The 230,686-nt window shown below is 40.1% G+C and carries 219 protein-coding genes and 10 pseudogenes (2 of these 229 cut by a window edge); 101 read left to right on the top strand and 128 right to left on the bottom strand.

All coding sequences use genetic code 11. From position 1 onward, the window contains the following. The 5 genes from NSQ25_RS09320 to NSQ25_RS09300 all read right to left on the bottom strand — a co-directional run. Positions 1-56, bottom strand: partial view of a GerAB/ArcD/ProY family transporter gene (locus NSQ25_RS09320; protein ID WP_326136308.1) — the 5' portion only. Its footprint begins 1,045 nt before the window's first position; the window shows 56 of its 1,101 coding nt (coding positions 1-56); the start codon lies at positions 54-56; its stop codon lies off the left edge, out of view. Between the two features lie 12 nt (positions 57-68). After that, positions 69-1,553: a spore germination protein gene (locus NSQ25_RS09315; protein WP_326136309.1), complete on the bottom strand. Its 1,485-nt coding sequence runs from the start codon at positions 1,551-1,553 to the stop codon at positions 69-71. 72 nt (positions 1,554-1,625) lie between these two features. Then, positions 1,626-2,966, bottom strand: coding sequence for a (Fe-S)-binding protein (locus NSQ25_RS09310; protein WP_326136310.1), 1,341 nt, complete (start codon positions 2,964-2,966; stop codon positions 1,626-1,628). After that, complete coding sequence (gene glcD, locus NSQ25_RS09305; protein ID WP_070325916.1) at positions 2,963-4,372, bottom strand: glycolate oxidase subunit GlcD; 1,410 nt, start codon at positions 4,370-4,372, stop codon at positions 2,963-2,965. The genes NSQ25_RS09310 and glcD overlap by 4 nt, the downstream gene beginning before the upstream one ends. A 78-nt stretch (positions 4,373-4,450) precedes the next feature. Beyond that, positions 4,451-5,584: a sugar diacid recognition domain-containing protein gene (locus NSQ25_RS09300; RefSeq protein ID WP_065214454.1), complete on the bottom strand. Its 1,134-nt coding sequence runs from the start codon at positions 5,582-5,584 to the stop codon at positions 4,451-4,453. Between the two features lie 125 nt (positions 5,585-5,709). Between NSQ25_RS09300 and NSQ25_RS09295 the strand changes: the two genes are divergently transcribed. After that, complete coding sequence (locus NSQ25_RS09295; RefSeq protein WP_034284037.1) at positions 5,710-6,288, top strand: hypothetical protein; 579 nt, start codon at positions 5,710-5,712, stop codon at positions 6,286-6,288. Between the two features lie 17 nt (positions 6,289-6,305). On the opposite strand, the gene NSQ25_RS09290 is transcribed toward NSQ25_RS09295, so the two are convergent. Next, a complete protein-coding gene (locus tag NSQ25_RS09290; RefSeq protein WP_046311360.1) occupies positions 6,306-7,070 on the bottom strand; it encodes a DeoR/GlpR family DNA-binding transcription regulator in 765 nt (254 codons plus the stop codon). Positions 7,071-7,220: 150 nt separating this feature from the next. Here NSQ25_RS09290 and NSQ25_RS09285 point away from each other — a divergent pair, with 150 nt between their 5' ends. The 10 genes from NSQ25_RS09285 to NSQ25_RS09240 all read left to right on the top strand — a co-directional run bounded on the left by NSQ25_RS09285 (position 7,221) and on the right by NSQ25_RS09240 (position 19,334). Further along, complete coding sequence (locus tag NSQ25_RS09285; RefSeq protein WP_034284033.1) at positions 7,221-8,027, top strand: tyrosine-protein phosphatase; 807 nt, start codon at positions 7,221-7,223, stop codon at positions 8,025-8,027. 24 nt (positions 8,028-8,051) lie between these two features. Continuing rightward, positions 8,052-9,593, top strand: coding sequence for a family 10 glycosylhydrolase (locus tag NSQ25_RS09280; RefSeq protein ID WP_326136312.1), 1,542 nt, complete (start codon positions 8,052-8,054; stop codon positions 9,591-9,593). Between the two features lie 143 nt (positions 9,594-9,736). Next, positions 9,737-10,879, top strand: a complete 1,143-nt coding sequence (locus NSQ25_RS09275) for an acyl-CoA dehydrogenase family protein (RefSeq protein ID WP_326136314.1) — start codon at positions 9,737-9,739, stop codon at positions 10,877-10,879. 42 nt (positions 10,880-10,921) lie between these two features. Beyond that, positions 10,922-12,559, top strand: coding sequence for an AMP-binding protein (locus NSQ25_RS09270; protein ID WP_326136315.1), 1,638 nt, complete (start codon positions 10,922-10,924; stop codon positions 12,557-12,559). A gap of 8 nt (positions 12,560-12,567) precedes the next feature. Beyond that, positions 12,568-13,917 (top strand): acetyl-CoA carboxylase biotin carboxylase subunit, encoded by a 1,350-nt coding sequence (locus NSQ25_RS09265; protein ID WP_326136317.1) that lies wholly within the window; start codon positions 12,568-12,570, stop codon positions 13,915-13,917. Continuing rightward, entirely contained in the window at positions 13,914-14,129 is a 216-nt protein-coding gene (locus tag NSQ25_RS09260) for an acetyl-CoA carboxylase biotin carboxyl carrier protein subunit (protein WP_034284022.1), read from the top strand. Before NSQ25_RS09265 ends, NSQ25_RS09260 begins: the two co-directional genes overlap by 4 nt. 11 nt (positions 14,130-14,140) lie before the next feature. After that, the gene (locus tag NSQ25_RS09255; protein WP_326136319.1) at positions 14,141-15,049 is read left to right on the top strand and encodes a hydroxymethylglutaryl-CoA lyase; all 909 of its coding nucleotides are present in this window, start codon (positions 14,141-14,143) and stop codon (positions 15,047-15,049) included. 12 nt (positions 15,050-15,061) lie between these two features. Continuing rightward, the gene (locus NSQ25_RS09250) at positions 15,062-15,844 is read left to right on the top strand and encodes an enoyl-CoA hydratase (RefSeq protein ID WP_326136321.1); all 783 of its coding nucleotides are present in this window, start codon (positions 15,062-15,064) and stop codon (positions 15,842-15,844) included. Between the two features lie 18 nt (positions 15,845-15,862). Next, positions 15,863-17,386 (top strand): acyl-CoA carboxylase subunit beta, encoded by a 1,524-nt coding sequence (locus NSQ25_RS09245; protein ID WP_326136323.1) that lies wholly within the window; start codon positions 15,863-15,865, stop codon positions 17,384-17,386. A gap of 13 nt (positions 17,387-17,399) precedes the next feature. Then, complete coding sequence (locus tag NSQ25_RS09240) at positions 17,400-19,334, top strand: AMP-binding protein (protein WP_326136325.1); 1,935 nt, start codon at positions 17,400-17,402, stop codon at positions 19,332-19,334. Between the two features lie 28 nt (positions 19,335-19,362). On the opposite strand, the gene cysI is transcribed toward NSQ25_RS09240, so the two are convergent. After that, a complete protein-coding gene (gene cysI / locus NSQ25_RS09235; protein WP_034284013.1) occupies positions 19,363-21,081 on the bottom strand; it encodes an assimilatory sulfite reductase (NADPH) hemoprotein subunit in 1,719 nt (572 codons plus the stop codon). 33 nt (positions 21,082-21,114) lie between these two features. Further along, positions 21,115-22,935: an assimilatory sulfite reductase (NADPH) flavoprotein subunit gene (locus NSQ25_RS09230; RefSeq protein WP_326136327.1), complete on the bottom strand. Its 1,821-nt coding sequence runs from the start codon at positions 22,933-22,935 to the stop codon at positions 21,115-21,117. Positions 22,936-23,097: 162 nt separating this feature from the next. Between NSQ25_RS09230 and NSQ25_RS09225 the strand changes: the two genes are divergently transcribed. After that, entirely contained in the window at positions 23,098-23,757 is a 660-nt protein-coding gene (locus tag NSQ25_RS09225; protein ID WP_046311337.1) for a hypothetical protein, read from the top strand. 253 nt (positions 23,758-24,010) lie between these two features. Here the strand turns inward: NSQ25_RS09225 and NSQ25_RS09220 are convergent, their stop codons facing one another. Continuing rightward, the gene (locus tag NSQ25_RS09220; protein ID WP_211044138.1) at positions 24,011-25,438 is read right to left on the bottom strand and encodes an aldehyde dehydrogenase family protein; all 1,428 of its coding nucleotides are present in this window, start codon (positions 25,436-25,438) and stop codon (positions 24,011-24,013) included. Between the two features lie 212 nt (positions 25,439-25,650). Here NSQ25_RS09220 and NSQ25_RS09215 point away from each other — a divergent pair, with 212 nt between their 5' ends. The 3 genes from NSQ25_RS09215 to NSQ25_RS09205 are packed head-to-tail and all read left to right on the top strand — an operon-like array spanning position 25,651 to position 27,280. Continuing rightward, positions 25,651-26,079 (top strand): DMT family transporter, encoded by a 429-nt coding sequence (locus NSQ25_RS09215; protein WP_326136659.1) that lies wholly within the window; start codon positions 25,651-25,653, stop codon positions 26,077-26,079. A gap of 13 nt (positions 26,080-26,092) precedes the next feature. After that, positions 26,093-26,773, top strand: coding sequence for a cyclic nucleotide-binding domain-containing protein (locus NSQ25_RS09210; RefSeq protein ID WP_041117620.1), 681 nt, complete (start codon positions 26,093-26,095; stop codon positions 26,771-26,773). Positions 26,774-26,794: 21 nt separating this feature from the next. Next, entirely contained in the window at positions 26,795-27,280 is a 486-nt protein-coding gene (locus NSQ25_RS09205) for a DMT family transporter (RefSeq protein ID WP_034284003.1), read from the top strand. A gap of 8 nt (positions 27,281-27,288) precedes the next feature. Here the strand turns inward: NSQ25_RS09205 and NSQ25_RS09200 are convergent, their stop codons facing one another. Further along, complete coding sequence (locus tag NSQ25_RS09200; RefSeq protein WP_326136330.1) at positions 27,289-28,695, bottom strand: phospholipase D family protein; 1,407 nt, start codon at positions 28,693-28,695, stop codon at positions 27,289-27,291. 159 nt (positions 28,696-28,854) lie between these two features. Between NSQ25_RS09200 and NSQ25_RS09195 the strand changes: the two genes are divergently transcribed. From NSQ25_RS09195 to NSQ25_RS09175, 5 genes are all read left to right on the top strand, one after another. After that, entirely contained in the window at positions 28,855-29,631 is a 777-nt protein-coding gene (locus NSQ25_RS09195; RefSeq protein ID WP_034284000.1) for a MurR/RpiR family transcriptional regulator, read from the top strand. A 130-nt stretch (positions 29,632-29,761) separates the two neighbouring features. Next, a complete protein-coding gene (gene pfkB, locus NSQ25_RS09190; RefSeq protein ID WP_326136331.1) occupies positions 29,762-30,676 on the top strand; it encodes a 1-phosphofructokinase in 915 nt (304 codons plus the stop codon). A 13-nt stretch (positions 30,677-30,689) separates the two neighbouring features. Then, positions 30,690-32,105: a PTS fructose transporter subunit IIBC gene (locus NSQ25_RS09185; protein ID WP_326136333.1), complete on the top strand. Its 1,416-nt coding sequence runs from the start codon at positions 30,690-30,692 to the stop codon at positions 32,103-32,105. 15 nt (positions 32,106-32,120) lie between these two features. After that, positions 32,121-32,579 carry a fructose PTS transporter subunit IIA gene (locus tag NSQ25_RS09180; RefSeq protein WP_024427781.1) on the top strand — a complete coding sequence of 153 codons (459 nt, stop codon included), beginning with the start codon at positions 32,121-32,123 and terminating at the stop codon, positions 32,577-32,579. Positions 32,580-32,581: 2 nt separating this feature from the next. Further along, on the top strand, positions 32,582-33,451 hold the full coding sequence (locus tag NSQ25_RS09175; protein WP_065214439.1) for a class II fructose-bisphosphate aldolase: 870 nt from the start codon (positions 32,582-32,584) through the stop codon (positions 33,449-33,451). Between the two features lie 38 nt (positions 33,452-33,489). On the opposite strand, the gene NSQ25_RS09170 is transcribed toward NSQ25_RS09175, so the two are convergent. Continuing rightward, positions 33,490-35,010, bottom strand: a complete 1,521-nt coding sequence (locus NSQ25_RS09170; protein WP_041117607.1) for an MDR family MFS transporter — start codon at positions 35,008-35,010, stop codon at positions 33,490-33,492. A 170-nt stretch (positions 35,011-35,180) separates the two neighbouring features. On the opposite strand from NSQ25_RS09170, the gene NSQ25_RS09165 reads away from it, so the two are divergent. The 3 genes from NSQ25_RS09165 to NSQ25_RS09155 all read left to right on the top strand — a co-directional run bounded on the left by NSQ25_RS09165 (position 35,181) and on the right by NSQ25_RS09155 (position 37,934). Then, positions 35,181-35,600 (top strand): MarR family transcriptional regulator, encoded by a 420-nt coding sequence (locus NSQ25_RS09165; protein ID WP_046312274.1) that lies wholly within the window; start codon positions 35,181-35,183, stop codon positions 35,598-35,600. A gap of 316 nt (positions 35,601-35,916) precedes the next feature. Next, positions 35,917-37,647, top strand: a complete 1,731-nt coding sequence (locus NSQ25_RS09160) for a T7SS effector LXG polymorphic toxin (RefSeq protein ID WP_326136660.1) — start codon at positions 35,917-35,919, stop codon at positions 37,645-37,647. A 5-nt stretch (positions 37,648-37,652) separates the two neighbouring features. Beyond that, positions 37,653-37,934 (top strand): hypothetical protein, encoded by a 282-nt coding sequence (locus NSQ25_RS09155; protein ID WP_326136335.1) that lies wholly within the window; start codon positions 37,653-37,655, stop codon positions 37,932-37,934. A 407-nt stretch (positions 37,935-38,341) separates the two neighbouring features. Here NSQ25_RS09155 and NSQ25_RS09150 read toward each other — a convergent pair whose 3' ends face one another. Then, entirely contained in the window at positions 38,342-38,806 is a 465-nt protein-coding gene (locus tag NSQ25_RS09150; protein WP_081124465.1) for a phage tail protein, read from the bottom strand. Between the two features lie 21 nt (positions 38,807-38,827). Beyond that, on the bottom strand, positions 38,828-39,307 hold the full coding sequence (locus tag NSQ25_RS09145) for a GyrI-like domain-containing protein (protein ID WP_326136336.1): 480 nt from the start codon (positions 39,305-39,307) through the stop codon (positions 38,828-38,830). A gap of 108 nt (positions 39,308-39,415) precedes the next feature. On the opposite strand from NSQ25_RS09145, the gene NSQ25_RS09140 reads away from it, so the two are divergent. The 16 genes from NSQ25_RS09140 (at position 39,416) to NSQ25_RS09065 (ending at position 58,487) form a co-directional block, all read left to right on the top strand. After that, positions 39,416-40,378, top strand: a complete 963-nt coding sequence (locus tag NSQ25_RS09140; RefSeq protein ID WP_326136338.1) for an HTH domain-containing protein — start codon at positions 39,416-39,418, stop codon at positions 40,376-40,378. A gap of 89 nt (positions 40,379-40,467) precedes the next feature. Next, positions 40,468-40,620 carry a hypothetical protein gene (locus NSQ25_RS09135; protein ID WP_326136339.1) on the top strand — a complete coding sequence of 51 codons (153 nt, stop codon included), beginning with the start codon at positions 40,468-40,470 and terminating at the stop codon, positions 40,618-40,620. 555 nt (positions 40,621-41,175) lie between these two features. Then, entirely contained in the window at positions 41,176-43,248 is a 2,073-nt protein-coding gene (locus NSQ25_RS09130) for a BglG family transcription antiterminator (RefSeq protein ID WP_326136661.1), read from the top strand. Between the two features lie 15 nt (positions 43,249-43,263). Continuing rightward, positions 43,264-43,530 carry a PTS sugar transporter subunit IIB gene (locus tag NSQ25_RS09125; RefSeq protein WP_211044079.1) on the top strand — a complete coding sequence of 89 codons (267 nt, stop codon included), beginning with the start codon at positions 43,264-43,266 and terminating at the stop codon, positions 43,528-43,530. 25 nt (positions 43,531-43,555) lie between these two features. Further along, positions 43,556-44,818 (top strand): PTS ascorbate transporter subunit IIC, encoded by a 1,263-nt coding sequence (locus tag NSQ25_RS09120; protein WP_034283515.1) that lies wholly within the window; start codon positions 43,556-43,558, stop codon positions 44,816-44,818. Between the two features lie 17 nt (positions 44,819-44,835). Continuing rightward, positions 44,836-45,528: a D-allulose 6-phosphate 3-epimerase gene (alsE, locus tag NSQ25_RS09115; protein ID WP_326136341.1), complete on the top strand. Its 693-nt coding sequence runs from the start codon at positions 44,836-44,838 to the stop codon at positions 45,526-45,528. A gap of 186 nt (positions 45,529-45,714) precedes the next feature. Then, entirely contained in the window at positions 45,715-46,755 is a 1,041-nt protein-coding gene (locus tag NSQ25_RS09110; RefSeq protein ID WP_326136343.1) for a LacI family DNA-binding transcriptional regulator, read from the top strand. 218 nt (positions 46,756-46,973) lie between these two features. Beyond that, positions 46,974-48,230 (top strand): ABC transporter substrate-binding protein, encoded by a 1,257-nt coding sequence (locus NSQ25_RS09105; RefSeq protein WP_081124459.1) that lies wholly within the window; start codon positions 46,974-46,976, stop codon positions 48,228-48,230. 30 nt (positions 48,231-48,260) lie between these two features. Further along, positions 48,261-49,193, top strand: coding sequence for a sugar ABC transporter permease (locus tag NSQ25_RS09100; RefSeq protein WP_326136344.1), 933 nt, complete (start codon positions 48,261-48,263; stop codon positions 49,191-49,193). Continuing rightward, a complete protein-coding gene (locus tag NSQ25_RS09095) occupies positions 49,193-50,023 on the top strand; it encodes a carbohydrate ABC transporter permease (protein ID WP_326136345.1) in 831 nt (276 codons plus the stop codon). The genes NSQ25_RS09100 and NSQ25_RS09095 overlap by 1 nt, the downstream gene beginning before the upstream one ends. A 31-nt stretch (positions 50,024-50,054) precedes the next feature. Further along, a complete protein-coding gene (locus tag NSQ25_RS09090) occupies positions 50,055-51,386 on the top strand; it encodes an alpha-glucosidase/alpha-galactosidase (RefSeq protein WP_326136346.1) in 1,332 nt (443 codons plus the stop codon). Positions 51,387-51,712: 326 nt separating this feature from the next. Continuing rightward, positions 51,713-53,173, top strand: a complete 1,461-nt coding sequence (locus NSQ25_RS09085; protein ID WP_326136348.1) for a CoA-acylating methylmalonate-semialdehyde dehydrogenase — start codon at positions 51,713-51,715, stop codon at positions 53,171-53,173. A 220-nt stretch (positions 53,174-53,393) separates the two neighbouring features. Further along, positions 53,394-54,932 (top strand): glycoside hydrolase family 43 protein, encoded by a 1,539-nt coding sequence (locus NSQ25_RS09080; RefSeq protein WP_326136350.1) that lies wholly within the window; start codon positions 53,394-53,396, stop codon positions 54,930-54,932. A 35-nt stretch (positions 54,933-54,967) separates the two neighbouring features. Continuing rightward, positions 54,968-56,233, top strand: coding sequence for a glucuronoxylanase (locus NSQ25_RS09075; protein ID WP_326136353.1), 1,266 nt, complete (start codon positions 54,968-54,970; stop codon positions 56,231-56,233). Between the two features lie 140 nt (positions 56,234-56,373). Continuing rightward, positions 56,374-57,081 carry a response regulator transcription factor gene (locus NSQ25_RS09070; RefSeq protein ID WP_061109948.1) on the top strand — a complete coding sequence of 236 codons (708 nt, stop codon included), beginning with the start codon at positions 56,374-56,376 and terminating at the stop codon, positions 57,079-57,081. A 2-nt stretch (positions 57,082-57,083) separates the two neighbouring features. Beyond that, positions 57,084-58,487, top strand: coding sequence for a HAMP domain-containing sensor histidine kinase (locus NSQ25_RS09065; protein WP_326136356.1), 1,404 nt, complete (start codon positions 57,084-57,086; stop codon positions 58,485-58,487). A 55-nt stretch (positions 58,488-58,542) separates the two neighbouring features. Here NSQ25_RS09065 and NSQ25_RS09060 read toward each other — a convergent pair whose 3' ends face one another. Then, a complete protein-coding gene (locus tag NSQ25_RS09060; RefSeq protein WP_326136357.1) occupies positions 58,543-58,851 on the bottom strand; it encodes a DUF4870 domain-containing protein in 309 nt (102 codons plus the stop codon). A gap of 263 nt (positions 58,852-59,114) precedes the next feature. On the opposite strand from NSQ25_RS09060, the pseudogene NSQ25_RS09055 reads away from it, so the two are divergent. The 14 genes and pseudogenes from NSQ25_RS09055 to NSQ25_RS08990 all read left to right on the top strand — a co-directional run. Then, positions 59,115-59,246: pseudogene (locus tag NSQ25_RS09055) on the top strand (MerR family DNA-binding transcriptional regulator); the annotation flags it as partial. Between the two features lie 55 nt (positions 59,247-59,301). Next, positions 59,302-59,642 (top strand): annotated as a pseudogene (locus tag NSQ25_RS09050) (alpha/beta hydrolase); the annotation flags it as partial. Positions 59,643-60,328: 686 nt separating this feature from the next. Beyond that, the gene (iolE, locus tag NSQ25_RS09045) at positions 60,329-61,225 is read left to right on the top strand and encodes a myo-inosose-2 dehydratase (protein ID WP_326136358.1); all 897 of its coding nucleotides are present in this window, start codon (positions 60,329-60,331) and stop codon (positions 61,223-61,225) included. Positions 61,226-61,247: 22 nt separating this feature from the next. After that, entirely contained in the window at positions 61,248-62,669 is a 1,422-nt protein-coding gene (locus NSQ25_RS09040) for a sugar porter family MFS transporter (protein WP_024427120.1), read from the top strand. A gap of 16 nt (positions 62,670-62,685) precedes the next feature. Next, positions 62,686-63,519 (top strand): sugar phosphate isomerase/epimerase, encoded by an 834-nt coding sequence (locus NSQ25_RS09035; protein WP_326136359.1) that lies wholly within the window; start codon positions 62,686-62,688, stop codon positions 63,517-63,519. A gap of 37 nt (positions 63,520-63,556) precedes the next feature. Next, on the top strand, positions 63,557-64,414 hold the full coding sequence (gene fba / locus NSQ25_RS09030; RefSeq protein ID WP_024427118.1) for a class II fructose-1,6-bisphosphate aldolase: 858 nt from the start codon (positions 63,557-63,559) through the stop codon (positions 64,412-64,414). A 60-nt stretch (positions 64,415-64,474) separates the two neighbouring features. Continuing rightward, a complete protein-coding gene (locus NSQ25_RS09025; protein ID WP_024427117.1) occupies positions 64,475-65,239 on the top strand; it encodes a DeoR/GlpR family DNA-binding transcription regulator in 765 nt (254 codons plus the stop codon). 104 nt (positions 65,240-65,343) lie between these two features. After that, positions 65,344-67,269: a 3D-(3,5/4)-trihydroxycyclohexane-1,2-dione acylhydrolase (decyclizing) gene (iolD, locus tag NSQ25_RS09020; protein WP_024427116.1), complete on the top strand. Its 1,926-nt coding sequence runs from the start codon at positions 65,344-65,346 to the stop codon at positions 67,267-67,269. 30 nt (positions 67,270-67,299) lie between these two features. Continuing rightward, positions 67,300-68,127 (top strand): 5-deoxy-glucuronate isomerase, encoded by an 828-nt coding sequence (gene iolB / locus NSQ25_RS09015; RefSeq protein ID WP_024427115.1) that lies wholly within the window; start codon positions 67,300-67,302, stop codon positions 68,125-68,127. A 2-nt stretch (positions 68,128-68,129) separates the two neighbouring features. Next, positions 68,130-69,140, top strand: a complete 1,011-nt coding sequence (gene iolC, locus NSQ25_RS09010; RefSeq protein WP_024427114.1) for a 5-dehydro-2-deoxygluconokinase — start codon at positions 68,130-68,132, stop codon at positions 69,138-69,140. Between the two features lie 25 nt (positions 69,141-69,165). Further along, complete coding sequence (locus NSQ25_RS09005) at positions 69,166-70,626, top strand: CoA-acylating methylmalonate-semialdehyde dehydrogenase (protein WP_024427113.1); 1,461 nt, start codon at positions 69,166-69,168, stop codon at positions 70,624-70,626. Between the two features lie 49 nt (positions 70,627-70,675). Continuing rightward, positions 70,676-71,866 (top strand): MFS transporter, encoded by a 1,191-nt coding sequence (locus NSQ25_RS09000; RefSeq protein ID WP_024427112.1) that lies wholly within the window; start codon positions 70,676-70,678, stop codon positions 71,864-71,866. A 27-nt stretch (positions 71,867-71,893) separates the two neighbouring features. Continuing rightward, positions 71,894-72,928, top strand: coding sequence for a Gfo/Idh/MocA family oxidoreductase (locus tag NSQ25_RS08995; protein WP_024427111.1), 1,035 nt, complete (start codon positions 71,894-71,896; stop codon positions 72,926-72,928). 32 nt (positions 72,929-72,960) lie between these two features. Beyond that, positions 72,961-73,827 carry a sugar phosphate isomerase/epimerase gene (locus tag NSQ25_RS08990; RefSeq protein WP_034283486.1) on the top strand — a complete coding sequence of 289 codons (867 nt, stop codon included), beginning with the start codon at positions 72,961-72,963 and terminating at the stop codon, positions 73,825-73,827. An 881-nt stretch (positions 73,828-74,708) separates the two neighbouring features. On the opposite strand, the pseudogene NSQ25_RS08985 reads toward NSQ25_RS08990, so the two are convergent. Together NSQ25_RS08985 and NSQ25_RS08980 are read right to left on the bottom strand one after the other, a co-directional pair. Then, positions 74,709-74,855: pseudogene (locus tag NSQ25_RS08985) on the bottom strand (YdhR family protein); the annotation flags it as partial. 168 nt (positions 74,856-75,023) lie between these two features. Continuing rightward, positions 75,024-75,212, bottom strand: a complete 189-nt coding sequence (locus tag NSQ25_RS08980; protein WP_326136360.1) for a hypothetical protein — start codon at positions 75,210-75,212, stop codon at positions 75,024-75,026. A 492-nt stretch (positions 75,213-75,704) separates the two neighbouring features. On the opposite strand from NSQ25_RS08980, the gene NSQ25_RS08975 reads away from it, so the two are divergent. From NSQ25_RS08975 to NSQ25_RS08945, 7 genes are all read left to right on the top strand, one after another. Further along, complete coding sequence (locus tag NSQ25_RS08975; protein WP_046311244.1) at positions 75,705-76,370, top strand: helix-turn-helix transcriptional regulator; 666 nt, start codon at positions 75,705-75,707, stop codon at positions 76,368-76,370. Next, on the top strand, positions 76,367-76,741 hold the full coding sequence (locus NSQ25_RS08970) for a RidA family protein (RefSeq protein ID WP_024427108.1): 375 nt from the start codon (positions 76,367-76,369) through the stop codon (positions 76,739-76,741). The genes NSQ25_RS08975 and NSQ25_RS08970 overlap by 4 nt, the downstream gene beginning before the upstream one ends. A gap of 72 nt (positions 76,742-76,813) precedes the next feature. Beyond that, positions 76,814-77,917: a threonine synthase gene (locus tag NSQ25_RS08965; RefSeq protein WP_326136361.1), complete on the top strand. Its 1,104-nt coding sequence runs from the start codon at positions 76,814-76,816 to the stop codon at positions 77,915-77,917. Positions 77,918-78,031: 114 nt separating this feature from the next. Continuing rightward, a complete protein-coding gene (locus NSQ25_RS08960; protein ID WP_326136363.1) occupies positions 78,032-78,286 on the top strand; it encodes a hypothetical protein in 255 nt (84 codons plus the stop codon). Positions 78,287-78,470: 184 nt separating this feature from the next. Next, positions 78,471-80,633 carry an MMPL family transporter gene (locus NSQ25_RS08955; protein ID WP_326136365.1) on the top strand — a complete coding sequence of 721 codons (2,163 nt, stop codon included), beginning with the start codon at positions 78,471-78,473 and terminating at the stop codon, positions 80,631-80,633. Between the two features lie 101 nt (positions 80,634-80,734). Beyond that, on the top strand, positions 80,735-81,919 hold the full coding sequence (locus tag NSQ25_RS08950; protein WP_034283474.1) for a sensor histidine kinase: 1,185 nt from the start codon (positions 80,735-80,737) through the stop codon (positions 81,917-81,919). 5 nt (positions 81,920-81,924) lie between these two features. Next, positions 81,925-82,575: a response regulator transcription factor gene (locus tag NSQ25_RS08945; protein ID WP_034283472.1), complete on the top strand. Its 651-nt coding sequence runs from the start codon at positions 81,925-81,927 to the stop codon at positions 82,573-82,575. 568 nt (positions 82,576-83,143) lie between these two features. Here the strand turns inward: NSQ25_RS08945 and NSQ25_RS08940 are convergent. Next, positions 83,144-83,488: a helix-turn-helix domain-containing protein gene (locus NSQ25_RS08940; protein ID WP_034283468.1), complete on the bottom strand. Its 345-nt coding sequence runs from the start codon at positions 83,486-83,488 to the stop codon at positions 83,144-83,146. Positions 83,489-83,611: 123 nt separating this feature from the next. Here NSQ25_RS08940 and NSQ25_RS08935 point away from each other — a divergent pair, with 123 nt between their 5' ends. Beyond that, a complete protein-coding gene (locus NSQ25_RS08935; protein WP_070325880.1) occupies positions 83,612-84,193 on the top strand; it encodes an NAD(P)H-dependent oxidoreductase in 582 nt (193 codons plus the stop codon). Between the two features lie 258 nt (positions 84,194-84,451). Here NSQ25_RS08935 and NSQ25_RS08930 read toward each other — a convergent pair whose 3' ends face one another. Continuing rightward, on the bottom strand, positions 84,452-85,039 hold the full coding sequence (locus NSQ25_RS08930) for a TetR/AcrR family transcriptional regulator (RefSeq protein ID WP_244858511.1): 588 nt from the start codon (positions 85,037-85,039) through the stop codon (positions 84,452-84,454). A gap of 226 nt (positions 85,040-85,265) precedes the next feature. Here NSQ25_RS08930 and NSQ25_RS08925 point away from each other — a divergent pair, with 226 nt between their 5' ends. From NSQ25_RS08925 to NSQ25_RS08895, 7 genes and pseudogenes are all read left to right on the top strand, one after another. Further along, on the top strand, positions 85,266-85,910 hold the full coding sequence (locus tag NSQ25_RS08925) for an NAD(P)H-binding protein (RefSeq protein ID WP_070325879.1): 645 nt from the start codon (positions 85,266-85,268) through the stop codon (positions 85,908-85,910). 155 nt (positions 85,911-86,065) lie between these two features. Next, the gene (locus tag NSQ25_RS08920; RefSeq protein WP_070325878.1) at positions 86,066-86,686 is read left to right on the top strand and encodes an NAD(P)H-dependent oxidoreductase; all 621 of its coding nucleotides are present in this window, start codon (positions 86,066-86,068) and stop codon (positions 86,684-86,686) included. A gap of 89 nt (positions 86,687-86,775) precedes the next feature. Beyond that, complete coding sequence (locus NSQ25_RS08915; RefSeq protein WP_070325877.1) at positions 86,776-87,489, top strand: DsbA family oxidoreductase; 714 nt, start codon at positions 86,776-86,778, stop codon at positions 87,487-87,489. Between the two features lie 179 nt (positions 87,490-87,668). Beyond that, on the top strand, positions 87,669-88,082 hold the full coding sequence (locus tag NSQ25_RS08910; RefSeq protein WP_070325876.1) for a VOC family protein: 414 nt from the start codon (positions 87,669-87,671) through the stop codon (positions 88,080-88,082). Between the two features lie 224 nt (positions 88,083-88,306). Then, positions 88,307-90,856: a DEAD/DEAH box helicase gene (locus NSQ25_RS08905; protein ID WP_326136369.1), complete on the top strand. Its 2,550-nt coding sequence runs from the start codon at positions 88,307-88,309 to the stop codon at positions 90,854-90,856. Between the two features lie 204 nt (positions 90,857-91,060). Further along, positions 91,061-91,237 carry a hypothetical protein gene (locus NSQ25_RS08900; RefSeq protein WP_155758827.1) on the top strand — a complete coding sequence of 59 codons (177 nt, stop codon included), beginning with the start codon at positions 91,061-91,063 and terminating at the stop codon, positions 91,235-91,237. Between the two features lie 234 nt (positions 91,238-91,471). Continuing rightward, positions 91,472-91,972, top strand: a pseudogene (locus NSQ25_RS08895) (arsinothricin resistance N-acetyltransferase ArsN1 family A). A gap of 30 nt (positions 91,973-92,002) precedes the next feature. Here the strand turns inward: NSQ25_RS08895 and NSQ25_RS08890 are convergent. Continuing rightward, positions 92,003-93,301, bottom strand: coding sequence for an NAD(P)-binding domain-containing protein (locus NSQ25_RS08890; RefSeq protein ID WP_326136371.1), 1,299 nt, complete (start codon positions 93,299-93,301; stop codon positions 92,003-92,005). Between the two features lie 60 nt (positions 93,302-93,361). After that, positions 93,362-93,685, bottom strand: a complete 324-nt coding sequence (locus NSQ25_RS08885) for a metalloregulator ArsR/SmtB family transcription factor (protein ID WP_061109926.1) — start codon at positions 93,683-93,685, stop codon at positions 93,362-93,364. A gap of 239 nt (positions 93,686-93,924) precedes the next feature. On the opposite strand from NSQ25_RS08885, the gene NSQ25_RS08880 reads away from it, so the two are divergent. The 6 genes from NSQ25_RS08880 to NSQ25_RS08855 all read left to right on the top strand — a co-directional run bounded on the left by NSQ25_RS08880 (position 93,925) and on the right by NSQ25_RS08855 (position 98,398). Next, positions 93,925-94,239, top strand: a complete 315-nt coding sequence (locus NSQ25_RS08880) for a metalloregulator ArsR/SmtB family transcription factor (protein WP_075623723.1) — start codon at positions 93,925-93,927, stop codon at positions 94,237-94,239. A gap of 12 nt (positions 94,240-94,251) precedes the next feature. Then, positions 94,252-95,550, top strand: a complete 1,299-nt coding sequence (locus tag NSQ25_RS08875; protein WP_065214412.1) for an arsenical efflux pump membrane protein ArsB — start codon at positions 94,252-94,254, stop codon at positions 95,548-95,550. Between the two features lie 14 nt (positions 95,551-95,564). Further along, positions 95,565-95,984 (top strand): arsenate reductase (thioredoxin), encoded by a 420-nt coding sequence (gene arsC, locus NSQ25_RS08870; protein WP_061109923.1) that lies wholly within the window; start codon positions 95,565-95,567, stop codon positions 95,982-95,984. Between the two features lie 199 nt (positions 95,985-96,183). Continuing rightward, entirely contained in the window at positions 96,184-96,747 is a 564-nt protein-coding gene (locus tag NSQ25_RS08865; protein ID WP_061109922.1) for a Pycsar system effector family protein, read from the top strand. A gap of 3 nt (positions 96,748-96,750) precedes the next feature. Continuing rightward, entirely contained in the window at positions 96,751-97,509 is a 759-nt protein-coding gene (locus NSQ25_RS08860) for an adenylate/guanylate cyclase domain-containing protein (protein WP_065214411.1), read from the top strand. Positions 97,510-97,549: 40 nt separating this feature from the next. Beyond that, the gene (locus tag NSQ25_RS08855; protein WP_326136373.1) at positions 97,550-98,398 is read left to right on the top strand and encodes a hypothetical protein; all 849 of its coding nucleotides are present in this window, start codon (positions 97,550-97,552) and stop codon (positions 98,396-98,398) included. A 592-nt stretch (positions 98,399-98,990) separates the two neighbouring features. Here the strand turns inward: NSQ25_RS08855 and NSQ25_RS08850 are convergent. After that, complete coding sequence (locus NSQ25_RS08850) at positions 98,991-99,560, bottom strand: sugar O-acetyltransferase (protein ID WP_326136374.1); 570 nt, start codon at positions 99,558-99,560, stop codon at positions 98,991-98,993. Between the two features lie 224 nt (positions 99,561-99,784). On the opposite strand from NSQ25_RS08850, the gene NSQ25_RS08845 reads away from it, so the two are divergent. The 3 genes from NSQ25_RS08845 (at position 99,785) to NSQ25_RS08835 (ending at position 101,656) form a co-directional block, all read left to right on the top strand. Next, positions 99,785-100,957, top strand: coding sequence for an MFS transporter (locus NSQ25_RS08845; RefSeq protein WP_326136375.1), 1,173 nt, complete (start codon positions 99,785-99,787; stop codon positions 100,955-100,957). A 194-nt stretch (positions 100,958-101,151) separates the two neighbouring features. Further along, complete coding sequence (locus tag NSQ25_RS08840) at positions 101,152-101,487, top strand: hypothetical protein (protein WP_034283456.1); 336 nt, start codon at positions 101,152-101,154, stop codon at positions 101,485-101,487. Positions 101,488-101,530: 43 nt separating this feature from the next. Next, positions 101,531-101,656 carry a hypothetical protein gene (locus NSQ25_RS08835; RefSeq protein WP_255222231.1) on the top strand — a complete coding sequence of 42 codons (126 nt, stop codon included), beginning with the start codon at positions 101,531-101,533 and terminating at the stop codon, positions 101,654-101,656. Between the two features lie 53 nt (positions 101,657-101,709). On the opposite strand, the gene parC is transcribed toward NSQ25_RS08835, so the two are convergent. The 3 genes from parC to NSQ25_RS08820 all read right to left on the bottom strand — a co-directional run bounded on the left by parC (position 101,710) and on the right by NSQ25_RS08820 (position 106,949). Next, a complete protein-coding gene (gene parC / locus NSQ25_RS08830; protein WP_326136376.1) occupies positions 101,710-104,148 on the bottom strand; it encodes a DNA topoisomerase IV subunit A in 2,439 nt (812 codons plus the stop codon). A gap of 2 nt (positions 104,149-104,150) precedes the next feature. Further along, positions 104,151-106,118 carry a DNA topoisomerase IV subunit B gene (gene parE, locus NSQ25_RS08825; RefSeq protein WP_039178939.1) on the bottom strand — a complete coding sequence of 656 codons (1,968 nt, stop codon included), beginning with the start codon at positions 106,116-106,118 and terminating at the stop codon, positions 104,151-104,153. A 417-nt stretch (positions 106,119-106,535) separates the two neighbouring features. Further along, complete coding sequence (locus NSQ25_RS08820; RefSeq protein ID WP_034283453.1) at positions 106,536-106,949, bottom strand: CoA-binding protein; 414 nt, start codon at positions 106,947-106,949, stop codon at positions 106,536-106,538. A 154-nt stretch (positions 106,950-107,103) separates the two neighbouring features. Here NSQ25_RS08820 and plsY point away from each other — a divergent pair, with 154 nt between their 5' ends. Beyond that, positions 107,104-107,685 (top strand): glycerol-3-phosphate 1-O-acyltransferase PlsY, encoded by a 582-nt coding sequence (gene plsY, locus NSQ25_RS08815; RefSeq protein ID WP_024425146.1) that lies wholly within the window; start codon positions 107,104-107,106, stop codon positions 107,683-107,685. Positions 107,686-107,782: 97 nt separating this feature from the next. Next, positions 107,783-108,070: a HesB/YadR/YfhF family protein gene (locus NSQ25_RS08810; protein WP_041117530.1), complete on the top strand. Its 288-nt coding sequence runs from the start codon at positions 107,783-107,785 to the stop codon at positions 108,068-108,070. Positions 108,071-108,109: 39 nt separating this feature from the next. Here NSQ25_RS08810 and NSQ25_RS08805 read toward each other — a convergent pair whose 3' ends face one another. The 7 genes from NSQ25_RS08805 to acnA all read right to left on the bottom strand — a co-directional run bounded on the left by NSQ25_RS08805 (position 108,110) and on the right by acnA (position 112,907). Further along, entirely contained in the window at positions 108,110-108,421 is a 312-nt protein-coding gene (locus NSQ25_RS08805; protein ID WP_041117529.1) for a hypothetical protein, read from the bottom strand. Between the two features lie 3 nt (positions 108,422-108,424). Next, positions 108,425-108,850, bottom strand: a complete 426-nt coding sequence (locus NSQ25_RS08800; RefSeq protein ID WP_041117527.1) for a thioesterase family protein — start codon at positions 108,848-108,850, stop codon at positions 108,425-108,427. Positions 108,851-108,957: 107 nt separating this feature from the next. After that, positions 108,958-109,200 carry a small acid-soluble spore protein Tlp gene (tlp, locus tag NSQ25_RS08795; protein WP_024427090.1) on the bottom strand — a complete coding sequence of 81 codons (243 nt, stop codon included), beginning with the start codon at positions 109,198-109,200 and terminating at the stop codon, positions 108,958-108,960. Positions 109,201-109,214: 14 nt separating this feature from the next. Next, the gene (locus NSQ25_RS08790; protein ID WP_008357830.1) at positions 109,215-109,358 is read right to left on the bottom strand and encodes an acid-soluble spore protein N; all 144 of its coding nucleotides are present in this window, start codon (positions 109,356-109,358) and stop codon (positions 109,215-109,217) included. Positions 109,359-109,408: 50 nt separating this feature from the next. Then, entirely contained in the window at positions 109,409-109,534 is a 126-nt protein-coding gene (locus NSQ25_RS08785; protein ID WP_003211002.1) for an FbpB family small basic protein, read from the bottom strand. A gap of 73 nt (positions 109,535-109,607) precedes the next feature. Next, a complete protein-coding gene (locus tag NSQ25_RS08780) occupies positions 109,608-110,111 on the bottom strand; it encodes a TlpA disulfide reductase family protein (RefSeq protein WP_024425141.1) in 504 nt (167 codons plus the stop codon). A 66-nt stretch (positions 110,112-110,177) separates the two neighbouring features. Continuing rightward, positions 110,178-112,907: an aconitate hydratase AcnA gene (acnA, locus tag NSQ25_RS08775; protein WP_034283443.1), complete on the bottom strand. Its 2,730-nt coding sequence runs from the start codon at positions 112,905-112,907 to the stop codon at positions 110,178-110,180. A gap of 220 nt (positions 112,908-113,127) precedes the next feature. On the opposite strand from acnA, the gene sspO reads away from it, so the two are divergent. The 4 genes from sspO (at position 113,128) to NSQ25_RS08755 (ending at position 114,632) form a co-directional block, all read left to right on the top strand. Continuing rightward, entirely contained in the window at positions 113,128-113,274 is a 147-nt protein-coding gene (gene sspO, locus NSQ25_RS08770) for a small acid-soluble spore protein O (protein ID WP_034283440.1), read from the top strand. A gap of 16 nt (positions 113,275-113,290) precedes the next feature. Further along, complete coding sequence (locus NSQ25_RS08765) at positions 113,291-113,437, top strand: small acid-soluble spore protein P (RefSeq protein ID WP_003211331.1); 147 nt, start codon at positions 113,291-113,293, stop codon at positions 113,435-113,437. Between the two features lie 102 nt (positions 113,438-113,539). Next, positions 113,540-113,941, top strand: coding sequence for an Hsp20/alpha crystallin family protein (locus tag NSQ25_RS08760; RefSeq protein WP_326136377.1), 402 nt, complete (start codon positions 113,540-113,542; stop codon positions 113,939-113,941). Between the two features lie 262 nt (positions 113,942-114,203). Continuing rightward, positions 114,204-114,632: a DUF2621 domain-containing protein gene (locus NSQ25_RS08755; protein WP_024427086.1), complete on the top strand. Its 429-nt coding sequence runs from the start codon at positions 114,204-114,206 to the stop codon at positions 114,630-114,632. 222 nt (positions 114,633-114,854) lie between these two features. Here the strand turns inward: NSQ25_RS08755 and NSQ25_RS08750 are convergent, their stop codons facing one another. Next, positions 114,855-115,337, bottom strand: a complete 483-nt coding sequence (locus NSQ25_RS08750; protein WP_024425136.1) for a CcdC protein domain-containing protein — start codon at positions 115,335-115,337, stop codon at positions 114,855-114,857. 94 nt (positions 115,338-115,431) lie between these two features. Next, positions 115,432-116,139 (bottom strand): cytochrome c biogenesis protein CcdA, encoded by a 708-nt coding sequence (locus NSQ25_RS08745; protein ID WP_056766594.1) that lies wholly within the window; start codon positions 116,137-116,139, stop codon positions 115,432-115,434. A gap of 214 nt (positions 116,140-116,353) precedes the next feature. Between NSQ25_RS08745 and NSQ25_RS08740 the strand changes: the two genes are divergently transcribed. Beyond that, positions 116,354-116,521: an aspartyl-phosphate phosphatase Spo0E family protein gene (locus tag NSQ25_RS08740; RefSeq protein WP_008343814.1), complete on the top strand. Its 168-nt coding sequence runs from the start codon at positions 116,354-116,356 to the stop codon at positions 116,519-116,521. A gap of 261 nt (positions 116,522-116,782) precedes the next feature. On the opposite strand, the gene NSQ25_RS08735 is transcribed toward NSQ25_RS08740, so the two are convergent. The 6 genes from NSQ25_RS08735 to yneA form a co-directional block, all read right to left on the bottom strand. Continuing rightward, positions 116,783-117,001: a YneF family protein gene (locus NSQ25_RS08735; protein WP_003212379.1), complete on the bottom strand. Its 219-nt coding sequence runs from the start codon at positions 116,999-117,001 to the stop codon at positions 116,783-116,785. An 84-nt stretch (positions 117,002-117,085) separates the two neighbouring features. Next, complete coding sequence (gene sirA / locus NSQ25_RS08730; protein ID WP_024425134.1) at positions 117,086-117,532, bottom strand: sporulation inhibitor of replication protein SirA; 447 nt, start codon at positions 117,530-117,532, stop codon at positions 117,086-117,088. Between the two features lie 198 nt (positions 117,533-117,730). Then, the gene (gene tkt / locus NSQ25_RS08725) at positions 117,731-119,734 is read right to left on the bottom strand and encodes a transketolase (protein ID WP_024427083.1); all 2,004 of its coding nucleotides are present in this window, start codon (positions 119,732-119,734) and stop codon (positions 117,731-117,733) included. Positions 119,735-119,921: 187 nt separating this feature from the next. Then, positions 119,922-120,152, bottom strand: coding sequence for a DUF896 domain-containing protein (locus tag NSQ25_RS08720; protein WP_034283429.1), 231 nt, complete (start codon positions 120,150-120,152; stop codon positions 119,922-119,924). Between the two features lie 69 nt (positions 120,153-120,221). After that, on the bottom strand, positions 120,222-120,869 hold the full coding sequence (locus NSQ25_RS08715) for a recombinase family protein (RefSeq protein WP_034283427.1): 648 nt from the start codon (positions 120,867-120,869) through the stop codon (positions 120,222-120,224). A gap of 17 nt (positions 120,870-120,886) precedes the next feature. Further along, positions 120,887-121,198, bottom strand: coding sequence for a cell division suppressor protein YneA (gene yneA, locus NSQ25_RS08710; RefSeq protein WP_034283425.1), 312 nt, complete (start codon positions 121,196-121,198; stop codon positions 120,887-120,889). A gap of 158 nt (positions 121,199-121,356) precedes the next feature. On the opposite strand from yneA, the gene lexA reads away from it, so the two are divergent. Further along, a complete protein-coding gene (lexA, locus tag NSQ25_RS08705) occupies positions 121,357-121,977 on the top strand; it encodes a transcriptional repressor LexA (protein WP_034283422.1) in 621 nt (206 codons plus the stop codon). Between the two features lie 45 nt (positions 121,978-122,022). On the opposite strand, the gene NSQ25_RS08700 is transcribed toward lexA, so the two are convergent. Next, positions 122,023-122,475, bottom strand: coding sequence for a hypothetical protein (locus NSQ25_RS08700; RefSeq protein ID WP_070325869.1), 453 nt, complete (start codon positions 122,473-122,475; stop codon positions 122,023-122,025). Between the two features lie 295 nt (positions 122,476-122,770). Between NSQ25_RS08700 and NSQ25_RS08695 the strand changes: the two genes are divergently transcribed. After that, entirely contained in the window at positions 122,771-123,313 is a 543-nt protein-coding gene (locus NSQ25_RS08695; protein ID WP_326136378.1) for an IseA DL-endopeptidase inhibitor family protein, read from the top strand. Positions 123,314-123,344: 31 nt separating this feature from the next. On the opposite strand, the gene NSQ25_RS08690 is transcribed toward NSQ25_RS08695, so the two are convergent. The 7 genes from NSQ25_RS08690 to NSQ25_RS08660 all read right to left on the bottom strand — a co-directional run bounded on the left by NSQ25_RS08690 (position 123,345) and on the right by NSQ25_RS08660 (position 133,016). After that, positions 123,345-124,193: an STAS domain-containing protein gene (locus NSQ25_RS08690; protein ID WP_326136380.1), complete on the bottom strand. Its 849-nt coding sequence runs from the start codon at positions 124,191-124,193 to the stop codon at positions 123,345-123,347. A gap of 145 nt (positions 124,194-124,338) precedes the next feature. Next, complete coding sequence (locus NSQ25_RS08685; RefSeq protein WP_044335941.1) at positions 124,339-124,719, bottom strand: NucA/NucB deoxyribonuclease domain-containing protein; 381 nt, start codon at positions 124,717-124,719, stop codon at positions 124,339-124,341. Positions 124,720-124,978: 259 nt separating this feature from the next. Continuing rightward, a complete protein-coding gene (locus tag NSQ25_RS08680) occupies positions 124,979-125,887 on the bottom strand; it encodes a trypsin-like serine protease (RefSeq protein WP_326136381.1) in 909 nt (302 codons plus the stop codon). A gap of 192 nt (positions 125,888-126,079) precedes the next feature. Beyond that, entirely contained in the window at positions 126,080-129,223 is a 3,144-nt protein-coding gene (locus NSQ25_RS08675) for a bifunctional cytochrome P450/NADPH--P450 reductase (protein ID WP_326136383.1), read from the bottom strand. Positions 129,224-129,244: 21 nt separating this feature from the next. Next, the gene (locus NSQ25_RS08670; RefSeq protein ID WP_326136385.1) at positions 129,245-129,823 is read right to left on the bottom strand and encodes a TetR/AcrR family transcriptional regulator; all 579 of its coding nucleotides are present in this window, start codon (positions 129,821-129,823) and stop codon (positions 129,245-129,247) included. A gap of 228 nt (positions 129,824-130,051) precedes the next feature. Then, the gene (locus tag NSQ25_RS08665) at positions 130,052-130,735 is read right to left on the bottom strand and encodes a DUF421 domain-containing protein (protein WP_326136387.1); all 684 of its coding nucleotides are present in this window, start codon (positions 130,733-130,735) and stop codon (positions 130,052-130,054) included. A gap of 64 nt (positions 130,736-130,799) precedes the next feature. Continuing rightward, positions 130,800-133,016 carry an RNA ligase gene (locus NSQ25_RS08660; RefSeq protein WP_326136388.1) on the bottom strand — a complete coding sequence of 739 codons (2,217 nt, stop codon included), beginning with the start codon at positions 133,014-133,016 and terminating at the stop codon, positions 130,800-130,802. Positions 133,017-133,126: 110 nt separating this feature from the next. Between NSQ25_RS08660 and NSQ25_RS08655 the strand changes: the two genes are divergently transcribed. Beyond that, positions 133,127-133,318: a hypothetical protein gene (locus NSQ25_RS08655; protein WP_034283400.1), complete on the top strand. Its 192-nt coding sequence runs from the start codon at positions 133,127-133,129 to the stop codon at positions 133,316-133,318. Positions 133,319-133,330: 12 nt separating this feature from the next. Here NSQ25_RS08655 and NSQ25_RS08650 read toward each other — a convergent pair whose 3' ends face one another. From NSQ25_RS08650 to NSQ25_RS08590, 13 genes are all read right to left on the bottom strand, one after another. After that, the gene (locus tag NSQ25_RS08650) at positions 133,331-134,239 is read right to left on the bottom strand and encodes a DMT family transporter (RefSeq protein ID WP_065214400.1); all 909 of its coding nucleotides are present in this window, start codon (positions 134,237-134,239) and stop codon (positions 133,331-133,333) included. Between the two features lie 145 nt (positions 134,240-134,384). Further along, positions 134,385-135,107 (bottom strand): lactate utilization protein C, encoded by a 723-nt coding sequence (locus tag NSQ25_RS08645; RefSeq protein WP_326136390.1) that lies wholly within the window; start codon positions 135,105-135,107, stop codon positions 134,385-134,387. Then, positions 135,107-136,528 carry a LutB/LldF family L-lactate oxidation iron-sulfur protein gene (locus tag NSQ25_RS08640; RefSeq protein WP_041117503.1) on the bottom strand — a complete coding sequence of 474 codons (1,422 nt, stop codon included), beginning with the start codon at positions 136,526-136,528 and terminating at the stop codon, positions 135,107-135,109. Before NSQ25_RS08640 ends, NSQ25_RS08645 begins: the two co-directional genes overlap by 1 nt. Before the next feature lie 15 nt (positions 136,529-136,543). Then, on the bottom strand, positions 136,544-137,266 hold the full coding sequence (locus tag NSQ25_RS08635) for a (Fe-S)-binding protein (RefSeq protein ID WP_041117501.1): 723 nt from the start codon (positions 137,264-137,266) through the stop codon (positions 136,544-136,546). A 319-nt stretch (positions 137,267-137,585) separates the two neighbouring features. Further along, positions 137,586-138,326: an ABC transporter ATP-binding protein gene (locus tag NSQ25_RS08630; protein WP_065214398.1), complete on the bottom strand. Its 741-nt coding sequence runs from the start codon at positions 138,324-138,326 to the stop codon at positions 137,586-137,588. A 10-nt stretch (positions 138,327-138,336) separates the two neighbouring features. Continuing rightward, entirely contained in the window at positions 138,337-140,025 is a 1,689-nt protein-coding gene (locus NSQ25_RS08625) for a hypothetical protein (RefSeq protein ID WP_065214397.1), read from the bottom strand. Between the two features lie 43 nt (positions 140,026-140,068). Further along, entirely contained in the window at positions 140,069-140,590 is a 522-nt protein-coding gene (locus NSQ25_RS08620; RefSeq protein ID WP_157841466.1) for a stage II sporulation protein M, read from the bottom strand. A gap of 92 nt (positions 140,591-140,682) precedes the next feature. After that, positions 140,683-142,281, bottom strand: a complete 1,599-nt coding sequence (locus NSQ25_RS08615; RefSeq protein ID WP_326136392.1) for a M48 family metallopeptidase — start codon at positions 142,279-142,281, stop codon at positions 140,683-140,685. Between the two features lie 39 nt (positions 142,282-142,320). Beyond that, on the bottom strand, positions 142,321-142,977 hold the full coding sequence (locus NSQ25_RS08610) for a YIP1 family protein (RefSeq protein ID WP_326136394.1): 657 nt from the start codon (positions 142,975-142,977) through the stop codon (positions 142,321-142,323). Positions 142,978-143,047: 70 nt separating this feature from the next. After that, positions 143,048-143,446, bottom strand: a complete 399-nt coding sequence (locus NSQ25_RS08605; RefSeq protein WP_065214393.1) for an uberolysin/carnocyclin family circular bacteriocin — start codon at positions 143,444-143,446, stop codon at positions 143,048-143,050. 295 nt (positions 143,447-143,741) lie between these two features. Continuing rightward, on the bottom strand, positions 143,742-144,593 hold the full coding sequence (locus NSQ25_RS08600) for an SDR family oxidoreductase (RefSeq protein WP_326136395.1): 852 nt from the start codon (positions 144,591-144,593) through the stop codon (positions 143,742-143,744). Between the two features lie 101 nt (positions 144,594-144,694). Further along, positions 144,695-145,108, bottom strand: coding sequence for an Rrf2 family transcriptional regulator (locus tag NSQ25_RS08595; protein ID WP_034283385.1), 414 nt, complete (start codon positions 145,106-145,108; stop codon positions 144,695-144,697). Between the two features lie 48 nt (positions 145,109-145,156). Further along, positions 145,157-145,630, bottom strand: coding sequence for a glutathione transferase (locus NSQ25_RS08590; RefSeq protein ID WP_081279459.1), 474 nt, complete (start codon positions 145,628-145,630; stop codon positions 145,157-145,159). A gap of 160 nt (positions 145,631-145,790) precedes the next feature. On the opposite strand from NSQ25_RS08590, the gene NSQ25_RS08585 reads away from it, so the two are divergent. Further along, on the top strand, positions 145,791-146,234 hold the full coding sequence (locus NSQ25_RS08585) for a DUF2188 domain-containing protein (protein WP_065214391.1): 444 nt from the start codon (positions 145,791-145,793) through the stop codon (positions 146,232-146,234). 217 nt (positions 146,235-146,451) lie between these two features. Here NSQ25_RS08585 and NSQ25_RS08580 read toward each other — a convergent pair whose 3' ends face one another. After that, a complete protein-coding gene (locus NSQ25_RS08580; RefSeq protein ID WP_041117494.1) occupies positions 146,452-147,300 on the bottom strand; it encodes a Ku protein in 849 nt (282 codons plus the stop codon). Positions 147,301-147,415: 115 nt separating this feature from the next. Between NSQ25_RS08580 and NSQ25_RS08575 the strand changes: the two genes are divergently transcribed. Together NSQ25_RS08575 and NSQ25_RS08570 are read left to right on the top strand one after the other, a co-directional pair. Beyond that, a complete protein-coding gene (locus NSQ25_RS08575) occupies positions 147,416-149,248 on the top strand; it encodes a DNA ligase D (protein WP_326136397.1) in 1,833 nt (610 codons plus the stop codon). A 67-nt stretch (positions 149,249-149,315) separates the two neighbouring features. Further along, positions 149,316-150,011, top strand: coding sequence for a YoaK family protein (locus NSQ25_RS08570; RefSeq protein WP_326136399.1), 696 nt, complete (start codon positions 149,316-149,318; stop codon positions 150,009-150,011). Positions 150,012-150,741: 730 nt separating this feature from the next. Here NSQ25_RS08570 and NSQ25_RS08565 read toward each other — a convergent pair. Then, on the bottom strand, positions 150,742-151,854 hold the full coding sequence (locus tag NSQ25_RS08565) for a tetratricopeptide repeat protein (protein WP_034283371.1): 1,113 nt from the start codon (positions 151,852-151,854) through the stop codon (positions 150,742-150,744). 543 nt (positions 151,855-152,397) lie between these two features. On the opposite strand from NSQ25_RS08565, the gene NSQ25_RS08560 reads away from it, so the two are divergent. Further along, a complete protein-coding gene (locus tag NSQ25_RS08560) occupies positions 152,398-152,769 on the top strand; it encodes an iron chaperone (RefSeq protein ID WP_034621969.1) in 372 nt (123 codons plus the stop codon). A 53-nt stretch (positions 152,770-152,822) separates the two neighbouring features. On the opposite strand, the gene NSQ25_RS08555 is transcribed toward NSQ25_RS08560, so the two are convergent. Next, positions 152,823-153,404: an undecaprenyl-diphosphatase gene (locus NSQ25_RS08555; protein WP_065214387.1), complete on the bottom strand. Its 582-nt coding sequence runs from the start codon at positions 153,402-153,404 to the stop codon at positions 152,823-152,825. Between the two features lie 228 nt (positions 153,405-153,632). Between NSQ25_RS08555 and NSQ25_RS08550 the strand changes: the two genes are divergently transcribed. Further along, positions 153,633-154,094 (top strand): macro domain-containing protein, encoded by a 462-nt coding sequence (locus NSQ25_RS08550; protein WP_326136401.1) that lies wholly within the window; start codon positions 153,633-153,635, stop codon positions 154,092-154,094. 64 nt (positions 154,095-154,158) lie between these two features. On the opposite strand, the gene NSQ25_RS08545 is transcribed toward NSQ25_RS08550, so the two are convergent. From NSQ25_RS08545 to NSQ25_RS08460, 18 genes and pseudogenes are all read right to left on the bottom strand, one after another. After that, the gene (locus NSQ25_RS08545; RefSeq protein WP_326136404.1) at positions 154,159-154,635 is read right to left on the bottom strand and encodes an immunity protein YezG family protein; all 477 of its coding nucleotides are present in this window, start codon (positions 154,633-154,635) and stop codon (positions 154,159-154,161) included. 3 nt (positions 154,636-154,638) lie between these two features. Then, positions 154,639-155,364 (bottom strand): DNA/RNA non-specific endonuclease, encoded by a 726-nt coding sequence (locus NSQ25_RS08540; protein ID WP_326136406.1) that lies wholly within the window; start codon positions 155,362-155,364, stop codon positions 154,639-154,641. A gap of 404 nt (positions 155,365-155,768) precedes the next feature. After that, a complete protein-coding gene (locus NSQ25_RS08535; RefSeq protein ID WP_326136662.1) occupies positions 155,769-156,221 on the bottom strand; it encodes an SMI1/KNR4 family protein in 453 nt (150 codons plus the stop codon). Positions 156,222-156,493: 272 nt separating this feature from the next. Then, complete coding sequence (locus NSQ25_RS08530; RefSeq protein WP_326136408.1) at positions 156,494-156,976, bottom strand: immunity protein YezG family protein; 483 nt, start codon at positions 156,974-156,976, stop codon at positions 156,494-156,496. A gap of 4 nt (positions 156,977-156,980) precedes the next feature. After that, the gene (locus NSQ25_RS08525) at positions 156,981-158,906 is read right to left on the bottom strand and encodes a T7SS effector LXG polymorphic toxin (protein WP_326136410.1); all 1,926 of its coding nucleotides are present in this window, start codon (positions 158,904-158,906) and stop codon (positions 156,981-156,983) included. Between the two features lie 379 nt (positions 158,907-159,285). Next, positions 159,286-160,419 carry a RapH N-terminal domain-containing protein gene (locus tag NSQ25_RS08520; RefSeq protein ID WP_046311164.1) on the bottom strand — a complete coding sequence of 378 codons (1,134 nt, stop codon included), beginning with the start codon at positions 160,417-160,419 and terminating at the stop codon, positions 159,286-159,288. Between the two features lie 488 nt (positions 160,420-160,907). Beyond that, positions 160,908-161,323 (bottom strand): annotated as a pseudogene (locus tag NSQ25_RS08515) (XkdF-like putative serine protease domain-containing protein); the annotation flags it as partial. A gap of 1 nt (position 161,324) precedes the next feature. Next, positions 161,325-162,200, bottom strand: a complete 876-nt coding sequence (locus NSQ25_RS08510; RefSeq protein WP_326136412.1) for a hypothetical protein — start codon at positions 162,198-162,200, stop codon at positions 161,325-161,327. A gap of 20 nt (positions 162,201-162,220) precedes the next feature. Further along, positions 162,221-163,149 (bottom strand): annotated as a pseudogene (locus NSQ25_RS08505) (phage minor head protein). Between the two features lie 133 nt (positions 163,150-163,282). Continuing rightward, a pseudogene (locus NSQ25_RS08500) lies at positions 163,283-163,721 on the bottom strand (hypothetical protein); the annotation flags it as partial. Between the two features lie 170 nt (positions 163,722-163,891). Continuing rightward, on the bottom strand, positions 163,892-164,098 hold the full coding sequence (locus NSQ25_RS08495) for a hypothetical protein (RefSeq protein ID WP_081124426.1): 207 nt from the start codon (positions 164,096-164,098) through the stop codon (positions 163,892-163,894). A 79-nt stretch (positions 164,099-164,177) separates the two neighbouring features. Continuing rightward, a complete protein-coding gene (locus tag NSQ25_RS08490; RefSeq protein ID WP_101677160.1) occupies positions 164,178-164,666 on the bottom strand; it encodes a hypothetical protein in 489 nt (162 codons plus the stop codon). 156 nt (positions 164,667-164,822) lie between these two features. Next, positions 164,823-165,277, bottom strand: a pseudogene (locus tag NSQ25_RS08485) (sigma-70 family RNA polymerase sigma factor). A gap of 116 nt (positions 165,278-165,393) precedes the next feature. Next, positions 165,394-165,762 (bottom strand): hypothetical protein, encoded by a 369-nt coding sequence (locus tag NSQ25_RS08480; RefSeq protein ID WP_155889685.1) that lies wholly within the window; start codon positions 165,760-165,762, stop codon positions 165,394-165,396. A 226-nt stretch (positions 165,763-165,988) separates the two neighbouring features. Beyond that, positions 165,989-166,681, bottom strand: a complete 693-nt coding sequence (locus tag NSQ25_RS08475) for a hypothetical protein (RefSeq protein WP_046311156.1) — start codon at positions 166,679-166,681, stop codon at positions 165,989-165,991. A 171-nt stretch (positions 166,682-166,852) separates the two neighbouring features. After that, positions 166,853-167,124, bottom strand: a pseudogene (locus NSQ25_RS08470) (site-specific DNA-methyltransferase); the annotation flags it as partial. A 162-nt stretch (positions 167,125-167,286) separates the two neighbouring features. Next, positions 167,287-168,354 (bottom strand): patatin-like phospholipase family protein, encoded by a 1,068-nt coding sequence (locus NSQ25_RS08465; protein ID WP_326136414.1) that lies wholly within the window; start codon positions 168,352-168,354, stop codon positions 167,287-167,289. A 157-nt stretch (positions 168,355-168,511) separates the two neighbouring features. After that, positions 168,512-168,712, bottom strand: a complete 201-nt coding sequence (locus tag NSQ25_RS08460; protein WP_101677162.1) for an XtrA/YqaO family protein — start codon at positions 168,710-168,712, stop codon at positions 168,512-168,514. Positions 168,713-168,780: 68 nt separating this feature from the next. Between NSQ25_RS08460 and NSQ25_RS08455 the strand changes: the two are divergent. After that, positions 168,781-169,080 (top strand): annotated as a pseudogene (locus tag NSQ25_RS08455) (tyrosine-type recombinase/integrase); the annotation flags it as partial. A 119-nt stretch (positions 169,081-169,199) separates the two neighbouring features. On the opposite strand, the gene glnA reads toward NSQ25_RS08455, so the two are convergent. The 5 genes from glnA to spoVK form a co-directional block, all read right to left on the bottom strand. After that, the gene (gene glnA / locus NSQ25_RS08450) at positions 169,200-170,534 is read right to left on the bottom strand and encodes a type I glutamate--ammonia ligase (RefSeq protein ID WP_024427046.1); all 1,335 of its coding nucleotides are present in this window, start codon (positions 170,532-170,534) and stop codon (positions 169,200-169,202) included. A 60-nt stretch (positions 170,535-170,594) separates the two neighbouring features. After that, positions 170,595-171,005 (bottom strand): MerR family transcriptional regulator, encoded by a 411-nt coding sequence (locus tag NSQ25_RS08445; RefSeq protein WP_034281940.1) that lies wholly within the window; start codon positions 171,003-171,005, stop codon positions 170,595-170,597. Between the two features lie 91 nt (positions 171,006-171,096). Beyond that, positions 171,097-172,377, bottom strand: a complete 1,281-nt coding sequence (locus tag NSQ25_RS08440) for an aminotransferase class I/II-fold pyridoxal phosphate-dependent enzyme (RefSeq protein WP_144496655.1) — start codon at positions 172,375-172,377, stop codon at positions 171,097-171,099. Positions 172,378-172,383: 6 nt separating this feature from the next. Further along, positions 172,384-173,655, bottom strand: coding sequence for a GTPase HflX (hflX, locus tag NSQ25_RS08435; protein ID WP_070325857.1), 1,272 nt, complete (start codon positions 173,653-173,655; stop codon positions 172,384-172,386). A 121-nt stretch (positions 173,656-173,776) separates the two neighbouring features. After that, the gene (spoVK, locus tag NSQ25_RS08430; protein WP_024424083.1) at positions 173,777-174,736 is read right to left on the bottom strand and encodes a stage V sporulation protein K; all 960 of its coding nucleotides are present in this window, start codon (positions 174,734-174,736) and stop codon (positions 173,777-173,779) included. Between the two features lie 320 nt (positions 174,737-175,056). Here spoVK and NSQ25_RS08425 point away from each other — a divergent pair, with 320 nt between their 5' ends. Next, positions 175,057-175,815, top strand: a complete 759-nt coding sequence (locus NSQ25_RS08425; RefSeq protein WP_024427042.1) for an N-acetylmuramoyl-L-alanine amidase — start codon at positions 175,057-175,059, stop codon at positions 175,813-175,815. Between the two features lie 67 nt (positions 175,816-175,882). Here the strand turns inward: NSQ25_RS08425 and NSQ25_RS08420 are convergent, their stop codons facing one another. The 9 genes from NSQ25_RS08420 to NSQ25_RS08380 form a co-directional block, all read right to left on the bottom strand. After that, on the bottom strand, positions 175,883-176,500 hold the full coding sequence (locus NSQ25_RS08420; protein ID WP_024424084.1) for a hypothetical protein: 618 nt from the start codon (positions 176,498-176,500) through the stop codon (positions 175,883-175,885). A gap of 84 nt (positions 176,501-176,584) precedes the next feature. Then, complete coding sequence (gene nrdF, locus NSQ25_RS08415) at positions 176,585-177,565, bottom strand: class 1b ribonucleoside-diphosphate reductase subunit beta (RefSeq protein ID WP_024424085.1); 981 nt, start codon at positions 177,563-177,565, stop codon at positions 176,585-176,587. 17 nt (positions 177,566-177,582) lie between these two features. Beyond that, positions 177,583-179,685: a class 1b ribonucleoside-diphosphate reductase subunit alpha gene (gene nrdE, locus NSQ25_RS08410; protein ID WP_024424086.1), complete on the bottom strand. Its 2,103-nt coding sequence runs from the start codon at positions 179,683-179,685 to the stop codon at positions 177,583-177,585. After that, positions 179,645-180,037 carry a class Ib ribonucleoside-diphosphate reductase assembly flavoprotein NrdI gene (nrdI, locus tag NSQ25_RS08405; RefSeq protein ID WP_008360380.1) on the bottom strand — a complete coding sequence of 131 codons (393 nt, stop codon included), beginning with the start codon at positions 180,035-180,037 and terminating at the stop codon, positions 179,645-179,647. The genes nrdE and nrdI overlap by 41 nt, the downstream gene beginning before the upstream one ends. A gap of 265 nt (positions 180,038-180,302) precedes the next feature. Continuing rightward, the gene (locus tag NSQ25_RS08400; RefSeq protein WP_003212415.1) at positions 180,303-180,515 is read right to left on the bottom strand and encodes a hypothetical protein; all 213 of its coding nucleotides are present in this window, start codon (positions 180,513-180,515) and stop codon (positions 180,303-180,305) included. A gap of 79 nt (positions 180,516-180,594) precedes the next feature. Next, positions 180,595-180,915: a YmzC family protein gene (locus NSQ25_RS08395; RefSeq protein WP_070325856.1), complete on the bottom strand. Its 321-nt coding sequence runs from the start codon at positions 180,913-180,915 to the stop codon at positions 180,595-180,597. Between the two features lie 162 nt (positions 180,916-181,077). Further along, entirely contained in the window at positions 181,078-181,299 is a 222-nt protein-coding gene (gene hfq, locus NSQ25_RS08390) for an RNA chaperone Hfq (RefSeq protein WP_024424088.1), read from the bottom strand. 25 nt (positions 181,300-181,324) lie between these two features. Next, positions 181,325-182,281, bottom strand: coding sequence for a tRNA (adenosine(37)-N6)-dimethylallyltransferase MiaA (miaA, locus tag NSQ25_RS08385; RefSeq protein ID WP_034281931.1), 957 nt, complete (start codon positions 182,279-182,281; stop codon positions 181,325-181,327). Positions 182,282-182,351: 70 nt separating this feature from the next. Further along, the gene (locus tag NSQ25_RS08380) at positions 182,352-182,753 is read right to left on the bottom strand and encodes a YmaF family protein (RefSeq protein ID WP_034281930.1); all 402 of its coding nucleotides are present in this window, start codon (positions 182,751-182,753) and stop codon (positions 182,352-182,354) included. A 104-nt stretch (positions 182,754-182,857) separates the two neighbouring features. Here NSQ25_RS08380 and NSQ25_RS08375 point away from each other — a divergent pair, with 104 nt between their 5' ends. The 4 genes from NSQ25_RS08375 (at position 182,858) to NSQ25_RS08360 (ending at position 184,480) form a co-directional block, all read left to right on the top strand. Continuing rightward, positions 182,858-183,121, top strand: a complete 264-nt coding sequence (locus tag NSQ25_RS08375) for a hypothetical protein (protein ID WP_025093279.1) — start codon at positions 182,858-182,860, stop codon at positions 183,119-183,121. A 112-nt stretch (positions 183,122-183,233) separates the two neighbouring features. Beyond that, positions 183,234-183,776, top strand: a complete 543-nt coding sequence (locus NSQ25_RS08370) for a TetR/AcrR family transcriptional regulator (protein WP_101677168.1) — start codon at positions 183,234-183,236, stop codon at positions 183,774-183,776. Positions 183,777-183,778: 2 nt separating this feature from the next. Next, on the top strand, positions 183,779-184,096 hold the full coding sequence (locus tag NSQ25_RS08365) for a multidrug efflux SMR transporter (RefSeq protein ID WP_326136416.1): 318 nt from the start codon (positions 183,779-183,781) through the stop codon (positions 184,094-184,096). A gap of 15 nt (positions 184,097-184,111) precedes the next feature. Then, a complete protein-coding gene (locus NSQ25_RS08360) occupies positions 184,112-184,480 on the top strand; it encodes a multidrug efflux SMR transporter (RefSeq protein ID WP_034281925.1) in 369 nt (122 codons plus the stop codon). Positions 184,481-184,527: 47 nt separating this feature from the next. Here the strand turns inward: NSQ25_RS08360 and NSQ25_RS08355 are convergent, their stop codons facing one another. Beyond that, positions 184,528-184,977, bottom strand: coding sequence for an OsmC family protein (locus NSQ25_RS08355; protein ID WP_034281924.1), 450 nt, complete (start codon positions 184,975-184,977; stop codon positions 184,528-184,530). A gap of 76 nt (positions 184,978-185,053) precedes the next feature. Beyond that, positions 185,054-185,788, bottom strand: a complete 735-nt coding sequence (locus NSQ25_RS08350) for a poly-gamma-glutamate hydrolase family protein (RefSeq protein WP_024427035.1) — start codon at positions 185,786-185,788, stop codon at positions 185,054-185,056. 584 nt (positions 185,789-186,372) lie between these two features. Between NSQ25_RS08350 and NSQ25_RS08345 the strand changes: the two genes are divergently transcribed. Next, positions 186,373-187,698 (top strand): S8 family peptidase, encoded by a 1,326-nt coding sequence (locus tag NSQ25_RS08345; protein ID WP_070325853.1) that lies wholly within the window; start codon positions 186,373-186,375, stop codon positions 187,696-187,698. A gap of 89 nt (positions 187,699-187,787) precedes the next feature. Here the strand turns inward: NSQ25_RS08345 and NSQ25_RS08340 are convergent, their stop codons facing one another. The 3 genes from NSQ25_RS08340 to NSQ25_RS08330 form a co-directional block, all read right to left on the bottom strand. Further along, entirely contained in the window at positions 187,788-188,936 is a 1,149-nt protein-coding gene (locus NSQ25_RS08340) for a Rap family tetratricopeptide repeat protein (RefSeq protein ID WP_065214381.1), read from the bottom strand. 162 nt (positions 188,937-189,098) lie between these two features. Further along, a complete protein-coding gene (locus NSQ25_RS08335; protein ID WP_065214380.1) occupies positions 189,099-189,848 on the bottom strand; it encodes a poly-gamma-glutamate hydrolase family protein in 750 nt (249 codons plus the stop codon). A gap of 309 nt (positions 189,849-190,157) precedes the next feature. Beyond that, the gene (locus tag NSQ25_RS08330; protein WP_024424099.1) at positions 190,158-190,631 is read right to left on the bottom strand and encodes a CarD family transcriptional regulator; all 474 of its coding nucleotides are present in this window, start codon (positions 190,629-190,631) and stop codon (positions 190,158-190,160) included. A gap of 572 nt (positions 190,632-191,203) precedes the next feature. Here NSQ25_RS08330 and NSQ25_RS08325 point away from each other — a divergent pair. Together NSQ25_RS08325 and bslA are read left to right on the top strand one after the other, a co-directional pair. Continuing rightward, positions 191,204-191,608 (top strand): hypothetical protein, encoded by a 405-nt coding sequence (locus NSQ25_RS08325; RefSeq protein WP_065214379.1) that lies wholly within the window; start codon positions 191,204-191,206, stop codon positions 191,606-191,608. Positions 191,609-191,731: 123 nt separating this feature from the next. Then, entirely contained in the window at positions 191,732-192,256 is a 525-nt protein-coding gene (gene bslA, locus NSQ25_RS08320) for a biofilm surface layer hydrophobin BslA (RefSeq protein WP_024424102.1), read from the top strand. 36 nt (positions 192,257-192,292) lie between these two features. Here bslA and mutL read toward each other — a convergent pair whose 3' ends face one another. From mutL to NSQ25_RS08180, 28 genes are all read right to left on the bottom strand, one after another. Continuing rightward, positions 192,293-194,194: a DNA mismatch repair endonuclease MutL gene (gene mutL / locus NSQ25_RS08315; protein WP_326136418.1), complete on the bottom strand. Its 1,902-nt coding sequence runs from the start codon at positions 194,192-194,194 to the stop codon at positions 192,293-192,295. A gap of 21 nt (positions 194,195-194,215) precedes the next feature. Further along, the gene (mutS, locus tag NSQ25_RS08310) at positions 194,216-196,792 is read right to left on the bottom strand and encodes a DNA mismatch repair protein MutS (protein ID WP_326136419.1); all 2,577 of its coding nucleotides are present in this window, start codon (positions 196,790-196,792) and stop codon (positions 194,216-194,218) included. Between the two features lie 124 nt (positions 196,793-196,916). Continuing rightward, positions 196,917-197,462 (bottom strand): outer spore coat protein CotE, encoded by a 546-nt coding sequence (gene cotE, locus NSQ25_RS08305; RefSeq protein ID WP_024424105.1) that lies wholly within the window; start codon positions 197,460-197,462, stop codon positions 196,917-196,919. Between the two features lie 255 nt (positions 197,463-197,717). Beyond that, positions 197,718-198,152: a RicAFT regulatory complex protein RicA family protein gene (locus NSQ25_RS08300; RefSeq protein WP_008358013.1), complete on the bottom strand. Its 435-nt coding sequence runs from the start codon at positions 198,150-198,152 to the stop codon at positions 197,718-197,720. A 1-nt stretch (position 198,153) separates the two neighbouring features. Continuing rightward, positions 198,154-199,680 (bottom strand): tRNA (N6-isopentenyl adenosine(37)-C2)-methylthiotransferase MiaB, encoded by a 1,527-nt coding sequence (gene miaB, locus NSQ25_RS08295; RefSeq protein ID WP_034281907.1) that lies wholly within the window; start codon positions 199,678-199,680, stop codon positions 198,154-198,156. Between the two features lie 89 nt (positions 199,681-199,769). Beyond that, positions 199,770-200,885, bottom strand: coding sequence for a DUF3578 domain-containing protein (locus NSQ25_RS08290; protein WP_235362218.1), 1,116 nt, complete (start codon positions 200,883-200,885; stop codon positions 199,770-199,772). A gap of 103 nt (positions 200,886-200,988) precedes the next feature. Beyond that, positions 200,989-202,167, bottom strand: a complete 1,179-nt coding sequence (locus NSQ25_RS08285; RefSeq protein WP_326136420.1) for a glycine C-acetyltransferase — start codon at positions 202,165-202,167, stop codon at positions 200,989-200,991. Then, positions 202,167-203,231, bottom strand: a complete 1,065-nt coding sequence (tdh, locus tag NSQ25_RS08280) for an L-threonine 3-dehydrogenase (protein WP_326136422.1) — start codon at positions 203,229-203,231, stop codon at positions 202,167-202,169. The genes NSQ25_RS08285 and tdh overlap by 1 nt, the downstream gene beginning before the upstream one ends. A 174-nt stretch (positions 203,232-203,405) precedes the next feature. Continuing rightward, complete coding sequence (locus NSQ25_RS08275) at positions 203,406-206,450, bottom strand: efflux RND transporter permease subunit (RefSeq protein WP_326136424.1); 3,045 nt, start codon at positions 206,448-206,450, stop codon at positions 203,406-203,408. Between the two features lie 202 nt (positions 206,451-206,652). Next, positions 206,653-206,913 (bottom strand): stage V sporulation protein SpoVS, encoded by a 261-nt coding sequence (spoVS, locus tag NSQ25_RS08270; RefSeq protein WP_003211281.1) that lies wholly within the window; start codon positions 206,911-206,913, stop codon positions 206,653-206,655. Between the two features lie 202 nt (positions 206,914-207,115). Then, a complete protein-coding gene (locus NSQ25_RS08265; RefSeq protein ID WP_024424109.1) occupies positions 207,116-207,910 on the bottom strand; it encodes a TIGR00282 family metallophosphoesterase in 795 nt (264 codons plus the stop codon). 90 nt (positions 207,911-208,000) lie between these two features. Continuing rightward, positions 208,001-209,563 carry a ribonuclease Y gene (rny, locus tag NSQ25_RS08260; RefSeq protein ID WP_003211958.1) on the bottom strand — a complete coding sequence of 521 codons (1,563 nt, stop codon included), beginning with the start codon at positions 209,561-209,563 and terminating at the stop codon, positions 208,001-208,003. Positions 209,564-209,871: 308 nt separating this feature from the next. Beyond that, positions 209,872-210,915, bottom strand: a complete 1,044-nt coding sequence (gene recA, locus NSQ25_RS08255) for a recombinase RecA (protein WP_034281901.1) — start codon at positions 210,913-210,915, stop codon at positions 209,872-209,874. 177 nt (positions 210,916-211,092) lie between these two features. Beyond that, complete coding sequence (locus NSQ25_RS08250; RefSeq protein WP_326136425.1) at positions 211,093-212,343, bottom strand: competence/damage-inducible protein A; 1,251 nt, start codon at positions 212,341-212,343, stop codon at positions 211,093-211,095. Positions 212,344-212,359: 16 nt separating this feature from the next. Beyond that, a complete protein-coding gene (gene pgsA, locus NSQ25_RS08245) occupies positions 212,360-212,941 on the bottom strand; it encodes a CDP-diacylglycerol--glycerol-3-phosphate 3-phosphatidyltransferase (protein ID WP_008358030.1) in 582 nt (193 codons plus the stop codon). 73 nt (positions 212,942-213,014) lie between these two features. Next, positions 213,015-213,914, bottom strand: coding sequence for a RodZ domain-containing protein (locus tag NSQ25_RS08240; protein WP_326136426.1), 900 nt, complete (start codon positions 213,912-213,914; stop codon positions 213,015-213,017). Positions 213,915-213,937: 23 nt separating this feature from the next. Further along, entirely contained in the window at positions 213,938-214,729 is a 792-nt protein-coding gene (locus tag NSQ25_RS08235) for a DUF3388 domain-containing protein (protein ID WP_003211480.1), read from the bottom strand. 131 nt (positions 214,730-214,860) lie between these two features. Continuing rightward, complete coding sequence (locus NSQ25_RS08230) at positions 214,861-215,118, bottom strand: DUF3243 domain-containing protein (protein WP_024424114.1); 258 nt, start codon at positions 215,116-215,118, stop codon at positions 214,861-214,863. Between the two features lie 73 nt (positions 215,119-215,191). Then, positions 215,192-215,923, bottom strand: coding sequence for an SDR family oxidoreductase (locus NSQ25_RS08225; protein WP_081124409.1), 732 nt, complete (start codon positions 215,921-215,923; stop codon positions 215,192-215,194). 28 nt (positions 215,924-215,951) lie between these two features. After that, on the bottom strand, positions 215,952-219,071 hold the full coding sequence (locus NSQ25_RS08220) for an MMPL family transporter (RefSeq protein ID WP_326136428.1): 3,120 nt from the start codon (positions 219,069-219,071) through the stop codon (positions 215,952-215,954). Further along, complete coding sequence (locus NSQ25_RS08215; RefSeq protein ID WP_034281891.1) at positions 219,049-219,525, bottom strand: MarR family transcriptional regulator; 477 nt, start codon at positions 219,523-219,525, stop codon at positions 219,049-219,051. Before NSQ25_RS08215 ends, NSQ25_RS08220 begins: the two co-directional genes overlap by 23 nt. Before the next feature lie 151 nt (positions 219,526-219,676). Beyond that, positions 219,677-220,969, bottom strand: coding sequence for a pitrilysin family protein (locus NSQ25_RS08210; RefSeq protein WP_025092606.1), 1,293 nt, complete (start codon positions 220,967-220,969; stop codon positions 219,677-219,679). Continuing rightward, positions 220,966-222,246: a pitrilysin family protein gene (locus NSQ25_RS08205; protein WP_326136429.1), complete on the bottom strand. Its 1,281-nt coding sequence runs from the start codon at positions 222,244-222,246 to the stop codon at positions 220,966-220,968. The genes NSQ25_RS08210 and NSQ25_RS08205 overlap by 4 nt, the downstream gene beginning before the upstream one ends. Positions 222,247-222,391: 145 nt before the next feature. Beyond that, complete coding sequence (locus tag NSQ25_RS08200) at positions 222,392-225,508, bottom strand: MMPL family transporter (protein ID WP_081124406.1); 3,117 nt, start codon at positions 225,506-225,508, stop codon at positions 222,392-222,394. 311 nt (positions 225,509-225,819) lie between these two features. Then, positions 225,820-227,052, bottom strand: a complete 1,233-nt coding sequence (locus NSQ25_RS08195; RefSeq protein ID WP_170825840.1) for an MFS transporter — start codon at positions 227,050-227,052, stop codon at positions 225,820-225,822. 99 nt (positions 227,053-227,151) lie between these two features. After that, on the bottom strand, positions 227,152-227,877 hold the full coding sequence (locus NSQ25_RS08190; protein WP_024424122.1) for a GntR family transcriptional regulator: 726 nt from the start codon (positions 227,875-227,877) through the stop codon (positions 227,152-227,154). A 164-nt stretch (positions 227,878-228,041) separates the two neighbouring features. After that, entirely contained in the window at positions 228,042-230,414 is a 2,373-nt protein-coding gene (locus tag NSQ25_RS08185; protein ID WP_141545648.1) for a DNA translocase FtsK, read from the bottom strand. Positions 230,415-230,524: 110 nt separating this feature from the next. Beyond that, positions 230,525-230,686 carry the 3' portion of a YlzJ-like family protein gene (locus NSQ25_RS08180; RefSeq protein ID WP_008344712.1) on the bottom strand. Its footprint extends 75 nt past the window's final position, so 162 of the gene's 237 nt are visible here — the last part of the coding sequence; its start codon lies off the right edge, out of view — the gene reads right to left on this strand; it ends in the stop codon at positions 230,525-230,527.

The following is a 230,686-nucleotide window of genomic DNA, read 5'->3' as shown; positions in this document are numbered from 1 at the left end:
AAAAACACAAAAAAAGGGGATACTTGAAATTTCTCTTTGACAGAAGAAGAGCTCATGCCTTCACTTCCTTATTCATAAAAATCATTTTTCCCCTTCCGGCCTTGCTTAGGCTTTGGCTGGTGAATGGTTCTATTTTGTCCGCGTAAATTATCCGGCCTTTTATTCAAAAAGCGAAGCTGAGGGCGAATCAAACTGCTCTTTAAATCAGCTAGACGAGGTGGATAAATGGGTTCAAGGTATGGCTGCCCAATAGAGGTTAATTTCATTAAATGGGTGATCAGAAAAGCGCCCATCAGTGAAATTCCTAAGGCTCCCCAAACCTGTGCTGCAAATAGAAAAGGGAACCTCAAAAGCCGGATGGCATTTCCCATTTTATAGATCGGGGTGACAAAGGAAGCTAGAGCAGACAATGCCACAATGATCAGCAGGATATTACTTGTTAAGCCCGCTGCCACTGCCGCCTGTCCAATGACGATCCCGCCAACAATCCCGAGTGTTTGTCCTACCTTTGTCGGAAGCCTGGATCCAGCCTCTCTTAGTAATTCAATCGAAATCTCTAAAAATAGTGCCTCAATGATCGGAGGAAATGGCACAAGATAGCGCGAGGACACAATGGTTTCTAATAAATCCTTTGGGATCAGCTCATAATGAAAGGTTAAAACGGCTACATATAAAGGTGTCGCAAAAATAGAAAATATCACAGCAAATAAGCGCAACAGCCTAAAGCAAGAAGCCGCAATCCATGACATATTATAGTCTTCCATAGTGGAAAAATACTCAAGTAAAATAGTCGGGGCAAGCAAGACATGAGGCGAACCATCCACTAATATGGCAATTTTCCCTTCTGATAAACCTGAAGACACGCGGTCGGGTCTTTCTGTATTCAAAAACAACGGAAAGATCGTATTGGACACATCATAAAGCATTTGAGCAAGGTAATTCGCATCTAAAATCTGATCATAATTAACGTCCTCAATTCGCTGAAGAACCGTTTCGATGTTTTCCGGGTTGGCGATTTCTTCAATATATAACACGGCTACTTTTGTTTGAGACAGCGTACCAACCGTCTTTTCCTCAACTTTCAGGTTAGGCGTTGGCAGCCGCCGCCTGACTAAATTTAAATTGGTATCTAAAGACTCTACAAATGCTTCCTGTGCACTAATAATCCCAAATTCAATCTCAGGCGGACCTACTTGTCTGCCTTTCTTTTCTTCAATCGGCAAAAGAAGCGTTTTGCCCCAGTCTGTCTCAAGTCTAATGGCAATGTTGCCCCGGTGAAGGGCTTCTTCCACTTTTTGAAGATCGCTCGTGATGACAGCCTGCTCAATGGGAATTCGTTCTTTCAACTCTTCAAGAGTGGGTGTCAGATGCATTTGTTTGAGGGAGGGGAGAATTTGTTCATGTAGAAGATGTCCATTAATCAATGAACGAAAAAAGGAAATCCTATACAGAAAATCTCCATTTCGAGACAGCTCATTTGTAAAATCAGCAGAACGTGACAATGCTTCAAATACTGAATTCGGGTCCTTTTGTTGTTTGTTTTTCTTCAGCATTTGAACCAGCTCCTTCGGCGATTTGCCTCTATTATCTAACCAATTGTCTAAAGATATGCATGAAAAAAGCGTTCAGCTTGATGGGCTGGACGCTTTTTTTTCATATAGAACGGCTTCTAATAATAAATCAGCTAAATGAACCGCGCGCATGCTCGGCGATTGCCCTGAGCGTTTGATGCCTGCTGCCATTTGCAGCTGACAGCCTGGATTAGATGTAACGATGGCAGCCGCCTTTGTTTGGCTGGCTTCTGTCATTTTATGATCTAAAATTTGCATCGACATCTTTGGCTGCAAAATGTTGTAAATACCAGCTGAGCCACAGCACCGGCCCGCATCCTTCATTTCTTTAAATGATACACCCTGAATGGCCTTCATCAGCACCCTTGGCGCATGCTGTACACCCATTCCGTTCCGCAAATGACAGGAATCTTGGTAGGTGATGACTTGCTGTGGCAAAGTAAGCGGCATGCGGCGGTGAAATTCCAGCTCCACTAAAATGTCTGATATATCCGTGATTTTCTTTGAGAAGGCTTCACTTCGCTTTTGAAAATCCGGATCATCGCAAAGCAAATGATCGTAATCACTTAAAAAAGCGCCACAACCGCCCGCATTCATGACAATGGCATCCGCATCTATCTCTTCAAAAGCTTCAATATTCCGCTTTGCTAACTGTTTCGCTTGTTCTTTTTCACCGCTATGGCCATGGAGCGCTCCGCAGCAAGTCTGAATAGGAGGGACGATGACGTCACAGCCTGCCAGCTGCAAAAGCTGGCTGGTCGCTTCGTTTGTGCTGGAAAAAACGGTGTCCATTAAACAGCCAGTAAAAAAGGCGACCCGTTTTCTCGCTGGGCCGGCGGCTTTGTATTCCGTCAAACGGCTTTTCTGTTGACGCGGCACCTTTGGAAGCGCCTGTTCCATCAGGCGTAAGTGCGGTGGAAGCACCTTCAGCATGCCAGTTTTGCGGGCAGCCGTTTGCAGACCAGATGTTTGATAAAATCGAAGAAGTCCTGCTGCTTGCCTCATTCGGCTTTGTGAAGGAAAGAGACCTTTAAACACTACACGTCTTACAAGTTTGACAGGAATGGATTGTTTTTTGTGCTGCTGAATGATGTCTCTTGCATCTTCAAGTAACTGTCCATATTTAACGCCGGAAGGGCAGACCGGTTCACATGCACGGCAGCCAAGACAAAGATTCAGCGAATGCTCGACATCTTCATCTGGCTCAATGACGCCGTCTCTCACCGCCTTCATTAAAGCAATTCGGCCGCGGGGAGAGTGTGTTTCTTGCTGACCAGATTCAATATAAGTCGGGCAGGAAGGAAGGCAGAAGCCGCAGCGCATGCAATTGAGCAGCTCTTTTTCGTCCATTTGCTGCTGAAATGCTTGCTGAATCTCTGTTTGTTTAGAACTCATGAGACCACCACCCGCTTTCTTGCGGCTTTTCCAAACACTTTATCAGGGTTCATGATATTTTCCGGGTCAAGCGCTTGTTTGATCGCTTTCATTGCCGCAATGCCTTCTTTTTTAACCTTTAGTTCTAAGTAAGGGGCTTTCATAAGACCCACGCCATGTTCACCCGTAATGGTGCCGCCAAGTGAGACTGCTTTTTCAAAAATGGCCTGAAAGGCTTCTTCCACCCGTTTCATTTCTTCTTCATTTCTTGCATCTGCTGCACAAGTAGGATGCAAATTGCCATCACCTGCATGACCAAATGTACAGATTTTCACATCGTACTCTCTCGCAATGTCTTCGATCGCCCGCACCATGCTGGCAATTTCAGACCGGGGAACTGTGGCATCTTCTAAAATGGTCGTCGGGCTTAAGCGGGCGAGAGCTGATAAAGCAGATCGTCTCGCTGTTAAAAGGGCATTGGCCTCTTCTTCAGAATGTGCGATATTCACTTCTTTTGCACCATGCTGCTGGCACACTTTTGCGATGCGCTGCATATCACGGGCAACCGCCTCAGGATGGCCGTCTTGTTCGATTAACAGCACCGCTTGAACGTCAGTCGGCAAACCGATTTTTGCAAAGTCTTCAACGACTTCCAAAGTCGGCTGATCCATAAATTCTAATGTGGCGGGGATGATACGCTCTGCAATAATCGCAGACACTGAAGCGGCGGCTTCCTCTAAACTTTCATATAAGCAAAGCATCGTTTGTTTTGTTTCTGGAAGCGGCAAAAGCTTCAGCGTGGCTTCAGTGACAATCCCGAGCGTTCCTTCTGAACCTACGAACAAACGGGTCATATCATACCCGGCCACGTCCTTTGCAAGCTTGCCGCCTGTTTTGATGATGTCACCGTTTGGCAGAACGACTTCAAGTCCAAGTACATAATCTCTCGTCACTCCATACTTTAATCCCCGGAGACCACCTGAATTTTCATTAATATTTCCGCCTAATGTAGAGATTTTCATAGAGCTTGGATCAGGTGGATAGAAGAGGCCTTTCGCCTCTACTTGGCGAATAAGTTCCTGTGTGATCAAACCAGGCTGCACCGTTGCTGTCAGGTTTTCTTCATCTATTTCTATTAATTGGTTCATTCTTGTAAACAGCATCACAAGTCCGCCTTGAGTGGGACATGTGCCTGCACAAAGGTTCGTTCCTGATCCTCTTGGCACGATCGGTATGTTATATGAGGCACAGAGCCGGACAATTTGCTGGATTTCCTCAGCCGTATGCGGGCTTACGATGACATCTGGCATATGCTGAAAATTTGGTGTTGCATCATAAGAGTAGGCAAGCCGATCGGCTTTACTGTCCTGCATGTAAGACGCACCGACAATCTTTTTTAATTGATTTAAAAATTCAGAATGTAACATACGCATTCAACTCCTATTGATGAGACGTATCGTTTCTTTCAGTATAAAAAAAGAATCGCCTCATGCCTATGGACGATTCTACAAAATATCGGGCTGTTCGCTTCGTTTTTTTGGATCATGATCTAATAACATGAAAGCTAAATAAAAGAGCATTGCATCTTGCATACGCTTTGGATCAAGTGTCGTTAAATCTTGGATGCGTTTTAGCCTGTAATGCAGTGTATTGATATGGACATGCATCGCTTCTGCTGTATATTTCAATGAGCAATCTGATGTCATAAGCACCCGCAATGTTTTCACTAATTCAGGATAGGGGAGAAGAGGGGCGATTGTTCGATCAAGAAACACTTCTTTTGTTTCCTGACTCACTTCCTCCATAAAAAGTTCAAGCGTTAAATCTTCATCAAATACAATCGGTGTATCAGCATGTGCCATTTTTAATGCTCGAAAGGCTTGTTGAAAGGATTGCTTCATCAAATGAGCAGCTGCTGGTTTTCCTGCTCCAATCAAAACCCCCTGTGTGCCCCGCGCCGTAAGGGAGGCATGGATGTGAAACAGGCGCTGCTGCAAGGCTTTACGATCATCTGCTGTTGTCTGCAGCATGAGCAAAAAACGGGCATGCCCCCAGCGGACGATGATCTCCTGACTAGTGAGATGCAGCGTTTCCTTCAATTCTTTGTATTGATTCTGCTTCATAAACGATTCATCCTGACAATCGATCAGGACAACTGCGCGCTCCTTATTGATATCAAGCTGAAGCCGCGACGCTTTTTCAGTGAGATCAATCGCTGTCTCTGGCAGATGAAGCCAGTCGAATACAAACGCTTCGAGCTGACGTTCATCCGTTTCAGTTTCTTGAAAAAATTCATGTTCATGAATAAGCAGCTCGGTCATTTTTCTTAATATTTCGCCAAAAGGAGACACATGTACAGGATCTCCTGTCATTCCAATGACCCCGATGACCTCTTGCTTAAAATAAATAGGCAGATTGATGCCAGCTTTGACGCCTTTCATGTGCTGCTGGTCATCCTTTGTGAGAATTCGTTTCTGTCCTTCAAAAGATGTCAGATACGCTCCTTCATGAAATTGTCCAACGCGCGCTGGATCTGTTGCTGCAATGATGGTGCCGTTTGTTTGTGCGATGATGATTTCCTCAGTCAGCACCTTTTTAACCTCATCTACGATTTTTTCTGCCAGTGTCATTGTGAGCAAAACGTACCCCTCCGAGATGTTTCTTTTGACACTATCATACCATCATATGCTGGGACATATCTTTCTTTTCATGAGTTATGCTAAAATAATAAACACACATGAAGGAGAAGAAAGGAGACATAGCCATGTCACTGCAAAATCGCTTACAAGACTTACTAAAAGAAGGACAGGCGCTGACCGACTTTGAATATGATGAAGCGGCGCGCCGCAATTGGACATTAGAAGGGGCGAGAATAAAAGAAGAAGCCCGTTTTGGCGATGTATATATAGAGCGTGTAGACAAGGAATCAGAGAACATGATTCAAACAGAAAACGCCTCATTTCTAAACACACCGCTTACATATGTGAAAAAACATCAAAAAGAATTCATTTATATCGAATCCAAGTGGTTTGATGTCGTGAAAGTGGATGGCTTGGCCATTGAATGGGATGAAGTGTTTCAAACGTATACCGTCCTATTCGGTTTAAAACGTCCTAAAAAAGACACGAATATTCTAAAGGACATGCTATCGCCATTAAATGGTGCTCAGCTTCAATTTAATGGACAAGATGGCTTATTTGATGTGAATTTGCAGCTTCTTGAGCTTGAGGATATCCACGAAGATACGGCTTTCATTGACGTCATCTCGGCCGTGTATCGATTTTTATTCCGTATGATCATGCAGCTTGAAATCAATGAATCAAAAAACGGCTCAAATTCCTGAGCCGTTTTTTTGTCCATTTATTCATTCGATGAAGGTGTGACAAACCGTACATCATGCTCTTTTCCATATTGAAGATAATCTTCATTTGGCTCCTGATTGGTCACGACGATATCAATTTCGTGCAAATCACAAAACGTTGTCAAGGCGTAATGATCGAATTTGCTATCATCCACTAATAAAAAGGTTTTGGCACTTTTTTGAACAAGCGTCTTTTTAATATCGGTTTCAAGCGGAGACGAATTCGTGACGCCGTGATCAATGGATAAACCAGTTGATGCGATAAAGGCTTTATTGACATTGTAAGCTTTTAAGCGCTCAACACTTTGATAGCCAACGAAAGAATTCGTTTTTCTTTCAAGCATCCCGCCAGTGGAAAAGATGGTGAGATTTTCATAAGGCATCGCCTGTGTAATGAAATCCACATTATTGGTCACAATGGTCACCTGTTTCTCAGTCAAATAGGGGAGCATCTCAAGCGTTGTCGTACCAGAATCAATAAAAATCATATCCCCGTTTTCCACAAAAGCGGCAGCCGTCTGACCGATCAATTGCTTTTTACTGAGCTGACGGGTCTTTCGCTCCTGATACACCACTAACGTTGAATGGTTCACAGCCACTCCGCCATACACTTTTTTGAGCACGCCAGACTCGACCAATGCCTGTACATCTCGGCGTATCGTGTTTTTTGAGACACCAAAATGCGCCACAAGCTCATCAAGTGAGGCAGATTCCCGGTCAAACACATACTCTTTGAGTTGCTGAATCCGTTTTGTTTTTATCATACTTCATATCTCCAATCAATCCGAATGTCCTTTTTCCATTATACCAATAAATTCTCTTACTGGGATTAGGCCAATTGATTCTCTTTTCTCCTTTGATATAAAAGCGTATGATAGAAAAAAGAAAGAAACCAGAAAGGAACTTTCACTTCTATGAATCAATCAAACAACCCATTTTCAAAGCTTGCGAATTTTAGAGAAGTAGGGGGACTTCAAACAACAGATGGGATGGTGATCAAAAAGGGAATGATTTATCGATCCGCAGACTTATCCCGTTTGACGAAACAAGACATCGAGATATTCTCAGCACTTGGGATTCAAACCGTTTGCGACCTCCGTACAGCCTCAGAACGTAAATCACATCCAGCAAAGATCAAGGAACACGACAAAATCGTTCATATTCCGATGCAGCCTGACAGTAAGATGCCGAGTAAATGGACCATGTTTCGTATGCTGGTAACAGAAGGGAAGTCTCTCTCATTTACACCGATCATGAAAGAGTTATATCAAAGCATGCTGACAGAGCGTAAAGAAGAGATTCGGCAGCTGTTCACACTGCTTTCAGATCAAAGCCATTACCCGCTGATGCTTCACTGCACGAGTGGCAAGGACCGTACAGGTTTTTTATCTGCCCTGATTCAGTTAACAGCAGGTGTACCGCTGGCTGTCGTTTTAAGTGAATATATGCGTTCCAATGAAGGCGTGCAAATGCTCGTCAGAAGGCAGGAACGATTTGTCCGATTGATGAGTTTATACCGGGTGTCAAAAGAACAAATTCAGCCGCTTGTCGGTGTGCAGCAAGATTATCTTGAAGATGTGCTGCACGAAATGCTGGAGACATACGGGAGTGCAGAGCAGTATTTAATTGAAGCCTGCAAAGTCCCTGAAGCTCAGCTCAATGAAATGAAAAACATTCTGCTTACACCATCTGCTGGCATTCCATCACAAAAAGCGGAATAAACTTAAGGTGAGGTGATGCAAAACATGCTGAAAAAGATCAGTATGACAGTTTTAACACTGATGTTGATGTTTGTATTTTTATTGATTCCTTCTAGCAGTCTAGCTGCTCGCCCAGTGCCAAAAGGAAAGCTTGAGAGCACAAGAGAGATGCGCGCGGTATGGATTGCATCGGTTTATAACTTAGATTGGCCCTCAAAGAAGGGGCTGCCCGTAGCAGAGCAGAAACAAGAGTTTATTCGTTTGTTAGATGAGATCAAAGCGATGAATATGAATGCCGTCATTATGCAAATTAAACCAACAGCAGATGCCTTTTACCCTTCAGCATACGGGCCGTGGTCAGAATATTTGACTGGAACACAAGGGAAAGATCCTGGGTATGATCCGCTTGAGTTTATGATCAAAGAAGCTCATAAACGCGGCCTTGAATTTCACGCTTGGTTTAACCCTTATCGAATCACAATGAATCATACTGATCTCAGCCGTTTGTCAGCCGATCACCCTGCAAGAGAGCATCCTGATTGGACGATTGCATATGGTAATCAGCTTTATTACAACCCAGGCATTCCTGAGGCTCAGGACTTCATTGTAGGCGGCATAGAAGAAGTTGTGAAAAACTACGATATTGATGCGGTGCATATGGATGATTATTTTTACCCTAATAAAATAGCTGGTGTCCCGTTTCCAGATCAAGAAACGTATGAAACATATGGAAAAAAAGCATTTACACATATAGAAGATTGGCGAAGAGATAATGTGAACCAGCTCGTGAAGCAAATCAATGACACCATTAAGAAAGAAAAACCTTATGTAAAATTTGGTATTAGTCCATTCGGTGTATGGCGCAACATAAAAGATGACCCGACTGGTTCAAACACAACAGCAGGTATGACCAACTACGATGATTTGTATGCTGATACAAGAGAGTGGATTCAGCAGCACGATATTGATTATGTCACTCCGCAAATTTACTGGAGCATCGGCTTTCAAGCTGCCGCTTATGACGTGCTGACGAAATGGTGGTCAAATGAGGTGAAAGGGGAGCCGGTTCACCTGTACATCGGTCAGGCGGCATATAAAATTAATCAAAACAGTGATCCTGCTTGGTCTGACCCGGAAGAATATTTTAGGCAGATTGAGCTGAACAGGCAGTCACAGCTCGTGCAGGGAAGCATGCATTTCAGCCTGAAGGATATCAATCGCAACCCTTTGAATGTAAAGGATCGATTGATAGAAGAGTCATACCGCAAACCAGCTCTCATTCCAGAAATGCCTTGGCTTCATCAGAAAGCACCTAAAAAACCAATCATTCAATCTGTGAAAAAGACAGCGGATGGTGCGGCTTTACAAATCAAAAATGATCCGCATTCTACCGTATCCTATTATGCAGTCTATCGATTAACAAATAAAGGAACATATGAATTGCTGCAAACGGTTAGAAAAGAAAAAGGAACCATAACAACGATTAAAGACCTCCCATTCAATCAAAAGAAAATGGATACTTACAAGATTACGGCTCTTAATCGTCTTCATCACGAAAGCAAGCCTTCTACAAAAATAGTGAAATAACAAAAAAGCATGAATGAGGATTTTTCTTCATTCATGCTTTTTTCTATTATTCTTGTTTTAATTTTCTGAATTCAAACAAGCTTGGCATGAAGCAGCTGCTTGATTAATAAATATGATAGAAAAGAGCCAAAGGGGGAAGCAAGATGGATTTTGAATTAACGAAAGAACAACAAATGATCCGCCAGATGGTCAAGGATTTCGCCAAAGCAGAAATTGCACCACTCGCTCAAACCATTGATGAACAGGCTGTATTCCCAGCCAAAACGTTTCAAAAAATGGGGGAGCTCGGCTTTATGGGCATCCCCTTTCCAGAGAAATACGGCGGCTCAGGAGGAGATACGATATCGTATGCACTGGCTGTAGAAGAAATCGGAAAACAGTGCGGTAGTACAGGTCTTAGCTATGCTGCAGCCGTCTCCTTAGGCGCAAGCCCGCTTTATTATTTCGGTACAGAGGAGCAAAAGATGGATCATCTTGTCCCGCTGGCATCTGGAACAGCACTCGGTTCCTTTGGATTAACAGAACCAAATGCAGGGTCAGATGCAAAAGGGACAAAAACAAAAGCGGTCAAAGACGGACAAGAATATGTCATCAGCGGGGAGAAATGCTGGATCACAAACGCCAATTTTGCCAGAACCATTATCGTCACTGCTGTCTCGGATTATGATGAAAACGGCCGCCCAATCATCTCCGCCTTCATTGTGGAGAAAGGGCAAAAAGGGCTGTCCATTACAAATCCATATGACAAAATGGGTGTGCGCGGATCAGATACAGCAGAAATCATTTTAGACAGTGTACGTGTACCCGCCCAGAATATTTTAGGAGACCCAGCGAAAGGCTTTAAGCAATTTTTATATACATTAGATGGGGGACGCATTTCAATTGCTGCATTATCAGTTGGTATCGCACAAGCTGCACTAGATGCTTCGCTCTCGCATGCAAAAGAAAGAAAGCAATTTGGGCAGACCCTTTCTTCCTTCCAAGCGATTCAGTTTAAGCTGGCAGATATGGCGATGCAAATAGAGCTCGCCAGACAAATGGTTTGGAAAGCCGCTTGGCTGAAAGATCACGGCAAGCCGTTTACAAAAGAAGCTGCCTATGCCAAACTTTTCGCTTCTGAAATGGCGACAAAAGCAAGTCTTGATGCTGTTCAAATTCACGGGGGAACAGGCTACATGAAAGAATGTGGTGTAGAACGACTTGTGAGAGATGCGAAGCTAATGGAAATTGGAGAAGGGACCTCTGAAATTCAGCGTCTAGTCATCGCAAGACAACTGTTAGCGTAATCCGATAATGAAAACGCTTACCATCAATGGAGGAGGAAAGCCATGATGTCGATTCATCCACAAACGATCGGTTCCTTATTAAAAGGGAAAATGGAGCAGCATCCAGCACATGAAGCCATTGTGTATCCAGAACGTTCCTTACGTTTTTCATATGAAGCGTTTTATCGAGAAGTCAAGGAAACCGGGAAAGGTCTTATGGCATTAGGGATTCAAAAAGGAGAACATATCGCCATCATGGCGCCCAATGTACCTGAATGGCTCATGCTGCAATTCGCCTGCGCGTCAATTGGAGCCGTTCTTGTCACCGTGAATACAAACTTTCAATCACAAGAACTCGCTTATTTACTCAAGCACTCTGATAGCAGCATGCTGTTTATCGTAGACGGGTTTAAAGAGACATCCTATGTCAGAATGCTTGAAGAACTTATACCGGAGCTTCAAAACGCTCATCAAGGTGAGATCACAACCTCATCTTTTCCTTATTTAAAAAGTGTCGTCTATATTGGCGAGCACACGCCAAAGGGCATGCGCAGCTGGGATAGTATTCAAGCAGCTGCTAAAAGAACAGAGGATCATGAGTGGGAGAAACGAATGGATGAGCTTGCGCCTGATGATGTCATTAATATGCAATATACTTCAGGCACAACCGGCTATCCAAAAGGAGTCATGCTCAGCCATACAAACATTGTCTGCAATGCCAGCCAAATCGCAGATTGTATGAAGCTCACCCAAAAGGACCGAATGTGTATCCCTGTTCCTTTCTTTCATTGCTTTGGATCCGTTCTTGGCGTGCTTGCATGTCTCACAAAAGGAGGAACGATCATTCCAATTGAATCCTTCCATCCAGAGAGAGTTCTTCAAACAGTGGAAAAAGAAAAGTGCACCGTCCTTCACGGCGTCCCGACAATGTTCATTGCAGAGCTCGACCATCCGAATTTTCACCAATACGATCTGTCCACATTACGAACGGGCATTATGGCAGGATCTCTTTGCCCATCCCATGTGATGAAGGCCGTCATTGAACAAATGGGATTGAAGGAGCTCACGATTGCCTACGGACAGACCGAAAGCTCTCCTGTCATTACCCAAACAAGAACGGATGATTCATTTGAAAGACGAGTTCAAACGGTCGGCCGGGCGCTTCCTCACATCGAAGTGAAAATCACCGTTCCAGGCACACCGGAGGAAGTACCAAGAGGAGAACAAGGCGAGCTGTGTACAAGAGGTTATCATGTGATGAAAGGCTACTATAAAAATGAAGAAGCCACAGATGAAGTGATTGATCAGGACGGCTGGCTTCATACGGGTGATTTAGCAGAGATGGATGAGGACGGCTATGTGAAAATCACAGGACGGCTGAAAGATATGATCATTAGAGGCGGGGAGAATGTTTACCCAAAAGAGATTGAGGATGTTCTTTATACTCATCCGGATATTCTTGATGCACAGGTCGTTGGTATACCTGACGAGACGTATGGAGAAGAAGCCGCCGCATTCATTCGGCTCAAGCAAGGCAGGGCGGTGACGATTGAGACACTCACCAGCTATTGTCAGTCGCAAATGGCACGTTACAAAATTCCTAAATATTTTTTCATCACTGACGAGTATCCAATGACTGCATCAGGTAAGATTCAAAAATTTCGTCTGAAAAAGCAGGCGCTTGATCTAATAAAGGAGTGAAGGCAGCAATGTTTCAAAAAGTACTGATTGCAAATCGAGGCGAAATTGCCAGGCGCATTATTCGAACGTGTAAAAGGCTCGGGATCCACACCGTCGCCGTTTATTCAGAAGCAGATCAGCATGCACTTCATGTGCAAGAAGCAGACAGCGCCTATCCGATTGGAGGCGCAAAAGTATCTGAAAGCTATTTAAACATGGAAGCAATCATTAGGGCAGCCAAGCAGTCAAATACAGATGCCATCCACCCAGGATATGGCCTCTTATCAGAAAATGCAGCCTTTGCAGAACGCTGTCGCAGCAAAGGAATCGCCTTTATTGGCCCATCCGCACAAGTCATTAAGCGAATGGGGAATAAAATTGAAGCAAGAAAAACGATGGCTCAAGCAGGTATCCCCATTGTACCAGGCGTTTCAGCTCCGCTGCATGATGCAGAAGAAGGGGTCAGTCAAGCGCAATCACTCGGTTATCCGATCATGCTCAAGGCATCAAGCGGGGGCGGAGGAATTGGCATGCAGCTCGTGCAAAATGACGAGGAGCTGTACAGGGCTTTTGAAGGGAATCAAAAAAGAGCGCAAAGCTTTTTCAACGATGGGACGCTGTATATGGAAAAGGTCATTGAAAACGCGCGTCACATTGAAATTCAGGTCCTTTTTGATTCCTTCGGCCATGGGGTCCACTTATTTGAGCGCGACTGTTCACTCCAGCGAAGACATCAAAAAATCATTGAAGAAGCACCAGCCGCCTGTCTCAATGAATCGGTGAGACATCAAATGGGGGAGATGGCCGTCAAAGCAGCTAAAGCGATTGGGTATGAAAATGCAGGAACGATTGAATGTTTAGTCGATCAGCATCAACAATTTTATTTCCTAGAAATGAACACGAGATTACAAGTAGAGCATCCTGTCACAGAAGAAATTACAGGCATTGACCTTGTCGAGGAGCAGCTGAAAATCGCTGCACGTGAGCCGCTTTCCTTTAATCAGGAGGATATTCATCAAATCGGTCATGCCATCGAGGTTAGAATTTATGCGGAAGATCCCGTCACCTTTTATCCATCACCAGGAACAATCACTCGGCTCTCCACACCTGAAGCTCCGTATATCCGTCATGAGTCAAGTGTGACAAATGGAAGCCTCATTACCCCTTTTTACGATCCAATGATTGCGAAAATGATCGTTTACGGTGATACGCGAAAACTTGCAATAGAACGATTAAAAGGGGCATTACAAGCATATGAAATAGAAGGGATCAAAACCAACTTACCGCTTTTAAGGGAAATGGCCGGATCTTCTGCTTTCTTACAAGGCAGCATCACAACCGATTTTCTCATGAAAAAAAGGGAGGGAAACCGTTCATGAAAACTGTCACGATTCAAATGGCCGGAAACTTATGGAAGCTTCTTGTAAAACAAGGCGATGAAGTGCAAAAAGGACAGGAGGTTGCCATCTTAGAATCAATGAAAATGGAGATTCCGATCGTTGCTGAAGAGACCGGAACCATCAGCAAAGTGCATAAGGCAGAGGGAGAGTTTGTCGATGAAGGAGAGGTTCTTCTAGAACTGACAGAATAGGAGGGAGCCAGATGGCATTACCAAAGAGTGTGATGATCAGGGAGGTCGGCCCGCGGGACGGACTGCAAAATGAATCAGTCTGGCTGGACACAGGCGAGAAGCGAACGTGGATTGACCTGCTCGCAGCAGCCCAGCTCCCTTATATTGAAGTCACATCATTTGTTCATCCTAAATGGGTTCCAGCCTTAAAAGATGCCAAAGAACTCACCCAATCCTTTAACAAAAAAGACGACATCACCTATGCAGCACTCATTCCCAATGAAAAAGGCTTAGCTCATTTTTTTGAAGCCAATCTTGACACAGGGGCTATGTTTATCTCTTCGAGTGAAACACATAACAAGAAAAATATGAATCAATCCATCCATGAAACACTTCCTGTTATCAAACAAATGACAGCTGATTTAAAAGCAGCAGGAAAAAACACGCACGCGTATATTTCCACTGTGTTTGGCTGCCCGTATGAAAAACAAGTGCCAATGGATCAAGTCCTTCGGTTAACGGATATTTTGCTTTCTTATGGCATTGATGAAATATCTCTCGGTGACACCATCGGTGAAGCCCATCCGCTTCAAGTAGAAAGGCGCTTAGACATTTTACTTGAACGTTTTCCTGCTGATAAAATCGCTCTTCATTTTCATGATACGAAGGGGATGGCTCTTGCCAATATTTATACGGCATTAAAAGCTGGGATCACCATATTTGACTCCTCCAGCGGCGGGCTGGGCGGATGTCCCTATGCACCTGGCTCCAGCGGAAATGTGGCGACAGAAGATGTGGTGCATATGCTTCAAAAACTAGGAATTGAGACAAATATTCACCTTCCTGCATTAATTAAAGCGGCAGAATGGATTGAAGCAAAAGTAGATCGAACCCTGCCTAGTCACTGTTTACGCGCTTTTCACTCTCAGACTACTTCATAAAGGATGAATAACATGACATCATTGGTCCATTTTTCGATACAAGATGAACAGATCGGCATCATGACCTTAAACAGGCCAGAACAAGCGAATTCCCTATCTGCTCTAATGCTGGAGGAGATCAATCAAATCATTCAAGAAATCAAACACGATGAAAGCATTCGCTGTCTGCTCATTACAGGAGCCGGTTCAAAAGTCTTTTGTGCTGGAGCAGATTTAAAAGAACGACGATTGATGACAGAAGCAGAAGCAAAAGGAGCTGTTCTTTCGATTCAGCAAACGTTTATCGAGATTGAATCCATTCCTGTACCTGTCATTGCAGTGATGAACGGACACGCACTTGGCGGAGGACTTGAGCTCGCGCTCGCTTGTGATCTCCGCATCGCACGAGCCGGAGCAAGACTCGGCCTGCCAGAAACAGGACTAGCTATCATACCAGGAGCCGGAGGGACGCAGCGGCTTCCGCGCCTCATTGGACTCGGTAAAGCAAAAGAACTTATTTTCACAGGCGCATCATTACAAGCAGAAGAAGCCATTCAAATCGGGCTCATTGAGCATATCTCTTTAGCAGATTCCCTCATGAACGATGCCATCTCTCTTGCACAACAAATCATCAAAAATGGCCCGCTTGCCTTAAAAGAAGCGAAACAAGCGATTCAATCAAGCCTTGATCACGATTTGCATACAGGTTTGACGAAGGAGTACGAAGCCTATCTACGGCTCATTGAGACAGAAGATCGAACGGAAGGTCTTCAAGCTTTCCAAGAAAAACGCACGCCTCAATACAGAGGCAGGTAGCAAGAAAGGGGAATGGGTATGATCGAAGAATATGAACTGAAAAAACAGCAGATTCTGAAAGGCGGGGCTGAGCGATACCATCAAAAAAACAAAGAAAAAGGAAAATTGTTCGTCCGTGACCGCCTCCAATTGTTATTAGATGAAGATTCTTTCATTGAGGATGCCATGTTTGCCGAGTGTCAAAATGAACATTTACCAGCAGATGGTGTTGTCACAGGGACGGGGCGGATGAATGGGCAGACTGTTTGCGTCATGGCAAATGATTCTACCGTCAAAGCAGGATCATGGGGCGTCAAAACGGTAGAAAAAATCATTAGAATCCAGGAATCAGCCGAAAAGCTCAACTGCCCAATGCTGTATTTAGTTGACTCTGCGGGTGCTAGAATCACCGATCAAATCGCCATGTTTCCAGGCAGAAGGGGTGCAGGCCGCATTTTTTATAACCAGGTGAAGCTGTCTGGACGTATTCCGCAAATTTGTTTACTATTTGGTCCTTCGGCAGCCGGAGGTGCTTACATTCCTGCTTTTTGTGACATCGTCGTCATGGTCGAAGGGAATGCCTCAATGTACTTAGGCTCACCGCGAATGGCCGAAATGGTGATTGGAGAGAAAGTATCACTTGAAGAAATGGGCGGGGCAAAAATGCATTGCAGCATTTCTGGATGCGGCGATATTTTAGCAAAAACAGAGGAAGAGGCCATTCAAATCGCCCGCACTTATTTAACTTACATGCCTGCCAACTATACAGAAAAACCAAAACGGGCAGCCGCAATCGCACCTAAACCATCAGAGATCAACATCCAAGACCTTATCCCTAAGGGGCAGAATACCCCTTTTGATATGTATCAGCTCATTGATTTACTTATTGATGAAGGATCATTTTTTGAAATCAAAAAGCTGTTTGCCGCAGAATTGATCACAGGCTTTGGCCGCATGAATGGTCAGCCTGTCGGTCTTATTGCCAACCAGCCGAGGGTAAAAGGCGGCGTTTTATTCCATGACTCAGCCGACAAAGCCGCCAAGTTTATTCAGCTATGTGACGCCTTTCATATTCCACTCCTTTTCCTTGCCGATATACCGGGGTTTATGATCGGAACAAAAGTGGAACAAGCAGGCATTATCAGGCACGGGGCGAAAATGATCTCCGCCATGTCAGAGGCAACCGTTCCGAAAATATCCGTCATTGTTCGTAAAGCATACGGTGCAGGTTTATATGCAATGGCAGGACCAGCCTTTGAACCGGACTGCTGTCTCGCTCTTCCATCTGCGCAAATTGCTGTCATGGGGCCAGAAGCCGCTGTAAATGCTGTCTATGCGAATAAAATTGCCGAACTGCCTGCAGAAGAGAGGGCGGCATTTATACAAGAGAAACGCAAAGAATACCAGGAAGATATGAATATATATGAGCTTGCCTCTGAAATGATTGTCGATGGTGTCATTCCATTTGACCATTTGCGAGATGAGCTTTGTCATAGATTACAAGCCTATACCTCTAAAGAGATGACATTTACAAGACGAAAACACCCGGTTTATCCGGTCTAAAGGGGGCGGCCTCATGATGAACCTAAAACCAGCGTGGATACCCAAAGAGCAGATGATGAAACAAACACGCCTTTACAAATGGATGCATTCACTTGGTTTTTCTACTTATGATGCGTTCTATCAAGCTAGTATCGAGCGCACCGATTGGTTTTGGAGAGAAGCCGAAAAGGCGGTCGGAATCGTGTGGAAGGAGCCGTATGAAGCCGCATTAGGCCAAGATTCATTCATGTGGCCCAATTGGTATAAAGGCGGCGGGCTCAACGTGGTCGAAACGGCTGTTGACAAATGGGCAGAGAATGAAGAAACCCAGCATCAACCAGCCGTGATTTGGAGAAATGAAGCGGGCGAAGAGAGAAGATGGACGTTCCTCGAACTTCAGGAAAAGGTCAATCGTCTCGCTGCTGGTTTTTTGAAGAAGGGGATTCAAAAAGGGGATGTGGCAGTCATTTATATGCCGATGCTTCCGGAAACGGCTGCTGTCATGCTTGCCTTTGCAAAGATTGGTGTCATCTTTAGCCCAGTTTTTTCCGGATATGGAAGCGAGCCTCTAGCCGTACGTATTCGTGCTTCCGGTGCAACCATTGTCGTCACAGGCTCGAGCGTGACGCGCCGGGGAAAGACGATCAACATGCGTGAATGTGCGGCAGAAGCAATCGACAAAACCAAGACTGTCCAAACAGTCATTGTACATGCTTCCTCTCCTACTGGATATAAAGAGGATATTCAGCTAAACGATTTGTTAAAAGAAGAACCAATGAGTGAAACGACTTATCTTTCAAATGAAGATCCCCTTATGATCTTATACACGTCTGGAACAACCGGTACACCCAAAGGGGCTGTTCATACACACGCAGGCTTTCCTGTAAAAGCGGCTTTTGATGCCGGTCTTTGTATGGACGTTGCAAAAGGAGACCGTTTGTTTTGGCTCACAGACATGGGATGGATGATGGGGCCCTTTCTCGTCTTTGGCGGCTTGATCAATGGAGCTGCAATTGTTTTATATGACGGCGCACCCGATTATCCAGATGAACAGCACCTTTGGTCATTCATCCACGAGCAAAAAGTCACCCATTTTGGACTTTCACCTACTTTTGTTCGATCTGCGATGCAGCAAAACCTTTCAGACATTGAGCTGCCGCATGTCAAAGCCATCATTTCTACAGGTGAACCGTGGAATGAAGCACCATGGCAATGGCTTTTTGACACCATTGGTCAAAAGCACATTCCGATCTTAAATTACTCAGGGGGAACAGAGGTTTCTGGCGGAATTGTAGGAAGTACGCTGCTTCGCCCAATCAAACCGATCCTTTTTAATGCGGCAATCTTAGGAATGGCGGCAGATGTGTATAATGAGGCAGGAGAGAGCGTCCTGAATGAAGTAGGAGAGCTTGTTGTGAAAAAGCCGTGGGTCGGCATGACATGTGGGTTTTGGAAAGATCCGAAGCGATATGAAGACACCTATTTTAAACGATTTGATGGGGTGTGGACGCACGGTGATTGGGTGATGCAATCAGAGGATGGCGCATTCCATATCACGGGCAGATCGGATGATGTCATTAATACAGCTGGTAAACGCATTGGTCCAGCTGAAATTGAATCCATTCTTGTCGGGCATCCAGCCGTACATGAGGCTGCTGTGATTGGAGTAAAGGATAAGGTGAAGGGAGAAGCACTAGTTTGTTTCATTGTGGCAAGTTCACAGTCTTTCAAAGAAGCAGCATTCATTCAAGAGCTCAAAATACATGTTGGTTCATATGCGGGAAAAGCGCTCACACCAAAGGAAATTCATCTCATTTCAGCTTTACCGAAAACAAGAAACGGAAAAATCGTCCGTCGTTTATTAAAAGGAGCTTATGAACAGCAGCATTCACCAGATCTTTCGTCTCTAGATAATCCTGATGTGTATAACAGCATTTGCGAATACTTGAAAAGAAAACAAAATCCATAAAAAAAGACAGGAGAGCATCCTGTCTTTTTTATTGCACATGAAAATTCGTGCCATCTGTTGTTTCTTTTACAATACCTGCCCGAATCACAAAATCACCGAAATGTTCATGTTCCTCGCGTTCTTTTGCATAGCGGGGGAGAAGAGAGCCAAGCTCGTTTAAAATGTCTTCTTCTCCTACATTTTCTCGGTACAGTTTACTTAATCTGCTGCCATCAAACGCAGCGCCAAGATACATGTTGTATTTACCAGGTGATTTCCCGATAAAGCCAATTTCACCAAGCGCATGACGGGCGCATCCATTTGGACATCCAGTCATACGAATCGTGATTTCTTTATCACTTAAGCCATTTTCTTCGACAATCTCTTCAATTTTGTCAATCAAGCGCGGGAGGTAGCGTTCTGCCTCTGCCATTGCTAAGCCGCATGTCGGAAGAGCAACACAGGCCATTGAACTGCGGCGCAGTGCAGAGTGCTGCTGTCCATCTGACAAACCAAACTCCTCAATGAGCTGCTCGATTTGTTTCTTTTTGTGAGATGTGACGTTTCCAATGATCAAATTTTGATTCGCTGTTAAGCGGAAGTCACCTGTATGAATCTTTGCGATTTCACGAATGCCTGTCATCAGCGGGTAGTCATCGTAATCCGTGATGCGTCCGCCTTCTACAAACATCGTATAATGCCATCTGCCATTGATGCCTTTTACCCAGCCATAGCGGTCACCGTTATGATCGAAGTGATAATCTCTTGCATCTAATAGGGTAAATCCAAGGCGGCGCTCAAGCTCTTCTTTTACATTCTCAAGACCGAGGCGGTCCACTGTATATTTAAAGCGGGCATTTTTTCTCACCGAACGGTTTCCATAGTCACGCTGAATGGTGATCACTTGTTTGGCAATCTCTACAACTTGTTCCGGTGTACAAAAGCCAATTACTTTTGCAAGCTGAGGATAGGTCGCTGTATCACCATGAGTCATGCCCATTCCGCCGCCAATCGCGACATTAAAGCCGACTAATTGATCATTTTCAATAATCGCAATGAAGCCTAAATCCTGCGAAAACACATCAATATCGTTAGCAGGAGGGACCGCCACACCAATCTTGAATTTTCTTGGCAAATAAAGCGGACCATACATCGGCTCAACCTCTGTATCAGGCGTTGCTGCTACCTTTTCCTCATCAAGCCAAATTTCATGGTACGCTCTTGTTTGCGGAAGCAGGTCATCACTTAATTTTTTGGCAAGCTCGTATACATCATGGTGTACTTCTGATTGATAGGGGTTTGATGTACACATGACATTACGGTTCACATCGCCGCAAGCAGCGATCGTATCAAGCATAGTGGAATGGATGTCTTGAATGGTTTTTTTCATGTTCCATTTTAAAATACCGTGAAGCTGAAAGGTTTCACGAGTTGTCAGCTTTAACGTACCGTTTCCGTATTGATGAGCAAGCTCATCCATCACAAGCCACTGCTTAGATGTAGCGATTCCGCCAGGCAGGCGGACGCGCAGCATAAATTGATAGGCAGGCTCAAGCTTTTGTTTTTGCCGTTCATTTCTCAGGTCACGATCATCCTGTAAATAACTGCCGTGATGCTTCATCAGGCGGTTGTCATCATCAGGGATACCCGCTGAAATCGGATCAAGCATCACTTCTTTTAAAGTACCCCGTAAATAATCACTTTTTTCTTTGATTTCCTCTACGTCGCTCGGAGGTCCATCCGGCGCTGTTAATGCTGTCTTCACCATGTAAGTAAAAGCTCCTTTCTTTCAAGCATTCAATCAATATACGTCACGCTGATAGCGTTTTTGCTGCTGCAAGTTGGCTAGATAGCTTTCAGCTTTCTCTTTGCTCATCGCACCTTCTTCTTGGATGATTGATAGAAGGGTATCATGAACATCATGCGCCATATGTTTTTCATCTCCGCAGACATATACATAGGCACCTTGCTCCAGCCATTCGAATAATTCTTTACTTTGTTTCTTCATTTGATGCTGGACATATACTTTTTCCTCTGAATCTCTTGAAAAAGCCACATCCATTTTCGTTAACACACCATCTTTTAACCACTTTTGCCATTCGGTTTGATATAAGAAATCCGTCACAAAGTGCTGATCACCGAAAAACAACCATGACTTTCCGTCTGCACCGACTTCCTCGCGCTCCTGCATAAAGGAACGGAAAGGCGCAATGCCTGTGCCTGGTCCTACCATAATGATCGGTGCATCAGGGTTTTCAGGAAGCTTAAAGTTTTGATTGTGCTGAATATAAACAGGCAGCTTATCACCTGGCTCTAAGCGCTCCGCACATAAGATTGAGCAGACACCTTGACGTTCTCTTCCGTGAGCATCATATCTCACAGCACCGATCGTCAAATGAACTTCTTCTTCATTTGCTTTAAGGCTGCTTGCAATGGAATAAAGGCGTGCCGGAATTTTTCTTAAAATGGCAGTGAAGTCTGCCGCTGTTCCTTCAAAAGGACCGAAATCACGAGCAGCATCTACTAAATCTCTTCCTGCTATATATGCTTTTAACTTTTCTTCGTTTCTTTCTTCTAAAAGGGCCTGCAAGGCTTCGCTCTTTGTAAAGGACGCCATCTTTTGAAGAAGAGGTTTTGTTAAGACAGTAATCTCAAAATGAGAGGTGAGTGCTTCCTTTAAAGGAAGCGTGTCGCCGTTTTTATGAACGGTTACGGCTTCCTCTGCATCCCATCCGCATGCCTTGATCAGTTCATCAACAAGGGCTGGATCATTTGTTGGATAAATACCAAGGCTGTCACCCGGCTCATAAACAAGTCCTGATCCTTCAAGAGAAAGCTCCAAATGACGGGTTTCTTTGTTAGAACCGCGGCCATTTAGGTTGATATTTTCAAGCACTTCAGCATAAAAAGGATTTGTTCTTGAGTATTCAGATGCAGCTGTTTGAGTGTTTGCTTCCGCTGATTCCTGCGGGGCTGCTGCGGCTCCGCCTTCGCTAAGTGAAGATGCCACCCCTTGAAGCCATTCAGAAAACGGCTCATCATAATCAAGATCACAGTCCACTCGATCGAAAAGACGCGTTCCGCCAAGTTCTTTTAAGCGCTCATCAAATTCTTTACCTGTTTGACAGAAGAATTCGTAAGAGCTGTCACCAAGTGATAGGACAGAAAAGCTTAAATGATCAAGCTTTGGTGCCCGTCTGCCGTGAACATATTCATGGAAAGAAAGGGCATTATCAGGCGGATCTCCCTCGCCATGTGTGCTGACGATAATTAGTAAATTGTTTATTTTTTTCAGACTATTTGGTTTAAAATCTGACATAGAAGAGAGCGTCACTTGAAAACCTTTCTCTTCAAGATGCTGCGCTGTCTTTTTTGCTAACCCTTCAGAATTGCCTGTTTGCGAGCCATAAAGCACGGTCACATCTTTACTGACAGGCTGCGCTGGTGCTGCAGCAGAAGGAGAAGGGGTTTGGGCAGTATTTTCTAATCCGGTTAAAGCTGCCTGTGCTGATAAATAACCGGTAAGCCAAATTTTTTGCTGATCTGTTAAAGTCGGAAGCAGCTGATTAAGCAGTTCTGCCTGCTCCTGACTAAACGGACTGTTCAATACATGAAGTTGCAACGATATCCACCTCACAAGGAATATAAACATAGATTAATTCGATAGGAATTATATATATAGGTTCAATTTGAACTTTACCGAAAGTTTGCCATTAAGTAAAATATATAATATTGATTGTCATGATTAAGATTTCTAATACCTTTGCAAGGTCAAGGAGGAAATATGAGTATTATTAGAGATTTGGAAGATCCAAAAGTTAAGTTTAAATTAATAAAAAATGTATCTATCCAAAGACAGGAACTAGAAAAATTAAATCTGAGACAAATTGCAGATCTTCGAATTTATGCGAAAGATAAATACGAGAGAGCTGCCAACTTTTCCACAAAAGCTTCTATTATAACAATAACAATTGTGCCAGCATTTTTATTTTTGAACTCTTACTTTAATTCATATTTTAACTATGGATTAGATTTTATTACTAAAAAGCACAAAACTAACGATTCGAAATTGCAAAATGCTTTCGATGAAATTTCAATAAATATAATGGATACTTATCTGAATATCGCTTTAAGTATATTGTTTTGTGTTTTTATTGTTCTTCTCAGTAGAAGAATTGATGTTTCCAAAACAAATAAACTTTTCAATTTAATTGATGAAATATATGACATGAAATTAAAACGAGAGGAAAAATTTCAAGAGGATTATAAACAAATGCAAAAGAGAAGAGCTATGAATTGGAAGGTAATTTCTTGTGTTCATTATTCTGACCGTTTCGAGATTTTAATGAAATCTCCAAATCGAAAAGAAGCTGAATTTTTTATGTTCTATGAATTAGATCATATTAAAGAGGTTAAAGTAATTTTGGGATTAGTGGAAAAGTGAGTTCACGATCATTATTATAGCACCACTTTAAACCCCAATCACTTTTTTATGTTCTGATTTAACAAAAGTAGATTCTAAAGAGCTGTCACAGGGTCAAACGATTGAGGTTTGGTTTGATGAGTTACAAGAATCGTTTCCTCCTAAAGCAACGGTCAAAAAATATCACATCATGATGGATAAGTAGGGGAGCAGGGCCAGATTCTTTCTATCAAGAAAAAGGAGAAAAACCCTAAGGTTTTTCTCCTTTCTCAAATTATGCTGTTGGAAGTCCCATCACAGCTTTCACTTCTAAATATTCCTCGATTCCGAAGTCTCCCCATTCTCTTCCGATACCAGATTGCTTAAAGCCGCCAAACGGGGCAAAGTAATCTGTTTCGGCATTGTTAATGGTAATTTGACCGGCACGAATATGTTCAGCTACATATTTTAATGTTTTTTCATCTTTTCCAACCACATAGCCAGCAAGGCCATACACTGTATCATTGGCAATTTCAAGGGCATGATCAAGGTCCTGATATGTGATTACACTCATGACGGGTCCGAATATTTCCTCTTGCGCAATGGTCATATCATTTTTCACATTTGTGAAAATAGTATGCTTGGCGAAATATCCTTTGTCTAGTCCGTCCGGCTTACCAGTTCCCCCAGCAAGCAGGTGAGCACCTTCTTCAATTCCTTTTTCAATATAAGACTGCACAGTATCCCATTGCTTTTTGGACACAAGCGGGCCAGTGGCGTGATCTTCTCTCGGATCACCAACTGTAAACTTAGGCAGAGCATTCAGCAGCGCTTTTTCAAATGCGTCTTTCATTGATTCAGGAATCAGCACACGTGTAGCTGCGGAACATACTTGACCTGTATTCATCGCAATATGATGAACCGCGGTTTCGGCTGCTTCATCCACATCTGCATCATCTAAGACGATAAGAGGGGATTTCCCGCCAAGCTCAAGAGCCACTTTCTTAATATTGTCTGCAGCATTTTCCATTATTTTAGAGCCGACAGCACCCGATCCCGTAAATGAAACAAAATCAATATCAGGATGTGAGCTAATGCCGTCACCAATGACGTCACCAGTTCCGTTTACTAGGTTGAAGACGCCTTTTGGTACGCCTGCTTCATCAATGATGTCTGCAAGAATCATTGCGGCAAAAGGTGTAATTTCCGCTGGCTTTAAGACAACTGGCGAGCCTGCTGCAATGGCACCCGCGATTTTAAGTGATGTTTGATTTGTTGGGAAATTCCAAGGTGTAATCAATCCGCTGACACCAATCGCTTCTTTTATAATGGTGTGTCCGCCGCGGTCCTCAGTAAATGTATAAGATTTAAGTGCTTCCGCTGCTTTAGAAAAATGTTCATATCCCATTTTGTAATGAACCTCTTCTGATACTTTCAGCGGTGCACCAAGCTCTTGCGTCATGACTTCTATCAGTTCATCCCTACGCTTTTCGTAGCCGCGCACAATGTTTTCCAGCATTTTTACGCGTTCATTTCGAGATGTTTTTGAGAAAGAAGGAAAGGCGGCACGAGCAGCTTTGACTGCCTTATCTAAATCTTCTTTTGTTCCTAAACTAATGGTGCCAATGACTTCCTCTGTAGCAGGATTGATGACTTCCGTCGTTTCGTTTCCTGTTGATGCGATCCATTCTCCGTTAATAAAATGTTTCTCTTGATTTCTCATTCTGACATGTCTCCTTTTTATATGTGATTCCATTCAATATTCTGTTTTCAGGTGATATAAAACTGTACCCACTGTGAAAAATCTAAAACGATGAAACTGCAAAAGAAAAAGTTTCTGATATAATACGCAAAGTGGGACATATGTCCTTTTCAACATCAGGGCATCTATCATTTAATGGAACTAGACTGAAAAAAGAAGGAGCATTTGAACGAATGAAAGGTGTTATTTTCGCTTTATTAGGAGGCGCTTGTATTACACTGCAAGGCGTAGCAAACGCAAGAATCAGCCAGGATATCGGGACATGGCAGGCGGCAACCATCACGCAGCTGACCGGTTTTATTATTGCACTGATCATTTTACTGATCGTACGTGACGGACACTTCAGGGAATATCGAAAGGTGCAGCCGCTTTATATAGTAGGCGGTGCATTTGCAGCCATTATTATTTTCAATGAAGTCACTGCAATTGAAATGATCGGTGTCACACTGACCATCGCTGCTTTACTCATTGCACAGCTTGCATTTACCTTTGCAATCGATGCAAAAGGATGGTTTGGTGTACAGAAGAAGAAGAAAATGAAATGGCCGCATTATGCAGGAATTCTATTGATGATCGCAGGCGTCATCATTTTAAAGCTATAAAGGAGGACGTCAGATGGAGGAGCTTCATGATGAATCTCTATTTTCCTCTTATCTCAAGGCACATGAATTAGAAACCGTCTTTCATCAGAAACTCATATCACACGTCAGCTTATGGCGCTATGAGCAAGGTGAGCTGATTTGTTCAAAGGGAGATCAGAGGGAGCACTTGTACTTGTTAGTAAAAGGAAAATTAAAGATTTTCACCACCACAAAAGAAGGGAAGACCTTTATTCTTTGTTTTAAACATCCTCTTGAAGCGATTGGAGATATTGAATACGTTCAGCAGACAGATATGGTCAATACAGTGGAGGCTGTCACAGAAGTACATATGCTAAGGATTTCTCATCAAGCGCTCATGCGCCATGCGAAGGATGACCCCCGCGTGTTAACCTTTTTACTAAAGGGCATCACAAACAAATTTTATACGAAATCAAACGATTTGAGCTTCCACCTTTTATATCCTGTAGAGGTCAGACTCGCAAGCTACTTATTGTCTGTGTTAACAGGGGATAACAGCGCGAGCGCACTTCGCCTTACTGATGCGGCGAGCTTAATTGGTACAAGCTACCGTCATATTAACCGGGTGATTCAGCAATTTTGTGAAAAAGGGCTGATAGAGAGGCGAAGAGGGAAGATTACGATTCTTGACCGGGAAGGACTCTTAGAAATAGCGGAGCGAAACATTTATGAATAGAAGAAATGAAGGGATTCAGACATGATCATAGGAATAGGATTAGCCATCACGGCTGGCGCACTCGTCAGCTTACAAACCATTTTTAACAGTAAGGTCAATGAGCAGACAGGCTCTTGGTCAACGACCACTCTCGTTCTAGGTATGGGCTTTATTGCTTCACTTTTGATGGGTCTTTTGCTAGAAGGAACCGGCATGTTTCAATTAAGACATATGGAAGCGTGGTACTGGATGAGCGGAGCCATTGGAGTAGGGGTGGTCATCTGCCTCGTTCAAAGTATCAAACGTCTTGGTCCGACTTATGGAATCTCGATTGTCCTGATTTCACAGCTCGGTTCTGCGCTTTTGTTCGATTCGCTTGGCTGGCTTGGGTTAGAGAAAGTGGAATTTTCTCCCGCAAAACTACTAGGTGTCATTGTGATTGTTGCGGGGATCCTAGTGTTTAAATTGACCAAATTGGAGTCAGCAGAAGAGGATCAATCAGAAGAAAAAGGGCTGCCACAAGAGTAAGCTGCCCTTTAGATCAACCGCCGCCATAGAACAGTGATCGCGGATAAACCATTTAAAAGGAGCCTTTTCATCAAAGGCTTTTTTTTCTGCCCATAGGACTGCGCTTTATAGGCTGTTTTGTCCTTCGCGACAAGTATACTATAGGCAATTTTACGTTCTATTGCCTGAGTAAGTGATAGCGCAAACGGGGCACTATCAATGACCAAAATTGACTCTGTATTTAAAAAACTAGACCTCGCATCTAAATTATATGTGCCAATAATACTTAAATAATCATCAATGACCATTGATTTCGCATGAATGGAATACGGGCCTTCATATTCGTACAAATGAACGCCTGTTTTCATCAGTTCCTTTTTCGTGCTTAAGTAACCTGCAAAAGCTAACGGATTTGGCGTCGCTGTAAGAGAATTCGTAACAACTGTCGTTTGAATCCCGCTGGCTAAGGGAGTGAGGCCGTCTTTCATGGGTCGTGTCGGGATGACATAAGGCGTCTGTATGAGCACAGAACGCTTTGCCCGGTGGGCTAGATCGTTTAGTTTTTTGAGCACAAGAGGACGCTTATTGAAGCGCTCCACAGGATTTGTAAAAAATGCAATCTGCTTTACTGAGGTGCCATCTGCTGCCCAATTAAAGGACGACATCACAAAAGGTTCTTTCGCACGCACGGCCTCCTGATAGGATCTAAGCAGTTTCTTTCTTAGTTTTAAGCCTTTCTTTGCTTTTTGTTTGGAGAACACAGCTTTTGTTCTTTTCGTAAAGTCATGATTCCATAAATAAACGAAGTATTGCTCCATTTCATCTAATACTTTTCCTTTTTTGTCGTTATAAAGCAGCACATCGCGGTCAAATGCAAAATCTTTCGGGGGCTGATCTGCAAAGTATTTATCACCGATATTTCTTCCGCCCATCACAGCCACTCGGCCATCTGCCAGCAGCAGCTTATCATGAAGGCGGTTATGCCACGTCCATGGCTTAAATAACCGAAAGGGCTCATAAAAACGAATGGCCATGTTCGGGTGATTTGCAACGGCATATCGTAAATGCTTCAGCGGTCCACGCAAACTGTGGCAGATGCCGTCTAAAAGCAGCTGAACTTTCACCCCTCGATCAGCAGCTTCAATTAAAGCACCTAGTACCCATTCGGCTGTTTTTCCCTTTTGAATGGAATAATAACTTAGGCGGATCATCCTCTTTGCCTCACGAATCATTTGGATTCTGGCCTGACCAGACTCAAATCCATCGTCAAGAAGCATCACTTGATTTGTGCCCTGATCGTCTCCTGAGATCGAAGAGGCTTTATAGATACAATGTTCTTTGCATGTTTTTTGGATCGGTAAATAAAACAAAACAAATGCGGTCAAAAAGACATAAACGACATAGAGAAGGATCAGAAAAAACAAAAGATGAAGCATACGGATCAGCTCCTTTCACATAGACACAACTTTTCCTTAGTTTATGTCAAAAATAAAATTTCACTCATTTTCGCCTTTTATCTAAATACATGACAAAAGAATCATCTTGTTTTTATTGGGCATTTAATTATAGTATGAAATGAATAAGGGGGAATCGAATTGAATGAATCATTATTTAACATCCCAAGTGATGTATATCAAACGTTAAGTGAAACAGAACGATATTTACTCAATTATATTCACCAGCATTTAGAGGATATCTCCACCTTATCCATTGTCACTTTAAGCGAAAGAGCCAATGTATCAACGGCCACGATTGTCAGACTGATGAAAAAAATTGGCTATAACGGCTATACATCCTTTAAATATCGATTGAAACAAGAAAAGAAAATGACAGATGCAAGCGACCAGCTCAAAAATATTGATGAAGACATCAAACTAGCAATTAGGAAAAATGAAGAAGAGGTTTTAAAAACGATACAGCTGCAAAGTATTGGACAAATTGAAGATGCCGTTCAAAAAATACATAATGCAGACAAAATTTATATTTTCGGTAGGGGCTTCTCAGAGATGATCGCCAAAGAGATGACCATCAAATTACAGCTCATCGGGAAAACATGTGAAGTACACGACGATCCGAATATCATTCGGCTGAAATCGCGAGACATTGATAAAAGTGAGCTTGCCATCTTTGTTTCATTAAATGGCGAAACAGCTGAGCTTGTTGAAGCGTGTCAAAACCTCAGCATGAAGCAAGTCACAACTATTACGCTTACGACAAGAATAGATTCTACATTAAGCAAAATATCAGATATGACACTAGTCGGATATAAAGGGGAACAATCTTTCTTCCCAGATTATGAAGTCAGATCCCGCCTGTCTCTTCATGTCATTGCCCGCATTTTACTTGATGCTTATGTGATCCGAATGAAATAACCAATAAGAAAGCCTTCGAGACTTTGATCTGGAAGGCTTTTTCTCATGAAAACCTTTACACATTCTGAAAACATTTTCACTGAATCGTATGAGATACTTTCTTTAGAGAAAAGAAAGAAGGTGAAACCAATTGATTTATACCTGCACCTTAAATCCTGCTATTGACCTATATATTGCATTAAAAGAAATGCGGGCAAATGCAGTCAATCGCACAGAAGATGAAGATTATCAGCCGAATGGAAAAGGCGTGAACGTGTCAATTATGCTAAAGAAATATGGCTTCACCAGCACTGCATTAGGATTTATTGCTGGGTTTTCAGGCTCTTATATTGAACAATCTTTAAAGGATCTCTCCATTCAGACCGATTTTATCTCGGTTGAAGGAATCACACGAATTAATGTTTTTATCAATACGACAGAAGAATACAAGCTCGTGAATCAGGGCCCTGCAATTGAAGAAAAAGCGCTTCACGCCTTTCGTGAGAAAATTGCGGCTATCCCGCAGGGAGGCATCCTCATCATGTCAGGCAGTCTGCCAAAAGGCGTTCCTGCCAGCATTTTTTCAGAAGTAGCAGCTATTTGCCATCAACAGAAGGTCAAGTTCATTTTAGACACAAGCTCAGCAGCAGTTCTTGAGACGCTTCAATACAAGCCGTATTTACTAAAACCGAATGAAGAAGAAATTGCTGCTTTTTTCGGCAAAACACATCCTTTGTCAGAAATAGAACTCATTCAATCAGGAGAGAAACTCATTGAGATGGGTGCAGAACAAGTGCTTATTTCCCGAGGCGAGGAAGGAGCTTTATTCATTACGAAGGACGCAGTGTTTAAAGGAAACGCACCAACAGGCACTGTCGTAAACACAGCTTGTTCTGGAGATGCGATGCTCGCAGCTTTTCTTAGTAAACATCTTGAAGGACATTCACCTGAAGAATGCTTACGCTACGGCATTGCAACGGGGGCCTCTACTGCGTTTTCGAAAGGCTTAAGTGATTTACATGATATTGATTCATTGATTGAGCAAGTACACATTCAGAAGATCTAAGGGGGAATAACACATGAGCCGTAAAAAAATTGTCGCTGCAACCGGCTGTCCAACAGGCATTGCACACACATTCATGGCAGCTGAAGCATTAAAAATCGCTGCTGAGCAGCTAGGGGTCGACATTAAAGTCGAAACGCATGGTCAAGTAGGAATTGAAAACGCTTTAACTGATCAAGACATTATGGAAGCAGATGGGGTCATTGTGGCAGCTGACAAAGATGTAAATACAGATCGTTTTCACGGCAAACCACTAATTGAAGTGCCTGTAGCGAAGGGTATCCGCACGCCAAATGAACTGATCCAAGGCATTATCAATGGAGATGCCCCCGTTCATCAAGTGAAAGGAAGAGCTTCTGGAACGGAGAAACCATCTGCTCCTTTATCCTCTCAACAAAAGTCGGCAAATAAATGGATACACACCATCTATAAGCACTTAATGAACGGTGTATCACACATGCTGCCATTTGTTGTTGGAGGCGGTGTTTTAATTGCCCTTTCTTTCTTATTCGGTATCTACTCTGCTGATCCTAAGCACGAAACGTATCATCCGTTTGCTGCCTATTTGAAAAGCATTGGCGGACTCGGCTTTAGTTTAATGGTGCCAATTTTAGCAGCATTTATTGCTGATTCAATCGCAAGACGCCCAGGGATGGTCGTTGGATTTATAGGGGGTCTCCTTGCAAATGATGGAGGTGCTGGTTTCTTAGGCGGTATTATCGCAGGTTTTGCAGCAGGATATATCATTTTATTGCTTCAATTCTTGCTTCAAAAATTACCAGCATCACTTGATGGATTAAAATCGATCTTCATCTATCCTGTCATCGGTATTTTCTTAATCGGGGCTGTCATGACCCCGCTGTTAGTTCCAATCACAGGGCTAAATAATTCCTTAATGGATTTTCTCTCATCTGTACAATCCACAAACCCTCTGCTTTTAGGCTTAATTGTTGGAGCGATGTGTGGATTTGATATGGGAGGACCTTTTAACAAAGCAGCCTATGTCACAGGAACGGCTTTACTTGCAGAAGGTAACCTTTACTTCATGGCAGGTGTGTCAGCAGCATGTATCACACCACCGCTTATCATTGCGATTGCTACAACGATTTTCCGAAAACATTTCACGCCACAAGAACGAAATGCAGGGGCAATCAACTATATTCTGGGGGCGACACATATTACAGAAGGAGCCATCCCATTTGCGGCAAAAAACCCGGTCGTTGTCCTGCCAATTATCATGTTTGGCTCGGCTATCTCTGCTATATTGACGTATCTCTTTGGCGTACAGGTTCCAGCTCCGCATGGCGGGTTCCTTGTCCTCCCAGTTGTCACAGGTGCATTCCAATGGGTGCTTTCCATACTAATCGGCTCACTAGTAGGTGCGATTCTCTACGGACTTTACCGTAAAAAAATAGACAACCCCGCAGTTTAAAACGGAGGAGGAGAAATGATGGAACATATCTATATGAATCTTCACGAAACAGCTTCTTCACAGGCTGGCGTGTTCGCAGCCATTGCTGACATTGCCTACAAAGCAGGTATTTGCACCTCACCAGAGGATGTCAAAAAAGGCTTAGCGGAAAGGGAAGCACTTAGTACAACCGGATTTCAAGATGGATTTGCCATTCCGCATACACAAACAGAAGCCATCACGAAACCAGCACTTGTGATCGTCCGCACGGAAACAGGAATTGAATGGGACGCTTTTGATGGGAAGCCTTGCTTTTTCTTCCTATCCTTACTGATCCCTAAAAGTGAAGCAGGGACGACTCATTTAAAAGCTCTTTCAGCCCTTTCACGAGGCTTAATGGATGAAACGAAACGTCAAAAACTGCTGGAAACAAGAACAAATGAAGACATGCTTGCTGTATTAGAAACGGATATTTTAACTAGAGAGGATGTTTGATCATGCCTTTACTTTCAACAACACCAATGCTTGAGGCTGCGAAAAAAGAAAAATACGGAATTGTGGCATTCAATGTACACTCCTTTGACAGTATCTATTGGGTGCTCGAAACTGCTGCAGAATTAAAGTCACCTGTGATTTTGCAAACAACGGTTGGAACGGTTCAATCTCTTGGAGCAAAAGCGATTGCAGATACAGTGAAGGCGGCGGCTGATCAATATCAAATCCCAATCGGTCTTCACCTGGATCACTGCACAGACTTTGATGTGATTCTCACCTGTATCAGGGCTGGATATACATCCGTTATGATCGATGCATCTATGCACTCATATGAAGAAAATGTACGCCGCACAAAAGAAGTCGTAGATCTTGCCTTAAAAGTCGGTGTAAATGTCGAAGCAGAGCTAGGCAAGGTAGGCGGCGTAGAAGATGATATCGTCGTCGACGAAAAGGATGCTGAAAAAGCCGTTCCATCAGAATGCCGCCAATTTGTAGAAGAAACTGGGGTGCCTACTTTAGCGCCTGCGATTGGTACTGCCCATGGCATTTATAAAGGGGTGCCGGATATTGACTTTGCCCGCATTGAACAAATTGCAGCGCTGGTCGATGTACCACTTGTCCTGCACGGTGGTTCCGCTGTACCAGATGAGGATGTCAAGCGATGCGTTGCACTTGGTATGGCAAAGGTGAATGTCTCAACTGAACTGAAAAATGCGTATTCCGAAGCAATACGTGATCATTTCTCAAACGAACCTGAAAGCTTAGATCCGCGTATGTATTTACAAAAAGCAAAACAAGCAGCGAAAGACATGGTCCAATCGAAAATACGAATCGTTGGCAGTGAGGGCAAAGCCCATCCGTTATATCAATAAGAAAAAAAGCAGAGCTGCTATCGCTCTGCTTTTTCCCTTTATTCGTTTTCCTTCATTTCATTAGATGTGCGTACCCGTGCATTTCCCATAAATACGACCGTAATCGCCGCAAGTGCAATCGGGAATAATGCAAGCAAAAATACGTACGTAATACTTTGTGACATCGCATCGATGACTTTATTTAAAATATCAGGCGGAATTTGTGAGCGGGCACCTTCTTGGAAAATAGCCTGTGGATCGCCTACTTGAGAAGGGGCTCCTTTCATTCCGCTAAAGGCATCAGCTAAACGATTTGTCAGCACATTGGTTTGAATCGTCCCGAAAATCGTTACACCGAGCGTCATTCCAAGTGATCTCATAAATGAATTGGTCGAGTTTGCACTGCCTCGGTAGCGCGGCTCAAGATCATTCATTGAAGCTGACGGCAGAAGGGAGAAGCTGAACCCGACGCCAAATCCTGATATCATCATAAAGAGTGTGAGCCACAGTCTTGCTGTATCTGGTGACATATTGGCAAGCAGCAGCATCCCAGCGAAAAATGAAATGACAGAAATAGTCATAAGACGTCTGAAAGGCACTTTCGTCTGCATCGTTCCGCCAATCATACTGCCAATGACTGATCCAATCATCATCGGTGTTAAAATGAACCCTGCACTTGTCGCAGATTCACCGTACACAGCCTGCACGAAAATAGGAATAAAGACAGCAAGAATAATAAATGTCCCGCCATATAAAAACGCCAAAATTTGAGATGTTGCAAATAATCGATTTTTAAACATCCAAAATGAGATAATCGGCTCCTCAGCCTTACGCTCAACAATAAAGAAGATCGTACCGAACACAAGAAACACAGCAAAAAGTGTGAGGATTTGCACCGAATCCCAAGCATAAGATTTACCGCCAAGCTCAAGCGCAAACATTAAGCTGACAACCGCAACGACAAGTGTAATAGCACCTGACCAGTCGATTTTCTGCTTACGATGTTCAAGCGATTCCTGATAGTATCTGGCGATCAAGAAGACACTGACAATACCAATTGGCACATTAATATAGAAAACCCAATGCCAGCCGATCGAATCCGTAATAATAGCACCTAAAAGCGGTCCGAGTACACTTGATAAACCAAAGACTGCTCCAAACATACCAGACATTTTTCCGCGCTTTTCAGGTGGGAAGATGTCAAAGATAATCGTAAATGCGATTGGAAGAAGTGCACCGCCCCCAAGCCCTTGAATGGCTCGGTAAATAATGAGCTGATCCATCGTTTGCGCGATACCGCACAGCGCTGATCCAATTAAAAAGAAAATAAGTCCAAACAGAAAAAAACGCTTTCGACCATACATATCAGAAAGCTTTCCGTAAATCGGCATTCCCGCCATCACTGCCACCATATAAGAAGCCGTCACCCAAGCAAATTTATCAAAACTGCCTAAATCTGCTACGATGCTTCCCATTGCTGTTGCAACAATGGTATTGTCCATCGCTGCCATAAAAATCCCTAACAGCAAACCGATGACAACAAAGCGAGTGGATGCCTTGCCTTTATCCACATGATTCATTTCATTTACCTCCTGCTTACGTTCTCTCATTATTTTTGCTATGATCAACTTAACCATAAAGTAAGAGAACATTTATCTTGATGATCAAGATAAATTGATTTTAAAGGGAGGAGAACAAGTTGTCAATAAAGAACGAGGCTGAAGACAGAGCAGCCCAGATCATCCATACAATGAGGCGCCTCGCCACACGAACCGTCTTGTTCCACCAAGCGGCCGCTCAATCGCTCGGCCTTTTTCCAACAGATCTCAAATCCGCCGATCTATTAAACGAACTCGGCCCCCTCACAGCGGGGGAATTAAGTGAAAAAACAGGCCTTAGCTCAGGTGCAGTCACAGCTCTCATTGACCGGCTTGAAAAAGCGGGCTACGCCAAAAGAGAAAAAGACCCAAAGGACAAACGAAGAGTCATCATTGTCCCACTAACAGCAGGAAAATCACAAGTGAAAGAACTTTTCCAATCCTTATCAGCATCAACTAAACAGCTTACAAACGAATACAAAGCAGAAGAATTAGATTTAATTATTCAATTTATAACTGAAGCAGCAGATATCATGGAGCAAGAGCTGCAATTGCTGAAGTCTAAATCGTAAAAAGTACACTGATGCGGGTGTGCTTTTTCTAAGTGCATTCCTAATTCATGTAGGGATTGCCTCGACTAGTGACATCTTCCTTACCATGGAAGTGCTCTATAACAATTTTATAATGAAGTAGCTTAAAAAATATTTATTTAAAAGATGTTCTAAATATCGCATCATAATTATTACTGACAAAAGTGGAGCTAAAGTATTCTATTGAAACATTGTTCATTTACATAATAAGTACTGTTTTTTGTATCAATATTCCTATTTAATGACAAACTTTGTATTGGTAAAATTGACCTTGTCAATGAATAGGAAGGAGTGAATTCTGCTGGGGAAGATACTTGATGCAAAAGCACTAACCAGTGCCATGGACACAAGGGCAAAACATTATCAGAAACTTCGCGAACAAATGGTAGATTTAAAAAAGGCATTACAAGGTGTTGCCAACCTCGGTGATGACTTCACTGGAAAAGGTGCCGATAACATTAAAAGTTTCTATAAAGAGCTGGTTGGAAATGTAGACATGTTTATCAGCTTCATTGATAAGCAAAAAGCCTTTCATGAAGGTGTTTCTGGGACACTGGATGATACGAGCTTTGGCGGCGATACCTTTGTAGAAGAACACTTTTTAGACAACGCAGTACATATGGGCATCAAGAATGCCAAAAGCATTGTGAAGGATCAAAAAAAGGCACTCAAAACGATTTTTCAAGACATTGATGACCTCATTTCCCTAGAGGTATTTGATAGCCAAACCTTTGATGAAAAAATAGAAGATGCGGAAGATGAACGAAAAAAGACGGTCAAAGATCTAATAGAGCTTGATCAAAATTTAAAAGATGAATATGCTTTGTCAGAGACGGAGCAGCAAGCTACAATGGCATTGTACGCAGAAATGATGAATGCGACAAATGACGGAAAAGCGATTTCACCTATGAATTTTGATAAGAAAGCGTATCAAAATAGCGACATCTACAAGGCAAAAAGCGATATTGAAAAGCAAACTTCTGAATATCTGAAGATCAAAAAAGAACAAGAAGAAGCCCGCGAGATCGCAAAGGAACAAGAAGCACTCGCCAACCGTTCTTGGTATGAAAAAGTGCTCGATTATGGCGGAAATATTGTCAATGAACTAACGGGTGTGAATGATGCAAAACGTGCCGCAACAGGCGTTGATCCAATCACAGGCGAGGAGCTCACGGCAGGACAGAGAGTCGCGGCAGGCGGTATGGCAGCAGCAGGCTACATCCCAATCGTCGGCTGGGCAGGCCGCATTTTCAAAGGCGGAAAGGCCGTCTATAAAACAACTCAAGCCACATCAGCCGCAGTCAGGGCAGTCGATATCTACAAGACGTCACAAAAGTCTTTTGATGCTCTAAAGACATCCCAAAAAGGTTTATACGGCCTCACCGCCACCAACGGCTTCAGCGAAGCGATCACTGGCCGAGATATGTTTGGAAATAAAATTTCTAAAGAACAGCAGGAAGCGAGCATGAACGCGGCTCTGGGGATGCTTTTGCCGATCGGGTCGAAGAGGTTTCATGGGAAGATGGGGATTAGGGGTATAGATGATGCTTCTTTAACCAACAAAAGTAATTTATATAGAGGGGATAGTTTACTACACTCTCCAACTAGACCAAATGGAATTGGTAAACCTCATATATCAAGTTCAGGTGATTTAGTACCAGCTAGTAAAGAAGGTTTATATAAAGGACGAGAAGTGACTGTTACAGAGCATATACTTGGAGGTTATAGAAAAGGAGCTAAATCTAATAGCCCTTATACTAGTTTTACAAATAACAAAAATGTTATTGGAAATTATGGAGAAAATGCAATTGAACTAAACATATCAGCTTTAAGGAAAGATATACAGTCTGGAAAGCTAAAAGGTGTTGTTATACTTTCTCCAAAACAAATTCAAAAGTTGATTGAAAGAGATGTTACTTGTTCTGATTTTTGGAAGAAAAGAGCGATTAATTGGACTAAAAGGGATAATGAGTATTTGATTAAAGGGGAAGTTCCAAGCCAATATATTAAGGTTTCACCTAAGGAGTGAGAATTGTGAAATTATACTTTCTAAACGAGTTTTTAGGAGATATACGCGATATTAATGTTGATGGTATGTGGGTTAATGGTGAGATTATCCCTTCAAATAATATAGACAAATTTAATGATTTTTTCGCAGCACTTGTTGATGAAGAAGATGATTTTGTAGAAACAAATTTTAATGAAGAATGGTTAGAGGATAACAATTGGTACATTATTGATGATGAAAATAAAAGAAGGGGGATATATATACCTGCAGTTTATCCTGATAGGGAAATTAGCTGGCGGTGGAGATGATTTACAGAATTTATAATGGGCTAATGCTTCAAGGTTTTTGGTGTTTATTGGAATCTGGACTCCTATCCGAGAAAAAACCGACCAAAAGGAGAATGGGGATCTTTTTTCCTGTGTGGGTCATCGTATGATAGAGACAAGCAAAACTAGGCACTCACAGCTTTTATGGTGAGTGTTTTTTTGAATGAGGGATACTTCACATCATTTTCTTTGAATATAGGTCTGAAAAAAGTATAGATGTTAAACAGTGCAATAGCCAAGCCATTTTAACGGCGAACTTCTTCATAAGAAAATAAAGTTGGTACAATAAACAGAAAAACATCCTCTAATAATGCATAGAGAATGCTGCTCTGTTTAGAAGGGGGAAATAATTTTAATTTATTTGTTTCATCAGATTCACAAATTCGAGTTCAATATTCCCCTTTAATTTTAAAAAATGACCCACGAATCGTTCCAGCTAGTTTAGACTTCTGCCTAGCAAATTTAAATTTCCCTTCTAATTCCTTTGGTACTTCCATCCCTTCAGAAAGCTTAAAACCAACAGCACGTTTTTTCGGGTCATCGACTGTATACAGGACGTTAATTGCAAGACCATCTTCATAAAAGACGTAGGTCCATTTGATATTTTCTACTTGAAAACTTGCCGTTTCTAAAGGTTTGGCTGCAAACTCTAGTTCACGTTCTTCTTTTAACACTCGGTTCACATAGTCAAGGGTCTCCTGACTTTCGCTGGCAGGTAATACTGTAAATTCATGCTTATATTTGTTCATAAAGTAACGAGCCTCATTCGCTCGTAAGCCAGCAAGTGCGTCTGCTACAGGTGAAGACTCTAAACCAATCGTAGACACATTTTTAAAATCAACGATATAGGCCATTTCTATCCCTCCATATCCTTCTTATTTTCGTACAACAGGAATCCACATCTCACCAAGTAATAAGCCGTTTCGCTGCCCCATCTCTACCACTGCATTTGGTCCACCAACATAGGCGAAATTCTTTGCTTCAGGCAAGACTTGACCAAATGCAGTGCCAGTAAGCGTTTGATGCAATTCATCAGCGGTTTTAGCTTCCCCTTTAACGATTAGATATTCCCCTTTAGGAAATTGAATCAATCTGTCCGCTTCTGGTAACGATTCCTCTGTCATGACCCCGACATAATGCATCAGCTTGTTATTTACCGCTTCGTTTACGATAAAAATATAGTCATTTGAGGCAATGGCTTTTAAGGTGTCAAGCTTACCTTCTTGTGTGACTGCTTGCCAAAAGTCTGCTTTTTCCTTCGTTATGCCCGCATAGTCTGTGTAATGACTCTTAAGTTCAGTTCCAATACCTAACACGTGAAAGCTGTCTTTTTGTTCTAGTATATAATCTGTCATATTCTACACATCCTTTTGAAAAATTGATCAAATGTTTTTTCTTTTCACTTGATAAATATATAATAGGCTTAAACCATGTCAAAAAATGATACTGTTTAGGGGGACCAGATGAAAAAAGTTGAACGGATTAATACCATCATGCGGTATATTAACAACCGCGCCAACTTTACAATTTCTGAAATCATGAGAGAATTTAATATCTCTCGTTCGACAGCAATTAGAGACATCAGAGAAATTGAAGCTATGGGGATGCCACTTGTCGCAGAAGTCGGAAGGGACGGGGGTTATTTTGTGATGAACAATTCTGTCCTGCCAACTGTTCGTTTTACCGATAATGAGATTAAAGCTCTTTTTATTGCCTTTATGGCCACGAGAAACCAACAACTCCCTTATTTAAAGAGTCGCCAGTCTTTAGCTGAAAAATTACTAGGACTCATCTCAGAAACCCAGCAAGATGACCTTGTTCTTTTAAATCGCCTCTTGCTATTTGAAGGGACCAACCCGAATAATCCTGATCTGCTTGATTTGACAGATCTCCCTCATCCCATGTTAGAAAAATTAATCCAACTGCTTATTTTGGATCGATATTTACTGATTACCATGAGAGAGGAGAACGTGATAAAGTCCTATCCGATTTACCTCTTGAACCTTTATCGTGAAAAAAGCCTGTGGTGGATTGAAGGCTTTGATTTAAAGGAAGAGAAGAAACGGATTTTGCCTGTCGACCATCTCACAGATGTAGAACCATGCTCTACAAATAATCGATTAAGCAGGAAAAAGATTTTAGAAAAACTAAGTAAGCAGGAGGAAGTAATCAACCTTGTCCTTGAACTTGGTCCAAAGGCAATTGCACAGTTCAAAAAATACCATCCTTTCAAAATGTCAATTTCTTATACGAACCCTTACCAAACGACAGCCATTCTAAAGACTTTTATCGATGTTAATCATTCAGAAGAAATAACCGAAATAACAAATTGGTTATTTTTCCTAGGCGATGATATCAAGGTCAGGGAAATGCCTGTAGAAATCTTGGAAGGTTTACAAGAGAGACTCCTCCTATATTGTCCATAATCAATGCTGGTTAGACCTCACAGCGATTCCTATGAATTTTGACAAGAAGGTAGTTAAATAAATACATTTAGATAAAGGGGTTCATTTTATTGAATTCTTATGATGAAGATCTAATAAAGGATTTGGAATTAAAAGACCTACTTAAATATGTCAAAGTACATGAAAATCCAGAAATTTATTTAGATTTAATAGAACAAAAATTTGATTTTGCTGGTTCAAATAAATTGGTTACAAACCAATAAACACCATAGTAAGAGCTCAAATAATGAATCGTTACTTTCTGATGCTCTTCTATTTATAACTGAATTAAAAGAAAAATATTTAGCTAATGACTTACAAGTAATTTACATAGGGGATAACCTTACAGAGTTTGGGTACCAGTTTGAATTAAAACATTCAAAAGAGTTACTAGTCTATTTTTTAGATATCCCACAGCATCACTACTTTATATCATTAGAAGGGGATTGGTGTATCTGTCTTTCATTTGAAAACTATTTGGATTTCGGATTTAGTTTAAACAGCAAATAATTTTGAGCGTCACGTATAGGAAAAATAAAAGATGATAAGAAGTGAAAAAACCTTGAATGGCTTTATACCAATCAAGGTTTTTTGCTTTTATTGCTCCTTAAACACGTAAAAAAGACAAAGGACTCTTTGTATACAAGCCTTATAGTGTGTTTTTCTTATGAAAAGAGCACACAATCGCTGCACAGCACGTGCTGAAGACATTTGGGCTTCTTTGATGCATGTGAGTTGAATTAGACTTATAACCAAAGGGAAGAAGGGAGGAATTCCAACTGTACTTAACCAAAAGGGGCACGACGTTACTATCTATGCTGCTTCATACGACATCTTATCTATCAATAGAAGATTTACAGAATCGAATGAATGTCTCGACTCGAACCGTTTACGCTGAAATCAAACGAATGAACAGCTGGCTGGAAACTCATCAGCTTAGTGGTGTGCAGCGAAAAGTCCAACTGGGCTATTATTTAAATCCTCATGAAAAAGAAGTCATCATTCAAAAAGCTGACACCCTCCTTATTGGTCACGATTATGAACCATGTGTAAAGGAACGAAGGGCCATCTTGCTTTTATCCATTGCATGCAGCGAGCATTGCCTAAGAATTGATGATTTTATGAAGATGACAAAGGTGAGCCGAAATACATTGCTTGAGGATATGAAGCAGCTAAAAGAAGCGCTTTTAAAGCAGGAGATCACGCTCCGCTATCAATCATCCAGCGGCTATGTGATGTCAGGAGACGAAAGGGCCATTCGATTAGCACTCAAACCCTATATACATTTCATTCGCACAATGATAAAAAATGAAAAAACGTTTCCGTCGTTTTGGTTAAAGGGACCTATTTCATCCAAACGGGTACACCATCTCCTCCAGCAGTCAGAACAAGAACTTAAGCTTGAATTTGCGGATGAGATGCTGGATCAGCTCTCTTTGGATCTCTTTTTCTACTTCAAGCGGATGAAGCTGGGGCATGCTGTACACATTTCAAACGAAGAAAAGCGAACATTGCAGGAAACAGAGGAATGCTTGGCTGCTATTCGTTTCATGGCGCAGATTCAAAAAGAGGCCAGTCTCATTGTTCATGATGATGAGATCTATTTTCTTAGCACCCTATGGCTCAGTGCCAAAAAACAAAAACTTCCATCAATTAAAAAACCAGAAGAACATCTCATTCGCACCATCGCCAGGCAAATGATATTGGACTTTCAGCGATATGCTTGTATTTCCTTTCAAGAACCAAAAGCATTGGAGCAAAACTTAACAATGCATTTAATTCCAGCTTATTACAGGCTCATCTATCACATTGGTATCATCAATGAATTGACGGATTCTATAAAAAAGGCACAGCCAGAAGTGTTTGAAATCACTCAAAAAGTTGCTTGTCATTTAGAAAAGGCGGCCTGTTCAAAGTTGAGTGACCATGAAATTGCATATCTCGCCATGCATTTTGGCAGCTGGATGAGAAGAGAAGGAATTTCATCCATTGTCAGGCGTTCTGTATACATTGTCTGCGGAGAAGGAATCGGCACAAGTAACATGCTGAAAACTCAGCTTCTCGAATTAATCGGCTACATTGAAGTACGCGGACTGTTATCAAAGCGTGCATATGAAGAATTAACAGCCGTTGATGCAGATTTCGTTGTGTCCACAACACCTATTTCGTTTAAAGGAAAACCAGTTCATCTCGTTCATCCTATTTTAACTGCCTATGAGAAAAAAACATTACTTCAATACGGGAAAGGCTCAGAAACGAAGATTGAAGAGGGGCATGTAAACGCTTTATTTAACATCATTCAGCAGCATACCATCGTACAAAATAAACAAGCACTGCTTCATGATATTCGGGAGCTGCTTTATCCCACATATGTATCCTATCAGAAAGGGTGGAACCCAGTGTTAAATGATTTATTAACAGAACAAACCATCAAGCTCCACCAAACAGCAGACACATGGCAAGAGGCGATTACAAAAGCGGCGCAGCCTTTACTTGATCAACATGCTATTAAACCAAGTTATGTAGAAGCCATGGTACAGTCTGTTCATCAAAATGGTCCTTATATTGTCATTGCACCACAAGTGGCCATTCCACATGCAAGGCCCGAGGACGGCGTGAACAAATTGAGCATGACACTCATGACATTCAAACAGCCCATTTCGTTTTCAAAGGATGGAAAAAAGCAGGTGCGGCTCGTCATAGTGCTAGCGGCTATTGACAGCATGAGCCACCTGAAAGCACTCAAACAGCTGACCATGCTGTTAAGTGAAGAGAAACGGACGAAACAATTGATTGAAGCAGAAGATTTAGCATCGGTTCAAAAACTAATTGATCAATTTTCACAAGTATAAAGGAGGAGTAAGAAAATGAAAAAAATTCTTGTTGTATGTGGAAACGGGTTAGGAAGCAGCTTTATTGTAGAAATGAATGTCAAAAAAGCATTAGAAGAATTAGGTCTTAAAGCTGAAGTGGATCATACCGATCTCAGTACAAGTAAAAATGAACAAGCAGACCTTTATATCGGAGCAGCTGATATTATCGACCAGCTGAATGACGGCACAAGAAATGTGGTTGGCTTAAACAATTTGTTAGACCAGGAAGCCATTAAAGACGTCCTTCGTCAACATATTTAAGTCATGAAAAAGGGGGATTCACATCATGATAGAACTGATCATGAACGATATATTGGGCACACCTGCCATTCTCATCGGTTTGTTTGCACTAGCCGGTTTACTTTTACAGAAAAAATCAGCTGCAGACACTGTGTCAGGCACCTTGAAAACAACCATGGGTTTCTTAATATTAGGGGCGGGCGCTACAGTCGTCTCTGATTCACTCGGGGTTTTTCGAAAGATGTTTGAAGCAGCCTTTCACATTCAAGGGGTTGTCCCAAATACAGATGCTATGGCAGCCATTGCTCAAAAGGAATTCGGTACACAGACAGCACTTATCATGATTTTTGGTATGCTGGTCAATTTGTTACTTGCAAGATTCACACCCTTTAAATACGTCTTTTTGACTGGTCACCACACGTTGTATATGGCGGCGATGCTCGCCGTCGTTCTCTCGACAGCCGGCATGCACGGGTGGCTGCTCATCTCCACTGGCTCAATGATATTAGGTGCAGCTATGGTCATTGCACCCGCAATCCTTCAGCCGTTTACGAGGAAAGTCACCGGAAGCAATGATCTCGCGCTCGGACACTTCAGTACTTTCGGGTATTTTACTGCGGGAATGATCGGCAAATGGGTTGGATCTCCTGAAAAATCAACGGAAACCATTCAAGTGCCTAAATCACTCGGTTTTCTAAGAGATACATCTGTTGCCATTTCGATTACGATGGCTTTACTGTTCTTTGCAATTGCACCGTTTGCAGGAATTCCTTATATAGAACAAATTAGCGGGGGCACGAACTTCGCTGTCTTCATTCTCATTCAGGCGATTACGTTTGCTGCTGGTGTGTACATTATTTTAGCAGGGGTACGGATGGCCATTGGCGAGATCGTGCCTGCATTTAAAGGGATTGCCGATCGATTCGTGAAGGGGGCAAAGCCGGCACTTGATGCGCCAACCGTTTTTCCATTTGCGCCTAATGCGGTCATTATCGGTTTTTTATGCAGCTTTGCAGGAGGCATCGTATCCATTTTTCTTTTACCTTTGTTTGGTTTAACTGTCATTGTCCCAGGTCTTGTCCCGCATTTTTTTTGCGGTGCTACAGCAGGCGTGTATGGCAATGCAACTGGAGGGGTAAGAGGTGCTGTCGCTGGGGCCTTTGTAAATGGATTGCTTCTTTCCTTTTTACCTGCTTGTTTATTACCTGTGTTAGGAACCCTTGGCTTTGAAGGGACAACGTTTGGAGATACAGACTTTGGTATCATCGGAATCTTGATTGGATTGATCAAGTTTTTATTTCAACTGTAAAAAGGAGGAGCCTGAGAATGACAGCCATTTTTTCACCTTCACTGATGTGCATGGATCTAACGCATTTCCGTGAACAAATTCATCTTCTCAACACGAGAGCAGACCGGTACCATGTCGACGTGATGGATGGGCATTATGTGAAGAATATTACGTTATCACCCTTTTTCATTGAACAGCTTCGGAAACTGACAAATTTACCGATTGATGTTCATCTAATGGTCGAACATCCGCAGGAATTTTTAATCGATGCATGTATTGATGCAGGCGCAACGATGATTTGTTTACACCCAGAAGTCGTGCAAAAAGATGCCTTTCGAATCATACGCCATATTCACCAAAGAAAATGTGAGGTTGGCTTTGTTCTAAATCCCGCCACACCTGTTGCAGCATTAGATTCCTTTATTCATTTAATAGACAGAGTGACGATCATGACGATCGATCCAGGCTTTGCCGGACAGCCTTTTATTAAAGAAATGCTTCAGAAAATTAAACAGGTGAAAGATATCAAAAAACACGAAGGATACTCGTTTTCAATTGAAGTAGACGGCTCTTGTAATGAGAGCACGTTCCGGCTGCTTGCTGAGGCTGGAAATGAGATCTACATCATCGGCACCTCAGGTTTATTTGGACTTCATAAAGAACTCGACACTGCTTGGGAAAGAATGAAGCAAATATTTGCAAAAGAAACAGCCTCAATCGAATCACGTTAGTAAAAGAGAGGATGAAAACCATCCTCTCTTTTTACGCAAATTTTACTAAAACACAATTCATTCACCAAAACTTACCCAAAAACAAAATAAAAATCAAAAATTCATAATTGAAAGCGCTTTACTTATGTGTTATTCTTCAAATATCTTTAGTAAATATTTAGTCAAATAACGATGAGGAGTTTGCCTATGACCACACTCAAAGATATTGCTCATGATGCAAAAGTGTCCGTTTCCACTGTATCCCGTGTGTTAAATGGCGATCAAACGCTTGCCGTTTCACACGCAACGAGACAAAACATCCTCGACATTGCTAAGAAGTTAAACTATACCCCAGTGAGAGCAAGAAAAGCCGATCAAGCAGAAGAAAAAAGCCCATCTGAATCCCCAGTCATCGGTGTCGTTGTCGCTCAATCCATTGACGAAGAATTAAATGATCCCTTTTTTTCATCGATTCGAAAAGGAATTGAAAAAGAATATGCCAAACAAGGCCTGTCCACTCTCCATACCTTTCGCCTAAGAAGCATGGATAAAGGGGCGATGCTAAAGGAAATTGACGGCTTGATCGTCATTGGACGAATCAGCCCGGATACGGTTGAAAAAATGACAAATCGAATGGAACACATTGTTTTTATCAATCATTATGCGGATGAAGATTTGTATGATTGTGTACATGTGGATTTTGTCAGAGCGGTAGATCGCGCCATTCGTCATCTGCAATCTCTCGGCTATACACATCTAGGCTATATTGGCGGGAAAGAGCGCGAGCATTATTTCGAAGGTAATGCTGTGATTGAGGACGAAAGACAAACGACGTTTATGAAAAGAATGCAGGAGACGGGCGCTCTTCATATGGAAGACATCCACATTGGTGAATACTCCATGCAAGAAGGCTATACGCTTATGCAGCAAGCGATCAAAAAGGGAAAACTGCCGCAAGCCTTTTTCATTGGAAGTGACTCTATGGCAATCGGCGCAATGCGCGCTCTGCATGAAGCCGGTCTACACGTACCTTCAGATGTATCCATTGTTGGGTTTAATGACATTGAAGCCGCGTCATTTTCAAGCCCGCCGCTTACGACCGTCAAAGTATATACAGAAGAAATGGGGGAAGTCGGTCTGAAGCTTTTGCTTGAGAGAATAAACGGAAGAAAACTTCCTCTAAAAGTCGTCGTGCCAACAACACTCATCGAGCGAGGCAGTACATGTCTCATCCATGAAAGGGGGTGAACCATAGATTTCAGCTAACAAAAAAGAGACAAAAAAGCAGAAAGCAAGCTGCTTAGCATGATGGCCAGATCATGCTAAGAACAAGGCAGCCTGCCGCTATGCTCTCTTATCTCTTTGAAAAGAATAGAATTCCAGTATAATGGACTTCCTTTGTTTCCGCAACTGCATGAATTCTACCGATAATCGTCTGAATCTTCAGTGATCAAAAGGAGGAAACCATGAATAAAAAAATCATGCTGCTGACTGCAGCCATGTTCTTGACCATGATTTTGTCTGCTTGCGGTAATAACAGCTCATCTGAAGCAAATGGAAAGGTCACCTTGACGCTATTTTCAACAATGAGCAACAGCGGGGAAAGAAAAGCGTTTGAAGAAGTCATTCGTGAGTTTGAGAAGAAGCATGAGCAGATTCGAATCGATGCTAATTTCCCAGGCAACAGCTATGAAGATATGATCCGCGTCAAAATGGGAGCAAACGATATGCCAGACCTGTTTGATACACATGGCTGGGCCAAACTGCGCTATAGCGAGTATGTGGCTGATTTAAAAGAGATGGATTGGGTCAAACAGCTTGATCCTTCACTCGACCAAATTTTAAAAGACCAAGATGGGAAAGTGTACGCTTACCCGCTGAATCAAGCAAAAGACGGGCTTAGCTTTAATGCCAATCTATTAAAGGAATATGGCATAGAAGTCCCTAGAACACTTGATGAATTAAAATCTGCTTTGCTGACAGTGAAAGAAAAAAGTAAAGGAGATGTTGTGCCGCTCTGGATACCAGGAGGAGATAACTCAAATATTGCCCAAGTCTTTGATGAGCTGGCGACGCCTTTATTAATCACCGATCAAAAGCATCAATACGGAAAGGAACTTGAAAACGGATCATTTGATTGGTCTCTCTATACACCGCTTGCACAATTCATGAAAGATCTGAAGGATCAAGACCTTTTAAACAAGGATGTCCTGACAGCGAAACTATCTCAAGCGCCTGAACTCATGGCACAAAACAAAATCGCCTTCACCTTTGTCGGAGGATCCTTAGGACCTGAAGCAACAGAGCTGAATTCATCGATCAAAGTAGGCACGATGCCTGTTCCAGCCATTCATGAAGGAGATGAACAAAGCTGGATTGGCGGAGAACGTTTTACTGTTGCTGCTTGGAAAGACTCTAAGCATCTAAAAGAAGCAAAACAATTCATCGATTTTTTAGCAAAACCTGAAAACGCAAAAAAAATCGCCGAGGGCACATCCTCTGAAACAGCTCTAAAACAAGTGAAAGCGAAAAACTATTACTCTGCATTTTACGATCAATACGAACAGGTGAAGATAGAACCGTATTTCGATCGAAAATACTTACCAAGCGGAATGTGGGCAGTCATGGCAACTACGGGTCAAGAATTATTAGCAGGCTCCATCACACCAGAACAGTTATCAAAGAAAATGGAAGAGGAATATAAGCGTTTGAAAAAACAATAGCCGATGGATGCTGAAACAGGAGTGAAGCCAATGAATGACATCACAAAAGCAAAACAGCCCGCCGCATTCACCTCTTTACCAAAACAAAAGATACAAAAACGCCAGAATTCATCACTTTGGTGGATGTACATGCCAGCTGTTCTCGTCGTCAGTACCTTTATCATTTATCCTTTTTTAAACGGCATTCAGCTTTCTTTTACGAATTGGAACGGTTTCTCACAAACTTATCAATGGATTGGTCTTGAGCAATATGGGCGGCTGCTTCAGGATCAAGCGACATGGCTTGTTGTCAAAAACACGCTTCTCTATGGAATCGGGAGCACTGTCTTACAAAATATCATCGGACTTGGATATGCTCTTTTATTAAATCAAAGCTTAAAGATGAAAGCCATCACAAGAACGGTCATCTATTTACCTGTCATGATCAGCCCGATTGCGATGGGCTATATTTGGTATTTTGTGTTTGCTTACCAAGGTGGTGCCTTAAATGATGTGGTGACGCTTTTTGGATTTGATCAAATAAATGCGCTCGGCAACCCGGAATTCAACACATGGATCATTGTGCTTGTCAACACATATCAATTCGTCGGGATTGCGATGATCATTTATTTAGCAGGACTTCAAAGTATTCCTAAGGATTATTATGAAGCGGCGCAATTAGACGGCGCATCCAGCTTCCAGCAATTCAGGCGGATTACATTGCCGCTGCTTATGCCGTCGATCACCATTAATGTTGTGCTGAATGTCATTGGCGGGCTCAAGCTCTTTGATGTCATTGTGGCACTCACGGGCGGCGGACCTGGAGATTCCTCGCAATCTATGTCGACCTTTATGTATGATCTGTATTTCAAACGTCAGGATGCAGGCTATGCAGCGACGCAAGGGGTGTTCATGGCGGTCATCATCCTTGTCATTAGTGTCGCAGCGCTGATTTATTTCAAACGAAAGGAGACCGAGGTGTGATGGATAACGCCTATAAACGCAAGAAAAGATGGTACTCCGTCCTCGCACTATTGATCACATTGCTGCACCTCATTCCATTTTATATTTTGGTGACGACATCATTAAAGGGGATAGGAGATTTTAGTTCAAAATGGCTGTTTTCAAAAACGCTGCATCTTGAAAACTTCCGCACAGCATGGACAGAGGCTCAGCTTGGCCAGTCCTTTTTGAATACAGTGATCATTACGTTCAGTTCCGCTGTATTGCTCATTATCTTTGGATCTCTTGCAGCCTATCCGCTTGCAAGAAGGAACACAAGGCTGAATAAAGCGGTCTATGTTTTATTTATTGCCATTATGGTCATTCCACCGCTTACAGCCCTTGTCCCGCTCTATAAAATGGTCGTTCAAATCGGGATGATGAACACCTATCAAATTGCTGTTTTAAATAATGTGGCTGCTTTTTTGCCGCTGACAATTTTCTTATACGCAGGCTTTATCCGGTCGACAATTCCAAAGGAGCTTGAAGAAGCTGCCCGTATTGATGGTGCAGGGACACTCAGAGTTTTTTTCACAGTCGTTTTTCCGCTTCTGAAGCCCATTACCGCTTCTGTATTAATCATTGCCTGCGTGTATATTTGGAACGACTATCAATTTGCTATCTTCTTTTTGCAAGATAAAGAGATGCATACACTCACAGTCGCCTTATCCCATTTTTTTGGTCAAAATCAGCATCAGCTTCAGCTCGTTGGGGCAGCTGCACTCATTGCGATGCTGCCAATGGTCACGATGTTTTTACTTTTGCAAAAATATTTTATCGCAGGGCTTTCACAAGGCTCTGTCAAAGGCTAGCCCAATATGGATGTGAAAAGGAGAGTCGTCTATGTCTAAAATTACATTTATCGGTGCAGGGAGTACCGTGTTTGCTAAGAATATATTAGGAGATTGTCTGTTTGTTCCCGCCCTTGCAGGGTTTGAATTCGCATTATATGATATCGACCACAACCGGCTGAAAGAATCAGAAACAATGCTCTCGCATTTAAAAGCAAATTACGGTGCAAACGTGACCATCCAGTCCTATCACAACCGCAAAGAAGCCTTAAAGGATGCAAAATATGTTATCAATGCCATCCAAGTTGGAGGCTACCGGCCAAGTACTGTCATTGATTTTGAAATACCTAAAAAATACGGATTAAGACAAACGATTGCGGATACGGTAGGGATCGGCGGCATCTTCCGCTCCCTTCGAACGATTCCTGTCATGCTGGAATTTGCAAAGGACATGGAAGAGGTTTGTCCAAATGCCTTATTGTTAAATTACACGAACCCAATGGCCACACTGACAGGTGCGATGCTGCGCTATACTCAGGTTCAAACGATTGGTCTCTGTCATAGTGTGCAAGTCTGTACAAAGGACCTATTTGAATCTCTTGAAATGGAACATGAAGGCATTGAAGAAAAAATTGCCGGTATTAACCATATGGCATGGTTATTAGAGGTAAAACGGGACGGAAAAGACTTGTATCCAGAAATCAAAAGACGGGCAAAAGAAAAGCAGCAATCGAGGCATCATGATATGGTACGCTTTGAACTGATGGATAAATTCGGCTACTATGTCACAGAATCCTCAGAGCACAATGCCGAATACCATCCATATTTCATCAAATCACGGTACCCAGAACTAATCGGTCAGTTTAACATTCCGCTCGATGAATACCCGAGACGCTGCGAGGAACAAATCAACAATTGGAATACAATGAAGCATGACCTTGTGGGCAATACACAGATCACACATACTCGCTCAAAAGAATATGGTTCACGTATCATTGAAGCGATTGAAACGAACGTTCCCTTTAAATTTGCCGGAAATGTGCTGAACACAGGCGGGCTCATTCACAACCTGCCTGAAAAAGCGTGTGTCGAAGTGCCGTGTGTGGCAGATCGAAGCGGCATCATGCCATGCTTTGTCGGAGAGATCCCTGAACAATTGGCTGGACTCAACCGGACCAATATTAGTTCACAGCTCATGACCATCGAAGCAGCAATCAGCGGGAAAAAAGAACACATTTATCAAGCGGCATTACTAGATCCACACACAAGCGCTGAACTATCAATTGATGACACCATTCAATTATGTGATGAACTCATTGAAGCACATGGAGAGATGCTGCCAAATTATATAGAACCAAATCACTATGCCGCATCAACCAAATAACAGAAATGAACCAGCCTCTACCTGATGCACCGCGCATCAGGTTTTTCTTATGAAGCAAAAAGAGGATTGACTGAGACCCATTAAAGTTACCCAATAGTTAATCAAAAACACATCATGAAATTTCGGTATTCTAGTGTTAAATGTCACAAACAAACCAATCTGTGTTGAACAAGAGCCTGACTAAAGCGGTTTATCACAACGTAAACCAAAACTGCCGTTTGATTTGACAAAGAGTGTATACAGATGAATGCCCGTTAGATGAGACAATGACGATACATACACACCCTTTAAGCATGACATTCTTTAACAAAGAGGAGAGAGGGAACATGACCAAAACAGATGTACAAATGTTGAAAAATTATATTGGCGGACAATGGATTGAGGCAGAAACTAGTCAAACAGAGGAAGTATATAACCCAGCTACTGGCGAGATCATTGCGGAAGTGCCGCTTTCAACAAAAACAGATGTCGAACGTGCGGTACAAGCAGCACAAGAAGCGTTTACCACTTGGTCTAAGACCGCTGTTCCCCGGCGTGCACGCATTTTATTTAAATACCAGCAGTTACTCGTTGAGAACTGGGATGAGCTAGCTGAACTCGTAACGATTGAAAACGGAAAAAGTGTAACTGAGGCAAAAGGAGAAGTTCAGCGCGGGATTGAATGTGTGGAATTTGCTGCGGGCGCACCAACCTTAATGATGGGAAAACAGCTGCCAGATATTGCGACTGGACTTGAATCAGGCATGTACCGCTATCCAATTGGCGTCATCGGCGGCATTACGCCATTTAACTTTCCAATGATGGTGCCTTGCTGGATGTTCCCGCTTGCCATAGCCTGCGGAAATACGTTTGTTTTAAAACCTTCAGAGCGCACGCCGATTCTTGCCGCACGATTAGCCGAATTATTTGAAGAAGCTGGTCTTCCAAAAGGGGTTCTCAACATTGTCAATGGAGCTCATGATGTCGTCAATGGTCTGCTTGAACACCAAAAGGTCAAAGCCATTTCATTTGTCGGCTCTCAGCCAGTTGCAGAATACGTCTATAAAAAAGGCACAGAGCATGGCAAACGTGTCCAAGCACTTGCAGGAGCAAAAAATCACTCCATTGTTCTCAAAGATGCAGATTTAGACGCGGCAACGAAACAAATCATTGGTGCTGCCTTTGGATCAGCAGGAGAGCGCTGCATGGCCGCGGCCGTTGTCGCAGTGGAAGAAGAAGTGGCAGATGATCTCATTCAAAAATTAGTTGATGAATCGAATAAGCTTGTCATTGGAAACGGAATAAATGAAGAGGTCTTTCTTGGTCCAGTCATTCGAGAGGAACATAAGGAGCGAACGCTTCAATACATTCAGTCAGGGATTGAAGAAGGCGCAAGTCTCATTCGAGATGGCAGGAAAGATCACGAAACAAATGGAAAAGGGTATTTCGTTGGACCAACGATCTTTGACCATGTGACAAATCAAATGAAAATTTGGCAGGACGAGATTTTCGCCCCAGTCTTATCAATAGTTCGTGTCTCTTCACTGACAGAAGCGATCGACCTGTCTAATCAATCAAAATTTGCGAACGGTGCCTGCCTGTACACAGACAGTGCATCAAGCATCAGAGAATTTCGCGAAAATATTGAAGCAGGGATGCTCGGCGTCAATATCGGTGTTCCCGCACCAATGGCATTTTTCCCGTTTTCCGGCTGGAAGGATTCTTTCTACGGGGATTTGCACGCCAATGGAACAGACGGAGTGGAGTTTTACACAAGAAAGAAGATGGTGACCGCTCGTTATATGTGATCAACACTCATCAATTAACTTAGAAAATGCAGTTCCAAAAGGAGAACTGCATTTTTTGTTGTCTTCTAGTCAAAAAGTAAGGGTTTTCATCATGATTACAGCAAGGATTTGCACTAGAAATCATTCTTTCTATTCATTCTTCATCAGTATCTATCAACATATTTTGAAATTGGGCTTAAACCCCAATATTAGGAAGATGAAAACAGGAGGAAATGAAACGATGAGGACGAGGATGAAGTGCGGCGTTGGTTTATTGATTTTTGCTTTGGTACTGAGTTGTTTACCGGTATATGATGCGAGTGCGGCAAGCACAACAATTGCAAAACGTGTAGGAAATGCAAACCCGCTCATAGACCACCACTTGGGCGCTGATCCGTTTGCGCTCACCTATAACGGAAGAGTGTACATTTATATGTCGAGTGATGACTATGAATATCACAGCAACGGTACGATTAAAGATAATTCTTTTGCCAATTTGAATAGGGTCTTCGTCATCTCTTCAGCAGATATGGTGAACTGGACAGATCATGGCGCAATTCCAGTAGCCGGTGCAAATGGGGCAAATGGCGGCAAAGGGATTGCTAAATGGGCAGGTGCTTCCTGGGCTCCATCAGCGGCGGTGAAAAAAATCAATGGGAAAGATAAATTTTTCCTTTATTTTGCGAACAGCGGCGGAGGGATTGGTGTTCTGACAGCAGATTCCCCAATCGGTCCATGGACAGATCCTATCGGAAAAGCGCTTGTCACGCCAAATACACCAGGAATGTCCGGGGTGGTATGGCTGTTTGATCCAGCCGTTTTTGTAGATGATGACGGCACTGGTTATTTATATGCCGGTGGAGGCGTACCAGGCGGTTCTAATCCAACGCAGGGACAATGGGCCAATCCTAAAACAGCAAGAGTCTTAAAACTAGGGCCTGATATGACAAGTGTTGCCAGTAGCGCCTCGACCATTGATGCTCCTTTTATGTTTGAAGACTCAGGGATGCATAAGTATAACGGAACCTATTACTATTCCTATTGCATCAACTTTGGCGGCTCCCACCCAGCAGATAAACCACCTGGTGAGATCGGTTATATGACGAGCTCAAGTCCGATGGGTCCATTTACGTATAGAGGGCATTTCCTGAAAAATCCGGGTGCATTTTTTGGCGGAGGCGGTAACAACCATCATGCGGTGTTCAATTTTAAAAACGAGTGGTATGTCGTGTATCATACCCAAACGGTCAGCTCTGCTTTATACGGGGCAGGAAAAGGCTACAGATCTCCGCATATTAATAAGCTTGTGCATAATGCTGACGGCTCCCTTCGAGAGGTTGCAGCCAATTTTGAAGGGGTCAAACAGCTTTCCAACCTGAATCCTTATCAGCGGGTAGAAGCTGAAACATTTGCATGGAATGGACGCATTTTGACAGAGGCCTCTTCAGCTCCAGGCGGACCGGTCAATAACCAGCATGTCACAAACATTCAAAACGGAGATTGGGTGGCTGCCAGTAACGTCGATTTCGGATTAAACGGCGCAAGAACATTTAAAGCGAATGTAGCATCAAATACAGGCGGAAAAATAGAAGTACGCCTCGGAAGCCCTGACGGCAGACTCGTCGGAACATTAAATGTCCCTTCCACAGGCGGAACGAACAACTGGCGAGAAGTAGAAACAACTGTAAACGGAGCAGCTGGCGTGCACAACGTATTTTTTGTCTTTACTGGAACAGGTGCAAACCTATTTCAGTTTGATTCCTGGCGGTTTACTCAATAACAAAGGATGAGAAAATGATAGGAGAGTGGAAAAATTTGATGTCAATGATCAAAAAAACAATCTGTACTTTATTGATCTGCTTCACCATGCTGTCTGTCATGTTCATCGGACCTGGCGCATCTGAAGTTTCAGCAGCAGATGCCAATATTAATATCAATGCAGAAAGACAAGTAATTCGCGGCTTTGGCGGAATGAACCATCCGGCTTGGATTGGTGATTTGACCGGACCTCAAAGGGAAACCGCCTTTGGCAATGGGCAGAATCAATTAGGGTTTTCCATTCTAAGAATTTTTGTAGATGAGAACAGAAATAATTGGCACAGAGAGGTCGCCACAGCCAAAAGAGCAATAGAGCATGGAGCTTTAGTGATCGCTTCACCTTGGAATCCTCCAAGCCATATGGTCGAGACTTTCAACCGTAATGGTACAACTGCAAAGCGGCTGAGATACAATCAATACGCTGCATATGCTCAGCATCTGAACGATTTTGTGACGTATATGAAAAATAATGGCGTCAATCTCTATGCGATATCAGTACAAAACGAGCCTGATTATGCACATGAATGGACATGGTGGACTCCTCAGGAAATCCTGCGTTTCATGAGAGAAAATGCCGGCTCCATTAATGCCCGCGTGATTGCGCCAGAATCCTTTCAATACCTTAAAAATATATCAGATCCTATCTTAAATGATCCGCAAGCGCTTGGAAATATGGACATTCTCGGAGCCCATTTGTACGGAACCCAAATCAGCCAGCTTCCATATCCTCTTTTCAAACAAAAAGGAGGGGGGAAGGAGCTTTGGATGACAGAGGTCTACTACCCGAATAGCGATAACAATTCAGCGGACCGCTGGCCTGAGGCATTAGGGGTTTCAGAGCATATTCACCATTCGATGGTAGAAGGGGACTTTCAGGCATATGTTTGGTGGTACATCCGCAGATCCTACGGCCCTATGAAGGAAGATGGCCTGATCAGTAAACGCGGTTACAACATGGCGCATTTCTCCAAGTTTGTACGCCCAGGATACGTCAGAATTGATGCAACGAAAAGTCCTGAACCAAATGTTTTCGTATCTGCCTACAAAGGAAACAATCAGGTTGTCATTGTCGCGATTAACAAAAACAATACAGGAGTCAATCAGCACTTTGTGATGCAAAATGGAACTGCTTCGCAAGCATCAAGATGGATTACAAGCAGCAACAGTAACCTTCAGCCCGGTACAGACTTAAATATATCAGGTAATCAATTTTGGGCTCATCTCCCGGCTCAAAGTGTGACAACATTTGTAGTCAAACGCTAGAATCAATTGAATCACCAAAAGCCAATTTTCTCATTTCAAAAGAAAATTGGCTTTTTTTATGCAAATAGGAAGTTGATTTTTTCACTATGTTCTTACATTGGGTATAATAATGGCAATGACTTCAGGAGAGTGATCAATGTATGCCAAAGCATCAAAGCAAAGTATTAATGATCGATGACGAAAAAGAAATTTTGGAATTAATCAACACAGTATTAACAAGAGAAGGCATTGATCGCGTTATAACAGCTTCAACTGCCCGTGATGGGCTCACGAAATTCCACCAAGAACAGCCTGATCTTGTCATACTTGATATTATGCTGCCAGACGGTGAAGGCTATGATATTTGCAGACAAATCAGAGAGACCTCCCATGTTCCGATTATCTTTTTATCAGCAAAGGGAGAGGAATCAGACAAAATTGTAGGTCTTGCCATCGGCGGGGATGACTACATTACAAAACCGTTCAGTCCAAAGGAAGTCGCCTACCGGGTGAAAGCGCAGCTGAGACGGCTCTCATACTTGCAGTCATCTCAAGCGGATCCCGTCATCAAAAAAGGGCCGTTTGAGTTAAACGAACAGCAAGCAGAACTGAAGAAAAATGGCGCGGTCATTGAGCTCACACCGAAAGAGCTTCTGCTGATGACCTACTTCTTGCAGCACCCGAACCGCATCATCAGTAAAGAAACGCTTTATCAAACTGTTTGGGGGGAAGACTTCTTCGGTTCTGACAATACGGTAATGGTTCATATCCGAAGACTTCGGGAAAAAATAGAAAATTCCCCGTCAACACCAGAGTTTCTCGTCACAGTCAAAGGGCTTGGCTATAAATTTGTTGTAAAGGATGCGTAAGGATGAAATGGCGATTAACAGGCAGGTATATGGTCTCTGTCATTATCGTGACCATTATCACGGTCTTTATCAACTTATTCGTATTTATGATTTGGCTCGTACTTCAGGCAAACAGCCAGCATAACGAGGAAAATACGCCCGAAACCTTCACAAGATCATTTGAACAATACATCTCTTTTTCTGATCAAGGGATAACCGTAAACAAAGAAGGGCAGAAAGCCTTAAAACAACAGAATGCATGGATTCAAATTTTAGACGAAAATGGCCAAAACGTGTATCATGCGCAGGCACCTAAAGGATTAAAGAACAAATATACACCGATAGAAATCGTGAACTTACATAAATATAAAGATAAGCAATTATTATCGACCATTTATGCTGGCGGAAAAAAAGTAAAGAGCAAAGAATACAGCTACTTTATCGGTTTTAAAGACCCTTCCATCGGAAAATACCTATTCTCGTTTGACACGAAGGATTTAGTAACAAGATTCAATATCGGGACGATGATTTTATTATCAATTGATGCCATCATAGCGTTACTCATTGGTTACTTATTCAGCCGGCAGCTCACAAAACCGCTCGGCCGTGCCATTCATAGCATCCAGCGGCTGGCAAACGGAGATTACACGACAAATCTGCCTGCTAAAGGAATTTATAAAGATGTCTTCTATAATGTCAATCACTTATCAGAGCAGCTCGCTTCAAGCAAAAAAGAAAAAGACAAACTAGAGCAAATGCGGGAAGAATGGATCAGCCATATTTCTCATGATATTAAAACGCCATTATCCTCTATTCAAGGCTATGCTGAAATCATGAAGGATCGAAATTATCCTCTTTCAGATCAAGAGATGATGCATTATGCCAGCATCATAGAGAATAAATCACTGTACATTAAAGATGTCATGGAGGATCTAAATTTAACAACAAGGCTGAAAAATAACGACGTGATGCTACATAAAGAGCTTGTGAACATTGTGCCGTTGCTGCGTAAAACGTTAATTGATATCCTAAACGATTCGAGATATGCAGATCAAAGCATTGAGCTGCAAACGAATGTAGACAAGCTCATGCTGAATATTGATACGGTCCTCATACGAAGAGCAGTCACCAATCTCATTTTAAATGCCCTTGTCCACAATGATGCTGATGTGAAAATCATTGTACAGCTTGAGCAAAAAGAACATACCCACATCACAATTAAAGACAACGGCAAAGGAATTGAAGAGGCAGAGCTAGAAAAAGTGTTTGACCGCTACTATAGAGGGACGAATACAGCAGGGACACATGCTGGCTCTGGTCTTGGAATGGCGATTGCAAAAGATATTATCCAAAAACACGGCGGAGATATTACGATACAAAGTATAATTGGAGAAGGAACAACGATTGATATCCAATTACCCACTTGAATAGACATACAAAAAACGGTTCTGCTCAATGACAGAACCGTTTTTTCATCTATTATTATTCTGAAAACACTTTAATGCCTATCACAATGTTCCAAATGAAGAAGTAAATCGCCACAAGGAATGTCAGAGCATACGTAGCAATTAAGAACGGACCAGCATGACTGATATCGTTCATGCCAAGTAAACCTGAACCGACAATACCAATACCGAAAATCAAATAAGGAATAACATGCGTCCATAGTGACTTTTTCGCATGATATTTCACTTCATCCTTTCCTAAGAAGTAGACGATAATCGGAAACAGAAACGGTGCAAAAAAGATACTGAAGTAACATAATGAAGACAAAATTTTATTTTCTCTCAAAACTTTTCACCTCTATGATTAATTTAGAAGGGAGGAGAATCATTCGACTCATCCCTCACTTCCTTACAAACCCATTGTACAACCTCAACCTTAACCTGTATTAATCCGAACCTTACAGCAACCTTAAAAATGAATAAATAGTGGCATTTCCGTTTCAAAAGGCTAAATTGAAAATCACATATCCATATTTTTGACCTTATTCTTGACCTTGTAGTTTACTTCAACCTTTATAATGGAAATATCAACAGGTGACTAACCTATACATGAAAAATACGAACATAGGAATAGAGCTGATGACAAAAGGTGAACTTGCAAAAAGAACAGGAATAAGCGCTGCTGCCATTCGGTACTATGAAGAAAACGGCATTTTACCTGTCCCAATACGCTATTCTAATGGTTATCGATTATATACAGAAGATGACCTATTAAAAATTGAATTCATAAAAGGGGCTAAATCGTTAGTTACTCCCTGAATATGCTGAAAAAAATCAGATGCTGGCTCGTGAAGGAATGGAAGTCATTACAAACATATGGGCTGCTGATAAACACCCAACAGACTCATTGATCAGCCCAATCTACGGAGATTTTAAAGGACTGGGGAAAATCACTCATTTATTGGCACACACGAAGCTTTATATCCAGATGCGATAAAACTTGATGAAAAACTAACAGAGCAAGGAATTGAGATCAACACCTACGTTTATCTGGAAATGCTTCATGTGTTTGTTGTCATGCTAATCCCAGAAGCAAAAGATGCTAAACAAAAAATCATTCAGATCATTAATAGCTAGGTATCGTCCTTTTATGTCACGAAATAAATGAAACACACTCAATTCAATATTTGATGGAAACACCTTTCCCGAATCCTGAAAAAATTAAATCAGTGTACTCCGATAGAATACCGTCACACACTGGCAATTTTAAGTTTTTTATATTCGCCAAGTTGACAAGGCTAAGAACAGATTAGTGATCTTTTTCAATGAATATTCACAAGTAAAGAAAACCTGTAAAAATTGCAGGAAAATGAGACATGCATAAGTTTTCAAGTGTTGTTTGCGTTTTCATGAAGAATGTTGGCGCATACATTGACTTTGCCAAACGAAATCATCATCTTCATAATGAAAAGAGAATGAAGCATAAAGGGGTCATGAAGTTTGAAAAAAAATGTTCAAGCTATGCTGAAAGAACTCAATCGTGCCATGAAACAATATGGAGAAGCTATCATTAAAATTAAATCCAATGTATAGCCTTTAATTTTAATAGGTGTCTAGTCTGGTGCAATTGCATCAGGCTTTTTTTCGTGATGAATAGTTAAAATAATGAAAAAATTTAGAAAAACAATTGACTGAAAGCGCTTTTGATATTATGATTATTTCAAAGTTAACCATAAGTTAACCAAAAATATGATTATTTTTTGAAAAACTTATGGTTAACTCTATTTTTCAAGTATTTAGTCATAAAGGAGGCTGACAAACGCGTGACCAACCCGAACTGTATTTCGTGGGGCATTGCTCCGATTGGCTGGAGGAATGATGATATTCCAACGATAGGAGCTGATAATACATTATCTCACTTATTAAGCGATATATGTGTCGCTGGTTTTCAAGGAACTGAAGTAGGTGGTTTTTTCCCCGAACCCAACATTTTAAATAAAGAGCTTCAATTACGTAATCTAAAAATTGCAGGCAAGTGGTTTAGTAGTTACATCATACAAGACGGACTAGAGATGACGAAAAAAAAATTTACTGATCATTGTCGATATTTACAAGAAGTAAATGCAAGTGTAGCGGTTGTATCTGAACAAACGTACTCTATTCAAAAAAAAGAAGTGAGTGTTTACAAAAATCAACCCACTTTTTCGGATAAAGAATGGGACTTACTCTGCACAGGAATAAATGAGTTAGGCAAAATTGCTAACGCTTTCAATCTGAAACTTGTGTACCATCATCACCTTGGCACAGGGGTTCAAACCTTATCAGATATTACTCGTTTATTAGAAGGAACGGACGAAAAATATGTTCATCTTCTATATGATACTGGTCATATTTTCGTATCAGATGGCGATTATATGCTCCTATTGCATACACATATTGACCGCATACATCATGTTCACTTTAAGGATGTTAGAAAAGAAATAATGGACCTTTGTAAGCAAGAAGATTTGCCTTTTCTACAATCCTTTCTTAAAGGTATTTTCACTGTTCCAGGTGACGGATGTATTAATTTTGAAGAAGTATACCGCGTTCTATTAGAAAATGGTTATAACGGATGGATTGTGGTTGAAGCTGAGCAAGATCCTTCAATTGCACATCCACTTGAATATGCGCTGTTGGCTCGTAAGTATATTGATGAGAAATTAGTGATCCATACTTAAAATAGAACAGGAGAAAACGAGCATGAATAAACAAGTCAACCAACACCAAAATCTTAGGGCGATTATTTTAATTTCGACTTTTGGCGGACTTCTTTTCGGATATGATACTGGCGTCTTAAATGGGGCATTACCATATATGTCACAACCAGGGCAGCTCAATTTAACAGCGCTTACACAAGGTTTAGTGACAAGTGCATTACTTTTTGGGGCAGCATTTGGGGCAGTGATATGCGGTCGGTTATCAGACCGTTATGGCAGGCGTAGAACGATTTTTTCTCTCGCAGCGATGTTCTTTTTTTCCACGATCGGTTGTACGGTTTCACCGAATGCAGAAATTATGATTATTTTCCGATTCCTCCTTGGCCTAGCAGTTGGGGGAGCATCTGTTGCAGTGCCAACTTTCTTAGCAGAAATGTCACCTGCGAATCAGCGCGGAAGAATCGTTACACAAAATGAATTGATGATCGTAACAGGTCAATTACTTGCATTCGTTTTCAATGCTATCATTGGTAACTTATTAGGAGAGAACCCATTTGTATGGCGAATTATGCTACCGATTGCTGCTCTTCCAGCGATCATTTTATTCTTTGGCATGTTGAGAGTCCCTGAAAGCCCAAGGTGGCTTGTCACTAGTGGGAAAAGAGATGAAGCCCTGCAAGTGCTACAAAAGATTCGCTCAAAGGTAGATGCAGAAAGAGAGCTTAGTGAGATTGAAAATGCCTATGAAAAAGAAAAGAACCTTGACAAAGCAACCTTTAAAGATTTCTCTATTTCTTGGGTGAGAAGGCTTGTACTCATCGGAGTAGGGATTGCGATTGTCCAACAAATAACTGGTGTCAACTCTATTATGTATTATGGAACCGAGATATTAAGAGGTGCCGGCTTTGATACAAAAGCAGCGTTGATTGGTAACATTGGAAATGGTATTATTTCGGTTATCGCGACAATTGTAGGAATTGTCTTGCTAGGCAAAATCGGACGCCGCCCTATGCTCATTACAGGATTAATCGGTACAACGACAACATTACTTTTCATCGGAATTTTTTCAAATCTTTTTGCTGGGTCAGAATTACTTCCATATATCGTGTTATTATTAACCATTACCTTCCTTGCGTTCCAACAAGGTGCAATTTCTCCAGTGACTTGGCTCATGTTGTCTGAGATATTTCCACTCCGCCTTAGAGGGCTCGGCATGGGTGTCACAGTTTTCTGCCTTTGGATTGTTAATTTCTTAGTCGGTCTAACGTTCCCTATTCTACTATCTCAACTTGGGTTGTCTGTGACATTCTTTATCTTCGTTGGATTCGGTATCTTGTCAATATTGTTTGTTACTAAATTCTTGCCAGAAACGAAAGGGCTTACATTAGAAGAACTTGAAGCGAATTTCCGAAATCATGGTCATTCAGGCGTTGATGTTACATCAAATAATAAAACAATTTCTTAATGAAAGAGGTATATAAATGAAACTTGCATTTAACCAAGCGACAACTCTCAAAAATTCTAATTTATCAAAAGATTTAAACCTTTGCGAAAAACACGGTTATGATTTTATTGAAATTCGAACAATGGATAAATTACCAGAATACCTTGAGACTGCTTCACTTGAGGATCTAAACAACTATTTTCAATCAACCACAATTAAACCACTTGCCTTAAATGCTCTCGTCTTCTTCAATAATCAATCAAAAGAACAATACGAAGCGACAATTCAAACATTTAAAGACATGCTTGAAACGGCCAAAACAATTGGTGCACCTTACATAGTTGCCGTTCCACTTGTAACAAAAGAAAAATTTCTCAAATCAGAGATTCATAAAAGTTGTGTAAGCGTGTTAAAGGAACTTTCTACGCTCGCTGCTCCTTATGAAGTAAAAATCGCTTTAGAATTCGTAGGTCACCCTGAATGTACTGTCAACACATTGTCTCAAGCTTACAAAATCATTGAAGAGGTTAATTGTGACAACGTAGGGCTTGTTCTAGACTGTTTTCATTTCCATGCAATGGGCTCACGTTTAGAGGATTTACAAAAGGTTGATATTTCAAAAATTTTTATCGTCCATATCGATGATACAGAGGACTTCCCAATCGGCTTTTTAACAGATGAAGATCGCGTATGGCCAGGTGAAGGCGCCATCGATCTTCAAGGGATTTTCAGCATCTTAAAAGAAAAAGGATATGACGGTGTGGTATCTGTTGAGCTATTTAGACCCGATTATTACAACCTTGATGCAGAAGTAGTCATTAAAAAAGCCAAACAAACGACAAACAACGTACTTACAAAAATGGGGGTCTAATTGCCATGAAGGAGTGTTCATAATGACTGTAACTGATGTGAAATTAGTTTCAATGAAAGAGATGTTAAAAGAAGCGAAGCAAGCAAAATATGCTATTGGGCAGTTTAATATCAATGGATTGCAATGGACGAAAGCCATTCTACTTGCCGCAGAAGAAGAGAACTCTCCTGTCATTGTTGCAGCTTCTGATCGACTTGTTGATTACCTAGGTGGCTTTCAAACGATTGTTGGAATGGTAGAGGGATTGATGAGAGATTTATCGATTACAGTTCCAGTTGCTTTGCACCTTGATCACGGGGCGAGCGTTGCTAGGTGCCAATCAGCCATTGAAGCAGGTTTCAGCTCTGTCATGATTGATGGTTCATCCTTTTCTTTAAAAGAAAACATCCGTATGACAAACGATGTTGTCAGCTATGCGATGAAAAGAGGTGTATCAGTAGAGGCAGAAGTTGGCTCAGTCGGTGGTATGGAAGATGGGATGATTGGCAACATTGTATATGCTAATCCATTAGACTGTCATCGACTTGTACAAGAAACCAATGTAGACGCACTTGCGGCAGCACTTGGTTCAGTACATGGGCCATACCAAGGTGAACCAAAGCTTGGATTTGAAGAAATGAAAGATATTTCTGAACGCACAGATATCCCATTAGTACTCCACGGTGGTTCTGGGATTCCGGTCGAACAAATTCAGCGAGCGATTTCATTAGGGCATGCGAAAATTAATGTCAATACAGAATGTCTACTAGCTTGGAATCAAGCTATACGCTCTAAATTAAAAGAGGATGCTGACATATACGATCCACAAACCATCCTAACGCCAGGTACAGAGGCTATTAAAAGTGTGGTCAAAATGAAAATGAGGGAATTCGGATCTAGCCAGCGCATCAGATAAAAAACCCATCACATCACATGAAGCCGCCTTCCATAAGCCATGATGAAAAGGAAGATCACGATGTTAAAAATGAAAAGAATTCAACAAATCAAAGAATATATCTTGAAAAATCAGTCTGTATCTTTAGACGACCTTGTCGAGACATTTGACGTTTCCAAAAATACCATTCGACGTGATGTCCAAAAATTAGTAAACGAAGGACATATTCAAAAGGTCTACGGAGGAGTTGCTGCAAATCATGCGAAGCTTGAAGCCTTTCAAGACAGACAAATTAGAAATCAAGCGCAAAAACGTCTGATTGCAAGAGAGGCAGCAAGCTGGGTGAAGGATGGAGATGTGATCTTTATTGATTCTGGTACGACAACACTGGAGCTCATACATTTCATTCACAACAAACAGGTAACAGTTGTGACAAATAACGTGGATTTCATCGTTCAAGCAATGCCTTATAAACAGCTACAAGTGATTTCGACAGGGGGACAATTAGAACGAAAGACGAAATCCTTTTCCAACTATTCTATAGCTGAGGAGTTAAATCTATATAACTTTGATAAAGTATTCATGGCATCTACAGGTGTCTCCATCTCTAATGGTGTCACCAACTCATCACCTGTCGAAACAACTATGAAGGAGCTAGTTGTAAAAAAAGGAAGAGATGTTTTTTTACTTGTCGATCATACGAAGTTCGACAAATATGCAATGGTTACCTACTGCGGTTTGGATGAGATAGACTATTTAATCACTGATGATCCATTAAATACACAGTATGTCAACTTTATTGAACAAAACGATATTAAATTGATTGTAGCGACAGACAAAGAATAAGTATTGACATGATGATTGACACGTTTGAAACAAGCGAGGCTGTTTGAGTAAGAGAGACCCTCTCAAGAGCAGAAATAAATTTATACGATAAGGTAGGGAGTACGATGGAAACAATTAGATTGACAATGAGTCAGGCATTGGTCAAGTTCTTAAATGCCCAATATGTTGAGTTCGATGGAAAGAGAGAACCATTTATTAAAGGAATCTTCACCATTTTTGGTCATGGAAACGTTGTAGGAATTGGTCAAGCACTTCAAGAAAACCCAGGAAGACTCGAAGTCTATCAAGGAAGAAATGAACAGGGAATGGCTCATGCGGCAATGGCTTTTGCAAAGCAAAAACACCGGAAACAAATTATCGCTTGCTCTTCATCCGTTGGCCCGGGCTCAGCCAATATGGTGACAGCGGCAGCAACAGCAACAGCGAACCAAATTCCACTTCTTCTTTTGCCAAGTGACGTCTTTGCTACTCGTCAGCCAGATCCAGTGTTACAACAAATGGAACAAACGCATGATCTGAGCTTATCTACAAATGATACGTTTCGAGCCGTCAGCAAATATTGGGATCGCATTACACGTCCAGAACAGCTGATGAGTGCAATGGTCAGCGCCATGCGCGTGTTAACAAATCAAATGGATACAGGTGCTGTTACCATCTCTTTACCTCAAGATGTACAAGGCGAGGCATGGGATTATCCTATGTCATTCTTTAAAGAACGTACGCATTACTTAGATCGGCAGGCGCCTTCTACCAGAAGCATCGAAGAAGCGGCTGAGCTGATCAAAACGAAGAAAAAACCACTCTTAATTCTTGGCGGAGGCGTTCGCTATTCAGAGGCTGCTGACGAATTCAAACAATTTGCAGAAACGTTCAATATTCCATTTAGTGAAACACAAGCTGGCAAGAGCGGAATTGAAAGCACGCACCCATTAAACGTTGGCGGACTTGGTGTGACAGGAAATAGTTCGGCAAACGAAATCTCACATGATGCTGATCTGATCATCGGTGTAGGCACTCGTTTCACTGACTTTACGACATCATCCAAACGTTTTTACGCAGAAAGAGATGTCCTGACAATTAATCTATCAGACTTCCATGCTTCTAAACTAGAAGCGACAAAAATCATCGCTGATGCGAAACTAGGACTTCGTGCATTAAGAAAAGCGCTAGACGGCTATCAATCTGGTTATACGAACGAGATTAAAGAAGCAAAAGCGAAGTGGGAGCAAGAACTTGAAAGACTCCGCAACATCGAATACTCAGGCGATGACTTTGAGCCAGAGATCAAAGGGCATTTCAAAGAAGAAATGGAAGAATACAAAAAAGAATTAAACACAACACTCCCGCAAACAACCGTTCTTGGTTGCATTAACGAATGGATTCCAAAAGATAGCATCATCACTTGCGCAGCAGGGAGTTTACCAGGTGACTTGCAACGTATGTGGGTCGCAAAAGAGAGAAATACGTACCACTTAGAGTATGGCTATTCTTGTATGGGATACGAAGTCGCATCTGCATTCGGTGCAAAAATGGCTGCACCTGACCAAGAAGTATATGCGATGACTGGAGACGGGAGCTACTTAATGCTACACAGTGAGCTTGTCACGAGTATTCAAGAAGGTTATAAAATCAACATTATGCTTTTTGACAACTCAGGTTTTGGCTGTATCAACAACCTTCAAATGGATAACGGAATCTCCAGCTTTGCAACAGAATTCCGTATGAGAAATAAAAAGACAGGTCAGCTTGATGGCGAGATCATGAAAATCAATTTTGCTCAATCAGCAGCAGCTTACGGTGCAAAAACGTATGAAGTGTATACACTTGATGAGCTAAAAGCAGCGATTGAAGATGCAAAACATCAAACGGTCAGCACATTGATTGATATCAAAGTGCTGCCAAAAACGATGACAGACGGTTACGGTGGTTCATGGTGGCATGTTGGCATCGCAGCTGTATCAGAGCAGGAGTCTGTGCAAAAAGCATTCGAAGCAAAGGAAAATCAACTAAACAAAGCAAGAAGATATTAAAAAGCTAAAAAAACGAAAGGTGTGATCATCATGACTGATCTAATCGTACCAGGACAAAAACGTGATAAAGAGGGAAAGGTGCTGAGCATCACGCCTGAATCTGCAGGTTGGACGTATATTGGATTTGATGTGTATACCCTCTCAAAAGGTGAAACGCTTCATCACGAAACGGGAGACAAAGAGGTTTGTGTTGTCATTCTTTCTGGTAAACTCCACCTTTCAACAACAACAGAAAAATGGGAGAACATCGGAGAGCGCATGGATATTTTTGAAAAGATTCCTCCATATTCTGTCTATGTACCAAATGGTGACAAGTTTGATATCAAGGCAACAACAGATGTAGAAATAGCCATTTGCTCTGCTCCAGGAAAAGGCACATACAAAGCGCGCCTCATTACCCCAGAACATATAGGGGTTGAACATAGAGGAGCAGGCAATATTGCAAGGCAGGTTCATAATATTTTACCAGAGCAAGAGCCTGCAGATCATTTGCTTGTAGTCGAAGTATTTACACCAGAAGGAAACTGGTCGAGTTACCCGCCACATAAGCATGATCAAGATCATTTACCATATGAATCTTACTTAGAAGAAACGTATTATCATAAGGTAAAACCAGATCACGGATTTGCGCTCCAAAGGGTGTATACAGATGACCTTTCTTTAGATGAAACAATGGCTGTCAAAGATGGCAGTGCTGTTTTAGTACCAAAAGGGTATCATCCAGTATCAGCGCCCCCTGGTTATGACATTTACTATTTGAATGTGATGGCAGGGCCTGTTCGGACATGGAAGTTTCATAACAGCAAGGAACATGAGTGGATTATGGAACACAAATTAGCTGCGAGCAAGGAGAAGTGACAATGTCCTATTTAACTTTTGAACAAGATAGAAAACTAGACGTCATTGCGATCGGTAGATTATGTATTGATTTAAATGCAAATGAAATCAACTGTCCAATGGAAGAAACAGTGACATTTACTAAATATGTCGGCGGGTCTCCTGCGAATATTTCCATCGGTCTTGCGAGACTTGGCATGAAGTCAGGCTTTATCGGAAAGGTTGCCGATGACCAAATGGGGCGTTTTGCGACACACTATTTGCAAGAAAACAACATTGACACTGAAGGAATTGTCATTGATCGAACAGGCGCGGTGACAGGCCTTGCATTCACTGAAATTAAAAGCCCTGAAGAATGCAGCATTTTAATGTATAGAGACAATGTCGCTGATCTTAAACTTGAAATCAGCGAAGTGTCTGAAGATTACATCAAACAAGCGAAAGCCATTCTTATCTCAGGAACAGCGCTAGCAAAAAGTCCTTCTAGAGAAGCCGTTTTCGTTGCGCTAGATTATGCGAGAAAACATCAAGTGACCATCATTTTTGATGTCGATTATCGTCCATATACTTGGCAGTCCGAAGAGGAAACATCAATTTATTATAACCTTGCTGCTGAAAAATCAGATTTGATCATCGGGACAAGGGAAGAGTTTGACATGATGGAAAAATTGACAGTTGACGGCCCTTCAAACGATGAATCCACTGCAAATAAATGGTTTTCACATCATGCAAAAATTGTCATCATTAAACATGGAGGAGAAGGATCAATCGCCTATACAAAAGATGGTCTTTCCCATCGCGGGGGCATTTTTAAAACGAAAGTACTGAAAACATTTGGCGCTGGCGATTCATATGCATCTGCTCTCATTTATGCACTAATGAATGGGTTGACAATTCAAGAAGCAATGCGCTTTGGCAGTGCTTCAGCATCAATTGTTATTTCAAAACATAGTTCATCTGATGCGATGCCATCTGTAGAAGAAATCAAAGCGTTTATGGCAACAGCAGAAGAATTCATTCTAAATCAACCATAACAGTAGTAGAGGAGAGAGAAAAAACATGGCAAAAACAACCTTAAAAACAGTGAAAAATTATATTGGTGGCAAATGGACCGAAGCTGCAACAACGCAAACAGAAAAGGTTTTCAATCCTGCAACCGGTGAAGTAATTGCAGAAGTACCTTTATCAACAATAGAAGACGTAGATCGTGCTGTCCAGTCAGCAAACGAAGCATTCAAAACTTGGTCCAAAACAGCTGTACCAAAACGTGCGCGTATCCTTTTCAAATACCAGCAATTGCTTGTGGAGAAATGGGAAGAATTAGCTGAGCTTGTGACGCTTGAAAACGGAAAGAGCTTAACAGAAGCTAAAGGAGAAGTACAACGCGGCATAGAGTGTGTGGAATTCGCTGCTGGTGCACCAACCCTCATGATGGGGAAACAACTACCTGACATTGCAACAGGACTTGAGTCTGGTATGTATCGCTACCCCATCGGTGTCATTGGCGGGATTACACCGTTTAACTTCCCTATGATGGTTCCTTGCTGGATGTTCCCTCTCGCCATTGCTTGTGGAAACACATTTGTCTTAAAGCCATCTGAAAGAACACCAATCCTTGCCGCAAGATTAGCAGAGCTATTTGAAGAAGCTGGTCTCCCAAAAGGCGTACTTAACATTGTGAACGGTGCACATGATGTGGTAAATGGGTTGCTTGAGCACAAAAACGTCAAAGCGATTTCATTTGTTGGCTCTCAGCCAGTGGCAGAGTATGTATACAAAAAAGGAACAGAGCACGGCAAACGCGTTCAAGCGTTAGCTGGAGCGAAAAACCATTCTATCGTCTTAAAGGATGCTGATTTAGATGGGGCAACAAAACAAATCATCGGTGCTGCGTTCGGATCAGCTGGTGAGAGATGTATGGCAGCTGCTGTTGTGGCAGTAGAAGAAGAGATTGCGGATGAATTCATTGAAAAATTAGTAATTGAATCAAATCAAATTGTCATTGGTAATGGCATTGAGGAAGATGTGTTCCTTGGACCTGTCATCCGTGAAGGTCATAAAGAGCGCACGTTACAATACATTCAATCAGGAGTAGACGAAGGCGCATGCCTCATTCGTGATGGAAGAAAAGACAGTGAGACAGAAGGCGAAGGCTACTTCGTTGGACCAACGATTTTTGATCACGTTACAGAAGAAATGAAAATTTGGCAAGACGAAATTTTCGCACCTGTTCTTTCTGTTGTACGTGTGAAATCACTTGGTGAAGCGATTGACATTGCCAACCATTCAAGATTTGCAAACGGTGCTTGCCTTTACACTGACAGTGCATCAAGTGTCCGAGAATTTCGTGAAAACATTGAAGCAGGTATGCTAGGCGTTAACGTGGGTGTCCCAGCTCCAATGGCATTCTTCCCATTCTCCGGTTGGAAAGATTCATTCTACGGTGATCTTCACGCCAACGGGACAGACGGCGTAGAATTCTATACTAGAAAGAAAATGGTTACAGCTCGTTATATGTAAACGAGCGAACAGGCGGCTGTGTCCCTTCTGATCACAGCCTGCCAAATAAATGGATGTGGTCATCGCGAAAGACAAAGTCCTATTTTCTATCATTTCATTTTTCTTTTGGTTTACACAGTTTCTCTATGTCCCGATTTTATCACCTTATTTAAAAACACTTGGTGGACACTATACCTTTATTGGTATCGTGTTAAGTAGTTACGGGCTGATGCAGCTTTTTTGCAGGCTACCTGTGGGGATCTTTTCCGACTTCTTAAACATGAGAAAACCGTTTATTGTCTTCGGCATGATGACGGCCACTTGTAGCTGTCTTTTATTTGCCTTAACGGACGCCTTCATATGGGGGCTTATTGCGAGGTGTCTTGCTGGCTTAGCAGCAGCAACATGGGTTGCCTTCACAATAATGTATGCGAATTATTTCAAAGAAAATGAATCACAGAAGGCAATGAATTACATTTCATTTATCGTTGTCCTCGCGCAGTTGTTAGGTATGAGCTTTAGTGGTTATATCGTCGATATCTTTGGATGGAAAGCACCGTTTTGGATTGGATCCTTCATCGGCTTGATTGGTCTTGTTTTATCACTTTTTATTCTCGAACAAAAAACAGAAAACAAGACCCAATTGAAAATGAAGCAACTCATTAAAGTCGCGAAAGAACCAGCGTTACTAAAGATTTCACTGTTGTCTATTTTAGCGCACAGTATGATTTTTACGACGATGTTTGGATTTACATCAACGTATGCACTCACCATCGGCATGAAACAAAGTGAACTTTTTTACGTTGTCTGTTCTTTTATGATGCCGCACACCTTAGCACCTTTATTACTTGCGAGACTGCTTAAGGAGGCGAATAAAAGAAACATCTTAATCGGTTCATTTACGGTTGCCTCATTTTCGATCTTTATGATTCCTTTTATTCAACAAAAGGTCATCTTTTATATCAACCAAGGAGTAGGTGGACTTGCATTAGGTTTTATTTTTCCAATACTTCTAGGAATGGCCATTGAATCTGTGTCACAAAGTTTTAGAGCGACTGCCATGGGTGCATATCAAGCATTATATGCACTTGGTATTTTCGGTGGTCCGTTTATTGCAGGAATGGTCAATCATGTATTTGGCATCGCATTTGGATTTTATTTTGAAGCCATCTTAGGGGTATGTGCAGTCGGACTTATTATGACAAAGACTTTTGAAAAGATACAAAATCATGATACACACACGATTAAGCGCCATACATAAAGCGCTTTCATTCAGGGGGACTCTCAAATGAAATTAAGAATTGGTGTTATTGGTACTGGAGCAATTGGTCAAGAACATATGAAAAGAATCACAAATACATTGTCAAAAGGAAAAATTGTGGCAGTAACAGATGTGAATCAAGCGCAAGCCCAAGCGATTGTAAACGCATTACATTTAGATGCAACAGTCTACAACGATGGCCATCAACTCATTCAAGCTGATGATGTTGATGCGATTATCGTCACTTCTTGGGGACCAACACATGAAGAGTTTGTATTAGCTGCGATACAAGCAGGAAAACCTGTTTTCTGCGAAAAACCACTTGCGACAACAGCAGAAGGGTGTAAGCGCATTGTGAATGCTGAAATCGAAGCAGGGAAGTTATTCGTGCAGGTTGGATACATGCGCCGTTATGACCCAAGCTATCTAGCATTGAAAGCAACTCTTGATCAAGGAACTGTTGGTGAACCATTAATCATTCATTCTGCACATAGAAACCCAACAGTACCTGAAACTTATACTGGTGATATGTCAATTGTCGATACATTTATCCACGAAATTGATATTCACCGCTGGTTACTAAACGACGACTATGTGTCAGTACAAACAATTGCACCAAAGAAAACAAGTCAAGCAGCCGATCACCTTCAAGATCCAATCATAGTCTTGATGAAAACAAAACGTGGGGCACTCATTAGTGGAGAAATTTTTGTCAATTGTGAGTATGGATATGATATTCAGTGCCAAGTCGTTGGAGAAAAAGGAATTGCCAGTCTTCCTGAGCCTGCTACGGTTGTTTTGCGTACTGATGCAAAACATTCAAAAGATATTTTAGTAGACTGGCAAGCTCGTTTTAAAAGCGCGTATGATGCTGAACTACAAGATTGGATTGATTCTACATTAAAAGGTGAAGTCAATGGTCCAACAGCATGGGATGGTTATGTCGCAGCAGTCACATCTGATGCATGTTTAGAAGCGAAAGTATCTGGTGAAGTCACTCCGATTCACCTTGATGACCGCCCAGCATTTTATGATCAAGCATTAACAACCGTCCAAAAATAAATACTTAGCTGAAAAAGAAAGGGAGATTGAACATGATTTTAGCATACGACCCGTCTCATTACCGTGATCATACAAATTTAAAAGATACAATTGATAACGTTGCAAGACTCGGCTATGAATATGTAGAGCTGTCCCCGCGTAAAGATTTCATTTGGTTTTATGAATATCCAAAAGTTGATAAACATTTGATCAGAGACTTAAAGAGATATTGTCGTGATGCAGGTGTAAAAATTTCTTCTGTACTTCCTGTTCAACAATGGTCTTCACCAAATGAGCAAGAGCGGCAAGCGGCAGTGAGAAACTGGAAAAGATGTATTGAGATCACATCAGAACTTGGTGTTGATCTCATGAACAGTGAATTTAGTGGAGACAAAACACGCCCTTTAGAAAGTGAAGCAGCATTTGTCAGATCAATGGACGAACTGATGCCAATCTTTGAAAAAGAAGGGATTAAGCTAAACCTTCAGTCACATCCACATGACTTTATAGAGTTGAACATTGAAGCGATCCGCATGATTCGTGCACTAGATAAAGAATGGATCAAACTTGTGTATTCTGTTCCCCATGCGTTCTTCTATGACGATGGGATTGGTGATGTAGAGAAGCACCTTGATGAGGCAGGAGATCTGCTTGCACATGTATTAATCGCAGATACACTAAATCATAAAGCAGCTTACGGGCTACGTTATATCGTGAATCCACCAGATGCCAATGTAACCGTTCACCAGCACTTGAATCCTGGTGAAGGAGAAATTAATTTTGAAGCACTTTACCGGAAATTACGCGAAATGAAATTCGATGGAATCGTTACAAATGCAGTCTTTGCATATTCTGATCGCCCAGAATGGTCGAATGAAATCACGTTAAAGTCCATTAAAGAAGGATTAAACATCAAATAATAAAAAAAACCAGCGTTTATTCTCAAATAAGGGAACGCTGGTTTTTCATATGTGTCGATTGCATATTTTCAGTGCTTGTGCTCGATGCAAATGTGTCTTTAACACCACGGTCGCGATGGCGCCATTCGACCTTGAGAAAAGTTCCAATGGATTTGTCAAATCGAATAACACAAAAGTCTTTTATCATAAAAAGTGAGAGGTTAAGCAGCCGGGCTTCCCGATTGCTTTGCTTGTTTATAATTGAAAAAGGAGATGATTAAATGAATTACTATAAATTACTTGTATCAATTTGCACCATAGTATTAATCTGCTCAGCATGTTCAAAGAGCAGGATGCAGTGGTAGACTCTCCAAAAAGAGAGTTAAGCAGCTTAAAAGATAGTAAATTTGCTGTAACTTTTTCAGAGGTAATGGACAGGGGTTGCGAAATAGTCAACTATGATAACACAGGGAAGACTTTTTCTAACGTATCAATGAAAGACTGTGTGGGATTCACGTCATCTACTCAGAGCAATAATAACATCTACTTTTCATCTAATAAGTCTAACTTTCACATATCTCTAGATAAGAAAACTGAGGAGTAAGCCCTCTACATACAAAGTCACTTTCAAAATCTACAGATGACGAGGGTGCGTTCTTTATTAATTACTCTAATGGTTATTCTGCATGATATAAACGTTGGTTACACAGGTAATGGCTTAGTAAGAGAGTTGGTCTACTGGAAATAAGATAGGAATGACAAGAAACAGGTTGAACTAGACGGAGAGTTGACATCGCTTTCTCCTCATCATTCAAACGGGGGAATGCCTGATGAAGCAACGTTATGACGAGGGAATAAACAGGTCTTGAACCTATTGTATAGATAATGATTTCACCCTCATCCTCATTTTTTTGAGCATTCTCCGTCCATATTTTCCATATGAATCCGTCTTCCACATTTATACTTTTCGCTAAATCAGAAAACTCTTTTGCCATTTCATCACCGAAAGGACCCTTCATCTTAAAATCTATCTGTAATAAGTGTACTATCGTCATTCTCCTTATGTTGAAGTTGTAAAATAGAGTTCTCCCAGCACTTCTTTCATTTGATACTGCTCTCGCGGAAGTTCCTTCTCCATAAAAAAACGTACATCTGATGGGTCAACTAGCAGGATTAATTGGACTTGTTGTTCTAATGGCGGATTGTGTTTAGGTTTTTTAGCGATTGAATTGTTTTCGAAGAACTAGGCATGAGACAGCGAATACAGTGAAAGCGCCCGCTGATCCAGCAGTAAACACCAGCTCAAATTGTTCTGGTTTGGACTTGAATAACAAAGGGACAGAAAGAATGAGAGCAGCACCACTAAAGCCCAATCCTAATATCAACGTTGCCAATAATTTATTCATAGAAACACCTCTTACACTCAGAATTAGAACAATGGAAACGACTGATTCAAGAATCATCGTTATCACATTCCTAGTTGGAGTGTATCATATGATGGCGGACGATTGGTTTCTTTTCATTAAAACACACAATCGTGAAATAAACTTTTTAAACGAACGGTGTACGTTATAATATAAATGTGATGTAGCTTTAAACGATTTCCATAAAGAAGAGGAGATGCATACGATGACGGCATTTCTTTCATCCATAGCCTGAAAGAAGAAATGTTTGCAGGTGATACCGTATCAATGGAACGGTTCAGGTGGGGAATTGAAGTCATTTTGTATGGAATCCAGCAAGAAATCAATTAGAAAGGAGCACGAGCAAAAAGCAGTCAATGGCTGCTTTTTTTATATTTTCTCAACCTTTTCAACATATATAAAAAAATCTATATATTGTTTTTATATATATAAAATTATATAATCTAGTGGAATAAACAAATGAGGTGCTTAGGCATGGAAAATACGAAGAATTTATTAGAGAGCTATATTCCTTTAGCAAAATCTACGGCAAAAATGTTTGGACCAAATTGTGAAGTAGTGATTCATGATTTAACGAACCCTCAAGCATCTGTCATGTTTACAGTAAATAACCATGTGACAGGAAGAGAAATCGGTCAATCATTTGATCATCTAGTCAAGACTGTATTACAATCAGAAGATTTTAAAGAAGATTATCTTGCTGGGTATACATTTAAAACAGAAGACAACCGTACCATTCGTTCTTCGACTTCATTAATTCGTGATTCTAAGAAAAAGGTGGTTGGAGCATTCTGTATCAATTTTGATGTTGAAGCTTTGAATCAAATGCAGCAATTTATGGATACTTTTCTTTCTTCAAAAGTTGAAGTTCAAGAGAATGAAACAACACCAAATGATGATTTTGATAATGTGGAAGGAATAGTAGATCAATTGATTCAACAGATCATTCAAAACAGTGTCCACCCAGTTATGAAACGTCATGAAAAAATTGAATTAATAAGGTTCATGGATGAAAAGGGAATCTTTTTAATGAAAGGTTCGGTTGAGAAGGTCGCATCTATGTTAGGTATTTCTAAAGTCACTGTCTACAGCTATTTGGATGAGATCAAACATAAATCGAATGAAGGGAAAACGAAATGAAAAGTATCCTTGAGGTAGGGAATCTAAAATCCAACGGACACTATGCATTCGCAACCATTCATCAAAACACGGTCTACGTTTCAGGACAATTTGCCATCAATCCAGAAACGAGAGAAAAAGAATTCGGCCCCATTGAAGAAGAGACATTGCAAGCGCTTAAGAATGTGGAGATGATTGTAGAAGCAGCCGGAAGTAAAAAAGAAAAGATTTTGCGTATGACATTATACATTTCGGATATTGAACTATGGGATAAAGTAGATGCGGTTTACACTGAATTTTTCGGGGAACATCAACCAGCACGTACTGTTGTACCAACGAATGAATTACATTTTGGTTTCAAAATTGAAATTGATGCTATTTCTTATATTTAGAATATTTTTTTGCCTATGATATATAAAAAAGTATATTTTATATAAAAAATTATCCAAAGGGGTTGATGATTGATGAATCAATTGATTTGCAACCATTGCGGCAAAAAGTATGAGATGACACCAACTTTATGGAAATGTGATTGTAACGACGTATTAAATCTGGTGAAAGATACCCCTAAAATAGATATAGAGGCTTGGGATCACTACCCAAACTCCTTATGGCGTTATGTTGAAACAATGCCATTTTCAAAAGATTCTAAGACTTGGGAATCTGTGACAATGGGTGAAGGTCAAACTCCGTTAATCGTTTTAGATCCTAATGAGCCAAACACTTATGTAAAAGTTGATTATATGATGCCGACATTATCCTTTAAAGACCGAGGAGCCGCTGTGTTGATGACACATGCAAAAGAATTAGGGGTATCAAAGGTGATTGCTGATAGTAGTGGGAATGCAGGAACGGCGATTGCAGCATATGCAGCACGTTGCGGTATCGCCTGTGACATCTATCTAAGCGATGACACTTCACCAAAAAAAGTCGCTCAAATCAAAGCCCATGGCGCAACGATTAAAGAAATTCGCGGTACACGAGAGGATATTGCAGCCGCGGCCCAAAAAGCAGTAGACGACGAAAACGTCTTTTATGCAAGCCATGTGTATCATCCTTATTTTTTTGAAGGAACAAAAACATACGCCTATGAAATTTATGAACAAATAAAAGGAGCACCTGATGCTTTAATCATTCCAGTTGGAAACGGTACTCTCCTCCTAGGTGCGTATTATGGTTTTAAAGAGTTATTTGAAAATGGTTTGATTCATCAAATACCGAAAATCATTGCCATACAAGCGAAAAACTGTGCACCTCTTGTGAAAGCTTATCAAAATGCGAAAGAATCAGCATCGCCTGTTACGAATACAGGAACCTTGGCAGAAGGGATAGCCATTGCTGCCCCGGCGCGCTCCAAACAAATTCTAGAAGCTGTACAAAATACCAATGGCACATTTATAGATATTGAAGAAGAAGAGATATTGAATGCACGCTCTAAACTAAGTGAGAAAGGATTTTATGTGGAAGTGACATCTGCAGTCAATTTTGCTGGCTACATGAAATATAAAAAGAAATCAAAAGAAACAATCGTCATACCTCTTTGTGGTGCAGGAATTAAATCAAAATAACCCAAACTTGAAATCGGAGGAATGTTTCATGGGTTTGGATTTTATTCACTGCGAAGCACATTGGTCATACAGTAACTTCCATGGTTTAGAAAAAGGTTAGCTGCTTGTATCGGTATGAATTTAGATGATTTGGAGGGGTTTGGTGGGGAAATACCCTTTAAAAACTACCAAGATGACATCATCCCATTGCTGGAACAGCCCGATTCTGATCGTTACTTATCACCAGATGTTTGTCAGACCGTTGCAGCTAGATTGCGTCAACTGATCCGCCATTGGCCAGATGATGATATAGATAAAATGAGCGCTCTCTATCTAGCAGAGGGAATGGAACTAGCGCATCAACAAAATGAGATATTGGGATTTATATAGGAAGAGGATATGTTGTCATATGCCAGATCTTCAATATATATATGAAGGGTATCTCAAGAGAGATGCTCTTTTTCTTGCCTGAATGTACAATCCCTTTTGCCCAAAAGTACAATTTTACTTCACTATTTCATTGCGTAGAATAAAGAGGTGAATATCATGAATTCGATGAAAAAGGAGTAAGTGAATGGCTAAATTTTTATATAACTTAGGAAACTTTGCTTTTATGAAGCCTAAACGAATGTTAATCGGTTGGTTACTTATTTTAGTAGCTGTAGTTGCAGCAACAATAGGGACAGGCGTTTCATTTAATGGAGATATGTCGATTCCAGGAACAAAATCTGAAAAGGCGATGGATCTCTTGGAAAAGAAGTTCCCAGCAGGTGATGATGGGGGAACGATTCGTCTGATATTTAAAGCACCTAAGGATGAAACATTAGAAGCAAAGAAAGTAAAACATAAAATAAATGAGACGATGAAAGAAATTAAAAAGGATAAAGCAGTTAAGCAGGTGACCGATTTATATCAAAACTTTACGATAAGTAAAGATAAGAAGATAGGATATGCGGATATTACGTATCGAGTGAAAGCGGATAAGGTAAAGGAATCCTCAAAAGAGAAAGTATTAAATAGCATAAAGATTTCAAGAGATGCCGGCATCCAAACGGAATTAGGCGGCTCCGTCACATTCTCTGAAATTGAAGTAGGTGGGATTTCTGAAATCATAGGGATTGTCTTCGCCTTCTTGATTTTAGTCTTTACATTTGCTTCACTTTTGGTCGCAGGATTACCAATATTGACGGCTGTGATCGGGTTAGTCATAGGTGTTATGGTCATTTTAATCACCTCAAACTTTGTAGAAATGTCTGCATTTAGTCTCACATTAGCGGTGATGATTGGTCTTGCAGTAGGAATTGATTATGCACTGTTTATCATTTCAAGATATCGACAGCTGTTAGCAGAAGGCTACAATTTGAATGAGGCTGCTGCTAGAGCAGTGGGTACCGCAGGAAGTGCTGTATTATTTGCGGGCGTCACTGTTATTGTTGCATTATGTGGACTTGTATTAGTTGACATACCGTTTCTAGGTATCATGGGCCTTGTGGGAGCCTTTATGGTACTATCTGTTATGCTTGTTTCTCTGACGATTGTTCCAGCTATACTAGGGCTTCTTGGAGATAAGGTGAGTCCTTCCAGACAAAATAAGTTATTTTCTAAATTACAGTCAAAAAAAGAGAAAAAAACAATGGGCTGGGGAAGATTTATTCAAAAGCATCCGGGTAAAATAATGCTAGGTGTCATTTTATTGACAGGATTGGTAAGCTGGCCAGCACTTCATATGGAGCTTGGCCTTCCGGATAACGGTATGAAAGGCAAAGAAACAACTGAACGTAAAGGATACGATCTTTTAGCAGAAGGATTTGGCAAGGGGTTTAATGGACCACTTGTTGTCATCATAGATGCCTCTCAAGCAGATGAAACGAGGAAGTCCAAGTCCATCGAGGAATCATCAAAATTGTTAGAAAAAATGGATGGTATCAAACAAATCACGCCGGCGATCCCTGATCAATCGGGTGAGTACGCAATGTTAACAATCTTACCTAGAAGTGGTCCGGAGGATAAAGAAACGAAGCAATTAGTAAAAGACATTCGAAATGAATCGAGTGTGACTGACACAAAGTTTCTTGTGACTGGTTCTACTGCCGTGAATATAGATATTTCAGATAGACTCAGTCAAGCATTGCCAAAATTTGCAGGAGTCATTATTGGATTTGCTTTTGTGTTAATGATTCTTGTATTTAGATCATTCCTTGTTCCATTAAAGGCTGTACTAGGGTTTTTAATGACATTAACTGCTACATTAGGTTTTGCTGTCTTTGTTTTACAGGATGGACATCTTGCCCCATTGTTTGGAATACCTGCAGCAGGTCCTCTGTTGAACTTTATGCCTGTACTAGTAACAGGAATATTATTTGGTCTTGCAATGGATTATGAAGTATTTTTAGTTAGTAGAATGAGGGAAGAATTTCTTCTATCTCAGGATGCAAAGAAATCTGTTATTTCTGGATTACAGCATAGTGGCAGGGTTGTAACTGCAGCAGGCTTAATTATGATTTTCGTTTTCGCAAGCTTTATTTTTGCTCAAGACTTAATTATTAAAACAATGGGATTAACATTGGCATTTGGGGTTTTATTCGATGCATTTGTTATTAGAATGACCTTTATCCCCGCTTGTATGATGCTATTAGGGCGTGCAAATTTGTACTTACCTAAATGGCTGGCACGATTGCTTCCGCATATTGATATTGAAGGAGAGTCAATTGCCCAAAAAGAAAAGAAGATTATATAATTTATTCTTCTTTAAATGTTAAAATTCTAATACCGCCATTGCCTCTTTCAAAGGCGGGCGGTATTTTTCGTGTTATGATGGGGTTTGGAAGGTGAACGTTTATGGATAAGAAACGGATAGACCCATTTAATGAAATGATCTATTCCCGAATTCCCACGTTATTATGGGGTATTCTTGTGTATGTTGCAGCGATGATTTTTCAGTTTTTAACAGTATCTCTATCGCTTTCAAGTTTGTTTTTTTCTGGCCTTTTTGCAATACATCTCATTTTTCATTGGTGGTCTTTTTATTGGTTCCAGAAGAAGCCTTGGATTTATTTCTTCATACAAGGAATCGTTATTCTACTTTGTGTTTTAGCTATGCCAGCTGCCTCTCCTGTTATTTTAATTGGTCTTTTACCGGTATTAATTGCTCAGAGCATCGGTGTATACTATCATACATTAAAGATTATTTTGACAGGACTTTGTTTTTATGTGCTTTTTTTTCTAGCTCTTATTTTGGCTAATGATACCGATGATCTGACTGTCTACATTCCGATTTTATTTCTGATCCTTATTGTGGTCGTTGCATACTCTATCTTATTTTTTAGACAAGTAAAGGCTAGAATTCGAACTCAAACGTTTCTAAAGGAACTCGAACTCGCACATCAGCAGGTGGAAGAGTTAACCCTTGCTAATGAGCGTCAAAGAATGGCTAGAGATTTACATGATACCCTTGCACAAGGGCTTGCAGGCATTATTATGCAATTGGAAGCTGTTCAAGCACATTTAGAGAATCAAAATACCCAGCGTGCTCAAAGCATTATCAAGGGCTCAATGAGCCAAGCGCGAAAAACACTAGGTGAGGCACGGATGGTGATTGATGATCTTCGGAAGGATCGTCATGATCAATACGATTTAACCGAAACAGTAAAAAATGAAGTAAATCGATTTACGACAGCAACGAATATCCCAATTCGCACAAAGATCTCTGTACTTCAAAATATGTCGCCTTTTTTTATTGAACATACTGTTTACATAATAAAAGAATGCTTAACGAATGTTTCAAAACATGCCAAAGCAAGCCATGTCGAGTTAGTGATCGTACAACAAGGTGATCACATCCATTTGGAAATAGCAGACAATGGAGTGGGGTTTGATGAGAAAAAACGAGAATCCACTTTTGGACATTACGGCATCATTGGTATGTCAGAACGTGTCCGGCTGCTTGGTGGAGAGATCCATTTGAAAAGTAAAAAAAATGAAGGTACACAAGTAATAGTAAACATACCTTTGAAAAAGGAGTAAATACAGTGTCTTATCGAATTGTGATTGTGGATGATCATTATGTTGTGAGAGAAGGATTAAAATTAATTCTTGAAACAGACGAAAGATTTGAAGTTGTTGGAGAAGCAGAAGATGGAGGAAAGGGGTTAGATGTCATAAAAGAAAAATCCCCAGACCTTGTATTACTTGACCTCAACATGCCTATGATGAGCGGGCTTGATATGCTTAGAGAAATGCAGTCTCTTCAAATAAAAGTTCCCGTACTCATTCTGACTACTTATAATGAAGAGAACTTAATGATTCAAGGGTTACAGCTTGGTGCAAAAGGCTACCTCTTAAAGGATACCAGCAGAGAAAACTTATTTAATACAATTGAAGCAGCCATCAGAGGAGACATTTTACTTCAATCAAATGTGGCCTCAAAGGTGTTTGAATCAACCGCACACAAAGAACCTCAAGAAAAATTGAAAACAGACAACCACTCGCTTACCGAAAAAGAGATGCTCGTTTTGCAAGCAGTAGCTAGAGGGTTTCGGAGTAAGGAAATTGCATTTGATATGGGAATTTCCGAGAGAACTGTAAAAGCACATTTAACAAACATTTATCAAAAACTAAATGTGACATCAAGAGCTGAAGCAATTAAAACATCAATAGAATTAGGAATCATTCATTTTTAGATTTCATTCTCTTCATAGGGGCATAGGGGAAGTCGAATAAGTATAAGATTGTGAAAGTGCAATAAGGATTTACCCGAATGAGCTATATATTGATCTGCAAAACATAACCTCAAGCAGGTACAAGAAAGGAAGGACAAAATGTCCTTCTTTGTTCGCATTGATACAAATTCCAAGTGGTACCGTTGTGCAGCAGCTTCTTAAAAGGCACCCTTCAAGACAAAACTGGTTCATCGTATCCTCAAACAAACTCTTGGGAGAGAGGGGCCTCGAACCACAAAGCCAAGAACGAAATTGGGTGGATTCTTCAATATCCCACATGGAGAACAGGCTTTTCAAAGTCTTAAGATCAACTTTATATGATTAACAATAAGGAGCCAGCAAAGGCTCTTTTTTTGTGCTCATCAATTGCAACACAAAAACTTCAGCCTCTGTTATGCAACCAGAAAGAGATTTGGTCAAACGGATAGCTCAAATTGTCATCGGAACGAGGAAAGATATAGCACGTTTTGAGAGAAATGAACTTAAAATTAAAAAGGATGTGTTTGAGGAGAAAGATTTGCCAGCCTAACTATTTCATTTTCATTTGTTCTTCCCCCCAATAACAAATCGCATCTAATACAGGGATCAATGATAATCCCTTTTCCGATAAACTATATTCTACTTTTGGAGGCACTTGAGGATATTCTTTACGATTAATTAACTGATCTGCTTCAAGTTCTTTTAGTGTATTGGTTAATGTTTTAAAAGAGATTGCCCCAAGCAATCGCTTCAACTGATTATAGCGAATAGGCGCATTGTTTGCATATAAAGCATACAGTACCGTCATCTTATATTTCCCACCAATTAATGATAAAGTGTACCCAAATCCAGTTTCTTTTAGATCAACATGAGCTGTAAAGGATTCTTCGGTCATTTTACACTCTCCTTTAGGTTAGTATCGCACTTTAATTACCGTACTTGTAGTACGTTATAGCATACAATAAAATGAATGTACATCAAAATATGATGAAAAATAATAAAAAAGGGTGAATGAATCATGAAAACAATTGTCTATGCACATCCTTGGGACGGAAGCTATAATCATGCCATTTTGACTTCCATTACAGAAAATCTAGAAACAAAGAGAGAACCATTTCAAGTGATCGATTTATATAAAGATGGGTTCAATCCCGTTTTTTCAGCTGAGGAATTGAAGTATTTTCATAAAGGAGAAACGCCTTATCAATTAGTTAAGGATTATCAAAAGAAATTAAGTCAGTCAACTGAATTAATATTTATATTTCCTGTCTGGTGGTGGGATTTACCTGCAATTTTAAAAGGATTTATTGATAAAGTCATGTTAAGAGGTTTCGCATTCTTGGAAGATAAAAACACTGGGGCTTTAAAAGGTTTATTGACAAATATAAAAAAAACAACCGTCATCTCAACATCTACAACAGATAAGGATTATATAGAAACTGAAGGCGGGAATGCGATTCAAAGCGTTTTTATTAACAGAACTCTTGCTGACTTGGGAATTAAAAATGAAGACACCAAATGGATTCATTTTTCGGGAGTTAACTTAACAACAGATGAAAAGAGAAAGCAATTTTTAAAAGAAATATCCCAGAATATTTGATTTACAGTACCAACAAATTCGGTAACAAATCAAGGAAGCCCAAAAAGGCCCAACCTCTACGACCGATTTAATTTATTGAGAAGGTCGTAGAAGTTTTTGAAATTTAAAAGAGGTATTTTTAGCTCTGCCAGCTCAAACAGAGTGCTAACAGCAGAATACCCACTGCCAATTACAGCAACTGTTTTATTCTAATAACGATTTGTTGCGTAATTTATTAATAAAGGCTACTTTAAAATGGCTGAAAATAATTGATATTCATTAAAGAAAATACTTACTCATACCATTTTTAAAGATAGGAAGGGTCTTAGTCACTAGATCTTCTGGTGAAATAGGTCTTCCATCCTTATTCCATGTGTATGCAGCTCCGTATATCCCCCAACTTAGCATAGTAGATAGGGTTGTTACCAATTGTTTATCCTCTAATTCAATGGTATTTTCAGTTCCTTTTAGCACAAGATCAGCTATGAGCTTCTGTAACTCCTCTTTAATTTTACTTTCTATAATCGTTCCTAAAGAATGATAACCTTTAGGACATAATTCGCTTAGCTCTTTATGGTGATCACACATGGCTAGAAAAATATTTGCAATGACTTTTTCATTGAATCCATCGTGATCATTTAATCTTTTTTTCAATTTGTCTGTAAATGTATTGGTGATTGTAGAATGTAATAAATCAAATTTATCGTCAAAGTGCGCATAAAATGTAGCGCGGTTAATAGTAGCCTTTTCTGTGATATCACGTACCGTTATATTGTTGAAATCTTTTTCACTAGCTAACGAAAGAAAAGAGTCTACAATCAATTGTCTTGTACGAAGTGTTCTTGGATCTTTTTTTGGCATAATCATTTTTTCTTCTCCTTTTAAGGGTTCATATGGTGTTTAAAAACGACAATACAATAGAAGTGTTGCGTAAACAACATATTGGCTATTTTGGTTATTGTTTATTATTCTTTTTCATCTTATCATCAAATTATACAACGCGCGTTGCTTAAATAACACATGTTATTACGAAAAAGTTTTGATCAAGGAAATAATTGTGATCATTCAGAATAACAAAAGGAGATAGAAGACCATGAACATCACTATTTTTGGTGCAACTGGTGCAATCGGTCAACTTTTAACACAGTTTGCATTAGAAAACGGAGATTTCGTTACGGTATATGTTAGAAACCCTGAGAAAATCAAGCAAAAGCATTCGAATTTACGCATTGTAACGGGGGAACTAACGAACACTTCAGCTATTGAAACGGCAGTTTCAGAAGCTGATGTCGTGATAAGCACCTTAGGCCCCGGGATTGATTTGTCGCGAAAACGAAAAGGCACACCGATTGCCGACGGACATAACCGGATTGTCAAAGCGATGAAGAAGTTCACCAAAAAAAGGTTGATTACACTCGCGACGCCAGCCTTGCAATCTAAAGACGATAAGAAAAGCTTATCGACGATACTGCCAAGAATACTGCCTAAACTTTTCATGCCAAATGGTTATGCCGAAATGAAGAAGATAGGAGAACTGATTAAACAATCAAACCTGGATTGGACAGTCGTTCGAATCATTAATCCTAATATCAAATACAAAGGGCAATCTTACGGTTATTCATTCGGCGATCAGCCAGCTAAAATGTCCGTATCAAGGGAAAATGTCGCTAAACTCATGTATGACGCCGCTAGGCAACGCCAATTAATCGGAAAAATGCCCATTGTCTATAATCGTTAAATCAGCTTTTTGTATGAGGGTGTTGATTCAGCAAAAATTATAGGAAACATACCGAAAATATTGTTTAGATGAAACATGTAAATTCTTTTTATAAGTATTCAAAAAATGTTTAGGCATAAAAAACATTCATCAAAATCATAGAGGAGACAATAATCATGTCAAAAGTATTATTTGTTAAAGGAACACCCCAAAGTGAGGAACAATCAAGAAGTACGCAAGTTGCTAGAGCATTTATCAATGAATATAAGGAAGTAAAACCAACGGATGAAATAATAGAAGTAGATGTCTATTATGCAAATGTGCCATTAATCGATGCTGATTTTTTAACTGGACAAAAGAAGTTAAGAAGTGGCGAAGCGCTAACAGATGTTGAAGCACAAAAAATAGAAGCAGTGAATGCATTCACAAAGCAATTTATGGAAGTAGATAAATACATCATTCAGTCTTCAATGTGGAATTTAGGAATCCAACCATTATTAAAAGCCTATTTTGATACAATCATGAGTGCTGGAAAAACGTTTAAATATACAGCAGAAGGTCCAGAAGGATTGATGAAAGGAAAAAAAGCAATCCATATTCATGGAATGGGAGGATTTTATTCGCAGGCAATTGGAATGGAACATTCCGATTCTTACGTGAGAGGTGCGCTAAAGTTTGTTGGAATTGAAGTGGAACCAACGATTTTTGTTGAAGGTATTGACTATGATCCAACTAAGAAAGAAGAAGTTGTTGCTGCAGCAATTGAAAAGGCAAAAGCGGCAGCACGAACTTTTTAAAAAAGAGCTTTGGTGGGATTAATTAAAAAGATGTTTATTAACATAATCCCCCTCGCACATTCATCAAAATCATAAAGGGGGAACATATGATGAAAGTAGAAATTTGGTCTGATTTTGTTTGTCCGTTTTGTTATATTGGCAAACGTCAATTTGAAATAGGGTTAGAACAGTTTGAGCATAAAGAAGAGGTAGAAGTCTTATTTCGTCATTTTCAATTAGATCCATATGCGAAAAAAAATACAGGAATGGATATCCATCAAGTATTATCCTCCAAGCATGGTGTCCCATATGAAAAAGCAAAAGTACTGAACAATCAATTGAAACAGAAAGCAAAAGATGTTGGATTAGATTATCAATTTGATACAATGATTCCCACGAATTCATATGATGCACTTCGTCTTTCTTATTATGCAAAAGAGAAAGGGAAGATACGGGAGTTTATGGAGCGTATTTTGAAAGCTCATTTCACGGATTCACTAGATATCGGTGATCACGCAACACTTGCTCAACTTACAAGTGAAATAGGTCTTGATGGCAACGAAGCTTTGGATGTTTTAGCAAATGATAAATATAGCGAGAATATTGCAGCTGATAGAGCCGAGGGATCAAAAATTGGGATTCAGGGCGTTCCCTTTTACGTAGTGAATGATAAATATGTCATCTCAGGAGCACAACCTAGTGAAGTATTTTTAGAAACATTACAACAGGTTTGGAAAGAAGAGTACGCGAATGCTAAGGTTGAAGAGCATAAATTAGAGTCGTCGCTCGATGATTATTGTTCAGATGGAACATGTAAATTTTAATGGATAATCAAAAAAGATAGAAATTACAAAAAAATCATATAGTATCTCAAGGCTCAGGTATTGTTGTTCTAAATCTTGTAATAGTGCCAACATCATCGGTGCTTGTGTTATATAGCTGCATTAAATACTACTTTATAATTAATCGTTTACTTCCAAAAAAATCAAAGGGGTTTAGCGATATGAAAAATACAATTTTTCAAGGCACAATAGAGCATTCAGGATTTGTAGTACCCGATATCGAAGTAGCAGTTGAATTCTTCACTAATATTTTGGGTTTTGAAGTCTTGTTCCGGCCAGGACGGATGCACTTTGAAGACGATAGTTTTAAAAGATACTTTGGGGTTCACGATCATTCAGTTGTAGAAGGGGCGGCATTTTTGCAATACGGCGGTAGAAAGATCGAACTGGTCCAATGGTCGACGCCAGATCAACAGAATGTTCACCTAAAACCGAGTGATATCGGTGTAGCTCATTTAGCTATTACAGTGACCAATATAGAAGAGGCTTTGAAATATTTTGCAGAACAGCCTGATGTTAAAGTTAGAGAGCTGAGCCCTCTTGTGTACAAGAAGGTAAATGTGGATCCATTATAATTTTGGAAGGCAAAAGTGGATCCATTATGAACGACTAATAAATCAAAATAAGGATAAGAAGTAGCAAAGGTTTCTTAAAACTACATGAGTGTGTGGATAAAACTCGAATGTTTAGTGATTTAATGACACAAACACAATAATTCAAGAAAATACAAAAATCGACAAACTAAATAAGTTATATAAGCTATAATTACACCACCTAATTACTGGAAGGTGGTTTTATAGTGAGCTTATTTAAAAATAGAATAAGAGGTGGTCATGTTGATGGACCACAAAAATCGACAGATCCAACAGAAATCTTTAAGACTTTAATTCACAAGGAGGGTTTTGACTATCTACGTGATATTCAAAAGGATTTTTTAAAGTTGTGGAATGTACAACGGTCACAGAAGGATGTAGTGGGAATTTTGAATACAGGTGCCGGCAAAACCTTAATTGGTCAATTGATGCTTCTTTCTAAAATGAACGAAGGTGTCGGTCCAGTTGTCTACCTTTGTCCAGATAGACAACTTGTAATGCAAGCAGTTGAGCAAGCTGCTATTCACAATATACCCGTGGTTACAATTTCTCATGAACCAGGTCAAACAGCTGAATTTCCAACTGAATTTTTAAATGGAAAAGCAATTCTTATTACAACTTTCGAGAGAATGATTAATGGTCGTTCAATTTTTGGCGTCGAAGGATACGGGAATCGCCCCATTCAAAGAATTGGTGCACTAGTTGTTGACGATGCCCACAGTTGTATTAAGAAAGCTCGCCAGCAAAGTACAATTATTATTAAAAATGATCACCCTGCTTATTCTAAACTGTGGAAACTATTTGAACAATCAATCCGTCAGCAAGGTGAAGGAGCTTTTACTGCTATTAAATCCGGTGAATCAACGGTATCTCGTGTTGTTCCTTATTGGGTTTGGAAACAACAAAAAGATTCAGTATTTAATGTACTTCATAATCTGTATTTAGATAATGATGAATCCGTTAAATTTACTTGGCGTATAATTGGTGATGAATTATCTAAATGTCAATGCTATATAAGCGGGAGTCAAATAGAAATTACGCCACCCTATATACCTATTCAAAAAATCCCTTCTTTTTTTAATGCCAAACTTAGGTTCGTTTTATCGGCAACATTTAATAACAGTACAGATTTAATTACAGAACTAGGAATTGACAAAAGTTCAGTTGAAAATCCTCTAGAGGTAGAGAATCAAGGAGATGCTGGTGAAAGATTAATTATTGCTCCAAAGAGATACTATCCAGACTTAACTGATGAAACTATGCGTCCGATAATCGCTGAACATGCCGAAAATCATAATGTTATAATAATTGTTCCGAATATTGGTAAAGTAAAAGCGTGGGAAAATTACAATCCGACAATTGTTGATAAAGATAATATCCTTGAAGCAACTCAAACTTTAAAAAAATCCCAAGGAAATCTTATGATATTTCTAAACAGATATGACGGAGTAGATCTGGCAGGCGACTCTTGCAGAATTCTTGTGCTTGATGGCAAGCCAAGCTCATACACAGCCAGAGAACAATATAATTCTATTGTTCGAGAGGGATCACCGTTCATCAATGCACAAACTGCCCAGGCAATTGAACAAGGTCTAGGAAGGGCAGTGAGATCAGGTAGTGACCACTGTGCTGTATTCATTTTAGACAATTCATTACTCAATTTTATCGGTACAGAAGAAAATCGTGAATTCTTTAATTCGACTACAAGATCACAAATTGATTTTGGACTTGAGTTGTTTGGTGATAATAAGCCTAATACTAGAGAAGAGGCCTTAACAGAAATTTCTGAAGCAGTAAAAGCTTGTTTAAGTAGTGATCCAGATTGGCGGCAATTCCACAAGGATATGATATTGAACTCTGAACCAAACAAGAAAAGTTCAACGTCTCATCTGTTCGAAATTGCAGAGTTAGAAAGAACCGGACTTATGAATTATCGAGATGATTTATACGAAGATGCTTGCGATGTTATCAGAAACATTGTAAATGAATATGAAAGCTCAATGAGCAATGTTGACAAAGCCTATTACCTTCAGTTAGGAGCAAACATATTAGATTCAATAAATCCTGTAGGAGCTGTTGACATGCAGGTAAAAGCAAAAAAGTTCTCCTCCAAAGTATTAAAACCGCAGACGTATACCTACTCTAAATTGATTAAAGTAAAAGGACGGCAAGCAGATGTCATTTTAAATTGGCTAAAACAATACTCTACAGGTACAGATGTAATTATAGCAATAGAGAGTTTGTATGCCGATTTAATATATTCACCTGATGTTGATTCGTTTGCATTTGAAAAAAGTGTTCAGAAAATCGGTGAGTTTCTAGGTTTTGCTTCTGAGATGCCAGAAGAAGACGAGGGTGATGGACCAGACAATTTATGGAGAATGGAAAATGGTGTGAATCTTATTATTGAAGCTAAAAATAATAGAACCACCGAAACCATTTCTAGATCAGATATAGAACAGTTACTTCATTCAATCCAATGGCATAAGGACAAGTATGGTACTGAGCAGGAGTTCATTCCGATTATGTTGCATAGGGGGAAAAAGCCATTCAATAATGCTCATCCTGCGGACGGTACTCGAGTTATGCACGAAGTACTACTAGAACAATTCAGAAATTCACTGTTAAATTTGGCTAAAGCTTTAGCGAAGAAATCCCCGCAGCTATGGACAAATACAGAGATACAAGAACTACTTTCTGCTAACAATCTTTTATTTAGTCAAATAGTAAACAGGCATACAGTCCACTTAAGATAAGCACATATTATTGTCCTTAAAAACAAGTACTTGAATCATTATACAAGTGCTTGTTTTTTCGATTAAAGAAATTAATATGAATAATCTTTAATTTATTTTGACGAGATCAAAAAGCTGTTTCCTGATGATTGGGGTAACTATAAAGAATCAAAACTAACTCATATCGTTGGGATAAATGCTTTGTCTATAATAGGTTCAGAAATCTTGCCTAAAAGTTTAAATAATGAATCCATGCAAATAGACTTAAAAATTTTAAATTCATTCTTATACAAGCTTGAAAAAATTGATTGGTCTGTTCAAGGGGAAATGAAATATTTAAAAGGCGTATCAGGTTCAAAGACTTTAGCCAAAGAACTACTTAGTCTGTTGGATGAGAAATAAGAGATTCGCAATTTAACAAACTGTACTGCAGCTCCTATGATTCACTTTAGTTTTTATTTTATGAGACGCGAAAAGACCAAAAGAATAAAATCTTTTGGTCTTTTCATGCATTCTAAGTAAAACTTTGTAAAAATAAATTGACTTTAATCTATTTAATTGGTTACTTTATTTAATACCGAGACTTCAATCATTAAAAGAATACGAGATTTTTAGATTCACACTACAAAGATGGATATGGGAAGTATGCTTAAAATTAGAGAGGCCAACAATTCAGATCTGAAATATTAGATATTTATAACCAAGGGATTATTGATAAAATAGCCACTTTAGAAGTTGAAAAAAAAGATATCATTTGCATGACAAAATGGTTCACTGATCGGTCTGAAAAATATAAAATTCTTGTTGCTGAATTAAATTCACAGGTAGTAGGGTGGGTGGCACTTAACCCATACTCTCATCGATGTGCTTATCAAGGTGTTGCTAATTTTATCTCTATATATCCGTCGTAATCAAAGAGGAAAAGGTATTGGTAAAGCACTCTTATTTAAGATAGAAAAAGAAGCAGTTAAATCTCAAATACATAAAATTGTCTTATTCATCTTCCCATTTAATGAATTAGGACAAGGTTTATATAAATCAATGGGGTATAGGGAAGTAGGCATATTCAAAAAACAAGGGAAAATCGACAATGGTTATGTTGATGTAATGGCTATGGAAAAAATACTATCTAATTAAACAGACCCCAAAAAGAGGTCTGCTTTTTATTTATTCATCAATACAACAAGACGTTTTCTCAAATTTAGGTTTTAAAGCAACTTTACAAACTCCCGTTTCAGGTAACTTAAGTTCTACACGCGCAGCAGATTCTTTATCACCAGTCATATAAGCAACAACAGATCGAGCCTGCTCATAACCGGTAGCTAATAAAAATGTAGGTGCTCTTCCATAACTTTTGGAACCAATGATATAAAAGTTTGTTTCTGGTTGTCTCAGTTCTTTTTCACCATGTGGTCGTACAGTTCCACAACTGTGTATGTTAGGATCAATAAGGTCAGCAAGATCCGGCACGCACTCTAATGCTGAATCAAATGTATGGCGAATTTCTCTTAGGAATTTAAAGTCAGGCCTTGCTCCAGTATTCGCAATCACTTCATCTATATTATCAATTGTTATTTCTGCTTCTTCCTGGATGCTAATGATTTTTAACTTGCTATCAAAAGTTTGTTCAATATTTTGAATCAACATTGAAGGGAAGACTCTTACTAATCCTTTATCTAGAATTTGTCTCAATCTAATGCCTAATTGACCTCTTGCAGGCAATTGATCATTGCTTTCTCCTCCAAATACCTCACTAATATCATGCTTTCTTAAAATCCATATAATTTCTGTGTTTTTTGATGTCTTTTTTAGCTCTGCCAGCTCGAGCAAAGTGTTTACAGCAGAATGACCACTGCCAACCACTGCAACTGTTTTATTCCGATACCGAATCAGATCACGATTTAAAACATCAGGAATGCCATAATAAATCCGATCAGCAACTCTTTTTTCATTTTCAGTCATAATCCCTTCAGCATTTATTGGGTTAGGGTTTTGCCACGTACCAGTGGCATCAATAACCGCCTTTGCCTCGTAAGTTTTTTCTTCTTGATTATTTAATTTCACTCGAATGACAAAAGGTACTAGATCTCTGTCTTTTGTTTTGACTTTATCAACACCTTTTTTGCCAATATGGAGAACTGGGCTATTTAAATAAATATGTGGTTTCATTTCTGGTAGTTCAGTTAATGGTTTTAGATATTGGCTAACAATTTCTTTTCCTAATGGGAATTCATCTTTACAAGGGAGGGGGATCTGGTGTTTTTCTAGCAATTCCCTTGCAGCTTGATCAATATTAAACTCCCATGGTGAAAACAGGCGTACATGTCCATAATCTAAAAAATGATTCCCAATTTGTTTGCCTGATTCAAATAAGAGAAATGATTCATTTCTTTTAATAAGATGTGCAGCTGCGGCAATACCAACTGGGCCGCCGCCAATAATTACTACTGGTAAGTTTTTTTTCATTTTATGTAACTCCTTATAAATCAATTTTTTTTGATTAATTAGTTAAAAATAATTCCCTTCCTAGCAAGAAGGGCGAAATAAACAACATAGCTCTGTTGAAAGTAAATGATTCACTTCTTTTTCATTTAAGGAATAATAACTCCATGTACCCCTTGTTTCTTTTGTGATTAAATCTGCATCTAATAAGATTTTTAAATGATATGACAATTTAGATTGTGTCATCTGAAATTGCTCAATTAGATCACAAACACAAGTAGGGCCGTTTTCGCAAAGAACGTTTAATAAATGCAGCCTTTTTTTATCAGATAATGCTTTGAACTTCAGTTCGTAATGCTCAAATGTATCCACTAGTTGTTTATTTTCTAAGGGAAAGGAAAGGGACATAGAATTCTCCTTTTTCATTAATCAATTTTTTTTGATAAATAAATCATAAAATAAATTAAAAAGAAAATCAATCGATAATTTTCACGAGAATAAATTTTTGTTTAAATTCATATAATCAATTGATTATATAAGTTTTCAGTTATATACTGTTGAAGGAGTTGATAACAGGGACCGACACCAATATTTGAATAGAGGGGGTAATCATTGTGACTGCAGATGTTTCAATTGGTGTGACACATATGTCGAATTGTTTAAAAACACTCAGTGATCAAACAAGACTGATCATGATGAAATTGTTTTTGGAGAAAGAATATTGTGTGTGTGAACTGGTAGATATGTTCGAAATGAGTCAACCAGCTATTAGTCAGCATCTACGAAAATTAAAAAAAGCTGGATTTGTCAATGAGAACAGAAAAGGGCAGTGGCGTTATTATTCAATCAATACACTGTGTCCAGAATTTGAGACGATTCGTATCATCTTAAATCAAATTAATAAAGAAGATGACCTTTTAAAAAGAATACAACAGAACGCAACAAACATTTCTTGTTCGTAAGGAGGGATGGGTTTGAGTTTTGCCGTTTTATCATTACTCATATTTTTGTTCACTTTGGTATTGGTTATCTGGCAGCCAAAAAATTTATCCATAGGGTGGTCCGCATGTGGGGGGGCCATTTTAGCATTAATCGTAGGTGTTGTGAATGTTGACGATGTGATCACCGTGACAGGCATCGTTTGGAATGCGACATTGGCTTTTGTCGCAATAATCGTCATTTCACTCATACTTGATCGAATCGGTTTTTTTGAATGGGCAGCATTGCATATGGCAAAGGCTGCAAAAGGCAGTGGGCTACGTATGTTTGTGTATGTGACCATCCTTGGTGCAATCGTCGCTGCTTTATTTGCAAACGATGGTGCAGCACTTATTTTGACACCAATTGTTTTAGCCATGGTCAGAGCATTACACTTCAATGAAAAAATTGTATTCCCTTTTATCATCGCGAGTGGGTTTATTGCAGATACAACATCGCTTCCACTTGTCGTAAGTAATTTGGTGAACATTGTAACAGCCGACTATTTCAACATTACGTTTATTGAATATGCATCCAGAATGGTTGTTCCAAACCTCTTTTCATTGCTAGCGAGTATCACTGTGCTGTACCTTTTCTTTAGAAAGATTATACCCAAACGCTATGATATGACTGAGTTAAAGCAACCTAGGGAAGCAATAAAAGATCCAAAGATGTTTAGATTATCTTGGTATATATTAGCTTTTTTGTTGATTGGTTATTTTGCAAGCGAATTTTTATCTATACCTGTATCGGTCATAGCTGGAGTGATTGCCATTTTATTCTTGGTCATTGCACAAAAAAGCCCTGCTGTTCAAACAAAAAGCGTTCTAAAAGAAGCTCCCTGGGCGATCGTATTCTTTTCCATTGGTATGTACGTTGTTGTCTATGGCATGCGAAATGCAGGGCTTACTGATGCTCTTTCAAGCGTGATTCAAGCTGTAGCAGATCAAGGTTTATTGGCAGGGACTCTTGGTATGGGATTTATCGCAGCGATTCTTTCATCTGTCATGAATAATATGCCGACGGTCATGATCGATGCATTAGCCATTTCCGGCACCGATACACAAGGAATGATGAGAGAAGCGTTAATATACGCAAATGTCATTGGTTCTGATTTAGGACCAAAAATTACGCCCATTGGCTCCTTAGCAACACTACTATGGCTCCACGTCCTTTCTCAAAAAGGTGTGAAGATTTCCTGGGGGACATATTTCAAAATAGGGGTCATTTTAACTGTACCAACACTATTCATCACACTTTTAGCTTTGTATTTCTGGCTAATGATTATGCATTAAAGGAGACGATTAACATGTCAAAGAAAACAATATACTTTTTATGTACCGGTAATTCTTGTCGCAGTCAAATGGCTGAAGGTTGGGCTAAAAAACATCTTGGAGATGAGTGGAAGGTCTATAGTGCTGGTATTGAAGCTCATGGATTAAATCCGAATGCTGTAAAAGCAATGAAAGAAATAGGGATTGATATTTCTAATCAAACGTCTGACCTGATTGATCAGAAGATATTGCATCACGCTGACTTAGTCGTAACACTATGCGGTGACGCAGCTGATAAATGCCCGATGACTCCTCCTCATGTCCAACGTGTCCATTGGGGCTTTGATGATCCAGCAAAAGCAGAAGGAACAGAAGAAGAGAAGTGGGCATTTTTCCAAAGGGTAAGAGATGAAATTGGAGATCGATTGAAACAGTTTGCTGAGACTGGAGAATAAGTGTTGAATTTGACACAAATTCAATTAAAAATTTAATAAAAAAGAGGACTTAGACATATTGCTACTGGCAAATTGTCAAAAGTCCTCTTTTTATTAATTTTTGATCATTTTGATCCTCTATATTTGAAAAAATATCCATAGAACAAAGGAATAAGGTATAATAATAGTCTACATAATATACTGGAAGAAGTGATTAAGGATGCTAGAAAATGGTATTAAAGATAATTTGATTCAAAGACTAGATAGACAACTTGATTGGATAAAGAGTTGTGATACAAAAGCATCTATTGTTTTAGCAATGGTTGGCATATTTTTGACTTTATTTTTATCTGAGCAATCTTTAGTAATGATTAAAAGAATATTAACAGAATCAATATTTAGTATTAATTTCTCTAATGTGTTATATCTCACCTTTTTTATATGCTCCTGGTCACTATTTATTTACGGAGCTCTATCATTAGTTAAAGTTCTTGTTCCTCAAAATAAAAAAGTATTGGATGGGGAAGGCCTACATCAGGAATCTCTGTATTACTTTGAAACAATTTCAGCAAACAGTTTTAATGAATTTAAACAAAGAGTGCAGTCGCAAAATGAAGATGAAGAGGTAGAGGATATTCTGAGCCAAATATATGTAAATGCACAAATCTGCACACTGAAATATAAATACTTTAGTAGAGGAATTAAATTCACTTTTATAGGTATCGCCAGTACTGTTGCAGTTTATTTAATTGGAGTTCTTTTAAGTTATTCAGGAGGTTTTTAATCAATGAAGATTAAAGGATATGACTACTTAACGAGAAAAAAGAAAGTAGAGGAAATTTTAGATAATACAGATGCCGTAAAAGAAGTTGATAAATTTCCTCAGAATGATGATGATTTCACCTATACCAATGGATATAAGGCATGGGCTGGAGCAATCTTTGTAGATTTGCGAGACTCTACAAAATTATTTTCACAAGATGAGGTGGAAGTTGCTAAAGTTATACGCGGTTTCACCTCTGAAATTATAGAAATTCTAAAAAAAGACACTGATGACAACTTGATTGAAATAGGAATAAGAGGTGACTGCGTTTATGCAATTTATTCAGTACCCTATAGGCAAGATATTCTCGATATTGCTCACAGGTCTTTTTACATTAATACTTATATGAAAATGTTAAATAAATTATTAGAAGAAAGAAATCTACCTAATATTAAGGCTGGAATAGGATTAGCTGCAAAAGAAACTTTAGCTGTAAAAGCAGGAAGAAAGTCTTCGGGGATAAATAATTTAGTATGGATCGGAGAGGCTGTGACACACGCATCTAAATTATCTGATTTAGGTAATAAACTTCTTGTAGGGCCAATAGTTATGTCCAAAATCTTTTATTCAAATTATATAGAAGAACAAATGAAGAATATTGAGAATGCTGAAAATTGGTGGGAACTCAAGAACGACCAAAATTTAGGTGATATATATCATGGAAGTGTGATTATTGAGGATTTTAATGATTGGATTAATAATGGAATGAATGAGACAAATTAAATAAACGGTGTTCTATCTAAGTCAAAAGGAGAGGTTATTTTTGAATGACAGTAGAAGGAAAGATATCCAACAAACAGGGCGTGAGTTAGCTCTTGATACTTTTTTAAATGTTAGTAGTGACACAGCTGCTGATATTGCAAAGGAATCTATAACAAGCATGACAGGTGATATTCTTGTTGATGCAGCAAGTTCACTCATTCCTGGGATCTCAGGTGCAGTTCAAAGTTATAAACGTGCCCGTTTTGAAAGAAACATCAAAACATTCACAGAAGAATTGCAATCTAAAATAGAGGAAATCCGTTTAAATCTAGAATTAAAAACATTTGAACAAAAAGAACAGATTGATCAGTTATTTCAATATGTGCTGGATTACGTTATAGACGAACAACAGGAAGAAAAAATTCGATATATGGTAAATGGATTCGTGAATATTACTGAACATCACCATGTTTCGAATGATTTTATCCTAACCTATTACGACGTATTAAAAGAACTTAGAATTGTGGATATATCTGTTCTTAGACTTATGTATGTTTCTCGTTTTGCATTTGATCAAGAATCAAAAGAAACATTTCAGGAAATTATGGACAGACATGGTATAAGCTATGAGCAATATAAAGCAGTTCGTAGAAATCTACTTAGGATAGGAGTGTTAACAACAAGAACCGACTTGGAAATCACGGATGATCTTGAGGAAATTTCAAATGCATTTAAAGAACTACACTCCTTTTTAGACAAGTTGACAAATCCGAAGTTTAAACGTTCATTACCAAAATTAAAAGAGCCAAAATTTAAGTCAAAAGACAAATTTGAGATCTCCAAGTTTGGACGTGATTTTGTAGAATTTTTCTTAGAGTCAGAACAACCAGTTAGTGAACAGGACATTTAATAAATTTGTGTTTTGCTCTTAATTTTTGTAGGAATCATGGTAACAAGTATCACTGGCTAACAGTATATAGGGAAATATTAAAACGTCATAATAATCATAATAAATGGAATGAATGAAACAAATTAAATAAACCGTAGGGAAAGTTAAAGATCCTCCTGAGAACCTTTACGACCATTTAAATAAGGACTTAGAGGATTTTAAATATTACATTTCAACTGAATGGAGCCTTGTTCACGTCCTGATAGGTAACTCATTTAGGCAATAATTAAATTCAAAAACTTTTATGACTGATTTAATATATTGGACATAGACATAGAGGTTTTTGATTTTTGTTATTACATAGTACAAAAGGGTAGTTGGAGATGGAAAAGAGGGAGTGCACAACAATGGATCCACATTTACCTTCCGAATGGATCCACATTTACCTTCTTGTACAAGATTCAAATAATGGAATGACGCTAATATGTATTCTCATTTCCTAGTTTACATAATATATATTCTAGGAAGTTATACATTAAACGAATTTCTCTCGTCTCATAATTGAGTATACTTATCTTATTGAGACAAAATAGAAAAAATCAAAATCTGCCGTTTATTCGCCAGATTTTGATTCATCAAGATATTTAATGATTTTTGCAGGATTTCCGCCAACCACCACGTTTGCTGGGACACTTTTTGTCACAACGGCACCAGATGCAATGACAGCATTGTCACCAATTGTGACACCTGGATTAATAATAGCACCGCCGCCAATCCATACATGGTTTCCAATGGTGACTGGTTTGCCGAATTCAAAGCCCTTTGCACGTTCTATCGGATCAAGCGGGTGTCCAGCCGTATAAATATGTACATTCGGACCTAATAAACAGTGATGTCCAATGGTAATTTTGCAAACGTCTAAAAATACTGCATCAAAATTTGCAAAAAAATGCTCACCAATCTCGATATTGTATCCGTAATCGCACTGCAGTCTTCCTTCAAAAACGACATCATTTCCGCAAGCGCCTAATAATTCCTTTAAAATGGATGTTCTTTTTTCTTGCTGATTGGTTTGCTGATATGCGTATGTCAATTGTCTGGCTCTTTCACGATCTGCGATTAGTGTTTGGTCACTAGATACATAATGTTCTCCTTGGATCATTTTTTCCTTTTCACTTTTCATGTTGTTCCTCTCCTCCCTTCTATTTATACCGATGCGATATGATTTCCATCCTACCGCCCCTTTATGTTTATTTTACCTTCTCATCAAAAGAATTGGGAAGAAATGATTTCTTTTGACTAGAATTAATCATGTTCCTGCAGCAAGTTATTTACGAATCAGCAAGTCTCATTTATAATCGAGTAGATTTGTTCAATAACATATATATTTTAAATGCGAGGGATTAGATGGAATTAAAGTGGTATAAAGCAATTATTGTGATCTTTACGATGTCTGGAATCTCCATCTCAACATGGTTTTCACGGACTCCGGAAGTGAGAGATTTATTACAAGCAAACACAGGAACAATGGGACTTATTTTACTCGGTTTATCTGTTGGTTCAATTGTTGGGCTTGTTCTTTCAAATGTATTCGTCCGCAAAAAAGGCGGACGAGTGGCGATTGTGATCAGTGCTTTTTTGATGTTCCTTGGATTCACTACTCTTGCCATTGGTTCAACGCTCTCTTCTATCTTTGTCGTCACTGCCGGTCTTTTTCTTTTTGGCGCAGGCTCTGGCATGTGCAATGTAGCGATGAACTTAGAAGGAACAGAGATTGAATACAGCATCAAGAAAACCATTCTGCCTATATTGCACGCTTCCTTTAGTATTGGGACTTTAATTGGAGCAGGTGCTGGTATTCTTTTTATCCATCTAGGCATCTCTGTATTGATACACCTTCTCGCTATTGCCCTTCTGCTGTTCCTCAGCATATTGATTTGTACACGGTTTATCCCGCATGGGACAGGAAAGGATCAGCATGAGAAGCAGCCCGATACAGTTGAGTCTAGTCAAACGGCATGGCTGAACAAACGAACGATATCTCTTGCGATGATCGCCTTATGTCTTGCGTTTGTCGAAGGCTCGGCCAATGATTGGATTCCACTTGCAATGGTAGATGGCTACCAAGTTTCACATTCCATGAGTACAGTCATCTATGCTTTGTTTTTGTGCGGCATGATTAGCGGCAGACTGATCAGCGGACGTTTGATCGATCGCTTTGGCAGAGTGTTATTGCTAAGAGTTGCGATTTTATCAGCAGCTGCCGGCCTATTCTTAGTCATTTTAAAAATTTCACTTGTTATATGTATGATATCGATCTTTTTATGGGGACTTGGCGCATCTTTAGGCTTTCCGCTGACCATTTCTGCAGCTGGCGATGATAGCAGGTACGCTGTCAAACGCGTCAGTATTGTGACCTTATCTGGTTACACAGCTTCCCTTTCCGGCCCTCCTATATTAGGGCTGCTTGCCAATCAAGTAGGACTGCTTCATGCCTTTATCTTTGTTCTATTTGCCATATGTATTGCAGGAATCTTTACTAAAGCTGTAGCAAAACCGCATTCATTACAAGCTCACTAAAAGTGTCTGATCCATGATCATGGCACTTTTTTTAAATTTAAAAAATAAAATTGAAACCTTTCATGAAGTGAAACAGTCCTATAGATGTCCTGATGTTTATCGCTTTTTTAAAGAGGGAAAGTAAAAAGATAAGACTTTTCAAATAACTGAAAACGTGGTAAGATCATGAAAATAACCAGGAAGGGGTGAGAAAAATGAAAAAAAATATGCTATTAAAATTAGGTGTTTTATGCATAGCACTTGCAAGTTTTCATTTGTTCTCAATGCCTCATTCCGTTCAGGTATACCATCATGCAAAGGTGGTTGCCGATCAAGAATCACATGAAATGAAAATCGTTCAGACAATGGGCGATGAAAAGAAACAAAAACATGTGAGCGCAGTATTTGCCGCATTTACAGCACTGCTGATTATTGGCAGTATGACAGCTGGATTTGCACGCATCACTCATACTGATCGATTTGACCGGAAAAAGAAGCATTTACTTGCAGTGTTCTACCAATCTTCTTATTTCCGACTAGCTCGTGTTTAACCCAACCATCTAAATCAAAACAAAAATTGGGAGGTTTTACACGATGTTATTTTTCTTAAGAATTTTCATTCTAGGTCTATTCTCTGTCACTTCACTTTCTCTTTTCGTCTACCAAGGAATTGAAGTAGTGCACGCCATTTCAAGCATGTTTGGCAACCACGAGAGCTAAAAGACCCGTATATAAAAGAAACCCCCTGCGACTGGCAGGGGGTTTTCGTTTGCTTATTTATTGTCATCTGCCACACGTTCAGGCGTCAGAAGGACATGAGTCACTTCTCCCTGCTCTTCCTCATCTACAATAAACGATCCATTGCTATAACGGTCATTTGCTCTTAGAGTAGAGATTTCAAGCGGAATCGTTGTACCCTTTTCTGTATCTATTTCAAGTGTATCGTGCAGAGATGCAGCGATCACAGCCACAATACGGTGCGGGTTTTTCTTTAATTCTCTCAGCATAAGAACCCCGCGTTTCGCTCTTGATGTTTTATCAAACTCAGAGAGGTTCATTCGCTTTACAGCCCCTCTTTGTGTCGTGAGCACAAGGACATCGTTTTTCGGATCGATGATCTGGCCAGAGACTACCTCGTCCCCTTCCTTCAAATTGATTCCTTTGACGCCGGCCGCTCTCGGTCCAACAACACTTACTTCTTCTTCATCAAACCACAAACCGTAACCATTTTTCGTTGCAATAAACAATTCCTGCTGTCCTGTTGTGACATGAACATCGACGAGTTCATCGTCACCTTTTAGGTTCAAGGCGACAAGCGGTTTCGAATAACGCTGCGCTTTATATTGAAGAAGCTCTGTTTTCTTCACCATTCCGCCTTTCGTAAAGAATAAAAGATATGATGTTTCATCAAATTCTTTTATTGGAATGGCTTTTTGGATTGATTCCTCGCGATCAATCGAAATGATATTCGTAATATGCTGCCCCATGTCTTTCCAGCGTATATCTGGCAGCTGATGAACAGGACAATAAATGTAGCTTCCTTTATTCGTAAACAGCAGAAGAACATCCGTTGTATTCATTTCAAACTGATGAATCAAACGGTCAGTATCCTTCATGCCAAAGTCCTTACCGTTAGAGGCAGCATAGGAGCGCTGGCTTGTTCGCTTGATGTAACCATCCTTCGTGACTGTCACATAAACATCCTCTGATGCGATCATCACTTCAAGGTTAATCTTAATTTCTTCGATTTTTTCCTCAATAACGGATCTTCTCTCATCAGCATATGTCTTTTTGAGCTTTTTCAGGCTGTTTGTAATGACCTTCAGCAGCTTTTTCTCGTTCGCTAAAATGTCTTCAAGCTCTGCTATGCGCACATCTAGCTCTCTTGCTTCGTCTCTTAATTGCGTAATATCTGTATTCGTTAAACGATATAACTGGAGTGAAACAATCGCTTCTGATTGTGCTTCTGTAAAGTCATATTTCGCCATCAAGTTGTTCTTTGCATCACGCTTATCATTAGAGGAGCGGATTGTGGCAATGACTTCATCTAAGATGGAAAGTGCCTTAATTAAGCCGTCGACAATATGGTGGCGTTCCTTCGCTTTTCGAAGCTCGTACGCTGAGCGGTTCGTCACCACTTCTTTTTGATGGGCAATATATGCATCTAGTATAGTTGTGAGCGTCATTAAAGTCGGTCTTCGATTATGTATCGCTACCATATTAAAGTTATATGGGATTTGCAGATCTGAGTTTTTATATAAGAAATTCAGCACACCATTTGCATCTGCTTCTTTTTTCAGCTCTACTACGATTCGAAGCCCAGTACGGTCTGTCTCATCTCGGACCTCTGAAATGCCTTCTACTTTTCTTTCAATTCGGAACTCGTCCATCTTTTTGACAAGATTGGCTTTATTCACTTCGTAAGGAATTTCTGTGATCACGATTTGCTGGCGTCCGCCGCGGATGGTTTCAATCTCCGCTTTGCCTCGAATCATAATCTTTCCTTTTCCTGTTTCATACGCCTTCTTAATACCGTCTACACCTTGAATGATACCGCCTGTTGGGAAATCTGGCCCTTTGATGACCGTCATTAAATCCTCAACCGTACAATGCGGCTGTTCGATTCGTTTAATAACGCCATCAATGACTTCTCTCAAGTGATGCGGAGGGATATCTGTGGCATACCCGGCTGAAATCCCTGTTGATCCGTTTACAAGAAGGTTTGGGAACATCGCTGGTAATACAACGGGCTCTTTACTTGTATCATCAAAGTTTGCGACAAATTCGACCGTTTCCTTGTCTAAGTCCTTTAAAAGCTCTGAAGCAATAGCAGACAGCCTTGCTTCCGTATAACGCATGGCAGCAGGCGGATCTCCATCGATACTCCCGTTATTCCCATGCATCTCAATCAGTACATTTCGTACTTTCCACTCCTGACTCATTCTTACCATCGCTTCATAAACAGATGAGTCTCCGTGCGGGTGATAGTTACCAATCACGTTACCGACTGTTTTAGCGGCTTTACGGAAGTTTTTATCCTGCGTATTTCCTTCTGCATACATCGCATATAAAATTCTTCGTTGTACAGGTTTTAGTCCATCACGTGCATCTGGAAGCGCACGGTCTTGGATAATATATTTACTATAGCGGCCAAAGCGGTCGCCGATTACTTCTTCTAATGGTAAATCATGAAATCGTTCTTGTTGTGCCATGTTTAAACCTCCTCAGCTAGCGACAAGTTTTCATTTTCAAGAATGTTGCTTTCCTCATCAAGTCCAAAGGCGACATTCTTTTCAATCCATTTACGGCGTGGTTCTACTTTGTCACCCATTAGAGTTGTGACGCGGCGTTCCACACGTGCAGCATCATCAATTTTGACCCTGACAAGTGTTCTCGATTCTGGATTCATTGTCGTTTCCCATAGCTGGTCGGCATTCATTTCACCTAACCCTTTGTAGCGCTGAATCGTGTACCCTTTTCCAACTTTCTTCAGTACGTCATCCATTTCTTCATCAGACCATGCGTACTCAATAATCTCTTTTTTCCCTGAGCCTTTGCTGACTTTATATAAAGGCGGGAGTGCAATAAACACTTTGCCATGCTCAATCAGCGGCTTCATATAGCGGTAGAAGAATGTTAAGAGAAGCACTTGAATATGCGCTCCATCCGTATCCGCATCTGTCATGATCACGATTTTGTCATAATTGATGTCTTCTACATTAAAGTCGACACCGACGCCTCCACCAATTGCATGAATAATGGTGTTGATTTCTTCGTTTTTGAAAATATCAGCAAGCTTTGCTTTTTCTGTATTGATGACCTTTCCGCGCAGCGGCAGCACCGCCTGGAATTTACGGTCGCGCCCCTGTTTTGCTGACCCGCCCGCAGAGTCACCCTCTACTAGATATAGTTCGTTTCTTGCTGGGTTTCTAGATTGAGCAGGTGTTAATTTTCCGCTCAGTGTTGCTTCAGACTTTTTTCGTTTCTTGCCGCTCCTTGCTTCTTCACGGGCTTTTCTAGCAGCCTCTCTTGCCTGCTGCGCTTTAATCGCTTTTTTCACAAGAAGAGTGGCTGTTTCCCGGTTTTCTTCAAGGAAATACGCAAGCTTTTCAGAAATAACAGCATCAACAGCTGAGCGTGCCTCACTTGTCCCAAGCTTTCCTTTTGTCTGTCCTTCAAATTGAAGCAGCTCTTCAGGAATTCTGACAGAAATAATAGCAGACAGTCCCTCACGAATGTCAGTGCCTTCTAAATTTTTGTCTTTTTCCTTTAAAAGGGCCACTTTACGTGCATATTCGTTAAAGGCTCTCGTCATGGCCGTTTTGGCACCAGACTCATGTGTACCGCCATCTTTTGTTCTGACGTTATTAACGAATGAAAGGATATTTTCCGAATAGCCATCATTAAATTGAAAAGCAAAATCTACTTCGATGGACTGATGCTCTCCTTCAAACGAGACGACTTCACTTAGAACATCTTTTTCTTCATTTAAATAAGCAACAAAGGCTTCAATGCCTGTCTCATAATAAAAGGTCTCCTGTACATCATGCCGTTCATCGATCAGCTCTATTTTTAATCCTTTTAATAAAAAGGCAGATTCTCTTAAACGCTCTGATAATGTATCGAAATTATAGGTCGTAACACTGAACATGGTAGGGTCAGGCTTAAAATGAATCAGTGTTCCCGTTTTTTTCGATTTTCCGACTTTTTCAAGTGATGTGACAGGTTTACCGCCGTTTTCAAAGCGCTGATGATAAATAAATCCGTCACGTTCAATTGTGACAGTGAGCCATTCTGACAGCGCGTTCACAACAGATGCCCCAACTCCGTGAAGGCCACCACTTGTTTTATATCCGCCTTGACCAAATTTTCCGCCTGCGTGCAGGACCGTTAAAATGATCTCAGGTGTCGGTTTTCCAAGCTTATGCATACCAGTAGGCATTCCACGCCCTTTATCTTGAACGGAAATGCTGTTATCTTTATGTATTTTGACAATGATATGATCTCCATGGCCAGCGAGCACTTCATCGACAGAGTTGTCTACAATCTCATAGACAAGGTGATGAAGACCGCGTGAATCCGTAGATCCAATATACATCCCTGGACGTTTACGGACCGCTTCAAGCCCCTCTAGCACCTGAATAGAATCATCGTTATAATCTACTTGCTGCTTTTTAACCAAATGCTTAATCCCCTTTCACTAACAAACATAACCGGCTAATCATCAAATGATCTCTCTAGATTTTAATGATGATCATGCTGCTCATTACTGTCCACTTTAATAAGCTGCATCATCATCATGCATGTGTCATTCACCAATACATGCTCTTTTGCACAGCTATGAGAATCATTCTACATTCTGCAATCAGAACTAGAAGTCCATTATAAACAAGACTGTTTCATAAGCCAAATGCAATCATATGATGGTTTTAGCAAAACAGAACAAACGTTCTATATTTATCTTATCGCTCTTTTTCTCGATATGCAAGGCCGCCGATATGTCCCTGTCGCCTTATTTTATCGCTTTCTTCTAGAATCGCAAATATATTTCTGCAACAAAAAAGCAAAAATCCTTGAAAAACCAAGGATTTTTGACGATTTAATGAGTTTTTGTCATCGCATGAGCCACCTTGATACATAAATCCATGATGGCGACCTTGCCATTTTCCTCAATCAGCCTTTTCGCTTCTTCGTGATATATGCCTTGCTGCGCCCAAAAAACAGGTGCGTCTATTTCGAGAAACTCTTCTGCCACCTCTGGCAAAAACTCTGAACGTCTAAAGACATTGACGATATCAACAGGCTCTTTTATGTCTTTTAAAGAAGCGACTGCTTTCACACCGAGAGCTTCATCGATCGTTGGGTTCACTGGAATGATCTCATACCCGGCATCCTGCATCGCTTTAGACACCATATAAGACGTCCGGTGCGGCTGATCTGATAAACCAACAACAGCAATTCGTTTACTGCTCTTTAATATACGGCCAATTTCTTCTTTCGTAGGATTGTTCATCCAAACACTCCTTTTCCTCTATTTTAGCGAATTTCTGCTTAAAAACAAAGCTGAATCCATCTGCTTTCGATTTTTTCAAAAAAAGTTCCCCATGTTTTTCACAAGATCATGTTAAAATGTAAGACAAGAGGGAGAATATAAAGGAGTTATGCAGATGTTAATTGCTTTGATGTTTATTTTGGCTTATCTTCTCGGCAGTATTCCATCCGGTCTCATTGTCGGGAAAGCTGCAAAGGGAATCGATATCCGTGAACATGGCAGCGGAAACCTAGGTGCGACGAATGCATTTCGTACACTTGGCGTAAAAGCAGGGTCTATTGTGATTACTGCTGATATCCTAAAAGGGACGCTTGCTTCAGCTCTACCGTTTTTCATGCAGCTGGACATCCATCCCTTATTAGCAGGAGTTGCTGCTGTTATCGGTCACAGCTTTCCTGTCTTTGCAAAATTTAAAGGGGGAAAAGCAGTCGCTACATCAGGCGGTGTGCTGCTATTTTATGCCCCATTCCTATTTATCACGATGATCGCTGCTTTTTTCTTATTTTTATACATTAGTAAATATGTTTCACTATCATCCATGCTGACCGGGATCTATACATTCATTTACAGCATATTCACCAAAGACCTATTCTTAATCATTGTTGTTGCCGTTCTTGCTGGCTTTGTGATCTACAGACACATCGCCAACCTCAAACGAATTCTCAACAAAACTGAACCAAAAATCAAATGGCTCTAGCCGTTTCATCCATTTAAATATGTGGTAAAAGTAAAGAAAAGCTGTTTTTGCATCCTGCATTTTAAAAACAGCATGACTTCAAAAAGGGGCGATCACATTGAAATTAACGATAAAAAAAGATGCACTCAATTGGTACAAGGATGAATTAGATTTAGAAAAAGGTGATCAAGTTCGCTTTTTTGTGAGATATGGCGGGTGCAGTAATGTACAAAAAGGCTTTTCTCTAGGCGTCGCAAAAGATGAACCTCAAAATGCCGGCGCAACCGCTGAAATAGAAGGCATTACTTTCTTTATTGAGGAAAGTGATATTTGGTACTTTGACAACCATGATCTGCATATTGATTATAACGAGTCCGTGAAAGAACCAGAATTTCATTATGAATAAACAAAAAAGATACCTCATCCCTCGGGTATCTTTTTTGTTTTACACTTCAATATACAGCCCATACTCCTGAATGTTTCCTAAAGATCGTTCCTTTTGCAGAATTCTTTTTTGCGGCTCACCGATCAAGTCAAAATGAGGAAACCCTTCGCGGTCATGAATCCATTCTTTTTTTAGTCCATGTCTTTCTCCCCACTCAACTAACCGCTTCATATCCTGACAGGCTGCTTTTGTGACGGTATTGGCGTTTGGAAAACGGTCATCAAGCCAGTAGTGTGTTAAAAAAGCAACTTTTCCTTGCTGGACAGCTGATTTCCAAGCGTTTAAATCGCTTCGTTTAATACCAAAAGCCATAAATTAAACCTGCTTCTTCTTCGACTGTTCATATACTTTATGCCAGGCAGGAAAGGCTTTTCTAAATTGAATAGGTCTAAAGGTGTCTTTATCGACACAAATATGTGAGGTTGTCCCTGTAATCGCTGTTTGTCCATCAGGTTTTTGAATTTCATAGCCATACACCGTTTTGACCCCATTATATTCTTCAATCCATGTATGAACGGTTGCTGTTTCACCATACAGCAATGGTTTTTTATATTGAACCTGCAAGTCTATAACAGGTGCAAGAGCGCCGTCTGCTTCTAGCTGTGCATAGGAAAAACCTAATTCTTTTATCAATGCTGTTCTGCCAACTTCCATCCAAATTAAATAATTGGCATGATACACGATGCCCATTTGATCTGTTTCTGCATAACGGACTTCTATTTCTTTTTTGGATATATACACGTTTTCATCGCTCTCCTATCAAAACCTAAGGTCTGTCTCTGTCATTTTACCACATTCCAAATGGTTCTTCTAAAAAGAGGCAATAAAATAAACCAGGAATCCCTGGTTTATTCGGTATAGCCATTCTTTCTTGCTGCTTCTTCGTCCTTGATCTCAGAACGCATCGCGTCAATACTCATTTTGCGGTTTTCGTTTTTTTGTTTGATCATTTGCTTTTCTGTCTCTGTTGAAACGGACATCGCTGCTTCAGATTCATCAATATTGTCAAGAGTGTTCTCGATCATATCTTGCAGCTTTTCAACATTATCAGAACGATCATCTGGATTGGATTGATATGACTCGTTATTCATGATGATTCCCCTCCTTATTCGCCCTTCGTCTGTATCACATCAGGCTGTTCATTTGATTTATTATGCATCTTTTTACCTTTATTCCGTTTGTATGCTACAGGTTTTGTCCCTAAATGGTCTGGTGTAAACTGCGCTTGTTTATCATGCTCTCTACCCATTATCATCCCTCCCTCTTCTTTAGGATGAACGAAAACGGATAATTCATAACTTATTTCTGTCTAAATCGCTCTTCCAACTTTTCTTCAAGCTGGTTTAAAAATTCCTCATTGCTTAATAATTCTTTTTTATTTTCAAGCACAAGCTCTTCAAATGTGCGTCGTTTTCTTCTTCTCATTCCACTCACCTCCATATATGTATGATTACATTTTCGCCAAAACATTTAGAAAATAAGCAAAAGAGCTGAATCATTATAGATCCAGCTCTTTTTCAATTTCTTTTTTTGTCAGCATTTGATGCTTCACAGACATGATGCGTCCTTTTTCGTCTAATATGTATGTCGTTGGGTATGAGAGCACCTGATATCTTGCTTGAATGCCTTTTTGGTCCAATAAAACAGGAAAGCTCACCTTTAATTCTTTTGTGAATGCTGCCACATGATCCACACTCTTTTCAGTGGTCGTTAAATTCACCGCTAGTACTTCAACTTGGTCATTTTCGCTCCTAATCGCGTCTAAATCCGGCATTTCCGTCCTGCACGGCTTACACCATGTCGCCCAAAAATTGACGAGCACCTTTTTCCCTCGGTAATCAGATAACGAGGCGGTTTTGCCGTCAAGGGTTTTCAGTTCAAAATCAGGGGCCTGATCGCCTTTTTCAAGACCGATTGCGGGCTCTTTTGGCCCAAATAAATTCCACGCAAGTAAACCAATCAACACAAGTAAAACAGCGCTTGCCATTCCTTTTTTCCACATGATTGATCCTCCACTATTTTAAAAAAGAAGAGAAAGCTGTTGGATCGCCTTCTCTTCTTTGCTGTATTAGTTGCTTGCCAATTTTTCGCGAAGTACCATTTGAAGGATACCGCCATGACGATAGTAGTCAATTTCGACTTCACTGTCAAAGCGAACCACCACTTCAAACGTTTTCTCGTTTCCATCTGTGTCAATTGCTTTCACAGTGACGAGATCACGTGGACGAACTGTTTCGTCAACATGAACTTCAAATGTTTCTGTTCCTGTTAGACCATGAGTTTCTGCACTTTCTCCGTCTTTAAACTGCAAAGGAAGTACGCCCATGAAGACAAGGTTACTTCTGTGGATACGCTCAAAGCTTTCAGCTAGAACAAATTTAATTCCAAGAAGGTTTGTTCCTTTTGCTGCCCAGTCACGTGAAGAACCCATTCCGTAGTCTTTACCTGCTAAAATCGCAAGACCTGTTCCATCCTCTTTATAACGCATGCATGCATCATAAATCGATGTCACTTCACCAGTTGGCCAGTAAGTTGTATAACCGCCTTCTGTTCCTGGTGCAATTTGGTTCTTAATACGGATGTTTGCAAAAGTCCCTCTCATCATGACATGGTGGTTACCACGGCGGGATCCATATGAGTTAAAGTCTCTAGGCGATACGCCTCTTTCTTGCAAGTATTTGCCCGCCGGTGTGTCCTTACCAATCGCTCCAGCAGGAGAAATATGGTCAGTTGTGACAGAGTCACCGAACTTCGCAACGACGCGCAAGCCTTTAAGCGGTTCAACTTTACCAGGTTCAACTGATAGGTTTTCAAAGAATGGCGGGTTATCAATGTATGTGGAATTTTCATCCCATTTGTACAATGCATCATCCGTCGTTTTAATTTCATTCCATCGTTCATTGTTGTCAAAAACAGTTTCATACTCTGAACGGAATAGCTCAGGTGTGACAGTGCTTTTAACGACGCTGTTGATTTCATCCATTGATGGCCAAATGTCATTGAAATAAACGTTCTCGCCATTTTTATCGACACCGATAGGATCTTTTGTTAAATCAATATTCACCGTACCAGCAAGTGCATAAGCCACAACTAATGGTGGAGATGCAAGATAGTTACCTTTCACAAGCGGATGAATACGACCTTCAAAGTTACGGTTACCTGATAAAACAGAAGTGATCAGCAGGTCATTTTCAGAGACTGCATCTTCAATTTCTTTCTCAAGCGGTCCAGAGTTTCCGATACATGTTGTACAGCCATATCCAACAATGTTAAATCCGAGGTCTCTTAAATATGGAAGAAGTCCTGAATTCACAAGGTAGCCTGTTACAACTTTAGAACCCGGTGCTAGTGACGTTTTGACGTAGTTTGGCACTTTCATACCGAGCTCACTTGCTTTCTTCGCAACAAGACCTGCTCCGATTAACACGTATGGGTTCGATGTATTCGTACAGCTCGTAATCGCTGCAATCGCAATCGCACCTGTCTTCATCACAGCTTTTTCACCGTTTGCAAGATCAAATTCGATTTGTTTATCAAGCTCTGATTTATCTAAGCCAAACCCTTGGTTACCAGCTGGGCTTTCGATGTGTTGATGGAACGTTTCTTTCATTTTAGAAAGTGGAATCAAATCTTGTGGACGTTTTGGTCCAGATAAGTTTGACTCAATTTTAGAAAGATCAATTTCCACAACATCAGTAAAAATTGGCTCTTCTGCATCTGGCGTATAGAATAAGCCATTTGCGCGAGAATATTCTTCAACGATATTAATTTGCTCTTCATCACGTCCAGTGAGGCGCAGGTAAGCAAGCGCTTCTTCATCTACTGGGAAGAATCCGCAAGTAGCACCGTATTCTGGCGCCATGTTCGCAATCGTTGCACGATCTGCTAACGGCAGTTGTGCAACACCAGGTCCGAAGAACTCAACGAACTTGTTCACTACGCCTTTTTCACGAAGGACTTGTGTGACTTTTAATGCAAGGTCGGTTGCAGTTGTTCCGTTTGGAAGCTCTCCAACTAATTTAGCACCAATCACTTCTGGTACTGGGAAGTATGAAGGCTGACCAAGCATACCAGCTTCCGCTTCGATACCGCCAACGCCCCATCCAAGTACACCGATACCGTTAATCATCGTTGTATGAGAGTCAGTTCCAACTAATGTATCTGGGTAAGTGATGATTTCGCCATCTTCTTCAATCGCATGAACAACACTTGCAAGATACTCTAAGTTCACTTGGTGAACAATTCCTGTTGCAGGCGGAACAGCTTGGTAGTTATTAAACGCTTTCTTTGCCCAGCTAAGGAAGTTATAACGCTCTGCGTTACGTTCGAATTCTAAGTCCATGTTAATGTTTAATGCATCTTCAGTTCCAGCTTTATCAACTTGTACTGAGTGGTCAATCACAAGGTCAACTGGAATTTCAGGGTTGATTTTATCCGGATCCCCGCCTACATCTGCCATTGCTTTTCTTAAAGAAGCAAGGTCAACGACTGCTGGTACACCCGTGAAGTCTTGTAAAATAACTCTAGAAGGTTTAAATGGAACATCAATTTCTTTTACCTCGGCAGTTCCCCATTTTGCCAAGTTTTCAACGTGTTCCTTCTTGATCACTCTACCGTCTACTTGGCGAAGCACTGATTCTAAAAGTACCTTAATGGAATAAGGCAGCTTAGAAACATTTCCGATTCCTTGTTTCTCTAGTGCTTCTAACGAATAATAGTGATACGTTTTCCCATTTGTCGAAAACGTTTTTCTAGATTGAAAAGCGTCTTGTTTAGCGACTTGCTGCTGTTTCGACATGTCCAAAATCCCCCTTTTGATGATCAAGATCAATTTCAATTCTCAGAAAAATCGTCGTATTTCACCACAATTTTCTCACAATTTCATCTTAAAACAAATTCATACATAAGTAAATAACAATGCTTTTATTAAATTCAATAAGTTTAACTTATCATTAGGAAATGATTACTCTTCATAAACGAAGCGGGGCGGGCTCATACTATAAATGAGGTGATAAAACATGACAAAACGCAAAGCGAATCATGTCATTAATGGCATGAACGCAGCCAAAAGCCAGGGTAATGGCGCAGGCTATACGGAAGATGATCAGCTCGTTTTAACAGAAGAACAAAGGCAAAACAATAAAAAACGTAAAAAGAATCAATAAGAAGGAGCCAAACATCATGACGAATAAAAACACAGGGAAAGACATCCGTCAAAACTCTCCTAAGGAGCATCAAGGCGGTCAGCCTGAGCCGTTATCAGGCAGTAAAAAAGTGAAAAACCGCAACCATACAAGACAAAAGCACAATTCTCATCATGATATGTAATTATCCCCCTCTCATCCCGTGACCACACGGGATGTTTTAGGTCTTTCACACATTTCTATTTTCATCATATGATTTATTATGAGATGTGATGGAGGAGTGTTTATGGAGAATGAAAAGCAATCGAATTCCTCTGATTTTATTGAAATAGATGATTGGCTCAATGTTTTAATGGATGATCCATTTGCCTGGTATGATGAACACCTCCCAATTGATCTTTATGAAACAAGCCGTGATTATATTATCGAAATCGATGTCTCCACCTTATCGATCACTGATGTAAAGCTGACCTTCGCTGGACATGAGCTGACGTTGACTTACACAGTACAACATGCAAATGGTGAAGGCGAACAGCCAATTGAAAAAAGCGTGATGCTCCCTTTTTATTTAAACGACAAAGACATTGAAACAGATTATGAAAACCGAGTCATATCGATCAAAATTAAAAAATGTTCCGACCATCCAAACGGTGCATTTTCCTTTCAAATCCCGTACTTCAAACATTAAGAGCCCACCTTTATATAGGTGGGCTCTCTTCCCGTTCGTTTCAAGTCAATACCTTTTGCGAACCACCATGGCCAAATAGTAGAGTCGCTATATGATAATGTATTCTTTTTCTATTAATTGGTTTGGGTCATTCTAGTAAATGGGCGGCTATCAATGAAAAAGGGCATTTATAGAGATCATAGACATACATTTTTGTTATTTTCTTCTATCCTCTCTTCATGTAATATAAAATAGAGAGATAAGGGGTATAAGGAGTGAGAACATGTTAAGCGGCTGGTTTTTGTGGTTCATTTTATTTTGGGGTACAGTGATGATCGGATTACTCGCAATCGGTGGCTTTTTTATGTTTCGCAAGTTTTTAAAACGATTGCCAAAGGAAGATGGGAAATCAGAGCTGGATTGGCAGGATGAATATATTCAAAAGAGCCTTCACCTATGGCGGGATGAGGACAAACAGCTGTTAAATGAACTCGTATTACCTGTTCCAGAGCTGTTTAGAGATGTTGCCAAAGAAAAAATAGCGGGTAAAATCGGTGAGCTGGCATTAAAAGAACAGGCTGCCAGCATTAATTTAGACTTAATCATTCGCGGCTACATTATGGCCACACCAAAGCGGGATCATAAGTTTTTACTGAAGCGCCTTCAAGAAAAAAACATTGATCACTCGCCATATGAATCGTTATTAAAATAACCTCCTTTTATAAAGGAGGTTTCAGCGTTTAGACAAACCCTCGCATTCTTTGTCAGTCCTGCGCGCTGGTGCTCACGAATGTTAAATTCGCTCCGCGCCAGTGCTCGTCCTTCCTAGACTTCAAAGGTTTTCAATAACGCTGAATAGAAGACAAAGGGCTAAAATAAAAGATCATTTTAGCCCTTTGTCAACAATATGTAACCTCCTTTATTAAAAGGAGGTTTAATTCATTTGAATCTGCTGCGGATCTAATTGTTTAGACAGCTTTCTAAACGATAAATACATGGCAACCCGCCAAGGCACGATCATGCCAAAGGCAAGAATCCAAAACATCCCGCTTAATGAACCATAATCAATAGAAGAGCTTAGGATGGTCTTCATCCCGATACGAAGGACAAGAAGTCCAATGAGAATGAACACAAATGCTTTTGACCGTTTTAAGTAGATGTCATTACCTCTAATTTCAAACTTCGATGTTTTGATTAAAAATATGGAGAAAAACATCCCCACTGTGATCGCTTCTAGAAATTCAGCTCCAGTTACCCGAAACATAGGAACAAAAAACATCAATGCGCCAGTGCTCATGAAAATAGGAGGTAAAATAATTTTTTTCGCAGTTGCAGGTTTTGCAGATGACTTAATGCGAATAAACATGACGGCCACCGCCATACATACCGCAATTATAGAAGAGATCAAGATCATCATATCAAATCATTCCTTTATTCTTTAAGGTCAGCCTATGTATAATATACTCCAATTGACGAAAAAAAACCATTCGCCGCGACTGTAGAAAACGATTTCAAAAGCCTGTAAAGCCGCCAAACAATGATGAGAACATGATGATAATCCATGTGAGAAGATCAAAGAACAGCAAAATCCCTACCACAATCATAATGATTCCGCCAATTCGCATGATGAGCTGCTGGCGTTTTCTGATCCACGCCATTTTCGTAATGAAAAAGGAGAGAATAAAAAACGGGACGGCAAATCCGAATACATACGCAATCATATACATGACCGCCGACTCAGGATTGTTACTCGCCAGTGTGATAACAGCGGATAAAATAGGTCCTGTACAAGGTGTCCATCCAGCGGCAAAGCCCATTCCGATGAGAATAGATCCAAAAAAACCAGCAGGACGATTTTTGAACTGGATTCTCTTTTCGCCCATGAGAAAAGAGGGCTTGAATACGCCAAGAGTCATAAAACCAAAGAAAATAATGAGGATGGCTCCAATTTGACGAATCGCTTGATGATAATCATTAAAAAACTTCCCGACAAACGATGTCCCAAAGCCAATCGCAATAAATATAATAGAGAACCCAACTAAAAAGAATAAAGTATGAAGCAGACTTCTTCTTCTCAGCATCACCTTCTCGGATTTCACTTCATTTATACTAACGCCCGTAATATACGATAAAAACGCTGGATAAAGCGGCAGACAGCACGGTGAAATAAAAGAAAGAAATCCTGCTCCAAATGCTAAAAAGTAATTCAAATCTGTCAAAAGAACACCCCCTTCTTACAATATACAATAAGAGATGACAAAATCATTTCATTTTTTTTACATCACCTCAATAAAGATGGTCTATTCTCTTAAAACCTTATATAATTTAATTTGACATCAAGATAATGAATCCTTTAAATTTGAAAATAAACCTTAAAATGGATATAATAGAATCGATTCTTTTTATCAAGATTTGCATGAAAGGAACATGACTTTGGTAAAAACATCATTATTAACTCAAATCGAAGAAAAAAGAGAAGAGCTGATGAAAGTTGTCTTGCATAATGGGATGACATCAACAGTGACCATCGAACATAGCCAGCAGCTAGATCATCTCCTCTTACAATATCAACGACACTTACACTCAAACTCAGCCAACTAATCATACTTCATGATATCAAACATGCCGCACCATTTTTAGAACAGTTGATATGTGTGACCATAAACGAAACAAAAACCTCTGACATAGGGGTTTTTTGTTTTTTACATACTCTTGACGCCATAATAAAAACCACCTTCCCTGCTTCATTCATGCAAGTACAGTGGTTTTAAGCGTCTGATGAAGGTGAATTGAATAAAGAAAGGACAATGCTTGTCCATTCTTTAAAACCATGTTCCATCTATGATCATAATATCGTACGTATTATTTCGCTTGGTTGTTCATGGCTTTCATCATTTGATTGATTTTCTTCTGGGACGGTTTCATGCCCATTTGCATCATCATCATTCGAAGCATTTGTTCATTAATCGGTGGATTCTTTTTCAAATAGCTCATCATATACTTACGAGCAATAAAGAATCCGAGTGCAACTCCTGCAAGCAGTGCAACAACGCCTACAAGGATGACAACCCATAAATCCATAATTCTTCCTCCTTCATGTTGTCTCGTATAAAGTGTACTAAACAAAAGGCTATTATACAACATTTCACGTTCAATTTTATTTTTTTAAACAAAATTCCTCACTTTTACTGGATTGAGCCATCCGTGTTTCTTTGAACTAAAGTCCATCGCAAGAAAACAAGGGCTGATTTTTCTCAGCACTTCAAAAAACACCGCTTCTGCCTCATAACTGCCAGTGGCAGACATTTGAATATACCGGTCTTTAATAATAAATGCTGCAGTTCCTTTTCCATCTGGTAAGGAAGCGCTGTAAATCGAGCCTATTTGTGTATAGTGAATGTTCGTTAAGTTATTCATTAGACGCTGGTGCATATGAAAAGCAGGGATTCGTTTCGTCACATAATCCACTTGCTTCACAAGCATTACAAGCTCATCGTCAGTGCGGTTCGTCCAATGTAACGACTCAAACAAATGAAACAAAATCGATTCTCTGCCAAAATAGTGATGCGCAAATTCATCCTCAATCCAATAAATATAATAATGACGTTCCATGTCTATCCCTTCCTTTCACATTTCGTCAATCTCGTTTATTGCTTGTATTATACAAAAATGTGAAAGAAAGAATTGTCTATATATGAAGCAAGAAGAAACTAGTTTTGTCAAAAAAACAAGAAAAAAGAAAAAAGTTTGCAGAGCGGATGAAAATGCTCTGCAAACAGATAGCAAAAAAGCATGATGCTTGGAGTTCGTTTATTTATTCAGCTTCGCTTTCACACGGCTGACTACATTGCTGACAGTAAAGCCGTATTTCTCGATAATGGTTTCTCCTGGTGCAGAAGCGCCAAATTTATCAATTGCAATCACGTCACCATCAAGACCCGTGTAACGCTCCCAGCCAAGTGAAGCACCCATTTCAATTGCAATACGTGCACGTACTGCTTTAGGAAGAACGGATTCTTTGTATTCGTCTGACTGCTGATCGAAGCGATCCCATGCAGGAAGGCTGACAACAGATGCTCGGATCCCTTCTTTTTCAAGTGCCTTTTGTGCTTCAATGGCTAAACCAACCTCAGATCCTGAAGCGAGTAGAAGTGCTTCTGGCTGTGCATCAGCTGCTTCAACCACAACGTATCCACCTTTCTCTACTCCCTCATATGCCTTCTCTGGTGCCTGGTCAATCGTTGGAAGGTTTTGACGAGTAAGAACTAGTGCTGTCGGTTTATCCGTTGAAGATACAGCTAGTTTCCACGCTGCAGCTGTTTCATTTCCATCTGCTGGGCGGATAACGGAAAGATTAGGCATCGCACGCAGTGAAGCAAGCTGTTCAACCGGTTCATGCGTTGGACCATCTTCACCAACAGCGATACTATCATGAGTAAAGACGTAAGTGACTGGAAGTCCCATTAAGGCAGCAAGACGAATCGCTGGTCTTAAGTAATCTGAGAAAACAAAGAACGTTCCGCCGAATACACGAAGACCGCCGTGAAGTGCCATACCATTGAGTGCTGCACCCATTGCAAATTCTCTGACACCGAACCAAATGTTTTTGCCGGCATAATTATTTTTCCCGAAATCATCTGTGTTTTTAATCGTTGTTTTATTTGATCCAGCAAGGTCAGCAGACCCGCCAATAAAGAAAGGTACTTGCTTTGCAATGCCATTTAACACTTCACCCGAAGATGCGCGGGAAGCAAGGCTTGAACCTGCTTCATAAACAGGAATTTCTTGATCCCAATTCTCAGGAAGCTTTCCTTCAATCGCAAGCTTCAGCTGTGCTGCCAGCTCTGGATATTCTTTTTCGTATTGCGCAAACAGCTCATTCCACGCTGCTTCTTTTTTCTGTCCAGCGTCTTTGACAGCTTCTTTGAAATGATCGTACACTTCAGAAGGTACATGGAAATCTTCTTCAAACGTCCAAGAGTAAGCTTCCTTCGTCAGCTTTGCTTCCTCGCTGCCAAGCGGTGCACCATGCACACCAGACGTTCCCGCACGGTTTGGAGATCCGAAACCGATCGTTGTTTTCACTTCGATTAATGTAGGTCTGTCTGTGCTTTGCTTCGCCTTTTCAATAGCAGCTGTTACTTCTTCGATGTTGTTGCCGTCTTTCACGTAAAGAACTTCCCAGTTCATCGCTTCAAAACGATTCTTCACATTTTCAGAGAATGAACGATCTAAATCACCATCTAAAGAAATGTCATTTGAATCGTAAAGAACGATTAAACGGCCTAAGCCTAAATGACCAGCAAGTGAAGCTGCTTCAGAGGAAATTCCCTCCATTAAGTCTCCATCTCCGCAAATGCTGTATGTATAGTGGTCTACAACATGAAAGTTGTCTTTGTTATACGTTTCCGCAAGATGTCTTTCTGCAAGTGCCATTCCTACTGCCATAGCAATTCCCTGGCCTAGTGGACCCGTTGTCGCGTCTACGCCTTCTGTGTGTCCAAATTCAGGATGTCCAGGTGTTTTGCTTCCCCATTGGCGGAATTGTTTTAAATCTTCAATGCTCAGATTGTATCCGCTTAAATGAAGCATGCTGTATAGAAGCATAGAACCATGGCCTGCAGATAAAACAAAGCGGTCTCTGTTAAACCAATTTGGATTTTGCGGACTTACGTTTAAGTGATTCGTCCATAAAGCGTATGCCATTGGTGCAGCACCCATCGGCATTCCTGGGTGACCGGAATTCGCTTTTTCAATTGCGTCTATGGAGAGAGTACGTATTGTTGCAATAGATTTCAATTCAATCGTTTCCATATAAATCCCCTTCCGTATCTTGTGTACACCATTATCATAAATCTACTGTCCTTTTTTCACAACTATTTCACGCTGAAAAAGAAGGATTTTGTCACATTTAGTTTATCGATCACCTAAAAAGTTATGCAAATATGAAAAAAGACGAGAATATTCTTCCCATCTTTTCAAAATTCAAGAAATCACAGCCTTAATGAAGGTTCTGATCTTTTTCTCTTTTTAATTTTTCTGGTGTGACATCGTTTCCTTCAGGGTCAACGATTTTGACAGTTTTAAGTGTATTTTTCATAGAAGAACGAAAAGCTTTTAAATACTCTTCTCTCAACTGCTTTTGTTCTGTTTTTTCAGCGTCTGATAAACCGGTTTCTTTCGACTTTTTTGAAAGCTCATTTATTCTTGAAAGCTGTTCTTTAGAAATCATGACAAACTCCTTTAAAGCATTTTCTCTACATACTACTAAATATCAATCATTTTGACAACAAATCACGCTTTAGGTGGTAAGGCCTTTTTCATATTCTTGATACCTTCTATGCACTGTTGCTTTTGAAATGTCAAAACCTAATGCCTGAAGAGTTGCGGCAATTTCGGCGAACGTCATGTTATTTTTTCTTAATCGAACAATTTCTGAAATCGGCACTTCAATACGCTCACGGCCAGGTGCATGGTCCTGCTGCCTTAAATTTAGTTCAGGCTGATATCCGCGCTCAACAGCCCTTTTCATCCCCCGCTTGATTTTCAGGTTATGAATTTTCCGTTGGTACTCTTCGACGACTCCTACAATCTCGATGACCATTTCATCTGCTTCTGAAAGCTCAAGCTCTCCTCTATGAAACACGCTGTATACCTTTACGTTCTCTTTAAATAGACAATGAAGAAGCGCAATTTTAGCTTGTCCTCTTCCAAGACGTGTTTCATCTTGGATAAGAACGGCATCGATCGACTCTTCCTTCAGTGCAGCAAGCATTTCAAACACGCCATCACGATCTAGCTCATATCCACTTGCTTTTTCTTTGATGACTTTGACCACATTCATCTTGTGCATGGCAGCTAAAGCCAGCAGTTCTTCTTCTTGTCTTTTCAGCGAGGTTTCCTGCTCTTCTTTCACAGTGCTTACTCTCGCATAAATGATTGCGTTCATGTCTTCAATCGACCTTTCTACTGTACTGTTGCAAGCTGATATACGACTGGATGCTCTTTTTTCACGGGTATGACAAGAATGTCTCCAGGCTGGATTTCTGTTGAAGCAAGATCATTGTGTTCTGTTACCCAGTCAATAAATGCATTTTTGTCGATTGATTTGCTGTCATTTACTTGATCAGCTAATCCCCAAAGAGTATCTCCTGATTGAACCTCTATTTTAACATATTGATTTGTATCATTATGGCTTGTGACTGCAATAAGTGAGAGAAATATGCCAACGATGAATGAGAATACCCCAATAAAAATAATAGATTCTTTTAACCTCATAATGTCATCTCTCCTAATAGAATGTGTGTTCGCTCTTTCTGTCTCTCATTATAAATACGAACAAACGTTTCTGTCAAACGTTTTTTCGAACCTATGTTTGTACTGTTAGGAAAAACATGCTATAATTTCTTTAAAATTGACGTTTTGAGGTGCAAAAGATGACGAAGCTATCAAAAAGACAACTCGATATCCTGAAATTCATCAAAGATGAAGTAAAAAGCAAGGGTTATCCCCCATCCGTCCGTGAAATTGGAGAAGCTGTCGGTCTAGCATCCAGTTCAACGGTCCATGGACATTTAGCTAGACTGGAAACAAAGGGCTTAATAAGAAGAGACCCGACAAAACCTAGAGCGATCGAAGTACTAGATGAAGAGGAAATGAATATTCCAAAGAGTGCTGTAATGAACGTTCCAGTCATCGGAAAAGTAACCGCCGGCCTTCCTATCACAGCTGTTGAGAATGTAGAAGAATACTTCCCTCTTCCAGAGACTTTTGCAGCACCAGACGAACAAGTGTTTATGCTTGAAATTATGGGAGAAAGTATGATTGATGCAGGTATTTTGGACAAGGACTATGTCATTGTGCGTCAGCAAAGCACCGCTAACAATGGAGATATTGTGGTCGCCATGACAGAGGAAGATGAAGCGACAGTGAAACGTTTCTATAAAGAAAATACACACTTTAGATTACAGCCAGAGAATCCATCTATGGAACCGATTATTTTACAGAATGTGAGTATACTAGGTAAAGTGATTGGCGTATTTCGAAATATTCATTAAAAAAAGCCGGTATTTCATCAGCTGCTGATGAAAACCGGCTTTTTCTTATGCACAAGAATATGCAAGAATACTTGAGCTTGGGAAGGAACCAAATGTAAAGTTCGGCCATATAAAGCCAGTTGTTCGGCCAAAAGGCTGTGAGGAAAGAACGAACATTAAAAATACTTGACCGTTTCTCAAAAGCACAATCGTCCATCTTCTATTACATCCCGCTGCAAATTGTACAGTTTGATGGCCTCCGCCGCCAACACCTTGCCCCGATATAAGCGACTGCATACTTTGTGGCTGAGAGAGTGCTTGCTGATACTGGGAAATGATATGCTGCGGCGGTGCCGGCGGTGCTGAGTGTCCGCCTGAACCTTGCCCTGGCCAAGTACCTCCTCCTCCGATCGGAAACCCAGGAAACCCTCCTCCTTGAGGAATACCAACAGATGGAAATCCTTGCATCTGCCTATCATATGAGTACCCATTATACACACCTTCATACGGATGATACATATTAAACACCACTTTCTTTAGACATTCATCACGATAGTATATGTCTTAAATAAAAAAGAGTGTTAAACGTCTAAATAGAAATTTTTCCAAAAGACGTTTCGTTCTTCTTTAGAACGGTTAAATAATGATTAAGAAGAAAAATAAAAAAATGAAAACTTTTTGTCTCCCTCAAACGTTATATAATTAGAAACAAAAGAAATAAAAAAACATTTAGATTTAACACTTGTAATACCGCTGTAATTATTGTAACATTTGTAACATAAGAAGTTTTCATTGAGAAAAGGAGGCAATCGCCTTGAAAAAATTATTTGTTTTATTAACTGCTATTATGCTTATGATCTCATTACAAACAACAACATTGGCCGCTTCCAAGAAATCAGCCGCTTTGACTAATAAAGAAGCGTTACATATTGCCCTTGATGCAAGAGAACATTTTTGGAGTGCAATGTCAGGCTACAAAATTAAAGACCATTCTAATGTCAAATTAAAATCATTTACCTATAAAGATATGACGTACAACTATCTTTCTAAAACATTTGATACAAAGAAAAAATTAAACAGCTACCTATCTCAAGTTTTCACTCAAGATGCCATCAAACATGGTTTAAAAGATTATCAGTTCATTGTTCATAAAGGCAAAATGGCTGTTCCAGTCGGTGACGGAGACAACATGCTCAATTGGGAAAAAGCCACACCTAAACTTGTTTCAAAAAATCAAACGGTCCGCACATATGAATTTACTGTCCCAACACTTGATGGACGCAAAGTAAAACGAACTGTAACGTACGAAAAAGTACAAAAAGATTGGAAAGTCACACAAATTGACGCTGTCATCTAAATAAAAACCAGGCCATTCATCGGCCTGGTTTTTATATTGGAGAAAATTCAGTCATACGGTCCAGCGCGTGAGCAAGTGATGATGCCGTGCGAAATTCATTAAAAGGAAGCCCGAGCTGCACTGCTGTTTGGGCAATTTCTGGTCTAATCCCTGAAATGGTCGTCTCTACTCCAATTAACCGAAGTGACGTGACAAGATCAAAGATTTGATGAGCCACCATTGTATCAATAATGACCACACCCGATAGATCAATACATAAATGCTGAACACCTTTTTGCGAGCACTGATTTAGCGTATTTTCTAAAATAATCTTTGCTCTCGCTGTGTCAATGTCACCTACTAAAGGCAATAACGCAATCTGGCTTTTTAAGACAATCACCGGTGAGCTCAATTCGTAAATCATATCTCTTTGAGCCACGAGTTTTTCGGTTGTATTTTTCACATATTGCTGGATAAACACATGAATTGAAATATTAAACGCTTCGGAAATTAAATCATACCAATAAAAGATGCGGTCAATATCAATTTCATCTTGACGCTGTTTGATAAATTCTTTTAAGTAATGCAGAACCACTCTTTGATTGGACATGTATTCTCTCACGACATAATCTAATGGTGTATTTAAATGCTTTGGGTCACTGGCTAATTCCTCAGACCATTTTTTAAATTCAGTATGTAAATACGTCTTATCTTCAATAATAGCTCGTATAAAATGCTGGTAATAATCTTGATTCTGCCGTTTTAGCTCTGCTATGATGCTGGAATCTGTTGAACGATATATGGATTCTGGATCATCGTCCTCAATTGATTCATACCATGTTTCGGTCAGCTCCTCTGCATGCTGCATAAAAAAATCGTATAATGCACGGTTCTTATCCATAAGCAAATGTCCCTTCACATTTTCTTCTTGTCAGTCTTTGTACCTTATAGATTGATTGTACCACTGAATCTTTTGTCCCTGCTAGCTCGAATAGGCTCTGATGATAAACAAAAGAGCCCCCCACTCTAGGGAGACTCTTTCCGATTTATTTCACAATGAATAATATTCTTTTCCCATCAGGAAACCCGCTGATTTGGTGCCCGACCCATGAGCCTGCTCCCCTATTATCAGATGGACTAACATATTGTACGCTTGCGCCTTTTCCTCCCTCAAGACAAACCGCCATTGGCCATTCATCCCGGTCAAAGCCAGGTTTTGTCGGAATTCCTTTTAATGATTCTTGCCTGCGGGCATCTGCTCCATTTCGGTCAATGGTACACACATCTGAATGCCCTTTTCGAATGGCTTCTTGAATATGACTGCCTGTTTCAGGGTACCTTTCCTTTGGAAATTGAACGACATGATCATATCGATCAGCCCCTTTTGCTGCCTGCTTCTCTCCAAATCCACCTAACAACGTGCCCATCCATATCACAAAACATAAGGCGACAGCAGCGATCCAGCCTCTTTTCATCTTCAAAAGCGCGTGACCCTCCTCATCCATCTTAAGCATCATCTTGACTGAAAGGAAATGTGTCATTTTAATGTATGAGTGGTGCGCAGATGACATGAGAAAAAAATGATGAGGCTCTCAATCTCAAATCTCTCAGGTTAGAAATATGAATTCTATCAAATCAATTCATACAAAAAAGCTTGTCCCCTATGAAGGAAACAAGCTCTATTTTTTATTGCGCTTTCGCATAGTTTATAAACTCAACAAAAGCAGCTGTCGCTTTCGGACCGCCATTTATCGTTCCGTTTGAATACCCAGCGTTATGAACGCCAACGATTTGCTGGTTCTGATCCAGCATGGCAGAACCAGAATTTCCGCTGAATGTATCAATCGTATAGTACGCTAGATTCGTATCTTCTCTCGTCACAGGACCTGACATCTCCCACTGTGACACCTTGCCAGTCGATCTCATTTTATCACCAGGATATCCTGAGATTTTAATGGTTGTCCCAGTCAAGTTTGTCACCTGGCGGATGGATCGGTAGCCGACCGTATTGCCAATGTTCGTATCGGTTTTGATCACGGCAAAGTCATATTGGCTTGCTCCAGTATTAATATATCCGCTTGGCACATAGAACTCAGTCATTTTTGCTGAACCATTCACCGCAGTACTATCATTCATACCAGGATATACAGTCCCTTTCTCACTATAGCTTCTCGATGCCGTATTATATACGCAGTGTCCGTTTGTCAAAATTTTGTTAGGAGCAATGAGTGTTCCCGTACAGCTTGAGCCGCCAAATGTAATATAAGCAATCGAATTGTATGGTGCCACTCTTGTATTTGCTACTTTGGTTCTACCATCGTCTCCAATGACGACTTTCGTTTGAAAATCTTTTAAATATTTTGATAGTGGTTTTACTTTTTCGCCAACAGTAAAAGAAAGATCATCCACTTTGTCAAAGGATGAGGGGGCTTTCGTATCATTGTGGAAATCACTTGAAGAAATCACTTTACCATCAGAAGTCACCATGTCATAATCAGACGTTAGTACTGAATCCGATGCGGCATGGGCAAAACTAGGCACACTTAAAGCACCAAAAACGAGAAGAGAAGGGAGTAACATTTTCACCTTTTTCATCATATTCCTCCTTTATGTCCTATATCAAAAATCATACGATTGTTTCATATTGGAGTAAATGAGAGAATATTCTTATTTTTTACAAAATATTTCATTTCCAAATTAGGTGTTTTGTATCTTCCCAATCTTCATTCTATCGATCTCTTTCTATGAGAACAAAAAAACCGCCTAATAGGCGGTCTTTCCTCTTTGTCAGCTCCACACATCTTTTACATATCTATTGTCATTTGCGAGGGTTGTCATCCAATTTTCAGCTGCTTCTCTCGAGCATTGTTTCTCGTTTTGATAGAGATCGATCAGTGTAGCCTCTACATCTGGGGCCATGACTTTTCCGTCTCCGCACACGTACAGATAAGCACCTTGATCAAGCAATTCGATCAGCATGCCGCCGTCTTCTTTCAACAAATGCTGGACATATACTTTTTGCTCATCGTAACGAGAATAAGCGCGATGGATATGGACAACTCCGTTTTGTGCTGCAAGCTGCATTTCATCATAATACAGATCATCTTCCTGAGGGTGACGGCAGCCAAAATATAGGTGGGCTTCGCCTAGCTGCTTCCCTTCCTTCTGCCACACTTCTCTTGCCTGAACAAATCCTCTAAATGGAGCGATTCCTGTACCTGGTCCAATCATAATCATCGGTATGTCTGATGAAGGGGGCAGCTGGAATCCGTCTTGCGCTTCATGCAGGAAGCAGGCTACTTCTTCCCCTTCTTTCAAACCACATAAATAGGTTGATGCGACTCCGGCATATTCTCCGCTTCCGCTCCATGCTTTACCTTTTACAACCGCCACTGTGATACTGACTTTTTCTTCATCTACCTTTGGCGAGCTAGAAATCGAGTAATAACGCGGCTTCAAACCTGGTAAAAGCGCCAAAAAGTGCACAAACGGCAGCTCACACGCTTCATATTGATCTAATAAATCCAGCATGGTTACTCGTTTCTTTAAGATGGCTTCTTGATATGCTTCACCAGCCATTTGTTCAAGCTCCACGCGGTGAGGCGGACATACAGTATGTGCTGCGAGCTCTCTTAACTGTGTACGTGTTGCAGGCTCTTGAAGCTCAACATGCGAGGCAAGTAATTCTTTGATTGGAATCGGCTGATCTAATGGTAAATGACTTGCCTCTTTCTCAGATGAAAGCTTAATGTGCTGCTCAGGATCTAGTTTAAAGCGGCGGGTCACACGCTGAACGAGTGCATCACTATTTTTCGGTACAATCCCAATATGATCCCCTTCTTTGTATGCTTTTCCAGCAGGTAATTTTAATTCAATATGTCTTGTCTGCCGTGTGCTTTTTTCTGATTGTAATTCTTCATTTTTCAATACAACAGCTGAAAAGGCATCATATATTTTAGCTACAGGACGTTCCACTAACTCATTAGTATAAGCAAATGATAGGTTTGGTTTTTCCTTACCTTTTTCTTTGAAGGTGAGCTTAAATTCTTTTGCAAGCTGTTCGAAGACAGTTTTCTGGAAGATTTCTTTATCCTCATCCATATCACCGCCTGCATCGCCTTCACCTATATCCGTTACACGCTTCGCCCCTTTTCTTTCAAGTGCTTCATCAATCAGACGAGGAATACGCTGGTACGTACTCGCCCAATTTCGATCTCCGCATCCAAAGACAGCAAATGTCACATTTGATAAATCCTGCTCCTCATCCTGCGCCAGCCAATCCACAAATTGCTTCGCATTGTCAGGTGGATGTCCGTTGTATGAAGCGGTCACGATGAGGACAGCACCTGTATCTGGCAATTGGCGTGTAAAGTCATCAAGCGGTGCAGTGGTCACATCAAACCCTTTTGCTTTCCCGTCTTCAGCCAATTCGTTCGCTATTTGCTTTGCTGTGCCAAGATTTGATCCGTACAAAACTAGCAGCGGTGTACCGTGACTCGCCACTTTTGACTCACTAGATTTGGTGCTTTTCTTCGGTTCTTCCTTCGGTGGTGCCATAAAGAATTGCTGCTTCCTTGGCCGTACTTTGATTTTAAAATCGTTAGGTTTAATTGTGAGAGATTCTTTTAAATCTAGCTCATAAGATGTGTGGTCAATTAACTCTAAATTGTGCAGAACCATCGCGAGAACCATCGTAGCTTCATGCAGGGCGAACTGCATACCGATACATGCACGCTGGCCATTTCCGAACGGTTTATAGGCATGCTGCGGAATTTTCTCAGGGTGCAGAAACCGCTCTGGTTTAAAGTCTTCTGCATCCTCTCCCCATACCGCTTGATCACGGTGTAGTTTAGGGAGCAGAACAGAGACACTTTGATTCTTTTGAATCGGATATTTCCCCCCGATTACTGTGTCCTCTTTCGCATAAAGAGAGAACGTAGGCGCTGTTGGCCAGAGGCGGAGAGCTTCATTTAACACCATACGAGTGTAGCTTAGCTTTTGCACCTGTTTAAATGCCGGAAGCCCGCCCTGCAGCACCTCATCTGCTTCCTGGACGGCTTTCTTTAATTTCTCTGGATTCTTCAGTAAGAAATAAATCGCAAATGATAGCAGCCCGCTTGTTGTTTCGTGTCCTGCAATTAAGAAGGTGATGATTTGATAACGGATATTTTCATCGGATAAACGTTCACCTGTTTCAGGATCCTCTGCATGCAGCATAAGAGACAGTAAATCATCGCCCGTTTTATCTTGTTTTCTTCGTTCCTGAATAATGTCATCTACTAATTTCTTCATAAAATCGACATGCTGGTCAAATTCTTTTCTTCTTTTGATCATCAGTTTATCTGCAATTGGCAATCGGCTCGACTGCTCCATTGCTTCATTTAAACCTTTCAGCATGCTGTCGATGAACGGATGCTGATTTTCTTTATAAAAGCTGTTAAAGCGAAAATCAAAACCGCAAAGGCCGATTGTATCTAAAGTCAGCTTTGTCATATCCTCAGCTACTTCAATTTCTTCATCGCGGCCTGTTCTTTGCCATTTTTGCACAAGCTGTGTGGCAATATCGAGCATCATTTCATGATAGCCCTTCATGGCCTGCTGGCTGAATGCAGGCATCAAAATTTGATGAGCCTTTCTCCAGTTCGGTTCTTCTGTCCAGCTTGTAAATAGTCCATCCCCTGAAAATGCTCTAACTTTACTCAGACTAGTCCCAATATATTTATCAAAACGGCTCTCGTCACATACTTCTTTGACAAGTTCATGGCTGGAAACAAAAATACTTGTTGCATTTGAAAATTCAAACTGAAAGATCGGTCCTAATTCATCTGCCAGCCGCCAAAAGGTTTGAGAAAGCTCCCCTTTTTTTATATGGGGAATATTTTTAAAAGGTCCGTATGTTTTTGGTTTTGGAATGATTGATGTTTGCTTCATATGCCCACTCCCTTTATCTCTTTAAGATGCAACGCTGATGGCGCGCCATAAACATTGCTCAATATCCTCTAAAAAATCAATCGTTGGCTCTATTTCTTCTGCAAGAATTTGTTTATGCAGCTGCACGAAGGCACCAAATACAATAGATAAAATGGTTCTGCCTGAGAGATTTGGATGAATTCCATCCTTTTTCCCTTCTTCAAAGATAAGGAAAAGCTCATGTAACAAATGCTGCATTTTCTCTTTGCTCGTCTCGTCTAAGTAATGAGACCGTTTATTAATCTCTAAGAAATACAGCCCGCTTGGATTCTCCTTTGTAAATAAAACCAAGCAATAAAATACATGCTTAAAGTACGCCCGGATACTTAACTTTGGATCTGGACTGTTTGTGTTCATTTTTTCGATAAATGCTGAGAGACTGCGCTGGTACAAAATATTGACGAGCGCCTCCTTGCTGTCGAAATAACGGTAAATGGTGCCCGCTCCGACGTTTGCTCTTTTTGAAATCATCGGCATTGTGGTGCCGTCAAAGCCTCGTTCAATAAATAGTTCCAGCGAAGCCTTCATGATCTGTTCTTGTTTATCAGTCACTGCTGGCATTTCATCCCCTCCTTATAAAAATATAGGAATGAACGTTCATTCCGCTGTCGGTATATTATATTAATATTTTAATTTCATCTATTTATACTTAAACATACTTATTTTAATCCGTCATCACATTTTCTGAAAATAATAATAATCGAGAAATGCTACCTAGTCGTATGACACCCAAAGGACTTATAAAGATTGTCAAATGTGTGTCACACAGGTGTCATCAGCACTACACATTCATTCCTGATCGATTGGAGAATGAATATGGTCGTCATATGTATCAATATATAAGTTTCCATTACTTGAACGGACAGCATAAACAATGTCCTTTAAGGACAGCTGCCTTTTTTTAAGCTCTTCTTCTATCCATTGCTCTGTTAATTGATTTTCTTGTATGTTCTTTTGGATGAGTTTCCCGTCCATGATGACTTCAATCGGCATGTAACGCTCTGCCTCCATGAATAAATGAAGGTCTTTCCGCGTGACTTTTTCAAACGAAGGGTATTTTTTCACTGACATATGCCCATCTGTTTCAATCATCGCAAATTCAACTTCGCTAATATCAAAGATGTCTTTTTCTCTCAGCTGTTGATTTAAATAATCAAGGGCAAGAATTTTTCCATTTTGTATGACAAGGGTTGGTTTACCAGCCATAAACCCTCTCATCTTCCGGCTTCTTAATGCAAGCAGGGAAATCACATAAATAATCATGACAAGTGACACAAAGGAAATCGTTGTGTGCTGAAGCGGGAGCGTTGTATTAAACGCCAGGTTCGCTGCAATTGAACCTAAGCTGATGGCTGCTATAAAATCAAAAATATTCATTTGCGCAATGGTTTGTTTTCCTAAAAGACGTGCTCCTCCAAATAAAATTGCAAAAGCAAACATCGTCCGAAGAATGACTTCAATATGGTCAGGCATGCAAGTGTCCACCTTTCAATTGCATCAAAAAAAGCCTTTTCCTTAGAAAAGACTCTTTGTTAGACTATACATTTATCCCATCATTATTCAATTGGGCAGTACCGCTTTGTTCAAATTGTGACCGCAGTTCAATAATTGAGCTATTCCTCACATGATCTGCTTCTTGCTCAAGAAGCCACGTATAGAACCTAGCTTGCTCCGCTGTCTGCAACGCCTGCATATATTTTTGCGAGGAACGCTTCTCTGCAACGCGCTGTTTTATCCCGCGCATCTGCTTCCAGAATTGATAATAAGGAAGCTTGAGTTTGGTCATAAAGCCGCGAGCATCCTCAATGACATATCCCTCTTCTTTTATTGTGTCATCATGAGAGACCGCCTGATACCATTTATAAAAAGACGTCCAATCATGGAAAACAGCCACTTCCTGCTTACAGGATATTCCCAGCTGTTCACTTAATCTTTTCACTTCAGCGAATGGTGCTTTTTCATAGCTTAACTGCCGCTTCACTATATCGAGTAAAATGAGTTGATCTTGTTCATATGTGATAATATGCGGATCTTTTTCTGGCAAAATGACTTCAAACACAAGAGATACATGGTGGTCACGGACGTATGATTTGATGTAGTCAGCCTGCACATCACCGAAGGTTTTATAAAATAGCTCTTCGACCCAGGAAGCATGCTGATTTTGTTTCACATGTGATGTATACGATTTGGACGTAAACACCAATTCATCTTCCATTTCGTTATACCCAACAGTTCCTAAGTATCCATTTGCTTTATCATATACGGCGACAGGGAATTGAAGATGGTTCACTAAATGCTGCATTCTTGTCTCCGGACGCTCATCAATGTTAAAAAATTTATTATAGCTTCTAGACACAATCTGCTTTGAAACCATATTGACAAACAAACCTCTTGCCTTCACATTCACATCATCCCACTGACGTTCACTAAAAGCCTTTTTCGTAAAATTAAAAGATGAAATATGGTGTGGAAGCTTTAATTCCTGAACGTATTCATGCTGATCTAAATGAGCTAAAAAATCATCCAGTGAAATATCTGATTGAACAGCAGCCAATTGTTTTTTCTCAGAGGCTCTGTAGACTGGATTGTCAATTTCATGAGTCTCAATCCCGTCAGCTGTGATTTTTAACACCCGCAGCTGCCCCCCAAATTCAACCTGGCCTTCTAGGTTATAAGATCTTTCCGCTGCGTGAATAGGCAGTCTGTATAAATTGCGATGCCCGTGAATTTGGATGATATCCAGCCCAGCTGTGTTTTGAACAAATAAGTGATCAATGTCATCTGAATATTCTCCTACGCCGTGAATGAGCTGCTGTGTTGAGACATGAAGAAGCTCTTCCGGCAAATGAGCAAGTCCGCCATGGGTAACAAGAAATGTCTGATCATGATACGTAAAATAAGTCAGCTGATGAAAGGTTCTGACAAACTTTCGTACTTCCTTCAAATCAAAGTCTGCTGCTTCGATTTCAGGCGCAGTATGCCTGTTAAACATATTGCTTCTGACTTTTTCACCATGTGCAAACCGGTATAAATGCTGATCATGATTGCCTTCAATGACGATGACATTCCGGCATTCTCTATGGGCGAGCATCCATTCTAATACTTCTTTGTTTTCTATTCCCCTATCAAGCAAATCCCCTGTAAAGATATAAAGTTCGTTTTCTTTGATGTCTCCTTGCAAATAGGTGGTAAGTGCGGTGTAACAACCGTGAATATCTCCGAAAACATGAATGGCCTCATATTGATCAAAGGATCGAGGCTGATAGGTCATCACTTGCGGATATTCCTCCGGCTGCAAAACAGTCACCCATGACGGGACCTTTTCTGTTTTTAACCGCTCGTTCATTTGATACAAAACAGATTCCCGCACCACTTTGTGAGATTCACGTGAGCGATTTTGCAAAAGAGCTGTTTCAAGGGGCACCTGCGTGAAATCGACGACATATACCCTGTAACGATACGAAGTCGCTAAAGACTTATATTGAGAAATCGATTTACTTGAAATATGTGTCGCATCAATCACAGTAAAGTCTCCGCGTTCCATACGGGCCGTGAGTAGATCGAATAATAAAGACCAAACTTTGTGGTCATGCTTGCTTGAAATGTCTAGTTTCCCATTGACTGATAGCTGCGGCGGCTGCGTTAACAGCCGGATTTGATCCGCTGATAAAGTGTAAGGCTCTAAGCCTTGTTCTTTGATCCATGTTGATTTACCTACGCCTGGGAGACCTCGTAAAAGGACTAAAGTTCTCATATTGGTTCTCCTTTAATGAGTGATATTTTACCTATTATAGATAAATTATGGATAAATCTCAATCTTTTAATGATTATGGTAATATATAGATAGAAAAGGAGGTTTTACGTATGTCTAATAGAGAGGATATGGCATTCAACATGGGAGATCTTCTATTTCAAATGTTCTCTCTTCTATTCATTGCCTTTATTGTGACAATCATTGTCATCGCGTTTCGCATGATCAGAAGAAAACGAATGGAATTGAAAAAAATCGAGGCAAGATTAAACAAAGTGATTGAAAAAAACGATTTAAAAGAGTAAAAAATCCGGAAGTTAACCGGATTTTTTTGTTTTCATCACGATTCCTTGACGCTGCTGCATCAAAAAGAAAAAGACGCCTAAAAGAACAAGCAGGCCGCCAAGCATTTGAAGCAGTGTGACTTTCTCTCCAAGCAGCCATACAGCAAGGATCGTTGCCCCAACAGGTTCACCAAGAATACTCATTGAAATGGTTGTCGCATTCACATAGGTTAAAAGCCAATTATTAATGACATGAGACATGGTGGGAATGATGGCGAGCAATAAAAAGATTCCCCACTCTTTACCCGGATAGCCTGTGAAAGGGGTTTGCTGAAGCAGGTTGAATAAAATTAAAAAAAGACCGGCAAAACCAAATACACAAAAACTATAAATCCAATGAGATATTTTTCTTACAGCCTGTTGGCCTATTAACAAATAACAAACAACAGCAATCACACTCAAAAAGGATAAAATATCTCCTAAGATGGCTTCCTTGCTATGACCAATATCTCCCCAGCCTATCATGAGGGCACCAACAATCGCTGCACACATCGTCAATAGAGCAGACATTGTTGTTCGTTCACGGAAGATGAGGAATCCGCCTAATAAGGAGACCATCGGCTGAAGGGCGATAATAATGGTAGAGCTTGCCACTGTCGTCAGCTTCAGTGAGCCAAACCACAACACAAAATGGAGTCCTAAAAAGAAGCCTGACATACATAAGAAAAACCAGTCTCTTCGCTTTATCGAGAGAAGTTCTTTTTTTCTTGGCAGGATAAATGGCAGCATGAGAGCCGCCGCAAAGATCATTCGATACATACTTAAAATAGCAGCAGGTGCATTTGACCATTTCACAATAATTGCAGAAAACGAAATGGCAATAATTGAAATCACAAGCGGTAGTGCAATTGATTTCGTTTGAGCAGTTGTCTTCATTTCCATTAGCAGCTTCCTTTACATCAGCAGTAGATGAGCAGTTCATCTTGTATGTCGTCATCTTACTATGTCCATTCACCTAGTGGCAAGATGATTTTTTAAAACTGGCGCGAGCTTTCTGGATGAAAAAAAGCTTTCATGACGAAAGCCTTCATTCTTCATCTATTAACAGATAAACGGCCTGAACTGGGCCATGAACCCCCACCACTAAATTCATTTCAATATCGGCAGAATTACTTGGACCTGATATAAAATGGATGGCGCCTTTCGCCTGCTCCCCCTCTTCTACTGAGCGATTGAGAGCCGAAACAGCCTGAATCATCCGCGGAACAATTGAGCTTTTCTCTATACACACGATATACATCATCGGTAAAAAATGCAGCGCTCTTCCTTGACCTTGGTGGGATGAAAGGACAACTGTACCTGATTCTGCAAGGGTATAATCACTGAACACAACTGCATATTTCGCTTGTTCTGCCTGCCTTAATTTTTCTTCTCTTGATGCATCTGTATTCCAGCTGGTGATGGAGATTCCTTCCTGTTGCAAGCTGTCAAACATAGGGAGGAAACCATATTCTTCAAAACGCCGATCACGCGATGTCATCACAGCACCCTCACCATATTCTGTCATCAATAATCGTAATACAGAGGGCGCTTCCTCCGGTGTTGTTTCGACCACTCTTGTGTGAATTTGCTGACATTGCTTTTTTAATTGCTCGACTAATTCATCTTTAGACAAACTACCGTTTGTTTCCCACTGGACTTGATGCCTCCATTCCGGACGCTGAATTGATGCAGTTGGGGAGGAGTTTTTGCCTAATTGATGATGGATATGAGATAAAAACGAATCTCGGTGAGAAATGGTTCCCTTCATCACTTCTCCTCCTTTTGTCTCTTTTTAAACCAATCCCTGAATCTTTCTTTACTTGGAACTGGCAGGTCACGAATATCTGTCCAATTCTTTAAAGGGCCTATCCCTTTTGAAATTTGTCCGTTTGAAGCCATACGATTCAAGAGCGCAGGGGCTGCTTTTGTTCCAAATTGATACATCCCAGGAGACGATGCCCCCATACCAAACATTTTCATCGCCATCATTTCAGCTTTAGGCGCTCTGCCCTCTTTTTCTACGATCACCTGTCTATGTTTAATCAATAACTCGTGAAGCGGAATCTTCACTGGACAAGCATCCGTGCAGGCTGCGCACAGACTTGATGCAAAGGGGAGCTCCTTATAGTCATCATAACCGCCAAGAAGCGGTGAAAGAACAGCTCCGATTGGTCCCGGATAAATCGAACCGTACGAATGTCCGCCAACATGCCGGTAAACCGGGCATACATTGATGCAGGCTGCGCACCGGATACATTGGAGAACAGGCTGAAAGGCCGTTCCTAATATATTTGACCGCCCATTGTCCACAATGACCAAGTGAAATTCTTCTGGTCCATCCACTTCCCCTTCTCCTTTTGGTCCCACGACAGAAATATAACTAGTTAATTTTTGACCGACTGCGCTCCTGCACAAAAGACCCACAAGGACATCCAGCTCCTCCATCGTTGGAACAAGCCGCTCCATTCCCATAACGGCAATATGCGTCTTCGGTATAGCCGTGACAAGATCTGCATTCCCTTCATTTGTCACAAGGCAGATGGACCCTGTGTTGGCCACTGCAAAATTACAGCCGGTCACACCAATATCAGCTTCGAGGAATTTTTCACGCAAGATGGCTCTCACAAAACTCGTCATTTCTTCAGGTGTGTCTGACATCTCATACCCAAGCCTTTCATGAAATACTTCCCGTATTTGTTCTTTCGTCATATGAAGGGCGGGTGCCACAATATGTGAAGGCGGTTCATGGTCATCCACTTGCAGAATATATTCACCAAGATCGCTTTCGACTACCTCGCAGCCGATCTCTTCAAGCGCTTGATTCATCTCGATTTCTTCTGTGACCATTGATTTTGATTTGACGACCTTTTTGGCTGCTTTTTTCTGTGCCACGTCTTGAATATATGCTGATGCCTCTTCCTTTGTTTTCGCAAAAAAGACATGGCCTCCGCGTGCACTTACACTTTCACTTAATTGATATAAGTAATCATCAAGATGCGTCAGCGTATGCTGCCTGATTTCCTCGCCAAGCTCACGCCACTTTTCCCAATTGCCAAGTTCTTCGCTCGCAGATAGCCGCCTTTCATACAGGCGTTCCTGCGCAGAGGAAACAGCTCCTCTCATGACAGCGTCTTCTAAGCCATCCCCGATCCGTTCTTTAAAGGCCTTTTCTCCAATTTTCATACTCATGTGCCGTTCCCCCTCTTAAAGTCCGCGGCTGTTTAATACTTCTGCGATGTGCATGACCTGAATGGGTTTATCAAGACGGTTCAGCCTCCCGCCAATGTTCAGCAGACACCCGCAGTCAGCACCAATGATATATTCGGCGCCTGTCTCCTCTATGCTTTGTACTTTTTCATCAACCATCTGCTCAGAAATAGGGGTCATTTTCACTGAAAAGGTTCCTCCAAATCCGCAGCAATTTTCTGCGCGGGGCAATGGTTTCATCGTCAAATCTTTGACATTTGACAACAGTGTATAAGGCGCCTCCTTAATGCGCAGCAGTCTCGTCATATGACAAGAGGTGTGATAGGTTGCGTTTCCTTTCAGGCTCGCGCCTACATCTGTCACGTGTAATATATCAACAATAAACTCTGTTAATTCATATGTTTTTGCGGCAAGTGCCTCAGCCTTGGCCGACCACACTCGGTCTTCTCTTAAAAGATGAGGATATTCTAAAAACATCGCCTTGCACGAACCTGATGGTGTCACAACATATTCAGCTGATTCAAAGGCTTTGATCATGTTTTTCGCTGCTTTGATTGCCTCTTTTGTATAGCCGCTGTTAAAGGCTGGCTGCCCGCAGCACACTTGTGTTTCTGGAAATTCCACTTCAACACCGAGTCTTTCCAATACTTCCACTGTCGCCTTTCCTACATTTGGCTGCATCGTGTCAATTAAACAAGTAACGAATAAATGGACTTTCATTGGCGAACTTCCCTTCTATTGCTGCATTTTGATTCATCATTCTGGTCATCTGATGACTAAATAACAGGCCTTAATTTCATTTTAATCCCAAATTTCTGAAATTTCAACGAAGTGATTTGTCTAAAATTTGACCTTATGGTTCGTGTGACTAAATGAAAAAAACGCCCTTTTCATAGGGCGTTTTTGATGTTTATTTTTTGGAATTAATTACAGGTGTTAATGAAAAAGCGCTTTTAAATCCTTATGTTCCCTTTTATGAAGAATGTATCTTTGTTTACTAGTGTTGTAATCAATGTTATTATGTGATTTTTCAAACCAATCACTTTTTAAAATTACTATAAGAATGTGTCAACATATGAAAAACTTCTTCTAAACTAAGAGTATTTCCATTCATTTGACTGTCTTGCAATCTTATTTCCTCTAAGCTACCGGTGGCAATACAATTTCCTTTTTCAATTATTACTAGTCTGTCACATAATTTTTCTGCTACTTCAAGTATATGAGTACTGAAGATGATGGAGTTTCCTTTATGAGTAAAGGCTTTTAAATAATCTTTAATTGCCTTTATGCTTTCTGGATCTAATCCTGTAAATGGTTCATCCATAATCAAGAGAACCGGATTATGAACTAAGGCACCCATTAATATAATTTTTTGACGCATACCTTTTGAATAGGTTTTGATTAAGACATCAATTTTTCTTTCAAGAAAGAGTAGTTGGGATAGATCGGATATAAAAAGATCAATTTGATTGGAAGGAACTCCTCTTAATTCACCCATGAAGGTTACGTATTCTCTACCTGTTAAATAATCATATGGACTTAAGTCATCGAATACACAGCCAATCTGTGACTTATATTCATTGGGATCCTCAACCTCATATAAACTTACAAATCCGCTGTCAGGTTTCATTAATCCCGATAATATAGATAAAGTTGTTGTTTTACCCGCACCGTTTGAACCCAATAAGCCTAAAATTTCACCGGAACGTATGTGGAAGCTTATTTCTTTTATCGCAGGTATACTGCCATATGACTTGGAAATATTCACTACATTTAACATATAATCATCCTTACTCACTAAATTCACTTAAAGATGAGAAGTTTTTAAATTCTGAATTAGTTAATTTTTTACAGCACAAATGGAAGAGTATTGAGCTAATCATAAATGCCATGGACGAAAATAATATTACGGTTAACAAAGAATTTTTGGAGAGCATGATGATTAAACTCCCAATGATAATAAACAAACTCGACAAAAATTTACTCATGATACTGGACCTTGTACTAGGCAAATCCAGATAGGTTTCTCTTTCATAATTCGGGAAGGTAATACTGGAGACTAGAGCAATTAGTATTGTAACAACCGTAGTAAATAGATTTAAAGGAAGAATTAATAAGAAATTGACGTCAAATATTAAACAGGTTGCTGAACTAACAATAATTGAAAAAGGCAGTGCAACTCCTAACAAACTAAGCACCTTCGCTAAGCAAATTTCTTCTACTCTCACAGGAGTAAGTAAAAGGTAAACGAAACTTTTTCCTTCAAAGTCAGGCGAAAATCTATTAAAGAGTCTATGGATTACCATGACGGCTCCTGAAAGATGGAGAATAGCAAAGATCGATAAATGATTTCCCTCTATAAAAGAAATATTTTTGGAGGCTAAAAGATAATAAGGTATAAATATCAATATGTATTGAAAGATAATTAATAAAAATGTTTGATTAAATCTATACATCTGGATTCTTTGAAAATGTTTATAATCTTTTTCAACAATTTTCCTTGTTAAAATTGGAATAAATTTAAGGTATTTTAGAACCATGGACAATCTGGACAAATACAAATTAAATAAACTGTTTCTTATCTCTGTTCCAGTGACATTGGAATTATTCCGCTGAAAAAAAACAATATATGTATAGACTTCTAAATGTTTTAAAGATTTACCCATTAACCAACAAATACAAATCCCTATAAAAAGGGAGATAGAGAGAATTGTCCATTCATCACTTATAAAATGAAATGGGTTAAAGAACACTAGTAAAGACTGGATAATATAATGGTTGTAAATTAATAAGTAATTTTCCCTCACCAAGCTACTAGGTATATATTCAATAAAAGGAAAAAGAATAGAAAAAAAGAGTATAGTTATTATTATTTTTGTGAATAAAAGAAACAGGCTATAATTCAATCCAATTCTTTTACTTACTTTAGCCGAAATTATTTTCATCACTATATAGATTTTTAACGTCGCTACAATTAATATTATAGGAGTTATAAAAAGAAATAAAAACATCCCAGTTGCTAAACTAAAGTTCAGTTTTGTGGCTATATGAATGAAAAAGAGCACGAATATTACGAATAGTAGTAAACTTTTAAATAATTCACGCCCAATTAACTTACTGAGTATTATTTTATTAACAGATGGAACAATAGAAGATAGTAACTTAAAGTCTTTAAGTTCTAGCATACGGTACACATTAGAATAAACATTGCTAGTCAGAATGAACAATATTATAAATAAAAATAGTCTATAGGCCCATTCACTTTGCTCTTTTCTAGTTAATGGTTCTAAATTTTCAAGCATAAATTCAACTGTATAAGAAGTAAAAAAATTAATAATAGTCAAAGTAACAGTGATGATGATACTTCCTACAAGAAATGGGAGATAAACACTATGCATTCCCCCATTTTTATGGATATACAAAAATCTGTTTAAGATGCTTCTAAATTTATATTTGTTAATCAAATAAATTTCTCTCATATCCATCTACCTCTAAACATCAAAATGATATTTAAAACTAACATCATATACTTAGGAGTATTATTCCCTCAATCAATGACGCTGTGAATAAAAAAATAATATACATAATAAGTAGGACAACCATATCTATTAAGTCCTGCTTCTGTATAAATTTCCGATTTCCACGAATGGATTCAATCGTTATTTCACCAGGTTTTATAGCAAATGCAGTGACTAGAGCTATAGCAATCATCTCAAAAATCCCATGAAATATTGTGAATGTAATTACAGTTGAAATTGACATTGTTTGAGAGATGCTATAGATGGATACTCCAAGTAAATATCCTTGTAAGGAAACATATATTATTGATAAAAAACCGAGCGAAAAAACTCCAATTAACGCTGGCAGCAAGATAATGAAATTATGCGAAAAAATTGAGAAACAAACAGCAAATCCATCATTCTCACTATCACTAACCCCTTCCTCCAAATAACTAAGGGGAATGGTAGTCACGTTGATATCATTGTTAATCGATAAGAATAATATAGTACCGAAAAAGCTAATAAAAACAACTAATAAAGCCAACTTCAACACCCGGAAATTTCTCTTTATAAATAGTTTTAGCCAATTATATTTGGAATGGTTCAGTTTAGCCTTCATATAATCACCTTGTTGAATCAATTGTTTTTCTTTATGTTCTCAATTCGTTTTTCAAAAGAGGGGTGACTTTCACGCCATTCAGACTTTCTTCCATAATCTCCTTCTTCTTCTTCAATAAGACTGCTTAATTTAATCAAAGTATTGAGATACAGTGTTTTATTCTCAAGATGGGAAACAGCAAAGTTATCAGCCTGAATCTCAAATAACCGGCTGATTTTCTTTGGCAACCATTCCGTAATGAAAATCATGAGAATTACTCCTACTGGGAAAATAAGAACATATTGCCACCATCCGTTAGCAAGCATAACCTGTCTGGCATAATACATACTGATGCCCATAAATAATGTTACGATCAAAGTTAGAAACATGGTATAATGCGCATGTTTTAACTTCGCATGCCCCATTTCATGGTATAAGATAGCACGAATTTCATCTTTATCAAACTTATCTAACAACCCTTCTGTCACATACACATCGACTCTTCTTTTAAATGGAAGTTTAAAAGAATATATCCATGCATTCACATCCTGTTGAGAGTCTTTTTTCACCCAAATATTTACCTTTTGGTTTGTCTTATTCTCAATATCCTTGCGAATATTCATGAATGCTTCCGTATTTAAAAGTTCATATTTGTTTATTATTTTTTGAATGATTGAGTAACCAAAAATAAATAATAGGATTAGGGCGAAGTACCAGCTACAAAATAGAAAAAGGTTATCCATCATCTTCGCTTGAAACGACAAAGGAAGTAATAAATATGATCCGAAATATAACAAAGATAAGGTGGCAGCACCAAACAAAACAACTTGCTCCCTAACATTCATTAAGAACGAATTTCCTGACGCGCCTTCATTTTCTTCTAAATCTTCAGGCGTATCTTTTGTAGTATACTCAAATGAATAAGCTGTCAATAAAATTGACAGGAAACTAGGTACAAGTATAGAGAGAATAATGCTTAATACATAAGATCCTGTTATTGATAGCACATATCCCATTAAGAAATAATAATTTAATCCCAAGGGAAGAAAAATGGCTAAAACAAAGGGAATAAATAATGTGAATAGGTTTTTCATAGATTCATGAAGATTAAAAAATAAAAATAACATAGCTGGAAAAAGAATTCCCATTAACGTAATTAATATAATATATGTGGTATTATGCTTAAAACCTGTTTTGACCTTAGTAGTTTCTGTTAAATTCGTTAGATTGTATTTAGAGAAAAAAGGATTTTGCGATACCTGTTCCATCTTGATTTTATCATCATGAATAGGTACAAAACCTCTTCTTAGAAAAACTGTTGCCTTATCTTTCATTAATTTGTCAGTTTCAATTGTGCTAATTCCATCCCTAGATGGAATCTCCGTGAAATGTATTTGCTTTCCCCCCAATTGAAAGGCTGCTTCTGATCGATCTTTGGAGTGACCTTCTTGATAAGTTAATAAAAAATCACCTTGATAAAGGGAATGGGAGATTAATACTTTTGGATTGTTATCTTTGTTCGAATCAAGTAGAACAAATGGAGAAACAACTGCTGAACGGATACCAACTTCAATCAAAATGACTATTATTGTAATAATGCTTGCAATAAAATAAGAAAGTGAGGCTTTTCGTAACATTTCATCACATCCTACTAACTGATTATAGGGTTAAAACAATTACATAAATGAAGTGAAAATCTCTGGAATTATTTTTAAAATTGTGTTTAGTAAGAAGGAGAAAGCGATAATCATTATGGACATCCACTTACTAGAACCCCTTAACAAAATTTTCACACCTAAATACATGATTATGTACTGCCAAATAACAAAAAAATCTATATTTTTTAAAAAGCTGCTTAAAAGAGAATTATCGGTATCTTTTAATATACCAGAAAATCCTTTAATCTCGTACAATTCTCCAGAAAACATAACTAATAACGAGAAAGAAAACACCTTAATGGCTATAGGAACCCAACTATAACCGATAATACTGGATACCGCTCTGAATTCCCGGTTTTCAGTAGAAAACAGTGATACCATAAAATAGATGACAATTGCTTGAATCAACCACTCTATAAGTAATCCCCCACTTATAATAAAAGTGAAAATACCAATAATGATAGCTGAATTAGACAACTTTTCTTCTAATTCAAACAGGTGAGAAATTTCCTGTATTAAAAATTGTGAGGTGGATAGCACTAAAAATATTCCTATTAGCATAATTAAAATGAACGGATAAAAATTCTTAGGTTTTTCAATTAATTTATTAAATAAAGATATTGGTTCAAATAATACAGATACGAATGATTTGACGCCCTCTACAATTCCTTTCACCACACGGCTCCCCTTATACGTAATTAGTAAAGAAGAAGTAGTTATGAGAATCATAACTACTCTTCATTACTTACCATGTAACAGCTGCTTTTTTACCTTTTCGTTTGATATACCACTTTAATGACATCCTTGCTGCCCAAGCGATAGCCGTTACGGTTCCAAATGAAAAGGCACCTAACACTATAGATATTGCCGAAGCAACGTCAGACCCCGTCATCACCATGTTGACAATTTTGGATGCCTTTTTTTGAGCTTGGTTCCAAGTAGTCTTTTTACTATATTTATTAATGATTTTGGCAAGGTTCACTTCTAATGATGATTTTTCTAAAGTCTGAATATTAGAATTACTAAATTCGTTTTGATTATACTTCACTGGTGACCCAATAGTTCCAAACATCACTAAAATAGATAAAAAGACCATCCCAAAAGCGGCTAGGATTTTAGAATGTTTACTATTAATTTTTCCCACAATTACCACCTCCTTCTATTATTATATAATATTACTATAAATAAAATTAGAGTTCAACATTATCATATGAAAAAAAGATACTTTTTTACTATTTTTTGTTGGTTAAAAGATTGTTAACTCCTACGGGTATAAAGCTGATGTAAGAGTAGAAAAAATAAGAGGGAGATTAACCATTGAGTTGATCTGTTTATATAAAAAAACGTTATATTGACAGGGCTACAGTTGGAGAGGAACTTAATGATGCTTGAAGCATAATCCACATGAGAAAACGCCCTTTTAAGAGCGTTTTCAATGTTTATTTTAAAATCAATTCACGGATTCTCTCTTCAATAGGTGTTAACGGCCGGCCTAGTAATGTTTCGAAATCTTGGCTTTCGACGGCTAAAGCACCATCGCGTATGCCGCTTTGAATGGCTTTGACAAATGGCACTGCTTCTTTTGGTACACCATTTGAAGCTAAAAAGTCTCCAAATGTGTCTACATCTATTTTTTCTACTTTGATTTCTTTTCCACTTACCTTACTAACAATTTGTGCAAGTTCACTATGCGTCCGAAGAGGTCCTGACAGTTCATATATCTCCTGATCATGTACGGCAAGTGTTAACGCATTTGCTGCCGCTTCTGCGTAGTCATTTCTTGTTGCCCAGCCAACCTTTCCTTCGCCAATAGGGCTTAAAAATGGTGCGCCGCTGACTGACGCCAGAATCGTATCTTTTTCGTTTTCAACATACCAGTTGTTTCTTAAAAATACATGAGGAATGCCAGAGGCCACAATGGCTTCTTCTGTTTTAGCATGGTCATTTGCAAGGATAAGCTGACTCTCTCTTGCATTGACAACACTTGTATAAGCAATAAATGCCACATTTGCTGCTTTTGCCGCTTCGATTGCCGCTTTATGCTGCTGCACACGGTCTCCATCCGCTGTTGAAATGATCAACAGACGATCAATGCCCTTAAATGCTGATGTCAGGGTGTCTGGCTGAGTAAAATCTCCGTGGCGTACATCCACCCCAGCATCCTTCAAATGTGCTGCTTTTTGCGGATTTCGAACACTGACTGCAATTTGTTCAGCCGGTACTTTTGTGAGCAAATGCTTGACGACGAGCGTCCCAAGTTGTCCTGTTGCACCTGTTACTAATAATTTCATTTGTTTGACCTCCTCATTTTTCGTTCAACGGTGATGTGCATACGTTATAATCAAAATGGTTACAACAAAGGTGTAAAAAAAGCTCCAAAGTACGAGCTTTTTTATTCCGCCTCTGTTAATAATTGCTGAATTGTCACTTGCTTTAGGTGATTCTCAAGTGCAGCTTGTGCTTCTTTTAGTTCATGCCGCAGTCTCGTATCCATCGCTTGACCAATCGGGCATGCGATGACGGGCTGATGAAAGTTAAATAATTCTTCATCCTCGCTTACATCCACAGCACGGTACACATCTAAGAGTGTGATGTCCTCAGCCGGTCTTTTTAAATAAGCACCGCCTACTCCGCGGCGAATTTCAATAAGACCCGCCCGTTTGAGCATTGCCATCATTTTTCGAACAATGGCTGGATTTGAATTCACGCTCTCTGCAATAAAATCACCTGTACACTCTTTTGGAACACCTGCAATAAATGACACAATATGAACAGCAATCGGATACCTGCTGCTAATTTGTTTCACAATCTTTCACCACCGTTGTAATCAATATAGTTACAATGAGTGAGTTTGTCAATCAATAAACGGATGTTTCTTTCGATCCCAGTCCTCATATGTCATGATATCGTAGTTTTCTGCTGTATCAAGTTCAAGCGGCGCAATGCATTCAAGCAGATTCTCATCTGGGTCAAGAAAATAGATCGCTGCATGAAATTGCGGCGGATTATCGAGAACTAAAGGCTGCTTTTCTTCTGAAAAACCAAACATTGGGTGAATGTTGATGCCTCTTTCAATCAGCCAGGTCTTGATCTGTTCGATACTGGACGTTGTAATTTGAAAGGCAACGTGCCGAGTCGAGGGATGGTATGGAAAATTGTTTATATCTACTTTCCACAGGCCAAGCCAGCTCTTTCCTTTCTCAATCCATAAAAAAGCAACTCGTTCATTTTCATGAGCAAGTGTCAATTCCAATTTTTCATAAAACGCAATAGATGCCTTCAAATCACTCACAGGTAAATGTGCTTCATACAAACCTTTCATCATCATCAAAATCACTCCTTTTCTACCTTCTATTCTGCGGGAATTGATGAGATTCTGCCTCAGCAAAACGATGTATTTTATCCCCAACATTGGTTTGAGAGAACTTGTATGTTTGATCCATTACAGATGGGGGAAGGTGTTCAAATAAAAGAAAGGAGCGTTTCTTATGCCTTGGACGATGAACGATTATCCAGCTTCATTGAAATCATTAGACAACGTCATTCGAAAAAAAGCGATTGAGATTGCCAATAAAATGATTCAGGAAGGCTATGAGGAAAATAGAGCCATTCCCATTGCAATCAGTCAAGCGAAAGAGTGGAAAAAGAACGCAACGGACAAAGAGGTAGAGAATTTCTCCTCTCATGGTTCTGTCAAACCCTCTGAGAACAGCAGCTCTGCAAGACCAGAGCTCATGGATCAGGCGCAGCATGTAGTGAAACATGAGGAAGGCTGGGCGGTTCAAACAGAGAAAGCGAAACGAGCAAGTGAGGTCAAAGAAACAAAACAAGAAGCAATTGAACGGGCCAAGGAGATTTCAGCTAATAAAGGAACTTCCGTTGTCATTCACCGAAAAGATGGGACGATTCAGGATGTGTTAAAGCCGCAATAAGACCGCTCGTCAGCTGTCTTAGCGTGTAGACAAACCCTCGCATTCTTTGTCAGATTTGCGCTCCGGTACTCACGAATGTCAAATTCGCTCAACTCCGGTACTCGCCCTTCCTAGGGCTGCAAAGGTTTTCTATCACGCTGAATGAAAACAAAAGGCTAAAATAAAGACCATTTTAGCCTTTTGTCAACAATTTAAGACCGCTTGTCAGCGGTCTTTTTTATGCATTCTTTTCTTTTTTGGCTGGTGTTTTTCTTTTCTTAGGTGCTGCTTTTTTCGGTTTGGCTGGTTTTGATCGGTCGATCGAAGCCTGTAGTGCGGCCATTAAATCTGTCACATTGGCTGCAGGATCTTTTTTGCCTGTCGTTTCCGGCTGAACGGTATGTTCTCCAGATATTTTATCGCCAATTAAATTCATCAGCTGTTCTCTGTATTCATCTTGATATGCCGCTGGATCGAATGTCGTGGTCAGCTGCTCGATTAAAAGGAGCGCTGTATCTAACTCTTTCTTTACAATGTTCTCCTCTTGGGGAATATTCGGTACATCTGATACTTGTCTAATTTCATCAGGGAAATGAATGGTTTCCATCAGCAAAATATGTTCATAGCACCTAACGATCGCTAATTGCTCCTTTGAGCGGATCATAATTTTTGCGACACCAATTTTTCCCGATTCCTCTAAAGCTTTTCTTAATAATGAATAAGCCTTTGCTCCGCCAGTATCCGGTGATAAGAAGTAACTTCTTTCATAATAGATGGGATCAATCTCTTCAATCTTCACAAAATCAATGATTTCAACGGCTTTTTCTTCATTTTCTTTTCGCAGTTTTTCCAGCTCTTCATCGTCCAATTCAATAAATTTATTTTTCGCATATTCATACGCCTTGACGATTTGTTCCGGCGCTACCTCTTCACCGCAATTGGCACATACTTTCTTGTAGTTAATGGGCGTGTGACACTCTTTATGCAGCTGTCTTAATTTAATGTCTTTGTTCTCTGTAGCGGTAAACAGCTTGACTGGAATATTGACCAATCCGAAACTAATGCCGCCTTTCCATACTGTATGCATCGCGCTTCCTCCGTTCTTTTCTCCTTACTATGTAATGTTTTCATCAGACTTATGTATGTGATTGAAAATTTCATCCCACTCTAAGAACACATGATATAAGGAAGTGACATGCACAATGAAACCTATGCGATTAACACCTGCACATGATATACCTGCCGGTGCAGACTGGGTATATGAATTAAAATATGATGGCTTTCGGGCTATTCTTGTATGGGAAGAAGACGAGATGCGTTTAGAAAGCAGGACCGGAAAACGGCTGAATGAGCAATTTCCTGAAGTGATGGAGCAGTGCGAACAATTAAGAGACCAATTTGCTCCTTATTTACCGCTGACGCTTGACGGAGAATTGGTCTTTTTACTGAGTGAACAGCAAAGCGAGTTTGCGAAGGTTCAGCAAAGAGGCAGGCTGAAAAACAAAGAAGCCATCCAAAGACAGGCTGAACGATTTCCATGTCATTTTATTGCATTCGATCTATTAAGCTGCAAAGGGAAACCTATCGTTGATTCACCGTTGATGGAAAGAAAAAATCAGCTGCAGCAATTATTCCAAGAAGCAAAGCTCCCCTCATCAGTTCAGCTTGAGCACCCTTCCCTTTTGCAGGTCATTCATACAGATCCAGACTCTGAATACATGAAAAACGTGATGACGATGTATTTAGCAGAAGGACTAGTAGCGAAAAAAAAGATAAGTAAATGGCATGACAATACTCGTTCAAAAGAATGGCTGAAAATGAAAAACTGGCGTTATGTCTCTGTCATTGTCACCCGTTTTGACAAAGAAAATGGCTATTTCCAAGGTTCCATTTATCAAGATTCGGCACTCATCGAGGTTGTCCAATTCAAGCATGGATTTTCTAAAGAAGAAGAACAAACGCTGCGTACGCTATTTCAGACAAAAGGCCAGTTAACAGGAGGATCATTATACGAAATCCCCCCTTCTATCGTTGCCAGCATTGCTTGTATATCCTTTGATGGATCGGCGTTAAGAGAGCCGCGTTTTTCTTCCTTTTTACTAGATGCTGATCCAGCAACATGTACATTTCAGCACATGCTCAAACAGCTGTATCCACTCCCTGCTGCTATAGAAGTCACTCACCCTGAGAAACCGATTGTCCCGGCTCTTCAACTAAACAAGGCAGATTACTTACTTTATTTAAGACAAGCGGCTCCCTACCTTTTGCCCTTTTTACGTGAAAGGCGTCTTACTTTAATTCGGTATCCGCACGGCACTGGAGACGAATTCTTTTATCAAAAGACGACACCTGATTATGCGCCGGATTTTGTTTTAACAGATGAAGTTGATGATATTTCTTATACGGTCTGTAATGATCCTCGTACGCTTCTTTGGCTTGGCAACCAGCTGGCGATGGAATTTCATATCCCTTTTGAAACAAGAGATACGAATCGGCCGACAGAAATCGTCTTTGATCTGGACCCGCCATCTGTAAATGAGTTTCATCTAGCCATAGAAGCGGCTAAACGAATCAAAGCGCTTTTAGACGGGCTTTTCCTCACAGCCTTTATTAAAACAAGCGGAGGTAAAGGGCTTCAAGTCTATATTCCTTTAAAGAAAAACGCCTTCACATACGAAGAAACAAGACAATTCACCGCGTTTATATGCCAATTTTTATGTGAGCAAGCACCGGATCTTTTTACTCTGGAACGTCTTAAGAAAAACCGCGGCAATCTCTTGTATTTAGACTACATTCAGCATGATGCTGGGAAAACAATCATCGCTCCATATTCCCCAAGAGGAAATGAGCTTGGACTTGTTGCGACACCGCTTGAATGGGACGAACTCTATCATGATGAGCTTCATCCTTCTCTTTTTACGATGCCGGCTGTTATAGAGCGTTTAAAGGAAAAGGGCGATCCGTTCCGCCGCATGAGGCACCTTGTGAATGATGATACTTTTAGACAAGTCTTACATCAGCTTGCACACATGTGACCATCTCATCAGATGGACATTCGCGGTCATAAAGCGTTACACTTATTCATTAGAGAGGAAGAAAGGAATGACTATTTTGACCGCACATTCATTTCGAAATACAGCTTTGGTTTTCTTATGTCTTTCCGCAGGAATTGTGGATGTGATTGGCTATTTAAGCCTAGGGCATGTGTTTACAGCCAATATGACAGGTAATATTGTGCTGCTTGGCATTGCAGCAGGAAGCTCCTTGCAGCTAACAGCCCTTCATTCCATCATTGCTCTAAGTGGGTTCGTTTTAGGGGTTTTACTTGCAGTTGTGATAGGCGGAAAGCATGAGAAAACGTTTTGGCCAAAAGCCGTTACACGCATTTTTATCATCGAATTGATGATTTTGCTTCTATTTGCTCTCATGACCGTTTTCCATTATACACAAGGTGCTTACTTTATGCTGATCATCCTTTTAAGTATGGCTATGGGTATGCAGACAGCAGCCGCTCGTAAATTGAATGTTGCTGGCATTTCCACAACCGTTCTCACGAGTACACTTGCTAACCTATTTGAAGATGCAGCTCAGCGTATATCATACCGGGAAAAAAGAAAGGCCCCTATCCAGCTTGTAAGCTTGATGCGAATAGGCTCTATTGTCTTCTACTGCCTAGGTGCAGCTATTGCTGCATATACAGATCGTTACGATCCATTTATCATCATCTGGCTGCCTATCATCATCCTAGGGGTCATTGTGATAACTGCTGGATTGAAGCACTTTCACCAATTGAAATAGCCTATCTTTAGATGGCTATTTCAATTATTGTGCTCTTACACTAATAACTCCTCACATAAAAACCAGGAGGACGTCCCATGATGAACGTAGAACCATACGGATATCCAGAAAATGTCCCGAATCCCCCGTACCCAGGAAAACCTCCCAAGCCAGAGAACACACCAGGGCTCAAATAAGACCCGCCAAAGCCGATATGGGAACCAACCGGCCCAATATGAGCCCCGCCTCCTGTAAATCCGCCTCCATGAAAACCACCATAAACCCGTGGATACATACAATCACCTGCCTTCGAATCAGACCTTATCTCATCATATGCATGACAAATGGGGCGGTGCCCCTGCTTTTTCTTTTCCTTCTATGTACATTAGACCAATTTGATAAAATTTGAATGAAAAGTCCTGCAAAAAATTAAATTAAGCAAAGAAAAGTGACCTTTTTAACTTGTTGCTCTGCCCTATGTTTATTTAGAATAATGGAGCAGGTAATAAATTTGCACACCCCCTTTGTTGCGAATTCTTCTTATTAAACGTTCTTGCAGCGTTTAATAAGAAGAGCCTATTAAAACAAAAAAAAACCCTTGCTGACGATATCAACAAGGGCGAGAGATAAATGGTATTAACCACCAATGATTTTTTCTGCAACTTCGAAAGAACCTGCAACGTTTTGCGTCAGAACAGTCGCAGCGACCGCTAAACCTACAACGAATAATACTTTTAATCCTGTTTTCATCTTAAATCAACCCCATTCTTTTCATATGTAAATCCGCTTCTAAACTTTTGTTCAAGTAAAAAACAGACTGCTCATAAAGTGCTTGCTTTTCACAATATTTTGCTGCAAATTGTGATAGCTCTTTTACTTCATGATATTCATTCTTCTCTTCTAACTTTCTTAATTTCTCATCAATTTGCTGAAATCTTTGCGGTGCATGCGTTAAGTAAAGATCATGTACGATGCCTATTTTTAGCTGAAACACTTCATGAGAAGCATCTTTCATTCTGGCATATGCAGCCTCTATATATTGGCTTGCACGCTGCTTTTCACCAATCACACAGAGTTCTCGGCTGATCAGATACGTAGAATGGAAAAAGAAATCTGAATCATAATACTCTTGATGAGACAGTGCTTTTTCAAGATGACGTATCGATTCCTTCGGTTTATTCCAAAATGAATATAAAATGGCCACATTGTGATGAAGCTGAGCCAGCATAAAATCATCCTGCTCGCTTGTCAAAACTTTTTCTGCCAGACGATAATTCTCAAGCGCCTCTTCATACCGGCCGATCTCTGTTAGATTCGCTGCTATAAGAGAGTATGAAAGGGCCGTTCTTCTTTCATACTGCTTGTGCCGCTTATAGACGTGGAGCGCTCTGCGGATATAGCTTAGTGAGAGCATAATATGACTGAGCCGGTAATAAAGCCATGCCACTTTAAAATCGAAATCAGCACGTTCGATCTCACTTGGAATTTTATCTAAGAGCTTTTCAGCACTTTGATACATCTGCAATGCAACCTCATAATTACCTTGATGCTGCTCATACACACCCTCATAAAAATCAAAATAATAGGCAAGACGGTTAGACAGGTCATCTTCTTTTTTTCCATAATGACCCTCTATGCTTTTCGTTGAAACATTGCCCTTTTGCCCTCTTAAATTGTACATCAGAATGTGATGCCTCTTCTCAAGAAGAGAATAGTATATGAGGATATCCGCATCGTCAATTTCCTCTACCGCTTGTTTCGCTTTGGCAAATAACCGTTCTGCCTCATCTGCATGATCTTTTTTGATTTCCATGTTCCAGTCATTTAATAGTGATGCCAATTCCGCAACAGGAACTTTGCTCATTCTACACCCCCAATCACCTTCAGCTAAAACACATGAATTCACTAAATATGGAACTTCTATTAGCAATTGCTAATTCGTCCATTTGACATCATTTTAATATGAATCACTTGAATCTTCAACAACCGTTTCCATTGAAAGTGCGTTTCTTTCTCCTAGTCAACGATATTTGCGAAAAAATTCCGCCTTTTTTTAAAATAAACATCTCGAGATGAAATGAAAAAAGCCCAATGTCGAGGCTTTCTAATCTTATGATGGTTCATAGCAGCTTTTCATTTATCCAATTTCTTTATATAATATGATCAATCACTTACACGCCTCAGTAGCTCTAGTAGGGAAGAGCGCCGTAAAACAAATTGTAGCTGGCGGGTCGCAAGGCAAGGGTTTCAGAAGCACCGAAAAGCACATGAGCTGAGACAGGTGAAATTCCTGTCGGTGAAATTCCGTAGGGAAGCGTGTTGCCCCTAGCCTATGCTTACGAAAGGAGTGCGGGTTCGAATCCCGTCTGAGGCTTATGAGGTAGATGGATTGGGAGGATAAAATATCATGCATGTGTTTGAAGAATATATCAGCAAAATCGGTAACCCAGAGCTGAAGCAGCGCACTCAAGACATCTTACAATGGGTAGAAGACACATTCCCTCAATTAGAGCCAAGAATTGCTTGGAATCAGCCCATGTTCACAGATCACGGCACATTTATTATTGGGTTTAGCGTGGCAAAACATCACATTTCTGTCGCACCAGAAGCAAAAGGAATTGATCAATTTTCAGCTGACATTGTACAAGCTGGGTACGATCATGGGAAAAATCTGTTTCGCATGAAAGAAAGCTTGCCAGTTGATTATCCTCTCCTAAAAAAAATCATCGAATTTAATATCGAAGACAAAGCGGATTGTTCAACGTTTTGGCGAAAATAAAAAGCACCCCGATCTGAGCCATAAACAGATCGGGGTATTTTGCTGCAACAATGTTATTTTATTCTCTTCCCTACCAATTTTTGTTCAAGCCATTCATAACATGACAAAAGGGCATCAACGCTTTTTTGGCATATCGGCAAATATACAACGGCGGCGGCTGTTAAACACGCTATAGCAGCTCCTGCTAAGACATCTAATGGATAATGAACACCTACCCAAATCCTTGAAAAACCAACAGCACACGCAATGATCAGCCAATACATATGGCGTTTGTGAAACAGCCAAAAGATCAGGCAAATTGAAAAAATAAAGATGGTATGATCACTTGGAAACGAGTTATTCACTTCCTTTTGAATCAAAAGATTGACGTGGCTCATTTCTGCAAAGGGCTGCTGATTGAAATAAAGGAGCCCTGCGATTTTCCCAAGTAACTCTGACAATATGAAGGTCAGTCCGGCAGATACGACCATCGCCCTATTGTACCTGCTGCGATTTTGAAACCATACGAACAGACACATGAGCGCTGCTAACAGCACTGTATATTCAGCTAGTCCAATAAATATTGGATTCAAGTAACCATGATCGATACTGAACTGATTCACCCACCTAAATAAATCTTCATTAAATTCTCGCATCTCACTTCATCCCTTTTTACTTGATTTACGATAAGGATAATTGAAATGAAATGTCTGCCTCCATCGATCGAACGAACAAACCATGGAATCATATGACATGTTTGTCACTTTGCTGTCACCTGAACATCGTGTACTAACTAAAAACTCATCAAAAGCTATTAAATCACAGGAACAAAACTGTTATAATAGAACATAAGTTTGCATTTTATCAAAAAGGGGTTACATCATATGATCAAAACGGTGGATGGCAACATTTTAGAGACAAGCGAAGACATCATCTGTCATCAGGTGAACTGTAAAGGAGTCATGGGCGCTGGATTAGCGAAACAGATCAAAAGCAAATATCCGAATGTGTACAAAGATTATAAACAATTATGTACAGAACAAGGAGATGACTTGTTAAGCTCCGTTCAACTCATCACAACAAAAGACGGAAAAACAATTGCCAACTTATTTGCCCAAGCTGGATACGGAAGAACAAGAAAGCAAACAGACTACGATGCCTTACGCAGCTGCTTTCAACACCTAAAGGATACAGTGACACAATCACCTGAAGAGAAAAACCAAACGTCCATCGCCATTCCATACGGGATCGGCTGCGGATTGGCAGGCGGCGATTGGACGATTGTGGAAGAGATGATTGAAGAGGTCCTGGGTGATTGTGAAGTGACGGTTTATCGGTTTAGATAATGGAAATGAGGTTTTATGAAACATATATGAGAAATACCCTCCTTTATTCGGAGGGTATTGTGCGTTAGTTATCGTCTTTATTTTTTATATAATTTAATACGGCTTCTTTATCTTCTTCATCGTCGGGTAAAAATCCGAACGTTTCATATTCCCAAACTGCAATTCTTTGATCACCATCAATGCCTAATGAATAAATATCTTCGTACCCATACTCAATCGAGAATTTCCCTGGTTGCTCCATTTTTAAAATTGCTGTCGACCAATCTCCCAATCCATTTTTTACATATTCCTTTTTTAAGTCTTCAAAAGAATGGAGAAGTTTTAATAATAACTCTTTATAAATAGAGTTGCTAACACTATACTTTTCAGGAATATTATGACCATATATTAATTCTTCATTGCCTGGGTTGCAGAAATAAAAATTCACTTCTGACGAATCATCCACGATTTCTGCATACATCCAAACTTTATCCCATTCTACAGGAATCATTTCATTTATTATTTCCGCTATTTCTTTATAGTTTTCTTCTATTTTTTCCATACTTCAACCTCCTGGCTTATTTTTAATAGTTCTAAATCTCTTTTGGTCTCCGATTTTATATTCTACAAGAAACTCTGCAGGTCTTAATGAATCATTCATATAGACAGGTTCAATTTTAACCTCTACATGCTTTGGAGGGTCAGCCGTTAATGCTTTTTTCCACTTCTGCTCCATCTCATACCATTTCCCACCACTACGATTAATTTGTGAATTCATCGGAAGTAGGTTATCAATATCCCCTGAACCTTTAAAAATAGTTGCAATCAAGTGACCTCCATCATCATCTAGTAATCGATCCGGCTTCCCTGAATTGGATTGGGCATATTGGTTTCTTTTGACCTCTCCGTATTTTAAATCACTTGCTTCGACTTTGACAATACGTCCGTAGTGATCGGTTGTGTAGGTGTAGCCTTGCTTTGTTGAATAAACAACATTTGGTTTTAACACTTTTTTACGTTTCCATCTCACATAGTGATCTCCGTAACTAACAACGGTTGGTGGTGATTTTGGGGCTGGTAATCGTCTGCCTGTCTTAGAGATGCCATATCCTGAATTGTTATCTAGGCGCTTTGCCATAGAGAGGAGTTTATTTTTGAGATTTTCTCCGTCAAACACGTTATACGGCAGCTTTGGGCCGCCAGCCATTTGAAACTTTGGTGAGTATGGCAATAGATTCGGAATAGAAACTCTGTCTAATGATTTTGCTCCTTGCTCAAGGCCTTTCTTCACCGTCGTTTTGGCTGCTGTTGTCCCCGTTTTTGTAATGGCACCTGCCCCTTTAGAGCCAAAGACGATTTCTGCTAGAGAACCAGTCGCATAGGCGAACCAGTGTGATCGAGAATATGCATCACCATAATAAAAAGCCTTCCCTTTGATGACATAATACTTCGTGGCTAATCCTGATAAAACAATTAAATATACAATGTTAAAAGCGCATCCGGATTATAGATGATCATAATCATGCATTACGTCCTATAGCTAATACAAACTTAAACACCCATAAAGAGTGTTTAAAAAAAAAATAAAAAGGATGCACTTTAGCACCCTTTAAACTTAAAAGTTATTCAGATTAAAATGAATTTCCATATAGATAGAAGAAACGTTTAGTTTTCTCGAAAGGATTTGTCTAAATTTTAATCTCTCTCCTTTAACATTTTTATGAGATCGTCACTAAGTTGGATAGCAATATCTTCTGTATCACTATCTTCATCATCATCTTCAACAACAAATAACCCTTCAATAAACTCAGTAAAAGTATCAGCAATCAGGAACAGATCCTGGTCTCTATCTCTAAGTTCATGATCCCAATAATAAATTTTCCCATGATTTATTTCACTAACATCTAAACAAATTAGGTCTCCGCCGTCTGCGTCTGCGATAGGAATTATTTGTTCTGATAATTGTTCTTTATATGTTTTTATGGCTTCTCTTATATCATAATCATTTTGCTCCAACCCATAAAACAATTCGACTGGCACTGATTCACCAACAAACCACACTGGTTTTTCTCTTAGAGAGGTATATACATTGTCCTCAATCCAACATTCTCCATATTTATTAATAAAACTTTTATAATCAGAAGAAATGTGATATCCGTTTTATTCTTCTATTTTATTCATTTCGTATAATGAGCTATTTGTTTTGGTTGATCTGATATCAATAGTGTATTGATCAAGTTTGTCTTTAATCCGTTTAAAACTCATTTTAGTAGCCTCCTCTTAAGTCTGATGCTGCACCAATATGTGGCACATTTTTATACAAATCAGTCGGAACAAGTTGTATCCTCTTAGTCTACTTTTTCTAGAACCAATTCATATCTAATACAAAAACCCTCCTGTCTTTGGAGGGTAATGTACTATTAGTTTTCTTCTTTATTTTTTATAAAATTTAGCACAGCTTCTTTATCTTCCTCATCATCGGGTAAAAATCCAAACGTTTCATATTCCCAAACTGCTATTCTCTGTATATTGTCAATACCTAAAGAAAATACATCATCGTAACCAAAATCTGTTGACATTTTTCCTGAATAAGTCAATTTCATTTTTACAGTTGTCCATTTATCTGATTGTTCTTTAGTATACTCTTCCCTCAACTGTCTTAGCTTTCTTTGTAAGTTAATCAACAGGCTATCATATGTGTCTTCACTAACCTGATATTGATCTGGGATATTGTGTGAATAAAAATATTCCTCTTTATTAGGAACCGTAAAATAAAAGAGAGCAGATGCAGAGTCATCTAACATTTCTGCATACATCCAAATTGTATCCCATTCCACTGGAATCATTTCATTTAAATTTCTAGCTATTTCTCTATATAAGCTTTCCATCTCTTTTGTTTCCATTTGTTCATCCTCCTGGTCTGTTATATATTGTGTCTGTATAAACTCTTCCGTCTATCTTGTATTTGACTAGGAATTCAGATGGTCTTAACGAATCGGATTCATAAAATGCTTTTATTGAAACAGTCACAGTTTTAGGTGGATCGGTTTTCAAAGCTTTCAACCACCGTTGCTCCATCTCATACCATTTCCCGCCACTTCTATTAATCTGTGAACTCATCGGAACAAGGTTATCAATATCCCCAGACCCTTTAAAAATAGAGGCAATCAAGTGACCTCCGTCATCTTTTGATAATCGATCCGGCTTCCCTGAATTGGATTGGGCATATTGGTTTCTTTTGACCTCTCCGTATTTTAAATCACTTGCTTCGACTTTGACAATACGTCCGTAGTGATCGGTTGTGTAGGTGTAGCCTTGCTTTGTTGAATAAACAACATTTGGTTTTAATACTTTTTTACGTTTCCATCTCACATAGTGATCTCCGTAGCTCACAACAGTCGGTGGTGATTTTGGTGCTGGTAAGCGTCTGCCTGTCTTAGAGATGCCGTATCCTGGATTGTTGTCTAGACGCTTTGCCATATAGAGGAGTTTATTTTTGAGATTTTCTCCGTCAAACACGTTATACGGCAGCTTCGGGCCGCCAGCCATTTGAAACTTTGGTGAGTATGGCAATAGATTCGGAATAGAGACTCTGTCTAATGATTTTGCTCCTTGTTCAAGGCCTTTCTTCACCGTTGTTTTGGCCGCTGTTGTCCCCGTTTTTGTGATGGCACCTGCCCCTTTAGAACCAAAGACGATTTCTGCTAGAGAGCCAGTCGCATAGGCGAACCAGTGTGATCGAGAATATGCATCACCATCGATGACTTCTTTTTGGAATGAGTCTGAAATCGACTTTCCAATCGCTTTCGACGTTTCAATTGGATGAGAAACAGCCGTTACGACCGATTCAACGGCACCACCAGGGTCTGTCACAAGATCATATATTCCGGTCACTGTATCTTTGGCCACATCATATAGACCAACTGCTGCACCTTTTACAACATCAACGAACCCCTCTGATGCTTCTTCCTGCGCTTTGATCTGGAGAAGCTGGCTGTAATACATTTTTTGATCGTAAGAAAGATTTTCATATCCAATTTCGTCTACAATCTCAAAGTATTTTTCCTCTGATATACACGAAGGATCGTTGAGTTTTTCTTTCAATTCTTTGATTCTTCGTTTCTCTTTTTCTTCTTTTTTCACCTTTAAATATGCTTTCACCTGTGCATCGATTTTATCATGATTCTTGTACACATTTGTCTCATGAAATGCTTTTGCATCGTAATACATGGGCTGCGCATTTTTCCCTTTTCCTGTAGCAGCCATCATTTTTGCATAAAAGGTTGCAAGATGTTTCTCAATCGCTTCTGATTTTTCGTACTCTGTTTTTAGGGCATGATCTAATTTATGTACAGCATCAATTGCCTCTTTTCTTTTTTCGTTTGCATCGTCTAAATGTTCATTGACCTCTTTACTTGAAAATACATTCAGTTCTATGAGATCACTGATGTCATCAAAAATAGTGGATAGGGCTTCTTTTTGTTCCTTGACCATATCTTTATTATTCTGAATCCCTTGTTTCAGTTGAGCGCCTAAGAAATGCTCATCAATAAATGTACTCCCGCCTAACGATTCATCATCAAGCTTTCCTTTTACCCCATCTAAAAAAGCTTTTTGCGTATCAATAAAATCAAGATAAGTGTCTGTGTAAAGCGCAAGATCCTCATAAAAGGCTTTGATATTGTCTGCACCTTTTCCAGTAAATTCATCACCTAATCCTGACACACTTTTTAATGCTTTTTTCACATGCTGCATTTCGTCTCGAAGCTCCTGATAGACTTTTGACCTTTGTTCTACAGCTGACAGTAAAGATGGAGCATCTAATATTTTCATATAAAAAAGACTCCTTTTATGGCGTATTCTTTTACTAGAATACCATAATGAGTCTGACACTTTAATCCACTTTATCGTTTTTTAACCAATTATAACAATAGAGAAAACATAATTAATGTTAAACCATGTTTTGTATATCCTTGAATCATTCGATAGAGCAACGGGGAAAAGAAAAAGGATTGTAGATTAAGAATTTTAAAACGATGAAAAATAATGTTCAAATAAAAAAGAAGCCCCGAAAAGGGCTTTTTTCTAATGGAATTTATCATAACCGATACTTGATGTGTGTCCTCTGATAGCTTCTTCGTGGTTTTGTGAAAAGGCGAAATAACCCAGCGTGCTCAAAGTGCCAATAATGATGAGGGTTGCTACTACTGACTTAAATTTCATAAAGGCAATCGCTCCTTTTAATTAATTGTTGGAAGTAAAGAACCTTCTCATAGAAGTTCGACGCCTTGTCCTTATCTCCTACTGTTTTATATCTCCTTGCTGCATCTTTCGATAATTCTTCAAGAATTGCATACATTCCTCTTTCGGTTAAATATTCGGTATCACTCAAGACATTATCATAATCATCTTTGACATAAAGCGCCTTATAAAATGTGAACACTTTAAGCATCACGTCATCATTTAATTTTTCAGCCAATTCTATGCCCTGGTTAAGAGCATATAACCCTAAATCGTTTTCCTTTTCATGAAAATACGACCGTACAAGCACACTTAAAGGATCGAGTATTCTGTTAAAATGCTCATATCCTCGCTCTTTAAAAGCATTGATTGAATCATTTAAATATTTTATTGAAGCAACAATTTCATCATTGTGGAAATAACTTAAAGCCAAATTATACAGCGCTGATCCTACTAATCTTTTGGTGTCGCTTTCCGTTGCTTTTTCTAGTGCATTTTCAAAATGAGGCTTTGCTTTTTCGGGGCAACCCATATCAATATAATTTAATCCAATGACAAAGGAACATTGTATCTGTCTGACAGTATAAGTTTCTTTTTCTCGATAACATTCTATTGCTTGGGCTATATGGTGCATGGACATGTGGTTTTGTTTCATGTGGTAATAGATTTCAGCCATCTTGTAATTGAACTCGGCACGTTCAATATCATCACTTACAAGAGATAGCTTTTTTTCTGCTCGTTTATAGAAGGTAATGGCGTTGAGGTATTCATAGTTTTCAAACTCATACATACCGTAGAAAAAATTAAAATAATAATCAAGTAAGCCTGTTAATTTCTCTTGATCCCTTTTGATCTTCATTGCTAATTCTCTAAAGTTGGCACGCTCTTTTCCATTCTCCAATGGATTTAAATAATCCAACATTAATTTATGTCGGAATTCCATGAGAGAAAAATATAATAATAAATCCTGGTTTTCCTCCATGTTATCGAGCAAAGATTTTATTTCTTCTTTATATGCTTCGGCGTCCGGTACGTTAAATCTTTGAATATGGTAATACCATTCATTGATTTTCAAACCGACATGAGAAGAAAGCACTTTCTCCATAAGACCCTACCCCTTCCTTGCTATTCCCTATAATGACATATATTATCATTTTAAGAATCTTTCGACACCGAAAAGAAACCGCAAAATTTAGGGTGTTTTGCTATAGTAAAGCTTTATTCGGGAGCAATTTTGACTAGCTAATATAAAAAAAGAGCCGAATTAATATGAACGGCTCTATTTAAAGTCATCAACTATTAGATGTTTTGGTATTCTTTCTTTTAATAAAGTAAACGACTGCTGTGATAATGACTGCAGGTATCACAACAAATAGATCGGCAGTAATAATTGTATTCCAAGGATTAATGCCATCTAGTCCAAGTTTTAGAAGCTACATCATAGGCATTTCCTGACTATGTTTTCACAGCTGCCAGAAACACCGTTGTTTTTTGCTTCTTTATCCGGGTAGTAGAAAACCGCCGCCAGAGCTCACGCTGTTGCTTACCTATATCCGTTGTTCAGGCCATTGAGTATCCGGTGATCTCACCCTACTGAATCTGTTCCTAGATTTCATCAGATGCTTTTGCCACAAGGACCCACGACCCTTTCTTGATAACTTCACCGCCCATTTCAAAATCAGACGGAGCAATGTATGATTCAACGACTTCCCCGACACCGCCTTGGAAATCATGCTGCTTGTCGATCTCACGTGCATCCTTCAGGAACCCATGAGCTGCTTTTTCGATTTCCTCTGGTGTCATGTAATCTCCATGCGCATCAGCTCGTTGGGTTCGTATACAATGCCGTACACAAGACGCTGTGCATCATCAGCCTTCGCAATGACCTTGATTTCCTTTTGAAAGTCATTTTCTTTTTCTGATTTCATAAAAAAGAACTGCTTTTGATTAGCAGCCTTGTCCACGTATGATACGTGTGTGATCTTTGCATTTATCAATTCGCGTGGCAATTCATTCACCTCCTTTCGTTGTAAATTGTCCCTTGTATTTTTCTTCGTATTCCTTTAAAGCTTTTATTTTATCCACTTTTTTTGCATCGCCTCCTGCTAACCATCTAAAAAGAGTATTATTCTGACCTAATTTTTTAGGAATTATTTCTTTATAGAATATATTTATCCGATTCGAATTTTCTGGATCATTAAGGTAGATGAATAACTGAATAAGCAAAACAGGAAAATACAACACAATACTAAAGATAAAGCCATTTATAGCGTATTTAGATATTCCGTCATAGACATGATAGTTAAACAGCTTATCAATTAATGATAAAAAAACCAGAAAGCCAGTTAAAACAACTGAGAAAGTAACTGTGTGGTTTATAAATTTATAGAATTTCAAAAACAATCTAAACCAAATATTCTCTGTTTTTTCAACGATTAAATGCCAGTTTATCTCCTTATTAATGACTCTGTGCTCCGCAAAAAATATTTTTTCTATTTCGTTTTTTAAATAAACAAAATTTATCATTAATTTATCTAGCTTTTCACTACTTTCATTCAACACATAATCATAATATTGCTCCTCTAATTCAAGAAATTGTCTTATTATACGTTTGTCTTTCAACTTAACAATAGATTCGTGATCGCTCGCATTTTTCTCAAAAAACTCTTTTAACTCTCTTGATAGATCAGATACTTTACTTCTATTTAAAATATTTTTCATAGAAATATAAAGCGTACCACTAGAACCTGTAAGACTTTCAGCTATAATTTTCCGATTCTTTTTAATTTCATTTCGTTGAGATAGCAATATAGACGTAAGAGATACTGTTAAGATAGATCCTATAATTACTCCATAATCTTTTAAAATACTAAGAATAAGCTGCATTAATCTCTCCCCTTTTCTTTTTATACGAAAGAAGGGAGGATTTGTTTCAAATTTTTTCTTCTAATCTCTTCTTTTTCCTCAGGTGACAAACCCAAAATGACTGGGTCAACCACAGGGCCAACCGCACAGTGACAATTTACTCTCTCTTTTGGCGTGAGCTGTGTATCTCTCGGAAACATGCACCGCTCTCCGCTTCCTGGTATCTCGAATTCCTCATCCAAAGGAATGATGGTTCCATCCAGCTGCACATGACTATCCCTCGACTGATTCTTTTTCCCTCCGCTGTGCTTCCACTTCTTCCCCGTTACTGCCGGGGATTGGACATATGATTCATGTTGAGCGACGGAAGAAGCGGTCAACACCTCTGTAATGGCTGTTACACGTGCGCGTTTCCGGCTGAATTCAGGAAGGTCCTTCAGCTCCAGTTCAATCTCCTGGATAGAGCGGCCATCTTTGATGCCCTCTTTCAACGTTTGTTCAATGGCTGTATGAGTATTCAGCTGCATCAGCTGCGCCAATTCCTGTGACCATGATTCAATCCACTGTTCAGTTTTCTCAGAAAGCACCTTGAATGGAATATCTGCATCGATGGAATTCATGATTTTCTCGGCCAGCTGCGTGACGGTCAGTGTTAGAAAGACAGCCGTTTCTTTTCCAAATAGCTCTGCAAACTCATCTGAAGTGAATAGATCATTATTAAAAAACGCCAGAATGGATTCTAACGTCTCCGAATCGTCCTTGGATATAAAACATTCAGAGCGTTCAAAAATGTCCTGCGTTGCAATCTGAACAATCTAGCGATGGTTTTATCGTATTCTTCTACCAAAGAGGGAATGTCTTTCAGCTCAGGGAAATCTGCTACAGCTGCTTCAAGTTCTTTGACCTCATCTTCCTCCGCTTTTTGCACAAAGGTATTGATGTTTTTTATCAGCTGATCAATCTTACTCATTTGCGGATCTCCTCTAGTTCATCCCTAAGGTCTTTGAGGATAGATCCCAATTCAATTGTTAGTACCCGCAGACTTTTGAAGAACCGTATCAAGAAAGCTAGTTGATGCCTTTGGCTTCGCTTCAATTGGATTGAAACTCGTATTCTTCTTCCTCAATATCGGTAGAATCTGAAACGACTGATTTTTTCTTTTTCAGCTCTTTGCTCATTTCGTCTTTGTTTTTTCTGTGCCTGCACAATGGCTGTGAATTGAATTTGAATTTGCTCCCAAAGTAAATCAACTGGCAGAATGTCCTGCATGATTTCAAACGCTTCAGCTGGCATGTGCTTTGAGTATAAGCCGTGTGTCTTTGCGTTTTGATTACGTATTGGTGCTGCGCCCCCGCTATTACCTAGCGCGTTAACATTACCGGGTTGACCACCTTTTTTGTGTGCACCCTTTTTTCTTTCCCAACCATGCCGCTTTTTCCACGATTTTATGGTGTTGATCGACACCCCGTATTTCTCGGCAAGGTCCTTGTATTTCATACCTTTGACGTAATCTTTCTCCGCCTGAATGTGCTTCGATCCCATTTACATTCACCTGCCATCTCCTTCTAATTCGTGTTTGTTTTGGGATTTTTATTTCCTCTAAACTGCCGCCGCACTCTACCTTTAAGCCGATGCTTGGTGTAAAGAATTATCGGAAGCAGTTTACAGGGAACAAAAAAAGCACCCCGCAGGATGCTTTTTGAAAACTCAGCTTAGGCCTTGTCTTCATATTCTAATTCAAATATTAGTATTGTTGACTCTGTACTACCTTCATAAACTTGAGGTATAGCATTAATGAGTCTATAGCCATCTTCACCTTGAAGTTTCAGATTTTTTTCAAGTTCAGCTAGAGGACCTTTATCGTCTAGTAAACCTTTTATTTTATGAACACAATAATCGTAATATAGTTTCGTTTCCATTTGTTATTTCACCCCCTACCTTTATATATCAGCAGAAAGTGAGCACATGGAACTATTCGCAGAATTTGTCGAACGAAAATCACTTTTCATCCTTTTCTTTTCTTTCCTTTACTTGCTCAAATGTTTTTAACATGTAACCTGTAACAATTCTATTCTTTCTGTCTTTATCCAATTGTCTCAATACAGCTAAAACTGATATGGTCACAAATCCAAAACCTATCCATTTAATCACATTGACATTAAAAGCAATAGTAAGATATGCAACGAATAAAGGGATCACTGCCATTAAATTTCTTCTAACAGGATCTAGACTGTTGTCCATATGATAAAACCTAGCTATTGCAAAATCTATAGAATCAATATCTAGGCTGTGAAGTAAAGACAAATTCCTTTGATAATGCTCCTTCTTTTTACCGAATATGAATATCTCCTTAAAATAAGCAATCAAGTCTTTCTCTGGATATGTGTAGATCACATCTTCTAATTCCTTTAATTGCTCGTTCTTTTGCTCGTTCTTTCGCTCGCTCTTTTGCTTATTATTAGTTGTGGTTTTCTTCTTTTTACTCAATTTCACTCACTCCTCAACATTAATATCGGAGAAGTTTGATAAAATTGTGGTGTTCGCAAAATTTGTCGAACGAATCCCAAACTCGCAAGAGCAAGTGAAAATATATTAATTTGTGGAGACGCAGGAAAATTATGCCTCTCCGTCCTGCCTTCCATTTTACACTACGGATTTTTCGTCTTTCAAAAAGTGCACAAAGTGGCTATACTGGCATAATTGGTCGATGATATTATCTTTCATCTGGCGGACCTTTTCACGAGACAGGCCCAAGTGAAGACCAATGGCTCGATAACTCATACCCTCCATCATGCAGTCATAGACCACCTTGTGCTTTTCTCCTTCTATTTTGCTTGCTGCTGCCTCTTTTGCATATACACGTTCCTCGAATTTCCAAAGACGTTTAAACAATCTGTCTTCCCTCATATCCATGTCACGTAATTCAGCTTGGCTTTTTCCTTTGCTCCCTTTTGGTAAGGTTGCCTCGATGCCGTATTGCGTCACACCCCAACTTCGCATAGGAATGTCAGTACCATAAAAACACGCTGGAGCCGTTGAACCTCTTTCGCCATCGAGTGATAATTGTGAATGAGTCCTTCAATCTCTTTTTTGTTCATGGTTCATGCTCCCTTCGATCGTATTAAATCTAGTTGAATAGCAATCTTTTTCTTTGCTCTATCTACAGTTTTTCGAACTGTTCCTTTACTAACTCCCATGAGACTTGCAATCTTATCTAGTGAATTGCCGTCAGCAACATGTGAGAGATACATTTCCTTTCCTTTTGCTTTTGTGTAAGGGTAGATAAGACGTACTCATCTTCATCACTCACTGTGCGCGGTGACTCTTTCGGGAAGTTGTATTGATTCGCTAAAGCTTCAAGCACTTTTGGTGAAGCAAACACAGTGCGTTGATAAACTGATTTTCGGTCAATCGCTCGTTTTGCTTCCGGCTGCCTACCAGTGGACAACCATTTCATCACGTACTCAAGATCATTTATCATTGCGCTGAAAATCTTACGGCTTGGATCAGTTTCTTCCATCTGCTCATATCTTCTTTTTGTATCTTTCAACGCTCGTTTATACTCAAGAATCAATTCGTTCATGGTTTCCTCCTGTTTGCGCTTGCATGCCTCGCCTTTGGCTCTTTTTAAACGCTGCATGTTTTGCCCCATAAGTTCTCTGTCAGTGAGCTTCTGCGGCTAGCAGTTTTTTTGGTTTCTCCTTCTTCATGCTCATCCTCCGTTCAGACAAATAAAAAACGGACACCAACCAGCACCCGTAAAAGGAGTTGATCAGTGTCCGCAGGCTCTCCGTCTTGGACTGAATATATTATTTTCCGAATAAATCATAAGAAATATCTTGAACTTTTATATTTTTGTAAACATCATTAAATAATATTTTATACTCTGACAATTCCTCTTTATTTTTTATCATTTTAGTTACATCAGCATTTGTGTAATATGAAAAAGGATCAGACAAATTCTCATATAAAACTGCTGTTGCATATCTCGACTCGTCAAATCCAATATGTCTACACATTAAATACCAAAACCCGCACTTAATTTGAGTACTTCTTATCACAGATATCAATTTAAAAGTATCTTCACTTTCATATCCAATACCTTTTATCCCCTCATGTAAAACAAAATTTAAATACCAGAATAAAAATTCTAGTTCTCCTCTCTGTTTATGAAATCCACTTCCATCAAAGTATATCCTTGATTCTTGATAATGGAATATTGCAAGAAACAACTCCGAATTTCCATACTTAATATTTTCATTTATATTATTAATAACTTGTACAATGTCTATTCTGTGATCAACATCGTGTTCGCGTCTAGTTATAGTTTCGCTATTAATATAAAAAATCACATCGTTTAAGTATGGAGCAACAAGATTAAGATACACTTCTTTTTCAAGCTTTATTTGTTCTCGCCGATGAGTAAAAAAATGTGATAATAACTGACCTAATATTGCTCCTAAAATAGCAGCTAATAAAGTTATTGTATACTTAGTTTCCAAAAATCGAACCATCCTTTAATGTTATTTATAAGAAATATAATTATACAATTAATTCCTCGTGATGGCTCTAAAAAAGAAGAAATTATAAATTGTGTACTTTTACATCCAATTAGAACTTCTTTAATTTCTGATAAAGATTTATTAATTTTTCCTCCTAAGCCGCTAGGCTTTTTATAGATGATGCAACAGTTCAATTTGCACGCCGTTTAAGCGTTTGTTTGCGATCTTTATATATTCAGGGTTCAATTCAATTCCCATGAAATTTCTACTATGCTTGAGCGCTGCTATACCTGTGGTTCCTGACCCATGAATGGATCCAAAACAATGCCATTTACAGGGCAGCCAGCTAATACACATGGCTCTATCAGTTCCACTGGATATGTTGCAAAGTGAGCGTCTTTGGTTGGCTTGGTTGCAACGGTCCAGACTGAACGCTTATTTCTGATAACTCTGAATGCTAAGTCACCATACTTCCCGTTGAATGAACCATGGGGCTCTTTCTCTTTTAAAAATTACTATTATTTAGATGCTACACCAACTGTGTTTTTAATTAGATGGTCTGTCAGATTGATAACAGACCATCTTCCATATAATAAAAATAATTATCAGACACTATTTCTTAAATTTGTTTCGGGATTCTTATATTTACTCAGATATTCTTCGCAGCTCTTTTTTCCTGATTTAATTAACTCATTTTGTTCATCAGTAGATATTGAAAAATTAATTGAAGAGACATTACCAGTGTCCACAAAAACTGTTCGGTCCATATCATCACCAATCAATTGTTGGTTAGCTTGCTGTTCCATGATCGTCGACACTAAGCTCCAGATAAAATCAAAGAATGTGTTAATTTCATGTTCTTTTGGGAGCGCTAATCCCGAGAAAATTTCTATGTCATTTTTTGAGTCTAATCTGAATCCTAACGTTTCTTTGTTATAAACGTACTTTCCTGGAATAAAACTGTTTTCTAAACTAAATGAAGATGAATCCATTTCTTTATATGCTTCAATTTCCAAAGATACATTTAATTCTTTGTATAATTCAGTTTCCTCTGAATGTTCTGTTTCTACATATTTTTCTCTGTCAAAAAGTCTTACCGGATAGTTAGAAAGGAGTCCGCCGTCTACATAAAAACATCCATTCAACTTGACTGCAGCAAAAAATATAGGTATTGACATAGATATTCTGACAGCATCTTTTATTTTCATATCAGCAAATTTAGAATCTTCAGCAGAAAATGTCTCAGTCCTGTAAGTTGACAGATTAGTTCCTTGAATGTAAATGTTTTTAAATTTAGGATTGTCCTGTATCTCTTTAAATGTTACATTTTTGTCTATCCCTTTTTTTTCTATACGACTTTCAATCCATTTCATAAATTTTCTGCCTTTATACCAACCATGATCATCTGTTATCAGTCTAAATGTATCTCTAACAACTCCAAAATCAGAGTCCATAAATTGTTCTAAATCCATCTCCCTAAGACTCTTTTCTAATTCTGATGAGCTATAACCTAGACTCACCAACATTGCAACAATAGCTCCAGCAGAGGTCCCTCCAACTCGCTCAACATTATCTAAAATTTTATGCTTTTCTAAAATTTCCAAAACCCCTACATAGGCTATTCCTTTAACTCCTCCTCCCTCAAAAACAAGATTCTTAAATGGATATTCCATGCAAATCCCTCCTGTGATAAATTCACAAGTATTGTCCTCATTTCACAATGAAATATTCACTTTAATTTTTAAATAAATACACATTGTATTTAAAATTTCTGTTTTACCTTAACTTATCGAACTTTCTTCTTAATACGTTATAACTCTCAGCCTCCGATTATTTGATCTTGTATCCTATTTCATGCTCAACTCTCACAAAATGACCTTTAGCAGTTTGAATGATTGTTTTTCCGTGTTCAGGCGCGTCTGTGATGTGTGCAGTTCCTTCGTTGCCGTCAATCACGATTATGCGGACATTATCTGCTTCATTTGCGTTTTGAATCGTTGTTTCAAAGTCTTTAATTTCAGTTGGTTTCATCCGCTTCATGCCCCCAATGTGGTTATAATGAATTTGCGCTGAAGAGCACTAAGGAACCTTACTAATTGCATGACTTGAATTTAGTATTCTCACGGAAAGATGGTTCTCCACTTACGAAATCATCTTTATTCAATGCATTTGAACGTATACTTAAACAAGCAGGCCTACCCAAAATGCCTATCCATGAACTTCGCCACACCCACACCGTTTTACTTTTAGAATCTGGGGCATCTATGAAATATGTTCAAGAGCGACTGGGCCACAAAAGCATTAGAGTAACATCTGATATTTATTCTCATATCAGCAAAAAAATCGACCTAGATTCACTGAATAAATATGAAGAGTATATCTCCAAGATAATGGAGTGATTTTTTTATCATTTTTTTGTGGGTGAATTGTGGGTGGCGGCTTCTTCATTTTGAAATATTAGAAACACCCACAAAAATAAAAACCCCCTGAAGCCAATGGCTCCAAGGGGTTTTTATTATTAATACTGAGACATATACTGATCGCGTTCCCATGGGTGTACTTGGGTGCGGAACATATCCCATTCGATTTCTTTTGATTCGATGAAGTGCTCGAATAAGTGATCGCCTAGTGCGTTGATCATGACTTCGTTTGATTTTAGCAGCTCGAGTGCTTCTGCAAGTGTTGCAGGAAGGTCAGAGATGCCGTTTTCAAGGCGCTCTTCTTTGTCCATGACATAGATGTTTCTGTCGATTGGTGCTGGTGCTTCTAGTTTGTTTTTGATTCCGTCTAGACCTGCTGCAAGTAATACGCTTAGTGCAAGGTATGGGTTTGCAGATGGGTCTACGCTGCGCACTTCTACGCGTGTGCTGATGCCGCGTGATGCCGGGATACGGATCAATGGGCTGCGGTTTTGTGCACTCCATGCCACATAGCAAGGTGCTTCATAGCCAGGTACAAGACGCTTGTAAGAGTTAACGGTTGGGTTTGTGACCGCTGTAAAGCTTGTTGCGTGCTTGACGATACCTGCGATAAAGTGTCTAGCGGTCTCGCTTAATTGTAAATCTGCTTTTTCATCAAAGAATGCGTTTTTACCATTTTTGAATAATGATAGGTTACAGTGCATTCCAGATCCGTTTACACCGAACAATGGTTTTGGCATGAATGTCGCATGAAGACCATGCTTTCTCGCAATGGTTTTAACTACAAGTTTAAACGTTTGAATGTCGTCACAAGAACGGATTGCGCCTGCATATTTGAAATCAATTTCGTGCTGCCCTGGTGCTACTTCGTGGTGAGATGCTTCAATTTCAAAGCCCATTTCTTCAAGCTCTAGCACGATATCACGACGGCAGTTTTCGCCTAGATCTGTTGGTGCAAGGTCAAAGTATCCGCCTTTATCATTTAGTTCAAGCGTTGGCTCGCCTTTTTCATCTAATTTAAATAAGAAGAATTCTGGCTCAGGTCCAAGGTTGAAATCACTAAATCCCAGTTCTTCCATTTCCTTCAAGATACGCTTTAAGTTGTTACGCGGGTCTCCATCAAATGGTGTCCCGTCTGGCTTATAAATGTCACAAATAAAGCGTGCAACTTTACCTTTTTCTGCTGTCCAAGGGAAAATAACAAATGTGTTTAGATCTGGGTATAGATACATATCTGATTCTTCGATACGTACAAATCCTTCAATAGATGAACCGTCAAACATACATTTGTTATCGAGAGCTTTTTCTAACTGGCTCACAGGAATCTCAACATTTTTAATCGTTCCGAGAATGTCTGTAAACTGCAGACGGATGTACTTTACGTTTTCCTCATTTACTAATTTTACGATATCTTCTCTTGTGTACTTTGCCATTTCGTAAAACTCCTCCCCTACAAAAGGTAAAATGTGTATAGCAATGCTTTTGCTAATTGGTTAACGGAAGAACCTTGACATATCCCCCTGCCTAAAGGTCGTTCCTTGTTGGAAACGTCCAGCCTGAATGAGTTCCTTCTTCAGTAGCTTCCTGAGTTCATCATCTGTCAAGTTGTGCTTCGCTGTGGTTTTTTCCTCCGTCTTTGTAACAGACGATGGATTTTCTGCCTCAGCTTTGGCAAAAAGCTTTTTGATTCCTGCCATGTTTACACCTTGTTCGATGAGGTTTTTAATTTCTAGTAATTTATCAACATCATGAAAAGAAAATAATCGGCGGTTTCCATCACTTCTTGCTGGAAATACTAAACCATTTTCCTCATAATAGCGAATTTGTCTTGCAGATAATTCTGTTAACTGCATGACAATCCCAATTGGGAATAAAGGCATTGAGCGGCGAATGTTATCACTCATCTCAACTGTCTCCTCCTCTTTGCTTAAATTTATTATATGTCATGTTATATTATGTGTCAACAAGATGTTAGGAATATTAACATGGATTTTTTTATTGAGCAGGTACTTCAATAAAACCTTGTTCCAATAAGGCATCGACAGCACTGCAAATCGCATTTTTCACATGGGCATACGTGAGTCCGCCTTGAACGTAGGCAGTATAAGGCGGTCTGATCGGACCATCGGCTGATAATTCGATACTGGCCCCTTGTACAAAGGTGCCCGCTGCCATAATGACATCGTCTTCGTAGCCTGGCATATAGCTTGCATGTGGTGTGACGTGACTATTAATCGGAGATGCATACTGGATCGCCTGACAGAACGCAATCATTTTTTTAGGATCCCCAAATTCAACTGATTGAATCAAATCCGTTCTTTTCGCATTCCACGCTGGGTTTGTTTGGAATCCGAGCTTCTCAAGAAAACGAGCCGTAAATACTGCGCCTTTTAAGCTTTGAGCCACAACATGCGGCGCCAAGAAAAAGCCTTGATACATTTCCTGGAGCGCATACAGCGATGCACCCGCTTCACTGCCGATGCCTGGAGATGTCATTCGATAAGAGCAAGCTTCTACCCATTTTTCTTTTCCAACGATGTAGCCGCCTGTTTTGGCAAGACCTCCGCCTGGGTTTTTAATGAGTGAACCGGCCATGAGGTCAGCTCCGACATGACACGGCTCTTGTAATTCAGTAAATTCACCATAACAGTTATCTACAAACACAATGATTTCTTCATTTATCTCTTTCACAAATGAAATCATTCGCTCAATTTCTTCTATAGTAAAGGATGGTCTTGACGCATAGCCTTTCGAACGCTGAATGCCGATGACTTTTGTTTTAGAGGAAATCGACTCTTTTACTTTCTCATAATCGACGGATCCATCTTGTCGTAAATCAATGGCTTTGTAGTCAATCTGGAAGTCTTTTAATGAGCCTGTCCCTTCTTTCCCGCGAATCCCGACAATTTCTTCTAGCGTATCGTATGGTTTTCCCGTCATATAGATCAATTCATCGCCAGGTCTCAGCACACCAAATAAGGCAATGGAAATTGCGTGTGTACCGGAAATAATTTGCGGACGCACAAGCCCGCTTTCTCCGCCGAAGACATCCGCATAAATCTTTTCTAATGTGTCTCTCCCCATATCATCGTAGCCATATCCAGTCGTCGGATTAAAGTGAGAGTCACTGACTTTGTGCTTTCGATAGCTTTCAAGCACCCGCCACTCATTTTGTTCACTCTTTTGATCAATTTGCTGATGCACGTGTAAAATCTCTTGTTCTGTTTCTGCTGCTGCTTTTTCTAAAATACTGCCGTGTTTTAATGTGTGAAACATCTTGATTTAATTCCTTTCCAACATATACTTCTTGATTTGACCTAAAATGGTCTGATCCTCACCACTATATCCGGTGATGTCATATATCTCTGCTTCTTTTTGAAATTCTAGTGATTCCACAAGCGTTTCTGATTTTAATGCGGAAATGAGCTTGCCTTCATGCGCTGGAATCTTTACATGATATGGCTTTAAAAAGTCTTTTTTCAGCTCGGCCATAATATCCGCTTTTAACCTTTTTACATCTTCTTTGCGCTTAGCACTGATTAAGATGTGGCGATGCTTTGAAGATGGGATGAAATCTGGTCGGATTTGATCTTCCTTGTTATAAACAGTCAGCATCGGAATACGGTCCGCTTCTAATTCTTCTAAAAGCTCATGAACCGTTCGTTCGTGCCCTTCATAATCCTCATTAGAAGAGTCGATGACATGAAGCAAATAATCGGCTTCCTTCACTTCTTCAAGGGTGGAACGAAATGCGGCAATCAGTGTGGTCGGAAGGTCTTGGATAAAGCCAACTGTATCTGAAATCAGCACACTGTAGCCAGATTCTAATGTCATCTTACGTGTCATTGGATCAAGTGTCGCAAACAGCAGGTCCTCTTCATGACTATCCGCTTCTGTTAATTGGTTAAACAAAGTTGATTTTCCGGCATTCGTATACCCGACAATGGCAATTTGGAACACACCATTTTTCTTTCGGCGCTCCCGGTATCTTGTTCGGTGTTCTTTGACTGCAGATAACTGCCCGTTAATTTCATGAATGCGGTTTCGAATATGGCGTCTGTCTGTTTCAAGTTTTGTTTCACCTGGACCTCTTGCGCCAATTCCGCCCCCTTGTCTTGAGAGGCTGATCCCTTGTCCACTTAGTCTCGGCAAGGCATACTGAAGCTGGGCAAGCTCTATTTGCAGCTTCCCCTCTCTTGTACGGGCTCTTTTTGCAAAGATATCTAAAATCAATTGCGTACGATCAATAATTTTCACATCTAAAGCAGTCGCCAAAGCTTTTAGCTGGCTTGGAGAAAGCTCGTCATTAAAAATAACGACATCACATTCGAGTTCCTCGCAAAGCACTTCAAGTTCTTCTACTTTCCCTTTACCGATATACGTTGCACTGTCTTGTCTATTTCTCTTCTGCGTCATCACGCTGACAGCTTCACCGCCAGCCGTTTTGGTTAAGGAAGCTAATTCTTCCATTGAGTATTGGAAGCGTTCATCCGTTACATGCGGCAATTGGCAGCCGACAAGGATCGCTTTTTCAGTCATTTCATGTTCATTCAACGTTAGTTGTTTCCTTTCTGTACTTAAGTTTTCAGTAGTACCATCATACCAAACACATCACACGTATACCACTATTCGGATGGTTTATTTTAGTGACTCTTTATAAAAAGGATACGCCATTTCAAGAAGGCGTATCCTCTTTCATTTGAAGATCGTGACTTTTAATGGTCAGCAGATCTTTTTTATCATAATGATCCACAAGAAGCAGTCTCATCGCCTGGGTTCGTATGGCTTTTTCAATGGTGTTTCGCACAAACCGGCCGTTGCTGAATTTTGCCGGGCTTGTGGTACTTTTAATGTGCATTAAATAATCCCGCAGCTTCCATTCGGCTTCTTGTGTAAATACATATTCTCTGTCTGCCATCATTCGTTTTGCAATATCCATGAGCTGATCGACTGTATAATCAGGAAAGCTGATGTTGATTGGAAATCTTGATTGCAGGCCGGGATTTAAAGAAAGAAAATGATCCATTTCCTTGGAGTAGCCTGCAAGAATGAGAATGAATTCGTGCTGTTTGTCCTCCATATGTTTTACAAGGGTATCAATCGCCTCTTTTCCAAAATCCTTTTCTCCTCCGCGTGCAAGAGAATAGGCTTCGTCAATGAACAAAATACCACCTAATGATTTTTTAATTAAATCCCTTGTTTTTTGCGCTGTATGACCAATGTACTCTCCAACAAGATCACCGCGTTCTGCTTCAATTAAATGACCTTTTGAGAGCACATTCATTTCAAAGAAAAGCTTCCCGACAAGTCTTGCAACTGTGGTTTTCCCTGTGCCAGGATTTCCTTTGAACATCATATGAAGCGCTTGTTTTCCTACCTTTAACCCTTGTTCCTGCCGTTTTTGATTAACAAAAATCCAAGCATAAATCTCTTTTATGTTTCGTTTCATTTCATCCATACCGACAAGGCTGTTCATTTCACGCTCTATTTCCCGTAAGATGCTGTGTTTTGCCTCATTTTTCTGCAAGGCTTCCAGGTATTCTGCCTCTGAGTCTGCATCAACCAATACTTGCTTTTGTCCGTTAAGTATAATATTGATTTGGCCGTTGTTTTTATATGTGACAGCTCGCTCCAACGTATTCACCTCTCGCTCTTCTCTCTTTATTCTATTCGGGTGGAGCTGTAATCGTGACAATCGCCCGCTTAAGCCCAAGTTTGCTGTCAAAATGACCCGAGATACCGAATATTGTAGGGATTTCTGCGGTTTCCCAGGAAATGATGTGCTATTTCCATTGTATTCACCCCGTTTGGGCGGACAAACCAACAATTTGCTTTTTCTTAGAAAAATGTAGCTTTTTGATCACAAATGATGCAGAAAAGAGTCTCAATGATTTCCGCATTTTGTACAGGCAATTCTTCTATTTTCTCATAAAATAAAGACGAGGTGATGAATAGATGGTGAAAATTTTTATTGATCCTGGCCACGGAGGAACAGATTCTGGAGCTAGTGCTAATGGACTTTTGGAGAAAAATATAACACTTCAAATCGCGCTTTTATTGAGAGACATTTTGATTAGTGAATATGATGGGGTTTCTGTCCGCTTAAGTCGTTCAACTGACCAATCCGTCACTTTGTCCCAGCGTACGAATGCGGCAAACAGCTGGGGGGCAGACTATTTCGTGTCTATTCATATTAATGCTGGCGGGGGCACAGGGTTTGAAAGCTATGTGTATCCTGGCGTTTCAGCACCGACCACCACGTATCGCAATGCCCTTCATGATGAAATTGTCCGCTCGGTTGATTTTGCGAACCGCGGCAAGAAAACTGCGAACTTCCACGTTCTTCGAGAAACTTCTATGCCCGCTATTTTAACAGAGAATGGTTTTATTGATACGGCAGCTGATGCTAATAAGCTCCGCAACGCAACCTTCCTTCAAGGCATCGCTCGCGCTCATGCGACTGGTCTAGAAGAAGCCTTTCAATTGAAAAAAAAAGCAAGTAATCTTTATAAAGTGCAGGCAGGAGCTTTCAAAGTGAAAGCCAATGCAGATGAATTAGCAGCCACACTTAAATCCAAAGGCTTTGACGCGTTTGTTGTATTAGACGGCGGCATGTTCCGAGTACAGGCCGGCGCTTTCCGTACAAAACAAAATGCAGATGACCTCGTCGCAAGATTGAAGCAGGCCGGTCACGACGCATTCGTTTTCCAATAAGCTGTAGCTGTTGTAACAAAACAAACCGGCTCAAGTCTTCTGCTGAGCCGGTTTGTTGTGTATTCATTTACGCTAGGATGTTGACAACAAATTGAGACCATGTTTCAAGACGGTCGAAGTATTCAGGCTTTTTCAAATCGGCTGCTTTCATCCATTTTCCTGAGATTTGATCTGTTTCTTTTACTTCCACATGAGCACCCGGAGATAGCTCAAGCGCTGATAACAGTCCGATGTGCACACGGCCGACACTGTTGTCATCGTCATTGATTAATCCAAGGGTTTTCATTTCAAGTTTGTCTTCTTCTTGAATAGAAAGTTCTTCGTCCAGCTCACGATCTGTATTTTCTTTTAGAATCTCAGCAAAGTTTTTTCCTTCGATGAAATTCATATGCCCCCCAAAGCCAAGAGATAACTTATGATGTAAGCGAGTCTCTCCCCCGCCTTGAAGTCTTTCGTATACATACACTTCGTCCTCACGCTTAATCACAACATAAGGAATCGGCTGCTTGAAGTCAGGATTTTCTTCTGCATCGCCTCTTCGCATTTGCTCGAAGTGCTCTTCGATTTCTTTCATTATTGTGCTGATTGTTTTCTCTTCACTGTTCACACCATTAAACGCAAGTGTTTCGTTTTGGAACACGCGTGCGCGTGGTGCAACTAAAATGATTTCGTCCATTTTTCCCATGTTCGGTAACCTCCAGTATGTAACACATTGTTAGAAATGGCAAAAAGCCAAAACGAGTGATGCGTTTTGACTTTTACGCTTTCCTTATGATTCATCTCCAAAGAAGAAGTCGTCATCTTTTAACGGCTCAACTGTTGCTTTTTTGTAGCCGTTCCCTTTCATTGAGAAGAAGTCATGCGACTTTGTTTTTGTATTGAGTCCATTCAATACAATAGGGTTGATCTCTTCTTCTTCAAAGTAAGGGGCAAATCCAAGGTTCATTAACGCTTTATTGGCATTGTAACGAATAAACTTTTTCACATCATGCGATAAATTAACTTGGTCATAAATATCTTCAGTGTAATGAAGTTCATTTTCATAAAGCTCGTTTAAAAGGTCAATAGAGAAATCATACAGCTCTTTTTGCACGTCAGGTGTTTGTTTGTTGTAAATTTCTTGTGCTAATAATCCAACATACACACCATGAATCGCTTCATCACGCAAAATTAAGTTGATGATTTCACCACTTTGCATGAGCTTTCCTTGTCCATAGAAATAAAGCGGGTAGTAAAAACCACTATAAAATAGGAAGCTTTCTAAATAAACAGAAGCAACCATTGCTTTAAAGAGAGAAATAGGATCGTCCTTTTGAATCGAACGGTATAAACTGACAATCATATCTGCTTTCTTTTGCAGGAATTTATTCTTCTTGACCCATTCAAACACTTCACTGATCGTTTCAGTTGGTGCAAGTGTCATGAAGATATTGGAGTATGATTTCGCATGCACCGCATTTTCCATCATTGCCATAAAGTTGAGTACAGCTTTACGCTGATGGCCGTCCACATGTTCAGCAACAATCGGCATCCCTGTATTTCCTTGTTCTGTATCAAGTAAAGTCAGTCCAGCAAGTACCTTCATGTACGTATCTCGCTCTTTTTCACCTAAATATTTCCATGTTAAGAGATCTCCATTTAAGGAAATCTCTTCTGGAAGCCAGAACTGCTTCACATTTTGGTTGTAAAACATTTGTGTAAAATCGTCTTCGTGTTTTGACCAGTTGGCTGCATCATAAATTTTTGTCACGTTAAACTCTCCTTTAATCAAACAACACAAGAAAGACAGCCTTCCTGCCCTGTATCCTTCGTTCTTGCATAATAAAGTGTCTTAATGCCTTTATGGTGTGCATAAAGATCGATGCGGTTTAAATCACGCGTTGTCATCGTATCTTTTAAGAATAGTGTAAAGCTGATTCCTTGATCGACGTGCTGCTGAATCGTTGCGATCATATCGACCACTTTAAACATGTCCATATCGTACGCTTCTTTATAGAAGAACCAGTTTTGTGCTGAAAGACCTGGCATTGGGTAATAGGTTTTGCTGTTGCCGTATGTTCTTTCTTCGATACGTTCCATAATTGGCATCACAGAGGCTGTTGCCGATTGAACATAAGAAATGGAACCTGTTGGTGCAATACATAAACGATAGCTGTGATACATGCCATGTTCCGCTACAAATTCTTTGAGTGCTGCCCAGTCTTCTTTTGTTGGAATGTGCATGCCTTCAAATAGCGCTGCTGCTTTTTCTGTTTTTGGTGTGAAATCATTCTCCACGTATTTATTGAAGTACTCACCAGTTGCATAGCCAGAGCCTTCATAACGATGGAATGTTTCTCCTTTTTCTTTCGCAAGCTCACTTGAGCGTTTAATTGAATAATAGTTCACCATCATAAAGAATGTATTTGCGAAATCTCTTGCTTCTTCACTTTCATAGGCAATTTGGTTTTGAGCTAAATACCCGTGAAGGTTCATCGCACCGAGTCCGATTGACTTCATCGCTTTGTTCGCTTTTCGAACAGCTGGTGCATTGCGAATGTCTGTTGTTTCAGACACAAGCGTTAGTGAGTCTGTTGCAAGCTTAACCGTTTTTTCAATCGATTTGTTTTTCATGACATTCATGATATTTAATGAACCAAGGTTACAAGAAATATCAAGACCGATTTCATCTTCTTGATCATAGTCCGTGTAAGAAGAAACCTCTGAAGCCTGAAGCACTTCTGAGCAAAGGTTTGAGAATTTCACTCGTGAAATATGGTTCAAGGCATGCTCTCTGTTTACATTATCTTGGAACATGATATATGGATAGCCTGATTCTGAGCGTAGAACAGCCAACTTTTCAAGAAGCTTTCTCGGATTGACTTTTTCTTTTTTGACTTTCGGGTTTTCTACAAGCTCGTCATACATTTCTTCCATGTCCATCTCATCAAGATGCTGTCCATATTCTTTATAGACTGTATGCGGATAGAAGGTATAAGCTGTTTTATCTTCTCTAGCAAGCTCGATAAATTTATCCGGGATGACGACTCCGATGGACAGAGTTTTCACGCGAACATCTTCATCGGCAGAGATTTTTTTCGTATCTAAGAAATCATTGATATCTCTGTGGAAAATATTCAAGTAGGCACTGCCTGATCCTTGTCTTTGCCCCATTTGATCTGCATATCTGAATGCATTATCAAGAAGCTTCATCACGCCGACGACACCTTTTGTCGCGTTTTCGACATCTTTGATTGCTTCGCCTTTTGCACGAAGTTTTGACAGGTTCAAACTGACGCCGCCGCCTAGTTTTGACAGCTGCATGGAAATATCAATCGCTCTTGAAATATCGTTTAGTGAGTCATTTACTTCAAGCAAGAAGCAGCTCACAAGTTCACCGCGTCTTTTACGTCCAGCGTTCAAGAAGGTTGGTGTACTTGGCTGGTACTCTTGATTGATCATCAGTTCTACAAACTCAAGTGCTTTTTCTTTATCCCCACCTGCAAAGAAAAGTGCTACAACTGAAATGCGGTCTTCATAGCGTTCAAGGATTTTCTTTTTATCATTTGTTTTCAGTGCATAGTCATTGTAAAACTTAAACGCACTCATAAATGATGGGAATCTAAATTTTTTGGCATATGCAGCTTCAAAGACTTCTTTAATATCTGCCATGCTGTATTGTCTTAAAAATTCTTCCTCATAGTAGTCGTTTTCTATTAAGTAATCAATCTTCTCTTCTAGATTGTGAAAAAAGACCGTGTTTTGATTAATGTAATCTACGAAATAACTATGTACAGCTTCTTTGTCCTTATCGAACTGAAACTTTCCTTCTTTTTGAATCATAATCTCGTTATTTAATTGTATCCACTTTGGAACCTGATTTTGTGACAATTCTTTCTACCTCCTGTGTAAACAATTCAACATCCCTTTTTGTTCCGCTTAGTTCAAAGGTGTGCAAAATAGGAACTTGATATTGTTTAGAAATCGTATCGGCGCTTTTTGCAAAATTATCTCCCCACACTTTGTTGCCACTCACCGCAACACCTAGTAAAAGGTGAGCATTTTTCTCTAAAAAGGACTGAGTGGTACTAGGGACTTGTCCAAATCCTGTCGTAAAGGTGACGAGAATAAACGGCGTATCCAAAAACTCTTCTCCAGTCAATTTTCGTTTGTCTGTAAAAGGGGTCTTGTCCAAAAAGCGTTGAACATTTCCTGTTTTTGAATCAAATACGATTTGAATCAATTCCATCACGACCTAGTTTTTAGTATTGTTGATCATTTCGCTATTCACTATATATAGTATACTATGTTTTTTCAAAACACAACATATAGATGTTCGAAACGAAAAAAATCAACCAACCCGGCCGAACCTTCATAGCCGAACTCGTACGTTCAAATAAATAGAGCAGAACAGGATCTAAAAATAGACTGCTCTACTCCCTATTCAACTGAAACCGAAATCTATCATAACACGAAAAAAAATCGCTTAGTAGACTAGACTTTTTGTTTTATTTTTTGTAGGCATCGCACTGTAAATCTTCTGACACTTCTGTAATTTCCACTTCAACACCTAATTCTTTTAGCACCGCTTCAAGCGCAGAGACGATTGAAGCTTCTCTCACTAATTCTTTCCCATTTACAGAAACACTCGTTCCATATTCGAAACAGGAATCGTCTTCACAAGTTTGTTCCCAATGATTAATTTTAATTTTATGTGTCATGAACTCATCCTTTTCTGTCTAGATGTCTGATGCATGATTATAGTGTAGCGGCTTCACATTCATTTGTAAATTTACGTGCTTACTCTTCTTCATCAAGGTCATCATCATATTCTTCGTCGTCCCATTCATCTATGTATTTCGTTGTAACGAGAGTCAGCTCTCCTTCTTTTTCATCAAACCGGTACACATGTACTTGATCATCTTTCACAACAGCAAAATGATTATTTTTTAGTGCAAATGATGATGGTAAAACTCCATCTGCATTTTCATGAGAATGGTTATTCCAACTTTCTTGTCTCGTTTCAATGTTTGAGATAGCGCACGATCCAAACAAGACAACAATTCCAATCAAAAGGAGGATCACTCTAATCCTTCTTAATTCAAGCTCTGCATTTTCCATATGAATCCCCTCACCCTTCTAATATCCAATAAGGAATTATACGGAAAATTGGCAGAAAAGTTTCATTGCATACAAAATAGCCCCTCTGCACTGACAAAAAACGTAGCGGGTTCCGGCCGGTTTATTCGCAGAGGCATGGGGCTATTTTTAATACAACATATCCTATTCTAATTCTAGATTTACATTCTTTTGAGGTGCAAATGTAGAAATGGCGTGTTTATAAATAAGCTGCTGCTTCCCTTCTGTTTCAAGCAGCACCGTGAAATTGTCAAACCCCTTCACTTGACCGCGAAGCTGAAAGCCATTCAGCAAGAATACTGTGACAAATGTATTGTCTTTGCGGATCTGATTCAAAAACTGCTCCTGAATATTAATCGGTTTCATGTTTCGTCCTCCTTGATTCTGATAACTACAGTTTCGCTTTAAGTCCAAGCTTTCCTGCTATATATGCGAAAATTTCCTCTTTTTTGTCTGAAAAGTGGCAAGGCGGTGTCATATCAAACCAAGTGACCGCCATTTTATTACGGAACCACGTGAACTGACGCTTCGCATATCTACGGGAATTTTGCTTTAATTGCTGGATGGCTTCATCAAGTGAGCAGTCACCTTGAAAATAGGCATACAGCTCTTTATAACCAATGGCTTGAACAGACTGACAATCCTTCAAGCCAGATTGATAAAGTGCTCTCACTTCTTCAATTAAGCCCTCATCTATCATCATATCAATTCTTTGATGAATGCGCTCGTACAAAACCTCTCGATCCATTTTCAGCCCAATGAAGGCTGTATCATAAAGAGGAACTTCTTGATGCCCGTTTTGCATCTCAGACATTTTCTGACCTGTTGTATGAATCACTTCCAGCGCCCGGATCACGCGGCGGACGTTATTTGGATGAATAGCGTTTGCCGCATCAGGATCTACTGCCTTTAGCTTTTCGTGCAGCAAAAGCGCGCCGTGCTGCTGTTCAAAGAGCGTCATTTCTTCTCTAAAAGCAGGATCACTTTTCTCATCCGTAAATGTGTAATCATATAAAACAGATTGGATATAGAGGCCTGTTCCGCCGACAATCATTGGCGTTTTCCCTCTAGCGGCAATCTCTTTGATCTTCGAACGAACCAGCTGCTGAAATTCAGCTGTCGAAAAAGATTCGTCCGGCTGTTTAATATCAATTAAATGGTGCGGGATGCCATTCATTTCTTCGGGGGTGATTTTAGCTGTTCCGATATCCATCCCTTTATAAATCTGCATCGAATCCCCGCTGATAATCTCTCCATTAAATGCTTTGGCTATATCAATGCTCAATTTGGTTTTGCCGACAGCTGTCGGCCCTACTAACACGATTACTGGCTGCTTCGCTTTATTCATAACATCACTCACTTTTACAAAACTGCCTACAGTATAGCATAACTTTTCTTACTCTCCTATATCCTGCCCATCACCAGCCAAGCGGTTCATTTCCAACCACTTCATATGTTTTTCCTTTTAAACGATGCTTATGGGTTGGCCGCTTCTCATCTGGACTATAGACGACACCTCCATATGGGATGGGTACAGAATCGAGATAGGCTGAATAGGTGACTTCCTCGATCTCGTGATAATGTGTTCCATCCACTCTTGGAATTGCAGGCCCTGTGACCCCGTAGTACCTGTGGAAATGTCCTCTTTCAAAGGAGGTGATTCCGCGATAAAAATGAGTATGCCGGTCGGTATTGCTTCCATTCACAGGCTGAGAAATACCTTCTATTAAATGATAATGCCCCTCTGTTACATCCGTACGTGCTTTATATGCATGAGCATGCGGCGGACACTTTGCCCAATCAGATGGATACAGGCCCATTTCCAACATTCCTCCTTATATTAGGCGTTCACCCAAACATATGTAGGCAACTGGAATACACTGGTGTCAGTTACAGTGATTTTATGAGAAAGGAGCCTTTCATTATGAATTATTTTGACGCACCTCCGTTTATTCAAGAAGACATGAGAAGACCTTTTGGATTTGGGTTTGGCCGACCTGGTTTTGGATTTGGGAGACCCGGTTTTGGATTTGGCCGCCCAGGCTTTGGCTTTGGAAGACCTGGATTCTTTGGACCTCCATTTTTAGGTGGTTTTGCTGGCGGTCTGCTTGCTGGATCTTTGCTTGCTCCAGGATTTGGATATCCTTATCCGCCATTCCCGCCATATGGACCATACCCTTGGTATTAAATATGACGTCTAAGTGAAAACATCCGTTCATAAAATGAATCGATTGACACACTCTTTTTTCATGGGTTAACATTTACTTTACCGACTGTTCAGTAAAGTAGGTGTTTTTTTTATGTCTAAAACCAAAAAAGAGCAAATTTTTGACGCGGCTGCCAGCACAATTCTAAAAGAAGGAGTCAGCCAGCTCACCCTTCAGCAGGTGGCAGAGCATGCAAATATGACCAAAGCTGGTCTGCTTTATCATTTTTCAAGCAAGGAAGAGCTCATCCAAAAAATGAATGAGCATGCGATTCTTTGTTTTCGTCAGCAGCTCGAGACGTATCAAGAAACATACAAACACGAAAAAGCGCCTTATGTACGCGCATATATATTGGCCACATTACATGATTTAGATATGCAGCATACGACCCAGCTATGTACAAGTATGCTGGCTACGATGTCATTTGATGATGCGCTGCTGCAACCTTGGCGTGATTTTTATGCGGAGTTCAAAGAAAAAGCATCTGAGGAAATAAGCGATCCTGCACTGAGTCAGCTGATCCGCCTTGCATGTGATGGGATATGGTTTTCAGAAATGTTTCAGCTTGAACCGCTGAAAAGAGAGGAAAAAACCCTTTTACTTCATCGGATTTTACACCTATTAGAGGAGGGATGATCATGATCCTCGGATATCTTTTTTTGGCTGTTGCCATTTTTTCAGAAGCCATTGGCGCCGTGATGTTAAAATTATCAAATGGCTTTACGCGCTGGAAGCCTAGCGCTGCCGTTGTGGCTGGCTATACACTTGCTTTTTATATGCTGTCATTGACGCTCAATATCATTCCGCTAAGCACGTCTTACGCAACATGGTCTGGGGTTGGTACGGTCCTCACGGCTATTTTTGGCGTGCTCTTTTTCAAAGAAACCTTGAACCAAAAAGCAGTCATTGGCATGGCGATGCTTGTCTCAGGGGTCGTACTATTGAATATGTCATAAAGGATGTGAGAGATCATGAAAGGAATGCTCTACTTAACAGGAGCCATTTTAACGGAGGTTTTTGGCAGTACAATGCTGAAGCTTTCACAAGGCTTTACGCAGCTGCTGCCGAGTATTGGGGTACTGATCGGATTTGGCTGCGCCTTTACTTTCCTCAGTTTGGCACTAAAAACCATTGAGCTTTCGTCTGCCTATGCAACCTGGTCTGGCGTTGGAACAGCCCTTACCGCTCTTGTAGGACTTGTGCTGTTTAACGAAACCATCAGCACGAAAGGCTTCATCGGCCTTGCACTTGTCATCTGCGGCGTGATTGTCTTAAATCAGTCCAAGAAGCAACAGAACGAAACCAAAGCACAACTCGATCAAACCGAATGGACGTCATAAAAAAAGTCATTTTCTCCATATTTCAAGAGAAAATGACTTTTTTGTTTTTAACGGCCGACTTGAATGGTTTCTTCTAAAGAAATGTTCACATTCCCCTGAACAGCTCTTGAGATCATACATGAGCTTTCGGCTTTATGCGCAAGCTTACGAGCAAGCTCAATTTCATGTGCAGAAGCGGACTCTTTAAGGGTGATGACAGGTCGATGAATGATTTCCTCATAAGTAAACACACCATTTGTCACATCTACGACGGCTTCAGAGCTCATCGATAGATCCTCTTTCTCTAATTGACTCCGCTCCATCATGGCTGCAAGTGTAATGATATAACACGTAGCCGCTGCACCTAAGAGCATCTCATCTGGATTGGTTCCAACACCAGGACCGTCCATTTCCTTTGGAATCGAAATCTTTGTTTTTAATTGTTCACATGCGATTGTACCCACATCGTTACGCAGACCAGGCCAGCTTGCCTGAAGATGAAAATGATGACGCGCCATATCCGTCTCTCCTTTTGTTATCACTGTTCATAGTGTAACAAGAATTCCCCTGCTTGTCTTAGCAGGTGCACAGCCATTATGTATATTCTTCATCCAGCACTGTCCGAATCGCCCTGACATAACGATAGAATGTCTCGTTTTTTGTACTTGACCGCCTCCGAAAATCGAAACTGTCAAATAAAGCTTCACGCTGACTTCTACTAATCTCAAGCTGCACACTCTGCCCTGTTTTTGTAAGATTATTAATATTATGATTGCTTGTCCCGCTCAGGGTTGCGTGTGCGACAGCTAGTTCAGCAGAAAATCCGTTCCGCTCTAATGAGTTGACAATTTTCTCTGCACGGTCGTAATCTGTTCCGCCGACGAGAGTATGGTCAATTCCTTCCTCGCCTTTGTATCCATGCACTGCTAAAATGTAATCATGTGCTTTTGCCTGCGCGACGCCGATTGGCTCATCAAAGTTTGTACTTGTAATATGAAGTTCTGATGCATTCTCTCTTAGACCTTCAAATAAATACGTCGAAAAATCGTTGTCAAAAAAATGGACGATCTCGCTCACGCCGCCTTCGATCCTCCCGCCATGAGGTGACATCACAAGAAGGCGGCTGCCGGGCACTGGGTTGGCTGTAATGTTATAGCTGCTCGTTGATTCGTTTTCTTCAAGTTCTTTAAAATTTCGATAAATATCATTTGAACCGCTTTCGTCTTCCCCACCTGATGACACTGGCTCATCATGTTCCTGTGCTTGCATGGTATAATAAACGCCCCATCCGATCGCAAGCAGGAGAAGCAAAGCAAAAAACTTCTTCATTCCCGTTCTCCTTTAACAGATTTCTAAGCCGTTTCTATGATTTATATTGAATCATCATTTCTTATCATTTTTTCCACATTTTCTCTTCACGTTTGATCATAACACTCTAGATCATGAGATTCCTCAAAAATAAGATAATTGCATTTATATACACAGAAACGCCTCTCCTCTTTGAAAACAGAGTTAGAATAGTATGACAAATAAATGACGTTATGTTTAATATGACCTAGTCCTATCCAGTCTGTTTTCTTTAATTCGGCTTTTTTTGATAAGGATTTGATGTTTTCCATCTGTCACGCATCACATTTATATGAGCATTGACCCTGTCCACAGCCCTCCTTTTTCTGCAAAATCCTTTGTTTCACTGGTTCTCTCAGAAGAACTCTCCCACCTATCATCGGCAGATTCTATATGATTTCCACCTTTTTCTATTATTTTACAAAATGTAAGCGCTTTTCTTTTTTAAAAAACATAAGCAAGCCGCCAATATAAAGAAAAGGAGGGACAAGAATCCGAACCAAGCAGTTCTCATTCTCATAACGTAAGAGTGTACGAGAATGGATAGCTGGAATGGAGGGCATCACATGTTTGGATTTTCTATGGTGCAAATGGTCAGAACACATGCTAGTAAACTAGATCAGCCTTTAAGAGAGACCGTTCTTCACCTTTATAAACCTTTTAAATGGACGCCATGCTTTCTTCATCGTTTTTTCGAAGGCAGGCTGAAGAAGAAAAAGAAGCTTCGTGTGATCATTGAGTTTAAGGAAGGTGCAGCCGAGGCAGGGATTCAAAGCACAAAGCAGCTCATGAAAAAAAGCAGAAAAACAAATATAAAACAACATTTCTCACATATCAATTGCTGCGCTGCTGATCTAACGCCTGCTGCTTTAGAGGAGCTATTAGCAAATGGGGAGCATATTCGTAAAATTTATTTAGACCGGAAAGTTCATGCGCTGCTGGATGTAGCCACACAAGCAAGTCATGCTGAAGAAGTCATCCGAAACGGGACAACTTTAACCGGAGAAGGCATTACGGTCGCTGTCATTGACACAGGAATTTATCCGCATGAAGATTTAGATGGAAGAATTCGAGATTTTGTGGATTTCGTCAAACAAAAAACAAAGCCTTATGATGATAATGGCCACGGTACTCACTGCGCGGGAGATGTCGCGGGAGATGGAGCCGCTTCAGATGGCTTATACAAAGGACCTGCCCCAAAAGCAAATCTGATTGGCGTGAAAGTGTTAAATAAACAAGGCGCTGGATCACTTTCTACTATTATAGAAGGTGTTGAATGGTGCATACAGTTCAACGAAGACCACCCTGATGATCCGATTCATATTATCAGTATGTCGCTAGGCGGTGCTGCGCAGCGTTATGATGACGAACAGGACGATCCAATGGTGCGTGCTGTCAATGCGGCTTGGGATCAAGGCATTGTTGTATGCGTCGCTGCAGGAAACTCTGGTCCTAACAGTCAGACAATTGCAAGCCCTGCTGTCAGCCAAAAAGTCATTACGGTCGGAGCCTACGATGACAGGAATACACCAGAATCAACTGACGATGTCGTGGCACCGTTTTCAAGCAGAGGGCCAACTGTTTATGGGGAAGCAAAGCCTGATATCCTCGCACCAGGCGTAAACATCGTTTCTCTCAGATCACCAAGATCCTTTCTGGATAAACTCGATAAATCAAGCAGAGTCGATGAGGATTATACAACGTTATCTGGCACATCGATGGCAACACCGATTTGTGCTGGTATTTGCGCTCTACTATTAGAGCATTCACCGGATTTAACGCCAGATGAAGTCAAAACCCTGTTAAAAGAAAATACTGGCAAGTGGTCTGGGGATGACCCGATGATTTATGGAGCAGGTGCAATTGACGCAGAAAAAGCAATCAAAGAATAAAGAAAAAAGCCCTTTACGTTTTGCGTAAAGGGTGTTGTTTGTCTCATTTTTAAGTGTGAAGTCTTTCATCTACTTGAGCAGCTGACATGTTATGCTTCGTTCTCATACATCTCATCTCCTTTTTGAATGTGCGTACGCGCTTCGATCACAATCTCAAAAAAAGTGGAGGATTCCTTGTACATGTCGCGTTCCTTATAATAATTAGCCGCATCAAGCGCTAATTCCTCTAAATCAGCAAACATTTTTTTATTTCTCAGACCAAAAAGGGCCGACCTCAATTGCTCACAGCCGTCTTTCTCTATATAGAGCGCCTGCAAAAATTGGAATTTCAACTGATAAATTTCATCTTCCAATACACAAGCCTCTTTCATTCCTGTAGATATAGCCTCGCCCGCCCGCTGAATATCTCCGAGTTTAAAACAAGTAAGGGCAAGTGAAAACAATGATTTGATCATCGTGGATGCTTGATCTTTCTGATAAAGTGAGATGGCTTGTTCAAAAAAGACAGTCGCTGTATGGTACGTTCCCATACTATAATGGCAAGTGCCTAAGTTATTAAGAGCCATTGCTTTAAAGTAAGATGTGCATTCTTTTTGTTCCATCGCTTCACAGACCTTTAACGCTTTTTCTAAATAAGGAAGCGCTTTTTGATACTGATTAACATCAATCCAATTACCTGCCATGACAAAATCACATTGAACGCTTCTTTTTCCATAAAGCTGATGTTTCTTGTAGATGTCTCTTGCCTTTTTAGCGTAGTGCATGGAGAAATAGGTTTGTTTCATATGATAGTATACTTCTGCGATTTTATAGTAAAATTCTGCTTTTTCAATCTCATCTGTCACTAAAATCAGTTGATGTTCAGCATGCTTGTAATATGAAATGGCCTCGATATAGCGGCGCTGGATAAACGCATACATTCCATGAAAAAAATGAAAATAATAGCCGAGTAAGCCTGTCATCTCATCTTCTGCATCGTCAATTTCTTTAGGAAAGGACACTGCTTGAAGCGTTTCACTCCCTGCATGGACTGGCGCTAAGTGCTGAAGCATCATTTGATGGCGAAAATCCATTAGAGAATAGTATAGGAGTAAATCTTGATCCTCTTCCATATCATGAATTTCTTCTTCAACAAGGCGCTTCATGCCGTTTGCCTGTTCAACTTCAAATTTGCAAATATGCGTGTACCATTGATTGATCTTTACACCTACTTCGGAAGATGGTATTTTGTGTGCCATCCACTTCAGCCCCATTCTATCATATCAAACTGATAACTATTATTTTACATAATTTATGTTTTTAAGGCAAATTGTAAGTTATTACATATTTTATGTTCAAATTGCATATTCCTATCTTTTTTACCAAGTTTAAATAGAGTACTTTTGCCCATCAAAATTGTTTTACGAAGAAGGGTCGAATTCTCTGAGCACTTCTTTTAACGCATTAATATAGCGTCTGAATGCTTTTTTCTTTCCCTTTCTCGTATCAAAATTGTCAAAAAAAGCTTCTCTTTGCGCTGTACTAATTTCGAGCTGCACGCTTTCACCACTCGCATTTCGATTATTTATATTTTTAGGGTCTGTACCAGAAAGCCGTTCGCCTTTTTGTACCATTTCTGCGGAAAATCCCCGATCTTTTAGTTCTCGTACAACTGCTCTTTGCATTTTTTCATTTGTACCGCCAACGAGCGTGTGTCTTTTATCACTTTTATAGCCGTGGATGGAAACTGAAAAAGGATACGTTTTAATCATTTGAACCAAAATGGGTTCATCAAAATTGGTACTCGTGATATGCAGGTCCCGGTTATTGTCTTGCTTTGTACCTTCGAACAAATACGTAGAGTAGCTTTCTTGAAAGGCTTCTACAATTTCACTTGTTCCTGGTTCAATGTCACCTCCATGAGGAGAAAATACGAGTAAATCACTTCCGCCCTTTTCGTGAAATTCTATCTCATAACCGTCTCTTTCATATCGCATGAGCTGTTTAAAGTTTTCATATTGATCGCCTTGTTTTCGCTCTTTTTGATACTTTTCTACCTCTTGATGATGCTGCTTTTGCTCTTTTTTTTCTTGAACAGAATGGCTGCATTTCACCATTAAAAGAGTACACAGAATAAGAAAGATGAATCCACATATTAGTAACCTTTTCATTTCACCGCTCCTTTTTTCTCTTAGGTGTCATCTTACCGCAATATTTTACTATCAATGGCTTAGAAAATTCAAAGGTTGTCCGGCTCATTTGAATGAATCAGGAGAAGTTACCTGTTTTTAATGTTATCTAGGTATTTCAGAGGTCTTTAAATTTTTGTTGTGAACGTAAAAAATAAATCGTATGACCTCATTTCAATTTTAGTTAAAACCACCTACAAAAATGGCAATATTACTCTTTTCTTCAAACAAAAAAGCTGTAAACAAAAGGAGTGCCCCCTTCAGTTTACAGCTAGTCTCTGTATATCATCATTACATTCTTAATTCATTCTCTAAAGCTGTCATCACTTCATCTTGCGTCAGTCCCTGTGCAAGTGAAATCTCACTCACTAACATACCTCTTGCATCTTCAAGCATCTTCTTTTCACTTGAATTTAATGCTTTCTTCTGATTTCGTCTCATTAGATCTTTGACAACGTCTGCACCATCTTCGATCGCACCTGTTTTTAGCTTTTTCAGATTTTCATCATATCTTTGCTTCCAAGTAAGCGTGTCGTCGTTTGTTTCTTCTGCAAAATTGTTCATCACAACTTTCAGCGTTGCTTGATCTGCTACCGGACGTATACCTAGTTGATTGATTCTGCCTTTTGGGACCATCATCTGCATATTCGGCATTTGAATCAGGAAATATTCCTGCGTCTTACCTAAAATCTCTTTTTCTTCCATTCCTTCAATCACACCGGCTCCATGCATTGGATAAACAATTTTATCACCTATTTGAAACAAATCCGCCACCTCCGAAAGTATTCACAATATCATTATAACACATTTCATCAGAGGATAAAAATTTATATTTTATCATGTTGATTTAGCACTAGTCAATTCTTTTTATTTGAGTTTTTTCAGAAAAAGGCCTTTTTTTATAAAAGAAGCAAGAGCATCCAGTCCTCATGACTCTTTCTTGCATATACTAGCATTGAGTCACATTTAGGAGGGATGACAATGTGCAAATGCAAGTGCAAACATTCCCACTCACACTGCCATAAAAAGCATGACGATCATTGCCATGAGGATCCATGTAAAGAAAAAAAGTTTTGTCATAAAAAAGATAAATGGTTTGAGAGCGATTTTTGGGATACCTCTCGAAGCTACGATCCCTGTTATTTTCCTAAAAGTGTCTGCAGCAGATGTAAAAAGCGTCGCAGAAGAAGACACAGCTACACAATTTAAGGCTTGACGCTTTACCTGCTTTTCCTTTTCCCGGCTGAAAGGCCGGTTTTTTTCTTTTATATGGATAGGCTCATGAAGCAGATCTGTCTCATAGGATATGACAACCTGACATAAAGGATGAGATATACATGAACGATATGAACAGCCAAATGAATCATTATCACCAAGAAAATCCCTATCACACATTTGAAAATGTGTATACAGCCAATCATGAGCATATGGTCGCGCCAAACATGCATGATCATATGAATATGCCAAACCATTATCATAGCGGCAAAAAAGATGTGTATAACGCGCACCATCCACATCATCATTCAGTTTATTCACCGTTTCCAAATCAGCATGATACCTTTTCAAAGCATGTTCCAATGAAGGACCATCATCATCTAGGCCATTATGGTGGATATGGGATGATGCCACACCATCCATATGGTTATCAAGATATGCATATGATGATGCCAACAAACCAGCAAATGCCAGGCCATTATTATGGAATGAATCAACCAAATTCGCTTTTTCCCCGCTATTACTAAAGAATGACAAAATAAGGGTATAATATCCCATTTGATACCATATGGTAATATGGTAACATTATAGGTAAATAATGGGTTCAATCATCTATTATTTACCTATATTCAACAAGGGGGAAGGAAAAAATGAAAAAAACGTGGACGATTCTTATGATGGGGATGCTCACATTGGTTATGGCACTGTCAGTACCGCTTTCTGCATCTGCTGAGGAAGCCGGCAAAGCAACAACCAATGCAAAACCAGCTGCACTTTACGCAAAAATTACAGGAGCAAGTAAGCAGGAATGGTCTTTTTCTGACATTGAGCTGACGTACAGCCCAAATTCTGTTCTAAGTCTTGGTGCGGTTGAGTTCACTCTGCCAAAGGGTTTCCAAGCAACAACTAAAGACATTATGAACGGTAAAGCATTAAAAGACAGCTACATTTTGAACAACGGACAAACCGTTCGTATCCCGCTCAGATTGGATTTACTTGGAATTTCCAAATATACATTAAAGCTTTCACATAAAGTACTCCCTGCTGCAGGTACATACACGTTCCGTGCAGAAAATCGAGCCATCAGCATCGGTTCCACATTTTATGCAGAAGATACGATTGATATTAATACACGACCAGTTGTGGTCACACCGCCAGATCCTTGCGGATGCTAAATAAAAAAGCGCTCTGATTAGAGCGCTTTTTTTATATCACATCACCCGTTTAAACATTTTCTCCATCTCATATGTCGAGTGATGAATGATGATCGGCCGACCGTGCGGACAGGTGAATGGGTCCTTCGTTTGCCGAAGTTCATCTAATAAGGCTTTGATTTCATCATGACGCAAATGACGATTTGCTTTGATTGAGCCTTTACAGCTCATCATAATCGCCGCTTCTTCTCTGAGTTTCTTGATATCAACACGTTTTTCATCAAGCACTTGCTCTATAATCTCTTCGATCAGTTCAGCCTCTTCACCTTTTGGAAACCACTGCGGATGCGACCGAACGATGTAGCTACCTGAACCAAAGGGCTCTAAGAAGACCCCCACTTTCGCTAGAATATCCTTATGCTCTTCAATGATCAGCATATCGTTTTTAGAGTAGTGAAATGTTAAGGGGACGAGCATTTCTTGCACTTCCTGCTTGATCTCTCCCACCTTCTCACGATAATACTCATACTTGATTCGCTCTTGAGCCGCATGCTGGTCGATGATATAAAGACCTCGTTCATTTTGAGCCAAAATATATGTGCCGTGCATTTGTCCAATTGGATACATCACAGGGACGCGCTCATTTTCAGGAATTGTTTCTGTCACTTCTTCGTGCAGTACCGTCTCTTCATATTCAAGTGAAACGGCGCATTCCTCTAAATGAACACGCTCAGATGAGGCTTCTTCATAACATACTGGTGATGATGCTTCTGTCTTCTCTTGTTTAGGCATTCCGTATGCATCGGTATGACTTGTCTCGTATACGATCGATTCGAGCGGCTCCGGCTGATAAGTTAGCGGTGTTTCCGCTGGGCTTGATTTCCTTTGTTTCGCATCGAAGGTTAAGGATTGCTGCTCATTTTTCACAGCTGGCATTGGTGCTTTTTTTGGTACTGAAGCACTTGGAATGAGCTGCTGCTTTTGAAATACTCCCTTAATTCCTTGTTTAATCAGCTCATGAAGTTCCTGCTCTTTACTTAGTCTCACTTCAAGCTTCGAAGGATGAACGTTCACGTCCACTAGAATGGGATCCATCTTCATCTCAATAAATGTAATTGGATGGCGGCCAATCGGAAGCAGCGTGTGATACCCTTCATGGATCGCTTTCACGAGCGGAAAATGTTTGACATATCGGCCGTTTACAACAGAAGACATATAATTCCGTGATGCCCTCGTCACTTCTGGTAAGGAAATATATCCTTTCACTTCAAAATCAAGTGATTGTACGTGAAGCGGCAGCATTTTTTTAGCCACAGCTGTCCCGTAAATGGCTGCAAGTACATGACGTACATCTCCGTTTCCATTCGTCTGTAGCAGGATTTTCCCTTGATGACGCAAACGGATCGAAACTTCGGGATGAGCTAACGCAATTCGATTGACCACATCCGATATATTGCCAAGTTCCGTATGAACGGTTTTCATGTATTTTAGGCGGGCTGGCGTATTGTAAAATAAATTGGTGACCACAATCTCGGTGCCGCGGCGGCCAGAGGTTTTTTTCTCTGAAATAATCTTCCCGCCTTGCAAAGCTAAGTGTGTCCCAGCTCCTTCGCCAGTACTTGTTTTCATTTCTAGGTGAGAGACGGATGCAATACTTGGCAGCGCCTCTCCTCTGAATCCGAGCGTTCTAACACGAAACAGATCATTTTCATCTTTGATTTTACTCGTTGCATGGCGCTGGAAGGCGAGCTTACAATCTTCAGCATCGATTCCAACACCATTATCAATAATCCTGATAGAAGAAAGACCTGCTTCTTCTACATCGATTTCAATCACTGTACTTTTTGCATCGATCGCATTTTCCACAAGCTCCTTTACAACAGAAGCCGGACGCTCGACCACTTCACCTGCAGCAATTTTATTGGATAGGTCATCGGATAACTGAATAATCTTTGCCATTTCTGCTCACCTCACCTTACATTATAATTTCTTTTGCAATTCATACAGCTTTGTCATTGCTTCAAGCGGCGTCATATCCATTAGGTTGTAAGACTTTAATTCGTCGATGACCGCTTGATCCTTCTGTTTTAGCGCAGCTTTCGGCTGCGGTTTTTCTTCTACTTCAAAGAAAGAAAGCTGCTGTTTTTCTATAGTCTTTTCTGCTTTTGGTGCTGCAGATACGGTTGGGGTCACGTCATGTGATCCGCTCTCAAGCTCCGTTAAAATAGTCTGGGCTCTATTAATGATGGCATCAGGCAATTCAGCAAGCTGCGCTACATGAATACCATAGCTTTTATCAGCTGCACCTTCTTTGATTTGATGTAAGAAAACGACCGTGCCTTCATGCTCTTCAGCTCGCACATGAACATTTTTCAGCTCGCTTAATTGGGATTCAAGGACAGTGAGCTCATGGTAATGTGTAGAAAATAGGGTTTTGGCCCCAATATGATCATGAACAAATTCAATGATCGCCTGCGCAAGAGCCATTCCATCATAGGTGCTTGTCCCGCGTCCAATTTCATCAAATAAAATCAAGCTGTTTTTCGTAGCATGCACCATCGCATTTTTTGCTTCGAGCATCTCTACCATAAAAGTACTTTGACCAGAAATCAAATCATCTGCTGCACCAATACGTGTAAAGATTTGATCGAAGATTGGAAGCGTCGCCTTTGACGCAGGAACGAAGCAGCCAATCTGCGCAAGAATCGAGATGAGCGCCATTTGTCTCATATACGTACTTTTCCCTGACATATTCGGTCCAGTGATGAGTAAGGTTTGTCTGCCTTTTCCCATATGGCAGTCATTCGGTACATATTCCTGGTGATCCAGCACTTTTTCAACGACAGGGTGACGGCCATCTTTGACATCCACATCATCCTCTGAGAATTCCGGCCGGATATAACGGCGCTTTTCACTGACAGTCGCAAAGCATTGAAGCGCATCAAGCTCGCTCATTTGTTTTGCAAGCAGCTGTAATCTAGGAATATAGCCTTTTACTTGCTCCCTGAGAGCTGTAAATAGTTCATATTCCAATTCGTTAATATTTGATTCTGCTTCAAGAATCAGTGCTTCTTTTTCTTTTAATTCAGGTGTGATATACCGCTCTGCATTGGCAAGCGTTTGTTTTCTTTCGTAACGCCCTTCCTCCAGCAGATGTGTATTTGCGCGTGTCACTTCGATATAATAACCAAACACTTTATTAAACCCGACTTTTAAGGAGCGAATGCCGGTATATTCTCTTTCCTGCTGTTCAAGCCGTGCAATCCAGTCCTTTCCGTTTCGGCTGGCATCACGGTATTCATCTAATTTTGCATTGTAGCCATCTTTAATCAAATTGCCTTCTTTTATCGTCATCGGCGGATTTTCATGAAGTGCATCTTCTAATAAATCAAGCAAATCACCACAAGGATCAATCTCATTCGCTCTTGATTTTGCCATTTCCTCTGGTAATGAATGAACGAGTTGTTTAATATCCGGTACTTGTTTTAGGGATTCTTTGAGCTGGATGAGATCACGGGCATTCACATTGCCAAATGCCACGCGGCCCGCTAAACGCTCAAGATCATATACTTGCTTTAATCGTTCGCGCAGATCCTCTCGCTCAAAGAAATGATCCATCAAGATTTGCACCATTTCCTGACGCTCATTAATTTGCGAAAGGCGAATAAGCGGCCGATCGATCCATTGCTTGAGCAGTCTGCCGCCCATCGCTGTTTTTGTTTCATCTAACAGCCATAATAAAGAGCCTTTTTTGCTTTTTGAACGAATCGTTTCTGTTAATTCAAGGTTTCGTTTTGAGTAAAGATCGATTTTCATCGTTTGTTCAAGCTCAAATACTTGAACTTTCTGAAGATGGTCCAAGCTTCTTTTTTGCGTCCTTCTTAAATAGGCATATAGTGTTAAAAATGCTGTTTTTAACTTTTCATCAAGATGGGAAATGAGCTGTTCAGCTTCATCTAATAATTCATCACTATCTTCGTATGAAATAGTTGCTTGGCAGCGTTCTTTAAGGGTTTTGATTGTTTCCTCATCCAGCTGTTTTGACACCACAATTTCTTTTGCACCGACAGAATAAATTTCTGATACGACTTCATCTAATCGATCGATGAAAGCTGCCATGTTTTCACCTGTTGATAAATCAGACAGCGCAAGACCGTACCCATTTTGAAAGCTGGTAACAGACGCAATAAAGTTGTTCTCGTTTTCACTTAATCCTTTACCATCCATGACGGTTCCTGGTGTAATCAGTTGAACGACTTCCCTTTTGACTACACCTTTTGCCGTTTTAGGGTCTTCCACCTGCTCACAAATGGCGACCTTGTAGCCTTTTGAAATCAACTGTTCTATGTATGCAGAAGCAGAATGATAAGGAACGCCGCACATTGGAATTGTGCCGCCGTCTCTGCTTGTTAACGTAATTTCTAGTTCTTGCGCGGCTTCCTTTGCATCATCAAAAAACATCTCATAAAAATCGCCTAGGCGAAAAAATAAAAAGGCATCTTGATAATCTGCCTTGATCTTTAAATATTGCTGTATCATGGGCGTATAACTTGCCATATTTCTAATCCCTCACTATATTACTTTCGAATTCATACCATCTCTAATTATAGCATAAAAAATCACCTTTTTTCTCCTAGATCAGGCACAAAAAAACTAGGGGGATATGCGCCCTAGTCATTCCTTACTCTTCTGTCTCACCTGCTAGGAATTCTGGATGAATATCCTCTAACTCCTCATCCACTTCTTCTTCCCACTCGTGATCATCTTTTTCTTTCCAGCTTGAATCGACCTCTACGACAATTTTTGTTTCACCGACTACCTCAGCAATGAATTCACGCTCTGCCTGAACGATAATTTTATTGCCATTTGGAGAAATGGTCACTTCTAAGCAATTGGGCTGCTGCAATACTTTCGCAATTACTTCATGCTCATCATCAAGGAAATTTTTATCTTTATATCTCAGTTTAATGATGTCTACATACTTCACACGCTCTGTGACGACTTCTGTTTTCGTGTTGTCGGCGTAAGAGTACCATACGTTAATATCAAATGTTCCTTCGATCTCAACGGTTTTACCGACCTTTTCAGCATCATACTTATGATTAATGATCCAACCACCTAGGATGCTGGTTGGTTTTTGCGATGGAGAAATGGTGTGTGTGCTTTGGGTGAATTTCCTCCCTTTTGCAACCACCGCTTTTGTAATAATTTCTCTGTATTCAGACATTCCGGCATGCCTCCTTGTTCTTGATCGTTTTATCTTATGCTGGGCATTCGTCTAGTGTGTCACGATTTTGAACTTCATGTTCAATTAAATTCATTTCTGTTTCAGTGTATGCATGGTCGCCCATAAACTTGCCTTGAAAATTGGAAAAGTTGGAGAGTGAGAGGTTTGGAGGCGATGAAGCATGAAAAAGAATGGGTAGTGCTTTTCAAAAAATGTTAATAGGAAAGCAAAAAACCCCGCATCTGCGGGGTTTTCTCATTTAATGGAGCAACTTGGTGATGAGTTTTTCACTTTTGAACCGGTTTCTCCTAATAAGAGATCACCGCCGGTTGAAAGAATGATTTCATCTGTTACTTGATTCGAAATCGTGTGCGCTACAAGTTGAAGCAGGGAATTGACTTCCATTTGTGATTCTTTGAATTCTTGAATCACTGGGATGTCATCCAGTTCTTCTTGCAGGGCATCGATTTTTTCTTCGACTTGCTTTAAGGCTTCATGTTTGCCGTAATGCTTTAAGTTCACAGCTTGTTTTTGAAGCGCCTTAATTTGATTAATGATCGTTGAAATTTTTGTATTTTCATTGATTTGCGCTTCTGCTTTTTTGAAGAAATCAACTTCTTCCGTTTCAGAAATCATTTTAGCGAGCTCTCTTGCGCGCTCGACAATCTCTTTCTTTGAATAAAGTGTCATTTTAATTCACCTCGATAGCTTCTCCAACCATTTCTCCGTCAAGAGACCAAGTTTTGGCTTGTGTGATTTTCACTTTGACGATGTTGCCAATCGCTTCTTTTGGTGCTTTAAAATTCACAAGCTTGCTTTTACTTGTATATCCGGCTAGGATCTCAGGGTTGTTTTTACTTTCACCCTCTACTAATACTTCGACAATCTGCCCTTCATATTCCTTCATTTTTTTCGCAGAAATTTCATTCACAAGTGCATTTAGGCGCTGCAGACGTTCTTTTTTCACACGCATTGGCACGTTGTCTTTCATTTTCGCTGCAGGCGTTCCTTCTCTTGGAGAATAAATGAATGTATAAGCAGCATCAAACTCAACCTCGCGATAGAGGGAAAGTGTTTCTTCAAACTGCTCATCTGTTTCATTTGGGAACCCAACAATAATGTCCGTTGTTAATGAAGCATTCGGCATAGCTTCTTTGATTTTGCGCACAAGATCAAGGTAACGCTCACGGTCATATTTTCTCGCCATAAGCTTCAGCACAGAAGAACTTCCGGATTGAACTGGCAGGTGAATATGATCGAGAAGGTTTCCTCCCTTGGCAAGCACTTCAATTAAGTGATCATCAAAATCACGCGGGTGGCTTGTTGTAAAACGGATACGCGGAATATCAATTTTTCGCAGCTCATCCATCAGGTGGCCAAGACCATATTCCATATCTTCAAAATCTTTTCCATATGCATTTACGTTTTGACCAAGAAGGGTAATTTCCTTATATCCTTCTGCCGCTAAACGTCTGACCTCTTGAATAATTTCATCTGGGCGGCGGCTTCTTTCCTTGCCGCGCGTGTAAGGCACGATACAGTATGTACAGAATTTATCACAGCCGTACATAATGTTCACCCAGCCCTTGATTTTACCTTGACGGGCTCTCGGAAGGTTCTCAATCACGTCGCCTTCTTTTGACCAAACCTCAATGACCATTTCTTTTGAAAGGTAGCATTCAGATAACAGCTCTGGCAGGCGGTGAATGTTGTGCGTGCCGAAAATCAAGTCAACAAATGGGTGTTTCTTCAAAATACGGCTCACGACAGATTCTTCTTGTGACATACATCCGCAGACACCTAAAATTAAATCTGGCTTTTCACGTTTTAATGCTTTTAAATGACCAAGCTCTCCAAACACTTTATTTTCTGCATTCTCACGAATAGCACAAGTGTTTAATAAGATGACATTTGCATCTTCCGTTGAGTTTGTTGGTTCATAGCCAAGCGCCATAAAAATACCAGCCATCACTTCTGTGTCATGCTCATTCATTTGACAGCCATATGTGCGAATATAAAACTTGCGGCCGTTTCCTAACCCTTGAAACTGCTCGTCAATTTGAAATTGATTGTATTCAACTTCTTCTTTACCCCGTTTTTTTGCATCTTTTAAGGAAGGCGGAATGTACACAGCTTCAAAATATTTGCTGTAGTCCTTCTCGGATTTTTTGTCCGATGAACTTACTTGTCCGCTCGCTTTTCTCTGCTCTTCATTCATGAATTTGTACTCCTTTCAAACCAAGTTCCACCCTACAGTATAGACTATTTTGTGATGAATTGAAAATAAATCATATGTGTCATCACTTTTCAATCCACCCGGATTCTGCATGAGTATTGAATAGGTTTTAACAGTATGTTATCTTTCTCCAAAGGATTTTGTATTTCTTTTACAATCTTCATTTGCTTTGTACCGACACTCTCAACTAAAGTAATCACATACGCTTCTTTTTCCTCTTCTGCTACCATTCTTTCTTGTTCAGATAAGAAGAAAGGAAAGTCTTGATGAGCAAGTTTAGAACCCTTCACCTCTATAAGTTTTTCTTTTCCATCAGGGTAATAAGATTTGATATCAAATCCATGACCATCCTCCGTCTCGGCTAACCAATTGACATTTTTCGCTAATTGCTCCTGACCCGCTGCTTTTAATTGCTCTACTTCCATATCATAAACAAATTTCTCTGCTATTCGACCTGTCTCTTCATTTTGCTTGGCTCTTTCTTCTCTTAATTGCTTGTAAACGTCTCTATGGATGATTCTTTTTCGTTTTATACTCTTATTAATCTTTGTGTCCATATGAAGATCCGGATTCGAATATATTTCGAAAATAAAATCATAAAAAAATTCATTTAAGTTATATATGTCCTTTAAAAATTCGTATTGATTAAATGTATCAATATTATACCTTTTAAATACCAAAGAACCTGCTGCATATTTTTTAGGTCTATCAGATTCTCCTAAGTAAAAATCACCTATTTCAAATCCTTTTAAATTAGGACTATTCATCAATTGAGGTTTTAGTCGTTCTCGCCAAACACTCGCTTCATATTCAATCTTTTTGAGAGATAGATTTTCAGTACCTAAACCAATCGATAAATAAAAGTCTTTGCCATTATTAGCGAATAAAATGACTATATATAATCCTTTTTGTGTTGTTGTTTTATTTGTTTTTTGATTCTTTGTTAAGAGCTGGTCTAGAAACGCTATCCAAATAGACTCTGAAACTTTTCCATTTCCTGTAGATGCTTTAATATCGATTCTATCCAAATTTTTCATATGACGTTTTTCTAATTCATTTTGAATTTTGTTTGGTATCTCTTTATTAAACATTTTGTGAAAAGGGTGATTCTTATCTGTTATTACATTGCTCTTATAATCTAAATATTGCTTATAAAAATCTTCTTTATTAAATAACATTTGTCTCATCACTTACCCCAATAGATCTTTTTACATATATTATACATAACAAACGGTAGATTTGATGAAAATTGGAAAGAATATCGTCAAAAAAAAGAGAGCCTGCGCTCTCTCAATCAAGTATGTCTAGTTTTTTTGCTTCTTCTTCAATGATTGTCAGTGCCCGGTCTAGTTCTTCTTTTGTGTGCTCGGCTGTGATGATGGCTCTAATTCTTGCCTTGCCTTTTGCTACAGTTGGGAAGGCGATGCCTTGGGCAAACACGCCTCGTTCTATTAAAGCCTTTGAGAAACGAAAAGTAAGTGCTTCGTCTCCAATCATGATTGGGATAATCGGTGTCTCTGTTGGAGCGACTTGAAATCCAAGGCTGATGACTTTTTCTTTAAAATAATCGGCGTTCTCCCAAAGTGTATCGATTCGCTTCGGTTCATCTAACAGCACTTCAATCGCTTCTTCACACGCTCTAGTCACAGCTGGCGGATGTGAGGTGCTGAATAAAAACGGTCTTGCTTTATGTTTTAGATAATCAATTAAAACCGCTGAACCAGCCACGTAGCCGCCGAGCACTCCGACAGCCTTGCTAAGTGTCCCGACCTGAATGTGCACTCTGCCGTCGAGTTTAAAATGGTTGACCGTCCCGCGGCCATTCTCGCCAAGCACGCCCGAGGCATGCGCATCGTCTACCATCACAAATGCATCATATGCTTCTGCGAGCCTGACGATCTCAGGAAGTGGCGCGATATCTCCATCCATCGAGAACACACCATCTGTAACGATGAGGCGGACGCGGTAATTCATTGATTTCTTCAAAATCTTCTCCAGCTCTTCCATATTAGAATGACTGTATACTTTCTTATCTGCTTTGGTTAATCGGATTCCATCAATAATGGAGGCATGATTCAGTTCATCTGAAATGACAATATCATCTTTTGTCAGGATACTGGATAAGACCCCTTGGTTGGTCGTAAAGCCTGATTGGAACACAAGAGCAGCTTCTGTCTTTTTAAATGAAGCAAGCTTTTTTTCAAGGCGTTCATGCATTGTCATTGTGCCGGCGATGGTTCGTACGGATCCTGTACCCGCACCGAATTCATCAATCGCCTCTTTTGCTGCTTTCATCAGCCTTGGGTGCGAGGTGAGGCCTAAGTAGTTATTTGAGGAGAGTTGTATGACAGATTGTTCATTTAATGTAACAGTGGATGATTGTTTTGAGTCGATCTCTTTCAAAGTTTGGTGGGTGCCTTGCTGCTTCATTGTGTCCAATTCATCTTGTAAATACGTGAATTCTTTCATCATTTCTTCCCCCTTTGATATGATGGCATCATCAGTACGACTTTTCCGCACGTACCGCTTTGCATAAGTTCAAATCCCTTTTCGAACTCTTCAAATGGCAGTGTATGAGTGACAACTGGCTTTACATCAATGGTATTCGTTCTTAACAGCTCAGATACTTGACGCCACGTCTCAAACATTTTTCTCCCCGTGATCCCTTGCACGGTTAATCCCCTAAATACAATTTGATTCGTAATATCAATTGTCACTGGTCGTTCTGGCAAGCTTAGTATATTGACTTTTCCTCCATTTGCACAAGCTTCGAGTGCTTGATTAATGGCAGCTGGATGACCTGACATCTCACACATCACGTCTGCCCCTTCCATCCGCGTGAGCTGCTTAATCATCGCGACTGGATCATCTTTTCCAATATCTACAATATGATCTGCACCCATTTTTCGGGCAAGATCGAGCCTGTATTCATTTTTATCAACAGCGAACACTTGAACAGCCCCGGAGGCTTTTGCGACAGCAATTGCCATTAAACCGATTGGTCCGCAGCCAAAAATCGCCACTGACTTACCTGAAACAGGTGTGTGCAGTACAGTATGAACAGCATTTCCTAGCGGCTCTTGTATAGAGGCAAGCTCAACCGGCATTTGGGCTGGATTGTGCCACACATTTTGTTCAGGTACTTTGACATATTCAGCAAAACAGCCATCAATGTCTACCCCTAAAATTTTCGTTTCACTGCACAAATGCTGCTGCCCTGTTAAGCACATATAACATTGATTACATACAACATGCGTCTCAGCCGATACAAAGTCCCCTGCCTTTGCTCGTGAGACCTGCTTCCCCACTTTAACAACTTCCCCTGTAAATTCATGTCCAAAAATGCAGGGCGCTTTGACTCTTCCCTTAGCCCAGTCGTCCCAATTATAAATATGCACGTCTGTTCCGCATATCGAAGTGGCTTTCACTTGGATCAAAACTTCATGATTTTTGATTTCTGGAATCGGCATCTCCATCAACGCCGCTCCGTAAGCGCTTTCTTTTTTAACAATTGCTTTCATCGTTCCACACATGACGTACAACCCCTTTGTTAAAAAACTTCTCCCAATCAGATTTTAACACGACTTATTTTAGTCGTAAATACCACTGTCCACCAGATAAACACAAATGAACACCCCACATATTTTTTTGGATATTTTTCTAAAAAAAAAGCAAATCTCCTTTCGATCGGAGATTTGCTTTCATCGTCAGCGTTTCTTTGAAACGGCAACATATAGGGCTGGCACAATGAATAATGTCAGAATTGTTGAGAAAAACACACCTGATACAATGCAGATTGCCAGCGGCTTAAAGAGTGGATCATGACTTAATGCAACAGGCATTAGTGCAACAAGTGCCGTAAATGCTGTTAAGAGAATCGGCTTAATCCTTGCTCTTCCTGCTTCAATGACAGCTGTCTGTTGATCAAACCCTTGCTTGCGCCGCTGCTCAATAAATTCGAAGAGGACGACCGCATTTCGGACGACAATACCAGCCAATGAGACAATTCCCATTGTTGCCATAAAGCTGAATGGTGTTTGTGTAACAAATAGTCCGATAATGGCTCCTGATACGGCTAAGTAAACCGTTCCTAGAACTAACAGCGGAAGCATCAATGAATTGAACTGGAATGCGATGGTCACATAAATGAGCAGCAAGACAACTGCAAATAAGAGGCTAATTTCAATAAAGAACTGGGTCTGATTTTCATTTTCTCCACCTTGTGAAATGGTCAAATCCTTCGCTGCAGAACTTTTTCCTACTTGATTGACGACTTCTTTCATATCGTCTTTAAACGAATCTGATGCACCGGGATACGCCTTCAGCGTAATGGTCGGCACTCCATTTTCATGTGGAATGCTTTCGTACTGCTCTGTTTCTTTTTCTTTTACATATCGGCTAAGCGGCTCAAGTTGAGGCATACCGCCTTCATTTGTCTTCACAGGCACATTCATTTCTTTTAGCTTTAAACCATTTTGATGTGTGCCTGTATCCTGTTTCACCACTAAATCGATATCATTTGTTCCTTGTTGAAAGGTACCTAATGGAATCCCTTCTGTCACAAGACCAAGCTGTCTGCTGACAAATTGAGCACTGAGCCCATCCTCTGCCATCCGCTCACGGTTTAATTCAAAGGAGATCGTTTTCACCGGCTGATTGACCTCGTCCGTAATCAAGCTTGCCCCTTTGTCTTTCATTTCATTTGTCAGCGTTTCTTTGACATCAATGAGCTTTGAAAAAGATTCACCCGCAACCGTTACTGTCACTGGCGCTCCAGCTGGCGGCCCTTGAACAATGGTTTTCATAAAGATTTCTGCCTCATTGAATTTCTCTCGCAAAGGCTCAGTCATACGATCTATCAATGCCTTACTAGTTATCTGATCATTGTCTACTCTCACGACAACCTGACCCGTATGGTCACTTGCATTTGAAATACTTTCATTAAACAGGTTCGGCACACCGCCGCCTGCAAAAATCGCCGTTTCTTCAATGCCTTTTTGCCGTTTGATCTCTTGTTCTATTTTCTTTAGTGTTTCATTTGTTTTGTCTAGTGTTGTTTCACTTGGAAGTGTGACAGTGACGACCACTTCTTTCTTATTCGCCGCAGGGAAAAATTCAAATGGTGTGACGAAAATAAGTAAAAAAGCAAGCGTTGCAACGAGCAAACCACTTAGTCCAATAACGAGCGGCCGCTTCACAATGTTTGTCAGCACACGGTCTGCATAGAAATCAGCCAGCCTTTTTAATGGTTTCCCTAGGAATCCCGGCTCTTTTTGACTGTATTTGTTCTTTCTTTTCCGGTTCACAGTATATTGATAGACCGGTACAAGTGTCAGAGAAATCACCATGGATGCAAGCACAGTCGTAACTAGAACAGACGGTAATGCCCGAATAAATGAACCGTTTGCACCTGATAGGAAAACAAGCGGCAGGAAGGCAAATACAACAGCTAGTGTTGATGTCAAAATGGATCCTGCGACTTCTTTCACTCCTGCAATTGTTCCTTTAAGCGGACTTTCGTATTTTTTCATTTGTCTTAAAATATTATCATTGACGACAATGGCATCATCGACAAGTATCCCTAAGGCAATAATAAAGCCGATGATCGAAATTTGATTGAGGTCCACTTGTAAAAATGGCAGCGGAATCGTTCCAATTGTAATCGATAGCGGAATGGCTAGTGAAACGATAAACGCCCCGCCAATCGTGAGTCCAAGTGTGGTAACAATTATGACAGCAATGACCGCAACAATGGCTTCTTTTATTAAATCATTGAAAATGGTATCCACTTCACTTTTTTGTGAATAGTAGTCTACCCACTCCACCCCGTTTGGCAGCTGCTTTTCTTTCTCAATGACATCACTGACTTTGTCATACATTTTAGGAATATCAAGCCCTGGTTTAATATTCACAGTAAATGAATAAGCGGGCTTTCCGTTATACGACACAATATCACTTTTCTGTTTTTCTACTTCTTTTAAACTGCCAAGCTGACTAATTGTGACCGGCTCTCTTTTCGTTTTAGAAAAAAGCTCAATCTTTTTAACCTGATCTAAGCGGTCATATGTATCGATGGACAGCTTCACCTTCTCTTTGCCTGCCCGAATATCGCCTAGTGGAGATGTGTCAAATTCCTGATTGATGGCATTTGTGACATCAGTTACATTGAGCCCTTCACCCTCCAGCTTGTTTGAATCTAAGTTTAATATCGCTTGTTTGTCATTGAAGCCTTTGATAACGACACTGTCTACCCCTTTGATGTCCTCCACTTTTTCCTTCAATGCACGCAGCGATTTCTGACTCTTTGCTAAGTCCGATGATTCACTCGACACAATCATATAAGAACCAACCGGCACGCTGCCAAATTCATCCTTTACTTCCGGCTCCATCACCCCATCAGGAAAAGACGACGCAGCACTTGTGGTTTCATTCTTAATTTGACTTGCCGCCTTTTGAAAGTCGGCTTGGTCCTCAATTTCAATCACAATATTTGAGAAACCAATGGCTGAAACCGAGCTCGTTTTCTCTACACCATTGATATCTGATAGAGCTGATTCCAGCTTATTGGTGACATCTCTTTCCACCTGTTTTGCATCTGCACCAGGAAAAACGGTAGAAATCGTGACGAGATTCGCCTCGAATTCTGGCAGTTCTCGTTTAGGAAGCTGCGCGAATAAATAGCCGCCAGCAATGAGAACGATAAAAAATAAAATAAAAACTAGCTTTCCTCTTTTCAAAAAAGCTTCGAACATTATTTCACCTACTTAAATATTTATTTTTGATGAAGTAAATTCAACTTAATCTTAATTTATCATCATGGTGAAAAAATGCAAGCTCTAATATGTCATTTTTATCTATTTCACGAACTGAATATGTTATATAAGAAATGTATAGCGGTAAACAAAAACAACCTGCTTACATGATGTAAGCAGGTTGAAAATAATAAAATTAGAATTATCGTGGCTCAACAATCAATTTGATGGCTGTTCTTTCTTCTCCATCGATCAGAATGTCAGTAAAGGCTGGAATGCATATCAAATCCACTCCGCTTGGCGCGACAAATCCCCTTGCAATGGCGACAGCCTTAACCGCCTGATTCAGTGCTCCAGCGCCGATTGCTTGTATTTCCGCTGCACCGCGTTCACGTAAAACGCCGGCTAATGCTCCTGCTACTGAATTCGGATTTGACTTTGCTGAAACTTTTAAAATTTCCATTTCTGCTCCCCCTTAAATTTACAATGGATAAGTGAGTGTTCATTAGAACAATCTTTGTTAGATGATGCTATTTTTTTGAAAATCCATCCCCAAAATGTTTTTCAAAAATAGCAGGCTACCTACCATTTTTACTATATTCACGATAGAGGGCGCATATTCCTTCTTTCTGATTAATATTTTTCTGAAATAAATATGTGAACATTTATTCAAAGAAAATATGGTCATCATTTATCAAAATTCGATCAATTTTGACAGCTTTTTTCGACTGTTCGTCAATTTCTACGATTACTGCACTTAACGTCGTGCGGCCTTCTGCAATTTCAAACCGGACTGGGAGACTTGTTTTGAATCGTTTAATGATCGTTTCTCGGTCAACACCTAAAATGCCATCATAAGGTCCTGTCATCCCGACATCTGAAATATACGCAGTTCCTTTAGGCAATACGCGGTTATCTGCTGTTTGAACATGTGTATGCGTTCCAACGACACATGATGCACGGCCGTCTGTATACCAGCCCATCGCCTGCTTTTCACTTGTGGCTTCACCATGAAAATCAATAAAAATAAACGGTGTCCGTTTGGATGCTTCCGCAATTAATTCATCTACTTTTTGAAATGGGCAGTCAATTGGCGGTAAAAACGTACGTCCTTGCAGGTTGATGACAGCCAATTCTTTTCCTTGTTTTTTAATAAAGGTGAGACCTTTTCCAGGTGTGCCTTCTGGGAAGTTAGCAGGTCGGACCATATTTGCTGCATCATCGATGAAATCGAAAATGTCTCTTTTATCCCATGTATGGTTACCCATTGTGAGCACATCAGCTCCTGCTTGCAGCAGCTCATGATAGATTTTTTCAGTTAGACCTTTCCCGTGAGCAGCATTTTCTCCGTTGACAATAGTAAAGTGCGGCTGATATTTTTTCTTCAGCTTTGGCAAGTATTCTTTCAGTGTGTCTCTGCCAGGTGAACCGACGATATCTCCAACAAATAATATTTTCATGCGCTTTTGAACCCTTTCTCTTTTAAATTGATCTTCTTATCAGTGTTGCATATTTACACAAAAAAATAAAGCGGCGCTAAGCGCACCGCTCTATTTTGCATACTCTACTGCGCGAGTTTCTCGAATGACTGTCACTTTAATGTGACCAGGGTAATCGAGCTCGTCCTCAATTCGCTTACGAATATCCCTTGCTAGACGGTGAGCTTCAAGATCATTAATTGAATCTGGCTTCACCATAATACGTACTTCACGTCCAGCCTGTATCGCAAACGATTTTTCAACACCTTCATAAGATTCAGAGATATCTTCTAATTTCTCAAGTCTCCGAATGTAATTTTCAAGTGTCTCACTTCTTGCACCAGGGCGTGCTGCAGATAATGCATCAGCTGCCGCAACAAGAACAGCGATAATAGATGTCGGTTCTTGGTCACCGTGGTGAGAGGCAATACTGTTGATGACAACAGGATGCTCTTTATATTTCGTCGCAAGCTCAACGCCAATTTCTACGTGGCTTCCTTCTACCTCATGATCAATGGCTTTTCCAATGTCATGCAGAAGACCTGCTCGTTTTGCAAGCTTTGCATCTTCTCCAAGCTCTGAAGCCATGAGACCTGCAAGATGTGCAACCTCAATTGAATGCTTCAGGACATTTTGTCCATAACTTGTACGGAATTTTAAGCGGCCGAGAATTTTGATCAGATCCGGATGCAGACCGTGAACTCCGACTTCGAATGTCGTTTGCTCACCCATCTCGCGGATATAATCATCGACTTCACGGCGTGATTTTTCCACCATTTCTTCAATTCGTGCAGGATGAATGCGGCCATCCTGGACTAGCTTGTCCAGAGCTATCCTCGCTGTTTCACGTCTAATCGGATCAAAGCCCGATAGTATGACAGCTTCAGGTGTATCATCTATGATCAGGTCAATACCTGTTAACGTTTCTAACGTACGGATATTTCGTCCTTCACGTCCGATAATACGACCTTTCATCTCATCATTTGGAAGATTGACTACAGATACCGTTGTTTCAGCCACATGATCAGCTGCACAACGCTGTAACGCAAGTGAAAGAATGTTTTTCGCCTTTTTGTCAGCCTCTTCTTTCGCTCGGTTTTCAGATTCTTTCGTCATGACTGCAATGTCGTGGGAAAGCTCATTTTCAACTTGATCCAGAATGATTTGTTTCGCTTCATCTCGAGTTAGACTTGAAATACGTTCCAACTCGGCTTTCTGCAAACGAATCATATCATCCACTTTGCTTTCCATCTCTTCAATATGTTGTTGTCGTTCATTCAGAGAATGATCTCTCTTCTCCAACAGGGACTCCCGTTTATCTAAAGATTCGTCTTTGCGATCAAGATTTTCCTCTTTTTGAAGTAAACGGTTTTCTTGTCTTTGAAGCTCATTTCGTCTTTCACGAACTTCTTGCTCCGCCTCTACACGAAACGAATGAATTTCATCTTTCGCTTCCAAGAGCGCTTCTTTCTTCAATGCTTCCGCATCACGCTTTGCATCCTCAACAATTTGTTCGGCCATGTTTCTTGCGCCGGATATTTTTGCTTCTGCAATGGTTTTACGAACAAAGTAGCCAACAACTAAACAGATTAGGCTCAGCAAAATGGAGATGATCGTAAACATCGTAGGCGACATATTTTCACCTCCTCTTGCTATGAACTTGGTTTTACAAATAAAGTGTCGGCATGTACATTGTTTTGTGTCTCAACATACAGGGCCTTCACAGGGAATGAGATCCTCACTGCCCTTGTCAAGTTTAAATTAGTTATCAATCATGTTAAGAAAAACAAGTGATACATTCCCATTGTAATTGTGTCGGAAATACTTGTCAAGCTAGTCAGACTGAGGCGTAAGTCGTTATTTCAAGCAAAGACAGAACTTTTGACCTGCCAGCTGTCATGTAAATGTAAAAAAAAGACGCTTTTCAGCGTCTTTTAGTCTTTTTAGTCATTAAACTCCAATTCTTCTTGTCCTTCTTCTTCAGCTGCTTTCACTCCGTTTGTATCCAAACCGTAGTGTTCGCGAATTTGCTCCTGGATCATCAGCATGATATCTTTATTTTCTTTTAGGAACTGTTTCGCATTTTCACGGCCTTGTCCAAGACGTTCCTCTTGGTAAGAATACCAAGCACCGCTCTTTTGTACGATATCCAGCTCGCTTCCAAGGTCGATGATTTCTCCCTCTTTTGAGATCCCTTCACCGTACATAATGTCTACTTCGGCAATACGGAATGGAGGTGCTACTTTGTTTTTGACCACTTTAATTCTCGTTTTATTCCCCATAATGTCATTGCCTTGTTTCAGCTGTTCAGCACGGCGCACTTCTAAACGAACAGACGAATAGAACTTCAGCGCACGTCCACCAGGCGTTGTTTCAGGGTTACCAAACATGACACCAACTTTTTCACGAATTTGGTTGATAAAGATGGCAATTGTTTTTGATTTGTTGATGGCACCTGATAGTTTCCGGAGCGCTTGGGACATCAAACGTGCTTGAAGACCAACGTGTGAATCACCCATGTCTCCTTCAATCTCTGCTTTTGGTACAAGAGCAGCTACAGAGTCAATAACAACAATATCAACTGCCCCGCTTCGGACAAGAGCTTCTGCAATTTCAAGTGCTTGCTCTCCTGTATCCGGCTGAGAAAGTAACAGTTCATCAATGTTGACACCTAGTTTTTGAGCGTAAACTGGATCGAGTGCATGCTCTGCATCAATAAATGCAGCTTGTCCTCCCTGCTGCTGAACTTCAGCAATGGCATGAAGGGCTACTGTCGTTTTACCAGAACTCTCTGGACCATATACTTCGATAATACGGCCGCGGGGATATCCGCCTATTCCAAGCGCAGTATCAAGTGCTAACGAACCACTAGGTACTGTTGAAATACGTGTATCTGTTTGCTCTCCTAGTTTCATAATAGAGCCTTTACCAAACTGTTTTTCTATTTGTTTAAGAGCCATATCTAAGGCTGCTTGACGATCACTCATTCTATTGTTTCCTCCTTTATCAATTCCACTATCTATACTATACCTTGTTTTACGTCATTTGCCAAGAAAAAAACGAACACATATTCGATTTTTTCTTGGCAGATTTTTTAAGAAAAGAGTATTTTCTATTAGAAAAAACGCTCTTTTATAAAGGAGTAAACCTAACAAAAAACAAAATTAACTCTCTTTTAATAAGTTGAGTAAGTGATGCAGACCATATTTCACAGCACGCTTTCGAATGCCCGACCGGCTGCCTGTAAACATCCATTCAAACACGTCCGTCTGGTCTTTCGTAGATAGTCCAATGAACACTTTTCCAACAGGCTGACCCTCTTGGGTATCAGGCCCTGCTACACCCGTAAAGCTAATGCCAATATCACTTCCGGTCAGCTTTCTAACTCCTTCAGCAAGCTCTAAAGCACACTCTTTGCTGACAGCACCATGAGAAGACAATGTTTCCTCCCGGCAGCCAAGTACCTGCTGCTTGACTTGGTTTGTATAACAAACCACACTTCCGTTCAAAATGGATGATGCTCCTTCGAGATCTGTCAGCCATTCGGAGAACATTCCGCCAGTCAGGCTTTCTGCTGCTGCTACTGTTTTTCCGTGCTCGTGCAAGGCTTTGAATGCTTCGCGGACAAGTGATGTATCCCCATATCCGTAGAAGTACTCACCTACCCGCGCCAAAATTTGCGCTTCTGTTTCTTTTAACAGACGCTCTGTTTCTTTTTCATCCTCATGCTTAGCAGTCAGCCTTAGCGTCACTTCACCGTCAGATGCGAGTGGTGCAATTGTCGGATTCGTTTGAGCGTCAATTAAATCTTCTAGGTCTGTTTCAAGCTGCGATTCACCGATTCCGAAGAAGCGCAGAACAACAGACACGATCTTTTCCTTTAAGCCAAGTTTCTCAGAAATCAGCGGCTTTGCCTCGTTTTCAAACATCGGGTGCAATTCACTTGGCGGTCCAGGAAGAAGCATATAAAACGTATCGTCTTCTTGAACAAACATACCCGGGGCCATCCCGAAACGGTTCACGAGCACATCAGACCCTTCTAGAACGAGTGCCTGCTTACGGTTGTTCGGTGACATAACGCGTCCGGTCTTTAGAAAGTAGTCTTGAATCGATTCAAATGCTTCTTCATTTAGTACAAGCTCTTTCCCAAGCGAGCTCGCAATGGTTTCTTTTGTTAAGTCATCTTTGGTTGGTCCAAGACCACCTGAGAAGATAATAAAATTAGATCTTTCTTGCGCCACCTGAATGGCCTGTTTTAAACGCTCTGGATTGTCACCAACTGCTGTATGGTAATAAACATTCACACCAATTTCGGCTAGTTGTTTGCTGATGAATTGTGCATTCGTATTCGTAATTTGCCCAAGCAATAGTTCGGAACCGACTGCAATAATTTCTGCTTTTCTCTCTGACTTCAAAGCGTACACGTCCTTTTTAGTTAGAATTCTTTAAAGCTTCCCAGTTTTTTGCAAAGTAATCCCAGCCTGAGACAACAGTGAAGAACACCGCTACCCACATCGCTAGATCACCAAACGGGAATGACACAAGTTCAAACGGCAGGTTATGCAGTAAAAGTGCTGAAATCGCAATGATCTGCGCCCATGTCTTCACCTTTCCAAGCATATTCGCTGCCACTACTTCACCGCCTCCGGCTAATACAAGCCTTAGACCAGTTACAGCAAATTCACGGCTGATGATCACAATCGCCATCCATGCCGGTGTGAGGTTGTATTGAACAAGTATAATTAAAGCAGCTGAAACAAGCAATTTATCTGCAAGCGGATCTAAAAATTTACCAAAGTTCGTCACCAAATTAAGCTTACGTGCGTAGTATCCATCAATCCAGTCAGTTGTTGAAGCGACGATAAACAAGATCGCTCCAACAAGGTGCGTCACTTCGATGCTGACGTCGCCAAAGCGTGCAACACCCCAATCTAACGGTGCAAGCATAATGATCATAAAAACAGGGATCAAGGCGATCCTAGAAAGGGTTATTTTATTCGGTAAGTTAAACATGAAATCCAATCCTCCAATAATGCAATTTTTTATGTATATAATAGTAGGAACAAAAGAAAAGTCATCTACTTGCTTAAGATGACTTTTCCTTTCCTTTATTCACAATCACAATGTTTTGTGTCATGGTGTTCTTAGGGTCTAATTCGTACTTAAGTGTCTCGTCATTTATCTTGATATTAATTCCAGACGCATTGCCTAGACGGATATCGACCTGAGAAAGCTCAGACAGGTCTGTTTTAAACGATTCGCCATCTTTTAGTTCACCCATCTTCAGCACTTTTCCAGATTTGTCTCTTACGCGCAGCCATGAAGCTTGCGAGGCAGAAATTTTTAACTCCATTTCGTCTGCACCTGATACTTCATACGTTGTTGTCGAGCCTTCTGTATTCGTCGCCTTTAAAGATACAGTTTCATCGTCTTTTGATGAATCATCTTTTTTAGATGATTTTTCTTTATCATCTGACGAAGCTTTTTCTTTTTTCTTTTGATCTTTTGCAAGAGATGAATCCTCAGATACTTCATATTTAGATTCTGATTGCTGAGGGGCCGCCTGATTATTCTTCTGTCCGCTATCATGATTGACCGCCTGCACGATCACATAAATGATGGCGATGACCACAATGATGCCTCCAATAATTAAAATTGTCGGCAATAGTTCAAGCACTTTCGAGGCAGGCTTTGGCAACTCTCTTTGCGGCTTAATATTCGATAATTTATCAGATACTTCATCGTTATACGTGCTTGGAACATCTTTACGAAATTCTTCGAACAATTGTTCAGGATTCAGTCCAACGGCTTCGGCATATTGTTTAATAAACGCTCTGACGTAAAATTTACCTGGAATAATATCATAGTTTCCTTGTTCGATTGCTAGCAAATAGCGCTTTTGGATCTTGGTAGCCGCCATCAGATCCTCCAGCGACATCCCTTTTTCCTCTCTGGCCTCAACGAGCCGTTTTCCCAATTCAGTCAAAACAAACACCTACCATTACCATATTAAAAATCGAAGCCGGAAAAACCAGAATGATCAAACACTTGTGGTTCTTCAGCGTGTTCATATGTAATTTCTTCGTCTGCGCTATTCCGCAATTCAATGATATAGTCGAAATCATCCATTGTATATTCTGAATTTTGAATAAAGATGTCTGGATGCTCGACCACCTTCGTTGCCGGCAGTCTCATAATTTCCCTTAAAAGCTGCAAATGCTTCTCAGAACCTCTTCTTGTCGACACAATCCCATCAATAATAAAGACGTTATCTGGGCTGTATTCATCTGCGATCAGCTGACTTCGGATCGTCTGTTTCAAAAGAGTTGATGATACAAACAGCCATCTCTTGCTTGCACAAACACTTGAAGCCACAATTGATTCTGTTTTTCCGACACGCGGCATTCCGCGAATCCCAATCAATTTATGTCCTTCTTTTTTAAAGAGTTCAGCCATAAAATCAACAAGAAGACCGAGCTCGTCTCTTTCAAAACGGAACGTCTTTTTGTCATCCGCATCACGCTGTATGTATCTTCCATGACGAACAGCTAAGCGGTCACGAAGCTTTGGCTGTCTTAATTTCGTTACTTTTATCGTTTCCATTGTATTTAAAATTGATTCAAGCCGCTTAATTTGATCTGTGTGGTCACAGCGTAAAAGCATTCCGCGTCTTGATACATCAACACCATTGATTGTCACAATATTAATTGAAAGCATCCCCATTAGAGAAGAAATGTCTCCTAAAAGTCCGGGACGGTTTACCTGTATCTCATATTCAAAATACCATTCGAGCTTTGCCAAATGATATTACCCCCTTCATTGTGGCAAATTTTTACCTTCCTTTATCATAAAGCATTTTCACATTTTTAGAAAGCACAATGTTGTGAAACGGTTAAAATAAAAAGAGAGGCACAAACGACCTCTCTTTTTGTTTAGTGCGAGCTATTATTTTCAACCAGCTTGACCATCATATTTGCAATGGCACGCTGCTCATCTTCTGATGCAACGCTCCAAAGGTCAGCAAGTACTCTTTCCTGCTCGTTCTTTGCCTCAACTTCGTTAGCTAGATATCCGCCAATTTCATACGCAAGGTTATTGATGGTCTCATCCTCTAAACCTTTATCCTGCGCATGATTTAAGCGATCACCTAAAAAGTTTTTCCAATGGTCCCAGTTCTCAAGTACAGACATGTCGATTCCTCCATTCGAAAAGATGAATTACAGCCATAGCTTTTGTCATGGAGAGACGAATTATACACGTTTTTTAACAGTACCAGCCGCCATTGACAGATAAAATTTGACCGGTGATATAACTTGACTGTTTTGAGGCGAGAAACCAAATGACATCTGCAACCTCCTCAGGCGATGCAAGCCGGCCAAGCGGAATTTCTTCTTCCAGCATCGCGATGTCTTCCTGCGTAAAACGATTCATCATGTCTGTTTTGACAGCACCTGGCGAGACAGCATTTGCTCTAATTCCACTTGGAGCAAGCTCTTTTGCTAATCCTTTTATAAATGCATTTTGCGCACCTTTGACCATGCTGTACAGCACTTCACACGATGCTCCCGTTTCTCCCCATATCGAGCTGACCGCAATGATATGGCCTGCTTTCTTTTGAATCATGGCAGGTAAAAGGGATTGGGTAAGCTCATATGGACTTGTGACATGAAGCTGCACCATACTGGCTAATACGTCTTTTTCTGTGTCTGTCACCAATCCGACATGGCTCCTGCCGCTATTTAAAACAAGAATATCTGGACAGAGCGGCAGACGGCTGACAAGCTCATCTGCTCCTCCCGTTTTAGATAAATCTGCTTGAACGACATGCGTTTGAATGGAATATACCTCATCCAAATGAGCGGCGAGGCGCACAGCTGCCTGTTCATTTTTATAATAATGGAGCATCACATGGCAGCCTTCTTGGGCAAGCTTTTTGGCAGCTGCCTGCCCAATCCCGCCACTGGCACCTGTTATCAGCGCCCAACGACTCGTCACATTGATTCCTTCTTTCTATATAGAATACCTATTCTTTTCGTTTAAATGGGAACCAGTTGGCTGATCCGAACAATTTCACCATCACAGGTACGAATAATGGTAGCACAACGAGTGCGTACAGTAAAAGTCCTGTGAGGACAAGTGTTGCAATCTGCAGGAGAGACAGCACACCGGATGGAAGCATTGCGGCAAATGTTCCTGCCAAAATAACAGCAGCAGACATAATGACAGATCCCATATTTTTCATTGATTCAGTCATGGCAAACTGGATGTCTTTTGTTTTATATTCATTGAACCGCTCCATTAAGAAAATCGAATAATCGACTCCGAGCGCCATTAATATGACAAATCCAAAGAATGGCACAGCCCAGTTAATGCCTGGATACCCGAAGAAATGGGTGAAAATAAATTCAGTTACACCGATTGCGGTAAAGTAAGTCAATATGAGTGAACCTACCAAGTAAAGCGGCATGACAAGCGAACGGAACAAAATCACCAAAATAAGGAAAATACCAATCATCATGTAAAGAACTGTCTTATTGAAATCTTGGTCTGACAGCTGTTTTAGATCAGCGTTCATACTTGATACACCTGAGACGCCAAATGACGCATCTTTTAGGTTTGTTTCAGGAAGTGCCCGCTCGACAGAAGCTTCCACTTGTTTAATTATCGACAAGGCGTCATTTCCATATGGATTTTTCTCTAAAATGACATCAATTTTTGTCATCTTGCGATCATCTGACATGTATGAATCAAATACTTGCTTGAATGCTTTATTTTTTAAGACGTCTTTTGGAATAAACCAGCCGGCCATGTCTTGATCTGGTGCATTTTTCAGTTCATCTAAGTAGTCACCTGCACCCATTAAGCCGCTTGAAATTTTCTCCAGTCCATTTACACTTTTGTTCAGGCCGTCTGTTAGCTTGGTTAGATCATCTCCAAAGCCGCCAATCTTTTCTTTCATTTGCTTTTGGCCATTCATGATGTCGCCCGCTCCATTTGCAAGCTTTGGCATATTATCAGCTAATTGTCCTTGACCTTTAGACGTTTGATCCAGTCCTTTTTCAACTGCATCTAAGCCAGCAATGAGTTCATCGATTTGATTCGTCAAGACTTTTTGCTGCTCTGAAGCTTTTGCGATAAAGGCATCAGCCGCTTCAAGCTGCTTTCTAGCTTCTTTCGCTTGTTTGGCATAGCTGTCTGCCTGTTTCGCCCCTTCTTGCAAGGTCGCAGAAAGTTCACTGTATGAAGCTTTAATCGCTTGATACGATTGATTTTCTTTTACCTGCGGGATTTGCTTTTCAAGGGTACTAAATTGTGTATTTGCTTGTTTGATTAACGTTTTTACATCTGCTGCGGCAGAGGATGACGTATCCACTTGCGCTAATGCCGCCTTTAATTCTTTGGAAATGCTTTTATACAGTGAGACTTGCTGATTCACTTGTGCGACTTGAGCCATTAATTCCTTTTTTGCACCTTTGATTTCATCTTTAATGGCTGCTACACCTTTTTTATTTTGGTCGATGCCGTTTTGCAATTTTCTTAAGGATTTTTCAACATTTTGAATCCCTGTTTGCACAGATTCTGTACCAGAAATCAATTTGTTAATGCCTTTTCCTGATGATTTGATTTGCGGCGTTTGATCCTCAATGGATTGACTCATTGTCGTCAGTGCATCTTGGATGTTTTTCAAGCCTTCATTGCTTTTATCAAGTCCTGTGTTCAGTTCTTTGGCTTGTGATTTTACGTACAGATCACTCAGCCCTTTACCGACAGGACGGGTGGCACTTCTGACTTTGCTGACGCCATCTGTTTGTTCAATTGCACGGCTGAGTTTTTCGATGGCAATCAGCCCTTCATTGTTGTCTAAAAGGTCAGATGATTTCACAACCACTGTTGCCGGAAGTGCTTCACCCGGTCCAAACTTATCAGAAATGGTATTGAATGCGTTAACCGATTCGTATTTATTACCAATTTCATCTAAGCTGTTATAAGAAAGAGTTCCTTTATACATGAGAATTGGCGGAAGCGTAATGATTCCTACAATTAATAAACTGAAAAGCGGTTTCTTAAATGAAAAACGGCCTGCTGTTTCCCACATTTTTGACTGCGGGTGGGCAATATCGCCTTTAATCGGCCAAAATAACACCTTTCCTAAAACTGCCATAAAGAACGGCACAATCGTGAGAAGAGCCACAATGAGCACAGCAACCCCAACTGCTACTGCAACAGCTGATTTATAAAGCTGGAATTGTGCCAAGCCAATACATGTAAAACCGATCAGAACCGCAATTCCGCTGAATAAGACGGTCTTTCCTGCTGTTTTATACGTAATCAGAATCGCCTCAATTTTATCTTTACCGTGTGCGATCTCTTCCTTAAAACGGCTGAGAAGCAGTATGCAGTAGTCCGTTCCAATTCCAAACATGATCGCGACCATAAAGATCTGAGTAAAGGTCGAGAGCGGAAAGTCTACATATTTCACTAAATAAGCTACGATTGATTGACTCACCAAGTAAGACAGTGCCACTGCGACTAACGGAACGAAAGGCGCCACAGCTGACCTAAAGACAAGAATAAGGACAACGAGAATAAACCCAATCGTAATGAATTCTGTTTTCTTCAGGCCTTCCTGCGAACTTGTAATAACATCATCATCAATTAACGGCTGCCCTGTCATTTCAAATTTCAGATTTAAGCTTTTCAGCTTTTCATTGACTCTATCTTTAAAATCGGACGCTTTGATTTTGTTTGAGTCGTATGTAACTGGAACAAGGAGTGTCGTTTGATCTTTAGAGAGCATTTGTTTTTTGATATCTTTATTGGCTTCAAAGTAAGAAGTAATGTCCTCTATGTGGAGATCTTGATCCTTTTCTAAAATATCCATTGCCTTTTTTAAAGATGTTTCTCTTTCTTTCACAATGTTCTTTTCTTGAAAGACAATGACGATTGATTTTTCTGTATCGCCGTTTTCAGACATTTTCTTTAATAACTGATTGGCATATGAGGACGGATAGCCGTCTGGTACAGAAATTTGCCCCTTTTCTTTTGTTAATTGCGCCATATTAGGAGCGGTGATGAGTAACACTGCCGCTAATACGACCCACAGGATCGTGATCAGCCATCTACCCTTTATGATTGCTCTCATTAGTACTTTGTGCCTCCTCTTCGATGATCACTTGATAGATCTTTTCATATGTTTGAATAAATGATTCCATTTCTTTTTCTTCAAGCTTTTCAAAATAAGACCGAACTAAGTCTTGAAGCTGCTTTTCCATTCGGCTGACCACTTCTTTGCCCTCTGGCGTGACGTACAGATGAACATTCCTTCTGTCAGCTTGATCATGTTCACGAAAAATATAGTTTTTCGTAAAAAGACGGTTGGTCATGGATGTTACAGCACTTTTGTTTACATTACATACATAAGCAAGGTCCGTAGATGTACACCCTGGATGTAAATTGATGTATCGAAGCGAGTAATATTGATCAAGCGTCAGCTCTTTATCAAGCTTTTCGGTGATCATACTCGAGACTTTTTTCTCCATCCAGAGATAGACATCTGCATACCTCTGGATGAGCTGGGCAATTTTATTTTGTTCCATACGCTGCTCCTTTTTAGTTTAAGTGTTTAACTATTAAAGAGTTTAACTAATATCCAAAACAAATGTCAATGAATATCCTCGTAAATAAAGCGGCTTTTTCAATGAACATAAAAAAGACAAACTCTGCCGATATGAGTTTGTCTTTTTAAATTTATTTTGTTTTTGGGACGACTTTGAAAACAGACATCCGTTCTTCATCAATTTCTTCATCTAAAATTTGCTGAATATCAGCTAATTGAATTTGTTCCAGCATTGTGACGACATCAAATAAGCTCATGTCTAAGAATGCATATCGAGTAAATTGGTTCGCGATATATTCTGGAGAATTCATGGCTTTTAAAAAGCTGCCGATTTTTTTCTTGCGTGCAAGCTCAATTTTCTCTTCTGTCATGAGGCTTTTTGCTTGAAGAAGGGTTTCTTTTAATACCTTTGCGAGTTGATCAGGATCATTTGTATCCCCGCCAACTGAAGTGAAGCCAAAACCGCCTTCTTCGGTATAATCGTAGCTGAATGTTTCATCAATTAAGCCCTTTTCATACATCTGTTCATATTGTAAGGAGCTTTTGCCAAACAGCGTCTCTAAAATGAGATTCATCCCAAGCTCATGCTTTAGCAGCTGATTTCCTTTTTTATGCGGATTCTTTGTTTTCAAACCGAACATACATTTAGAGCCTTGTACGTTCATTGGAAGTTCGTATTCTTTCCGGTATACACCTTCAGGCTCATTGATGTCTTTTCGTTTGATCTCCGGCTGGTCTGTAAATGGCTTTTTCGCCTGATTCGCTCTGACTTGATCTAAAATTTGCTTCGGATCAACAGGCCCGACAACGAATAGAAGCATATTGCTCGGGTGATAGAACGTTTCATAGCATTCATATAAATGATCTTTTGTAATAGGGGCAATGCTCTCTACTGTTCCAGCAATATCTATTCTCACAGGATGCTCTTGATATAAATTTTCAATCAGACCAAAGAATAAACGCCAGTCCGGATTGTCATCATACATGTTAATCTCTTGACCAATGATGCCCTTTTCTTTTTCGACTGTTTTTTCAGTAAAATAAGGCTCTTGAACAAAATCAATGAGTGTCTCAAGGTTCTGTTCGACATTTGAGGTGCTTGAGAATAAATAAGCCGTTCTTGTAAACGTTGTAAAAGCGTTTGCGGATGCTCCTTGTTTACTAAAAGTATGAAACACGTCTCCATCTTCTTTTTCAAACAGCTTATGCTCTAAGAAATGGGCAATTCCGTCAGGCACTCGAATCATGTCTTCTTTTCCAAGCGGCACAAATTCGTTATCGACAGAGCCATATTTTGTTGTAAAGGTCGCATAGGTTTTGTTAAACCCTTGCTTTGGCAGCACATAGACGTCAAGTCCGCTTTCCATTTTTTCGTGATAGACCGTTTCTTGCAGCTGATCGAATTGAATTGTTTTCACTGTCATGAAGCACCCTCCGTTCCTTTAAGAAAATAGGTCGTATCCCATTGGATTTTCTGACCCACTTTGATGATGTCCTCTTTTGTCACTCGGTCTAATGCTTCTAAAAAGGAATCAAGGGTTTCCCCAGTTGGCACAACGGCATGCTGATACAAATATTCTGCTGTTCCATAAGACGTATCGATCGTTTCAAGCAGCTGGTTTTTGACGACTGCTTTTGTTTGATCAATTGCTTCATCTGAAAAATCACCTTTTTGCATCGCTTCAAATTGTTCTTTGATGATGTCCACTGCCTGCTGGTAGTTGCCGACTTCAATTCCTGACATCACCATCATCAAGCCTTTAAAGCTCTCAAGTCTAGACACAGCGTAGTAAGCAAGACTTGCTTTTTCCCGAACATTAATGAAAAGCTTAGAATGCGAGAAACCGCCGAATATGCCATTAAACAAATGCAGTGCCGGATAATCTTTATCTGCAATCGTTGTATGTGTGCGAAAGCCGATATTCAGCTTGCCTTGTTTTACGTCCTCTTCATCAATGACTTCTTTTGGTCCATTTTGAGCTCTTGCTGATTCAGTCTGCTTTTTGACTGGTTCTCTTTCACTTGTTTTAAAGTACTGGGAGACCATTCGGCTGATGTCTTCTTCGTCAACATCTCCGACAACATAAAGATCAAGCTGGTTTGATTGAAGCGCATGCTCATAAGCTTCAAAGAGCGAGTGAGCTGTGATGGCGTCAATGTCTTCCATTTCACCATTGACGTGCAGTGCATATGGTTCTCCTTTACACATTTCCTGCACGAGTCTTAAGTTCGAATAACGCATTTTGTCATCATAAACTGCCTGAATTCGCTGTTTTAAAGTGCGTTTTTCTTGATCCACATATAATTGACTAAACACCCCATCTTCAACATACGGGTGGAATAATAGGTCGGATAGTAAGGAAATCCCTTTTTCTAGTAAAGGAGTTTGATCCTTTAAATATTTTTCATTCGCCATTTCTAGGCGGAAGGTAATGATGTGATTCTCACCTTTTTTTGCCATGTCTGCCGAAACGGTTGCTCCATAGAGCTCATCAAAATAGGCACGCAGTGCTCCTGTTTTGGGCATCTTTTCTGTTCCTCTTAACAGCACATGCGGGAAAAGAGAACGCATGGTGACGTCATCTTTGGATAGCGGTGCAAGCATTTTAAAAAGAATTGTCACAGTTTTAAATTTTTCTGTTTTGACAATATGAGTATGAAGACCGGGTGTGTCCAGTGTCTTCTCTTGTAAGTACGTCATGAGAAACCTCCTTTGTTCATCCTATTTATTATGTATTAGAACATGGCTGATATATACGTGAAACAGCCATTTAATAGACATTATATCAATCAGAGGAAAGAATAGGAAATAAAAACGCCTCTGCTCATAGCAGAGACGCCAGTCGTTATTTCATTCTAAACGGCCACCAATTCCATTTACCAAAAATACGAACCATGACCGGAATAAAGAGGGGCAATACAACAAAAGCATATAATAAAAGTCCAATGAGTACGACCGTTGCAATTTCAACAAGCGATAATACTCCTGATGGCAGCATAGCAGCGAACGTACCTGCTAAAATGGCCACTGCAGAAATAATGACAGAACCCATATTTCTCATCGCTGATATCATCGATGCTTGTACATGCTCTCCCTTCCATTCATTAAAACGATCCATGAGGAAGATGGAATAATCGATCCCGAGCGTCACAAGAATGACAAAGCTGAAAAATGGGACAGCCCAGCTGACACCATCGTAGCCAAAAAATGTTTTAAAGATCCATTCTGTTAAACCGATTGATGTAAAATACGTTAAAATCAGTGAAAGTGTTAAGTATATCGGCATGACGATTGACCGTAATAAAATAATTAAAATAATAAAAATACCAATTAACATGAAGATAACAGTTCGAATAAAGTCACCGTCAGACGTTTCTTTTAAGTCCACATTTAAGCTTGAGATACCAGATACCCCGTATTTGGCATTTTTGAGTCCACTTACAGGTAAATATTGATCAAGGGTTTCCTCAATTTTCGCGACACCTTTCATCGCTTCATTGCTGTATGGATTCACATTTAAGATGACTTCAAAAGTCGTTAATTTACGATCTGGAGACATATACGTATGAAAGATTTGCTTAAATTCTTGGCGTTTCAGCACTTCTTCTGGAATAAACCAGCCCGTTACTTCTTCATCTGGCGCTTGCTGAAGCTGCTTTAAGTAGCCGTCAGCCTCGGTGAAGCCGCTTTTGACCTGCTCAAGCCCTTCAATACTTTCATCTAATCCATCTGTTAATAACGTAAGTTTCGATGAAAGCTGACTAAATCCTTTTTTGATGGCTTTTTGGCCTTCTGTCAGCTGATCTGCACCATCTTCGATTTTAGGCATTTCTTTAATCAATTGTTTTTGGCCCTCATTTGTTTGGTCAAGGCCGTCATAAATTTGATCAAGCCCGTCCATGAGCGCTTGCACTTGGCGTTTTACTTCTTTTTGCTTGCTTGATAAGGTTTGAATCACTTGATCTGCCTGCTTGATCTTTTGCTTAAAATGAGCGGCTTCCTCTTCATATACACTCATTTGATCCCCTGCTTGATCAAGCATTCCTTTTGTTTCTTTGAATACTTTCTTGATTTCTTTATATTCATCCATGTCTTTTACTTCTGGAAGACGATTTTCTAGTGCTTCAAATGATAGATTTTCATAGGATGCTTTTACTTTCTTAATGGTTGTCATCAGCTGCTGATTTGATTTTCCATGGCGTTCAAGTGTATTCACCACACGCTCTAGCTCTTGAATCATCGTTTCGCTGCTGCGATATTCTTGCTCTAATTCTTTTTTCGCTTTTTTGATTTTACTTCGAATGGTGCCGACGCCTTCCTTACTGCGTCTCACCCCATCTTCTAAAGAGATTAGGGATTCCCTGACTTCTCCGACACCGCTTTTGATTGCTTTTGTTCCATCAATCAGCTGGTCAATGCCTTGAGCGGATTCTTCAATTTTTGGTTTTTGTTTGAGAAGAGCGAGATTTGTTTCGGTCAAGCCATCTGAAATTTTCCCGATTCCTTCATGGCCTTTGCCAAGTTCTCCTCCCAGCTCTTTCGCTTGAGAGGTGACATAAAGCTGGCTCAGCCCGTCCCCAACAGGACGCGTGACACTGCGGACTGTTTTGACTTCGTCAATGTCATTTAATTTACGAGTCAGTTTTTCAATCATGACAATCTTTTCTTGATTATCTAGCTTATCATCATTTTCGACAAGCACATTCAGCGGCAGCGCTTCACCAAAGCCAAATTGCTCTGATATCGTATTAAATGCAGACACCGACTCATATTTATTCCCAATTTCATTTAAACTGTTATAAGATAGGGTCCCGTCGTACATCAGAATAGGAGGTACCGTAATAAGAGCGACTAACCCTAAGCTGATCAGCGGCCTTTTAAATGAAAAACGCCCAGCCCATTCCCACATTTTACTTTGCGGGTGCCGAATGTTTTCTCTTTTAGATGGCCAGAATAGAGATTTTCCGAAAACAGACATAAAAAAGGGAACGATGGTGACAAGGGCAATCAGCAGAATGCCTACTCCAACGGCAACACTAACGGCTGATTGATACAATTGGAATTTAGCAAATCCAATACTTGAGAAGCCGACTAACACGGCTAAGCCGCTGAAAAATACCGTTTTCCCTGCACATTGATATGTGACGATAATCGACTCTTTGACATCACGGCCTTGACCGATCTCCTCTTTAAAACGGCTTAACAGCAGGATGCAATAATCCGTTCCGATACCGAACATAATGGCTACCATAAAAATCTGAGTAAAATTAGATAGAGGAAATTGTGTATATTCTACGAGAAAAGCCACAATACACCGGCTGACAGCGTAAGAAATGCCTATCGTAATGAGCGGAACAACAGGTGCCAATATCGATCTGAAAACAATAATTAAAATAAAGAAAATAAAAATCATCGTGATAAGTTCGGTTTTCTTCAGACCTTGTTGAGAGCTTTGAATGACATCTGAATCCACAAACTTTTGACCCGTTATTTCATATGAGACATGATAGGGCTTTAAAACTTCCTCAATTTGTTCTTTAATCTTCACAGCTTTTGTTTCGTAGTGGTCGAATTTGAATGGAACAAGAAGTGTACTTTTATCCTTTGATAAAAGTTGTTTTTGAATGTCCGGATCTACATGAAAATACGAAGTAATTCCGTCAATGTGGAGTTCTGGGGCATTTGACATGAGTGCAGCTAAAGCCTTTTTTAATTCCTGCTCTTTCGCAGGGAACAGATGTTGTTCGGAGAATACAAGCACACCTGTATCTTTTTTCCCGTTCTTATCTGACAGCTTATCCAATAGGTGAAGTGCCTCAGCTGTTGGTGTCCCCTCCGGAACCTTTAATTGCCCTTTTTCTCTTGTTAATTCCTCTAAATCGGGCGCAGTAATAAACAGAATCACAGCTGTTATCATCCACACCACTAATACAATCCATCTTGCTTTAATTATTTGCAACATAGCTGCTTCAAGCTCCTTCTACTTCTTCAATCAATTTGCTGTATTTGAGCGTGTCTGAAGTGCTGACTGCGTCTCCTTCAAATGGCAGGATGACCTATTCAATTGTCCTTTCGTGTTGAAGAAGCATATCTCCATCATCAGCACGCGTGCTCAATTTCTGCCTAAAGAAAGACAGAAAATGAATGTTTTTGAACACCTCCAATTTGGGATAATTTAAAAGATATTACTATACATTAGTTTAACTATCAAAATTTTACATGTCAATTTATAAAAAAGAAAAAAGATGGCAAAATACCATCTTTTTTCTATATTTAAACTGTTTTTAATTGTTCACTCTCATCCTCTTCATCTGGCTGGATGAAAAAGAGGACCAAAAATAGTGAAATGAGACTGCAAATGGTCGAGAGAATAAAGACTATGGAGTCCCCTTTATCCATTAGATAGGCAAAAATCGGAGGTCCTAAAGCAACACCGATAAAACGCATACTGCTATAAAATGACGTAATGGTACCGCACTGCTCTTTTTCAATTCCTTCTGTAATCAGCGCATCAAGTGCAGGCAGCACAATACCGATGCCCACTCCGCCAATGCTTAAACAGATAAACAATACGTAAAAGCTGTGATTCCACCATAAAAAAATATAAGAAAGTGATAACAAAGCCATCCCTACAATTAAAAAGATTCTCATTTTTCCTTTTTCTTTTCCAATCGTTTTTCCAGCAATGTAGGAACTGATTGATAGAAAAAGGAGCGGAATACTCAGCAAGAGCCCTTTTTTGACGCCCTTTATTTGATAAGCCGCCTCTAGGTTATCGGATAGGTAAAAAAGCACACCAAAAAGAAGAAACATAATAAAACCGCCAATAGCAAAAATGGCATAAAGCCAGCGTCCCTCATGCTTAAAAATGGTCTTTGTTGATTTTAAAAATTCTTTAAATGTAGGCGGGTCCTCCTCTTTTTTCGCCGACTCTACCATGAACAGTACCATGAGAAAGCTGATGATCGAAAAGAACGGGATGAACCAAAAAGGCACAAACCAAAACCATGAAGCAAGAAGTGCCCCAATAATAGGGCTTAGTACCTTACCTGCTGTATTAGAGGTTTCAATGGCGCCAAGTCCTGCACTGACCTCTTCATCATCATGAAACAAATCTCCAATAAACGGCATAACGACAGGTGCGGCTCCAGCTGAACCAATACCTTGAAGGACCCTTCCAAACAGAATCCACATATAAGGTTCTTTCATGATCGTTGAGGCGACTGCTGCCACAGCTCCTCCAAGTCCGGCGATTAAAAGACACGGCAGCAGTACCTTTTTCCGCCCAATCCGGTCTGATAAGTAACCGGCGATTGGAATACATAAGATGGCTACAACCGAATATACCGTAATAATGAGAGAGACTTGAAAGGAAGTAATCGAGAGTTTCTTTTCTATCTCTGGCAATACTGGTATTAACATCGAGTTCCCTAGTGTCATGATTAGAGGGACTGATGATAATGCAATGATATTCTTTTTACTGACTGTTTTCTCGCCCAACATCATTCACCCAATTCTATATACTGTTACGTATTAGTGTGGCAAGTTTGACGAGTATTATGTATGGGCAAACAAAAAGCAGACGCCTATGGAAGCGACTGCTTGTTAAAATCGTTTGCGTATGACATGAAAGCTGAATTTATCCGCTCGAAAATAATTGAGGGAGTATAAGACCGGCTGATCATCCTGATCATAGTGCATTTGTTTCAGTAATAATAACGCCGTTTCAGGGTCACAATCTAGAATCGGTGAGACCTGATCGTGGTAGCCAATTGGTTCAATGTCAGCAACTGCATATTTAATCCCGCTGTGCGGTTCTCTTCCAAACAGCTCAAAAAGAGACTCTTCTTCATGTGTAAAAGAAGCGGGAAGATGTTTGACCGGAATTTTATCTAAACAATAAACAACTGGCTGCCCATCTGCCGTTCGAACGCGTTCCATTGAAAAAATCCCATCAGATTTATCACACTGAAAACGAATGACATCATTCTCTGTTGGCTCCCCTTCTTGCGAGGATAAAAAGATGGTGCCAGGCGTCATATTGACCTGCTCAATCATTTTCGTGACACTTGTCAGCTGTTCTATGCCTGTCGAAAAAAGCGGTCTTGAATTGACGAAAGTCCCTACCCCATGCCTTCTAATTAAATACTTTTCTTCTTCTAATATACGAAGGGCCTCACGCAGTGTCGCTCTGCTCACACCTAAAAGTTTTGAGAGCTCAAACTCAGAAGGCAGCTTTTCTTTTTCGGCATATACACCTGTTTGAATATCTTCTTTAATACGGTCAATCACTTTCAAATATAAATGGCGATTGTCTGTTTTGGTCGACATGTTTTCCCTCCGTCTAATCAATGCAAATGATAAGATGAGAAATCTCTATTCCGAGATAAGTTGAACATAACTATATCATGTTTTTGCAAATAAATAAATAGTCTGACATCCAGTTAACATAATCATACTATCGTTTACTATTTTTTCAGGAAAGCTCTCTTCAATTATGAAGAGAGCTCGTCATATTGTTCTTTTGAGAGAAGAACTTCTCTCGGTTTACTTCCTTCATATGGGCCTACCACGCCCCGCTCTTCCATTGCGTCAATGAGACGTGCCGCCCGGGTATAACCGATGCGGAATCTTCTTTGCAGCATAGAAACAGAAGCCGTCTGCATGCCGATAATCAATTCAACTGCTTCATCATACAGATCATCTTCCACAGCCGCAAGCTGATCCTGCGTTTCTTCGCTCGGAATCATTTCCTCTTGGTATTGAGCTTTTTGCTGTGTGATCACGTGATCCACAACATGCTCCACTTCTTCATCTGATAAAAAGGCGCCTTGCACACGAACCGGCTTGTTTGCACCAACAGGTAAAAACAGCATGTCCCCTCTGCCCAGAAGCTTTTCTGCGCCTCCCATATCAAGGATCGTCCTTGAATCGGTTTGAGAGGATACGCTAAAGGCAATGCGGGACGGGATGTTGGCCTTAATGACACCTGTAATGACATCGACAGAAGGTCTTTGTGTGGCGATAATCAAATGAATTCCCGCAGCACGAGCCATTTGAGAAAGTCTTGTAATGGAATCCTCCACATCAGAGGAAGCGACCATCATTAAATCTGCAAGCTCGTCTACTATGACAACAATATAAGGAAGCTCTGGCTGTTTAGCATCTTCTGTTTGATTCATCCGTTTAATGTAATCATTGTATCCTTCAATATTTCTTGTCCCCGTATGCGAAAACAATTCATAGCGGCGTTCCATTTCGCTGACTACTTTTTTCAGTGCCTGCGATGCTTTCTTAGGGTCTGTTACGACAGGAGCCAAAAGGTGCGGAATACCGTTATACACATTTAATTCAACCATTTTCGGATCAATCATCATCATTTTCACTTCATGAGGCTTCGCTCTCATGAGAATGCTTGTGATAATACCATTGATACACACACTTTTTCCGCTTCCAGTCGAACCTGCTACAAGCAAATGCGGCATTTTGTTCATTTCAGCAAGCACGGCTTCACCCGAGATATTACGGCCGAGTCCAATGAGGAGCTTAGCATTTGGACGGTCATTTTGCTTCGATTCTAATACCTCTTTTAATGAAACCATAGCAATTTCTGCATTCGGAACTTCGATGCCGATGGCTGATTTGCCAGGAATCGGAGCCTCAATTCGAATATCCTTTGCTGCAAGGGCAAGGGCTAAATCATCACTTAGATTGACGATTTTGCTGACCTTCACACCAACATCTGGATATACTTCATATTTGGTCACAGCTGGACCTAAATGAACCTGTGTGACTTTTGCTTTCACACCAAAGCTTTGAAATGTTTTTTCAAGCTTTCTGGCATTTTCATAAATATTTTTCTTATCTGTTTGCTGACCTGAATGCTGGGGCTCTGCCAAAATATCAAGTGACGGCAATTCGTAATCTTTGTTTTCAAGTTCTGTAAATGTCATCGGCGGTGCCTCTTTTGGTTCATCGGCTGTATCTGATTGAACTGGTGCACTTTGCACAGAGTCCTGAAGAGGCGCTGTCTCTTTTGCCGCCTGCTTTTTTTGAACCGTCGGGGTGAGAATGTCATCTCTATCTGCAAAGCTTGAAATAATCGGCTGGCTATTATCAGAAGACGGTGTTTCCTCTTCGATCAAGATCAGATCATCCTCGTCTTCTTCTTGAATGCGTGAACGTTTTTTCTTTTCACCTGTTTTCTGAGAGGACGCGCTCTTTTTCGCCTGCCTGATTCCTTTCATATCTTCAACAAACGCTTTCCACTGCTTCACCATAAATTGTGATAGAGGAATCGTCACTTTTTTCACCATTTCCTGAAGGGATCGGTTTGTAATCAGGACAATTCCAATCAGCATCAGAACAATCGCCATGATTTGCGAGCCTGCTTGTGCAAATAAGAAATAAGAAGCAGCAAACAATACGGCTCCAATCATGCCGCCCCCTAAATCAGGCGATCCTGTTTCACCTTTCATATCCATCAAGAAGAGCTCAAATGTATTTCTAATCACACTTTGAGAGCCAATGACACCAGCAGATGAAAGATGCTGAAAGAGCTTCACATGTGACAAAAGCAAGATACTCGCAATGATGCAGTAGAGACCTGCTTTTCTTCTTGTTAAAATATCTGGGATTTGTTTTTTCCAGAAAATCGTCACACCAAAAAGAAATAATCCGATAAGACAGAGAATGAACCATTCACCTGCAAAGAATCGGAATAGATGTACAAAGGTTTGTCCAACAACGCCCAGCTGTAAAATGGCAATGATCGCTATGGCAATACAGACTAACCCATTTAATTCATATTTCAGTTTTAGCTGTTTATTTTGTTTTTTTCTCGTTTTCCGTTTTCTCTTTTTAGCCATACTCATCACCTTACTACGAAAGAAAATATAACCTACCGAAAGATCAGAAAGAAAGCAGCCTGGTTTTGGCTGCATCTTGTTGTAAGTTTTCCCTTTATTATAGCATAGAATCATTCATATGAGTCGGTTTGATTGGTGCCTAAATGTAACTTCAATCGCTTGCCTGGTGCAAGCTCTTGATTGAGAAAATCCATTGGATTGGTGCTCATGACTTGAACAATTTCTGCTTCATCTTCTTTCATTTCAACCATCACTGGCACACCTTGAATGTT

The organism is Bacillus sp. FSL R5-0512, assembly GCF_038593295.1.
In the GTDB taxonomy this organism is placed as follows: Bacteria; Bacillota; Bacilli; order Bacillales; family Bacillaceae; genus Bacillus; species Bacillus safensis.
This window is presented reverse-complemented; position numbering and strand designations above follow the sequence as displayed.

Bases quoted from the DNA above. Each gene is read 5' to 3' on its own strand.
- NSQ25_RS09315 (WP_326136309.1), bottom strand. From the start codon at position 1,553: ATGCTGAAGAAAAACAAACAACAAAAGGACCCGAATTCAGTATTTGAA.
- NSQ25_RS09310 (WP_326136310.1), bottom strand. From the start codon at position 2,966: ATGAGTTCTAAACAAACAGAGATTCAGCAAGCATTTCAGCAGCAAATG.
- glcD (WP_070325916.1), bottom strand. From the start codon at position 4,372: ATGTTACATTCTGAATTTTTAAATCAATTAAAAAAGATTGTCGGTGCG.
- NSQ25_RS09295 (WP_034284037.1), top strand. From the start codon at position 5,710: ATGTCACTGCAAAATCGCTTACAAGACTTACTAAAAGAAGGACAGGCG.
- NSQ25_RS09290 (WP_046311360.1), bottom strand. From the start codon at position 7,070: ATGATAAAAACAAAACGGATTCAGCAACTCAAAGAGTATGTGTTTGAC.
- NSQ25_RS09285 (WP_034284033.1), top strand. From the start codon at position 7,221: ATGAATCAATCAAACAACCCATTTTCAAAGCTTGCGAATTTTAGAGAA.
- NSQ25_RS09280 (WP_326136312.1), top strand. From the start codon at position 8,052: ATGCTGAAAAAGATCAGTATGACAGTTTTAACACTGATGTTGATGTTT.
- NSQ25_RS09275 (WP_326136314.1), top strand. From the start codon at position 9,737: ATGGATTTTGAATTAACGAAAGAACAACAAATGATCCGCCAGATGGTC.
- NSQ25_RS09270 (WP_326136315.1), top strand. From the start codon at position 10,922: ATGATGTCGATTCATCCACAAACGATCGGTTCCTTATTAAAAGGGAAA.
- NSQ25_RS09265 (WP_326136317.1), top strand. From the start codon at position 12,568: ATGTTTCAAAAAGTACTGATTGCAAATCGAGGCGAAATTGCCAGGCGC.
- NSQ25_RS09260 (WP_034284022.1), top strand. From the start codon at position 13,914: ATGAAAACTGTCACGATTCAAATGGCCGGAAACTTATGGAAGCTTCTT.
- NSQ25_RS09255 (WP_326136319.1), top strand. From the start codon at position 14,141: ATGGCATTACCAAAGAGTGTGATGATCAGGGAGGTCGGCCCGCGGGAC.
- NSQ25_RS09250 (WP_326136321.1), top strand. From the start codon at position 15,062: ATGACATCATTGGTCCATTTTTCGATACAAGATGAACAGATCGGCATC.
- NSQ25_RS09245 (WP_326136323.1), top strand. From the start codon at position 15,863: ATGATCGAAGAATATGAACTGAAAAAACAGCAGATTCTGAAAGGCGGG.
- NSQ25_RS09240 (WP_326136325.1), top strand. From the start codon at position 17,400: ATGATGAACCTAAAACCAGCGTGGATACCCAAAGAGCAGATGATGAAA.
- cysI (WP_034284013.1), bottom strand. From the start codon at position 21,081: ATGGTGAAGACAGCATTAACAGCGCCGGATGGACCTCCGAGCGACGTA.
- NSQ25_RS09225 (WP_046311337.1), top strand. From the start codon at position 23,098: ATGAGTATTATTAGAGATTTGGAAGATCCAAAAGTTAAGTTTAAATTA.
- NSQ25_RS09220 (WP_211044138.1), bottom strand. From the start codon at position 25,438: ATGAGAAATCAAGAGAAACATTTTATTAACGGAGAATGGATCGCATCA.
- NSQ25_RS09215 (WP_326136659.1), top strand. From the start codon at position 25,651: ATGAAAGGTGTTATTTTCGCTTTATTAGGAGGCGCTTGTATTACACTG.
- NSQ25_RS09210 (WP_041117620.1), top strand. From the start codon at position 26,093: ATGGAGGAGCTTCATGATGAATCTCTATTTTCCTCTTATCTCAAGGCA.
- NSQ25_RS09205 (WP_034284003.1), top strand. From the start codon at position 26,795: ATGATCATAGGAATAGGATTAGCCATCACGGCTGGCGCACTCGTCAGC.
- NSQ25_RS09200 (WP_326136330.1), bottom strand. From the start codon at position 28,695: ATGCTTCATCTTTTGTTTTTTCTGATCCTTCTCTATGTCGTTTATGTC.
- NSQ25_RS09185 (WP_326136333.1), top strand. From the start codon at position 30,690: ATGAGCCGTAAAAAAATTGTCGCTGCAACCGGCTGTCCAACAGGCATT.
- NSQ25_RS09180 (WP_024427781.1), top strand. From the start codon at position 32,121: ATGATGGAACATATCTATATGAATCTTCACGAAACAGCTTCTTCACAG.
- NSQ25_RS09175 (WP_065214439.1), top strand. From the start codon at position 32,582: ATGCCTTTACTTTCAACAACACCAATGCTTGAGGCTGCGAAAAAAGAA.
- NSQ25_RS09170 (WP_041117607.1), bottom strand. From the start codon at position 35,010: ATGAATCATGTGGATAAAGGCAAGGCATCCACTCGCTTTGTTGTCATC.
- NSQ25_RS09165 (WP_046312274.1), top strand. From the start codon at position 35,181: ATGAGGCGCCTCGCCACACGAACCGTCTTGTTCCACCAAGCGGCCGCT.
- NSQ25_RS09150 (WP_081124465.1), bottom strand. From the start codon at position 38,806: ATGGCCTATATCGTTGATTTTAAAAATGTGTCTACGATTGGTTTAGAG.
- NSQ25_RS09145 (WP_326136336.1), bottom strand. From the start codon at position 39,307: ATGACAGATTATATACTAGAACAAAAAGACAGCTTTCACGTGTTAGGT.
- NSQ25_RS09140 (WP_326136338.1), top strand. From the start codon at position 39,416: ATGAAAAAAGTTGAACGGATTAATACCATCATGCGGTATATTAACAAC.
- NSQ25_RS09125 (WP_211044079.1), top strand. From the start codon at position 43,264: ATGAAAAAAATTCTTGTTGTATGTGGAAACGGGTTAGGAAGCAGCTTT.
- NSQ25_RS09120 (WP_034283515.1), top strand. From the start codon at position 43,556: ATGATAGAACTGATCATGAACGATATATTGGGCACACCTGCCATTCTC.
- alsE (WP_326136341.1), top strand. From the start codon at position 44,836: ATGACAGCCATTTTTTCACCTTCACTGATGTGCATGGATCTAACGCAT.
- NSQ25_RS09110 (WP_326136343.1), top strand. From the start codon at position 45,715: ATGACCACACTCAAAGATATTGCTCATGATGCAAAAGTGTCCGTTTCC.
- NSQ25_RS09105 (WP_081124459.1), top strand. From the start codon at position 46,974: ATGAATAAAAAAATCATGCTGCTGACTGCAGCCATGTTCTTGACCATG.
- NSQ25_RS09100 (WP_326136344.1), top strand. From the start codon at position 48,261: ATGAATGACATCACAAAAGCAAAACAGCCCGCCGCATTCACCTCTTTA.
- NSQ25_RS09095 (WP_326136345.1), top strand. From the start codon at position 49,193: ATGGATAACGCCTATAAACGCAAGAAAAGATGGTACTCCGTCCTCGCA.
- NSQ25_RS09090 (WP_326136346.1), top strand. From the start codon at position 50,055: ATGTCTAAAATTACATTTATCGGTGCAGGGAGTACCGTGTTTGCTAAG.
- NSQ25_RS09085 (WP_326136348.1), top strand. From the start codon at position 51,713: ATGACCAAAACAGATGTACAAATGTTGAAAAATTATATTGGCGGACAA.
- NSQ25_RS09080 (WP_326136350.1), top strand. From the start codon at position 53,394: ATGAGGACGAGGATGAAGTGCGGCGTTGGTTTATTGATTTTTGCTTTG.
- NSQ25_RS09070 (WP_061109948.1), top strand. From the start codon at position 56,374: ATGCCAAAGCATCAAAGCAAAGTATTAATGATCGATGACGAAAAAGAA.
- NSQ25_RS09065 (WP_326136356.1), top strand. From the start codon at position 57,084: ATGAAATGGCGATTAACAGGCAGGTATATGGTCTCTGTCATTATCGTG.
- NSQ25_RS09040 (WP_024427120.1), top strand. From the start codon at position 61,248: ATGAATAAACAAGTCAACCAACACCAAAATCTTAGGGCGATTATTTTA.
- NSQ25_RS09035 (WP_326136359.1), top strand. From the start codon at position 62,686: ATGAAACTTGCATTTAACCAAGCGACAACTCTCAAAAATTCTAATTTA.
- NSQ25_RS09025 (WP_024427117.1), top strand. From the start codon at position 64,475: ATGTTAAAAATGAAAAGAATTCAACAAATCAAAGAATATATCTTGAAA.
- iolD (WP_024427116.1), top strand. From the start codon at position 65,344: ATGGAAACAATTAGATTGACAATGAGTCAGGCATTGGTCAAGTTCTTA.
- iolB (WP_024427115.1), top strand. From the start codon at position 67,300: ATGACTGATCTAATCGTACCAGGACAAAAACGTGATAAAGAGGGAAAG.
- iolC (WP_024427114.1), top strand. From the start codon at position 68,130: ATGTCCTATTTAACTTTTGAACAAGATAGAAAACTAGACGTCATTGCG.
- NSQ25_RS09005 (WP_024427113.1), top strand. From the start codon at position 69,166: ATGGCAAAAACAACCTTAAAAACAGTGAAAAATTATATTGGTGGCAAA.
- NSQ25_RS09000 (WP_024427112.1), top strand. From the start codon at position 70,676: ATGGATGTGGTCATCGCGAAAGACAAAGTCCTATTTTCTATCATTTCA.
- NSQ25_RS08995 (WP_024427111.1), top strand. From the start codon at position 71,894: ATGAAATTAAGAATTGGTGTTATTGGTACTGGAGCAATTGGTCAAGAA.
- NSQ25_RS08990 (WP_034283486.1), top strand. From the start codon at position 72,961: ATGATTTTAGCATACGACCCGTCTCATTACCGTGATCATACAAATTTA.
- NSQ25_RS08980 (WP_326136360.1), bottom strand. From the start codon at position 75,212: ATGAATAAATTATTGGCAACGTTGATATTAGGATTGGGCTTTAGTGGT.
- NSQ25_RS08975 (WP_046311244.1), top strand. From the start codon at position 75,705: ATGGAAAATACGAAGAATTTATTAGAGAGCTATATTCCTTTAGCAAAA.
- NSQ25_RS08970 (WP_024427108.1), top strand. From the start codon at position 76,367: ATGAAAAGTATCCTTGAGGTAGGGAATCTAAAATCCAACGGACACTAT.
- NSQ25_RS08965 (WP_326136361.1), top strand. From the start codon at position 76,814: ATGAATCAATTGATTTGCAACCATTGCGGCAAAAAGTATGAGATGACA.
- NSQ25_RS08960 (WP_326136363.1), top strand. From the start codon at position 78,032: ATGAATTTAGATGATTTGGAGGGGTTTGGTGGGGAAATACCCTTTAAA.
- NSQ25_RS08955 (WP_326136365.1), top strand. From the start codon at position 78,471: ATGGCTAAATTTTTATATAACTTAGGAAACTTTGCTTTTATGAAGCCT.
- NSQ25_RS08950 (WP_034283474.1), top strand. From the start codon at position 80,735: ATGGATAAGAAACGGATAGACCCATTTAATGAAATGATCTATTCCCGA.
- NSQ25_RS08940 (WP_034283468.1), bottom strand. From the start codon at position 83,488: ATGACCGAAGAATCCTTTACAGCTCATGTTGATCTAAAAGAAACTGGA.
- NSQ25_RS08935 (WP_070325880.1), top strand. From the start codon at position 83,612: ATGAAAACAATTGTCTATGCACATCCTTGGGACGGAAGCTATAATCAT.
- NSQ25_RS08930 (WP_244858511.1), bottom strand. From the start codon at position 85,039: ATGATTATGCCAAAAAAAGATCCAAGAACACTTCGTACAAGACAATTG.
- NSQ25_RS08925 (WP_070325879.1), top strand. From the start codon at position 85,266: ATGAACATCACTATTTTTGGTGCAACTGGTGCAATCGGTCAACTTTTA.
- NSQ25_RS08920 (WP_070325878.1), top strand. From the start codon at position 86,066: ATGTCAAAAGTATTATTTGTTAAAGGAACACCCCAAAGTGAGGAACAA.
- NSQ25_RS08915 (WP_070325877.1), top strand. From the start codon at position 86,776: ATGAAAGTAGAAATTTGGTCTGATTTTGTTTGTCCGTTTTGTTATATT.
- NSQ25_RS08910 (WP_070325876.1), top strand. From the start codon at position 87,669: ATGAAAAATACAATTTTTCAAGGCACAATAGAGCATTCAGGATTTGTA.
- NSQ25_RS08890 (WP_326136371.1), bottom strand. From the start codon at position 93,301: ATGAAAAAAAACTTACCAGTAGTAATTATTGGCGGCGGCCCAGTTGGT.
- NSQ25_RS08885 (WP_061109926.1), bottom strand. From the start codon at position 93,685: ATGTCCCTTTCCTTTCCCTTAGAAAATAAACAACTAGTGGATACATTT.
- NSQ25_RS08880 (WP_075623723.1), top strand. From the start codon at position 93,925: ATGTCGAATTGTTTAAAAACACTCAGTGATCAAACAAGACTGATCATG.
- arsC (WP_061109923.1), top strand. From the start codon at position 95,565: ATGTCAAAGAAAACAATATACTTTTTATGTACCGGTAATTCTTGTCGC.
- NSQ25_RS08865 (WP_061109922.1), top strand. From the start codon at position 96,184: ATGCTAGAAAATGGTATTAAAGATAATTTGATTCAAAGACTAGATAGA.
- NSQ25_RS08860 (WP_065214411.1), top strand. From the start codon at position 96,751: ATGAAGATTAAAGGATATGACTACTTAACGAGAAAAAAGAAAGTAGAG.
- NSQ25_RS08850 (WP_326136374.1), bottom strand. From the start codon at position 99,560: ATGAAAAGTGAAAAGGAAAAAATGATCCAAGGAGAACATTATGTATCT.
- NSQ25_RS08845 (WP_326136375.1), top strand. From the start codon at position 99,785: ATGGAATTAAAGTGGTATAAAGCAATTATTGTGATCTTTACGATGTCT.
- NSQ25_RS08840 (WP_034283456.1), top strand. From the start codon at position 101,152: ATGAAAAAAAATATGCTATTAAAATTAGGTGTTTTATGCATAGCACTT.
- NSQ25_RS08835 (WP_255222231.1), top strand. From the start codon at position 101,531: ATGTTATTTTTCTTAAGAATTTTCATTCTAGGTCTATTCTCTGTCACT.
- parC (WP_326136376.1), bottom strand. From the start codon at position 104,148: ATGGCACAACAAGAACGATTTCATGATTTACCATTAGAAGAAGTAATC.
- NSQ25_RS08820 (WP_034283453.1), bottom strand. From the start codon at position 106,949: ATGAACAATCCTACGAAAGAAGAAATTGGCCGTATATTAAAGAGCAGT.
- plsY (WP_024425146.1), top strand. From the start codon at position 107,104: ATGTTAATTGCTTTGATGTTTATTTTGGCTTATCTTCTCGGCAGTATT.
- NSQ25_RS08805 (WP_041117529.1), bottom strand. From the start codon at position 108,421: ATGGCTTTTGGTATTAAACGAAGCGATTTAAACGCTTGGAAATCAGCT.
- tlp (WP_024427090.1), bottom strand. From the start codon at position 109,200: ATGAATAACGAGTCATATCAATCCAATCCAGATGATCGTTCTGATAAT.
- NSQ25_RS08790 (WP_008357830.1), bottom strand. From the start codon at position 109,358: ATGGGTAGAGAGCATGATAAACAAGCGCAGTTTACACCAGACCATTTA.
- NSQ25_RS08785 (WP_003211002.1), bottom strand. From the start codon at position 109,534: ATGAGAAGAAGAAAACGACGCACATTTGAAGAGCTTGTGCTTGAAAAT.
- NSQ25_RS08780 (WP_024425141.1), bottom strand. From the start codon at position 110,111: ATGTGGAAAAAAGGAATGGCAAGCGCTGTTTTACTTGTGTTGATTGGT.
- acnA (WP_034283443.1), bottom strand. From the start codon at position 112,907: ATGTCGAAACAGCAGCAAGTCGCTAAACAAGACGCTTTTCAATCTAGA.
- sspO (WP_034283440.1), top strand. From the start codon at position 113,128: ATGACAAAACGCAAAGCGAATCATGTCATTAATGGCATGAACGCAGCC.
- NSQ25_RS08765 (WP_003211331.1), top strand. From the start codon at position 113,291: ATGACGAATAAAAACACAGGGAAAGACATCCGTCAAAACTCTCCTAAG.
- NSQ25_RS08760 (WP_326136377.1), top strand. From the start codon at position 113,540: ATGGAGAATGAAAAGCAATCGAATTCCTCTGATTTTATTGAAATAGAT.
- NSQ25_RS08755 (WP_024427086.1), top strand. From the start codon at position 114,204: ATGTTAAGCGGCTGGTTTTTGTGGTTCATTTTATTTTGGGGTACAGTG.
- NSQ25_RS08750 (WP_024425136.1), bottom strand. From the start codon at position 115,337: ATGATGATCTTGATCTCTTCTATAATTGCGGTATGTATGGCGGTGGCC.
- NSQ25_RS08735 (WP_003212379.1), bottom strand. From the start codon at position 117,001: ATGGATTTATGGGTTGTCATCCTTGTAGGCGTTGTTGCACTGCTTGCA.
- sirA (WP_024425134.1), bottom strand. From the start codon at position 117,532: ATGGAACGTCATTATTATATTTATTGGATTGAGGATGAATTTGCGCAT.
- tkt (WP_024427083.1), bottom strand. From the start codon at position 119,734: ATGGAAACGATTGAATTGAAATCTATTGCAACAATACGTACTCTCTCC.
- NSQ25_RS08720 (WP_034283429.1), bottom strand. From the start codon at position 120,152: ATGATTTCTAAAGAACAGCTTTCAAGAATAAATGAGCTTTCAAAAAAG.
- NSQ25_RS08715 (WP_034283427.1), bottom strand. From the start codon at position 120,869: ATGAACGCAATCATTTATGCGAGAGTAAGCACTGTGAAAGAAGAGCAG.
- yneA (WP_034283425.1), bottom strand. From the start codon at position 121,198: ATGAGGTTAAAAGAATCTATTATTTTTATTGGGGTATTCTCATTCATC.
- lexA (WP_034283422.1), top strand. From the start codon at position 121,357: ATGACGAAGCTATCAAAAAGACAACTCGATATCCTGAAATTCATCAAA.
- NSQ25_RS08700 (WP_070325869.1), bottom strand. From the start codon at position 122,475: ATGTATCATCCGTATGAAGGTGTGTATAATGGGTACTCATATGATAGG.
- NSQ25_RS08690 (WP_326136380.1), bottom strand. From the start codon at position 124,193: ATGGATAAGAACCGTGCATTATACGATTTTTTTATGCAGCATGCAGAG.
- NSQ25_RS08685 (WP_044335941.1), bottom strand. From the start codon at position 124,719: ATGGGCACGTTGTTAGGTGGATTTGGAGAGAAGCAGGCAGCAAAAGGG.
- NSQ25_RS08680 (WP_326136381.1), bottom strand. From the start codon at position 125,887: ATGAAAAAGGTGAAAATGTTACTCCCTTCTCTTCTCGTTTTTGGTGCT.
- NSQ25_RS08675 (WP_326136383.1), bottom strand. From the start codon at position 129,223: ATGAAGCAAACATCAATCATTCCAAAACCAAAAACATACGGACCTTTT.
- NSQ25_RS08670 (WP_326136385.1), bottom strand. From the start codon at position 129,823: ATGCCAGCAGTGACTGATAAACAAGAACAGATCATGAAGGCTTCGCTG.
- NSQ25_RS08665 (WP_326136387.1), bottom strand. From the start codon at position 130,735: ATGCCTGACCATATTGAAGTCATTCTTCGGACGATGTTTGCTTTTGCA.
- NSQ25_RS08660 (WP_326136388.1), bottom strand. From the start codon at position 133,016: ATGAGAACTTTAGTCCTTTTACGAGGTCTCCCAGGCGTAGGTAAATCA.
- NSQ25_RS08655 (WP_034283400.1), top strand. From the start codon at position 133,127: ATGTCTAATAGAGAGGATATGGCATTCAACATGGGAGATCTTCTATTT.
- NSQ25_RS08650 (WP_065214400.1), bottom strand. From the start codon at position 134,239: ATGGAAATGAAGACAACTGCTCAAACGAAATCAATTGCACTACCGCTT.
- NSQ25_RS08645 (WP_326136390.1), bottom strand. From the start codon at position 135,107: ATGAAGGGAACCATTTCTCACCGAGATTCGTTTTTATCTCATATCCAT.
- NSQ25_RS08640 (WP_041117503.1), bottom strand. From the start codon at position 136,528: ATGAGTATGAAAATTGGAGAAAAGGCCTTTAAAGAACGGATCGGGGAT.
- NSQ25_RS08635 (WP_041117501.1), bottom strand. From the start codon at position 137,266: ATGAAAGTCCATTTATTCGTTACTTGTTTAATTGACACGATGCAGCCA.
- NSQ25_RS08630 (WP_065214398.1), bottom strand. From the start codon at position 138,326: ATGTTAAATGTAGTGAATATTTCCAAGTCATATGGCAGTATACCTGCG.
- NSQ25_RS08625 (WP_065214397.1), bottom strand. From the start codon at position 140,025: ATGAGAGAAATTTATTTGATTAACAAATATAAATTTAGAAGCATCTTA.
- NSQ25_RS08615 (WP_326136392.1), bottom strand. From the start codon at position 142,281: ATGTTACGAAAAGCCTCACTTTCTTATTTTATTGCAAGCATTATTACA.
- NSQ25_RS08600 (WP_326136395.1), bottom strand. From the start codon at position 144,593: ATGAAATTATTAGTAACAGGTGCAACAGGACAACTTGGGACGCTCGTC.
- NSQ25_RS08590 (WP_081279459.1), bottom strand. From the start codon at position 145,630: ATGATGATGAAAGGTTTGTATGAAGCACATTTACCTGTGAGTGATTTG.
- NSQ25_RS08585 (WP_065214391.1), top strand. From the start codon at position 145,791: ATGCCTTGGACGATGAACGATTATCCAGCTTCATTGAAATCATTAGAC.
- NSQ25_RS08580 (WP_041117494.1), bottom strand. From the start codon at position 147,300: ATGCATACAGTATGGAAAGGCGGCATTAGTTTCGGATTGGTCAATATT.
- NSQ25_RS08575 (WP_326136397.1), top strand. From the start codon at position 147,416: ATGAAACCTATGCGATTAACACCTGCACATGATATACCTGCCGGTGCA.
- NSQ25_RS08570 (WP_326136399.1), top strand. From the start codon at position 149,316: ATGACTATTTTGACCGCACATTCATTTCGAAATACAGCTTTGGTTTTC.
- NSQ25_RS08565 (WP_034283371.1), bottom strand. From the start codon at position 151,854: ATGAGCAAAGTTCCTGTTGCGGAATTGGCATCACTATTAAATGACTGG.
- NSQ25_RS08560 (WP_034621969.1), top strand. From the start codon at position 152,398: ATGCATGTGTTTGAAGAATATATCAGCAAAATCGGTAACCCAGAGCTG.
- NSQ25_RS08555 (WP_065214387.1), bottom strand. From the start codon at position 153,404: ATGCGAGAATTTAATGAAGATTTATTTAGGTGGGTGAATCAGTTCAGT.
- NSQ25_RS08550 (WP_326136401.1), top strand. From the start codon at position 153,633: ATGATCAAAACGGTGGATGGCAACATTTTAGAGACAAGCGAAGACATC.
- NSQ25_RS08545 (WP_326136404.1), bottom strand. From the start codon at position 154,635: ATGGAAAAAATAGAAGAAAACTATAAAGAAATAGCGGAAATAATAAAT.
- NSQ25_RS08530 (WP_326136408.1), bottom strand. From the start codon at position 156,976: ATGGAAACAAAAGAGATGGAAAGCTTATATAGAGAAATAGCTAGAAAT.
- NSQ25_RS08525 (WP_326136410.1), bottom strand. From the start codon at position 158,906: ATGAAAATATTAGATGCTCCATCTTTACTGTCAGCTGTAGAACAAAGG.
- NSQ25_RS08520 (WP_046311164.1), bottom strand. From the start codon at position 160,419: ATGGAGAAAGTGCTTTCTTCTCATGTCGGTTTGAAAATCAATGAATGG.
- NSQ25_RS08510 (WP_326136412.1), bottom strand. From the start codon at position 162,200: ATGCAGCTTATTCTTAGTATTTTAAAAGATTATGGAGTAATTATAGGA.
- NSQ25_RS08495 (WP_081124426.1), bottom strand. From the start codon at position 164,098: ATGGAAACGAAACTATATTACGATTATTGTGTTCATAAAATAAAAGGT.
- NSQ25_RS08480 (WP_155889685.1), bottom strand. From the start codon at position 165,762: ATGAACGAATTGATTCTTGAGTATAAACGAGCGTTGAAAGATACAAAA.
- NSQ25_RS08465 (WP_326136414.1), bottom strand. From the start codon at position 168,354: ATGGAATATCCATTTAAGAATCTTGTTTTTGAGGGAGGAGGAGTTAAA.
- NSQ25_RS08460 (WP_101677162.1), bottom strand. From the start codon at position 168,712: ATGAAACCAACTGAAATTAAAGACTTTGAAACAACGATTCAAAACGCA.
- glnA (WP_024427046.1), bottom strand. From the start codon at position 170,534: ATGGCAAAGTACACAAGAGAAGATATCGTAAAATTAGTAAATGAGGAA.
- NSQ25_RS08445 (WP_034281940.1), bottom strand. From the start codon at position 171,005: ATGAGTGATAACATTCGCCGCTCAATGCCTTTATTCCCAATTGGGATT.
- NSQ25_RS08440 (WP_144496655.1), bottom strand. From the start codon at position 172,377: ATGTTTCACACATTAAAACACGGCAGTATTTTAGAAAAAGCAGCAGCA.
- NSQ25_RS08425 (WP_024427042.1), top strand. From the start codon at position 175,057: ATGGTGAAAATTTTTATTGATCCTGGCCACGGAGGAACAGATTCTGGA.
- NSQ25_RS08420 (WP_024424084.1), bottom strand. From the start codon at position 176,500: ATGGGAAAAATGGACGAAATCATTTTAGTTGCACCACGCGCACGCGTG.
- NSQ25_RS08400 (WP_003212415.1), bottom strand. From the start codon at position 180,515: ATGACACATAAAATTAAAATTAATCATTGGGAACAAACTTGTGAAGAC.
- NSQ25_RS08395 (WP_070325856.1), bottom strand. From the start codon at position 180,915: ATGGAAAATGCAGAGCTTGAATTAAGAAGGATTAGAGTGATCCTCCTT.
- hfq (WP_024424088.1), bottom strand. From the start codon at position 181,299: ATGAAACCGATTAATATTCAGGAGCAGTTTTTGAATCAGATCCGCAAA.
- miaA (WP_034281931.1), bottom strand. From the start codon at position 182,281: ATGAATAAAGCGAAGCAGCCAGTAATCGTGTTAGTAGGGCCGACAGCT.
- NSQ25_RS08380 (WP_034281930.1), bottom strand. From the start codon at position 182,753: ATGGGCCTGTATCCATCTGATTGGGCAAAGTGTCCGCCGCATGCTCAT.
- NSQ25_RS08375 (WP_025093279.1), top strand. From the start codon at position 182,858: ATGAATTATTTTGACGCACCTCCGTTTATTCAAGAAGACATGAGAAGA.
- NSQ25_RS08370 (WP_101677168.1), top strand. From the start codon at position 183,234: ATGTCTAAAACCAAAAAAGAGCAAATTTTTGACGCGGCTGCCAGCACA.
- NSQ25_RS08365 (WP_326136416.1), top strand. From the start codon at position 183,779: ATGATCCTCGGATATCTTTTTTTGGCTGTTGCCATTTTTTCAGAAGCC.
- NSQ25_RS08360 (WP_034281925.1), top strand. From the start codon at position 184,112: ATGAAAGGAATGCTCTACTTAACAGGAGCCATTTTAACGGAGGTTTTT.
- NSQ25_RS08355 (WP_034281924.1), bottom strand. From the start codon at position 184,977: ATGGCGCGTCATCATTTTCATCTTCAGGCAAGCTGGCCTGGTCTGCGT.
- NSQ25_RS08350 (WP_024427035.1), bottom strand. From the start codon at position 185,788: ATGAAGAAGTTTTTTGCTTTGCTTCTCCTGCTTGCGATCGGATGGGGC.
- NSQ25_RS08345 (WP_070325853.1), top strand. From the start codon at position 186,373: ATGTTTGGATTTTCTATGGTGCAAATGGTCAGAACACATGCTAGTAAA.
- NSQ25_RS08340 (WP_065214381.1), bottom strand. From the start codon at position 188,936: ATGGCACACAAAATACCATCTTCCGAAGTAGGTGTAAAGATCAATCAA.
- NSQ25_RS08335 (WP_065214380.1), bottom strand. From the start codon at position 189,848: ATGAAAAGGTTACTAATATGTGGATTCATCTTTCTTATTCTGTGTACT.
- NSQ25_RS08325 (WP_065214379.1), top strand. From the start codon at position 191,204: ATGAACGATATGAACAGCCAAATGAATCATTATCACCAAGAAAATCCC.
- bslA (WP_024424102.1), top strand. From the start codon at position 191,732: ATGAAAAAAACGTGGACGATTCTTATGATGGGGATGCTCACATTGGTT.
- mutL (WP_326136418.1), bottom strand. From the start codon at position 194,194: ATGGCAAAGATTATTCAGTTATCCGATGACCTATCCAATAAAATTGCT.
- mutS (WP_326136419.1), bottom strand. From the start codon at position 196,792: ATGGCAAGTTATACGCCCATGATACAGCAATATTTAAAGATCAAGGCA.
- cotE (WP_024424105.1), bottom strand. From the start codon at position 197,462: ATGTCTGAATACAGAGAAATTATTACAAAAGCGGTGGTTGCAAAAGGG.
- NSQ25_RS08300 (WP_008358013.1), bottom strand. From the start codon at position 198,152: ATGACACTTTATTCAAAGAAAGAGATTGTCGAGCGCGCAAGAGAGCTC.
- miaB (WP_034281907.1), bottom strand. From the start codon at position 199,680: ATGAATGAAGAGCAGAGAAAAGCGAGCGGACAAGTAAGTTCATCGGAC.
- NSQ25_RS08290 (WP_235362218.1), bottom strand. From the start codon at position 200,885: ATGAGACAAATGTTATTTAATAAAGAAGATTTTTATAAGCAATATTTA.
- NSQ25_RS08285 (WP_326136420.1), bottom strand. From the start codon at position 202,167: ATGAAAGAATTCACGTATTTACAAGATGAATTGGACACAATGAAGCAG.
- tdh (WP_326136422.1), bottom strand. From the start codon at position 203,231: ATGTGTGGAACGATGAAAGCAATTGTTAAAAAAGAAAGCGCTTACGGA.
- NSQ25_RS08275 (WP_326136424.1), bottom strand. From the start codon at position 206,450: ATGTTCGAAGCTTTTTTGAAAAGAGGAAAGCTAGTTTTTATTTTATTT.
- spoVS (WP_003211281.1), bottom strand. From the start codon at position 206,913: ATGGAAATTTTAAAAGTTTCAGCAAAGTCAAATCCGAATTCAGTAGCA.
- NSQ25_RS08265 (WP_024424109.1), bottom strand. From the start codon at position 207,910: ATGAAAATATTATTTGTTGGAGATATCGTCGGTTCACCTGGCAGAGAC.
- rny (WP_003211958.1), bottom strand. From the start codon at position 209,563: ATGTCGCCTACGATGTTTACGATCATCTCCATTTTGCTGAGCCTAATC.
- recA (WP_034281901.1), bottom strand. From the start codon at position 210,915: ATGAGTGATCGTCAAGCAGCCTTAGATATGGCTCTTAAACAAATAGAA.
- pgsA (WP_008358030.1), bottom strand. From the start codon at position 212,941: ATGTTTAACTTACCGAATAAAATAACCCTTTCTAGGATCGCCTTGATC.
- NSQ25_RS08230 (WP_024424114.1), bottom strand. From the start codon at position 215,118: ATGTCTGTACTTGAGAACTGGGACCATTGGAAAAACTTTTTAGGTGAT.
- NSQ25_RS08220 (WP_326136428.1), bottom strand. From the start codon at position 219,071: ATGAGAGCAATCATAAAGGGTAGATGGCTGATCACGATCCTGTGGGTC.
- NSQ25_RS08215 (WP_034281891.1), bottom strand. From the start codon at position 219,525: ATGGAACAAAATAAAATTGCCCAGCTCATCCAGAGGTATGCAGATGTC.
- NSQ25_RS08210 (WP_025092606.1), bottom strand. From the start codon at position 220,969: ATGACAGTGAAAACAATTCAATTCGATCAGCTGCAAGAAACGGTCTAT.
- NSQ25_RS08205 (WP_326136429.1), bottom strand. From the start codon at position 222,246: ATGACGTACTTACAAGAGAAGACACTGGACACACCCGGTCTTCATACT.
- NSQ25_RS08200 (WP_081124406.1), bottom strand. From the start codon at position 225,508: ATGTTGCAAATAATTAAAGCAAGATGGATTGTATTAGTGGTGTGGATG.
- NSQ25_RS08195 (WP_170825840.1), bottom strand. From the start codon at position 227,052: ATGATGTTGGGCGAGAAAACAGTCAGTAAAAAGAATATCATTGCATTA.
- NSQ25_RS08190 (WP_024424122.1), bottom strand. From the start codon at position 227,877: ATGTCGACCAAAACAGACAATCGCCATTTATATTTGAAAGTGATTGAC.
- NSQ25_RS08185 (WP_141545648.1), bottom strand. From the start codon at position 230,414: ATGGCTAAAAAGAGAAAACGGAAAACGAGAAAAAAACAAAATAAACAG.